Origin of the sequence: Pseudomonas sp. AAC (genome assembly GCF_000725445.1) — a bacterium.
Taxonomy (GTDB): Bacteria; Pseudomonadota; Gammaproteobacteria; order Pseudomonadales; family Pseudomonadaceae; genus Pseudomonas; species Pseudomonas citronellolis.
This window is the reverse complement of record NZ_KL647098.1, coordinates 224,535-406,021: the sequence shown is the minus strand read 5'-3', so window position 1 is coordinate 406,021 and position 181,487 is coordinate 224,535. Positions and strand designations below refer to the sequence as shown.

General features: G+C 68.5%; 162 protein-coding genes, 4 pseudogenes and 2 riboswitches. Of the genes and pseudogenes, 78 read left to right on the top strand and 88 right to left on the bottom strand.

Annotated elements, in window-relative coordinates; all coding sequences use genetic code 11:
* Window positions 1–339: 339 nt before the first annotated feature.
* A complete protein-coding gene (locus FG99_RS19425) occupies window positions 340–744 on the bottom strand; it encodes a hypothetical protein (RefSeq protein ID WP_051879074.1) in 405 nt (134 codons plus the stop codon).
* Window positions 745–868: 124 nt separating this feature from the next.
* Window positions 869–3,238: an outer membrane protein assembly factor BamA gene (gene bamA, locus FG99_RS19420; RefSeq protein WP_043271901.1), complete on the bottom strand. Its 2,370-nt coding sequence runs from the start codon at window positions 3,236–3,238 to the stop codon at window positions 869–871.
* A gap of 225 nt (window positions 3,239–3,463) precedes the next feature.
* Between bamA and FG99_RS19415 the strand changes: the two genes are divergently transcribed.
* Together FG99_RS19415 and FG99_RS19410 are read left to right on the top strand one after the other, a co-directional pair.
* The gene (locus tag FG99_RS19415; RefSeq protein ID WP_043271900.1) at window positions 3,464–4,153 is read left to right on the top strand and encodes a response regulator transcription factor; all 690 of its coding nucleotides are present in this window, start codon (window positions 3,464–3,466) and stop codon (window positions 4,151–4,153) included.
* Window positions 4,150–5,409, top strand: coding sequence for a HAMP domain-containing sensor histidine kinase (locus FG99_RS19410; RefSeq protein ID WP_043271899.1), 1,260 nt, complete (start codon window positions 4,150–4,152; stop codon window positions 5,407–5,409). The genes FG99_RS19415 and FG99_RS19410 overlap by 4 nt, the downstream gene beginning before the upstream one ends.
* Before the next feature lie 3 nt (window positions 5,410–5,412).
* Here the strand turns inward: FG99_RS19410 and FG99_RS19405 are convergent, their stop codons facing one another.
* The 3 genes from FG99_RS19405 to FG99_RS19395 are packed head-to-tail and all read right to left on the bottom strand — an operon-like array spanning window position 5,413 to window position 11,096.
* Complete coding sequence (locus tag FG99_RS19405) at window positions 5,413–6,792, bottom strand: efflux transporter outer membrane subunit (RefSeq protein ID WP_043271898.1); 1,380 nt, start codon at window positions 6,790–6,792, stop codon at window positions 5,413–5,415.
* On the bottom strand, window positions 6,792–9,911 hold the full coding sequence (locus FG99_RS19400; protein WP_043271897.1) for an efflux RND transporter permease subunit: 3,120 nt from the start codon (window positions 9,909–9,911) through the stop codon (window positions 6,792–6,794). The genes FG99_RS19405 and FG99_RS19400 overlap by 1 nt, the downstream gene beginning before the upstream one ends.
* 9 nt (window positions 9,912–9,920) lie before the next feature.
* Window positions 9,921–11,096 (bottom strand): efflux RND transporter periplasmic adaptor subunit, encoded by a 1,176-nt coding sequence (locus tag FG99_RS19395; RefSeq protein ID WP_043271896.1) that lies wholly within the window; start codon window positions 11,094–11,096, stop codon window positions 9,921–9,923.
* Between the two features lie 152 nt (window positions 11,097–11,248).
* Between FG99_RS19395 and FG99_RS19390 the strand changes: the two genes are divergently transcribed.
* Together FG99_RS19390 and FG99_RS19385 are read left to right on the top strand one after the other, a co-directional pair.
* Window positions 11,249–12,643 carry an ATP-binding protein gene (locus tag FG99_RS19390; RefSeq protein ID WP_043271895.1) on the top strand — a complete coding sequence of 465 codons (1,395 nt, stop codon included), beginning with the start codon at window positions 11,249–11,251 and terminating at the stop codon, window positions 12,641–12,643.
* A complete protein-coding gene (locus tag FG99_RS19385) occupies window positions 12,640–13,308 on the top strand; it encodes a response regulator (RefSeq protein ID WP_043271894.1) in 669 nt (222 codons plus the stop codon). Before FG99_RS19390 ends, FG99_RS19385 begins: the two co-directional genes overlap by 4 nt.
* 656 nt (window positions 13,309–13,964) lie before the next feature.
* Here FG99_RS19385 and FG99_RS19380 read toward each other — a convergent pair.
* Window positions 13,965–15,221, bottom strand: a complete 1,257-nt coding sequence (locus tag FG99_RS19380) for an OprD family porin (protein WP_043271893.1) — start codon at window positions 15,219–15,221, stop codon at window positions 13,965–13,967.
* A 382-nt stretch (window positions 15,222–15,603) separates the two neighbouring features.
* Here FG99_RS19380 and FG99_RS19375 point away from each other — a divergent pair, with 382 nt between their 5' ends.
* The 6 genes from FG99_RS19375 to FG99_RS19350 all read left to right on the top strand — a co-directional run bounded on the left by FG99_RS19375 (window position 15,604) and on the right by FG99_RS19350 (window position 20,882).
* The gene (locus FG99_RS19375; protein ID WP_043271892.1) at window positions 15,604–16,380 is read left to right on the top strand and encodes an IclR family transcriptional regulator; all 777 of its coding nucleotides are present in this window, start codon (window positions 15,604–15,606) and stop codon (window positions 16,378–16,380) included.
* 199 nt (window positions 16,381–16,579) lie between these two features.
* Window positions 16,580–17,632, top strand: coding sequence for a Gfo/Idh/MocA family protein (locus FG99_RS19370; protein ID WP_043271891.1), 1,053 nt, complete (start codon window positions 16,580–16,582; stop codon window positions 17,630–17,632).
* Window positions 17,633–17,960: 328 nt separating this feature from the next.
* Window positions 17,961–18,776: a sugar phosphate isomerase/epimerase family protein gene (locus tag FG99_RS19365; protein ID WP_043271890.1), complete on the top strand. Its 816-nt coding sequence runs from the start codon at window positions 17,961–17,963 to the stop codon at window positions 18,774–18,776.
* Window positions 18,777–18,858: 82 nt separating this feature from the next.
* The gene (locus FG99_RS19360) at window positions 18,859–19,737 is read left to right on the top strand and encodes a DMT family transporter (RefSeq protein ID WP_009622878.1); all 879 of its coding nucleotides are present in this window, start codon (window positions 18,859–18,861) and stop codon (window positions 19,735–19,737) included.
* A 465-nt stretch (window positions 19,738–20,202) separates the two neighbouring features.
* Entirely contained in the window at window positions 20,203–20,553 is a 351-nt protein-coding gene (locus FG99_RS19355) for a type II toxin-antitoxin system RelE/ParE family toxin (RefSeq protein ID WP_043271889.1), read from the top strand.
* Window positions 20,554–20,558: 5 nt separating this feature from the next.
* Entirely contained in the window at window positions 20,559–20,882 is a 324-nt protein-coding gene (locus tag FG99_RS19350; RefSeq protein ID WP_043271888.1) for a helix-turn-helix domain-containing transcriptional regulator, read from the top strand.
* 59 nt (window positions 20,883–20,941) lie between these two features.
* On the opposite strand, the gene FG99_RS19345 is transcribed toward FG99_RS19350, so the two are convergent.
* Entirely contained in the window at window positions 20,942–22,318 is a 1,377-nt protein-coding gene (locus tag FG99_RS19345) for an MFS transporter (protein WP_043271887.1), read from the bottom strand.
* Between the two features lie 528 nt (window positions 22,319–22,846).
* Between FG99_RS19345 and quiC the strand changes: the two genes are divergently transcribed.
* The gene (gene quiC, locus FG99_RS19340) at window positions 22,847–24,757 is read left to right on the top strand and encodes a 3-dehydroshikimate dehydratase QuiC (protein ID WP_043271886.1); all 1,911 of its coding nucleotides are present in this window, start codon (window positions 22,847–22,849) and stop codon (window positions 24,755–24,757) included.
* A 93-nt stretch (window positions 24,758–24,850) separates the two neighbouring features.
* Complete coding sequence (locus FG99_RS19335; RefSeq protein WP_043271885.1) at window positions 24,851–25,516, top strand: TetR/AcrR family transcriptional regulator; 666 nt, start codon at window positions 24,851–24,853, stop codon at window positions 25,514–25,516.
* Here the strand turns inward: FG99_RS19335 and FG99_RS19330 are convergent.
* The 4 genes from FG99_RS19330 to FG99_RS19315 all read right to left on the bottom strand — a co-directional run bounded on the left by FG99_RS19330 (window position 25,458) and on the right by FG99_RS19315 (window position 30,115).
* Window positions 25,458–27,185, bottom strand: coding sequence for an FAD-dependent oxidoreductase (locus FG99_RS19330; RefSeq protein ID WP_141766043.1), 1,728 nt, complete (start codon window positions 27,183–27,185; stop codon window positions 25,458–25,460). The two genes, FG99_RS19335 and FG99_RS19330, sit on opposite strands and share 59 nt — an antisense overlap.
* A 64-nt stretch (window positions 27,186–27,249) precedes the next feature.
* On the bottom strand, window positions 27,250–27,570 hold the full coding sequence (locus FG99_RS19325) for an NIPSNAP family protein (protein ID WP_009622855.1): 321 nt from the start codon (window positions 27,568–27,570) through the stop codon (window positions 27,250–27,252).
* 2 nt (window positions 27,571–27,572) lie between these two features.
* Window positions 27,573–29,303 carry an FAD-dependent oxidoreductase gene (locus tag FG99_RS19320; RefSeq protein ID WP_043271884.1) on the bottom strand — a complete coding sequence of 577 codons (1,731 nt, stop codon included), beginning with the start codon at window positions 29,301–29,303 and terminating at the stop codon, window positions 27,573–27,575.
* A complete protein-coding gene (locus FG99_RS19315) occupies window positions 29,300–30,115 on the bottom strand; it encodes a shikimate dehydrogenase family protein (RefSeq protein WP_043271883.1) in 816 nt (271 codons plus the stop codon). Before FG99_RS19315 ends, FG99_RS19320 begins: the two co-directional genes overlap by 4 nt.
* Window positions 30,116–30,266: 151 nt before the next feature.
* Here FG99_RS19315 and FG99_RS19310 point away from each other — a divergent pair, with 151 nt between their 5' ends.
* Window positions 30,267–31,037 carry an IclR family transcriptional regulator domain-containing protein gene (locus FG99_RS19310; RefSeq protein ID WP_043271882.1) on the top strand — a complete coding sequence of 257 codons (771 nt, stop codon included), beginning with the start codon at window positions 30,267–30,269 and terminating at the stop codon, window positions 31,035–31,037.
* A gap of 83 nt (window positions 31,038–31,120) precedes the next feature.
* Window positions 31,121–31,864: a sulfite exporter TauE/SafE family protein gene (locus FG99_RS19305; protein ID WP_043271881.1), complete on the top strand. Its 744-nt coding sequence runs from the start codon at window positions 31,121–31,123 to the stop codon at window positions 31,862–31,864.
* A 459-nt stretch (window positions 31,865–32,323) separates the two neighbouring features.
* On the opposite strand, the gene FG99_RS19300 is transcribed toward FG99_RS19305, so the two are convergent.
* The 4 genes from FG99_RS19300 to FG99_RS19285 all read right to left on the bottom strand — a co-directional run bounded on the left by FG99_RS19300 (window position 32,324) and on the right by FG99_RS19285 (window position 36,389).
* Window positions 32,324–33,175 carry a shikimate dehydrogenase gene (locus tag FG99_RS19300; RefSeq protein ID WP_043271880.1) on the bottom strand — a complete coding sequence of 284 codons (852 nt, stop codon included), beginning with the start codon at window positions 33,173–33,175 and terminating at the stop codon, window positions 32,324–32,326.
* Window positions 33,176–33,179: 4 nt separating this feature from the next.
* Window positions 33,180–33,620, bottom strand: coding sequence for a type II 3-dehydroquinate dehydratase (gene aroQ, locus FG99_RS19295; protein ID WP_043271879.1), 441 nt, complete (start codon window positions 33,618–33,620; stop codon window positions 33,180–33,182).
* A 193-nt stretch (window positions 33,621–33,813) separates the two neighbouring features.
* Window positions 33,814–34,653 (bottom strand): aldo/keto reductase, encoded by an 840-nt coding sequence (locus tag FG99_RS19290; RefSeq protein WP_009622844.1) that lies wholly within the window; start codon window positions 34,651–34,653, stop codon window positions 33,814–33,816.
* Window positions 34,620–36,389 (bottom strand): FAD-dependent oxidoreductase, encoded by a 1,770-nt coding sequence (locus tag FG99_RS19285; RefSeq protein ID WP_043271878.1) that lies wholly within the window; start codon window positions 36,387–36,389, stop codon window positions 34,620–34,622. Before FG99_RS19285 ends, FG99_RS19290 begins: the two co-directional genes overlap by 34 nt.
* 941 nt (window positions 36,390–37,330) lie before the next feature.
* Between FG99_RS19285 and FG99_RS19280 the strand changes: the two genes are divergently transcribed.
* Window positions 37,331–37,600 (top strand): LasR-specific antiactivator QslA, encoded by a 270-nt coding sequence (locus FG99_RS19280; protein WP_043271877.1) that lies wholly within the window; start codon window positions 37,331–37,333, stop codon window positions 37,598–37,600.
* A 113-nt stretch (window positions 37,601–37,713) separates the two neighbouring features.
* Here the strand turns inward: FG99_RS19280 and lpdA are convergent, their stop codons facing one another.
* The 4 genes from lpdA to FG99_RS19260 are packed head-to-tail and all read right to left on the bottom strand — an operon-like array spanning window position 37,714 to window position 42,679.
* Window positions 37,714–39,120 (bottom strand): dihydrolipoyl dehydrogenase, encoded by a 1,407-nt coding sequence (lpdA, locus tag FG99_RS19275; RefSeq protein ID WP_043271876.1) that lies wholly within the window; start codon window positions 39,118–39,120, stop codon window positions 37,714–37,716.
* Window positions 39,121–39,125: 5 nt separating this feature from the next.
* On the bottom strand, window positions 39,126–40,397 hold the full coding sequence (locus tag FG99_RS19270; RefSeq protein ID WP_043271875.1) for a dihydrolipoamide acetyltransferase family protein: 1,272 nt from the start codon (window positions 40,395–40,397) through the stop codon (window positions 39,126–39,128).
* A complete protein-coding gene (locus FG99_RS19265; protein ID WP_009622837.1) occupies window positions 40,398–41,450 on the bottom strand; it encodes an alpha-ketoacid dehydrogenase subunit beta in 1,053 nt (350 codons plus the stop codon). It lies immediately after the preceding gene.
* The gene (locus FG99_RS19260) at window positions 41,447–42,679 is read right to left on the bottom strand and encodes a 3-methyl-2-oxobutanoate dehydrogenase (2-methylpropanoyl-transferring) subunit alpha (RefSeq protein WP_043271874.1); all 1,233 of its coding nucleotides are present in this window, start codon (window positions 42,677–42,679) and stop codon (window positions 41,447–41,449) included. The genes FG99_RS19265 and FG99_RS19260 overlap by 4 nt, the downstream gene beginning before the upstream one ends.
* A gap of 272 nt (window positions 42,680–42,951) precedes the next feature.
* Between FG99_RS19260 and FG99_RS19255 the strand changes: the two genes are divergently transcribed.
* Complete coding sequence (locus FG99_RS19255) at window positions 42,952–43,413, top strand: Lrp/AsnC family transcriptional regulator (protein WP_009622833.1); 462 nt, start codon at window positions 42,952–42,954, stop codon at window positions 43,411–43,413.
* A gap of 195 nt (window positions 43,414–43,608) precedes the next feature.
* Here FG99_RS19255 and FG99_RS19250 read toward each other — a convergent pair whose 3' ends face one another.
* From FG99_RS19250 to ccoN (FG99_RS19175), 16 genes are all read right to left on the bottom strand, one after another.
* A complete protein-coding gene (locus FG99_RS19250) occupies window positions 43,609–44,157 on the bottom strand; it encodes an adenine phosphoribosyltransferase (RefSeq protein ID WP_043271873.1) in 549 nt (182 codons plus the stop codon).
* Between the two features lie 99 nt (window positions 44,158–44,256).
* Window positions 44,257–44,991: a transcriptional regulator Anr gene (anr, locus tag FG99_RS19245; RefSeq protein ID WP_009622830.1), complete on the bottom strand. Its 735-nt coding sequence runs from the start codon at window positions 44,989–44,991 to the stop codon at window positions 44,257–44,259.
* Between the two features lie 158 nt (window positions 44,992–45,149).
* The gene (gene hemN, locus FG99_RS19240; RefSeq protein ID WP_009622829.1) at window positions 45,150–46,532 is read right to left on the bottom strand and encodes an oxygen-independent coproporphyrinogen III oxidase; all 1,383 of its coding nucleotides are present in this window, start codon (window positions 46,530–46,532) and stop codon (window positions 45,150–45,152) included.
* Between the two features lie 405 nt (window positions 46,533–46,937).
* Window positions 46,938–47,630, bottom strand: a complete 693-nt coding sequence (locus tag FG99_RS19235) for a sulfite exporter TauE/SafE family protein (protein ID WP_009622828.1) — start codon at window positions 47,628–47,630, stop codon at window positions 46,938–46,940.
* Window positions 47,623–47,850: a cbb3-type cytochrome oxidase assembly protein CcoS gene (gene ccoS, locus FG99_RS19230; protein ID WP_043271872.1), complete on the bottom strand. Its 228-nt coding sequence runs from the start codon at window positions 47,848–47,850 to the stop codon at window positions 47,623–47,625. Before ccoS ends, FG99_RS19235 begins: the two co-directional genes overlap by 8 nt.
* Before the next feature lie 30 nt (window positions 47,851–47,880).
* On the bottom strand, window positions 47,881–50,337 hold the full coding sequence (locus FG99_RS19225) for a heavy metal translocating P-type ATPase (RefSeq protein ID WP_043271871.1): 2,457 nt from the start codon (window positions 50,335–50,337) through the stop codon (window positions 47,881–47,883).
* Window positions 50,334–50,870, bottom strand: coding sequence for a FixH family protein (locus tag FG99_RS19220; protein ID WP_043271870.1), 537 nt, complete (start codon window positions 50,868–50,870; stop codon window positions 50,334–50,336). Before FG99_RS19220 ends, FG99_RS19225 begins: the two co-directional genes overlap by 4 nt.
* 143 nt (window positions 50,871–51,013) lie before the next feature.
* Window positions 51,014–52,429: a cytochrome c oxidase accessory protein CcoG gene (ccoG, locus tag FG99_RS19215; RefSeq protein ID WP_009622824.1), complete on the bottom strand. Its 1,416-nt coding sequence runs from the start codon at window positions 52,427–52,429 to the stop codon at window positions 51,014–51,016.
* Window positions 52,430–52,645: 216 nt separating this feature from the next.
* Entirely contained in the window at window positions 52,646–53,617 is a 972-nt protein-coding gene (gene ccoP / locus FG99_RS19210; RefSeq protein WP_009622823.1) for a cytochrome-c oxidase, cbb3-type subunit III, read from the bottom strand.
* A complete protein-coding gene (locus FG99_RS19205) occupies window positions 53,614–53,805 on the bottom strand; it encodes a CcoQ/FixQ family Cbb3-type cytochrome c oxidase assembly chaperone (protein WP_009622822.1) in 192 nt (63 codons plus the stop codon). The genes ccoP (FG99_RS19210) and FG99_RS19205 overlap by 4 nt, the downstream gene beginning before the upstream one ends.
* A gap of 6 nt (window positions 53,806–53,811) precedes the next feature.
* On the bottom strand, window positions 53,812–54,420 hold the full coding sequence (ccoO, locus tag FG99_RS19200) for a cytochrome-c oxidase, cbb3-type subunit II (RefSeq protein WP_009622821.1): 609 nt from the start codon (window positions 54,418–54,420) through the stop codon (window positions 53,812–53,814).
* The gene (ccoN, locus tag FG99_RS19195) at window positions 54,420–55,862 is read right to left on the bottom strand and encodes a cytochrome-c oxidase, cbb3-type subunit I (RefSeq protein ID WP_009622820.1); all 1,443 of its coding nucleotides are present in this window, start codon (window positions 55,860–55,862) and stop codon (window positions 54,420–54,422) included. The genes ccoO (FG99_RS19200) and ccoN (FG99_RS19195) overlap by 1 nt, the downstream gene beginning before the upstream one ends.
* A 332-nt stretch (window positions 55,863–56,194) precedes the next feature.
* On the bottom strand, window positions 56,195–57,124 hold the full coding sequence (ccoP, locus tag FG99_RS19190; RefSeq protein WP_009622818.1) for a cytochrome-c oxidase, cbb3-type subunit III: 930 nt from the start codon (window positions 57,122–57,124) through the stop codon (window positions 56,195–56,197).
* A complete protein-coding gene (locus tag FG99_RS19185) occupies window positions 57,121–57,312 on the bottom strand; it encodes a CcoQ/FixQ family Cbb3-type cytochrome c oxidase assembly chaperone (protein ID WP_024128706.1) in 192 nt (63 codons plus the stop codon). Before FG99_RS19185 ends, ccoP (FG99_RS19190) begins: the two co-directional genes overlap by 4 nt.
* 5 nt (window positions 57,313–57,317) lie before the next feature.
* Window positions 57,318–57,926, bottom strand: coding sequence for a cytochrome-c oxidase, cbb3-type subunit II (ccoO, locus tag FG99_RS19180; RefSeq protein WP_009622815.1), 609 nt, complete (start codon window positions 57,924–57,926; stop codon window positions 57,318–57,320).
* On the bottom strand, window positions 57,926–59,368 hold the full coding sequence (gene ccoN / locus FG99_RS19175) for a cytochrome-c oxidase, cbb3-type subunit I (RefSeq protein WP_043271869.1): 1,443 nt from the start codon (window positions 59,366–59,368) through the stop codon (window positions 57,926–57,928). The genes ccoO (FG99_RS19180) and ccoN (FG99_RS19175) overlap by 1 nt, the downstream gene beginning before the upstream one ends.
* Before the next feature lie 115 nt (window positions 59,369–59,483).
* Here ccoN (FG99_RS19175) and FG99_RS19170 point away from each other — a divergent pair, with 115 nt between their 5' ends.
* Entirely contained in the window at window positions 59,484–60,188 is a 705-nt protein-coding gene (locus tag FG99_RS19170; RefSeq protein ID WP_332262290.1) for an alpha/beta family hydrolase, read from the top strand.
* Between the two features lie 436 nt (window positions 60,189–60,624).
* Here FG99_RS19170 and FG99_RS19165 read toward each other — a convergent pair whose 3' ends face one another.
* Window positions 60,625–62,190, bottom strand: coding sequence for a methyl-accepting chemotaxis protein (locus FG99_RS19165; protein ID WP_043271867.1), 1,566 nt, complete (start codon window positions 62,188–62,190; stop codon window positions 60,625–60,627).
* A 364-nt stretch (window positions 62,191–62,554) separates the two neighbouring features.
* Window positions 62,555–65,287 carry an aconitate hydratase AcnA gene (gene acnA / locus FG99_RS19160; protein ID WP_043271866.1) on the bottom strand — a complete coding sequence of 911 codons (2,733 nt, stop codon included), beginning with the start codon at window positions 65,285–65,287 and terminating at the stop codon, window positions 62,555–62,557.
* A gap of 337 nt (window positions 65,288–65,624) precedes the next feature.
* On the opposite strand from acnA, the gene rlmM reads away from it, so the two are divergent.
* The gene (gene rlmM / locus FG99_RS19155; RefSeq protein ID WP_043271865.1) at window positions 65,625–66,677 is read left to right on the top strand and encodes a 23S rRNA (cytidine(2498)-2'-O)-methyltransferase RlmM; all 1,053 of its coding nucleotides are present in this window, start codon (window positions 65,625–65,627) and stop codon (window positions 66,675–66,677) included.
* An 86-nt stretch (window positions 66,678–66,763) separates the two neighbouring features.
* Window positions 66,764–67,642 (top strand): MaoC family dehydratase, encoded by an 879-nt coding sequence (locus FG99_RS19150; protein ID WP_043271864.1) that lies wholly within the window; start codon window positions 66,764–66,766, stop codon window positions 67,640–67,642.
* A 1-nt stretch (window position 67,643) separates the two neighbouring features.
* Here FG99_RS19150 and FG99_RS19145 read toward each other — a convergent pair whose 3' ends face one another.
* Entirely contained in the window at window positions 67,644–69,203 is a 1,560-nt protein-coding gene (locus FG99_RS19145; protein WP_043271863.1) for an alpha/beta fold hydrolase, read from the bottom strand.
* A 157-nt stretch (window positions 69,204–69,360) separates the two neighbouring features.
* Between FG99_RS19145 and tusA the strand changes: the two genes are divergently transcribed.
* Together tusA and FG99_RS19135 are read left to right on the top strand one after the other, a co-directional pair.
* Window positions 69,361–69,600, top strand: a complete 240-nt coding sequence (tusA, locus tag FG99_RS19140) for a sulfurtransferase TusA (RefSeq protein ID WP_009622807.1) — start codon at window positions 69,361–69,363, stop codon at window positions 69,598–69,600.
* A gap of 150 nt (window positions 69,601–69,750) precedes the next feature.
* On the top strand, window positions 69,751–70,614 hold the full coding sequence (locus tag FG99_RS19135) for a LysR family transcriptional regulator (protein ID WP_197887008.1): 864 nt from the start codon (window positions 69,751–69,753) through the stop codon (window positions 70,612–70,614).
* 362 nt (window positions 70,615–70,976) lie between these two features.
* Here the strand turns inward: FG99_RS19135 and FG99_RS19130 are convergent, their stop codons facing one another.
* The 3 genes from FG99_RS19130 to FG99_RS19120 all read right to left on the bottom strand — a co-directional run bounded on the left by FG99_RS19130 (window position 70,977) and on the right by FG99_RS19120 (window position 75,679).
* On the bottom strand, window positions 70,977–71,546 hold the full coding sequence (locus FG99_RS19130; RefSeq protein WP_043271862.1) for a DUF4865 family protein: 570 nt from the start codon (window positions 71,544–71,546) through the stop codon (window positions 70,977–70,979).
* Window positions 71,547–71,636: 90 nt separating this feature from the next.
* Window positions 71,637–74,033, bottom strand: a complete 2,397-nt coding sequence (locus FG99_RS19125; RefSeq protein WP_043271861.1) for an ATP-dependent DNA helicase — start codon at window positions 74,031–74,033, stop codon at window positions 71,637–71,639.
* Window positions 74,030–75,679, bottom strand: coding sequence for a VRR-NUC domain-containing protein (locus tag FG99_RS19120; RefSeq protein ID WP_043271860.1), 1,650 nt, complete (start codon window positions 75,677–75,679; stop codon window positions 74,030–74,032). The genes FG99_RS19125 and FG99_RS19120 overlap by 4 nt, the downstream gene beginning before the upstream one ends.
* 493 nt (window positions 75,680–76,172) lie before the next feature.
* Here FG99_RS19120 and FG99_RS19115 point away from each other — a divergent pair, with 493 nt between their 5' ends.
* A complete protein-coding gene (locus FG99_RS19115) occupies window positions 76,173–76,517 on the top strand; it encodes a PilZ domain-containing protein (protein WP_043271859.1) in 345 nt (114 codons plus the stop codon).
* Here FG99_RS19115 and FG99_RS19110 read toward each other — a convergent pair whose 3' ends face one another.
* From FG99_RS19110 to FG99_RS19080, 7 genes are read right to left on the bottom strand one after another with little or no spacing between them, the layout of a single operon-like run.
* Window positions 76,518–78,614 (bottom strand): flagellar biosynthesis protein FlhA, encoded by a 2,097-nt coding sequence (locus FG99_RS19110; RefSeq protein ID WP_043271858.1) that lies wholly within the window; start codon window positions 78,612–78,614, stop codon window positions 76,518–76,520.
* On the bottom strand, window positions 78,611–79,753 hold the full coding sequence (gene flhB, locus FG99_RS19105; RefSeq protein WP_043271857.1) for a flagellar type III secretion system protein FlhB: 1,143 nt from the start codon (window positions 79,751–79,753) through the stop codon (window positions 78,611–78,613). Before flhB ends, FG99_RS19110 begins: the two co-directional genes overlap by 4 nt.
* Window positions 79,746–80,546: a flagellar biosynthetic protein FliR gene (fliR, locus tag FG99_RS19100; RefSeq protein ID WP_043271856.1), complete on the bottom strand. Its 801-nt coding sequence runs from the start codon at window positions 80,544–80,546 to the stop codon at window positions 79,746–79,748. The genes flhB and fliR overlap by 8 nt, the downstream gene beginning before the upstream one ends.
* 2 nt (window positions 80,547–80,548) lie before the next feature.
* A complete protein-coding gene (locus FG99_RS19095; RefSeq protein ID WP_009622793.1) occupies window positions 80,549–80,821 on the bottom strand; it encodes a flagellar biosynthetic protein FliQ in 273 nt (90 codons plus the stop codon).
* Between the two features lie 7 nt (window positions 80,822–80,828).
* Window positions 80,829–81,584, bottom strand: a complete 756-nt coding sequence (fliP, locus tag FG99_RS19090; RefSeq protein WP_043271855.1) for a flagellar type III secretion system pore protein FliP — start codon at window positions 81,582–81,584, stop codon at window positions 80,829–80,831.
* Window positions 81,581–81,940, bottom strand: a complete 360-nt coding sequence (locus FG99_RS19085; RefSeq protein WP_043271854.1) for a flagellar motor switch protein FliN — start codon at window positions 81,938–81,940, stop codon at window positions 81,581–81,583. The genes fliP and FG99_RS19085 overlap by 4 nt, the downstream gene beginning before the upstream one ends.
* The gene (locus FG99_RS19080; RefSeq protein ID WP_009622787.1) at window positions 81,937–82,776 is read right to left on the bottom strand and encodes a FliM/FliN family flagellar motor switch protein; all 840 of its coding nucleotides are present in this window, start codon (window positions 82,774–82,776) and stop codon (window positions 81,937–81,939) included. The genes FG99_RS19085 and FG99_RS19080 overlap by 4 nt, the downstream gene beginning before the upstream one ends.
* Before the next feature lie 503 nt (window positions 82,777–83,279).
* Here FG99_RS19080 and FG99_RS19075 point away from each other — a divergent pair.
* The 9 genes from FG99_RS19075 to flgN all read left to right on the top strand — a co-directional run bounded on the left by FG99_RS19075 (window position 83,280) and on the right by flgN (window position 90,981).
* On the top strand, window positions 83,280–84,671 hold the full coding sequence (locus FG99_RS19075) for a sigma-54 dependent transcriptional regulator (protein WP_043271853.1): 1,392 nt from the start codon (window positions 83,280–83,282) through the stop codon (window positions 84,669–84,671).
* A 13-nt stretch (window positions 84,672–84,684) separates the two neighbouring features.
* Window positions 84,685–85,011 (top strand): flagellar hook-basal body complex protein FliE, encoded by a 327-nt coding sequence (locus FG99_RS19070; RefSeq protein ID WP_043271852.1) that lies wholly within the window; start codon window positions 84,685–84,687, stop codon window positions 85,009–85,011.
* A 20-nt stretch (window positions 85,012–85,031) separates the two neighbouring features.
* Window positions 85,032–86,714, top strand: coding sequence for a flagellar basal-body MS-ring/collar protein FliF (gene fliF, locus FG99_RS19065; protein ID WP_043271851.1), 1,683 nt, complete (start codon window positions 85,032–85,034; stop codon window positions 86,712–86,714).
* Window positions 86,686–87,729, top strand: coding sequence for a FliG C-terminal domain-containing protein (locus FG99_RS19060; protein ID WP_009622780.1), 1,044 nt, complete (start codon window positions 86,686–86,688; stop codon window positions 87,727–87,729). Before fliF ends, FG99_RS19060 begins: the two co-directional genes overlap by 29 nt.
* 7 nt (window positions 87,730–87,736) lie before the next feature.
* The gene (gene fliH, locus FG99_RS19055; RefSeq protein WP_043271850.1) at window positions 87,737–88,432 is read left to right on the top strand and encodes a flagellar assembly protein FliH; all 696 of its coding nucleotides are present in this window, start codon (window positions 87,737–87,739) and stop codon (window positions 88,430–88,432) included.
* Window positions 88,433–88,434: 2 nt separating this feature from the next.
* A complete protein-coding gene (gene fliI / locus FG99_RS19050) occupies window positions 88,435–89,769 on the top strand; it encodes a flagellar protein export ATPase FliI (RefSeq protein ID WP_043271849.1) in 1,335 nt (444 codons plus the stop codon).
* Window positions 89,766–90,191, top strand: coding sequence for a flagellar FliJ family protein (locus FG99_RS19045; protein WP_009622775.1), 426 nt, complete (start codon window positions 89,766–89,768; stop codon window positions 90,189–90,191). Before fliI ends, FG99_RS19045 begins: the two co-directional genes overlap by 4 nt.
* A 71-nt stretch (window positions 90,192–90,262) precedes the next feature.
* Complete coding sequence (gene flgM, locus FG99_RS19040) at window positions 90,263–90,544, top strand: flagellar biosynthesis anti-sigma factor FlgM (RefSeq protein ID WP_043271848.1); 282 nt, start codon at window positions 90,263–90,265, stop codon at window positions 90,542–90,544.
* A complete protein-coding gene (flgN, locus tag FG99_RS19035; RefSeq protein WP_009622773.1) occupies window positions 90,541–90,981 on the top strand; it encodes a flagellar protein FlgN in 441 nt (146 codons plus the stop codon). Before flgM ends, flgN begins: the two co-directional genes overlap by 4 nt.
* Window positions 90,982–91,715: 734 nt before the next feature.
* Here flgN and FG99_RS19030 read toward each other — a convergent pair.
* The 8 genes and pseudogenes from FG99_RS19030 to tssI all read right to left on the bottom strand — a co-directional run.
* On the bottom strand, window positions 91,716–92,453 hold the full coding sequence (locus FG99_RS19030) for a hypothetical protein (protein WP_043271847.1): 738 nt from the start codon (window positions 92,451–92,453) through the stop codon (window positions 91,716–91,718).
* Window positions 92,454–92,479: 26 nt separating this feature from the next.
* Window positions 92,480–92,839 (bottom strand): hypothetical protein, encoded by a 360-nt coding sequence (locus FG99_RS19025; RefSeq protein WP_043271846.1) that lies wholly within the window; start codon window positions 92,837–92,839, stop codon window positions 92,480–92,482.
* Between the two features lie 26 nt (window positions 92,840–92,865).
* Complete coding sequence (locus FG99_RS19020; protein ID WP_043271845.1) at window positions 92,866–93,492, bottom strand: DUF2931 family protein; 627 nt, start codon at window positions 93,490–93,492, stop codon at window positions 92,866–92,868.
* Window positions 93,493–93,504: 12 nt separating this feature from the next.
* Window positions 93,505–94,140: a DUF2931 family protein gene (locus FG99_RS31470; protein WP_081884672.1), complete on the bottom strand. Its 636-nt coding sequence runs from the start codon at window positions 94,138–94,140 to the stop codon at window positions 93,505–93,507.
* Between the two features lie 12 nt (window positions 94,141–94,152).
* Window positions 94,153–94,782: a DUF2931 family protein gene (locus tag FG99_RS19015; protein WP_043271844.1), complete on the bottom strand. Its 630-nt coding sequence runs from the start codon at window positions 94,780–94,782 to the stop codon at window positions 94,153–94,155.
* Between the two features lie 12 nt (window positions 94,783–94,794).
* On the bottom strand, window positions 94,795–95,424 hold the full coding sequence (locus FG99_RS31465) for a DUF2931 family protein (RefSeq protein ID WP_081884671.1): 630 nt from the start codon (window positions 95,422–95,424) through the stop codon (window positions 94,795–94,797).
* Window positions 95,421–96,695, bottom strand: a complete 1,275-nt coding sequence (locus FG99_RS32915) for a T6SS phospholipase effector Tle1-like catalytic domain-containing protein (protein WP_256204881.1) — start codon at window positions 96,693–96,695, stop codon at window positions 95,421–95,423. Before FG99_RS32915 ends, FG99_RS31465 begins: the two co-directional genes overlap by 4 nt.
* A 317-nt stretch (window positions 96,696–97,012) precedes the next feature.
* Window positions 97,013–98,924: pseudogene (gene tssI, locus FG99_RS32910) on the bottom strand (type VI secretion system tip protein TssI/VgrG); the annotation flags it as partial.
* Between the two features lie 350 nt (window positions 98,925–99,274).
* On the opposite strand from tssI, the gene fliD reads away from it, so the two are divergent.
* From fliD to FG99_RS18970, 8 genes are read left to right on the top strand one after another with little or no spacing between them, the layout of a single operon-like run.
* Window positions 99,275–100,582, top strand: coding sequence for a flagellar filament capping protein FliD (gene fliD / locus FG99_RS19005; RefSeq protein WP_043271842.1), 1,308 nt, complete (start codon window positions 99,275–99,277; stop codon window positions 100,580–100,582).
* The gene (gene fliS, locus FG99_RS19000; RefSeq protein ID WP_009622771.1) at window positions 100,579–100,974 is read left to right on the top strand and encodes a flagellar export chaperone FliS; all 396 of its coding nucleotides are present in this window, start codon (window positions 100,579–100,581) and stop codon (window positions 100,972–100,974) included. The genes fliD and fliS overlap by 4 nt, the downstream gene beginning before the upstream one ends.
* Entirely contained in the window at window positions 100,958–101,281 is a 324-nt protein-coding gene (locus FG99_RS18995; RefSeq protein WP_043271841.1) for a hypothetical protein, read from the top strand. The genes fliS and FG99_RS18995 overlap by 17 nt, the downstream gene beginning before the upstream one ends.
* Entirely contained in the window at window positions 101,278–102,390 is a 1,113-nt protein-coding gene (locus FG99_RS18990; protein WP_051879056.1) for a flagellar hook-length control protein FliK, read from the top strand. Before FG99_RS18995 ends, FG99_RS18990 begins: the two co-directional genes overlap by 4 nt.
* Window positions 102,391–102,430: 40 nt before the next feature.
* Window positions 102,431–102,916: a flagellar basal body-associated FliL family protein gene (locus tag FG99_RS18985; RefSeq protein ID WP_009622764.1), complete on the top strand. Its 486-nt coding sequence runs from the start codon at window positions 102,431–102,433 to the stop codon at window positions 102,914–102,916.
* Between the two features lie 10 nt (window positions 102,917–102,926).
* Window positions 102,927–103,658 carry a FliA/WhiG family RNA polymerase sigma factor gene (locus tag FG99_RS18980; RefSeq protein ID WP_043271840.1) on the top strand — a complete coding sequence of 244 codons (732 nt, stop codon included), beginning with the start codon at window positions 102,927–102,929 and terminating at the stop codon, window positions 103,656–103,658.
* A gap of 3 nt (window positions 103,659–103,661) precedes the next feature.
* Complete coding sequence (gene motA / locus FG99_RS18975; RefSeq protein ID WP_043271839.1) at window positions 103,662–104,534, top strand: flagellar motor stator protein MotA; 873 nt, start codon at window positions 103,662–103,664, stop codon at window positions 104,532–104,534.
* Window positions 104,531–105,475, top strand: a complete 945-nt coding sequence (locus FG99_RS18970) for an OmpA family protein (protein ID WP_043271838.1) — start codon at window positions 104,531–104,533, stop codon at window positions 105,473–105,475. The genes motA and FG99_RS18970 overlap by 4 nt, the downstream gene beginning before the upstream one ends.
* 149 nt (window positions 105,476–105,624) lie before the next feature.
* Here the strand turns inward: FG99_RS18970 and FG99_RS18965 are convergent, their stop codons facing one another.
* The 4 genes from FG99_RS18965 to flgA all read right to left on the bottom strand — a co-directional run bounded on the left by FG99_RS18965 (window position 105,625) and on the right by flgA (window position 109,366).
* A complete protein-coding gene (locus FG99_RS18965) occupies window positions 105,625–106,086 on the bottom strand; it encodes a hypothetical protein (RefSeq protein ID WP_051879055.1) in 462 nt (153 codons plus the stop codon).
* Window positions 106,083–106,928 (bottom strand): winged helix-turn-helix domain-containing protein, encoded by an 846-nt coding sequence (locus FG99_RS18960; protein ID WP_043271837.1) that lies wholly within the window; start codon window positions 106,926–106,928, stop codon window positions 106,083–106,085. Before FG99_RS18960 ends, FG99_RS18965 begins: the two co-directional genes overlap by 4 nt.
* A gap of 218 nt (window positions 106,929–107,146) precedes the next feature.
* Window positions 107,147–108,043, bottom strand: a complete 897-nt coding sequence (gene lafA / locus FG99_RS18955; RefSeq protein WP_043271836.1) for a lateral flagellin LafA — start codon at window positions 108,041–108,043, stop codon at window positions 107,147–107,149.
* Between the two features lie 654 nt (window positions 108,044–108,697).
* Window positions 108,698–109,366, bottom strand: a complete 669-nt coding sequence (gene flgA, locus FG99_RS18950; RefSeq protein WP_051879106.1) for a flagellar basal body P-ring formation chaperone FlgA — start codon at window positions 109,364–109,366, stop codon at window positions 108,698–108,700.
* Between the two features lie 219 nt (window positions 109,367–109,585).
* Between flgA and flgB the strand changes: the two genes are divergently transcribed.
* The 14 genes from flgB (at window position 109,586) to FG99_RS18880 (ending at window position 121,746) form a co-directional block, all read left to right on the top strand.
* On the top strand, window positions 109,586–109,954 hold the full coding sequence (flgB, locus tag FG99_RS18945) for a flagellar basal body rod protein FlgB (protein WP_009622749.1): 369 nt from the start codon (window positions 109,586–109,588) through the stop codon (window positions 109,952–109,954).
* A 2-nt stretch (window positions 109,955–109,956) separates the two neighbouring features.
* A complete protein-coding gene (gene flgC, locus FG99_RS18940; RefSeq protein ID WP_043271835.1) occupies window positions 109,957–110,388 on the top strand; it encodes a flagellar basal body rod protein FlgC in 432 nt (143 codons plus the stop codon).
* Window positions 110,385–111,050 (top strand): flagellar hook capping FlgD N-terminal domain-containing protein, encoded by a 666-nt coding sequence (locus tag FG99_RS18935; RefSeq protein ID WP_043271834.1) that lies wholly within the window; start codon window positions 110,385–110,387, stop codon window positions 111,048–111,050. Before flgC ends, FG99_RS18935 begins: the two co-directional genes overlap by 4 nt.
* A gap of 20 nt (window positions 111,051–111,070) precedes the next feature.
* Complete coding sequence (gene flgE, locus FG99_RS18930; RefSeq protein WP_043271833.1) at window positions 111,071–112,258, top strand: flagellar hook protein FlgE; 1,188 nt, start codon at window positions 111,071–111,073, stop codon at window positions 112,256–112,258.
* A 9-nt stretch (window positions 112,259–112,267) separates the two neighbouring features.
* Window positions 112,268–112,993 carry a flagellar basal body rod protein FlgF gene (locus FG99_RS18925; protein ID WP_043271832.1) on the top strand — a complete coding sequence of 242 codons (726 nt, stop codon included), beginning with the start codon at window positions 112,268–112,270 and terminating at the stop codon, window positions 112,991–112,993.
* Window positions 112,994–113,046: 53 nt separating this feature from the next.
* The gene (flgG, locus tag FG99_RS18920; RefSeq protein ID WP_009622739.1) at window positions 113,047–113,832 is read left to right on the top strand and encodes a flagellar basal-body rod protein FlgG; all 786 of its coding nucleotides are present in this window, start codon (window positions 113,047–113,049) and stop codon (window positions 113,830–113,832) included.
* A 5-nt stretch (window positions 113,833–113,837) separates the two neighbouring features.
* Window positions 113,838–114,500, top strand: coding sequence for a flagellar basal body L-ring protein FlgH (gene flgH, locus FG99_RS18915; protein WP_024128717.1), 663 nt, complete (start codon window positions 113,838–113,840; stop codon window positions 114,498–114,500).
* A gap of 13 nt (window positions 114,501–114,513) precedes the next feature.
* Window positions 114,514–115,617 (top strand): flagellar basal body P-ring protein FlgI, encoded by a 1,104-nt coding sequence (locus FG99_RS18910; RefSeq protein ID WP_043271831.1) that lies wholly within the window; start codon window positions 114,514–114,516, stop codon window positions 115,615–115,617.
* A 9-nt stretch (window positions 115,618–115,626) separates the two neighbouring features.
* Window positions 115,627–116,592 carry a lytic transglycosylase domain-containing protein gene (locus tag FG99_RS18905; protein WP_043271830.1) on the top strand — a complete coding sequence of 322 codons (966 nt, stop codon included), beginning with the start codon at window positions 115,627–115,629 and terminating at the stop codon, window positions 116,590–116,592.
* Window positions 116,589–117,956 carry a flagellar hook-associated protein FlgK gene (gene flgK, locus FG99_RS18900; RefSeq protein WP_043271829.1) on the top strand — a complete coding sequence of 456 codons (1,368 nt, stop codon included), beginning with the start codon at window positions 116,589–116,591 and terminating at the stop codon, window positions 117,954–117,956. The genes FG99_RS18905 and flgK overlap by 4 nt, the downstream gene beginning before the upstream one ends.
* Before the next feature lie 32 nt (window positions 117,957–117,988).
* Window positions 117,989–118,903, top strand: coding sequence for a flagellar hook-associated protein FlgL (flgL, locus tag FG99_RS18895; RefSeq protein WP_043271828.1), 915 nt, complete (start codon window positions 117,989–117,991; stop codon window positions 118,901–118,903).
* 13 nt (window positions 118,904–118,916) lie between these two features.
* Complete coding sequence (locus FG99_RS18890; RefSeq protein WP_043271827.1) at window positions 118,917–119,951, top strand: hypothetical protein; 1,035 nt, start codon at window positions 118,917–118,919, stop codon at window positions 119,949–119,951.
* 115 nt (window positions 119,952–120,066) lie between these two features.
* On the top strand, window positions 120,067–120,396 hold the full coding sequence (locus tag FG99_RS18885) for a hypothetical protein (RefSeq protein ID WP_009622724.1): 330 nt from the start codon (window positions 120,067–120,069) through the stop codon (window positions 120,394–120,396).
* Between the two features lie 639 nt (window positions 120,397–121,035).
* On the top strand, window positions 121,036–121,746 hold the full coding sequence (locus FG99_RS18880; RefSeq protein ID WP_043271826.1) for a 2OG-Fe(II) oxygenase: 711 nt from the start codon (window positions 121,036–121,038) through the stop codon (window positions 121,744–121,746).
* Between the two features lie 573 nt (window positions 121,747–122,319).
* Here the strand turns inward: FG99_RS18880 and FG99_RS18875 are convergent.
* Window positions 122,320–122,589 (bottom strand): annotated as a pseudogene (locus FG99_RS18875) (acetoin dehydrogenase dihydrolipoyllysine-residue acetyltransferase subunit); the annotation flags it as partial.
* A 7-nt stretch (window positions 122,590–122,596) separates the two neighbouring features.
* On the opposite strand from FG99_RS18875, the pseudogene FG99_RS31460 reads away from it, so the two are divergent.
* Window positions 122,597–122,725: pseudogene (locus tag FG99_RS31460) on the top strand (helix-turn-helix domain-containing protein); the annotation flags it as partial.
* Between the two features lie 81 nt (window positions 122,726–122,806).
* Here FG99_RS31460 and FG99_RS18870 read toward each other — a convergent pair.
* The 10 genes from FG99_RS18870 to FG99_RS18825 all read right to left on the bottom strand — a co-directional run bounded on the left by FG99_RS18870 (window position 122,807) and on the right by FG99_RS18825 (window position 137,631).
* Window positions 122,807–123,556 carry a class I SAM-dependent methyltransferase gene (locus FG99_RS18870; RefSeq protein ID WP_043271824.1) on the bottom strand — a complete coding sequence of 250 codons (750 nt, stop codon included), beginning with the start codon at window positions 123,554–123,556 and terminating at the stop codon, window positions 122,807–122,809.
* A 316-nt stretch (window positions 123,557–123,872) separates the two neighbouring features.
* The gene (locus FG99_RS18865) at window positions 123,873–125,264 is read right to left on the bottom strand and encodes an efflux transporter outer membrane subunit (protein WP_051879053.1); all 1,392 of its coding nucleotides are present in this window, start codon (window positions 125,262–125,264) and stop codon (window positions 123,873–123,875) included.
* Complete coding sequence (locus FG99_RS18860) at window positions 125,261–128,446, bottom strand: efflux RND transporter permease subunit (protein ID WP_043271823.1); 3,186 nt, start codon at window positions 128,444–128,446, stop codon at window positions 125,261–125,263. Before FG99_RS18860 ends, FG99_RS18865 begins: the two co-directional genes overlap by 4 nt.
* 117 nt (window positions 128,447–128,563) lie before the next feature.
* Complete coding sequence (mexE, locus tag FG99_RS18855) at window positions 128,564–129,796, bottom strand: multidrug efflux RND transporter periplasmic adaptor subunit MexE (protein WP_043271822.1); 1,233 nt, start codon at window positions 129,794–129,796, stop codon at window positions 128,564–128,566.
* A 478-nt stretch (window positions 129,797–130,274) separates the two neighbouring features.
* The gene (locus FG99_RS18850; protein ID WP_043271821.1) at window positions 130,275–131,177 is read right to left on the bottom strand and encodes a hydroxymethylglutaryl-CoA lyase; all 903 of its coding nucleotides are present in this window, start codon (window positions 131,175–131,177) and stop codon (window positions 130,275–130,277) included.
* 229 nt (window positions 131,178–131,406) lie between these two features.
* Complete coding sequence (locus tag FG99_RS18845; protein ID WP_043271820.1) at window positions 131,407–133,356, bottom strand: acetyl/propionyl/methylcrotonyl-CoA carboxylase subunit alpha; 1,950 nt, start codon at window positions 133,354–133,356, stop codon at window positions 131,407–131,409.
* Window positions 133,357–133,445: 89 nt separating this feature from the next.
* The gene (locus FG99_RS18840; protein WP_043271819.1) at window positions 133,446–134,243 is read right to left on the bottom strand and encodes a gamma-carboxygeranoyl-CoA hydratase; all 798 of its coding nucleotides are present in this window, start codon (window positions 134,241–134,243) and stop codon (window positions 133,446–133,448) included.
* An 88-nt stretch (window positions 134,244–134,331) separates the two neighbouring features.
* Window positions 134,332–135,939, bottom strand: coding sequence for a carboxyl transferase domain-containing protein (locus FG99_RS18835; protein WP_043271818.1), 1,608 nt, complete (start codon window positions 135,937–135,939; stop codon window positions 134,332–134,334).
* A 92-nt stretch (window positions 135,940–136,031) separates the two neighbouring features.
* Window positions 136,032–137,195, bottom strand: coding sequence for an isovaleryl-CoA dehydrogenase (locus FG99_RS18830; protein ID WP_043271817.1), 1,164 nt, complete (start codon window positions 137,193–137,195; stop codon window positions 136,032–136,034).
* A gap of 43 nt (window positions 137,196–137,238) precedes the next feature.
* Window positions 137,239–137,631, bottom strand: coding sequence for a MerR family transcriptional regulator (locus tag FG99_RS18825; protein WP_043271816.1), 393 nt, complete (start codon window positions 137,629–137,631; stop codon window positions 137,239–137,241).
* Between the two features lie 210 nt (window positions 137,632–137,841).
* On the opposite strand from FG99_RS18825, the gene FG99_RS18820 reads away from it, so the two are divergent.
* From FG99_RS18820 to FG99_RS18805, 4 genes are all read left to right on the top strand, one after another.
* Window positions 137,842–139,749 (top strand): sigma-54-dependent Fis family transcriptional regulator, encoded by a 1,908-nt coding sequence (locus FG99_RS18820; RefSeq protein WP_043271815.1) that lies wholly within the window; start codon window positions 137,842–137,844, stop codon window positions 139,747–139,749.
* Window positions 139,749–141,482, top strand: a complete 1,734-nt coding sequence (locus FG99_RS18815; RefSeq protein WP_043271814.1) for an ABC transporter ATP-binding protein — start codon at window positions 139,749–139,751, stop codon at window positions 141,480–141,482. The genes FG99_RS18820 and FG99_RS18815 overlap by 1 nt, the downstream gene beginning before the upstream one ends.
* Window positions 141,475–142,143, top strand: a complete 669-nt coding sequence (locus FG99_RS18810; protein WP_043271813.1) for a subtilisin-like serine protease QhpE — start codon at window positions 141,475–141,477, stop codon at window positions 142,141–142,143. The genes FG99_RS18815 and FG99_RS18810 overlap by 8 nt, the downstream gene beginning before the upstream one ends.
* A gap of 219 nt (window positions 142,144–142,362) precedes the next feature.
* Entirely contained in the window at window positions 142,363–143,670 is a 1,308-nt protein-coding gene (locus tag FG99_RS18805) for a flavin-dependent monooxygenase QhpG (RefSeq protein ID WP_043271812.1), read from the top strand.
* On the opposite strand, the gene FG99_RS33305 is transcribed toward FG99_RS18805, so the two are convergent.
* The 9 genes and pseudogenes from FG99_RS33305 to FG99_RS18765 all read right to left on the bottom strand — a co-directional run bounded on the left by FG99_RS33305 (window position 143,671) and on the right by FG99_RS18765 (window position 153,826).
* Entirely contained in the window at window positions 143,671–144,399 is a 729-nt protein-coding gene (locus FG99_RS33305; protein ID WP_371263879.1) for a methyl-accepting chemotaxis protein, read from the bottom strand.
* 129 nt (window positions 144,400–144,528) lie between these two features.
* Window positions 144,529–144,915, bottom strand: a pseudogene (locus FG99_RS33300) (HAMP domain-containing protein); the annotation flags it as partial.
* A 981-nt stretch (window positions 144,916–145,896) separates the two neighbouring features.
* A complete protein-coding gene (locus tag FG99_RS18795; RefSeq protein WP_043272221.1) occupies window positions 145,897–147,222 on the bottom strand; it encodes an alginate export family protein in 1,326 nt (441 codons plus the stop codon).
* Between the two features lie 579 nt (window positions 147,223–147,801).
* Complete coding sequence (locus FG99_RS18790) at window positions 147,802–148,617, bottom strand: ABC transporter permease (protein WP_043271810.1); 816 nt, start codon at window positions 148,615–148,617, stop codon at window positions 147,802–147,804.
* A gap of 10 nt (window positions 148,618–148,627) precedes the next feature.
* Window positions 148,628–149,461: an ABC transporter permease gene (locus FG99_RS18785; protein WP_043271809.1), complete on the bottom strand. Its 834-nt coding sequence runs from the start codon at window positions 149,459–149,461 to the stop codon at window positions 148,628–148,630.
* A gap of 9 nt (window positions 149,462–149,470) precedes the next feature.
* Complete coding sequence (locus FG99_RS18780; RefSeq protein ID WP_009622670.1) at window positions 149,471–150,586, bottom strand: ABC transporter substrate-binding protein; 1,116 nt, start codon at window positions 150,584–150,586, stop codon at window positions 149,471–149,473.
* Between the two features lie 59 nt (window positions 150,587–150,645).
* Complete coding sequence (locus FG99_RS18775) at window positions 150,646–151,731, bottom strand: ABC transporter ATP-binding protein (protein WP_043271808.1); 1,086 nt, start codon at window positions 151,729–151,731, stop codon at window positions 150,646–150,648.
* A 117-nt stretch (window positions 151,732–151,848) separates the two neighbouring features.
* Window positions 151,849–152,778, bottom strand: coding sequence for a LysR substrate-binding domain-containing protein (locus tag FG99_RS18770; RefSeq protein ID WP_043271807.1), 930 nt, complete (start codon window positions 152,776–152,778; stop codon window positions 151,849–151,851).
* A 4-nt stretch (window positions 152,779–152,782) separates the two neighbouring features.
* Window positions 152,783–153,826 (bottom strand): helix-turn-helix transcriptional regulator, encoded by a 1,044-nt coding sequence (locus tag FG99_RS18765; protein ID WP_043271806.1) that lies wholly within the window; start codon window positions 153,824–153,826, stop codon window positions 152,783–152,785.
* 103 nt (window positions 153,827–153,929) lie between these two features.
* On the opposite strand from FG99_RS18765, the gene FG99_RS18760 reads away from it, so the two are divergent.
* Together FG99_RS18760 and FG99_RS18755 are read left to right on the top strand one after the other, a co-directional pair.
* On the top strand, window positions 153,930–155,675 hold the full coding sequence (locus FG99_RS18760) for an amidohydrolase (protein WP_043271805.1): 1,746 nt from the start codon (window positions 153,930–153,932) through the stop codon (window positions 155,673–155,675).
* Window positions 155,672–156,577, top strand: coding sequence for a CobW family GTP-binding protein (locus FG99_RS18755; RefSeq protein ID WP_043271804.1), 906 nt, complete (start codon window positions 155,672–155,674; stop codon window positions 156,575–156,577). Before FG99_RS18760 ends, FG99_RS18755 begins: the two co-directional genes overlap by 4 nt.
* A gap of 677 nt (window positions 156,578–157,254) precedes the next feature.
* Here the strand turns inward: FG99_RS18755 and FG99_RS18750 are convergent.
* From FG99_RS18750 to FG99_RS18740, 3 genes are all read right to left on the bottom strand, one after another.
* Complete coding sequence (locus FG99_RS18750) at window positions 157,255–158,568, bottom strand: NAD(P)/FAD-dependent oxidoreductase (RefSeq protein ID WP_043271803.1); 1,314 nt, start codon at window positions 158,566–158,568, stop codon at window positions 157,255–157,257.
* A 169-nt stretch (window positions 158,569–158,737) separates the two neighbouring features.
* On the bottom strand, window positions 158,738–160,102 hold the full coding sequence (locus FG99_RS18745) for a glutamine synthetase family protein (protein ID WP_043271802.1): 1,365 nt from the start codon (window positions 160,100–160,102) through the stop codon (window positions 158,738–158,740).
* A gap of 149 nt (window positions 160,103–160,251) precedes the next feature.
* A complete protein-coding gene (locus tag FG99_RS18740) occupies window positions 160,252–160,437 on the bottom strand; it encodes a hypothetical protein (RefSeq protein ID WP_043271801.1) in 186 nt (61 codons plus the stop codon).
* 176 nt (window positions 160,438–160,613) lie between these two features.
* Between FG99_RS18740 and FG99_RS18735 the strand changes: the two genes are divergently transcribed.
* On the top strand, window positions 160,614–160,883 hold the full coding sequence (locus tag FG99_RS18735) for a MoaD/ThiS family protein (RefSeq protein ID WP_043271800.1): 270 nt from the start codon (window positions 160,614–160,616) through the stop codon (window positions 160,881–160,883).
* Between the two features lie 17 nt (window positions 160,884–160,900).
* Window positions 160,901–162,004, top strand: coding sequence for a WD40/YVTN/BNR-like repeat-containing protein (locus FG99_RS18730; RefSeq protein WP_043271799.1), 1,104 nt, complete (start codon window positions 160,901–160,903; stop codon window positions 162,002–162,004).
* Here the strand turns inward: FG99_RS18730 and FG99_RS18725 are convergent.
* The gene (locus FG99_RS18725; protein ID WP_043271798.1) at window positions 162,001–162,264 is read right to left on the bottom strand and encodes a hypothetical protein; all 264 of its coding nucleotides are present in this window, start codon (window positions 162,262–162,264) and stop codon (window positions 162,001–162,003) included. The two genes, FG99_RS18730 and FG99_RS18725, sit on opposite strands and share 4 nt — an antisense overlap.
* A 536-nt stretch (window positions 162,265–162,800) precedes the next feature.
* On the opposite strand from FG99_RS18725, the gene FG99_RS33100 reads away from it, so the two are divergent.
* Window positions 162,801–163,553 (top strand): CatB-related O-acetyltransferase, encoded by a 753-nt coding sequence (locus FG99_RS33100; RefSeq protein WP_051879051.1) that lies wholly within the window; start codon window positions 162,801–162,803, stop codon window positions 163,551–163,553.
* A gap of 90 nt (window positions 163,554–163,643) precedes the next feature.
* Here the strand turns inward: FG99_RS33100 and FG99_RS18715 are convergent, their stop codons facing one another.
* Entirely contained in the window at window positions 163,644–163,862 is a 219-nt protein-coding gene (locus FG99_RS18715; protein WP_043271797.1) for a hypothetical protein, read from the bottom strand.
* A gap of 362 nt (window positions 163,863–164,224) precedes the next feature.
* Between FG99_RS18715 and FG99_RS18710 the strand changes: the two genes are divergently transcribed.
* The 5 genes from FG99_RS18710 to FG99_RS18690 all read left to right on the top strand — a co-directional run bounded on the left by FG99_RS18710 (window position 164,225) and on the right by FG99_RS18690 (window position 167,671).
* Window positions 164,225–164,641, top strand: a complete 417-nt coding sequence (locus FG99_RS18710) for a hypothetical protein (protein WP_232244957.1) — start codon at window positions 164,225–164,227, stop codon at window positions 164,639–164,641.
* 32 nt (window positions 164,642–164,673) lie between these two features.
* Window positions 164,674–164,735, top strand: a riboswitch (Fluoride riboswitch).
* Between the two features lie 136 nt (window positions 164,736–164,871).
* Window positions 164,872–166,116: a cation:proton antiporter gene (locus FG99_RS18705; protein ID WP_043271796.1), complete on the top strand. Its 1,245-nt coding sequence runs from the start codon at window positions 164,872–164,874 to the stop codon at window positions 166,114–166,116.
* On the top strand, window positions 166,113–166,532 hold the full coding sequence (locus FG99_RS18700; RefSeq protein ID WP_009622637.1) for a universal stress protein: 420 nt from the start codon (window positions 166,113–166,115) through the stop codon (window positions 166,530–166,532). Before FG99_RS18705 ends, FG99_RS18700 begins: the two co-directional genes overlap by 4 nt.
* Window positions 166,533–166,553: 21 nt before the next feature.
* Window positions 166,554–167,024, top strand: coding sequence for an HAD family hydrolase (locus tag FG99_RS18695; RefSeq protein WP_043271795.1), 471 nt, complete (start codon window positions 166,554–166,556; stop codon window positions 167,022–167,024).
* A gap of 20 nt (window positions 167,025–167,044) precedes the next feature.
* Window positions 167,045–167,671, top strand: a complete 627-nt coding sequence (locus FG99_RS18690) for a histidine phosphatase family protein (RefSeq protein ID WP_043271794.1) — start codon at window positions 167,045–167,047, stop codon at window positions 167,669–167,671.
* A gap of 731 nt (window positions 167,672–168,402) precedes the next feature.
* Here the strand turns inward: FG99_RS18690 and FG99_RS18685 are convergent.
* Both FG99_RS18685 and crcB read right to left on the bottom strand, forming a co-directional pair.
* On the bottom strand, window positions 168,403–168,747 hold the full coding sequence (locus FG99_RS18685) for a DUF190 domain-containing protein (protein WP_009622630.1): 345 nt from the start codon (window positions 168,745–168,747) through the stop codon (window positions 168,403–168,405).
* Window positions 168,748–168,760: 13 nt separating this feature from the next.
* Complete coding sequence (gene crcB / locus FG99_RS18680) at window positions 168,761–169,144, bottom strand: fluoride efflux transporter CrcB (RefSeq protein WP_009622628.1); 384 nt, start codon at window positions 169,142–169,144, stop codon at window positions 168,761–168,763.
* Window positions 169,145–169,268: 124 nt separating this feature from the next.
* Window positions 169,269–169,330: riboswitch (Fluoride riboswitch) on the bottom strand.
* 124 nt (window positions 169,331–169,454) lie between these two features.
* Here crcB and FG99_RS18675 point away from each other — a divergent pair.
* From FG99_RS18675 to FG99_RS18635, 9 genes are all read left to right on the top strand, one after another.
* Window positions 169,455–170,468 (top strand): LacI family DNA-binding transcriptional regulator, encoded by a 1,014-nt coding sequence (locus FG99_RS18675; protein ID WP_043272218.1) that lies wholly within the window; start codon window positions 169,455–169,457, stop codon window positions 170,466–170,468.
* A gap of 82 nt (window positions 170,469–170,550) precedes the next feature.
* Window positions 170,551–171,327 (top strand): AP endonuclease, encoded by a 777-nt coding sequence (locus tag FG99_RS18670; protein ID WP_043271793.1) that lies wholly within the window; start codon window positions 170,551–170,553, stop codon window positions 171,325–171,327.
* Window positions 171,320–172,273: a sugar kinase gene (locus tag FG99_RS18665; protein ID WP_043271792.1), complete on the top strand. Its 954-nt coding sequence runs from the start codon at window positions 171,320–171,322 to the stop codon at window positions 172,271–172,273. The genes FG99_RS18670 and FG99_RS18665 overlap by 8 nt, the downstream gene beginning before the upstream one ends.
* Window positions 172,274–172,343: 70 nt before the next feature.
* Window positions 172,344–173,618: an MFS transporter gene (locus FG99_RS18660; protein WP_043271791.1), complete on the top strand. Its 1,275-nt coding sequence runs from the start codon at window positions 172,344–172,346 to the stop codon at window positions 173,616–173,618.
* Between the two features lie 12 nt (window positions 173,619–173,630).
* A complete protein-coding gene (locus FG99_RS18655; protein WP_043271790.1) occupies window positions 173,631–174,617 on the top strand; it encodes a 2-hydroxyacid dehydrogenase in 987 nt (328 codons plus the stop codon).
* Between the two features lie 63 nt (window positions 174,618–174,680).
* Window positions 174,681–175,847: a lactonase family protein gene (locus tag FG99_RS18650; RefSeq protein ID WP_051879049.1), complete on the top strand. Its 1,167-nt coding sequence runs from the start codon at window positions 174,681–174,683 to the stop codon at window positions 175,845–175,847.
* Between the two features lie 308 nt (window positions 175,848–176,155).
* On the top strand, window positions 176,156–176,914 hold the full coding sequence (locus FG99_RS18645; RefSeq protein WP_043271789.1) for a gluconate 2-dehydrogenase subunit 3 family protein: 759 nt from the start codon (window positions 176,156–176,158) through the stop codon (window positions 176,912–176,914).
* Window positions 176,915–176,918: 4 nt separating this feature from the next.
* The gene (locus tag FG99_RS18640) at window positions 176,919–178,706 is read left to right on the top strand and encodes a GMC family oxidoreductase (RefSeq protein ID WP_043271788.1); all 1,788 of its coding nucleotides are present in this window, start codon (window positions 176,919–176,921) and stop codon (window positions 178,704–178,706) included.
* An 11-nt stretch (window positions 178,707–178,717) separates the two neighbouring features.
* On the top strand, window positions 178,718–180,031 hold the full coding sequence (locus FG99_RS18635; protein WP_043271787.1) for a cytochrome c: 1,314 nt from the start codon (window positions 178,718–178,720) through the stop codon (window positions 180,029–180,031).
* Between the two features lie 216 nt (window positions 180,032–180,247).
* On the opposite strand, the gene FG99_RS18630 is transcribed toward FG99_RS18635, so the two are convergent.
* Complete coding sequence (locus FG99_RS18630; protein ID WP_043271786.1) at window positions 180,248–180,427, bottom strand: hypothetical protein; 180 nt, start codon at window positions 180,425–180,427, stop codon at window positions 180,248–180,250.
* A gap of 345 nt (window positions 180,428–180,772) precedes the next feature.
* Between FG99_RS18630 and FG99_RS18625 the strand changes: the two genes are divergently transcribed.
* The gene (locus FG99_RS18625; protein ID WP_009622597.1) at window positions 180,773–181,438 is read left to right on the top strand and encodes a TIGR04211 family SH3 domain-containing protein; all 666 of its coding nucleotides are present in this window, start codon (window positions 180,773–180,775) and stop codon (window positions 181,436–181,438) included.
* Window positions 181,439–181,487: the final 49 nt, after the last annotated feature.

Below are 181,487 nucleotides of genomic sequence, written 5' to 3'. Positions count from 1 at the left end.
CCCCCCCTCCCCCCCCCCGCCCCGGCCCCCCCCCCCCCGGGGGGGGGGGGGGGGGGGGGGGGGGGGCGGGGTCAACCCGAAACACCGCTGTCGCCGGTAAGCACCGTTCGCGAGCAAGCTCGCGCCTACGAGAAGCCGTGCCTGCCCGCTCCTACAGGTTGACGCCGAATTTCCCCCTCGCGCCGGACGGCCCCCTCTCCCTCCGGGAGAGGGCTGGGGTGAGGGGGCGGGGTCAACCCGAAACACCGCTGTCGCCGGTAAGCACCGTTCGCGAGCAAGCTCGCGCCTACGAGAAGCCGTGCCCGCCCGTGCGGTTGTGGTGATGGGTTTCGCTGTCGCTCAGCCCCGGGGCAACAGCACCCGGGCCGAGGGGTAGAGGCTGGCGGCTACCTTCTGCAGCTCTACCGGGCAGACCAGTTCGCTGATCCACGCCAGGCGGCGCACCGGACCGGGTTTGTCCAGGCGTTGCAGTTCGGCGGATTCGAGCATGGCCTTCATGCGCCAGGCGAGGGCGAACAGCTCCTCGATGAAGGGCGGCGCCACCGTGCCCTGGTGTTCCACCGACAGGCCGCTGGGCGCGTGGCGGATGGCCAGGTGGTAGTGGCTGGCGCCTTTGCCCCCGCCGCTACCGGCGAGGGTGGCGGTGAAGTGCGCGCCGAGGATGCGCGCCAGTTGCCGCTGCACGTCGTGCAGCAGTTGCTGCGGCACTTCTTCCAGCAGCGCGGTGGGGTCGGTCTGGCCCATGGTCGTCCCGGGTTCTGAGTGGCAGGGCGGCGGCCGGGGCGGCCGCCGGAACAGGTGCCGCCAGCATAGGGAAGGCGACTGTGAACTTGGGTTAAGCCGGGGTAAAGGCGGGTAATTGCGTGCCTCAGAAGGTCTGCCCGAGGGAGAACTGGAACACCTCGGTCTCGGCGCCGTCGGGCTTCTTCAGCGGCGTCGCCAGGCTGAAGCTCAGCGGGCCCAGCGGGCTGTACCAGGTCAGGCCGACGCCCACAGACATGGCCATCTGGTCGAGGCTGACGTTGCCGCAGCCCTGGGTGGTGGACAGGTAGCACTTGTCGGCGAAGACGCTGCCGGCATCCCAGAACAGCGTGCTGCGCAGCTGGCTCTGGTCCTTGACGAAGGGCAGCGGGAACAGGTACTCGACGCCGCCGGCGATGAGGATGTTGCCGCCGAACACCTCGGCGTCGCGGTCGGAGTAGTAGGCCTGGCCGGCGCTGGAGTAGTTGCCGGTGGCCGGGGTGCTGCGCGGGCCCAGGGTGCCGTCCTTGAAGCCGCGCACCGAGCCCAGGCCGCCGGCGGTGTAGTTCTCGTAGAAGGGCAGGCCGTCGGTGGAGCCGTAGCCGTTGCCGTAGCCCAGGCTGGTGTGCAGGCGCAAGGCGGTGCGGTCGGTGACCGGGACGAAGCGCTGGGCGCTGTAGTCGAGCTTGTAGAACGACAGGTCGCTGCCGGGCACCGTGGCCATCAGCGTCAGGCTCTGGGAATACCCGCGGGTGGCCAGCACGCCCTTGTTCAGGGTGGATTCGGACCAGCCGATGGAGGCCTTGAGGTTGTTGAAGCTCTTGCCCTCGCGCGCGATGAAGTCGTAGATCTCGTCGGCGCTGTAGGTGCCGGGGCTGATGGCGTCGTGCTGCAGGGTCAGGCCGTAGGTCAGGCGCGAGGTCTCGCTGATCGGGTAGCCGACGCTGACGCCGGCGCCGAAGCTGTCGAGGGAGTAGTACGACACCTCGTCATCGTCGTCGTAGTACTTGCTGTAGTCGGTGCTGCTGTAGAACAGGTTGTAGCCCAGGCTCACGCCGTCGGTGGTGAAGTAGGGGTTGGTGAAGCCGAAGTTGTACTTGGTCTGGTACTCCGAGCGGGTCAGGCCGATGCTGGTGTAGTTGCCGGTGCCGAGGAAGTTGCTCTGGCTGATGGAGCCGCCGAGGATCAGCCCGGCGCTCTGGGAGAAGCCGACGCTGGCGCTGAGCGAGCCGGAGGCCTGTTCCTCGACGCTGTAGTTGACGTCCACCTGGTCGTCGGTGCCGGGCACCGCCGGGGTCTCGACGTTGACCGTCTTGAAGTAGCCCAGGCGCTCCAGGCGCTGCTTGGACTGGTCGATCAGGTAGGTGCTGGCCCAGCCGCCTTCCATCTGGCGCATCTCGCGGCGCAGCACCTGGTCTTCGGTCTTGGTGTTGCCGCGGAAGTTGATGCGGTTGACGTAGGCGCGCTTGCCCGGGTCGACCCCGTAGGTGATGGACACGGTCTTGTCGTCGTCGTGGGCCTCGGGCACGCCGTTGACGTTGGCGAAGGTGTAACCCTCGTTGCCCAGGCGGCGGGTGATCAGGTCGGAGGTGGAGGTCATCACCTTGCGCGAGAACACCTGGCCCGGCTCGACCAGCATCAGCTTCCTGATTTCCTCTTCCGGCACCTTGAGGTCGCCGGTCAGCTTCACTTCGCGGACCTTGTACTTCTCACCCTCGTTGATGTTGACGGTGATGTAGACGTGTTTCTTGTCCGGCGTGATGGACACCTGGGTGGAGGCGATATCCATGTGGATATAACCGCGGTCCAGGTAGTAGGAGCGCAGGCGTTCCAGGTCGCCGGAGAGCTTCTCGCGGGAATACTTGTCGTCGTTCTTGAAGAAGGACAGCCAGTTGCTTTCCTTCAGCTCGAAGAGGCCGGTCAGGTCCTCGTCGGAGAACACGGTGTTGCCGACCACGTTGACGTGGGCGATGGCCGCCACGGTGCCTTCGTTGACGGTGATCTTCAGCGCCACGCGGTTGCGCGGCTGCGGAGTGACCTGGGTTTCGATGGTGGCCGAGTAGCGGCCCTGGGCCACGTACTGGCGCTGCAGTTCGTTGCGCACGCCTTCGAGGGTGGCGCGCTGGAAGATTTCGCCTTCGGCCAGGCCCGACTGCTTGAGGCCCTTCATCAGGTCCTCGGTGCTGATGGCCTTGTTGCCTTCGATCTCGATGCCGGAGATGGACGGGCGCTCGACCACGTCGATGACCAGCACGCTGCCGTCGCGGCCGAGGTGGATGTCCTGGAAGAAACCGGTACGGAACAGCGAGCGCGAGGCTTCCACCAGGGCGTGGTCGTCGGCCTGGTCGCCGACGTTCAGCGGCAGGGCGGCGAACACGCTGCCGGCGGAGACGCGCTGCAGGCCGTTGACGCGGATGTCGGCGATCTTGAAGCCTGCGGCGTGGGCCAGGGCGGCGTTGAACAGCAGGATCGGGAACAGCAGGCGGGTAGGGCGCATCGTGACTTCCAGACAGGCGGTGGCAGGGGGCGCGGACGGTTCGCACGGCGATCGTCCGGGCGCTGCCGCCCGGCCCGGGCTGGCGGCCGATGAGGATAAGAGCGGGCTGTGTTCGGCGCGGTTAACCCAGGGTAAAGATGTGTAAAGTTTGCCCATGCGGCGGTGACAGGGCGGCCCCGCGGAAGGGATCATTGCGCCCTCCAGGCCTTGAACCGCGTGCCCTGCATGATTCCCGTACTGCTGGTCGACGATGACCGCGAACTCACCGAGATGCTCAGCCAGTACCTGGCCCGCGAGGGTTTCCAGGCCACCGCCGTGGGCACCGGCGAGGAAGGCGAGGCCGAGGCCCTGGGTGGTGCCTACGCCCTGGTGGTGCTGGACGTGATGCTGCCGGGCCTGTCCGGCATCGAAGTGCTGCGGCGCATCCGCGCGCGTAGCCAGGTGCCGGTCCTGCTGCTGACCGCGCGGGGCGACAACATCGACCGCATCGCCGGCCTGGAGCTGGGCGCCGACGACTACGTGCCCAAGCCCAGCTCGCCCGGCGAGCTGGTCGCGCGGCTGCGCGCCATCCTGCGCCGGGTGCAGCCCCAGGTGCCGCTCGGCAACGCGCCGGAGGCCATCGGCAGCGGCGCCCTGGCGCTCTGGCCCGGCAAGCGCCAGGCGTTGTGGCACGGCCAGCCGCTGGAGCTGACCGGCACCGAGTTCAGCCTGCTGGAGGTGCTGGTGCGCCGGGCCGGGCAACTGGTCAGCAAGCAGGACCTGTCGCTGGACGCCCTGGGCCGCCCGCTGACCCGCTACGACCGGCGCATCGACGTGCACGTCAGCAGCATCCGCCAGAAGCTCGGCCCGCGCGCCGACGGCAGCAGCTGGATCCAGAGCGTGCGTGGCATGGGCTACCTGCTGATCGTCGAATGAAGCGCGGGCGGCTGTTCTGGAAGCTGTTCCTGGCCTTCTGGCTGGCCAACAGCCTGACCTTCCTGGTGGGCGCCGGCGCCTTCATGTTCGACGAGCTGCGCGGCGACACCCCGGCGCTGCGCTCGCTGCTGGCCACCGAGGTGCGCCTGCTGCAACGCTTCGGCGAGGCGGCGGGGCGCCAGCTGCTGGAGGTGTCGCCGCAGCAGCCGGACGTCCAGGTCGGCCTCTACGACGCCCAGGGCGCGCTATTGGCCGGGCGCGCCGTGGCCCAGGTGCGCTTCGAGCAGGCGGTCACCAGCCAGGACGGCCATCGCCTGCTGCTGCGCGCCTCGGCCGCCACCACCCCCGACCAGGCGCCGCCGCCGCGCAGCCTGGGCCCGTTGTTCACCGGCATGCTGATGAGCGCGCTCTTCGCCCTGCTGCTCAGCCAGTACCTGGCGCGGCCGCTGGTCTGGTTGCGCCAGGCCATGGGCCAGGTCGCCCAGGGCCGCTTCGAGGTGCGCGTCAAGCCGCGCCTGGGGCGGCGCCGCGACGAGATCGTCGACCTGGCCGAGGACTGCGACCGCATGGCCGGGCAGCTCAAGGCGCTGGTGGAGGCGCAGCAGCACCTGCTGCACGACATCTCCCACGAGCTGCGTTCGCCGCTGACGCGGATGAGCGCCGCCATCGGCCTGCTGCGGCAGGCGCCGGGGCAGCCCGGCATGCTGGAGCGCATCGAGCGCGAGTCGCGGCGCATGGACGAGCTGATCGAGCAACTGCTCACCCTGGCGCGGGCCCAGTCGCGCCAGGACAGCGGCGAATACCGCCTGCTGGACGTCGTCGAGCTGCTGGCGCAGATAGTCGAGGACGCCCGCTTCGAAGCGGCGGGCAAGGGCTGCCAGGTGCGCCTTGTAGCCAAGCAGCCGTTCCTCGGCCGCGCCCACGAGGAACTGCTCTACCGGGCCTTCGAGAACGTCATCCGCAACGCCGTGCGCTACACCGCGGCGGGCACCGAGGTGCGCGTGGGCGCGAGCCTGGTGGAGGGTGGCGAACGCCTGGTGGTGTGCATCAGCGACCACGGCCCGGGCGTCGACGAGAGCCGCCTGGGGCGCATCTTCGAACCCTTCGAGCGCGGCCCCGACGCCGGCCCCGACGGCTTCGGCCTGGGCCTGGCTATCGCCAGCCGCGCGGTGCAGCTGCATCACGGGCGGATCGCCGCCGAGCCCGCCGAGGGCGGCGGGCTGCTGGTGCGTATCGAGTTGCCGCGGCTGTTCTAAGCGTTAGCCTTGCCAACCGCCGCCTAGTACTTTGTAGAGGGTGACGCGGTTGACCTGCTCGGCCAGCTCCAGGCTGATCAGCGTCTGCTGCGCGGAGTACAGCGAGCGCTGCGCGTCCAGCACTTCCAGGAAGCTGTCCGAACCCTGCTTGTACAGCGCCAGCGACAGGTCGTAGCTCTTGTCGGTGGCCGCCGTCAGTTCGCGCTGGGCGTCCAGGCGCTCGTTGATGTGGCTGCGCACGGAAAGGGCGTCGGCCACTTCGCTGAAGGCGGTCTGCAGGGCCTTCTCGTAGTTGGCCACGTCGATGTCGCGGGTGATCTTCGCGGCGTCCAGGCCGGCCTGGTTGCTGCCGGCGTCGAAGATCGGCAGGCTGATCGAGGGGGCGAAGCTCCAGGCGCGGCTGCCGGACTTGAACAGCCCGGACAGCTCGCCGCTGGCGCTGCCGCCGCTGGCGGTCAGGCTCACGCTGGGGAAGAAGGCCGCGCGCGCCGCGCCTATGTCGGCGTTGGCCGCCTTGAGCGTGTGCTCGGCGGCGAGCACGTCGGGGCGGCGTTGCAGCAGGCTCGACGGCAGGCCCGCCGGCACCGTCACCAGCAGCGCGGCGTCCAGGCCGGTGTCGCCCGGCAGCAGGCTGGCGTCCAGGCGTTCGCCCACCAGCAGTTCCAGGGCGTTGCGGTCCTGCTCGACCTGGCTGGCGTAGCTGGCCGCCTCGGCGCGCGCCGATTCCACCGTGCTGCGCGCCTGCGCCAGGCTCAGCCCGGACTCGCCGCCCAGGCCGTGGCTGCGCTGCACCAGCTCGTAGGTCTTCTGCTGGCTGGCGTGGGTATCGCGGGCCAGCTTGAGCAACTGCTGGTCGGCGGCCAGGGTCATCCAGGCGCTGGCCACCTCGGCCACCAGGCTGATCTGCGTGCTGCGGCGGGTCTGCTCCAGGGCCAGGTAGTCCTCCAGGGCGGCGTCCTTGAGGTTGCGCAGGCGGCCGAACAGGTCCAGCTCGTAGCTGCTCACGCCCAGGCCGACGCTGTACTGGCTGCTGACCGCCGTGGTGCCGTCGGAGAGGGCGCGCTGGCGGGTGTCCTCGGCGCTGGCCGAGACCGCCGGGAACAGCTCGGCGCGCTGGATGCGGTACTGCGCGCGCTGGTACTCGACGTTCAGCGCCGCCACCCGCAGGTCGCGGTTGTTGGCCAGGGCGCGGGCCACGGTGTCGCGCAGGCGGGCGTCGACGAAGAACTCGCGCCAGTCGACGTCGGCCTGGCTGGCGCCGGCCGGCGCGGCGCCGGGCCATTGCGCCGCCACCGGCGCGGCGGGGCGCTGGTAGTCCGGCGCCAGGTTGACGCAGCCGCCCAGCAGCAAAGCCAGCAGCAAGGGAAGAGGGGAGGTGCGCATCAGGCGTCTCCTTCGACGGTGGCCGGGGCACGGCGCGCAACCAGGCGCTGCACCAGCACGTAGAACAGGGGAATGAAGAACAGGCCCAGCAGGGTCGCCGCGAGCATGCCGCCGAGCACGCCGGTGCCGATCGCCTGGCGCCCGCCGGCGCCGGCGCCCTGGCTCAGCGCCAGGGGCAGCACGCCGAGCATGAAGGCCAGCGAGGTCATCAGCACCGGGCGCAGGCGGATGCGCACCGCTTCCAGTGTCGCGGCGAGCAGGTCCTGGCCGCGGTCGTAGCCTTCCTTGGCGAACTCGACGATGAGGATGGCGTTCTTCGCCGCCAGGCCCACGGTGGTCAGCAGGCCGACCTGGAAGTAGACGTCGTTGGACAGCCCGCGCAGGCCGGTCAGGGCCAGGGCGCCGAGGATGCCCAGGGGCACCACCAGCATCACCGCGAAGGGCACCGACCAGCTCTCGTAGAGCGCCGCCAGGCAAAGGAACACGAAGAGGATGGAAATGGCGTAGAGCAGCGGCGCCTGGTTGCCGGCCAGGCGTTCCTGGTAGGACTGCCCGGTCCAGGCGTAGCCGATGCCCTCGGGCAGCTGCGCCATGATCGCCTGCACCGCGGCCATGGCGTCGCCGGAGCTGACGCCGGCGGCCGGCTCGCCGACGATCTCGTAGGCGCCGAAGCCGTTGTAGCGCTCCAGCAGCGGCGAGGCGGTGCTCCAGCCGGTGCTGACGAAGGTGGCCAGCGGCACCATGGCATCCTGGTCGTTGCGCACGTACCAGTCGCCGATGTCCTCGGCCTGCATGCGCTTGTCGGCGTCGCCCTGCAGGTAGACCTTCTTCACCCGCCCGGCGTCGAGGAAGTCGTTCACGTAGCTGCCGCCCAGGGCCACGCTCAGGGTGTCGTTGATGTCGCTGGCGGCCACACCCAGCGCGCCGGCCTTGCGGTCGTCGATGTGCAGGTCCAGCTGCGGGGTGTCTTCCAGGCCCTGGGCGCGCACGTTGGCCAGGCGCGGGTCCTGGCGGGCCAGTTCGATGAAGCGGTTGCGCGCCGCCAGCAGCTCGGCGTGGCCGAGGCCGGCGAGGTCCTGCAGCTCGACGTCGAAGCCGGAGCTTTCGCCCAGGCCCTGGATGGCCGGCGGGGCGATGACGAAGACGTCGGCATCGATGATCCCGGCCAGCGCCCGGTTGGCCCGCCGCGCCACCGCCGCGGCGCTGTGCGCCTCGCCCTGGCGCTGGCTCCAGTCCTTGAGCTTGATGAAGCCGCGGCCGCTGTTCTGCGCGTTGCCGCCGTTGCCCAGGCCGCGCACGGTGAGCACCGTGTCCACCTCCGGCTGCTGCAGCAGGTAGTCCGTCACCTGGCGGGTGACCGCCTGCAGGCGCTCGTCGGTGCCGCCCACCGGCAGGGTCATCTGCATCATCAGCATGCCCTGGTCCTCCTCGGGGAGGAACGCGGTGGGCAGCTTGTGGAACATCAGCCCGACGCCGGCCAGCACCAGCGCGTAGACCGCCAGCGCGCGCACGGGCCGCGCCAGTAGGTTGCCGACGCCGCGCTGGTAGCGCCGCGAGCCGGCCTCGAAGTTGCGGTTGAACCAGCCGAAGAAGCCGTGCCGCGGCTGGCCGTGGCCGGGCTTGAGCAGGGTGGCGCACAGCGCCGGGGTGAGGGTCATGGCCACCAGCACCGACAGCGTCATGGCGGCGACCATGGTCACCGAGAACTGCCGGTAGATCACCCCGGTGGAGCCGCCGAAGAAGGCCATGGGCACGAACACCGCCGAGAGCACCACGGCGATGCCCACCAGCGCGCCGCTGATCTCGCCCATCGACTCGCGCGTGGCCTCCCGTGGCGACAGGCCGCGCTCGGCGATGATCCGCTCGACGTTCTCCACCACCACGATGGCGTCGTCCACCAGCAGGCCGATGGCCAGGACCATGGCGAACATGGTCAGGGTGTTGATCGAGTAGCCCATCAGCGCCAGCACGCCGAAGGTGCCCAGCAGCACCACCGGCACGGCGATCGCCGGGATCAGCGTGGCGCGCAGGTTCTGCAGGAATAGGTACATGATCAGCACCACCAGGGCGATGGCCTCGAACAGCGTCTTGACCACCTCCTCGATGGAAATCTTCACGAAGGGCGCGGTGTTGTAGGCTACCTCGGCGCGCAGCTGCAGCCGGCTGGGGAAGAACTGCTGCAGCTCGGCCACCTTGGCCTGCACCGCCTCGGCCACGTCCAGGGCGTTGGCGCCGGTGGCCAGGCTGATGGCCAGGCCGCCGGAGGGGCGCCCGCCGTGCTCGGCGACCACGTCGTAGCTCTCGCTGCCCAGCTCCACCCGCGCCACGTCGCCGAGGGTGACCACGGCGCCGTTGCTGGCGTACTTGAGCACCACCTCGCGGAACTGCGCCGCGGTCTTGAGCTTGCTGCGCGCATTGATGCTGGCGTTGAGCTGCTGCCCCGGGCGCGCCGGCAGGGCGCCGAGCTGGCCGGCGGAGGTGTCGACGTTCTGCGCCTGCAGGGCGCTGCTGATGTCCGAGGGCATCAGCGAGTACTGCTTGAGCTTGTCCGGGTCCAGCCAGATGCGCATGGCGTAGCTGGAGCCCAGGGTGGTCACCTCGCCGACACCGCTGACGCGGCTGACCTGGTCGTACAGGGTGCTGGCGATGAAGTCGCTGATGTCGGTGGCGCCGACCTCGGGGTTGTCCGAGACCAGCGAGAGGATGATCAGGAAGTCGCTGGAGGAATTGCGGATCTCGATGCCCTGCTGCTGCACCTCGTCGGGCAGCCGCGCCTTGGCCTGCTCCAGCTTGGTCTGCACCTGCATCTGCGCGGTGTTGATGTCGGTGCCGGCGTCGAAGGTCAGGGTGATGCTGGCGCTGCCCGCCGAGCTGCTGCTGGAGGACATGTAGGTGAGGCCGTCCAGGCCGGTCATCTGCTGCTCGATGACCTGGGTCACCGAGTCTTCCATGGTCTTGGCCGAGGCGCCGGTGTAGGTGGCGCTGAGGCGGATCTGCGGCGGCGCGATGCTGGGGTACTGGGCCAGCGGCAGCTGGAAGATGGCCAGGGTGCCGCCGAGCATCACCAGGATGGCGAGCACCCAGGCGAAGATGGGCCGGTCGATGAAGAAGCGTGCCATGGCGGGTCCTCAGTCGCGCGCGTCGTTCTGCGCGGTCAGCTGCGCGTCCAGGGTCTTGACCTGCTGGCCGACGCGGACCTTCTGCGCGCCCTGGACGATCAGTTGGTCGCCGTCCGCCAGGCCCTTGTCGACCCACCAGCGGTTGCCCACCGCGCGGGCCAGGCTCAGCTGGCGCTGCTCGACCTTGCCGTCGACCACCACAAGGGCGGTGGCCTGGCCGCGCTCGTTGCGGGCCACGCCCTGCTGCGGCACCAGGATGGCGTCCGGCTGCACGCCCTCGGCCAGCGTCGCCTTCAGGTACATACCCGGCAGCAGCAGGCCCTCGGGGTTGGGCACCAGGGCGCGCAGGGTCACGCTGCCGGTGCTCTCGTCGACGCTCACGCCGTTGAAGGTCAGGGTGCCCTCGTGGGCGTAGGCGCTGCCGTCCTCCAGCTGCAGGCTGATGCGCGTGGCGTCCTGCGCCTCGGCGGGGGCGAGCTTGCCCTCGGCCAGCTCGCGCTTGAGGCGCAGCAGGGTGGTGCTGGGCTGGGTGAAGTCGACGTAGATCGGGTCCAACTGCTGCACGGTGGTCAGGGCGGTGGTCTGCTCGGCGGTGACCAGCGCGCCGGCGGTGACCGAGGAGGTGGCCGTGCGCCCGGAGATCGGCGCGTCGATCCGCGTGTAGCCCAGGTTGATGCGCGCCGTCTTCAGCGCCGCCTGGGCCGACTGCAGGCTGGCGCGGGCCTCCAGCAGCGCGGCCTGGGCGCTCTCGTTGTCCTCCGCGCTGATGGCGTCGATCTTCACCAGCTGGGCGTCGCGCCGGGCCTTGAGTTCGGCCGCCTTCAGGGTGGCGCGGGCGGAAGTGACGCTGGCCTCGGCCTGGGCCAGGGCGGCCTCGTAGGGCTGCGCGTCGATCTGGTACAGCGCCTGGCCGGCCTTCACCATCTGGCCTTCCTCGAACAGCCGCCGCTGGATGATGCCGCCGACCTGCGGGCGGATCTCCGCCACCAGGTGCGCGCTGGCGCGGCCGGGGAGGGTGAGGCTGAGCGCCTGGGGCGCGCTGCGCACCTGGTAGATGCCGACCTCCTGCAGGTCGGCTTGCGGCGCGGCCGCCTCGTCGTCGAGGCAGCCGCCCAGGGCGAGCAGGCCGGCGCCCAGCAACAGGGCGCGGGCCAGCGAGGAAAGCGGGGGGGCGAGGGGGGGCATCCGGGACTCCGATCCTGGGTTGGATTCAGCGTCAAGGGTGCTCGGCGAATGTGCAGGCAATGTGCAGAAATCTGGGAGATTGCCCGCCGCGCCTTGAAGGGCCGCGGGGGCCGCGCTTCAATGGCGGCATCCCGACAGAGCCCGGCGGTGCCATGAAAATCAGCCTCTCCAGCAAATTCTTCCTGGCCATGCTGGCGGTCTGCGCCTTCGCCGTGCTGGGCATGGTCTTCGCCGCCTACCTGAGCCTCAGGTACGGCTTCCTCGGCTACCTCAACCAGCAGGCCGAGGAGCGCATGGAACTCATCGTCCCGCGCGCCGAGCGGGCCTTCGCCACCCACGGCAGCTGGGACTTCATCCGCCGCGACCACGAACAGTGGTTCGACATGCTGCGCCCCGACGCGGCGACCCAGGACCGCGACTTCGACCCCAGCCTGCTGACCGTCTCCGACCTCACCGGCGCCTTCGTCCGCTTCGCTCTGCTGGACGAGGCGCAGCGCCTGATCATCGGCTACCAGGCGCCGCCGCGGGAGATGGTCCTGCGGCCGATCCGCCACCAGGGCCAGGTGGTCGGCTGGATGGCCCTGGCGCCGCTGCAGTCGGTGACCAGCGTCGGCGACCGGCGCTTCCAGCTCAACCAGCTGCGCTCCAGCCTGCTCATCGGCCTGGCCTGCCTGCTGGCCACGGCGGTGATCGCCTGGTGGCTCACCCGCAGCCTGCTGCGGCCGATCCGCCAGGTGGCCGGGGCCACCCATCGCCTGGCCGCCGGCGACTACGCCATCCAACTGCCGGTGCGCTCGGCCGACGAGGCCGGCCAGCTGGCCGCCGACTTCAACCGCATGGCCGCCACCCTGGCCAGCAACGAACGCCTGCGCCGCGACTTCATGGCCGATATCTCCCACGAGCTACGCACCCCGCTGGCGGTGATGCGCGCCGAGCTGGAGGCCATGGAGGACGGCATCCGCCCCCTGGACGGCGCCGCCCTGCGCTCGCTGCAGGCCGAGGTGGGGGCCCTGGCCAAGCTGGTGGACGACCTCTTCGACCTGTCCCTGGCCGAGGTCGGCGGGCCCACCTACCGCCGCGAGCGCATCGACCTGCGGGTGCTGCTGCCGGTGGTGGCCGACGCCTTCCGCGCCGGCTTCGCCGAACGCGGCCTGGCCCTGGACGTAGAGCTACCCGACGAGCCGCTGTGGGTGCTGGGCGACGAGTCGCGCCTGGGCCAACTGCTGCACAACCTGCTGGAGAACAGCCGGCGCTACACCGACCCCGGCGGCCGCACCGTGCTGCGCGCGCTGCGCGAGGGCGAACGGGTGCTGGTACAGTGCGAGGATTCCGCGCCGGGCGTCGACCCGGCGGCGCTGGAGCGCCTGTTCGAGCGCTTCTACCGCGCCGAGCGCTCGCGCAACCGCGCCAGCGGCGGCACCGGCCTGGGCCTGGCGATCTGCCGCGGCATCGCCGAGGTGCACGGCGGCCGCCTGAGCGCCCGGGCATCGAGCATGGGAGGGTTGCTGATGACGCTGGAACTGCCGCAGGCCGGAGACGCGCCATGAGCCAGGGCGACATCCTGCTGGTGGAAGACGAACCCAAGCTGGCCGCGCTGGTGGGCGACTACCTGCGCGTCGCCGGCTACCAGGTGGAACACCTCGCCGACGGCAACGCGGTGATCCCGGCGCTGCGCGGCAAGACCTACGACCTGCTGCTGCTCGACCTGATGCTGCCCGGCCGCGACGGCCTGGACATCTGCCGCGAGCTGCGCGGCTTCAGCCGCATGCCGCTGATCATGATGACCGCGCGGGTCGAGGAGATCGACCGCCTGCTGGGCCTGGAACTGGGCGCCGACGACTACATCTGCAAACCCTTCTCCCCCCGCGAACTGGTGGCGCGGGTCAAGGCCGTGCTGCGCCGCAGCGGCGCCCAGGCGCCGAGCCTGGGCCTGGAACTGGACCCGCAGGCCTTCCAGGCGCGCTACCTGGGCGTGGCGCTGGACCTCACCCCGGTGGAGTTCCGCATGCTCGCCGCCCTGGCCGCACGCCCCGGCCAGGTGCTGTCCCGCGACCAGTTGATGAACCACATCTACCAGGACCACCGCGTGGTCGCCGACCGCACTGTCGACAGCCACGTGAAGAACCTGCGACGCAAACTGGCGGCGGTGGCCCCGGGGCACGATCCCATCCGCTCGGTATACGGCGTGGGCTACAGCCTTGAGGCCGGGTAGGGCGAGGCCCGGCCCGCTACGGTCGAACTCAACCGTAGGGCGGATAACCGTTCGCGGTTATCCGCCGTTTGACCTTGATCCCCGGCGCGCCGCGGATTCGACCATGGAGCGCCTGTTCGAGACCCCGGTCACGCAAGGCTCCAGGACGCCCCCGTAGGAGCGGATTCCATCCGCGATTCCTACGCTGCATCAGCCATGGCGCGCCAATAAATGTAGGAGCGCGCCCTGCGCGCGAATCGCGGGCAGGGCCCGCTCCTACGAAGAGCCCCACGGCGTGGCAGGCAAGGCAGCCCCGTAGGATGGGTTGAGCGAAGCGATACCCATCGCCGCCACCGCATGGGTTTCGCCAAGGCTCAACCCATCCGTTGAGGCGCACCCTGACGGAGTCGGCAAGACAGTTGCTCCTACTTGAACGTGGGTTCGAAAGTGGGTCCAGCGTAGGAGCGGATTCCGTCCGCGATAACCGCGGTTTCCGGCGCACAACCATGCCCCTGTAGGAGCGCGCCCTGCGCGCGAATCGCGGGCAGGGCCCGCTCCTACAGGTGGGCGCATTGTAGGAGCGAGCTTGCTCGCGAACAGACTCCGCTGCGGGGCTCATTCGCGAGCAGGAACCAGGCGTCCCCCCTCGATCCTACGAAAAGCGCCCGGTTCGGGCGTTACAACAGATCCAGCGGATAACTCACGATCAACCGGTTCTCGTCGAAGCTGTTGGTCCTTCCCCAGTCGCGGCGCATGGTCGAGTTGCGCCACTTCAGGTTCAGCGTCTTCAGCGGCCCGGACTGCACGGTGTAGGCCAGCTCGCTCTCGCGGCCCCATTCGATGCCGTCATCGGTGCTGGCGTTGTACACGTTGCTGCCGTGGATGTAGCGGTTCATCAGGGTCAGGCCGGGGAGGCCGAGGCCGGCGAAGTCGTAGTCGTAGCGCAGCTGCCAGGAGCGCTCCTTGGCGTTCTCGTAGCTGGAGTTGTAGCTGTCGTTGGCCAGGGTGCCGCCGCTGGCGCCGTTGACGCGGAACCACTCGTCGTCGCCCATGATCTTCTGCAGGCCCAGGTAGAAGGTGCCGGCGCCGTACTTGGCGGAGAACAGCCCGGAGGCGGTGCGGTTGTCCAGGTCGCCGGCGCGGGCGCTGCCGTCTTCCTTGCCCCAGAAGTAGCCGAGGTTGGCACCCAGCACCCAGTCGCCCACCGGCTGGAAGTGCTGCACTTGCAGGTATTGCTGCTGGTAGATGTCCTTCAGCTCGGCGTTCCACAGGCCGACCAGGGTGCGCTCGCCGTTGAAGCGGTATTCGCCGCCGACGAAGTCGAAGCGGTCGGAGGTGTAGGCCGTGCGGTTGAACAGGCTCATGTCCTCCATGCTGGCGTCGTTGCGCGGGCTGTTCTGGCGGAACTGGCCGCCGTAGAGAGTCAGCCCGGCGAGTTCCTTCGAGGTCACCTGCGCGCCCTGGAAGGTCTGCGTCAGCGAACGGCCGTCGTCGGAACGCAGGATCGGCAGTGCCGGCGCCCATTCGCCGACCTTCAGCTCGGTCTTGGAAATGCGCGCCTTGCCGGCCACCGCCAGGCGGCCGAAGTCGTCGGCCGGGCGGCCATCGTCGTGCACCGGCAGCAACTGGGTGCCGGCGGTGCCCTTGCCGCCATCGAGCTTGACGCTGTACAGGCCGAGCATGTCCAGGCCCAGGCCGACGGTGCCCTGGGTGAAGCCGGACTTGAAGTCGAGGATGAAGTTCTGCGTCCACTCCTCGGCCTTGCCCTGGGCGGTGTCGCCCAGGTAGTTGCGGTTCATGTAGAAGTTGCGCAGCGTCAGGCTCGACTTGGCGTCTTCGAGGAAGCCGTCGGCGAAGGCGGGCAGGGTGGTACCGGCCAGGGCCAGGGCGGCGGGCAGGTAACGGGGAAAACGACGGATGCAGGGGTAGCCCATGACGATCTCTCTGGAGTCATTGTTGTGGGAGAGGCTTGTGCGGCGCGGCGGGGCGCCGGGAAGCGCGGCGCTAGGCGGCCGGGTGGCCCGGCGTTCGCGGATCGAAAGAGGGGCGTGTGCTGTGTGGCATGGCTCTGGACCTTCTTGTAATTGTTCGAGGGTGTTCGCGTCCGAGGGCAGCAGGCGCTGCCGGGTGTTTCGGTACGGCTCGATAGTGGAAGGGCGGCGGACGGCGGACAATCGGCGAAAACGCTTCTTGTGCGAATAGCGAACATTAATTAACCGGTTCGAACATTTAGCGAAGGCATCCGATCCAGCCCGGCGGTTCCCCGGCCCGGTCGATCTCATTAGAATCCGCCGATCCTCGTAGTGGACGACGCCCATGGCCGGTAGCCAGATCGAACGTGCCTTCAGCCTTCTCGAAAGCCTCACCAGCGAGCCGCGCGGCTTGCCGATGCAGACCCTCGCCGAGCGCCTGGAGATACCCAAGAGCGCCACCCACCGCATGCTCGCCGAGCTGATCCGCCTGGGCTACGTGCGGCAGAACCCGGAGAACGCCCGCTACCAGCTGTCCACCAAGCTGGTGGCGCTGGGCTTCCGCTACCTGTCCTGCAGCGGTGCCGACATCGTCCAGCCGATCCTCGACCGCCTGGCCCAGGACAGCGGCGAACTGGTGCGCCTGGGGGTGATCGACGGCAGCCGCCAGACCTGGATCGCCAAGTCCCAGGGCGCCCGCTCGGGGCTGCGCTATGACCCGGACATGGGCCGCGACGCGCCGCTGTTCTACACCGCCTCCGGGCACGCCTGGCTGGCCAGCCTGGACGACGCCCAGGCCCTGGAACTGGTGCGCCGGCAGGGCGTGGGCGACCCCGCCAACTTCGGCCCGCGCGCGCCGCGCAGCGAGGACGAACTGCTCGGCTACCTGCGCCGTGCCCGCGAGCGTGGCTACGCCTGGGTCGAAGAAACCTCGGCGCTCGGCACCTCGGCCCTGGCCGCCGTGGTGCACAGCCCGGTGGACCGCCGGGCGATCGGCGTGCTGAGCATTGCCGGGCCCAGCGTGCGCCTGCCGGAAGCGCGCCTGCATGAACTGGCGCCTCTGCTGCTGGCCGCCAGCGCCGAGCTGTCCGCCGCCAGCCAGGCTTCCGACCTCTTCGCCTGATTCCCCCTTGCTTGCTGGCCTTCCTCCCGCGGAGGAGGGCCGCTTGCGCCTGCCCGGATGTAACGGCGGTCGATAATCGCCCGCTGCTTGTCGCATTGCGCTTGAGTAAAAATGGAACCGAGTTCTAAATTTGCTCATGCCATTCCATGGAGCCCCGTGCAGCGAGGCTCCAGCACAACAAGCAGAAGAGGAATCCCGCGTGACCGCTCCCTTGCGCATTGCCCTGATCGGCGCCGGCATCATGGGCCGCCAGCATCACCAGCACCTGCTCCAGGTGCCCGCCCTGCAACTCTGCGCGGTGGCCGACCCGGGCCCTGGCGCGGCCGGGTTCGCCGCCGAGTGCGGGGTGCCGTACTACGCCGACCACCGGCGCATGCTGGAAGCGGCGCAACCGCAGGCGGCGATCATCGCCAACCCCAACAACCTGCACGTGACCACCGCCCTGGACTGCCTGGCCGCCGGCGTGCCGGTGCTGCTGGAGAAGCCGGTGGGCGTGCACCTGGACGAAGTGCGCGAGCTGGTGGAGGCGAGCCGGGGCAGCGGCGTGCCGGTGCTGGTCGGCCATCACCGCCGGCACAACCCGCTGATCGGCAAGGCGCGGGAAATCCTGGCCGCGGGCGACCTGGGCCGGCTGGTCAACGTCACCGCGCTGTGGCAGCTGCAGAAGCCCGACAGCTACTTCGAAGTGCCCTGGCGCCGCGAGCCGGGCGCCGGCTTCCTGCTCACCAACCTGATCCACGACCTCGACCTGCTGCGCTACCTGTGCGGCGAGGTGGCGCAGGTGCAGGCCTTCACCGGCAACGCGGTGCGCGGCCTGGTCAACGAGGACAGCGCGGCCATCCTCCTGCAGTTCGAGAACGGCGCCCTTGGCAGCCTGACCGGCTCCGACGGCGTGGCCGCGCCCTGGAGCTGGGAGCTGGATTCCGGCGAGAGCCCGGTCTACCCGCGTCAGGTCGACCAGCCCTGCTACCTGCTGGCCGGCACCGAGGGTGCGCTGAGCATCCCGCAGTTGCAGCGCTGGCACTACGCGCAGCCGGGCGCCGGCTGGCACCAGCCGTTGCTGCGCAGCAGCGAGCCCTTCACCCCGGGCGAGGCGCTGCGCCGGCAACTGGAGCATTTTGTGCGTGTGGTGCATGGCGAGGAGCAGCCGCTGACCGACGCCGTGGACGGCGGCCGCACCCTGGCGCTGATCGAGGCCATCCGCGAGGCCGCCGCCAGCGGCCGGGCGTGTGCGCCGGCGCGGGTTGAGTGAATGAACCCGTACGGGAGAGGGGCCACCGTAGGATGGGTGGAGCGAAGCGATACCCATCACCACGACCGCATGGGTATCGCAAGCTCAACCCATCCTACAAGTTGACGCCGAGCTTCCCGTCCATGCCGGACAGCCCCCTCTCCCGCTTGCGGGAGAGGGTTGGGGAGAGGGCGCTCTTGAACCTGACACCTGGGCTGCCGGTGAATACCGTTCGCGAGCAAGCTCGCTCCTACGAAAAGGAAAAGCGCCTTGGCGCGGCCTGCAAGCCACGCGATTCGCGCCCAGGGGGCGCTCCTACAATTCACCTGTGAACCGGATACCGATACCCATGACCGACCGAATCTTCTCCCTCGCCGCTCTGACTGTCCTCGAACTGTCGCCGCCGGACATGGTCGAGGTCGCCGCCCGCGCCGGCTACAGCCACGTCGGCCTGCGCCTGGTGCCGGCCACCGCCGAGGAGCACCACTTCCCGCTGGTGGCCGATGCCGAGCTGCGCCGGCAGACCCAGGCGCGCCTGCGCGACACCGGCATCCGCGTGCTGGACCTGGAAATCCTGCGCCTGAAGCCGGAGACCCGCGTGGCCGACTTCGAGCCCATCCTCGCCGTCGGCGCCGAGTTCGGCGGCACGGAGCTGCTGGTGGCCGGCAACGACGCGGATGAGGCGCGCATGACCGAACGCTTCGCCGAGTTGTGCGAATTGGCCGAGGGCTACGGCATTCATCCGCACCTGGAGTTCATGCCCTGGACCGACGCCCCCGACCTGGCCACGGCCTGGCGCGTGGTGCGCAACGCCGGGCGCGACAACGGCTGCGTGCTGGTCGACGCCTTCCACTTCGACCGTTCCGGCTCATCCTTGCAGGATCTGGCGCAGCTGCCGGCCTCGCGCATGCGCTATGCCCAGTTGTGCGACGTGGCCGGCCCACGCCCGGACGACATGCAGGAAATCCTCCGCCAGGCGCGCAACGAGCGGCGCTTCCCCGGCGATGGCGACTGCGACCTGGCGGGTCTGTTGCGGACCTTGCCGGCGAGCGTGCCGCTGAGCCTGGAAATCCCCACCCGGCAGTTGCTGGAGCAGGGCGTCAGCGCCCTGGAGCGGGCCAGCCTGGCGCTGGACAAGGCACGCACGGTGCTCGCCCGGCTCTGATGCCGGCAACTGCGCCATTCCCATCCACCCGTTCGCCCGGCACACTGCCGGGCGCCTTGCTTTGTAAACCACGGGAAACCCGATGACCGCCGCCTCCGCGTTGTCCGGCAGCAGCCAGCCCCTGAAGGGCATCCTTCTGGTGGTGCTGGCCACCTCGCTGTTCTCCACCCACGACGCCCTGTCCAAGTACCTCTCCGGCTTCTACCCGATCCTGCTGGTGGTCTGGGCCCGCTACGTGGTGCACACGCTGCTGATGGCCGGCATCTTCCTGCCGCAGTCGGGCCTGCGCGTGCTGCGCACCCGCCGGCCGGGGCTGCAGACCCTGCGCGCGCTGTGCCTGCTGGGCACCAGCCTGCTGTTCACCACCGGCCTGCAGTACATCCCCCTGGCGGAGGCCACGGCGGTCAATTTCCTCGCACCGCTGATGGTCACCGCGCTGTCGGTGCCGCTGCTGCACGAGAAGGTCAGCGCCGGGCAATGGGCCGCGGTGAGCCTGGGCTTCGCCGGGGTGCTGGCGATCGTCCATCCCGGCGGCGAACTGTTCACCCCGGCGGTGTTGCTGCCGCTGGGTTCGGCGCTGTGCTTCTGCTTCTACCAGCTGCTGACGCGCAAGCTGGCGGCGGTGGACAGCCCGACCACCAGCAACTTCTTCGCCGGCCTGCTGAACACCGCGCTGACCACTGCGATGGTGCCCTTCGTCTGGCACACCCCGAGCCTCGGTCACGCGCTGCTGATGCTCGCCCTGGGCACCTGCGGCATGTCTGCCCACCTGTTCCTCACCCAGGCCTTCCGCCATGCCGCCCCGGCGCTGCTGGCGCCCTTCGGCTATTGCCAGATCGTCTTCGCCGGGCTGATCGGCTGGCTGGTCTTCAGCCACGTGCCGAGCGCCAGTGCTTTGGTGGGCATTGCTGTGATCTGCCTGAGCGGGCTGGCGGCGGCCTGGATGCAGCGGCGGGGGTGAGGGGTGGTGTAGGAGCGAGCTTGCTCGCGAATGGAGTTTCACGGTGGCGTCGGTGCCGGGTTCAAGAGCCCCTCACCCCAACCCTCTCCCGGAGGGAGAGGGGGCTGTCCTGAGCCGCCGGGAAGTCTGGAGTCATCCTGATACTCCTGGAGCGTAGGGTGCATAACCGTTCGCGGTTATCCGCCGTTGGCCGTGCCACCGATGCGTCCGGCGGGCCGGTGAATCCGATCGCGGACTCTGTCCGCGATTTTCCGCTGCGGGGCGTCGGACCTGGGCTCTCGCGATGTAGGCAACTTCCGTTTCTTCTCCAGGGTGATAGCCAGGTGTGCAGCAGCGCACCCCGGGCAGGCGCCCGGTAACCGTACTTTCTTCCCCTCGCACAGACGCCGGTGAGGGGGATTCCATTCCCGAAGCAGCACTCGCCTCGTCTGAGGCCTATTGGTAAATGGTAACGAGGAGGTTACTATGGCGGCCATAGAGGTGGTCGAGTATGTCCGGGAAGACGCGTCCTGCCCCTATCAGGAGTGGTTCGACTCCCTGCATTTCCAGGCGGCGGCCAAGGTTGCCACCGCCAAGGTGCGCATGGCGGTGGGCAACACCTCCAATGTCAAATGGTTCGATGGCATCGGCGAATACCGCATCGACTGGGGCCCGGGCTACCGGATCTACCTGGCGAGGGACGGCGAGGCGCTCATCGTGCTGTTCGGTGGTGGCAGCAAGGCCGGCCAGGCGGCGGATATCCGCAAGGCGAAGGTGCTGCACGCCGAGTACAAGCAACGCAAGAAGGCCCGGTTCGGGCCGCAGATGAGAGGGTGATTCCAATGGTACTGACCAGGGATTTCAAACAGACCGTCGTCGCGCGGGTGCAGCGCGAACCGGCATTCGCCACCGCGCTGCTCGACGAGGCCGCCTCGCTGTTCCTCAACGGCGAGCCGGACGCCGCGCGCCTGATCCTCCGCGATCTGGTCAACGCCACCCTGGGCTTCGAGCGCCTGGCGCTGGAGACGGAACGGCCGAGCAAAAGCCTGCACCGCATGCTGTCGGCCTCGGGTAATCCGGGCATGGACAACCTGGCGGCGATCTTCGATGCCCTGCGCCGTACCCTGGGGGTGGAAATCCAGGTGCGGGCAGTGCATGTCGCCTGACGCCGCCCCACGAAAAAGGCCCCTCACGGGGCCTTTTTTCATGCTCGGGCATTACCTGTTCAGTGGCTCGCCACCCGCAGGCTGTTCTGCCGCGCGCTGTCGTAGGCGGCTTTTTCCAGCGGCTTGGCGTCAGGCTTTCCCAGGTCTTCCATCGGCAGGCGGTGGGTTTCCGGGGCCAGGTAGGCGGCGAAGGCGCACAGGCAGGTGATGAGGAAGGCCAGGCTGCCGATCACCATCGGGACGTTGTCCGAGCCGGGCGGGGCGACGGCGGCGAACAGCGCCGGCAGCATGGCGGTGAGCATGGTGCCGATGTTCTGCGCGATGGCCATGGCCGAGACGCGGTAGCGGGTCTGGAACAGCTCCGGGTAGAAGGACGGGAACACCGCGTTGTAGCCCTGGTACACCAGGCCCCACATCAGCAGCGACATGAGGAAGGCCAGCGGCACGTTCTGGATGCTGATGGCGTACAGGTAGCCGAAGGCGAGCAGGCCCGAGCCCAGGGCGCCAAAGATCAGCGTCGGACGGCGGCCGATGCGGTCGGAGAGGTTGCCGACGAAGGGAATGGCCAGCACCGCGACTATGTTGCCCACCACCGGGATCCACAGGTACACGCTCTTGTCGAAGCCGATGCCGTAGGCCGGCTGCACCGCGTAGGCCGCGCCGAAGATGGTGGCCACCACCGGGATCACGTTCATCAGCGACATGACCATCACCAGCAGCATCTGCTTCCAGCTGTTGCGGAAGGCTTCGGCGATCGGCGACTTGGCCACCTGCTGCTTGGCTTCCTCATTGACGAAGGCCGGGGTCTCGTGGACTTCGCGGCGGATGATCAGGCCGGCGATCAGCACCACGGCGCTGAGCAGGAAGGGAATCCGCCAGCCCCAGGCGTTGAAGGCGTCGTTGGGCATGAAGTAGGCCAGCGGCAGGAACACCGCGGCGGCCATCACCTGGCCGGCCTGCACGCCCTGCAGGGTATAGCTGGCGAAGTAGCCGCGGCGGCCGAAGGGCGCGTGTTCGAGGATCATCGAGCTGGCTCCGGAGATTTCCCCGGCCACGGCGAAGCCCTGCACCAGGCGCAGCACCACCAGCAGCGCCGGGGCGAGGAAGCCGACGTCGTGGTAGGTCGGCAGCAGGCCCACGGCCATGGTCGACAGGCCCATCATGAACATGCACAGCAGCAGTACGTTCTTGCGCCCGCGGGTATCGCCCCAGTGGCCGAGGAAGAAGGCGCCGATCGGGCGGGCCAGGTAGCCCACGCCGTAGGTCGCCAGCGACGCGACTATGGCCATCTTCGGGTCGGAAGAGGGGAAGAACAGCTGCGGGAAGATCAGCGCAGCGGCCTGGGCGTAGATGAAGAAGTCGTAGTACTCGAGGGCCGAGCCGATCCAGCCACTGGCGGTGGCTTTCTTGGCTTGGGAGCTGGAGGAAGTCGCCATCGTTGTCTCCGGTTCTTGTTGTTGTCGGTGCCTGCCCGGGCGCCGCGCCCTTCAGGGGCGTGTGCGCTGATCGAACAGGGGCACTGAGGTCGTCGCTAAGGCCCCTGGCCGGGGCCCGTATCGGAAATGCGCCGGCGGCGCGGCTCAGGGCTGAGGGCGAGCCGGCGTTCGCGCAGGGCTGGAGACGGCGGCGGTGGGGAGGCGTGCAGTCAACATGGGCAGGGACTCTTGTTGAAATTGTTATAGGGCAAGGCGTCTCGCGGGCCAGGGGAGGCATGGCCCTGGTGTGTCGCGGTGAATCCATGGTCGGCCACTGGACGAAAAACCGTCAATTCGCCGATCGGCCTTTTGTTCGCTGATCGAACACAAAACTAACTGGTTCGTACAATTTGCCTTGCCGCTGGAAAATACCCTGCGAATAATCCAATGACCAGCCGTGCGTCCTACGGCTGGCGATATTTCCGAAGGTCGCCGACAGCCGGCGGCCAGGCCATGGCTCGCAGAAGCCAGCAGCACAGGAGCCCCAGCATGCAGCGCTCGATCGCCACCGTCTCCCTGAGCGGTACCCTGCCCGAGAAACTCGAAGCCATCGCCGCCGCCGGCTTCGACGGCGTGGAGATCTTCGAAAACGACCTCCTGTACTACGACGGCAGCCCGCGCGACGTGCGCCAGATGTGCGCCGACCTGAATCTGGCGATCACCCTGTTCCAGCCCTTCCGCGATTTCGAGGGCTGCCGCCGCGAGCGCCTGGCGCGCAACCTGGAGCGCGCCGAGCGCAAGTTCGACCTGATGCAGGAGCTGGGCACCGACCTGGTGCTGGTGTGCAGCAACACCGTCGCCGACTCCCTGGGCGAGCGCGACATTCTCGTCGACGACCTCCGCGAGCTGGCCGAGCGCGCCGGCAAGCGCGGCCTGCGCATCGGCTACGAGGCCCTGGCCTGGGGCCGCCACGTCAACACCTGGCAGCAGGTCTGGGACCTGGTGAAAGCCGCCGACCACCCGGCCCTGGGCGTGTTGCTGGACAGCTTCCACACCCTGTCGATCAAGGGCGACCCCAGCGGCATCGCCGACATCCCCGGCGAGAAGATCTTCTTCGTGCAGATGGCCGACGCGCCCGTGCTGGCCATGGACGTGCTGGAATGGAGCCGGCACTTCCGCTGCTTCCCCGGCCAGGGCGAGTTCGACCTGGCGGGCTTCCTCGCGCCCATCCTGCGCAGCGGCTACCAGGGCCCGCTGTCGCTGGAAATCTTCAACGATGGTTTCCGCGCCTCGCCGACCCGCGCCAACGCCGCCGACGGCCTGCGCTCGCTGCTCTACCTGGAGGAGAAGACGCGCCGCCTGCTGGAGCAGGACGCCGCTCCCGCCGGCGACCCTGGCATCCTCTTCGCGCCGCCGCCGGCCAGCCGCTACGACGGCGTGGAGTTCCTCGAATTCGCCGTGGACGAGAACCTGGGCGCGCGCCTGGGCAACTGGCTGGAGAAGCTCGGCTTCGCCCGCGCCGGCGAACACCGCTCCAAGGCGGTGAGCCTGCTGCGCCAGGGCGACATCAACATCGTGCTCAACGCCGAGCCATACTCCTTCGCCCACAACTTCTTCGAAGCCCACGGCCCCTCGCTGTGCGCCACCGCCCTGCGGGTGCGCGACGGCGCCCAGGCCCTGGAGCGCGCCCAGGCCTTCCGTGGCCAGCCGTTCCGCGGCCTGGTCGGCCCCAACGAACGCGAGGTGCCCGCGGTGCGCGCCCCCGACGGCAGCCTAATCTACCTGGTGGAGCAGGGCGCGCCGGGGCAGACCATCTACGACAGCGACTTCCGCCTCGACGCCCAGGCCCAGGCCAGCGGCAACCTGCAGCGCATCGACCACATGGCCATGGCCCTGCCGGCCGACAGCCTGGACAGCTGGGTGCTGTTCTACAAGGCGCTGTTCGACTTCGAGGCCGACGACGAGGTGGTCCTGCCCGACCCCTACGGCCTGGTGAAAAGCCGCGCCATCCGCAGCCGCTGCGGCAGCCTGCGCCTGCCGCTGAACATCTCGGAGAACCGCAACACCGCCATTTCCCACGCGTTGTCCAGCTACCGCGGCTCGGGCGTGCACCACATCGCCTTCGCCTGCGAAGACATCTTCGCCGAGGTCACCCGCGCCAAGCAGGCCGGGGTGCCGCTGCTGGACATCCCGCTGAACTACTACGACGACCTGGCGGCGCGCTTCGACTTCGACGACGAGTTCCTCAGCGAACTGGCCTACTTCAACGTGCTCTACGACCGCGACGCCCAGGGCGGCGAGCTGTTCCACGTCTACACCGAGCCGTTCGAGGGGCGCTTCTTCTTCGAAATCCTCCAGCGCAGGAACGGCTATGCCGGCTACGGCGCGGCCAACGTCGCCGTGCGCCTGGCGGCCATGGCCCAGGCGCGCAGCGGCGCCGCGCGCAAGCCCAAGCTGTAGTGCCCGGGGGCGGCGCGGCAAGCCCCGCGCCGCTTCCCTTGGCGGGGTGGCGAGGCCCATAATCGGCGCTCTCCGTGAGGCTGCGAGCCAACCATGCCGAATGTCGTCGAACCCCTGGACCCCGCCGAAGTGCGTGGCAAGGGCCGCAAGAACAACCCCGAGAAAACCCGCGAGGGCATCCTCCAGGCGGCCATCGCCGAGTTCGTCCAGCAGGGCCTGTCCGGTGCCCGGGTGGACGCCATCGCCGAGCGCACGCACACCTCCAAGCGCATGATCTACTACTACTTCGGCAGCAAGGAGCAGCTCTACGTCGAAGTGCTGGAGAAGCTCTACGGCGACATCCGCCACACCGAGGACAAGCTGCACCTGGCGGAACTGGAGCCGCTGGAGGCGATCCGCCGCACCGTCGAGTTCGCCTTCGACCACCACGACCGCAACGTCGACTTCGTGCGCATCGTTTCCATCGAGAACATCCACCACGGCGAGTACGTGAAGAAGTCCACGGCGATCCGCTCGATGAGCAACAACATGCTGCTGTCGCTGGCCGAGATTCTTCGCCGCGGCGCCGAGCAGGGCCTGTTCCGCGAGGGCATCGACCCGCTGGACCTGCACCTGTTCATCAGCTCGTTCTGCTTCTACCGCGTGTCCAACCGCAACACCTTCGGCGAAATCTTCCAGATCGACCTGGCCGACGAGCAGGTCAAGCAACGCCACAAGCAGATGATCTGCGAGGCGGTGCTGCGCTACATCCAGCGCTGAGCCCGGCCAGCTCCAGGCCGGCGAGGTAGCCGAAGGTCATGCCCGGCCCCAGGGTGATGCCGCCGCTGGGGTAGTGGCCGGCCATCACGCTGGCCATGTCGTTGCCCACCGCGTACAGCCCCTCGATGGCCGCGCCGCTGGCGTCCAGCACCCGCGCGCGGGCGTCGGTGCGCAGGCCGGCGAAGGTGCCGAGGCTGCCAGGCAGCAGCTTCACCGCATAGAACGGACCTTTTTCCAGGGGCCGCAGCGACGCGTTGGGATGCTGCCGCGCTTCGCCCTGGGCCTTGTTGTAGGCCGAGCGGCCGCGCTGGAAATCCGCGTCCTCGCCCAGCGCCGCGTGTTCGTTGAAGCGCTCCACCGTCGCCTGCAGTTGCTCGGCGTCGATGCCGCAGCGCGCCGCCAGTTGCGCCAGGCTGCGGGCTTTGACCAGATAGCCGCGGCGTTCGTAGGGCAGGTCCGGGAAGGGCAAGGGCTTCACCCAGCCGATGCCGTAGCGCCGCCGCGCCCGGGCGTCGGCGATCAGCCAGGCTTCGTGGGGCTCGCCCGGCGGCGTGGCGACGAACAGGGCGCTCATGAGGTCGTGGTAGCAGTCGGCTTCGTTGGCGAAGCGGCGGCCGTCGCGGCGCACGCAGAGGAAGCCGGGCTTGGCCCGTTCGATCAGGTGCGGGAAGTGGCCGACGCTGCCGTCGCGGCGCGGCACCAGGGACACCGGCACCCAGGCGCCGGCGTGGGCCAGGTCGGCGCGGACCTGCGCGCCTACGGCTTCGCCCAGGCGCAGGCCATCGCCGCTGTTCTGCGGCGGCGCGGCGGAGCGGTGCTGCCAGCCGTCCGGGGCGTGGGGCATGTGTCGGGCGATACGCTCGCGGTCATGGGGGAAGCCGCCGCAGGCCAGGACCACGCCGCGACGGGCGTGGAACTCCAGGGTGTCGCTGCGCGCACCGGTCACCTTGCCGCCTTCGCGGAGCAGTTCGTGGATCGGCGTTTGCGTCAGCAACTGCACCTTCAGGTCCAGGGCGCTGCGCAGCAGGCGCGCCACCAGGGCGTTGCCGTTGACCAACTGCGTGCCGCGCCCATGCCGCAGACGCCCGTACCAGTGCCGGGCGATGCGCTTGAGCGCGTAGAGCGCGGCTTTCGGCGAGCGCGTGGCGTCGAGGAAGTTGGCCAGGTCGGCGCCGCCGGCGATGCCCATGCCGGCCAGGCTGACGAGGTCCAGCGGCTCGCGCAGGTGGCGCAGCCAGGGGCCGAGTTCGCGGCCGTCGTAGGGCTGGGCGCACAGTGAGCGGCCGCCGGCGGCGGAGCCCTCGCCATCGCGCATGTCCGGCATGTGAGTGCCGCTGAAGAACTGCACGGCGCTGTGGCGCTGGAAGAACTCGACCATCTCCGGGCCGTGGCGGAGGAAGGCGGCCTGGCGCTCGTCCAGTTGCTCGGCATGGACCTGCGCCTTGAGGTAGCGCTCCGGCGCATCGTCCGGTTCGATGTGGCCCTCGGCGAGGGCCAGCGGGTTGCGCGGGATCCACAGCCAGCCGCCGGACCAGGCGCTGGTGCCGCCGAGCTGCGCGGCCTTTTCCGCCACGACCACGCGCAGGCCGTGGTGCGCGGCGGTCACGGCGGCGGCCAGGCCGGCGGCGCCGGAGCCGATCACCAGGACGTCGCAGTCGAGGGTTTGCAAGGTGGGCATGGGTTTTCTCTTGTCGTTATCGGGGCGCGCGGAAGGGCTCCGCGCGCCGGGGCCATCACTGCAGCGGGGAGAAGCCGGTGGGCTTCATCAGCCGCGATTCCAGCTTGAGCACCGCGCCCAGTTCCCGGTTCAGCTTGCCGAACTCGGCCCAGCGCGGGTCGGCGGCCATGCTGGCGCGGCGCTGCATGCGCTCGTCCAGGCTCTCGTAGGCCCACAGGTGCACCACCTGGCTGCATTCGCCGAACTCGGTGGTGAAGAAGCCCACCAGCCTGCCCAGGTGCTCGGTCTGCACCTCGTAGGCGTGGCTGCGGTACAGGGCCAGCCAGTCGGCGAGTTTCAGCGGGTCGATGCTGTAGGTGCGCAGTTCGTAGTACATCGTCAGTGCTCCAGGGTTGTTTGTTGCGAGGCCGGCGCGGCGAGGCGCGCGGCTATGTGGTTGGCCGCCAGCCAGGCGAAGGTCAGGCCGGGGCCGAGGGTGATGCCGGGGCCGGGATAGGTGCCGTCCATCAGCGAGTTCATGTCGTTGCCGGCGGCGTAGAGGCCGGGGATCGGCTGGCCGTCGCGGCCGAGCACGCGGGCCTGGCCGTCGGTGACCAGGCCGCGGGCCGAGCCGAGGTCGCCGGTGTGCAGGCGGACGGCGTAGTAGGGCGCCTTCTCCAGCGGCGCCAGGCAGGGGTTGGGGCGGTGGTCCGGGTCGCCCATGTAGCGGTTGTAGCTGTTGCCGCCCTTGGCGAAGTCCGCGTCGACGCCGTTGCGCGCGTTGGCGTTGAAGCGCTCCAGCGTCTGACGCAGGCCCTCGGCGTCGATGCCGAGGGCGCGGGCCAGGGCGTCCGGCGAGTCGGCCTGGTACAGGTAGCCGGCCTGCACCAGCGCGCTGTTGTCGACCGGCTTCGGTCGCGCCAGGCCCAGGCCGTAGCGGTTCATGGCGCTGGCGTCGCAGATCAGCCAGCACTCGGTGTTGCCGCTGGCGAACATGCTCTGCACGAAGTGATGGTAGGAGTTGGACTCGTTGACGAAGCGCCGGCCGGCGCGGTTCACCGCGATCACCCCGGGCTTGGCGCGGTCGGTGACCAGGTGCGGGAAGCGCTCGTGGCGGCCGTCGGCATGGCGCAGTTCGGAGACCGGCGCCCAGAAGAAGTTCGCCGCCAGGCCCTCGCCGGCTGCCGCGCCTATGGCCTCGCCCAGGCGCAGGGCGGCGCCGTCGTTGCAGTCCGGCGACATGCTCAGGTGCTCGCCGTCGCTCGCCGGACGGAAGCGCTCGGCCAGCTTGCCGGCGGCAAAACCGCCCATGGCGCAGACCACGCCGCCATGCACGCGGATGCGCTCGATGCGGCCTTCGTGCAGCACCTGGGCGCCGACCACTACGCCATTCTCGACCAGCAACTGCTGCGCCTCGCTGTTCAGCCACAGCTCCACGCCCTTGGCGAAGGCCGTGGTGGCCAGGCGCGCGATCAGGGCGTTGCCGGTGGTCAGGCGCGTGCCGCGGTGGTGGCTGAGGCGGTCGAGGCCATAGCGGGCCAGCAGCTTCAGGCAGTGCCACAACGACTTCGGCGAACGGCGGAAGCTGAGGAAATGCTGGATGTCCACGCGGTTCACCATCATGCCGCCGAACAGCAGCATGCCCGGCGGCGGCATGCGCAGGTCGCGGAAGCGCTCGCCGAGGTGGCGGCCGTCGTACTCGACCATCTCCAGGGCGCGGCCGAATTCGGTGCCGCCTTCCTCGTCGGGGTAGTAGTCCGGCGAGTGTGGGCGCAGGGCGTAGCGCAGCTCGGTGTTGGCCTCCAGCCAGCGCAGGGCCCGGTGGCCGTTGCGGATGAAGCTGTCGACCAGCTCGGGCTTGTAGCCCGGGCCGATGGTGCGCCGCAGGTAGGTGCGCATGGCTTCTTCGGAGTCCTTCGCGCCGGCGGCGCGGGCCTGGTCGGTGCCGTAGACCCATACCGCGCCGCCGGAGATGGCCGAGGTGCCGCCGAAGCTCGCCGCCTTCTCCAGCATCAGCACGCGCAGGCCCTGGCAGGCGGCAGTGGCCGCGGCGGCGAAACCGGCGGCGCCGCTGCCCAGCACCAGCAGGTCGCACTCGCGGCTCCAGGCCGGGGCGTTGAGGCTGGTCATGGCTGGATCTCCAGCGGCGTGACGCCCATGAAGGCGCCCAGGTTGCCCAGCTGCGCGAAGGCCATTTCGGCGCCGGTCTGGATGCGGCAGCCCGCCTCGCGGGCGCGCTCCAGCAGCGGGGTGATCTCCGGCTTGGTGATCACGTCGGCCACCAGGGTGTGCGCCTGCAGGCCGTCGAGCAGCATGCCCGGCAGCGGCAACTCGCCGGTGCCGCCCATGCCCACCGGCGAGGCGTTGACCAGCAGGTCGAGGCCGGCCAGGTCGTCGCAGCCCACGCCGATGCGCACCTGGGGGAAGAGGGCGCCCAGGCGCTCGACCAGGGCGGCGGCGCGCACCTGGTCGAGGTCGCGCAGGCGCAGCTCGCCGATGCCGGCTTCGCACAGCGCATAGGCGATGGCGCTGCCGACGCCGCCGGAGCCGACCACCAGCGCGCGCTTGCCGGCCGGCTGCAGGCCATGGCGCCGGGCGGCGTTGAGGAAGCCGGCGCCGTCGACGTTGTCGCCCAGCAGGCGGCCGTCGGCCTCGCGGCGGATCACGTTGACCGAGCCCAGCGCCTCGGCGCGGGCGCTCAGGCCGTCCAGGCGCGGCGCCAGGGCCTGCTTGTAGGGCACGGTGACCACGCAGCCGCGCAGGTTGTGCCAGCCGCGCAGGGTGGCGACGAAGGCATCGAGCGCGTCGGCGCCCAGGTCGATGGCGATCATCGCCAGGTCGTGGCCGTTGTGGGCGAACCAGGTGTTGAAGTTCTCCGGCGACTTCACCTGCGCGATGGGTGTGCCGACGATGGCGACCAGTTCGGTGGAACCGCGAATCATGCTGACCTCCAGGGGTTCTTGGCGTTGTTCTGTTGGCCAGGGTGCGGCGGCGGGCTTTTGCGCTCAATGCGATTGACGGCGCTTTAGTGCGGTATTCGCAGTGACAATGCGATAATCGCAATATTCGGCCAAATTACCCGGAGCCCGTGCCTTGGAAACCCCCAGCATCCACCCCCGCGACCTGATCGCCGGCCTGCAGAAAGGCCTGGCGCTGATGCAACTGTTCAGCGCCGAGCGCCCGCGCCTGAGCGTGCCCGAGGCGGCGCGGCTGTCCGGCCTCACCCCCAGCGCCGCGCGGCGCTTCCTGCTGACCCTGGTGCACGAAGGCTTCGCCGAGACCGACAGCCGCCACTACTGGCTGACGCCCAAGGCATTGCGCATCGGCCAGGCCTACGTGGATTCGGCGCAGCTGCCGCGCATGCTGCGGCCCATCGTCGAGCAGGTGGCGCGGCAGACCCAGGAGCACGTCTCGGTGGGCACCCGCGACGGCGACGAGATCGTCCACGTGGTGCGCAGCCGCTACAGCCACATCGCCTCGCTGTCGATCCGCCCCGGCTCGCGGGTGCCCATGTACTGCACCGCCAGCGGCCGCCTGTGGCTGGCGGTGCTGGGCGAGGCGGAGCTGGCGGCCTATTTCGAACGCAATCCGCCGCGGGCGCTGACGCCCTACACGCTGACGGACATGGACGCCTTGCACGCCGAGATCGCCAAGGTCGCCCGGCAGGGCTACTGCGTGGTGGACCAGGAATACGAGATCGGCATGCGCGTGATCGGCGTGCCGCTGCTGGACCGCAGCGGGCGCATGCGCGCGAGCCTGGCCATCACCACCCACGCCTCGCGCCTGGGCCTGGACGAAATGCGCCTGCGCTACCTGCCGGCGCTGTACGAGGCACAGGCGCTGCTGCGCCCGGTGGTGGACTGAGCGGGCGCTGATCGCCCGCGGGGCCTGGCGCAGACGCGTCGACGCGGCATAATCGGCGGCTCCGTGTGCCGACGAGTTGCGTGATGACCCTCGAATTCCTCCTGGTGGCGATCCCCGCCGTGCTGCTCACCGGCGTCTCCAAGGGCGGCTTCGGCGGCGCCCTGGGCGGCATCGCCGTGCCGCTGATGGCCCTGGCCATGCCGCCGACCCTGGCCGCGGCGCTGATGCTGCCGATCCTCTGCATGGCCGATTTCACCGGCCTGCGGCGCTTCTACGGCAAGTGGGACCTGCGCAACCTGAAGATCATGCTGCCCGGCGCGCTGCTGGGCGTGGCGGCGGGCGCGCTGAGCTTCGGCCTGCTCAGCGAACGCTTCATCGCCCTGCTGATCGGCGGCATCGCCATCGCCTTCGTGCTGCTCAACACCCTGGTGGCCCGCGCCGCCGCCCAGCCGAAACCGGCGGCCGTGGGCAAGGGCGTGGTGCTCTCGGGCATCGCCGGCTTCACCAGCTTCGTCGCCCACGCCGGCGGTCCGCCGGTGATGATGTACCTGCTGCCGCAGCAACTGGAGAAGGTGCGCTACATCGCCACGGTGAACTGCTTCTTCCTGCTGACCAACGCCATCAAGCTGGTGCCCTACGCGCTGCTCGGCCAGTTCACCTGGAGCAACCTGGGGACCAGCCTGCTGCTGGCGCCCATCGTGGTGCTGGGTGTGTGGCTGGGCATCTGGTTGCAGGACAAGGTCAACCATGTGTGGTTCTACCGCATTGCGCGGCTGGGGTTGCTGGCGACCGGGGTGCAGTTGGTTTGGGAGAACTGGCGGGGATAGGGGGCAGGGCTTTTCGTAGGAGCGAGGGGGACGCCTAGTTCTTGCTCGCGAACAATGGCGTCAGGTTTGACTCCGGAGCTGGGGTGGAGTCCGCAACCCTCTCCCCAGCCCTCTCCCTGAAGGGAGAGGGAGCTTGTCCGTGCCGAGAATGGATGTGGTGTCAGCCGGTCACTCGGTACAAGCCGGCTAACACAGAAACACCCGCGCACTCCGAACGGTCCCCTCTCCCTTCAGGGAGAGGGTTAGGGAGAGGGCGCTCTTCAACGCAAATACCATGGACCCAAGGAGCGTAGGGCGAATAACGCTCCGCGTTATCCGCCGCCTGACCGTGGCCGAGCGCCCGCTGGTTGTAGAACAGGGCTCCGCTTTGGTGGCCGATGAGGCGTCCAGCAGAACCTCGCAGCCGGGCAGGGGACCGGTGTATCGGCGTATAACCGCGAACGGTTATACGCCCTACGCTCAATCCAGGCTGCGGAAGTGGGCTTGCATCCGCTGCGCATCGGCCGCTCGGCCGCTGAACAGCTCGAAGGCCTTCACCGCCTGGAACACCGCCATGGTGCCGCCGTCCAGCGTGCGGCAGCCGAGGCTGCGGGCGTGGCGCAGCAGTTCGGTTTCCAGCGGGAAGTAGATGATCTCCGCCACCCACAGCTCGGCGCGCAGCAGTTCCACCGGCAGCGGCGTGCCGGGCAGCTTGGTCATGCCCACCGGGGTGGTGTTGACCAGGCCGTCGGCCACCGCCATGGCGGCCGGCAGGTCGGTGCAGAGCAGCGCCCGGCCATGGCCGAAATGCTGGTTGAGGTTGTTCACCAGGGCCTCGGCGCGGGCCGCGTCCACTTCGTAGACGCTCAGTTGCTCCACGCCTTCGCTGAGCAGCGCGTGGGCCACCGCAGCGCCCGCACCGCCGGCGCCCAACTGCACCACGCGGTTGCGCTTCACGTCGGCCAGGCCGCGGCGGAAGCCTTCGGCGAAGCCCAGGCAATCGGTGTTGTGGCCGACGCGCTTGCCGTCCTTCAGCACCACGGTATTCACCGCGCCTATGCCGCGCGCTTCCTCGGAGAGTTCGTCCAGCAGCGGGATGATCGCCTGCTTGCACGGGAAGGTGATGTTCAGCCCGGTGAAGCCCAGGCGCTGGGCGCCGTCGAGCAGTTCGGGCAGGGCGTCGAGGTTCAGCTTCAGCTGGTCCAGGTCGATCAGTCGGTACAGGTAGCGCAGGCCCTGGGCGTCGCCTTCGTGCTCGTGCAGGGCGGGGGTGCGCGAGGCCTGGATGCCGGCGCCGATCAGGCCGGCGAGGATGGACGTCTTCTGGCTCATGGCATCAGCCCCGCAGCAGGTGGGCGAAGTGGTCGAGGGCCAGGCGGTAGCCGTTGCTGCCGAAGCCGGCCAGCACGCCCACGGCGATGCCCGAGACGAAGGAGTGGTGACGGAACTCCTCGCGCTTGTGCACGTTGGACAGGTGCACCTCGATCACCGGCAGCTCCACCGCCGCCAGGGCGTCGCGGATGGCCACCGAGGTGTGCGTCCAGGCCGCCGGGTTGATCACGATGCCGGCGCAACGGCCGCGCGCTTCGTGGATCCAGTCGATCAACTGGCCCTCGTGGTTGGTCTGCTTGAACTCCACCTGCAGGCCCAGCTCGTCGGCGCGCGCCTGGCAGAGGGCTTCGACGTCGACCAGCGTCTCGTGGCCGTAGGTGGCCGGTTCGCGGGTGCCGAGCAGGTTCAGGTTGGGGCCGTTGAGGATCAGGATCGGGAGGGGCATGCGGGTGTCTCTTGTAGGTCTTGTCGCCGCTGGAGTGCGGTCATCAGAAAATGTACTAAATGGTTACTTTCGTCAATTGGCTCACCGGGCTCTGGGCAAAAGCGCTGCAAGCCAGGCGCTGCAAGGCCCGGCGCGGTTTCTGGCCGGGCCGGGCGGAAGGAGGGGGGCGAGGAAGTGTGCGATCAGCGGACGGTCAGTCCCACTTCGGGGCGAATTCCGGGCTGACCAGGCGGACGTTCTTCGGCAGGGCGGCGATCTGCGCGCGGTCCTCGTCGTCCAGGCGCAGGTCGAGGGCGGCGAGGTTGGAGCGCTGGTTGGCCAGGCTGGCGGCCTTGGGGATGGCGGCCACGCCGTCCTGCTCCAGCAGCCAGGCCAGGGCCACCTGGCTGGGCAGCACGCCGTGGCGTTGGGCGATGGCCTGGATCGCCGGTTCCTCCAGCATGCGCCCGCGGCCCAGCGGGGTGTAGGCGGTGAGGGCCATGTCGTGGGCGCGGGCGTAGTCCAGCAGCGGTTGCTGGTTCAGCATCAGGTGGTATTCGACCTGGATGGCCGCCAGCGGCGCGCCCAGGGTTTCCACGGTCTCGCGCAGCAGCGCCAGGGGGAAGTTGGCCACGCCGATGGCGCGCGCCTTGCCGCTGTCGCGGGCGGCCACCAGGGCCTCGACGCTGCGCTTGAGGTCATCGCCGACGAGGCTGCCGTTCTTGCCCGGCCAGTGGATCATGAACAGGTCCAGGTAGTCGCTGCGCAGCGCGCGCAGGCTGTCGTCCAGGGACTGGGCGAGGTCGGCCGGGGCCAGGCGGTCCCACCAGACCTTGCTGGTGACGTGGACGTCTTCGCGGGCCACCGGGCTGTCGGCCAGCGCCTGGCCCACGGCGTCCTCGTTGTGGTAGCCGGCGGCGGTGTCGATGTGCCGGTAGCCCAGTTCCAGGGCCTGGCGCACGGCGGCGCTACACTCGGCGCCGGTCAGCGGCCAGGTGCCCAGGCCGAGCTTGGGCATGTTCAGGCCGTGGCGGTTGCGGATGCGTGCTTGCATGGGGTGGCTCCTGCTTGGGGTTCGTAGTCGTGGGCGCCGGCGGCGTGGCGGCCGGCGACGTAGCCGAAGGTCAGCGCCGGGCCGAGGTTGATGCCGCCGGAGGGGTAGTGGCCGCCGAACACGCTGGCCATGTCGGTGCCGGCGGCGTACAGGCCGGGGATCGGCTGGCCGTCGGCGCCGAGCACGCGGGCCTGGCCGTCGGTCTTCAGCCCGGCAAAGGTGCCGAAGCAGCCCGGCTGCACTTTGACCGCATAGAACGGGCCGTGCTCGATGGGCGCGACGCAGGGGTTGGGGCCGGGGTTGGCCGCATCGCCCTGCTTGCGGTTGAAGGCGGTGCTGCCGCGGCCGAAGGCCGGGTCCTCGCCGTTGCGGGCGTGGCGGTTGAAGTCGGCGACGGTCTGCGCCAGGCCCTGCGGGTCGATGCCGCAGAGCTGCGCCAGTTGCTCGATGCTGGCGCCGCGCTTGAGGTAGCCGCTGCGCAGGTGCGCGCCGATGGGCAGCGGCGCCGGGCGCACGTAGCCCAGGCCGTAGCGGCGCAGGAAGCGCTGGTCGCAGACCAGCCAGGAGCAGGGCTCCTGGTCCTCGGGCAGGGCGGCGAGCATCGCGCTGACGTAGTCGTAGTAGCCGTGGGCCTCGTTGACGAAGCGCCTGCCGTTGGCCAGCACGCCGATGATGCCGGGCTTGCCGCGCTCGATGATGTGCGGGAAGTGGCCGACGCTGCCGTCGCGGTGCGTGACCTTCGACACCGGGGCCCAGGCCACCGGCGAGCGCAGGTTCGTCTCGACGCTGCCGCCGGCGGCTTCGCCCAGGCGCAGGCCGTCGCCGGAGCAGGAGGCCGGCGGCAGGGCGAGGTTGTCGTGGCCGCTGGCGTCGCGGGGGAACAGCTGGCGGCGGCGCTCGGGGTCGTTGGGGAAGCCGCCGGCGGCGAGGACCACGGCCTTGGCGCGGATTTCCAGTTCGCCGCGCGGCGTCTTCACCACCGCACCGCGCACGGCGCCATCTTCCAAGAGTAGGCGCTGCGCCGGGCAGGATTCCATCAGGCGTACGCCCAGGTCTTGCGCCGACTTGGCCAGCCGCGCCACCAGCGCCACGCCGTTGACCAGGTGCATGGCGCGGCCGTAGCGGGCCAGGTGGTAGAAGTGGGTGAGTACGCGTTTGGCCACGTGGACGAACGCGCGCGGCGAGCGGGTCATGTTGAGGAAGGCGGCCAGGTCGGCGCCGGCCATGATCGGCATGCCGAGGAAGGAGGTCTCGCGCATGGTCTTGCGCAAGCGCGGCAGCAGGTCGCCGACCTCGCGGGCATCGTAGGGCGCGGCTATCACCTGGTGGCCGCCGCTGGCGGCGCCGGGGGTGTCGCCATGCATGTCGGGGATGCCGTTGCCGTCGGCGAACTGCAGGCGGGTGTGCTGCTCGAAGAAGGCCACCATGTGCGGCGCGGCTTCGAGAAAGGCATCCACCCGCGCGGCGTCGTAGTAGTCGCCCAGCTCGTTGCGCAGGTAGGTGCGCGGCTGCTCGATGTCCTCCTCGATGCCGGCACGCCGCGCCAGCGGGTTGCGCGGCACCCAGGCCCAGCCGCCGGACCAGGCGGTGGCGCCGCCGAACACCGCTTCCTTCTCCACCAGGATGACCTTCTGGCCATGCCAGGCGGCGGTGACGGCAGCGGCCAGGCCGGCGGCGCCGGAGCCGATCACCAGCAGGTCGCAGTCGGTGGGCGGCAGGTTCGGGGCAGGGGACATGGACAGGGGACTCCGCGGGAATTGTTTTTGGAACTTGGTTCCATAATCTGGTTTTGGGCGGAGTGAAGGCAAGCTGCCGGGCGCAACTACTGGTCGATAATCGGCCGGGGAGCGGACGTAGGATGGGTTGAGCGAAGCGATACCCATCATTCATCGGGGTGCTGGGCTGATCATTTCCATGCAAGGCTTGGTGGTGGGCTGGGCCTCGCCCCTCTCCCTAACCCTCTCCCTGAAGGGAGAGGGGACCGTTGGGCAGATGCGGATGTACAGGCGTTAGCCGGCAACGCCAAAAGTCTCAGGCTAATGCCATGCCTTCTCTCGGCACGGACAAGCCCCCTCTCCCTTCAGGGAGAGGGCTGGGGAGAGGGTTACGGACGCCAACCCAACTCCAGAGTCAAACCTGACGCCATTGTTCGCGAGCAAGCTCGCTCCTACAGATATTTCCGGCCTTCCCTGAAAATTGGGAAAGCTCACGCGAGAGCCTGCGATACTTCGCCTTGTTGCGCCTGAGTGGGGCTCGCTAGGGTTCGTTCGTCACGGCGATTGTCGTGATCGGGCGTGGAAACCCGGGTTGTCTTCGTAAGGGCGGTAGCACCATAGCTGTCCGGCAGGCGCTTCCTGTGCCGGTCGAACGCTGTTCTATGGTGGGCCGTGCGAGGCGGGCTTCGGCCCGGCCGGGTCCTACGAAGCCGGTATTTCCACCCTCGCACGGTCTGCCTCCTCATCCGTGGAAAGATAGAGGCAGGCTCCCATCACTTCGTAGGAGCTAACCAGAATGCATTCACCGGCTTTTATCCCCGCGCGCCTCCCAACCTCTCTCATTTTCAGGCGTCCCCGGCAAAAACCATTGTCCGCCTGAACGTTACCCGGCGTCAGGCCGGTCAGCGCCCGGCGCCGTCCATTCAGCCCTCGCTGTAGGGCAATGAGAGAGGGACCTTGCGATGCATGAAAAGCTCTTCACCACCCACATCCCCGCCGCCGACGGCCAGCCGGCGCTGGAACTGTTCTGGCTGCAGGATTGCCAGGCCGCCATCGATGCCGGGCAGCGACGTGCCGAGCGCTGGCTGATGGAAAAGGAGCCGGCCAGCCTCTGGGCGGTCCTGCTGGTCGGCCGCGAGGGGCAGGTTCCGGAGGGGCAACGCACGGCGTACGAAGTGGCTTTCCTGGCGCGCTTGCAGCAGCGGTTGCTGGCGCAGGAGGCGGGCAGCTAGCGGCGTGGGCGTCGATGGGTTTCGCAGGCTCAACCCATCCTACGGGTGCCAGGTGTGCGCGACGTAGGATGGGTTGAGCGCAGCGATACCCATCGGCGGGTATCGCAGGGGGCTCAGATATGCAGCGCGTGCCCCAGGGCGCGCAGGGCGGTTTCCTGTACCGCTTCGCCGAGGGTCGGGTGGGCGTGGATGGTGCCGGCGATGTCTTCCAGGCGTGCGCCCATTTCGATGGACTGGACGAAGGCCGTGGAGAGTTCCGATACCGCCTTGCCCACCGCCTGCCAGCCGAGGATGAGGTGGTTGTCGGCGCGGGCCACCACGCGGACGAAGCCGTCGTGGGCCTCCAGGGTCATGGCGCGGCCGTTGGCGGCGAAGGGGAAGTTCGCTGTCAGCACTTCATGCCCGCTGGCGCGGGCCTGGTCCGGGGTGAGGCCGACCACCACCACTTCCGGGTCGGTGAAGCACACCGCCGGGATGGCCGCGGGGGTGAAGGCGCGGCGTTTGCCGGCGATGAGTTCGGCGACCATCTCGCCCTGGGCCATGGCGCGGTGCGCCAGCATGGGTTCGCCGGCGATGTCGCCGATGGCCCAGACGTTGCGCATCGAGGTGCGGCACTGCTCGTCGATCTTCACCGCGCGGCCATCCATGTCCAGGTGCAGGCTTTCCAGGTTCCAGCCTTCGGTGTTGGGCCGGCGGCCGACGGCGACCAGCACCTGGTCGGTCTCGATCACCCGCTGCTGGCCCTGGCCGTCGCGCAGGCGCAGGCCCTTGCCGTCGGGCTCCAGGCCCACCACGCTGTGGCCCAGGTAGAGTTCCACGCCGAGCTTGCGCAGGGCCGCCGCCACCGGTTTGGTCAGTTCTTCGTCGTAGCTCGGCAGGATGCGCGGCTGCGCTTCCACCACCGTCACTTCCACGCCCAGCTTGCGGTAGGCGGTGCCCAGTTCCAGGCCGATGTAGCCGCCGCCGATCACCGCCAGGCGCTTGGGCAGGGCCTTGGGCGCCAGGGCCTCGGTGGAGGAGATGACCTTGCCGCCGAGCGGCAGGAAGGGCAGCTCCACCGAGCGCGAACCGGCCGCCAGCAGCAGGTGCTCGGTGTGGATGCGCTGGGTGCCGCCGTCGGCCAGGGCGACTTCGACGGTCTTGCCGTCGACGACCTGCGCCCAGCCGTGCACCACGCCCACGCCGTGCTTTTTCAGCAGCGCGGCGACGCCGGTGGTCAGGCGGTCGACGATGCCGTCCTTCCATTCCACGGTGCGCTGGATGTCGATGTTCGGCGCCTGCACGCTGATGCCCAGCGCCGATTTGCCTGCGAACTCGCGGGCCTTGAGGTATTCCTCGGCGGCGTGGATCAGCGCCTTGGAGGGGATGCAGCCGATGTTCAGGCAGGTGCCGCCCAGGGCCGCGCCTTCCACCAGCAGGGTGCGGATGCCCAGCTGCCCGGCGCGGATGGCGGCGACGTAGCCGCCGGGGCCGCCGCCGATGATCAGCAGGGTGGTTTCCAGTGTCTGGTTCTGCTTCACGGCGGTCACTCCAGGAACAGGGTGGCGGGATGTTCGAGCAGGGCGCGCACAGCCTGGATGAAGGCCGCCGCGTCCATGCCGTCGACCACCCGGTGATCGAAGGACGAGGACAGGTTCATCATCTTGCGCACCACGATCTGGCCGTTGACCACCATGGGCCGCTCGACCATGCGGTTGACGCCGACGATGGCCACTTCCGGATGGTTGATCACCGGCGTGCTGACGATGCCGCCCAGCGCGCCCAGGCTGCTGAGGGTGATGGTCGAGCCGGAGAGTTCCTCGCGGCTGGCCTTGCCGTGGCGCGCGGCCTCGGCCAGGCGCGCCACTTCCGCGGCGTTGCCCCACAGGTCGCGGGATTCGGCGTTGCGCAGCACCGGCACCATCAGGCCGCTGTCGCTCTGGGTGGCCACGCCCAGGTGCACCGCGCCGTAGCGGGTGATGACTTCGGCCTCGTCGTCATAGCGGGCGTTGAGCTGCGGGAACTCGCGCAGGGCCACCACCATCGCGCGGGCGATGAAGGGCAGCAGGGTGAGCTTGCCGCGGCTGGCGCCGTACCTGGCGTTGAGGTGCTGGCGCAGGGCTTCGAGGTCGGTGACGTCGATTTCCTCGACATAGCTGAAGTGCGGGATGCGCCGCTTGGCCTCGGCCATCTTCTGGGCGATCTTGCGGCGCAGGCCGATGACCTGGATCTGCTGCTCGTCGTGGCGCGCGGCGTAGCCGGAGGCGACCACCGCGCCGCCATGGGCCAGGTACTGGTCGAGGTCGTCGTGGAGGATGCGCCCGGCGGGGCCGGAGCCTTGCACGAACTGCAGTTCCACGCCCAGGTCGCGGGCGCGCTGGCGCACCGCCGGGGAGGCCAGCGGCTTCTCGCCGGGGGCGCGGCGCGGGGCCGGCGCGGCGGCTGCCGGGCGCGGCGAGGGGGCTGGTTTGGCTTCGGCGCGCGGGGCTTCCCTGAGCGGCTGGGCTTTCGCTTCGGGTTCTGCGGCGGGCGCGCTTTCATGGGGCTTGGCCGCGGCTTCGCGGTGGTTGCCGGCGCCTTCCACTTCCAGGCGCACCAGTTCGCCGCCCACGGCCATGACCTGGCCGGGCTCGCCGCCCAGGGCGAGGATGCGGCCGGAAACCGGCGAGGGGATTTCCACGGTGGCCTTGTCGGTCATTACCTCGGCCAGCACCTGGTCCTCATGGACCTCGTCGCCGACCTTGATGTGCCATTCCACCAGTTCCACTTCGGCGATGCCTTCCCCGATGTCCGGCATCTTGATCACGTGAATGCCCATTCAGACCTCCATGGCACGCTTGAAGGCGGCGCCGACGCGGGCCGGGCCGGGGAAGTAGTCCCATTCCTGGGCGTGCGGGTAGGGGGTGTCCCAGCCGGTCACGCGGGCGATGGGGGCTTCCAGGTGGTGGAAGCAGTTTTCCTGCACCAGCGACATCAGTTCGGCGCCGTAGCCGCAGGTGCGGGTGGCCTCGTGGACGATGACGCAGCGGCCGGTCTTCTTCACCGATTCGACTATGGTGTCCAGGTCCAGCGGCCAGAGGCTGCGCAGGTCGATGATCTCGGCGTCGATGCCGGTCTCCTCGGCGGCGGTCTGCGCCACGTAGACGGTGGTGCCGTAGGTGAGCACGGTCAGCTCGCTGCCCGGGCGGGCGATGGCCGCCTTGTCCAGCGGCACCCGGTAGTAGCCTTCGGGCACCTGGCTCTGCGGGTGCTTGGACCAGGGCGTCACCGGGCGATCGTGGTGGCCGTCGAAGGGGCCGTTGTACAGGCGCTTGGGTTCGAGGAAGATCACCGGGTCGTCGTTCTCGATGCAGGCGATCAGCAGGCCCTTGGCGTCGTAGGGGTTGGACGGCATCACCGTGCGCAGGCCGCAGACCTGGGTGAACATCGCTTCCGGGCTCTGGCTGTGCGTCTGCCCGCCGTAGATGCCGCCGCCGCAGGGCATGCGCACCACCATGGGCACGACGAAGTCGCCCACCGAGCGGTAGCGGATGCGCGCCGCCTCGGATACCAGCTGGTCGGTGGCCGGGTAGACGTAGTCGGCGAACTGGATTTCCACCACCGGGCGCAGGCCGTAGGCGCACATGCCCACCGCGGCGCCGACGATGCCGCTTTCGGAGATGGGCGCGTCGAACACCCGCGAGGTGCCGTACTTCTTCTGCAGGCCTTCGGTGCAGCGGAACACGCCGCCGAAGTAGCCCACGTCCTGGCCGAACACCACCACGTCGTCGTCGCGTTCGAGCATCACGTCCATCGCCGAGCGCAGCGCCTGGATCATGCTCATGCTGGTGAGCGCCTGGGCGTTCTCGTGTTGCGGATTCATGGCGTTCATACCCCGAGCTCCTGGCGCTGCCGGCGCAGGTGTTCCGGCAGGTCCTTGTAGACGTCGTCGAACAGGCTGGCGGCGCTGAAGACGTGACCGTCCACCAGCGAGCCGTGGCGTTCGGCCTCTTTCTGCGCGGCCATCACTTCGGCTTCCAGTTCCTTGTGCAGCGCCTCGTGCTGTTCCTCGCTCCAGATGCCCTGGGCCAGCAGGTGCTGCTTCAGGCGGGCGATGGGGTCGCCCAGGGGGAAGTTGGTCCAGTCGTCGGCCGGGCGGTACTTGGACGGATCGTCCGAGGTGGAGTGCGGGCCGGCGCGGTAGGTGACCCACTCGATCAGGCTCGGCCCATGGCCGCGGCGGGCGCGTTCGGCGGCCCACTGCGAGGCGGCGTACACCGCGAGGAAGTCGTTGCCGTCCACCCGCAGCGAGGCGATGCCGCAGCCCACGCCGCGGTTGGCGAAGGTGGTGCCTTCACCGCCGGCGATGGCCTGGAAGGTGGAGATCGCCCACTGGTTGTTGACCACGTTGAGGATCACCGGGGCGCGGTAGACGTGGGCGAAGGTCAGCGCGGTGTGGAAGTCCGACTCGGCGGTGGCGCCGTCGCCGATCCAGGCCGAGGCGATCCTGGTATCGCCCTTGATCGCCGAGGCCATGCCCCAGCCCACCGCCTGGATGAACTGGGTGGCGAGGTTGCCGGAGATGGAGAAGAAGCCCTTCTCGCGGCTGGAATACATGATCGGCAGCTGGCGGCCCTTGAGCGGGTCCTGCTCGTTGGAGAGCAACTGGCAGATCATGTCCTTGAGCGGGTAGTCGCGGGTGATCAGGATGCCCTGCTGGCGGTAGGTGGGGAAGCACATGTCGCCGCCCTGCAGGGCCATGGTGTGGGCGGTGGCGATGGCTTCCTCGCCCAGGCACTGCATGTAGAAGGACATTTTCTTCTGGCGCTGCGCGGTGAGCATGCGGGCGTCGAAGATGCGCGTCTTGAGCATCAGGCGCAGGCCGCGCAGCAGCTGTTCGTGGCTGAGCTGCGGGTCCCAGGGGCCGAGGGCGTTGCCCTGGTCGTCGAGCACGCGCACAAGGCTGTAGGCGAGGTCTGCGGTCTGCGCCGGCTCGACGTCGACGTCGGGCTTGCGCACTTCCCCGGCGGGGGACAGGTGCAGGTAGGAGAAGTCGGTCTTGCAGCCCGGGCGCCCGGTGGGTTCGGGGACGTGCAGGCGAAGGGGAGCGTAGTCGGTCATGGTGGGTCTCCAGTTGTGATCGGGGGTGGGGATCAGCAGACGGAAGACGCCGGACCGGGCGGGTGCGACTGGCCTGGTTGGGCGACGGTGCGGGTGCCGCGCGCGGTAGCGCGGCGGGTGCTGACATCACTCATGGTGAGGTCCTCGTTCGTTGTTCTTGTGATTTCAGTATAGGTGTGACCGGCTGGTTTTTTGCTCCAATTTGACTAGATTTGGACAGAAGATTTAGTGTCTTTGAACTACAAAAACCCTCTTCCGTAGAAGTGAGCGCCATGGCCGACATCGACCGCACCGACCTCAAGATCCTCCGCGCCCTGGCCGACGACGGCCGCCTGAGCTGGCGCGACCTGGCGCAGAAGATCGGCCTGTCGCTGACGCCGACGTTGCGCCGGGTGCGGCGCCTGGAGGAAGAGCGGTACATCCAGGGCTACTTCGCCCAGCTTGACGAGGAGCGCCTGTCCGGGGCCATGAGCGTGTTCGTTTCGGTCACCCTGGAAAAACAGACCGGCGACTACCTGGCGCGGTTCGAGGAAAGCATCGTCCAGGCGCCGCAGGTGATGAGTTGCTTCCAGATGACCGGCGACGCGGACTACATGCTGCGCGTGGTGGTCAAGGACCTGGCGGCCTATCAGGCCTTCCTCACCACCACCCTGACGCAGATTCCCGGGGTGGCCGGGATCAAGTCGGCGTTCGCCTTGAAGTCGGTGCTCAAGCGCTCGGCGCCGCCGCTTTGAGGGGGCAGGCAACTGGCTTGCCGGCTGCGCCGAGGCGTTTTCGTAGGATGGGTTGAGCTTGCGAAACCCATGCGGTGGCGGTGATGGGTATCGCTTCGCTCAACCCATCCTACGGGAAAGCGCCGTGCTTCCCGGCAACCTGTAGGAGCGGGCCCTGCCCGCGATTCGCGCGCAGGGCGCGCTCCTACATGCTCCTCACTGCTCGTCGAGGGCGAAGGCGGTGAGGCTATAGGTGGGGATGCCGGCGTCGGCCAGCTTGGCCGAGCCGCCGAGTTCCGGCAGGTCGATGATGGCGGCGGCTTCCAGGACCCTGGCGCCCATGCGCCGTACCAGTTGCGCGGCGGCCAGCAGGGTGCCGCCGGTGGCGATCAGGTCGTCGAAGATCAGCACGGTGTCGCCTTCGCACAGGCTGTCGGCGTGCACTTCCAGCAGGGCTTCGCCGTACTCGGTCTGGTAGGCCTGGGCCAGCACGTCGGCGGGCAGCTTGCCCTGCTTGCGGAACAGCACCAGCGGCTTGTTCAGTTCGTAGGCGATGATCGAGCCGATCAGGAAGCCGCGCGCGTCCATGGCGCCGATGTGGCTGAAATCCGCTTCGACGTAGCGCTGGATGAAGCTGTCGGCGACGAAGCGCAGCGCGCGCGGCGACTGGAACAGCGGGGTGATGTCACGGAACACCACGCCCGCCTTGGGGAAGTCGGGGACCGCGCGGATCATGGATTTCAGGTCGAGCTGGTTGAGGATCATGCTGGCAGGGTACCTGGTGACGGCTTTTCGAAGCCCCCAAGTATAACGGGCCCGCCACAAGGCGAGCCCGTTTTGCGCGATGACCGGAAGGTCGCGCCTTCAGCTTTCCATCTGGCCGCCGGCCAGGGCGCACAGCTCGATGGAGTCGAGGATGCGCACTTCCTTGCCTTCGGCGGCGATCAGGCCGTTCTGCTGGAAGCGGGTGAACACCCGCGACACGGTTTCCACCGCCAGGCCCAGGTAGTTGCCGATCTCGTTGCGCGACATCGCCAGGCGGAACTGCTGGGCGGAGAAGCCGCGGGCGCGGAAGCGCGCCGAGAGGTTGACCAGGAAGGTGGCGATGCGCTCGTCGGCGGTCTTCTTCGACAGCAGCATCATCATCTGCTGGTCGTCGCGGATTTCGCGGCTCATCACCCGCATCAGCTGGCGGCGCAGCTGCGGCAGCTGCTCGGACAACTCGTCCAGGCGCTCGAAGGGAATCTCGCAGACCGAGGTGGTCTCCAGGGCCTGGGCCGACACCGGGTAGGCCTCGGTGTCCATGCCGGACAGGCCGACCAGTTCGCTGGGCAGGTGGAAGCCGGTGATCTGCTCTTCACCGCCGTCAGTGATGCTGAAGGTTTTCAGCGCGCCGGAACGCACCGCGAACACGGAACCGAAGGCGTCGCCCTGGCGGAACAGGAACTCGCCCTTCTTCAGTGGCCGGCCGCGCTTGACGATTTCGTCGAGGGCGTCCATGTCGTCGTTGTTCAGCGACAGGGGCAGGCACAGCGGCGCCAGGCTGCAATCCTTGCAATGCGCTTGCGGCAAGGCGCGCACCTTGATGGTTTCGGCCATGGTTGATCCTTGGGTGGAAGGGCACAAGAAACGCAAGGGTAACGCACCCAAGGGTTCGGCTGCCAGCTTGCCGGGTGGATTTCGGAACATTCCGGCGTTTATTCCGAAACCTTATGTAAAAAAGGTCAGATTCGTACTTATTCTCTAAGCAAATTCCTTCAGATCACCCGCGAGAACCGTTGCAGGTTCTGGTGCGGCAGGTAGTGGTCGAAGAGCATGCACAGGCTGCGCACCAGCAGCCGGCCGGCGGCGGTGACGTCGATGCCGCGCGGGCTCAGCTCGATCAGGCCGTCCTTGGCGAAGCGCTCCAGCTCGTCCCAGATGTCGGCGAAGTAGCCGTGGAACTCGATGTTGAAGCGTTCCTCGATGCTTTCGAAGTCCAGCTGGAAGTGGCAGATCAGTTGCTGGATCACCGCGCGGCGCACGCGATCGTCGGCGTTGCAGTAGAGGCCGCGGCGGGTGGCCAGCTGGCCGTTGTCCAGGCTGTTCTGGTAGTCGTTGATGTCGGTGCTGTTCTGGCAGTAGAGGTCGCCGATCTGGCTGATCGCCGAAACGCCCAGGCCCACCAGGTCGCAATGGCCGTGGGTGGTGTAGCCCTGGAAGTTGCGTTGCAGGGTGCCGTCCTCCTGGGCGCTGGCCAGTTCGTCGTCGGGCAGGGCGAAGTGGTCCATGCCGATGTAGCGGTAGCCGGCGGCGCTGAGTTGCTCGATGGTGCGCTGGAGCATTTCCAGCTTCTGCGCGGGGGAGGGCAGGTCCTGGGCGTTGATGCGCCGCTGCGGCATGAAGCGTTCGGGCAGGTGCGCGTAGTTGAACACCGAGAGGCGGTTGGGCTGCAGGCCGATGACCTGCTCGACGGTGCGGGCGAAGCTGTCGGGGTTCTGCTTGGGCAGGCCGTAGATCAGGTCGATGTTGATCGAGCGGTATTGCAGGGTGCGCGCTGCGTCCATGATGGCGCGGGTCTCGTCGAAGCTCTGCATGCGGTTCACCGCCTGCTGCACTTCCAGGTCGAAGTCCTGCACGCCGACGCTGACGCGGTTGAAGCCCAGTTCGCGGAGCAGGCCCATGGTCGACCAGTCGGCCTCGCGCGGGTCGATCTCGATGCCGTAGTCGCCGGAGTCGTCTTCCACCAGGTTCAGGTGCTCGCGCAGCTGGCCCATGAGTTCGCGCAGTTGGCCGGGGCTGAGGAAGGTGGGGGTGCCGCCGCCGAAGTGCAGCTGTTCCACGCACTGGTCCTTGCCCAGGTGGCGGCTGACGATCTCGATTTCGTGGATCAGCCGGGCGAGGTAGGGCGCGCTGCGCCCGCGGTCCTTGGTGATGACCTTGTTGCAGGCGCAGTAGTAGCAGATGTTGGCGCAGAACGGGATGTGCACGTAGAGCGACAGCGGCCGGTCGGCCTTCTGGCTGTTGCGCAGGGCATGCAGCATGTCGAAGGGGCCCACGCCTTCGTGGAACTGCACGGCGGTGGGATAGGAGGTATAGCGCGGGCCGGACAGATCGTAGCGACGGATCAGATCTGTGTCCCAGCGGATATCGTCGAGCATGCCGCAGTCCCCGAATCAGGCGAGCTTTTCGGCGCAGTCTAGGGAGACTGTGGGAAAAGCCTCTTGACCTGCATCAAGCGGTCGCAGGGGGTACCTCGTTGGAGGGGGGCTGGTGGGCGGTGATGTCGGGGTTGGTTCTGGAGTTGGGGTGGAGTCCGTGACCCTCTCCCCAGCCCTCTCCCTGAAGGGAGAGGGGGCCGTTCGTGCCGAGAAGGGGAATGGTTTCAACCTGCTACTTCGGCACTAGCCGGATGACTCCTTGCTACCCGCCTGCTCCGAACAGTCCCCTCTCCCTTCAGGGAGAGGGTTAGGGAGAGGGCGCTCTTCGGGCCAGGCACCAGGGTGAATCCTGTTCGCGAGCAAGAGCTAGGCGCCCCCCCTCGCTCCTACGAAAAGCGCGGGGCTTCAATGCATCGCATGCCCCATCAGCCACGCCTGGTGCGGGCCGGGCAGGGTCCACAGGCCGAAGAGGATCACCAGCAGGCCGCCGGCCATGCGCACGCTGCGCTTGCGCAGCAGCGCCGTGATGCGTTCGGCGGCAAGCCCCGTGGCCAGCAGCACCGGCCAGGTGCCCAGGCCGAAGGCCAGCATCAGCAGCGCGCTTTCCAACGCCGAGCCCTGGCTGCTGGTCCACAGCAGGGTGCTGTAGACCAGGCCGCAGGGCAGCCAGCCCCAGAGCGCGCCGAGCAGCAGCGCGCGCGGCACGCTGGCTACCGGCAGCAGGCGGCTGGCGAAGGGCTGGATGTATTTCCACAGGCCGCGGCCGAGGGCTTCGATGCGCGTCAGGCCGCTCCACCAGCCAGCCAGATACAAGCCCATGGCGATAAGCAGCAGGCCGGCGACCACGCGCAGCGCCGAGGCGAAGGGGGTGCTGGCGATGGCCCAGCCGGCCAGGCCCAGCAGCAGGCCGGCGGCGGCGTAGCTGAGGATGCGCCCGAGGTTGTAGGCCAGCAGCAGCTGCAGGCGGCGCCCGCGCTGTTCCGCTGGAATGGCCAGGGTCAGCGCGCCCATCAGGCCGCCGCACATGCCCAGGCAGTGGCCGCCGCCGAGCAGGCCGAGGATCAGCGCGGACGCCAGCATGGGCGCCAGCTCAAGCATCGCGCGAGTCCTTGTCCCGGGCTTCGGCCTGGGCGTCCCTGGCGCCTTCGGCCTCGTCGATGCCGGCCTGGTGCTTGGGGTCCTCGTCGTCGAACAGGATGCTGTGGGCCGGGCCGTCCATGTCGTCGTACTGGCCGCTGTTCACCGCCCAGAAAAAGATCCAGACGGCGATGGCGACGATGATCAGCGCCACCGGGATCATTACGTAGAGAGCGGGCATATCGACTCCGTTGAAAAGGCCTGCGCGCCTTCAGTGGGCGGCGAGCGGGATGGCCAGCGGCGCGGCTTCGGGGGCCGCCGGCAGGGCGCGCACGCGGGTCAGGCGCAGGGCGTTGAGCACCACGGTCAGCGAGCTGACCGACATGCCGATGGCCGCCCAGGCGGGGGTGATCCAGCCGAGGGCGGCGAAGGGCAGCATCAGGCCATTGTACAACCCCGCCCAGACCAGGTTCTCGACGATCACCCGGCGGGTGCGGCGGGCCAGGACGAAGGCCTGCACCAGGCTGTCCAGGCGGTTGGACAACAGCACCGCGTCGGCGCTGGTCTTGGCCAGGTCGGTGGCGCTGCCCATGGCCACGCTGATGTCGGCGGCGGCCAGCACCGGCACGTCGTTGACGCCGTCGCCGAGCATCAGCACGTGGCGGCCTTCGCCGTGCAGCTGCTTGAGGATCGCCAGCTTGTCGTCCGGGCGCAGGCCGCCGTGGACTTCGTCGATGCCCAGTTCGGCGGCCACGCTCTGCACCATCGGCGAGCTGTCGCCGGACAGCAGCAGGGTGCGCCAGCCGCGTTCGCGGCAGGCCTGCAGCAGGGCCGGGGCGTCGTCGCGCAGGCGGTCGTCGAGCACCAGCCAGGCCAGCGGGCCGCGCGCATCGCCCAGCAGCAGCCACTGGCCATGCTCATTGGGCATGGCCGGCGCGGGCTGGCCGCTCAGGGCGCAGACGAAGGCGGCCTGGCCGATGCGCAGGCGCTGGCCGTCGACCACGCCTTCCAGGCCCAGGCCGGGGTGGCTTTCCACCGCCTCGGCGGGTTGCGGAGCGCGGCCGAAGGCGCGGGCGATGGGGTGTTCGGAACGGTTCTCCAGCGCCGCGGCCAGGGCCAGGCAGCGTTCGCCGTCGAGTTCGCCCAGCGGCTGCACGGCGCGCAGGGTCAGGCGGCCTTCGGTAAGGGTACCGGTCTTGTCGAAGATCACCGTGTCGATGCGTTTCAGGCCTTCCAGCACGTGGCCGCGGGTGAGCAGCAGGCCGAGCTTGTGCAGGCTGCCGGTGGCCGCGGTGAGGGCGGTGGGCGTGGCCAGGGAGAGGGCGCAGGGGCAGGTGGCGACCAGCATCGACAGGACCACCCAGAAGGCCCGCGAGGCGTCGTGCTGCCACCAGAACAGGCCGACCACCGCGGCCAGCGCCAGCAGTACCAGCAGGAACCATTGCGCGGCGCTGTCGGCGAGCTGCGCCAGGCGCGGCTTGTCGGCCTGGGCGCGCTCCAGCAGGCGGACGATGGCCGACAGCCGGCTGTCGTCGCCCAGGGCCTGCACCTGCAGGGTCAGCGGACCTTCGACGTTGAGGGTGCCGCCGGTGACGCTGTCGCCGGCCTGGCGCGGCTGCGGCAGGTATTCGCCGGTGAGCAGGGATTCGTCGACGCTGGACTGCCCGGAAAGGATCAGGCCGTCGGCCGGCAGCACCGCGCCCGGCGGCACCAGCACGCGGTCGCCGACGCGCAGTTCGCTGAGCAGGATGCGCTGGCTGTTGCCGGCTTCGTCCAGGCGCAGGCAGGAGGCCGGCAGCAGGTTGACCAGTTGCGCGGTGGCCGCCGCCGTGCGCTCGCGGGCGCGGCGTTCGAGATAGCGGCCGGCGAGCAGGAACAGGGCGAACATGCCCACCGCGTCGAAGTAGAGGTCGCCCTTGCCGGTGATGGCGGTCCAGATGCCGGCCAGGTAGGCGCCGCCGATGGCCAGGGACACCGAGACGTCCATGGTCAGGTGGCGCGTGCGCAGGTCGCGCAGGGCGCCGCGGAAGAACGGCTGGCAGGAGTAGAAGACGATGGGCGTGGTGAGGAACATCGCCACCCAGCGCAGGATTTCGTGCATCTCGGCGCTGAGGTCGATGTTGAATTCCGGCCAGGTGGCCATGGTCGCCATCATCGCCTGGAACCACAGCATGCCGGCCACGCCGAGCTGGCGCAGGGAGCGGCGGTTCTCTTCGGCGAGCTGCTCGGCGGCCTTGTCCGGCTGGTAGGGGTGGGCGGCGTAGCCGATCCTGCGCAGCTCGGCGAGCAGGCCGCTGAGCGGCAGCTGGCCGTCGGCCCAGCGCACGTGCAGGCGGTGGTTGGACAGGTTGAGCCCGGCCTCGGCCACCGCCGGCATCTGCCGCAGGTGTTTCTCGATCAGCCAGCCGCAGGCGGCGCAACTGATGCCTTCGAGGATCAGGGTGGTCTCGGCCAGTTCGCCCTGGTGCTGGACGAAGGGCTGCTGCACGTCGGGGCGGTCGAGCAGGGCCAGTTCGTCACCCAGTTGCGCGGGCAGCGCCTCGGGGTTGGCGGCCGATTCGGTGCGGTGCCGGTAATAGCCTTCCAGGCCGCCGGCGACTATGGCCTCGGCCACGGCCTGGCAGCCGGGGCAGCAGAATTCGCGGGTCTCGCCGAGGACCCGGGCGGTGAAGCGGCTGCCGGGCGGAACCGGCAGCGCGCAGTGGTAGCAGGGCCGGGGGGCGCTCATGGGCGCTGGACTTCATCCCCCTTGAGGGGTTCGTCGCCGAGAAGGATCTCGCCGTCGGCGATGAGCTTCTCTTCTTCGAACAGGCGCCAGGCGTGGCCGTCCTGCTCGCCGAGCAGTTCGACGAAGCGGCGGCCTTCGACGGCGCTGTCCAGGCGGCCGGTGTAGCGGCCCGGTTCGTTGGCCGGCAGCAGGGCGACGTGGCGGTCCTGGGATTCCAGGGTGGGGGAGATCAGGTTGAGGGTCAGCTGCGCCGGCTGGCTGTCGCCCTTCAGGCGTACCTCGACCTCGCCGGTGAGCTTGTCCAGGCGCACCTGGGCCTGCATGTGCAGTTGCTGGGCCAGGTGTTCGCGGTCCAGCGAGCGGTTGATGCCCTTGCCGGCCTCGTAGTAGTTGTCATTGACCAGGGTGTCCTGGTTCTCCACGGCGATGCGCACCATCGTCAGGCTGAGGAACACCGAGGTGGCGAGCATGCCGATGATGATCCAGGGCCAGAGGTGCTTGTACCAGGGTTGTTGGGCGGGCGCCGACTGCATGGGTTTTCTCTCTCGTGGTCCGCGGGGCGGAAGCGGCCTGCCCGAGGGGTGGGCGGCGCGCCTGGGTGGGGCGGATTCTACGTGCTCCGCGTGCCGCTGGCATCCCGCCGCGGGGGCGGGATGCGTTGCGGTTCAGCCGGGGTTCAGCGTACCACCGGGCCGATGAAGCGGCTGTCGGCTTCCTTGCTGATGGACGGCTCGTCCACCGACTGGATGGTGAAGGTGATCTTGTTGGTGCTGGACGGCAGCTTGTCCGGGTCCACCGCCAGTTCCACCGGCATGGCGAGGATGTCGCCGGCGGCCACCTGCACTTCCTTGCGGCCTTCCAGGGTCAGGCCTTCCAGGCCCTTGGCGCCGAGCACGTAGGTGTGGTCGCGCTGGTCCTTGTTCATGATCTTCAGGCTGTAGACGTTCTCGATGCGGCCTTCGGCGTTCTCGCGGTAGAGCACGCGGTCCTTGCTGACGTCGAAGCCCACCAGCGGGCGGATCACGATGGCGGTGGCCAGCAGGCTCATCATCACGCACAGGGCGATGGCGTAGCCGATCAGGCGCGGGCGCACCAAGTGCGTCTTCTGCCCGGACAGGTTGTGCTCGGTGGTGTAGCTGATCAGCCCGCGCGGGTAGCCCATCTTGTCCATGATGCTGTCGCAGGCGTCGATGCACGCGGCGCAGCCGATGCATTCGATCTGCAGGCCGTCGCGGATGTCGATGCCGGTGGGGCAGACCTGTACGCACATGGTGCAGTCGATGCAGTCGCCCAGGCCCTGGGCCTTGTAGTCCAGGGTCTTCTTGCGCGGGCCGCGCTTCTCGCCGCGGCGCGGGTCGTAGGAGACGATCAGGGTGTCCTTGTCGAACATCACGCTCTGGAAGCGCGCGTAGGGGCACATGTAGATGCACACCTGCTCGCGCAGCCAGCCGGCGTTGCCGTAGGTGGCCAGGGTGAAGAAGCCGACCCAGAAGTAGGCCCAGCCGTCGGCTTCGCCGGTGACCAGGTCCATCAGCAGTTCGCGGATGGGGGCGAAGTAGCCGACGAAGGTCAGGCCGGTGACCAGGCCGATCAGCAGCCACAGCGTGTGCTTGGCGGCCTTGCGCAACAGCTTGTTGCCGCTCATCGGCGCCTTGTCCAGCTTCATGCGCTGGTTGCGGTCGCCTTCGGTGACCTTCTCGCACCACATGTAGATCCAGGTCCACACGCTCTGCGGGCAGGTGTAGCCGCACCAGACGCGGCCGGCGAACACCGTGATGAAGAACAGCCCGAAGGCGCTGATGATCAGCAACCCGGAGAGGAGGATGAAGTCCTGCGGCCAGAAGGTGGCGCCGAAGATGTAGAACTTGCGCTCGGGCAGGTCCCACCACACCGCCTGCCGACCGTTCCAGGTCAGCCACACGGTGCCGAAGTAGAGAAGGAACAGGAAAGCGCCGCCGACACGGCGCAGGTTGCGGAAGAACCCGGTGAAGGCCCGGGTGTAGATCTTCTCGCGGGAGGCATATAAGTCGACGTTCTCCCCACCCTTCTTCGCGGGCGGTGTGACGTCTTGCACGGGAATCTGTTTGCTCATCAGTGCGTACCACGGCAGTGGGAGGGCGCCCTGTCGATACGTGCCGAAAGGGTCAGGATATGGCTGCACGCCTAAACATGATACGACTTGGCCCGGTGTGCAACGGTGCGACCGTTGGTCGCGTCAGAATATTCGGAAGATTTTTCGTTCCCCGAAATAGAGCGGCGCCGGTAGGAACCGGCGCCGCTGGGTGTTGCGAGGGGAGGGCGGAAGCGCTTATTCGCTCTTCTGCGCATCACCCTGGGACAGGCTGTACACGTAGGCGGCCAGCAGGTGCACCTGGTCGGCGCCCAGGCGTTCCAGCTGGGCCGGCATCTGGCCCTGGCGGCCGTAGCGGATGGTCTGCTGCAGCTGGGAGAAGCTCGAGCCGTAGATGAAGGCGGCCGGGTGCGTCAGGTTGGGCGCGCCCATGGCGGCGGTGCCCTTGCCCTCGGGGCCGTGGCAGGCGACGCAGGTGGTGGCGAAGATCTTGCCGCCGTTGGCCACCTGCTCGTCGGTCACGCCTTCGGGCAGCTTGCGGCCGTCCAGCTTGCTGGTGACGAAGGCGGCCACGTCGTGCACGCCCTGGTCGCCCAGGACTTCGCCCCAGGCCGGCATGGCGGCGTGGCGGCCACCCTTGATGGTGGTCTCGATGTCCGCGGTGGCACCGCCCCAGCGCCAGTCCTGGTCGGTCAGGTTGGGGAAGCCGTAGGCGCCCTTGGCGTCGGAGCCGTGGCAGACCGAGCAGTTGGAGGCGAACAGGCGGCCGCCCATCTTCAGCGCCAGCGGGTCCTTGGCCACATCTTCGATGGGCATGGCGGCGAATTTGGCGAAGATCGGGCCGTACTTCTCGTCGGCCTTGGCCATTTCCTTCTCCCACTGGTGCACGCCGGTCCAGCCCGGCTGGCCATTGGCGAAGGGCTTGCCGTCGCTGACTTCCTGGTAGCCCGGCAGCAGGCCCTTCCAGTTGCCCAGGCCCGGGTACAGGACCAGGTAGCCCAGGGCGAAGACGAAGGTGGCGACGAACAGCATGAACCACCACTTCGGCAGCGGGTTGTCGTACTCCTCGATGCCGTCGAAGGCGTGGCCGACGGTCTCGTCGGTGGCTTCGCTGCGCTGGCCGCGGCGGGTGGCGAACAGCAGCCAGGCCAGGGCGAAGATGGTGCCCAGGGTAAGTACGGTGACGTACAGACTCCAGAAGGTTGTCATTCTTTGTTGCTCCTAGAAGCTTGTTCTTTCTCGACGTGCTTCATGGCTGCCGGGTCGTCCGCGAAGGGCAGCAGGGCGTCGTCGTCGAAGCGCTGCTTGCGCTTGCCGCTGTAGGCCCAGAGCAGTACGCCGATGAAGGCGACCATCACTACGACGGTGCCGAGGCCGCGAATCGTCCCGATATCCATCTGCTGTCACCGTTTGCTCTTGATGATGGTGCCCAGGCTCTGCAGGTAGGCCACCAGGGCGTCCATCTCGGTCTTGCCTTTCACGGCATCGCGAGCACCGGCGATGTCTTCGTCGGTGTAGGGCACGCCGAGGGTGCGCATGGCCTTGAGCTTGCCTTCGATGTCCTTGCCGTCGAGCTTGTTCTCGACCAGCCAGGGGTAGGCCGGCATCTTCGACTCGGGCACCACGTTGCGCGGGTTGTATAGGTGCGCGCGGTGCCAGTCGTCGGAGTAGCGGCCGCCGACGCGGGCCAGGTCCGGACCGGTACGCTTGGAGCCCCACAGGAAGGGGTGGTCCCAGACGCTTTCGCCGGCGACGGAGTAGTGGCCGTAGCGCTCGGTCTCGGCGCGGAACGGACGGATCATCTGCGAGTGGCAGCCGACGCAGCCTTCGCGGATGTAGATGTCACGGCCTTCGAGCTCCAGCGCGGTGCGCGGCTTCATGCCTTCCACCGGCTTGTTGGTCACGTCCTGGAAGAACAGCGGGACGATCTGCGTCAGGCCGCCGATGCTCACGGCGATGACCATGAAGAAGGCCAGCAGGCCGATGTTCTTCTCGACTGCTTCGTGCTTCATCAATGAGCTCCTACAGCGGGAATGCGGGCAGCGGCATCGACTTCAGCAGCGTTGTAGCCACGCACGGTACGGAAGGTGTTGTAGGCCATCAGCAGCATGCCGAAGGCGAAGAAGAAGCCGCCCAGCGCGCGGACCATGAAGCCCGGGTGGCTGGCCTGAAGCGCTTCGACGAAGGAGTAGGTGAGGGTGCCGTCGGTGTTCACCGCGCGCCACATCAGGCCCTGGGTGATGCCGTTGACCCACATCGAGGCGATGTAGAGCACGGTGCCGATGGTGGCGAGCCAGAAGTGCGCGTTGATCAGGCCGGTGCTGTGCATCTGCTCGCGGCCGAAGACTTTCGGGATCATGTGGTACAGCGAGCCGATGGAGATCATCGCCACCCAGCCCAGCGCCCCGGCGTGCACGTGGCCGATGGTCCAGTCGGTGTAGTGGGACAGCGAGTTCACCGTCTTGATGGCCATCATCGGGCCTTCGAAGGTGGACATGCCGTAGAAGGCCAGGGACACCACCAGGAAGCGCAGGATGGGGTCGGTGCGCAGCTTATGCCAGGCGCCGGAGAGGGTCATCATGCCGTTGATCATGCCGCCCCAGCTCGGGGCCAGGAGGATCAGCGACATCACCATGCCCAGGGACTGCGCCCAGTCGGGCAGGGCGGTGTAGTGCAGGTGGTGCGGGCCGGCCCAGATGTACAGGGTGATCAGCGCCCAGAAGTGGACGATGGACAGGCGGTAGGAGTAGACCGGGCGCTCGGCCTGCTTGGGCACGAAGTAGTACATCATGCCGAGGAAGCCGGTGGTCAGGAAGAAGCCCACGGCGTTGTGGCCGTACCACCACTGGACCATGGCGTCGGTGGCGCCGGAGTAGATGGAGTAGGACTTGAACCAGCCGACCGGGATTTCCAGGTTGTTGACGATGTGCAGCATCGCGGTCACCAGGATGAAGCCGCCGTAGAACCAGTTGCCCACATAGATGTGCTTGGTCTGGCGCTTGACGATGGTGCCGAAGAACACCACGGCATAGGTGACCCAGACGATGGCGATCAGGATGTCGACCGGCCATTCCAGCTCGGCGTACTCCTTGGAGGAGGTGTAGCCCAGCGGCAGGGTGATGGCGGCCAGTACGATCACCGCCTGCCAGCCCCAGAAGGTGAAGGCGGCCAGGCTATCGGAGATCAGACGGGTCTGACAGGTGCGTTGCACCACGTAGTAGGACGTTGCGAACAGAGCACAGCCGCCGAAGGCGAAGATCACCAGGTTGGTGTGCAACGGGCGAAGTCGCCCGAAACTGGTCCACGGCAAGCCGAGGTTCAGCTCGGGCCATACCAACTGTGAGGCGATGAAAACACCCATCCCCATTCCTAGTATTCCCCAGACCACCGTCATGATGGCGAACTGGCGGATTACCTTATAGTTATAAGCAGTCGGACTGATTGCTGTGCTCATTCTAAGGTTCCACGGTTTTTTTGCTATTTAGGGACAAAAAACGGCGGCAAGTATGTAGAAAGCCACTAGGCAATGCAACGCGCCGGAATAAGCCCCGGAGCCGCTGCGCATGCTGCTTTGAAGGCATTTCTGCCAATGTTTTTCTGGCTTTCTATCGGCGTGGAAACCCTGATAAGCGTAGGGATTCCCCCAATTACTGCCGACTCACGGATGGAATGAGCTTAGTCTTGATCTAGAGCAGTGTGAAGGAATGGCGCGCGCAAGGTGCGACACTTGGTCGCGTAACTGCGCGGAAGTTGCTCGCGCCCGGGCGGGCGCGAGCGGAGGGTAGATCAGTTGGCGTTTTCCGGACGGGAAATGTTGTAGATGTACGCGGCTAGGACGTGGACCTTGTCCTTGCCCAGGTAGGCTTCCTGCGCCGGCATCTGGCCCTGGCGGCCATGGCGGATGGTCTGCTGCAGCTGGGCGAAGCCCGAACCGTAGATGAACGCACCCGGATGGGTCAGGTCCGGCGCGCCCAGGGCGGCGGTGCCCTTGCCTTCCGGGCCGTGGCAGGCGACGCAGGTGGTGGCGAAGAGTTTCTCGCCATTGGCCACCTGGGCGTCGGTCACGCCTTCGGGCAGCTTGCGGCCGTCCAGCTTGGTGGTGACGAACGCGGCCACGTCATGCACGCCCTGGTCGCCCAGCACCTCGCCCCAGGCCGGCATCACCGCGTGGCGCCCGCCGAGGATGGTGGTCTGGATGGTTTGCGCGTCGCCGCCCCAGCGCCAGTCCTGGTCGGTCAGGTTGGGGAAGCCCATGGCGCCCTTGGCGTCGGAGCCGTGGCAGATCGAGCAGTAGGTGGCGAACAGGCGTTCGCCGGTCTTCATGGCCTGTGGGTCCTTGGCCACGTCTTCGACGGACATGGCCGAGTACTTGGCGAAGATCGGCGCGTATTTCTCGTCGGCCAGGGCCTGCTCGCGTTCCAGCTGCTTGACCTGGGTCCAGCCGTCGGTGTAGCCCGGCAGTACGCCTTTCCAGTTGCCCAGGCCCGGGTACAGGGCCAGGTAGCCGACGGCGAAGACGATGGTGCCCACGAACAGCAGGAACCACCAGCGCGGCAGCGGGTTGTCGTATTCCTCGATACCGTCGAAGGAGTGCCCCATGGTCTGGTCGGTGGCGCCCTTGGTCTCGCCGCTGCGGGTGGCGAAGACCAGCCATAGCAGGGCGATCAGCGATCCGACGGTCAGTACGGTGATGTACAGACTCCAGAAGGTAGTCATGCTTTGTTGCTCCCAGAAGCTTGTTCATGCTCGGCGTGGCGCAGAGCCTGCGGATCGTCGGCGAAGGGCAGCAGGGCGTCGGCGTCGAAGCGCTGCTTGCGCTTGCCGCTGTAGGCCCAGAGGGTGACGCCGATGAAGGCGAGCATCACCACGACGGTGCCGAGGCCGCGGATGGTTCCGATGTCCATGGCCATCACCGCTTGTTCTTGATCGCTGTGCCCAGGCCTTGCAGGTAGGCCACCACGGCGTCCATCTCGGTCTTGCCCTGGACGCTCTCGCGGGCGCCGGCGATGTCCTCGTCGGTGTAGGGCACGCCGAGGGTGCGCATGGCCTTGAGCTTGCCTTCGATGTCCTTGCCGTCGAGCTTGTTCTCGACCAGCCAGGGGTAGGCCGGCATCTTCGACTCCGGCACCACGTTGCGCGGGTTGTACAGGTGCGCGCGGTGCCAGTCGTCGGAGTAGCGGCCGCCGACGCGGGCCAGGTCCGGACCGGTACGCTTGGAGCCCCACAGGAAGGGGTGGTCCCAGACGCTCTCGCCGGCCACGGAGTAGTGGCCGTAGCGCTCGGTCTCGGCGCGGAACGGACGGATCATCTGCGAGTGGCAGCCGACGCAGCCCTCGCGGATGTAGATATCGCGGCCTTCCAGTTGCAGGGCGGTGTAGGGCTTCATGCCTTCCACCGGGGTGTTGGTCACGTCCTGGAAGAACAGCGGGACGATCTGCGTCAGGCCGCCGATGCTCACGGCCACGGCCATGCACAGGGCCAGCAGGCCGACGTTCTTCTCGAGTACTTCGTGTTTCATCAGTGGGCTCCTACGACGGCGGGAATCCGGGCGGCCGCTTCAGCTTCCTCGGCTTTGGAGGAGGCGATGGTGCGCCAGGTGTTGTAGGCCATGATCAGCATGCCGCTGAGGAACACGGCGCCGCCGATCATGCGCACGACGAAGCCGGGGTGGCCGGCGGCGAGCGCTTCGACGAAGGAGTAGGTGAGGGTGCCGTCGGCGTTGACCGCACGCCACATCAGGCCCTGGGTGATGCCGTTGACCCACATCGAGGCGATGTAGAGCACGGTGCCGATGGTGGCCAGCCAGAAGTGCGCGTTGATCAGGCCCACGCTGTGCATCTGCTCGCGGCCGAACACTTTCGGGATCATGTGGTACAGCGAGCCGATGGAGACCATGGCGACCCAGCCCAGGGCGCCGGCATGCACGTGGCCGATGGTCCAGTCGGTGTAGTGGGAGAGGGCGTTGACGGTCTTGATGGCCATCATCGGGCCTTCGAAGGTGGACATGCCGTAGAAGGCCAGGGAGACCACCAGGAAGCGCAGGATGGGGTCGCTGCGCAGCTTATGCCAGGCCCCGGAGAGGGTCATCATGCCGTTGATCATGCCGCCCCAGGAGGGTGCCAGGAGGATCAGCGACATCACCATGCCCAGGGACTGCGCCCAGTCGGGCAGGGCGGTGTAGTGCAGGTGGTGCGGGCCGGCCCAGATGTACACCGCGATCAGTGCCCAGAAGTGCACGATCGACAGGCGATAGGAGTACACCGGACGCTCGGCCTGCTTGGGTACGAAGTAGTACATCATCCCCAGGAAGCCGGCGGTGAGGAAGAAGCCCACGGCGTTGTGGCCGTACCACCACTGCACCATGGCGTCGGTGGCGCCGGAGTAGATGGAGTACGACTTCATGAAGCCGACCGGCAGCTCCAGGTTGTTGACCACGTGCAGCAGCGCCACGGTCAGGATGAAGCCGCCGAAGAACCAGTTGCCCACGTAGATGTGCTTGGTCTTGCGCTTCACCAGGGTGCCGAAGAACACGATGGCGTAGGACACCCAGACGATGGTGATGAGGATGTCGATCGGCCATTCCAGCTCGGCGTACTCCTTGGAGGAGGTGTAGCCCAGCGGCAGGCTGATGGCGGCCAGCAGGATCACCAACTGCCAGCCCCAGAAGGTGAAGGAGGCCAGGGTGTCGGAGAACAGGCGTACCTGGCAGGTACGCTGCACCGCGTAGTAGCTGGTGGCGAACAGGGCGCAGCCACCGAAGGCGAAGATCACGGCATTGGTGTGCAGTGGGCGCAGGCGCCCGAAGCTCGTCCACGGCAAGCCGAGGTTGAGTTCCGGCCACACCAGCTGGGCGGCGATGACGACGCCGACCAGCATGCCGACGATTCCCCAGATCACCGTCATCACGGCGAACTGGCGGACCACCTTGTAGTTATAAGCGGTCTGATTGGTTGTGCTCATGGTATATGGGCTTCCATCCACGGTTATGGGCTAGCCCATCCCGGCGGGTTCCTTACGGCGAACGCCGCCCCTCCCCCAGGGACAGGTACTAATTACGCAACTAGCGGAGCGAAGAATGGATAAACCCCGGAAACCGAATATTGATTTTGATCAATCGCCCTCGGCGGCCGGCCCGGCGGGGGAGTGTGGCGCTTTGTCGCTGCTGTGGAACCGGCCGGTCGGCGCATTGTCGGCGACCCTCGTCCTGGCCCACGGCGCCGGCGCGCCCATGGACAGCCCGTTCATGGACGAAATGGCCCGGCGCCTGGCCGCCCGCGGCGTGGCGGTGGCACGCTTCGAGTTCCCCTACATGGCCGCCCGCCGCGAGGACGGCCGCCGGCGCCCGCCGAACCCGCAGAAGCAGCTGCTGGAGTGCTGGCGCCAGGTGTTCGAGCAGGTGCGCGGGCAAGTGCGGGGCCCGCTGGCCATCGGCGGCAAGTCCATGGGCGGGCGTATGGCCAGCCTGCTGGCCGACGAACTGGGCGCCGACGCCCTGGTGTGCCTGGGCTACCCCTTCTACGCCGCGGGCAAGCCGGAGAAGCCACGGGTGGCGCACCTGGCCGAACTGCGCACGCCGACGCTGATCGTCCAGGGCGAACGCGATGCCCTGGGCGACCGGGCGCATGTGGCGGAATACGTGCTGTCGCCGGCGATCCGTGTCGAGTGGCTGGCGGCGGCGGACCATGACCTGAAGCCGTTGAAGGCGTCAGGGCTGACTCATGAGCAGCATCTGGAGAGCGCGGCGGGGATGGTGGCGGGGTTTCTGGAGGGGCTTTCGTAGGGGCGAGCTTGCTTGCGAACAAGGGCGTCGCCAGGTTCGGCTTCGGAGTGGCGTGGGAGTCCGCAACCCTCTCCCCAGCCCTCGGCTGCGCGCCCCGCCCTGAAGGGAGAGGGGGCCGTCCGTGCCGATGGTGGGATATGGATTCAGCCGGAGCCCCCGGCTGACTCCAACCTCGTCAAACGCGCCGACCAGTCCCCTCTCCCTTCAGGGAGAGGGTTAGGGAGAGGGAGCGGAGTCAATCCAGACACCGAAACCGCCGGGAGCGTAGGGCGAATAACCGTTCGCGGTTATCCGCCGCCTGACCTTGGCATCCAAACACTGCGGACTTGAACCCGAAGCACCTGCTTGAGGGCGCTCCGCTCCCAGCCACGAAGCCGGATAGATGAGGGGTGTATCGGCGTACAACCGCGAACGGTTGTACGCCCTACGCCAACACTCAACGATTGAACCGCTCCACCAACGAATACTGGCTCTGCGCCGTCCCCGTCAGCTCCTCGCTCAGCTGCGCGGTGCGCTGGGCCTCGTCGGAGGTCTGGTCGGCCAGTTGGGCGATGGTGGCGATGTTGCGGTTGATCTCCTCGGCCACCGCGCTCTGCTCCTCGGCCGCCGCGGCGATCTGGTTGGCCATGTCGGCGATGTTGGCCACCGAGTCGCTGATGCCCGACAGCGCCTGGTCGGCCAGCAGCACCCGTTCCACGCCTTCGTCGGCCTGGCGGCGGCCGACTTCCATGGCGCTCACCGCGCCCTCGGCGGTTTGCTGCAGCTTGGCGATCAGGCCGTGGATCTGCTCGGTGGACTCGGCGGTGCGCTGGGCCAGCGAGCGCACCTCGTCGGCCACCACGGCGAAGCCGCGGCCCATCTCGCCGGCGCGGGCCGCTTCGATGGCGGCGTTGAGCGCCAGCAGGTTGGTCTGGTCGGCGATGCCCTTGATCACGTCGACCACGCCGCCGATCTCGTTGCTGTCCTGGGCCAGTTGGCTCACCGCCAGGCCCGTCTCGCCCACCGAGGCGGACAGGCGCTGGATGGCCTCGCGGGTCTCGCTGGCGACGCTGCGGCCGCGGCGCGTCAGCTCGTTGGCCTGGCGCGTGGCGTCGGCGGTGCGCTGCACGTTGTTCGCCACTTCCTGGGTGGTGGCGGCCATCTGGTTGACCGCGGTGGCCACCTGCTCGGTCTCCACGCGCTGGCGTTCCAGGCCGGAGGAGCTGTGGTGGGCCAGGGTATCGGCCTGGCGGGCCTGCTCGGTGAGCTGCTCGGCGGTGTCCTGCAGGCGCGTCAGGCAGGTCTTCAGGCGCGCTTCCTGGCTGAGGATGGCCATTTCCAGGCGCGCCTGGGCGCCGCGGCTGTCGGTGTACATCTGCGCGATCAGCGGGTCCGAGGTGGTCTGCTCGGCCAGGCGCAGCAGGCGCTTGAGGCCGCGCTGTTGCCAGCCCAGGCCGGCCAGGCCGAGAGGGACGGCGAGCAGGGCGGCGAGGGCGAAGCCCCAGTGCGAGTCGAGCCAGACGCCGATGAGGAAGGCCACCTGGCTGATCAGGATGAACGGCAGCCAGTCCAACAGCACCGGCAGCCACAGGTCGCGGCGCGGGATCGCCGGCTTGCCGGTGTTGATCCGCTGGTACAGGGCCTGGGCGCGCTCCACCTGCTCGGCGGTGGGGCGCACGCGCACCGACTCGTAGCCGACGATCTCGTCGCGCTCGAAGATGGGCGTGACGTAGGCGCTGACCCAGTAGTGGTCGCCGTTCTTGCAGCGGTTCTTGACGATGCCCATCCACGGCTTGCCGTTCTTCAGCGTGGCCCACATGTGGGCGAACACCGCCGGCGGCACGTCGGGATGGCGCACCAGGTTGTGCGGCGAGCCCACCAGCTCGTCCCGCGCGAAGCCGCTGATGTCGATGAAGGCATCGTTGGCATAGGTGATCACGCCACGGCTGTTGGTGGTGGAGATCAGGCGTTGTTCCGCCGGGTAGGTGCGTTCACGCTGGGTGACGGGCTGGTTGTTGCGCATTCAGGGCAAGGTCCACGAAGAAGGCATGTGACGGTTTTGTTATCGGCCGGAATCAACGGAAGTTGAAGCCTTGTTCGATATTTGGCGTGGGAATATTGGCAGTGGACGATATCAAAATGCTACTTGTCACATAGTCGTAAGAGATTTTCCTATGAGCTAATAGGTTTTTATACAGGACCTGGGCCGGGTGAAAGGTGGGGCATGGCTTCTCGTAGGAGCGGGCCCTGCCCGCGAATCGCGCGCAGGGCGCGCTCCTACAAACACCGCGCTCCGTAGGATGGGTTGAGCGAAGCGATACCCATCACTGCAACCGCATGGGTTTCGCAAGCTCAACCCATCCTACGAAAGCGTCCTCGCGCAGCCCTCAGATCAAGCTGCGCAGCACGTAGTGCAGGATCCCCCCGGCCTTGAAGTACTCCACCTCGTTGAGGGTATCGATGCGGCACAGCACCTCGAAGCTGTCCTGCTTGCCGTCCTCGCGGGTGACTTCCACCTTCAGCGTCATGTGCGGTTTCAGCTCGCCGTTCAGGCCGCGGATGTTCAGCACTTCCTTGCCGGTGAGGTTCAGCGCCTTGCGGTCCTGGCCGCCGGTGAACTGCAGCGGCAGCACGCCCATGCCCACCAGGTTGGAGCGGTGGATGCGCTCGAAGCTCTCGGCGATCACCGCCTTCACCCCCAGCAGGTTGGTGCCCTTGGCCGCCCAGTCGCGGGACGAGCCGGTGCCGTATTCCTTGCCGGCGATGATCAGCAGCGGCGTGCCCTCGGCCTGGTAGCGCATGGCCGCGTCGTAGATCGCCAGCTTCTCGCCGCTGGGCACGTGCAGGGTGTTGCCGCCTTCCTCGCCGCCGAGCATCTCGTTCTTGATGCGGATGTTGGCGAAGGTGCCGCGCATCATCACCTCGTGGTTACCGCGCCGCGAGCCGTAGGAGTTGAAGTCGGCGTAGGCCACGCCGTGCTCGCTGAGGTAGCGCCCGGCGGGGCTGTCCTTCTTGATGTTGCCGGCGGGGGAGATGTGGTCGGTGGTCACCGAGTCGCCCAGCACCGCCAGCACCCGGGCCTTCTCGATGTCGGCCACCTTCGGCGGGGCGTCGGCGATGTGCTCGAAGAACGGCGGGTGCTGGATGTAGGTGGAGTCGGCTTGCCAGGTGTAGGTCTGCGCCTGCGGTACCTGGATGGCGCGCCACTTCTCGTCGCCCTGGAACACCTCGGCGTATTCCTTGTGGAACATCGCCGTGTCCACCTTCTGGATCGCCTCGGCGATTTCCCGCTGGCTCGGCCAGATGTCCTTCAGGTACACCGGCTGGCCGTCCTTGCCGGTGCCCAGGGCGTCCTTCGTCAGGTCCAGGCGCACGCTGCCGGCCAGGGCATAGGCCACCACCAGGGGCGGCGAGGCCAGCCAGTTGGTCTTCACCAGCGGGTGCACGCGGCCTTCGAAGTTGCGGTTGCCGGAGAGCACCGAGGCCACCGTCAGGTCGGCCTGCTGGATGGCCTTCTCGATGGGCTCCAGCAGCGGCCCGGAGTTGCCGATGCAGGTGGTGCAGCCGTAGCCCACCAGGTCGAAGCCCAGCTCGTCCAGGTACTGGGTCAGGCCGGCGGCCTTGAAGTAGTCGGTGACCACCTTGGAACCGGGCGCCAGCGAACTCTTCACCCAGGGCTTGCGCTGCAGGCCCTTTTCCAGCGCCTTCTTGGCCAGCAGCCCGGCGGCCATCATCACGCTGGGGTTGGAGGTGTTGGTGCAGGAAGTGATGGCGGCGATGACCACCGCGCCGTCCTGCAGGTGGTAGCTCTTGCCTTCGTGCTGGTACTCGACGCCCTGGCTCTCGGCGCTGCCCACCGCAGCGCCGCCACCGCCTTCATTGAGCAGGCGCGAGACCTCCGGGCTGCGCGCGGCCTTGGGCTGCAGCGCGAGGAAGTCGGCGAAGGCCTTGCCCACCTGGCCCAGCGGCACACGGTCCTGCGGGCGCTTGGGCCCGGCCAGGCTGGCCTCGACCTCGCCCATGTCCAGTTGCAGGGCATCGGTGAACACAGGTTCGTGGCCCTTTTCGCGCCACAGGCCCTGGGCCTTGCAGTAGGCCTCCACCAGCTTGACCGTCTCTTCCGGGCGACCGGACAGGCGCAGGTACCCCAGGGTGATCTCGTCCACCGGGAAGAAGCCGCAGGTGGCGCCGTATTCCGGGGCCATGTTGGCGATGGTGGCGCGGTCGGCCAGGGGCAGGTCGGCCAGGCCGTCGCCGTAGAACTCGACGAATTTCCCCACCACGCCCTTCTGCCGCAGCATCTGGGTGACGGTGAGCACCAGGTCGGTGGCGGTGATGCCTTCCCTGAGCTTGCCGGTGAGCTTGAAGCCGACCACCTCGGGGATCAGCATCGACACCGGCTGGCCGAGCATCGCCGCCTCGGCCTCGATGCCGCCGACGCCCCAGCCGAGCACGCCCAGGCCGTTGATCATGGTGGTGTGCGAGTCGGTGCCGACCAGGGTGTCGGGGAAGGCGTAGGTGCGCCCGTCCTCGTCCCTGGTCCACACGGTGCGGCCCAGGTATTCCAGGTTGACCTGGTGGCAGATGCCTGTGCCCGGCGGCACCACGCGGAAGTTGTCGAAGGCGTTCTGGCCCCAGCGCAGGAAGGCGTAGCGTTCGCCGTTGCGCTGCATCTCGATCTCGACGTTCTCGGCGAAGGCGGCGTGGCTGGCGTAGCGGTCGACCATCACCGAGTGGTCGATGACCAGGTCCACCGGCGACAGTGGGTTGATCTTCTGCGGATCGCCCCCGGCCTTGGCCATGGCGTCGCGCATGGCGGCCAGGTCGACCACCGCCGGCACCCCGGTGAAGTCCTGCATCAGCACCCGCGCCGGGCGGTACTGGATCTCGCGGTCGGAACGGCGCTCCTTCAGCCAGCCAGCCAGGGCCCGCAAGTCGTCGGCGTTGACCGTATGGTTGTCCTCCCAGCGCAGGAGGTTTTCCAAGAGCACCTTGAGCGACTTCGGCAGCTTGTCCAGGTCGCCGAGCTGCTTGGCGGCTTCCGGAAGGCTGTAATAATGGTAGGTCTTGCCGCCCACCTCGAGGGTGCGAAGGCTGTTCAGGCTGTCCACTGCGGGCATGACGTTCTCCTCAGGCTAGATTCTGCCGGTGATCGACGGCACCGCTGCGATACTGGCGGAAAGTCCAGGCGGACTTCCTGGCTTGGCGCAAAAGGAATGCAGATTGGCAGTCATCTTCTGCATATCGGGCGGCATCCTGGCGACTTCCGGCATGCGCTCTCCGGGGCACGGCAAGCCCTGGATCGCGACTTCGGAACTCTCAAACTAGACCGCTGCGCGCGGTCCTGCCATGGGTTCTGGACCTTTTGCCGCAGCCGGGGGTTCCCCTGGCGTGCGGCGAATCCGGGTGAAAGCCGGCCGCGCAGCGACTATAGTGCGCGGCCAAGGAGACACCCCGATGAACACCCTGCTACTGCATTGCCGCCCGGGCTTCGAGAACGAGGTCTGCGCGGAGATTTCCGACCTGGCCGCGGGTCTCGACGTGGCCGGCTACGCCCGCGCCAAGCCGGCCACCGCCTATGCCGAGTTCGTCTGCCAGGAGGCCGACGGCGCCGACCGACTGATGCGCCAGCTGCGCTTCGCCGAGCTGATCTTCCCGCGCCAGTGGGCCCGCGGCACCGGCTTCGTGCAGTTGCCCGAGCAGGACCGCATCGGCGCGCTGCTGGAGGAGCTGGGCCCGTACCCGCTGTGCGGCAGCCTGTGGCTGGAAGTCTTCGACAGCAACGAAGGCAAGGAACTGTCGACCTTCTGCCGCAAGTTCGAAAAGCCCCTGCGCGCCGCCCTGGTCAAGGCCGGCAAGCTGCGCGAGGACCCGAGCCTGCCGCGCCTGCTGCTGACCTTCCGCTCCGGCCGCGAGGTCTTCGTCGGCCTCGCCGAGCCGCGCAACAGCGCCATGTGGCCGATGGGCATCCCGCGCCTGCGGTTCCCCCGCGAGGCGCCCAGCCGCTCCACCCTCAAGCTGGAGGAGGCCTGGCATCATTTCATCCCCCGCGGCGAGTGGGACAAGCGCCTGGCGCCAGGCATGCTCGCCGTCGACCTGGGCGCGGCGCCCGGCGGCTGGACCTGGCAACTGGTCAACCGCGAGATGCGGGTGATCGCCGTGGACAACGGGCCCATGGCCGAGAACCTGATCTACTCCGGCCTGGTGGACCACCAGCGCGCCGACGGCTATGTGTTCCGCCCGCGGCAGACGGTGGACTGGATGGTCTGCGACATCGTCGAGAAGCCGGCGCGCACCGGCTGGCTGATCGACACCTGGATCGGCGAGGGCCTGTGCCGCGAGGCGGTGGTCAACCTCAAGCTGCCGATGAAGCAGCGCTACGCCGAGGTGCGCAAGATCCTCGAACGCCTGCGCGAGAGTTTCCGCGAGCGCGGCCTGCGCGTGGCCATCGGCTGCAAGCAGCTGTACCACGACCGCGAGGAAGTCACGGTGCACCTGCGACGCCTGTAGGCGCCGGCGACCCGCGACCTTCGGCGACTTGCCGTTGCGCCGCGCAGCGACCATGCTGTGCGGCGCACCCCCTCCCGGAGCCGCTCGTGAAGCGAAAGTTGCCCTCGCTGCTGGGCAGTTACAGCCGCATGTTGTTGCCGCGCCGTGGCCTGGGCCGCGGCGAGCGCCTGCCGAACCTGGCCATGGACAGCCGCAGCCTGCGCTTCGACGCCCGCCACCTGCGCGCCTACCGCCAGCACTTCGGCCTGGACCCGGCGCTGGGCGTGCCGCTGCTCTACCCGCAGGTGATCAGCCTGCCGCTGCACCTGCGCCTGCTCAGCCGCTCGCGCATGCCGCTGTCGATCCTCGGGCTGATCCACCTGCGCAGCCACATCCAGCGCTACCGCATGCTCGACGAGAACGCCCAGCTGCAGCTGGACTGCCGCATCCTCACCAGCCGGCGCAGCCCGCTGGGGCTGGAGGTGGACGTGGCGACCGAGGTCTGGCACCACGACATGCTCTACTGGCAGTCGATCACCACCTACCTGCGCCGCGGCGACTTCCTCGACGACCATGCCGAGCCCGACGCGCTGCCCGAGCGCGCCCAGTGGCACACCCTCGACGTGCCCGCGCACCCCGGCGTGCAGTGGCGCGTGCCGAAGATCGCCGGCTGGCGCTACGCCGGCCTGAGCGGCGACTTCAACCCGCTACACCTGTCGCGCCTGATGGCCTCGCGCTACGGCTTCGGCAAACCCTTCGCCCACGGCATGTGGAGCCTGGCGCGCAGCCTCACCGGCCGGCGCCTGGCCGAGCAGGTGCGCCTGGACGTGCACTTCAAGGCGCCGCTGCCGCTGGGCAGCCAGGTGCGCCAGAGCCACCGCCGCCTGGGCCACAAGGAACAGTGGGCGCTGCTGCCGGTGGACGGCGGCGACGAGCCGATGCTGCTGGCCCAGTTGGACGAGGCGCCCGCCGGGCCGCTGCGCTGATTCAGCGGTCGGCCGCCAGGCGTGGCTGCAGCGGCAGCAGGGCGGGCAGTTGCACTTCGCCCTGCAGGTCCACCGCGGCGAACTTCCAGGAACCGTTGAACAGGTACTGGCCGCTGAAACCGCTGACCAGCAGGCCGATCTCGTCCCCCGCCGCCAGGCTGGCGCTGACCGCGTTGAGCCGCGTGGCGCCCTGGTTGAGCAGTGGCTTGACCTGTTCGTCCAGCACCCGCGTGCGGCCGTCGGCGCCACGGATCGCCAGCGAGGCGAACAGCAGCGCCTGGTCGCCCGGGCCGAGCGGCCGGGCCAGGCGAATCTCCGCGCTGCCGAGCAGGGCGCTGGGTTCGGCGACCTGCTGCAGCGGGATGAAGGTGCGGGGCTGCAAGAGGCCGCTGCTGACCGGGCGCACCGGCGTTTGCGGCAAGGCCACGACGGGGCCGGGTGCGGGCAGCTCGTCCAGCGCCAGGCCCTGGTCCAGGTCCAGGCTGACGCACAGCGACGGCACGCTGTCGGCGGCGCCGGGGCGTTGGCGCAGCTTCTCCTCGTACCAGGCGAGGATGCCCTGGTAGAGGTCGATGGCGCGCCCGCCGCAGTGGATCACCGGCTCGTTGTTGAACGGCGGCAGGCCGCTCCAGGCCTGCAGCGGCGGCGGCAGGATGTGCCCGCCCTGCATGCCCAGCAGGCGCACGTCGGCGCTGCCCTGGCGCAGGCACTGGCGGATCTGCAGGCCCTGGTCGAGGGGGAACAGGGTATCGCGCAGGCCCTGGACCAGCAGGGCGTCGGCGTGGGGCCGACGGCCCTCGGCGCAGTAGCGCGCCAGGCTGTGGGCGGCCAGTTCGGCGCGCACCGGTTCGGCCATGCGCCCGCTGGCGCTGTGCAGGTAGTCGGCCTGGGCGAACTTGCCCAGGTCGTAGCCGGTGGCGATGCCCAGGCCCAGCAGCACGCCGCCCCAGCCCATCTTCAACTGGCCGCCCGGGGCCAGGGCGTCGCTCAGGTCGTACCAGGTGGCGATGGGCACGATGGCGTCGATGCGCCGGTCCTCGCTGGCCGCCAGCAGTTGCACGGCGCCGCCGTAGCTCTCGCCGAGCATGCCCACGCGCGGGTCGCCCGGGCCGTCCATGCGCAGGCGCGGCAGGTGCGCGGCGGCCCAGTCGATCACCGCGCTGGCGTCGCTCACCTCGAAGCGCGGGTCCATCATCTCGATGCGCCCGTCGCTGCCGCCCCAGCCGCGCTGGTCGTAGCTGAGCACCCAGTAGCCGGCCTTCCAGGCCTTGAGCGCGGCGCGGCCGGACATCATGTTCTTGCCGTAGAAACCCTCCGGCCCGGTCACCCGCCAGCCGCCCCAGCCGTGGGTGTGGACGATCAGCGGCGCCGTCTCGCCGGCCTTCAGCGCCGGCTGGAACACGGTGGCGGACAGCCGCGTGCCGTCGCGGGCGCTGATCACCGCGTCGTACCAGGTGGCGGGCAGGTCCTGCCCGGTGCTGGCGGAATAGTCGGGGAGGTTGTCGCGGGCGGCGCAGCCGGCGAGCAGCAAGGCGAGGCAGAGCAGGGCGGGCAGGCGCATGGGCGGGGACATCCGCTGTCGGGGAAGGCGCCGAGCTTAGCCCAGCGGGCCAGGCCACGGGCCCGACGAAAGATTGGCCCGCCGCCGTTCGCCCGCCAGGCGTGACCCTGCCCGCGCTTTGGGCGACAATGCGCCATTCGTTTTGCGGAGCCTTTCCATGTCCCAACCTGTCGACGCCATTCTCGACGCCACCGGCCTGAACTGCCCCGAACCGGTCATGATGCTGCACAACAAGGTGCGCGACCTGCCGGCCGGCGGCCTGCTCAAGGTCATCGCCACCGACCCCTCCACCCGCCGCGACATCCCCAAGTTCTGCATCTTCCTCGGCCACGAACTGGTGGAACAGCAGGAAGAGGCGGGCACCTACCTGTACTGGATCCGCAAGAAGCTCGATTGAGCTGCCATCGCCGACGATGTTTCCTGGGCGTAGGGCGCATAACGCCGTAGGCGTTATGCGCCCTACGCCGGCCACCACGAAACACCTCGCGCGCTTGACCTTTCCATGGCGAAAACGAATGCTGCCCGTTCTCCATCATTGGAAATGGACATGCCCGCCATGAAAGCCCTGGACATCGAGGCCGTGCAGGCCTTCGTGCTGGTCGCCGAGCTGAAGAGCTTCACCCGCGCCGCCGAGGCCCTGGCCAGCACCCAGTCGGCGGTGAGCCTGAAGATCAAGCGCCTGGAAGACCACCTCGGCCGCCGCCTGCTGGAGCGCACGCCGCGCCTGGTGCGCCTGTCCGCCGACGGCGGGGTGTTCCTGGAGGCGGCCCGCGGCCTGGTGGCGGCGCATCGCCAGGCGCTGGGCGCCTTCTCCGGCGGCCAGCCCAGGCGGCTGGTGGTGGGCATCAGCCACCACATCGTCGGTGCCGAACTGCCGGGCCTGCTGCGCCAGCTCACCCGCGCCGAGCCGGGGCTGCTGCTGGAGCTGCGGGTGGACAGCTCGCGGGAAACCCTGGAGCGCTTCGACCGTGGCGAACTGGACGTGGCCCTGGTGCTGCAACAGGGCCCGCCGCGCCAGGATGCGGAGGTGGTGCTGCAGGAACCCTTCGCCTGGATGGGCGCTGCCGACTTCCAGCCATTGCCCGGCCAACCGCTGCCCCTGGCCACCCAGGCCGAGCCTTGCAGCGTGCGGCGCATGGCGGTGGACGCCCTGGACCAGGGCGGGGTGGACTGGCGCGAGGTGTTCGTCGGTGGTGGGTTGATGACCATTGGCGCGGCGGTCAGCGCCGGGATAGCCGTGGCGGCCCTGGGCCGCCGGGTGGCGCCGGCGGGTTGCGAGGACGTGGGGGCGCGGCTGGGGCTGCCGGCGTTGCCGGGGCGGGATGTGCTGCTGTTCTCCCACCCGCGGGATGCGCAGGCGCGGGGGATGTTGCGGACGTTGGTGGCGGCGGTGCGGAGTACGGTGGGGTAGGGAGCCGATCATGGACGGACTCCTGCACCTTCCAGCAAATATGACACCCCGTAGGATGGGTTGAGCGAAGCGATACCCATCACCACGACCGCATGGGTTTCGCCAAGGCTCAACCCATCCTACGAAAAGCACCTCGGCGCAAGACAGGTGCTCCTACACCTCCAGGGAAGCACGGGTGTAGGAGCGGACTCCGTCCGCGATGGGCTCATCGATCGCACCGGATTGTCAGGGTTGTAGAGTTCTCCCTCACCCCACCAGCACCCGCGCCACCCGCGCCACGCCCCAGGCCATGCCCAGCACCATGAAGGCGCCGAAGGCCAGCCCTGCCAGCTGTGCCGCCAGTTCCCGTTTCTGCCTGTCGTTCATGGCAGTCGCTCCAGCCCTGGCCGTGCCAGGTACAGGACTTCGTAGCCGACGCTGTCCGCACGCAGCTCCAGCGCCCCGGCGCTCATGCTGAAGCGCAGCAGCCTCCAGCGTTGCAGGTCGGCCACTACCCAGGCCGCCAGCACATCCTCCCGGTCCAGCAATGCCTCGCCGGCGGCCAGGGCGCCGTCGCGCAGGGCGGCGGCGCCTCTACCTGGCAAGGGTAGTTCCTCGCGGTACAGCGCGCGGGCCGGGCGATCGAAGGCCGGGCCGCGGCGGGCATCGAGGGGCAGCCAGGTTTCCACCTCCGGGCGGCCGAAGCTGTCGATCACCCCCTGGAAGGCTTCGCCGGCCAGGAAGGCCGCGGCGGCGGCCGGTTCGTGCCAGAGGTAGACCGAGGCGTAGAGGTTGCCTTCGGCGCCGTGGCGGCCCTTTTCCTGGAGGACGAAGGCCTTGCACGCCAGGCCCGGCCAGGCGTCCCACTGCGGGCCCTTGGCGGCGGCGCGTTGGCGGATGGCGTCGAGATCGTACTCCGCCGGCAGGCGGTGGCTGTATTGCATGGCGAACATGACGGGCTCCTTTATCAGCGTGGGCTGGAAGGAGTCTGCGCGGCCGCTTTCATGTGAAACAGATATGGGGGATTGTTTCAGTGATTCGATCTAGAAATCATTGAAGCCCAACTCGCCCTGGGCCTGCTCCGGCTTCGGCCGTGCCGGGCGCTGGCGGGCCGGCGGCACGGGCGCCTTGCGTGGCGCGCTGTTTTCCGCCTCCGGTTCCGGCGGTGGCAGGGCCAGGCGGCAGCTGCGCACTGTCCACCAGCGCGGCAGCAATTGGCGCACTTCGCTGCGGCCGAAGCGGTCGTCGATCAGCCAGACCACGCCTTCGTCCTGCTGGGTGCGGATCACCCGGCCGGCCGCCTGCACCACCTTCTGCAGGCCGGGGTAGAGGTAGGTGTAGTCGTAGCCGTCGCCGAACTGGTTATGCATGCGCTGGCGGATTTCCTCGTTCACCGTGTTCACCTGGGGCAGCCCCAGGGTGGCGACGAAGGCGCCGATCAGGCGGTCGCCGGGCAGGTCGATGCCTTCGCCGAAGGCGCCGCCGAGCACCGCGAAGCCGATGCCGCGGCCGCCGTTGCGGAACTGTTCGAGAAAGCCCTCGCGCTCGCTCTCGTCCATGTTGCGCGCCTGCACCCAGACCGGCACGCCCGGCTCGTCGCGGACGAAGCGTTCGCGCACCTGCTCCAGGTAGGCGTAGCTGCTGAAGAAGGCCAGGTAGTTGCCCGGCCGTTCGCGGTACTGGCGCGCCATCAGCTCGCAGATCGGCCGCACCGACTGGGCGCGGTGCTGATAGCGGGTGGATAGGTTGCGCACCACCTGCACTTCCAGCTGCTCGGCGCGGAACGGCGATTCCACGTCGATCCAGGCGGTGTCCTCGGGCAGGCCCAGCAGGTCGCGGTAGTAGTGCGCCGGCGTCAGGGTGGCGGAGAACAGCGTGCAGCTGTGCGCTTCCTCGAAGCGCGGGGCGAGGAAGGGCGCGGGGATGACGTTGCGCAGGCACAGGGTGGAGTAGACCCGGCCGCTTTCGGTCTGGCGGCGGGTGATGTCGAACAGCGAGTGCTCGCCGAAGGCCTCGGCCAGGCGGCAGAAGGCCATGGCGTCGAGGTAGAAGCTCAGCAGCTCAAGGCTATTGCCGTCGGGCTGCTCGCTGAGGTGGTCGGTGATGGCGGTCACCGCCTTCTGCAGCGCGAGAATGAACAGCTCCGGGGCCAGCGGGTAGACCTGGTATTCCAGCTCCTGGTCGCGGTGCAGCTGGTTCCAGTGGCGGCCGACGCGTTCCAGCGCGCCCTTGAGCTTGGCCGGGGCGATGCGGCGCAGGTCCTGGAAGTCGGCCTGGTCCAGCTCGCCGGTGTACATCTTGCGCCCGCGCTCCACCAGGTTGTGGGCCTCGTCCACCAGCAGCGCCACCTTCCATTCGTTGAGCGCGGTGAGGGCGTAGAGCAGGGCGCTCATGTCGAAGTAGTAGTTGTAGTCGCACACCACCACGTCGGCCCAGCGGCTCAGTTCCTGGCTCAGGTAGTAGGGGCAGATGCCGTGCTCGCGGGCCACCTCGCGGACCCGCGCCTGATCCAGCCAGGCGCCGTCGAGGGCGGCCAGGCGCGCGGCCGGCAGGCGGTCGTAGAAGCCCTTGGCCAGCGGGCAGGAGTCGCCGTGGCAGGCCTTGTCCGGGTGTTCGCAGGCCTTGTCGCGGGCCACGTGCTCCAGCACCCGCAGCGGCAGTTCGGGCTCGTCCTGGCGCAGGCTGGCCAGGGCTTCCAGGGCCAGGCGCCGGCCGGGGGTCTTGGCGCTGAGGAAGAACAACCGGTCCAGGCCCTGGCCGGGCATGGCCTTGAGCTGCGGGAACAGGGTGCCGAGGGTCTTGCCGATGCCGGTGGTGGCCTGGGCCATCAGGTGGCGGCCGTCGCGAGCGGCGCGGTACACCGCCTCGGCGAGCTGGCGCTGGCCGTGGCGGAACTGCGGCCAGGGGAAGCGCAGGCTTTCCAGGGCGCCATCGCGGGCCGCGCGGTGGGCCATCTCGCGTTCGGCCCAGACCACGAAGCGCTGGCAGTGCTCCTCGAAGAAGGCGTGCAGCTCGTCGGCGCTGAAGCTTTCCTGGAACACCGTTTCCTTCTGCGTCATGACGTTGAAGTAGACGACTGCCAGGTCGATTGCCTCCAGGTCCTGCAGGGCGCAGAGCAGCCAGCCGTAGACCTTGGCCTGGGCCCAGTGCAACTGGCGGTGGTTGTCGGGGATGCGCGAGATGTCGCCGCGGTGCGTCTTGATCTCTTCCAGGCAGTTGCGCGCCGGGTCGTAGCCGTCGGCGCGGCCGCGCACCAGCAGGTTGCGGTAGGCGCCGGCCAGCGGCAGCTCGGCGAGGTAGCCGGGGCCGCGGCGGCCGACCACGGTGGCGTGGCCGGCCATGCCTTCCTGGGCGCTGGGCGAGGGGGTGAAGCGCAGGTCGAGGTCGCCGACCTTGGCGGTGAATTCGCAGAGGGCGCGCACCGCGACCTGGTAGTTCATGCGGCCGGCTCCCCGGCCCAGGTCACGTAGCAGACCTCCACCGGCATGCCGTGCTCGGCGCAGAAGGCCAGCCAGCGCTTCTGGTTGTCCTGCAGGCGGTCGCCGGGGCCCTTCACCTCGATCATCCGGTAGCCGCGCTCGGCGGGGTAGAACTGGATCAGGTCGGGCATGCCGGCGCGGTTGGCCTGCAGGTCCTGCAGCAGGCGGCCGAACCAGGCCTTCAGGTGCGCCGCCGGCAGGCAGGCCAGGGCCTGTTCCAGCAGGCTTTCGTCCAGCAGCTCCCAGAATACGAAGGGCGATTGCAGGCCCTGCTTCTGGCGGTGGATGCGGCGCATTTCGTCGGCGTAGGCGTTGCTGTCCAGCAGCGCCAGGCGTGCTTCGAACAGCTCGGCGCGGCGGGCGCGGAACTGGCTGTCGTAGAGGTCCGCGGGGCCGGCGTGGAAGGGGTGGAAGAAGGCGCCGGGCAGCGGGGTGAAGACGGCTTCCCAGCAGAGCAGACCGAACAGGCCGAGGACCAGGGTGTTCTCCACGTAGTGCACCGGCGCTTCGGGGCGGGCCAGGTGCAGCTGCACGCACTGCTCGACACTCAGGCCGGGCTGCGGCTCCAGCTCCAGGTCGATGCGTGGCGGCGGCGCGGCCTTGGCCTTCGCCGGCTGGGCGTGGCCGAGCTGGCGGCGCAGGCGCACCAGGGCGCGCTCGATCAGCTGCGCCTCGGCGGCGTCCTGGGGTCGGGCCGCGGCTTGCAGGGCCAGGTCGTAGGCTTCGGCATGGCGCTCCAGGCGCTCCAGCACGCGTACCTGGCGCTGGCGGGCGCTGGCGTGCTCGCTGGCGGCATAGACTTGCAGGGCGCCTTCCCAGTCGGCCTCGCGCTCCAGTTGCTGGCCGATGTGGAACAGCACGCGCCCGCGGCGGCGCTGCAGTTGCGCGGTGCCGCAGTCGACGCTGGCGATCAGCGGCAGCAGTTCCTGGGCCGCGGCGCCCAGGTCGAAGGCTTCGCGGCATCGTTGCAGGAACAGGTGCGCGTCTATCTCCTCGCGGCTGGCGAAGCCGCGGGATTCGCGGGTCAGCGGGACGGTTTCGTAGCGCAGGATGCCCAGGTCGGTGAGGACGAATTCGGTCCAGTCCTGGTACAGGTTGCCGAAGAACATCAGGCGCAGGCGCTCCACCTGGGGCGCGATGGCCAGGCTGTAGACCGCCTCGTCCAGCTGCGGGCACCAGGCAGCGAAGGTGCGCGGTGCGGGTTCGGCCTCGGCCAGTTCGGCCAGCAGCTCCGGCTTGCGCAACTGGCGGCTGGACAGCTGGGCGCCGAAGCAGTCGAGGATTTCGTCCTTGCGCAGCAGGCCGAAGAGTTCCTCCAGGCCCAGCGCGGCGCCGCCATCCAGCCAGCCGGCCTCCAGCAGCGGCGCGGCGGCCCGGCGCGGGCAGCCGATCTCGGCGTAGTCCAGCTTGCTGGCGCGAAAGTGCGGGCCCTTGCGCATGATCAGCCGCACCAGCAGGGCGCGGGCCTCCAGCGGCATGGCCTGAAAGTCGCGGAGGAAGGCGCGCTCGGCGGTGTCGAAGAGGTCGTCGTAGCGTTCTTCCAGCCAGCCGAGGGCGCGGTGGAAGTTGGCCAGGTAGTAGAAGCGCGGATCGGTCTGGAAGGGCATGGGCGAGGGCAGGGGCTGTATCTTTATACAGATATCAGGTGGGATGGGGATTGGCAATCGGTGGGGGATGGGTGGGGGGATTTGTTGGTGGCGGGTTGGGCTTTCGGGCTTTTCGTAGGAGCGAGCTTGCTCGCGAATGGCGTCTCCCTGTCGCTACATCGCCTGGGGTTGACTCCGCTCCCTCTCCCTAACCCTCTCCCTGAAGGGAGAGGGGACCGTTGGGCAGGGCTGGGTGTTCTGGAGTCAGCCGGCAACACCGAAGGTTTCCGGCTGAAACCATTCCTTCTCTCGGCACGGACTAGCCCCCTCTCCCTTCAGGGCGGGGCGCGCAGCCGAGGGCTGGGGAGAGGGTTACGGACTTCGGCCCTGCTCCGGAGCCAGGCTTGGCACCGCTGTTCGCGAGCAAGCTCGCTCCCGGTTTCAACGTAGGCCTTAAGGTTTCCCGCCCCCCGGTCGCCCTGCATTTCAAATCCCCCGCACGACGAGGTCGGGTATGCGCCAGCACAACCGTATCGTATTCCGCTCCATGTTCCGCATCCGCGTGCTCGACGCCGGCGGCGAGCTGCTCGGCTATGTCGCCGACCTGTCCGAAAGCGGCCTGAAGATCCGCTGCGACGTGCTGCTGGCGCCGGACAGCCAGTTGGAGCTGCGCCTGCGCATGCGCGACCGCGAGGAGCGCATGCGCGAGGCGCAGGTGAAGGTGCGTTGCGTGTGGTCGGGGGAGAACGCCCAGACCGGCCGGTACGAGGCTGGCCTTGCGCTGGAGCAGCCTTCGGTTTCCTTCAACGAGCTGATGACCGAGCTGCGCGCCGGGCGCCGCAGCGCCACGCCCAACTGATCAGCCGAGGGTGCCGAGGACGTTCACCGCGACCCGCTCGGGTATCTCGTTCTGCGACAGCACGTGCAGCCCCGGGCTGAAGACCCTTGCATAACGCGCCAGCAGCGGGCGCAGCTGCGGCATCACGGTGAGGATCGGCGGGTGGCCTTCCTTGCGCAGCTTCTCCTTCACCACCGGCATGGTGTTCTGCAACTGGTTGAGCAGGTTGGGCTCCACCGGGATGTTGTCCAGGCTCACCGGGCCGGCCTGCTGGGCGATGGCCAGGGCGCTGAGCAGGGTGTTCTCCAGGTTGTTGTCGAGGATGAACACCGACAGCTCGCTGCGCTCACCGGCGATGCCCGAGACGATGCTGCGGCGCAGCGCGTAGCGCACGTCGGAGGCCAGCAGCACTGGGTCCTTGGTGGTCTCGGCGGCCTCCACCAGGGTGGTGGCGATGCTCACCAGGTCGCGCAGCGGCACCTGTTCCTGCAGCAGTTGGCGGTACACCCGGTGCTGCAGGCTGAAGCTCAGCTGCGCGCGCAGGTGCTCGGCGAGCTTCGGCGCCTGGGCCGCCAGGCGCTGCATCAGGTGCTCGATGTCGTCGTGCTTGAAGATGTCCGGCAGGTGTTCGCGGATCACCTTGTTCAGGTGGGTGGCGATGACGCTGGCGCAGTCGATCACCTGGTAGCCGAGGTTGAGCGCGCGAGGCTTGTCCTCCGGGCGGATCCACACCACCGGCATCAGGTAGGCCGGGTCGTGGCCGAGAATGCCGTCGACCTCGCCGTAGGTTTCCGCCGAGGGAATGGCCATCAGGCGGTCGGCGTGCAGCTCGGCGCCGTCGATGCGCTCGCCGCTGATGTGGATGGCGTACTGCGAGGCCTTCAGCCGCAGGCTGTCGCGGATGTGGATTTCCGGCAGCAGGAAGCCCAGGCTCTCCGACAGCGTCTGGCGCACCCCGCGCACGCGCTGCACCAGGGGGGCGCCGCCGGCTTCGTTGACCAGCCCGACCAGCTTGTAGCCCAGGGAGATGGACAGCCGCTCCACCAGCGGGATGTCTTCCCAGCCCAGCTGCTGGGCGCGTTCCTGGTCCATGGCCTTGCCGATGGCCTCGACCTGCTCCAGGCTCTGCGCCTCGCCCGGCGGCTCGGCCAGGGACACGCGCCAGGCGACGAAGGCGATCAGCGCGGCGAAGCTGAGGAACGCCAGGTGCGGCATGCCGGGGACTATCGCCAGCACCGTAACGATGCCCGCCACCGTGTACAGCAGCGAGGGCGAGGCGAGCATCTGCCGGCGCACCAGCGCGGTGATCTCCGCCGACTCGTTGACCCGCGTGATGATGATCGCTGCCGCGGTGGACAGCAGCAGCGCCGGGATCTGCGCCGCCAGGCCGTCGCCGATGGTCAGCAGGGCGTACTGGCGGAAGGCGTCGGCGCCGGCCATGGCGTAGACGAATACGCCGATGGCCACGCCGCCGAACAGGTTGATCAGCAGGATCAGGATGCCGGCGATGGCGTCGCCGCGGACGAACTTGCTGGCGCCGTCCATGGCCCCGTAGAAGTCGGCCTCCTTGGACACCTCGGCGCGGCGCTTCTTGGCCTCGGCCTGGTCGATCAGGCCGGCGTTGAGGTCGGCGTCGATGGACATCTGCTTGCCCGGCAGGGCGTCCAGGGTGAAGCGCGCGGTGACTTCGGAGATGCGCTCGCCGCCCTTGGTGATGACCATGAAGTTGATGATGGTGAGGATCACGAAGACGATCAGGCCGACGATGAAGTTGCCGCCGATGACCACGTGGCCGAAGGCCTCGATCACCTTGCCGGCGGCCGCCGAGCCGGTGTGCCCGTCGAGCAGCACCACCCGCGAGGAGGCCACGTTCAGCGACAGCCGCAGCAGGGTGGTGACCAGCACCACCGTGGGCAGCAGCGAGAAGTCCAGCGGGCTGCGCGAGGACACGCTGACCATCAGCACCAGCAGGGCGATGCCGATGTTGAAGGTGAAGAGCACGTCCAGCAGCAGCGGCGGCAGCGGCAGGATGATCATCGCGAGGATGGAGAGGATGACCAGCGGGATGCCGATCCGCCCGCTGCGCAGTGTCGGCAGGAGCTGCTCGAGGAAGTTCATGGTTGGCCTCTGCTTGCCAGGCTGTCGGGGATGGGGAGGTTCTTGGCCAGTTCCGGCTTGCGCAGCCGGCGCCCCTGGCGGTAGGCGCGCAGCTGCAGGATGTAGGTGAGGACGTGGGCCACGGCGGTGTACAGCCCGGCCGGAATCTGCTGGTTGACCTGGGTGCTGAAGTAGATGGCGCGGGTCAGCGGCGGCACCTCCAGCACTTCAAGATTGTGCTTGGCGGCCATCTGGCGGATGTACAGGGCCATGTCGTCCATGCCGCGGGCCAGCACGTAGGGCGCCTGGGCCTTCTGCGGGTCGTACTTGAGCGCCACGGCGAAGTGCGTCGGGTTGGTCAGCACCACGTCGGCCCTGGGCAGCACGCGGTTGATCTGGCGCTGCAGCAGTTGGCGCTGTACCTGGCGGATGCGCGCCTTCACTTCCGGGCGGCCTTCCTGGGTCTTGTGCTCCTCGCGGCGCTCCTGCTTGGTCATGCGCATGCGCTTGCGGAACAGGAAGCGCTGCAGCGGGATGTCCAGCAGGGCGAAGAACACGAACACCGCCAGCAGGCCGATCAGGGTGTCGAACAGCAGGCCCAGGGCGCCGCCGATGGCGCTGCGGATGTCGCTGCGCTGCAGGGCGATGAGCTGCGGCAGGGCGTCCAGCAGCAGGTACCAGGCCACGCCCAGCAGCACCGCCATCTTCAGCAGCGACTTGAGCAGCTCGGTGAGGTTCTGCAGCGAGAACATCCGCGCAAGACCCGTGATGGGGTTGAGCTTGCTGGCCTTGAACGCCAGGTTGGCCGAGGCGAATATCCAGCCGCCGGGGACCATGCCGAAGGCCACCACCAGCAGCGGGGTGAGCAGCAGCGGCAGCAGCAGCTGGACCATCAGCCAGATGTGCTGGCCGAGGATCAGCGCCAGGTCGTCCAGGCCCACCTCGCTGCGGTGCAGGTCCAGGTAGGCGAAGCGGAAGCTGTCGGCCAGGCCGTCGAAGAAGCGCCCGACGCAGGCCTTGAGCACCAGCAGGGTGCAGAGCAGCGCCACGGTGCCGGCCAGGTCCTTGGAGCGCGGCACCTGGCCTTTCTGCCGGCTCTGGCGCAGCTTGTGCTCGCTGGCCTCTTCGGTCTTTTCCTGGGAGCCGCCCTGTTCAGCCATGGCCGGTGCCTCGCAGCAGCTGGCCGAGGTTGTCCAGCAGCGCGCGGGTCAGCTGCAGGTAGGTGTCGGGCAGGCCCGGCAGGGTCAGGCGGATGCACGCAAGGCCGGTGAGGATGGCCATGGGGAAGCCCAGGGAGAACAGGTTCATCGCCGCCGAGATGCGGTTGAGCAGGCCGAAGCAGAACTGCACGAGGAACATGCAGAAGGCCAGCGGCAGGCTGATCAGGGTGGCCGCGGAGAACACCCAGGCCAGGGCGTAGGCCAGGGTGGCGAAGCCGGCGTAGGCCAGGCCGCCGCCCACCGGCCAGTAGTGGAAGCTCTGGTAGAGCACGCTGACCACCAGCAGGTGGCCGTCGCTGGCGAGGAACAGCAGGGCCAGCAGCAGGAAGTACAGCTGGCCGACCACCGAGGACGAGGACACGCCGTTCACCGGGTCGTTGTAGCGCGCCATGGCCATGCCCATCTGGGTGGACACCACCTCGCCGACCAGGCTGAAGATCACGAACACCAGTTGCAGCGCAAGGCCCAGCACGGCGCCCACGGCGATCTGCTCCAGCGCCGCCAGCAGCCCTTCGGCCGACAGCGCCTCGATGGCCGGCGGGCGGGGCAGGGCGCCGGCCAGCGCGAGGGTCAGGCCGATGGCCAGGAGGATGCGCACCTGGCGCGGCAGCGAGCGGTGGTTGAGCAGCGGCGCCATGGCGAGCATGGCCATGATCCGGCAGAACGGCCACCAGTAGCGCTGCAGTTCCTGCAGGTACTGGCTGGCCTGCAGCAGCGACTCGTTGGCGTGCATGGCTAGCCGACCAGGTGCCCGGCCTGCTTGAAGGTTTCGATGAACAGGTCGCTGAGGGTGCGCAGGATCCAGTGCCCGGCGAACACCAGCATGCCCAGGGTGATCAGCAGCCGCGGGAGGAAGCTGAGCATCTGCTCGTTGATCTGCGTGGCGGCCTGGAAGATGCTCACCAGCAGGCCGCCGAGCAGGCTCGGCAGGACCAGCACGCAGACCACGATGGCGGTGATGTGCACGGCGTTGGCGATGATCTCGACGGCGTATTCCGGGGTGAGCATGGCGGCCTCAGAACGGCTGGATGCTGGAGGTGAGGGTGCCCATCAGCAGCGCCCAGCCGTCGACCAGGACGAACACCATGAGCTTGAACGGCAGCGAGATCATCATCGGCGAGAGCATCATCATGCCCATGGCCATGAGCACGCTGGCCACCACCAGGTCGATGACCAGGAAGGGCACGAAGATCATGAATCCGAGCTGGAAGGCGGTCTTCAGCTCGCTGAGCACGTAGGCCGGCAGCAGCAGGGAGAAGTCCAGGTCGGCCTTGTCCGCCGGCATCTTCTCGCCGGCCAGGGCCAGCAGGGTGTCCAGCGAGGTCTTGCCGGTCTGCGCGAGCATGAAGCGGCTGAGGCTGGCCTTGGCCTTGCCCAGGCCTTCCTCCAGGGTGATGGCATCGGCCTGGAAGGGCTCGTAGGCCTCGGTGTACACCTCCTTCCACACCGGGCGCATGACCAGCAGCGTCATGCACAGGGCGATGCCCACCAGCACGTTGTTCGGCGGGCTCTGCTGCAGGCCCATGGCCTGGCGCAGGATGGCCAGCACGATGATGAAGCGGGTGAAGCTGGTCATCATCAGCAGCATGGCCGGCAGCAGCCCGAGCAGCGTCATCACCACCAGGATCTGCAGCTTCACGCTCAGTTCCTGGCCGTGGCCGGTGTCGTTCAGGCTCAGCAGGGAAATCTCGCCGCCGGCGGCCAGCACCACGCCGGGCAGCATGCCGGCCAGCGCCAGGCCCAGGGCTAGCCAGTGCCGCGCGCGTCTCATCGGGCCAGGTCGTCCAGGCCGGCGCCGCACAGTTCCAGCACGCGCAGGCCGTAGTTGCCGTTCATCACCACCACCTCGGCCTTGGCGAACAGCGCGCCGTTGACCTTCAGGTCCAGCGGCTCGCCGGCCAGCTTGTCGAGGACGATGACGCTGGAGGCGTCGACTTCCATCAGCTCCTTCAGGGAAATCTCGGTGGAGGCCACCTCCAGGGTGAGGTTCACCGGGATCTTGCCGAAGAAGCTCAGGTCCTGGCGCGGCGCGGCCAGCGCCTCGGGGCCGGCCGCAGGCGCTTCGTCCAGGGCCAGGCCGGCGTCGTTGAGGAGGTTGTCCAGTTCGCTGTCGGTGACTTGGCTCATGGGCTTTTCACGCTCTCGAGGGAGGTCAGGAAGAGGCCGCCGTCTTCTTCGAAGAGGGTGCCGCGGAAGAGTTTCTGCTGGTTCACCTGCACCTCGCAGCGCTCCAGCAGGCGCACCGGCAGGATGTCCCCGGGGCGCAGCTGCAGGGCCTGGGCCAGCGGCATCTGCAGCGCGGCGATGACGCAGTCCAGGCGCACCGGCAGGTGCAATAGATGCTGCGCCGGGCTGCCGCCCAGCCGCGCCGGCGGCGGGCCGGCCAGGCGGGTGGTGAGCGCGTCGGCCAGCTCCGCGTCCAGGTAGATGAACAGCGAGGCCTGGCTGCCGGTGATGTGGCTGAGGAAGTGGAACTCGGCCACGTACTCCCAGCTCACCAGCTCGTAGTCGTTGTCGTGGGGTGTCAGCTCGCCGAAGGTGTCGCCCAGCAGCAGCGAGCGGGCGAACAGCTGGGTCACGTCCACCCCCAGGCGCTTGCGCATGCGCTGCTCGGAGGTGCTGATCGGCGGGGTGTCGTGGCTGGGCAGCGAGGTGCCGCCGTAGTAGCACTCCAGGGCTTCGGTCAGCAGCGGGCGGTCGATGGCGAAACCGACCTTGCCGGAAGGGCAGCGGAAGATGCATTCGGCCGGCCGCGGCGCACTTTCCTGGACCTCGACTTTCTGCAGTTCCAGGTTGATGCGATAACTACGCAGGAAATAATCGCTGATGATGCGCGGATGCTTGTGGGCGATCTCGCGAATATATTGCGGAACCTTGTGGTAATGCCGGCCCAACTTGTGCGGCTGCAGGCGCACGAGTCTTTCCGAGGGCACGCCGTGGTGGACTTTGGATTGGCCAGTCATGGGTTGGGTCGACTTCCGGAAGTGGGGCTGCGCAGGGGTTCGCCGGGGCGCGGCCTGAGGCGGCGCGGGGTGAACCCTGGGTGCTCGCCGCGGGCATCGGTTCGACGCGCGGCAGAGCCTGCGATTGGGGCGGAAGTCTAGGCAGGCGGGCCCTGGCGGTTAAATCAATAGATATCAAATGAGGTTTTTGATCGTCATTCGCGGGCGCCTGAGCGGATTTGACGACAACTGACTCGGCGGTCGCCGTGTGCGCTGGTTAACGTTGCGCCTGTGACGAGGTTCTGCTGGAAAAGTTTCCTCGCACAGTTGAAGGGCGACAGGAAAAAGTCATTCCTTAAGGTCCCCTTCGTAATAAAAGGGAAGGTGTTCGGTAATTCCTTCCTATAGAGGCCGGAAGTTCATTCGACCACTGCCTGCCGGCAAATGAAAGTTCATCGCCGCCATGGCTTCGATGGAATAACCGAGCGCCGTCCCGAGGGCGGTCCAGACGCAGGAAAGTTGCAGTGAAACAGTTCAGTCAATTGGCCAGTTGCAATGAAGAAGCCAGCCTGGCGGAGCAACAGGTGGTGATCGTCGGCGGCGCCGGCGAGATCGGCCTGGACCTGCTCAACGACGGCCTGGCGCGCCTGGGCCGGAACGTGCTGCGGGTGAAGAACGCGGCCGGGCTGGACGCCATCGACCTGGCGGCCTGCGGCCCGGTCTTCGTCTTCGCCGAGCGCCGCCCGCAGCGCAGCTTCCCGCAGATCGGCGAACTGCTGCAGCGCGTGCCGCAGCTGAGCCTGGTGCCGGTGGTGGAATACGCCGACCAGGAAATGGCCGCCCAGCTGCTGGAGATGGGCTGCATCGACTACCTGCTGGCGCCCTTCAGCGAGAGCCAGCTGGCCGCGCTGCTGCACCGCCAGGAACAGGCGGCGGTGGCCGGCGAAGGCTTCGTCTCGCAGTCGCGCGCCGGGCGCCGCCTGCTGGCGCTGGCCCAGCGCGTGGCGCAGACCCGCGCGCCGATCCTGATCAGCGGCGAGACCGGCACCGGCAAGGAGCTGATGGCGCGCTACATCCACCGCTTCTCCGCCGAGCCGCAGGCGCCCTTCGTGGCGGTGAACTGCGCCGCCATCCCCGAGCAGATGCTCGAATCCATTCTCTTCGGCCACGAGCGCGGCGCCTTCACCGGCGCGGTCAGCGCCCAGCCGGGCAAGTTCGAGCAGGCCAACGGCGGCACCCTGCTGCTGGACGAGATCGGCGAACTGCCCCTGGGCCTGCAGGCCAAGCTCCTGCGCGTGCTGCAGGAGCAGCGCGTGGAGCGCCTGGGCGGGCAGCGCGAAATCCGCCTGAACGTGCGCGTCATCGCCGCCACCAACCGCGACCTGCAGGAAGAAGTCAGCGCCGGACGCTTCCGCGCCGACCTGATGTTCCGCCTCGACGTGCTGCCGCTGCACATCAGCCCGCTGCGCGAGCGCAAGGACGACATCCTGCCCCTGGCGCAGCGCTTCATCCAGCAGTACGCGCCCCAGGAGCGCCACGCCGAGCTGCTCACCGAAGCGGCGCGGCAGGCCCTGCTGGCGCACGACTGGCCGGGCAACGTGCGCGAGCTGGAGAACGTCATCCAGCGCGCCCTGGTGCTGCGCGCCGGGCTGTTCATCCAGCCGCGCGACCTGGGGCTCGCGCCGCCGGCCGAGCAGCTGGCCAGCGTGGCCGCGGCGGCGCCGCTGCCGGGCGAGGGCGGCAAGGCGGCCCTGCGCGCCAGCGGCAAGTGGGCCGAGTACCAGCACGTGATCGACACCATCCGCCGCTTCGGCGGGCACAAGACCAAGGCCGCGGAAAGCCTCGGCATGACGCCGCGGGCCCTGCGCTACCGCCTCAACGCCATGCGCGAGCAGGGCGTGAACCTGTCCTTCTGAAACGAGAGTCGCCATGAACCCCATCGAGCAGGCCCGCAGCGAGATGCTCGGGCAGATGCAGCAATTGCGCGCGCTGTCGGCGGCGCCCATCCGCCCGGCCAGCGAGGCCCCCGGCGCCGAGCCGGGCTTCGGCAACGCCTTCGAGGACGCCCTGCGCGCCGTCGACGCCCAGCAGCACCAGGCCAGCGAAGCCATGGCCGCAGTGGACGCCGGGCGCAGCGACGACCTCGCCGGCGCCATGGTCCAGAGCCAGCAGGCCAGCGTGTCCTTCAGCGCCCTGCTGCAGGTGCGCAACAAGCTCACCACCGCCTTCGACCAAGTCATGAACATGCCGCTGTGACGGCGCACAAGGGCTGAACCGTGCTGCAGAAGATCAAAGACCGCCTGCCCCTGGACAAGCTGCGTCTGGACCCGCGCCTGAGCCTGCTGGGCCTGGCCGGCGGCGCCGCGCTGCTGGCCCTGGGCAGCACCTGGTACCTGTGGCGCGACCAGGGCGCCTTCCACCCGCTGTACGGCGCCGGCGAAGCCTACCCGGCGGCCGAGGTGATGCAGGTGCTGGACGCCGACAGCATCGCCTACCGCCTGCACCCGCAGAGTGGCCAGGTGCTGGTGCGCGACGACCAGCTGGCGCGGGCGCGCATGCTGCTGGCGGCCAAGGGCGTGAAGGTCGCGGTACCGGCCGGCTACGAACTGTTCGACAAGGACGAGCCGCTGGGCACCAGCCAGTTCGTCCAGGACGTGCGCCTGAAGCGCAGCCTGGAAGGCGAGCTGGCGCGCACCGTGATGGCCATGGAGGGGGTGCAGCAGGCCCGCGTGCATCTGGCCATCGACCAGCAGAGTTCCTTCGTGGTCAGCCAGCGCGAGCCGGCCAAGGCCTCGGTGATGCTGCAACTGGCCCCGGGCTTCCGGCCCAAGCCGGAGCAGGTGGCGGCGGTGGTCAACCTGGTGGCCAACAGCGTGCCGCAGCTGCAGCCGGAGAACGTCAGCGTAGTCGACCAGCACGGCGTGCTGCTCTCCCGCGGGCTCGCCGCCTGGGGCGGGGCGCAGCAGAACGGCCAACTGGTGGACGACTTCCAGCAAAAGGCGGTGGCCAACGTCGAGCAGGTGCTGGCGCCCATCGTCGGGCCGGGCAACTACCGCGTCAGCGTGGCCGCCGACATCGACTTCAGCCAGAAGGAAGAGACCCTGCAGAGCTACGGCGACACGCCGCGCCTGCGCCGCGAGACCCTGCGCGACGACAGCACCCTGGACGAACTGGCCCTGGGCGTGCCCGGCTCGCTGAGCAACCGCGCGCCGGTCAAGCCGCCGGAGCCGCAGCAGGGCCAGGGCAACGCCCAGGCCGGCGCCGCCCAGGCCAGCAACACCCAGGACAAGGCGGCCACCTCGCAGCGCAAGGAATCCAACCGCCAGCTCGACTACGACCAGAACATCACCCACGTCAAGCACGCGCCCTTCAACCTGCGCCAGCAGAGCGTGGCGGTGATGATCAACGCCGCCGCGGCCCCCGAGGGCGGCTGGAGCGAGGAAACCCGCAAGCAGCTGGAGCAGGCGGTGAAGAACGCGGTGGGCTTCAACGCCGCGCGCGGCGACAGCCTGTCGCTCTCGGTGCTGCCCTTCGTCGCCGCCGCGCCGCTGGACGAACCTGTGCGCTGGTGGGACGACGCCCAGCTGCAGGGCTGGGTGCGCCTGGGCGTGTTCGGCCTGGTCAGCCTGCTGTTGCTGCTGCTGGTGGTGCGCCCCGCGGTGCGCAGCCTGACCCAGCGCAAACCGGCGCCGGCTACGGGCGAGGAGGGCACCGGCACGCTGCTAGGCAACGAGCACGGCGAACGCCTGCTGGCGCGGGTGGGCGATGCGCCGCGCGGCCTGGGCGTGTTCAGCGAACTCAACCCGCTCTCGGAAATCCGCCTGCCGGCGCCGGGCTCGGGCCTGGAACACCAGATCGAGCACCTGCAGATGCTCGCCAAGAACGATCCCGAGCGGGTCTCCGAAGTGATCAAGCAATGGATAGGGCGCAATGAGCGAGACCTCAACCCCGTCGGCTGACGAAGCGCGCGTGCCGGTGCGCCGGCGCGCCATGAGCTCCATGGAGCAGGCGGCGATCCTCATGCTGAGCATGGGCGACGAGACCTCGGCCGGGGTGCTGCGGCACTTCTCCCGCGAGGAAATCATCAGCATCAGCCAGGCCATGGCGCGGCTGAACAACGTCAAGCTGCCCATGGTGTCGGACGTGATCGGCCGCTTCTTCGAGGACTACAAGGAGCAGAGCAGCATCAAGGGCGCCTCCCGCGGCTACCTCGCCGGCATGCTCGGCAAGGCCCTGGGCAGCGACATCACCCGCAGCCTGCTGGACAGCATCTACGGCGAGGAAATCCGCGCCCGCATGGCCCGCCTGGAATGGCTGGACCCCAAGCAGTTCGCCGCCCTCATCGCCAACGAGCACGCGCAGATGCAGGCGGTGTTCCTCGCCTTCCTGCCGCCGTCCATGGCCAGCCAGGTGCTCGAATGCCTGCCGGCCGAGCGCCAGGACGAGCTGCTGTACCGCATCGCCAACCTCAGCGAGGTCAGCGGCGAGGTCATCGCCGAGCTGGAACAGCTGATCGACCGCAGCCTGGCGGTGCTCTCCACCCAGGGCTCGCAGGTGCGCGGCATCAAGCAGGCGGCGGACATCATGAACCGCTTCAAGGGCGACCGGAACCAGATGTTCGAGCTGCTGCGCAGCCATGATTCCGGCCTGGTGGAGCGCATCGAGGAAGAGATGTACGACTTCTTCATCCTCTCCCGGCAGAGCCAGGACACCCTGCAGGCGCTGCTCGAAGCCATTCCCCTGGAAGAGTGGGTGGTGGCACTCAAGGGCGCGGAGCCGGCGCTGGTCAAGGCCATCCAGGGCGCCATGCCCAAGCGCCAGGCGCAGCAGATGGACGCCATCAAGCGCCGCCAGGGCCCGGTGCCGCTGAGCCGCGTCGAGCAAGTGCGCCGCGACATCATGGCGATGGTTCGCGAGCTGGCCGCCGAAGGCGAGATCCAGTTGCAGCTGTTCCGCGAACAGACGGTGGAGTGAGGCGCCCATGACGGTCAAGGTGATCCGCGGCGGCGCCCGCGACTGGCGGCCGTACCGCTTTCCGCCGCGCTGCAGCGGGGCGTTGCAGGAGCAATGGCAGGGCGGCGACCCGGCCGAGCTGCAGAAGGCGGTGGCCGACGGCTACCAGCAGGGCAGCGACAAGGGCTACCGCGAAGGCCTGGAGCAGGGCCGCGAGGCCGGCCATGAAGAGGGCTTGCGCCTGGGCCGCCAGGAAGGCCTGCGCCAGGGGCGCGAGGAAGGTCGCGAGGAGGGCCGCCGCGTCTTCGAGACCGCCGCCCAGCCGCTGGACAAGTTGTGCGAGGAATTCCGCCGCTTCGCCGAGGCCTTCGAGGCGCAGCGCCGCGAACAACTGCTGGAACTGGTGCAGAAAGTGGCGCGACAGGTCATCCGCTGCGAGCTGACGCTGCACCCCACGCAACTGCTGAGCCTGGCCGACGAGGCCCTGGCGGCTATGCCGGAACAGCCGGACAGCGTGCAGCTGCTGCTCAACCCCGAGGAGTGCGCGCGCATCCGCGAACTGGCGCCGGAACGCGCCGCCGCCTGGCGCCTGGTCCCCGACGAGCGCCTGGCCCTGGGCGAATGCCGCCTGCTCACCGCCGAGGAAGAAACCGACATCGGCTGCCAGCAGCGCCTGGACAGCTGCATGCAGGTGCTCGGCGAACACCTGCTGGGCGACGACTGACGATGGCCCTGGGCGAAAGCTTCAGCCTCGACGTCGACCAGGCCCTGCGCTCGCTGGACTCGGTGCAGTTGGCCAAGGTCAGCGGGCGCCTGGTGCGCGTCTCCGGGCTGCTGCTGGAAAGCCTCGGCTGCCGCCGCGCCACCGGCCAGCGCTGCCTGGTGGAACAGGCCGACGGCAGCCTGCTGGACGCCCAGGTGGTCGGCTTCAACCGCGACACCACCTACCTGATGCCGTTCAAGAAGCCGGTGGGCCTGGCCGCCGGCTCGCGGGTGTTCCCGGCCGAGGAACAGGCCGCGCTGCGCATCGACGAATCCTGGCTGGGGCGGGTGGTCAACGGCCTCGGCGAACCCTTGGACGAACGCGGCCGCCTGGGCGGGCGCGACGCGCTCTCGGCGCAGTTGCCCACGGTCAACCCGCTCAAGCGCCGCCCGGTGACCGAGGCGCTGGACGTCGGCGTGCGCGCCATCAACGCCCTGCTGACCCTTGGCAAGGGCCAGCGCGTCGGCCTGTTCGCCGGCAGCGGGGTGGGCAAGAGCGTGCTGCTGGGCATGATCACCCGGCAGACCAAGGCCGAAGTGGTGGTGGTCGGTTTGATCGGCGAGCGTGGCCGCGAAGTGCAGGAATTCATCCAGCACTCCCTCGGCGAGGAAGGCCGGCGCAAGGCCGTGGTGGTGGTGGCGCCGGCCAACGAGTCGCCGCTGATGCGCCTGAAGGCCACCGAGCTGTGCCACAGCATCGCCGCCTACTTCCGCGACCAGGGCCGCGACGTGCTGCTGCTGGTGGATTCGCTGACGCGCTACGCCATGGCCCAGCGCGAGATTGCCCTGGCCCTGGGCGAGCCGCCGGCCACCAAGGGCTACCCGCCGTCGGTGTTCGGCATGCTCCCGGAACTGGTGGAAAGCGCCGGCAACGGCGTGGCTGGCAGCGGCAGCCTGAGCGCGCTGTACACGGTGCTGGCCGAGGGCGACGACCAGCAGGACCCGATCGCCGACAGCGCCCGCGCCATCCTTGACGGCCACATCGTGCTGTCGCGCCGGCTGGCCGACGTCGGCCACTACCCGGCGATCGACATCGGTGCCTCGGTGAGCCGCTGCATGGCCCAGGTCGGCGAGCCGGCGCACCTGCGCGCGGCGCGGCAGTTCAAGGAGCTGCACGGCAGCTACGAGAAAATCCGCGAACTCATTCCCCTGGGCGGCTACACTGCCGGTCTGGACGCCCGCACCGACCGCGCCGTGCAACTGGCCCCGGCGCTGGAGCGCTTCCTGCGCCAGGAAGTCAACGAAGGCGCCGACCTGGCCGCCAGCCTCGAACACCTGCAACAGGCCCTGCGGCTATGAAGGAACAGATCGACACCCTGCGCCGCCTGGCCAGCGTGCGGAGCAACCGCGTGCGCGAGATGCTCGGCCGGGTGAACTACCAGCGCGGCCTGTGCCAGCGCTACCGCAACAACATCACCGGCCTGACGCGCCTGTGCGGCTTCGTGGTGCCCACCAGCACCGAGCTGCAGCGCGGCAACCAGCAGCAGTACAAGGCCACGCTGTTCAGGATGCTGGCCCTGCAGAAGCGCGAGCTGGAAGTGGCCGAGCAGACGCTGGAGCGCATCCAGGGCGAGCTGCTGCAGGCCATGCGCGGCGAGAAGGTGCTGGAGCAGGTCATCGAATCGCGCCTGGAGCAATGGCAGACGCAACTGGCGCGCCAGGAGCAGAAGATCCAGGACGGCCTGGCGGCGCAGAGCTGGTGGCGGAGCCAGGGCGCATGAGGCAGCATTTAAGTTCTTCGCCGAGCCGGTCGCCTGTCGGTCGGTAGAACCCCTTTTTTCTGGACGCGAACATGGAAATCACCCGGCAACTCAAGCCCGTCATCGGCGCCCCCGTGCAGAGCGCCGCGCCCCAGCGCAGCCAGCGCGAGGAAGCCGCGCGCCCCGCCGCCCAGGCGCCGGCCGGCAGCGGCGCGCTGCCGCTGGAGCAGGTCCAGGAAGCCCTGGGCGCGCTGCCGGAAGTGGACCTGGACAAGGTCGCCGCGATCCGCGACGCCCTGGCCCGCGGCGAAGTCTCCCTCGATCCCGAGGCGCTGTCGCGCAGCATGCTCGACTTCCACGGCGGCGGTGCATGAGCGAAAGACGCGCCCGCCTGCTGCAACTGATCGAGGCCGACATCCGCCTCGACCGCGCGGACTACCTGTACCTGCGCAGCGCACTGCTGGACCTGCACGACCAACTGCTGGCCCGCGACAGCGAGGCCATCGCCCGCAGCAATACCCGCATCGGCGAACTGGTGGAAGCCGTGCGCCAACGCGCCGAACGCCGCGCCAAGGTGCTTCAGGCCTTCGGCCTGGACATCGGCCGCGCCGGCATGCAGCGCCTGCTCGAACACTTCCCCGGCGCCGGCCGCCAGGCCTTGCAACGCGACTGGCAGGCGCTGGCCGAGCAGGTGGAGGAATGCCGCCTGCTCAACGAACGCAACGGCCGCCTGCTGGCAATGCACAACGAGATCATCGGCCAGCTGCTGGCGGGGCAGGGCGGGCATGGGGTGTACTCGCCGGAGTATTGAGGTTTTCCTTTCGCGGCGCCTTCGGGCGCCGTTTTTTTGCCTGGCGAAGGGCTTTTCGTAGGAGCGAGGGGGACGCCTAGTTCTTGCTCGCGATCAAAAGCACCCTCACCCCAGCCCTCTCCCAGAGGGAGAGGGGGCCGTCCTGAGCTGCCGGAGAGTCCGGAGTCATCCTGATGCTCCTTACCATCCCCGTCATTCCCGCGAACGCGGGACGCGGCTCCATCGCGAACAGCGCTTGCGCTGGCCCGAAGGGGAATAACCCAGTGACTGCAAGGTTCGCGAGCAAACTGCAGTCACAGGATCACGCCGAACCCGCAGCGCGCAGAGGACAGCCCCCTCTCCCTTCAGGGAGAGGGTTGGGGAGAGGGCGCTCTGAAGCCACCGGACAACACCCTTCGCGAGCAAGCTCGCACCTACGAAGACGTAGGGCGCATAACCGTTCGCGGTTATCCGCCGTCGTCCATGCCACCGGGGCATCCGGCGCGGCCGGTGAATCCAATCGCGGACGGAGTCCGCTCCTACACCCGTGCTTCCCAGGAGCCGTAGGAGCAACTGTCTTGCAGGCTGCACCGGGGGCTCGCTCCTACGAGAAGCCATGCTCGCCTGCAACGCGGACTCTCTATCATCCGTCGTTGAAAACGGTTTTTACCTGGCCACCAGGGAGGCACCGTGCCTGGTTTTCCCCTAAGCGCTTGCCTACGGCAAGGTGGCTGGCCAGCGCCCCGACGGCCGTATCACTGACGGTCGGACAGGTCGGACTCGGCCCAGTCGATCGCCGAAACCGGTACGGCCACGGCGCGCCCGGAGGCATAGAGCGCACAGAACATCGACGAGCACTCGATGATCCTGAAGTCTCCGCTTCGGCCTTTCGGGTCGCTCAGCTCGACCCTCGGGGCATTGACGAAGCCGGCCTTCAGGTCCTCCGCCGCGACCTTCTTGCCAATGGCGTAGAAAGGGGAGATGGAAAGCGACAGCAGCAGGGCGATCATGAACATCAGCGCGAATACGCTGTAGCTGACGGTGAATAGCCAGAACAGGTAGAGACCGGCCTCCTTGACGTACTCCGAGAGCAGCCGGTTCTGCCTTGACGCGCTGCGGCGGCTGTCCAGCCTCTTGCCCAGCCGGGTCAGCATCACGCTCATCGGCGCCATGATGAGCACGATCACAAGAGCCATGCCCAGGACCAGGCCGTAGTGTTGCTCCAGCAGCCCGAGGACCCCTTTCAGGCCGGCGAGCACTGCATGGAACCAGCCGATGACTGCGCTTATCAGCGTCGAGGCGGTGTCCTGGGGAAACATCGAGGGCTCGAGCTTGAAATAGCCCAGGTAGGCATCGTGATAGGCCTTGCCGTTGAGGTACAGGATCGGCAGGCTCACCGCGGTGACGAGGGGGCCCAGCAAGGACAGCATCCTGGCGGACGGCTTCGGTTTCTGTGCCTGTTCCCGGGCTTCGTTCTTTTCCATGGCGGTCAATTCGTGACTCCTTGTATCGTGGGGATTCAATGGGGGGAGCGGAGGTAGCAGCCGCCACCTTCCTCGGCAGCGATGCGCAGGCAGAGCCCGTCCACGCGCAGGGCGCGGTCGCGGAACAGTTCACCCAGGCCGATGACCGCCTTGGGCTTCAGCACCACCTGGCCGCCGACGCGCCGCCAGGTGCCCTTGGCGTATCCATCGGCGGCGCCATAGGCGACATTGCCTTCGAAACTGCCGTCTGCGCGCAGCCGCAGCAGCGAGCCCATTTCCATCACGCCTTGCAGCGTATACAGGCCGGCGAGCGCCTGTGTTTCCCGGTCGGGCTTGTCCGTAGTGCACGCGGATAGAAGAGGGAGCGCCAGGGCGAATAGCAGTGACTTTTTCATGATTCCTTTTCCGTGGAGTTGTGGCTTCACCATGAGTCGTAGGGAATGCCGTGCTGTTCGACATAGCGTCTTGCTTCATCGGTAAGAGGTCGGTGCTTACCGCCAGACGTACCGTTGTAGGGACCCACCTTGCTTACCTTGGCCTGGAAGCGGCCGATCTCCTTGAACGCCAGGCAGGGGCCGCCAAGCCATACTTTGGCGATGCCGCCAGGAGCCATGCCGATGGAAATTATCTTGGCGAAGTCGGGTTCCACTTTTCGGGTCGCTACGCAGTAGGCTTGCTGCGGCTTGACCATCTCATCGCGAACCCACTGCGGGATATTGATGCGTACGTTGTAGGTTTGAGGTTCCACCAGGGATTGCCAGCGCACGAAGATGATTTCCGGTAGGTCGACGTTGCTGATGGGTTTCATCGAGCCTCCGCCGTTGTGCCAGCCCTCCGGTTTTCGGGTGTAGCCGACCACCCCTGCGTGTACCCGTTCAAATGCCAGTCCTCGTTGATCCACCACATCCACGCTTTCTACCCAGACCTCCATATAGCGGGGTGCAGCTATGGCAATGTTCCAGGCGTCATAGGGCAGTTTGGGACGGCCTTGACCAGACGTGCATCCGCTAAGGAGCAGGACGAGAAAACAGAAGTAGAAGTTCTTCATGTAGGGCTCCCCTCACCATGATCCATAGGGGATGCCATGCTTCTCTATATAGGCGCGGGATTCAGGTTCTAATTCTGGCCATGCATAACGTCCGCCAGACTTGCCTTCATCAGGGCCGCGCTTGTCGATCTTGGCCTGGAAGCGCCCGATCTCCTTGAACGCCAGGCAGGGGCCACCGACCCATACTTTGGCGATGCCTCCTGGCGCCATGCCGATAGAGATCGTCTTGCGGTAGAGGTTGTCGATCCACTTGCCATCCCATTGGCAGAAGGCTCGTTGTGGTTCGACCATTTCATCGCGAACCCATTGCGGGATATTGATGCGCACGTTGTAGGTCTGTGGCTCTACCAGCGACTGCCAGCGAACGAAGATGATTTCCGGTAGGTCGACGTTACCGATAGGTTTCGTTTTCCCGCCGCCGTTGTGCCAGCCTTCTGGTTTGCTGGTATAGCTGACTACGCCTGCATGTACGCGTTCAAATGCCAGTCCTCGTTGATCCACCACATCCACACTTTCCACCCAGACTTCCATATAGCGGGGTGCAGCTATGGCAATGTTCCAGGCGTCATAGGGCAGCTTGGGGCGGCCTTGAGAAGATGTGCATCCGGTAAGGAGCAGGGCGAGAAAACAGAAGAAGAACTTCTTCATGCGGGATTCCCTTCACCATGATCCATAGGGAATGCCATGTTCTTGGATGTACTTGCGAGCGGCTTCGGTAGGTGGCCGGTAGTACTCTCCATCGGACAGTCCTTCATTAGGGCCACGCTTATCGATCTTGGCCTGGAAGCGCCCGATCTCCTTGAACGCCAGGCAGGGGCCACCGACCCATACTTTGGCGATGCCGCCAGGAGCCATGCCGATGGAAATTATCTTGGCGAAGTCGGGCTCCACTTTTCGGGTCGCTACGCAGTAGGCTTGCTGCGGTTTGACCATTTCATAGCGAACCCATTGCGGGATATTGATGCGTACGTTGTAGGTTTGGGGCTCTACTAGCGACTGCCAGCGAACGAAGATGATTTCCGGCAGGTCGACGTTGCCGATGGGTTTCATTTTTCCACCCCCGTTGTGCCAGCCTTCCGGTTTGCTGGTATAGCTGACTACGCCTGCATGTACGCGCTCAAATGTTAGTCCTCGCTGATCCACCACATCCACGCTTTCTACCCAGACCTCCATGAAGCGGGGTGCAGCTATGGCAATGTACCAAGCGTCGTAGGGCAGCTTGGGACGGCCTTGATCAGACGTGCATCCGCTAAGGAGCAGGACGAGAAAACAGAAGTAGAAGTTCTTCATGTAGGGCTCCCCTCACCATGATCCATAGGGGATGCCGTGCTGTTCGACATAGCGTCTTGCTTCATCGGTAAGAGGCCGGTGCTTACCGCCAGACGTACCGTTGTAGGGACCCACCTTGCTTACCTTGGCCTGGAAGCGTCCGATCTCCTTGAACGCCAGGCAGGGCCCGCCGAGCCAGACTTTGGCGATACCTCCTGGCGCCATGCCGACAGCGATTGTTTTGCGGTAAAGATTGTCGATCCACTTGCCGTCCCATTGGCAGAAGGCTCGTTGTGGTTCGACCATTTCATCGCGAACCCATTGCGGGATATTGATGCGTACGTTGTAGGTCTGGGGTTCCACCAAGGATTGCCAGCGTACGAAGATGATTTCCGGTAGGTCGACATTGCCGATAGGTTTCGTTTTCCCGCCGCCGTTGTGCCAGCCTTCCGGTTTGTTGGTATAGCTGACTACTCCTGCATGTACGCGTTCAAATGCCAATCCACGCTGATCCACCACATCCACGCTTTCGACCCAGACTTCCATATAGCGGGGTGCAGCTATGGCAATGTTCCAGGCGTCGTAGGGTAGCTTGGGGCGGCCATAACCATTCACGCAGCCGGTCAATGCCAGGATGAGCAGGCCTATCCAGAGAGGCTTCATTCCGGGTAGCCCTCCTGCGGTTTGTTATTGAATATCAGGCGTCTGTTGGGGGCAGGCTTGCTCAACAGTAGCCCGGAGCTGGGTGTCCAGTGGGCAGAGAGATGAATGTAGCGGTCCCAGAGCAGCCGGTTTTCTGCAGGGAGCAAGGAGCACCCGCTCTTCAGGGCGAAGACCAGAATTTTTTCTGCTACGGATTGGAGTTCGGGAGGTAACTTCGCAGCTTCATCATTTTCATCGATTACAGAGAAAGGAACGGCGTACTGAACTGCTAGCTCTCGCATGACACGCAAAGCCACTTTCGATAGATCGCCATACACCTTGCGCTGAATTGCCAGAGCGACCATTACTTTTTCGGTCTGGCTGTATCTGTCGCCTGGTGACTCCGGGAGTTTCCAGTAAATGGGGGCTACTTGTCCGCTGGTAGAAGTTCGCTCTGCCTCCCATTTGTAGGCTTCTTCCTCCAGGCGCTGCCAGGCCGAAGTCCGCTCCAGGGGGCGATTGGGTGTCAGTACCACGACCTGCGGCTTGCTCAGCAGCAGCTTTTCATCCATCTGCGGGAGGTAGCCGCCGCCGATATCGGAATGCGCGCCAGGCAGTTCGATTTCCTGGTGATGGGGCGCCACGCTGTTCAGGGCGAAGTTCCAGCGGCGTTCGTCGCGGGCGCTGAGTTGCAGCACCTTGCGGGCGCAGCCTGGTGGCAGGTAGAGGTTGACGCCCGGATTGAGATGGTTGGCGGGGCTGAAGTCGCCACGCCAGGGCGCGACTATGGCGGCGACGGTATCGAACAGACCGATGAAGTTGATCTGTACATCGGTTTCCCAGTTGAGGCTGTCGGGCAGACCGAGTTGCCCGGGTTTCAATGTTTCTGCCAGAACCCCGCCTTGGGGCTTGAGTATCTCATTGGCAAAGTGTCGTGCCGCCGCTGCACCTCGGCTGAAACCAAAGATATCGAACTCCAACTGGCTAATTTTGACGGTCGGATTCGTATCTCGGAAAGTTCGTAGCTGCTCTATTATTTTGGTCGGACTTTGCTCGACACGGCTTATCACTCCAGCCTCACCCTCGCCGCTGGCCTGACTGAACACCGAATCATCACCCTCGCTCGTGGTACCGATGCCTTCCAAGTAGACCGGTATGTAGCCAATGAATGCATTGGCTGCGAGTCGCTCGGCTGTGTTGTCTGCATACAGATCCGCTAGCAACGCCACATTGCTCGGCGCATTGCCATAGCTGTTATTGGGCGTGGTGCTGAATACGCCTGCCTCATTCATGTCCTTGAAGCCATATCGGGCGCAGTGCTGGGCGACGCTTTGCAGGGTTTCGTCGCTGTAGAGTTCGCGGTCGTCGCGGCGGCATTGGGCGGTCAGCGCGGCGTTCGCCTGGTTGTTGCCGGTGCCATCGAAGAACACGCCGATCCGCAGGGTGATGCCGGTTTCCTCCTTGGCTTCCTCCAGTTCCTCTTCCTCCTCCTCTTCCTGGAGTTCCGCCTCTTCCAATGCCTGGGCCAGGGCGGATGGCTGGGCGCGGGCCAGCAGCTGGCCTGCCAATGCGCTGGCCGCTGCGACAGGTAGCCAGGGGCCGCGAAGACGCAGGCCCGAACCGCTGCCCGGCGAGCCGCCAGCGTTGATCTTCGCCAGCGGACCGAACACGGTGACACCGCTGGCGTCGAGCTTGATGAAGCTGCCGCCGGCCTTGAGGGTCAGTTCCTGGCCGGCCTCGATCACCAGTTTCTGCCCGGCCTTGAGGTGGATTTCCCGGCCGGCGCGGGTCAGCTGGGCATTGCCCAGGCGGATGTGCTGGTTGTTGGCCACCGCCAGGTGGTCGTCGAGCCTGGCCTCCACCTTGCGGTCGAGGTGGATGGTCTGGTGCTCCTCGGCCTTGAACTCGCCGTAGGCGTTGGCTTCCACGGTGTCGTGGCGTTCGTGGCCGACGCGGATCTTCTGGTCGTGCTCGATGTTTTCGTCCCAGTCGCGCTGGGCATGGATGAAGAACTGTTCCTGGCCCTTGCGGTCCTCGATGCGCAGTTCGTTGTAGCCGCTGCCGCCCGGCGAGCTGTTGCTCTTGAACAGGGTGCGGGTCTTGTGGGCCGGCAATTCGTAGGGCGGCAGGTGCTCGGCGTGGTACAGGCAACCGCTGACCAGTGGCTGGTCCGGGTCGCCTTCGAGGAAGTCCACCAGCACTTCCATGCCGACGCGCGGGATGGCCACGGCGCCCAGGGCGTTGCCGGCCCAGCCGCCGGCCACGCGCAGCCAGCAACTGGTCTTGTCGTCGGCCTGGCCCTCGCGGTCCCAGTGGAACTGCACCTTGACCCGCCCGTACTTGTCGCAGTGGATTTCCTCGCCCGCCGGGCCGGTCACCACGGCGGTCTGGGTACCCAGCACCCGCGGCTTGGGGTGGGCCAGTGGCGGGCGGTAGTGCACGTCCCAGGGGGTGGCGAGGAAGCGGTTGCGGTAGCCCTGGTGGAAGTCGTCCTGGCTGTCGGCGGTGTCGCTGGTGATGGACTCTTCCAGCACCTGCGGCTGCCTGCCTTCGTGCCGCACTTCGGTGAGCAGCCAGAGGTCGTTCCATTCGCCGCGCGGGTGCTCGGACATTTCCAGGAAGTGGCCGCTGCACAGGTTCGGCTGGTCGCTGCGGCCCTCGGCCTGGCGGTAGTCGGCGCGGTGCCTTTCCAGGCTGCGCTGGCTCAGCAGCTTGCCGCGCTCGCGGTCGGTGAAGCGGCCGGGGTAGTCGTAGTCTTCCAGGTCCGGCTGGTCCTGTTTCTGCTGCGGCCGGTAGGCCGCTTCCATGCGCAGGCGCGGCTTCTGGAAGTCGTAGTCGCGGCGGGTCACGCGGCTGGTGCGGCCTTCCAGGCGCAGGACGAAGCCCTTGATCACCGGCTCGTCGGCCACCAGGCCGGTGTCGGCGATGTAGGGCGTGGGCTGGCCCAGGCGCGGGAAGGCGGTCTGGTCGTCGCCGAAAACCAGCAGGTGCCCGTCGGGGCTGTGCTCGAAGTGGTAGTGGAGGCCTTCCTCTTCGCACAGGCGCTGGACGAAGTGCAGGTCGCTCTCGTCGTACTGGGTGCAGTAGTCGCGCGGCGGGTAGACGGTGGGGCCGAGCTGGAAGCGGTAGGCGTCGGCGAGGATGCCGTGCTCCTCCAGCACCCGGGCGATGATCTGCGGCACCGTCAGCTGCTGGAAGATGCGCTGGTTGCTGCGCAGCGCGAGGCAGGCCAGCTGTGGCGCCAGGACCACGCGGTAGCGGGTCAGGCGCTGGCCGGCGTCGCCTTGCCCAGCCTGCTGGATCAGCCCGTGGACGCCCGGCCCGGCGGGGCTGAAGGCGAGGAACGCGGGCTTGTGCAGCAGGGCTTCCAGGTCCAGGTCGGGACGTTCGCTGACCAGTTCCAGCTCGAAGCGGTAGGGTTGGCTGATGGCTTCGCGACCATGGAAGCGCAGGACCTGGAAGTCGTGCTCCAGGCCGTCGAGGGTCAGGCTGAAGTGGGTCTGGTTGGCCGGGTTGAACATGCTCGGGCTCCCTGGTGCGGAGCCCGTCATTAAGGGGACGAAGGCGGGAGCTGGATGTCGGCCGTTTCCGAGAGTGTTGGCGGACGCAGGTGAAGGCATCTGCAGATGCCAAGCCGTTGCCGGTCAGCCCGGCCCGCGTATCGGTGGGCTTAACCCATGCCTGTATCCGGTCGCCTTGGAGGGAGAGCACCTCCCGCAGCGCCAGGCGGAAACGACATTTCCGGCCCGGCTTCCGGTTCCTCCGTGCGGAAGCGTCCTTTCACCTCGCCTTTGCCCGCAACGCCCGAAATACGGGCCTTCCAGGCGTTGGCACCGATATTGCTCCCAGGCTCGCAAAGGGGTACCCGACCATGGCAACCATAGATTCCGATTACGTCCAGCAGATGGCGACCCAGCTGGCCCAGTACGACATCCAGGCGTCGCAGACGCGGCTGAACCGCAACAAGACCAGCTACAACAGCGAGCTGTCCGCGGTCACCCAGTTGAAGTCGGCGCTGAGCACCTTTTCCTCGGCGGTCAGTGGGCTCAAGAGCAGTTCCAGCAGCACCAGCAACATGCTGGTCAACAGCGCCACCTTCAGCGCCGAGGGCTATGCCACCGCCAGCGTCGGCTCCACCGCGGTTTCCGGCAGCTACCAGTTCTTCGTCAAGCAGCTGGCGGCCAAGGACCAGGTGGCCCTGCAGGGCCTGAGCGACGGCGACCTGGGCAGCGGCGAGCTGACCATCGGCCAGGGCAGCGACAGCTTCAAGATCGACATGAGCGGCATCACCAGCCTCAGCGCCCTGGCCTCGGCCATCAACGGCGCCTCCGACAACACCGGCGTCAAGGCCACCCTGGTGCGCAGCGACGGCGCGGTGAACCTGGTGCTGACCAGCGACGAGAGCGGCGAGGACCAGGCCATCACTCTGTCCAGCAGCAATGCCGCGATGCAGGGCTCCATCGATGCCCGCAAGCAGCTTTCCAGCGCCCAGGACGCCATCGTCTACCTGGGCGGGCAGGGCGGCATCGAGCTACGCAACGCCAGCAACACCTTCGACAAGGCCATCGACGGCGTGAGCCTGACCTTCACCAAGGTCAGCGACCCGGCCGAGGCGCCGCTGAGCCTCGACATCGGCCGCGACAAGGACGCCACCAGCAAGAAGCTGCAGGGCTTCCTGGACGCCTACAACACCCTGATGAGCAGCATCGGCACGCTGACCGCCAGCGGCAGCGGCAGCACAACCCGCGGCGCGCTGGCCGGGGACTCGGCGGTGCAGGCGATCAAGTCGGCGGTCAACGGCCTGATCCGCACCAGCTTCGGCGGCGTCAACCTGATCGGCTACGGCGTCAGCGCCGACAGCAGCGGCAAGCTGACCCTCGACAGCAGCAAGCTGGAGAAGGCCCTGGCGCAGAACGCCGACGGCTTCGAGCAGTTGTTCAGCGACAAGGGCAACCTGATCGACAGCCTGAGCAGCGCGCTCAAGACCTACACCAGCTCCACCAGCGGCCTGCTGACCTCGCGGGTGAACAGCCTGAACGACAAGCTGGCCGACATCGACGACCAGTTCGACGACCTGCAGACGCGCTACAACAACTCGTACGCGCGCTACCTCAAGCAGTACACCAACCTCATGCAAGTCATGAATTCCATGGACCAGACCTCCAGCATGTTCACATGACCTATTCGATGAACGAAGGCTACGACAGCTACCGCACCACGGACCTGGAGGCGCGCGCCGCCGCGGCGTCGCCCTACGAGCTGGTGCTGGTGCTGTTCGACGGCCTGCTCGACGAACTGGCCCGCGCCCGCGGGCATATCGAGGCCAAGCGCTTCCAGCACAAGGGCCGCTCCCTGGACAAGTGCATGAACATCCTCAACGGCCTGTCCAGCGCCCTCGACTACGAGGCCGGCGGGCAGGTGGTGCAGGACCTGGCGCGGCTCTACGACTACTGCATCTACCGCCTCTCGGACGTCAGCGTGAACCTGTCGCTGGAGGGCCTGGACGAGGTGGCCGGCCTGCTCGGCACCCTGCGCGAAGGCTGGGCCGGTGTCCATGCCGCCCGTGGCTGACCCGCGCGTGCACGCGCTGCGCAGCCTCCACGCGCGCCTGGGCGAGGTGCTGGCGCGCGGCGAGTGGGCGAACCTGGGCGAGGTGGACGGCGCCATCCGCGTGCTGCTCGAGCGTCTGGCCGCCGGCCCCGCGCTGGATGCCGCCGGCATGGAGGCCAAGCGCCGTTTGCAGCAGCTGCACGAGCAGGCGCGGCGCGCCTGCGCGCAGGAGGTGGAGCGCCTGCGCCAGTTGCTGGCGAGCCACCTGGAGTATGCCGAAGGGCGCTCCGCCTACATGCAGATAGACCGCCTGCTGGCGGGGAGATGACCGTGTTGCAGCTGAACAGCCGCCTGGCCGCGGATGCCGCGCCGGGCAAGGACGCGCCCCTGCCGGCCGTGGCCGCCATGGGCGCCGGGCAGATGGCCGAAGGTGTTGCCGTCAGGGGCTCGGAGGCGGCGGGCGAGGTGCTGCCGGCCTTCGCCGCGCAATTGGCCAAGGGCGCGGAAGCGGCCGAGGCGCCGGCGGAAACGCCATCGACCCCCGCCGACCCGGCCGTATCGCAGGACGCACAACCGCAGCCCGACCCGAGCCTGGGTGCCTTGCCGGGCGCCGAGCAATGGCTGGCCAGCATGCTCGGCCAGCGCGAGGTGACGCTGCAGGCCCGCGATGCCGGACAGGCCGGCGATGCCGCGAGCGCGCCGCTATCCCGTGGCCTGCCCGCCAACCTGCCGCTGCCGCAATTGCCCCAGGGCGTGGTCGAGGCCGCGCCGACGCCGGCCCAGGGCCAGCCGCTGCCGAGCCTGGCCCTGCCGGCCAAGGCCGAGGAAGCGCCGCTGATGAAGACCGAAACGGCCAGCGACGAACTGCTGCGCAGCCAGCTCGACAAGCTCGCCGGCCAGGCGCAGCCGAGCGCTGCGTCGGTGCAGGCGAACGCCCCGGCCGTGGCGAACGATGCCCAGCCGCTGCCGGCCAGCCACGTGCCCGAGCGCCAGTTGAACCTGCAGGCGCCGGCCGAGCGCTGGGGCGAGCAGTTGCTCAACGCCCTGCGCGACAACGTCGAACTGCAATTGCGGCATAACCAGCAGAGCGCCGCCATCCGCCTGGACCCGCCGGAGCTGGGGCGCCTGGAAATCTACCTGAGCCGGGACAACGCCGGCCTGACGGTGCAGATCCACGCCGCCCAGGGCGACGTCGCGCGCCTGCTGCAGCAGGGCGCCGAACGCCTGCGCCAGGACATCGCCGGGGCCAGCCAGCAGCCGGTGGAGGTGCAGGTCTCCGACGGCCGCGCCGGCCAGCAGCAGGCGCAACAGCAACAGGCCCAGCAGGGACGCCCGGCGCCCTGGCTGGACGATGCGCCGAGCCGTGCGGCAGTTCTGGAACCCGAAGCGGAGCCGGACGACGCACGCCGCCCGGGCGACGTGCTGGTCACCGTCTAGCGCCGGGCAATCAATGCAAACCGAGGATCGGGAAACCGTCATGACGATGCGCCGCATCATGTTGTTGTTCACTGTTCTGAATCTGCTGATCGCCGCCGGCGGCGTGGCCGGCACCTGGTACCTGGCGCGCCCGCTGCTGGCCGCCCAGGCCAAGGCCGGTGAGGCGGCCGGCGCCGGGCAGGATGCAGCGCAGGAAGAGGAAGCGCCGGGCGAATACGAGTTCTTCCCGGTCAACAAGATCATCGTCAGCCTGCCGGGCAGCGATGGCCGCGAGCACTACTTCGTGCTCGACCTGGTGCTGCAGGCCGAGCTGGGCACCGAGCAGAAGAAGCTGCAGCAGATCGACCCCGTGGTGCGCAACTCGGCGGTGGCGCACCTCTCCGCGCTGACCTACGAGCAACTGCGCGGCAAGAGCATCCCGGCGCTGCAGGGCGAGCTGGAGCAGGTGCTGCTGGCCGACTTCGCCACGCGCAAGGTGGCCGCGCCCTTCCAGCACGTGCTGGTCAGCAAGCTGATCGTGCAATAGGGGCCCGCCCATGAACGCCCACTGCGCCCTCGACTACCGCAACCCCGCCGAGGCGGGCCACCCGGCCTTCGCCCCGGGCGCCGAGCAGCAATGGCTGATGCGCTACCTGCCGCTGGTGCGGCGGGTGGTCAGCCAGCTGTCGCTGCAGGCCAACCAGGTGCTGGACCGCGAGGACATGGAGCAGATCGGCCTGATGGGCCTGCTGGAAAGCCTGCGCCGCTACGGCACGCCCGACGAGCAGTTCGCCGGCTTCGCCGTGCTGCGCATCCGCGGCGCCATCCTCGACGAGCTGCGCCGCCAGGACTGGCGCCCGCGCCAGGTGCGGCTGCAGGCGCACAAGGTGCGCGACGGCATCCGCGAGCTGGCCCGGCGCCTGGGCCGCGTGCCCACGGACAAGGAAATCCTCGCCCACACCGGGCTCGACGAGCGCGCCTACCAGGACCACCTGCAGGCCGAGGCCTGCGAGGCCATCGAGAGCCTCGACGCGCTGCTCGGCGAAGGCCTGGAGAACCTGGTGGACGGCGAGTCGGCGCTGGAGGCGCGGGTGCTGCGCGAGCGCATGCTGGCCCAGGCCCTGGCGCAGCTCAACGAGCGCGAGCGCCTGGTGCTGACGCTGTACTACCAGCACGAGCTGAGCCTGAAGGAAATCGCCCTGGTGCTCGACGTGAGCGACGCCCGGGTCTGTCAACTGAGCAAGCAGGCGCTGAACAAGGCCTGCCGCTACCTGAGCGAGAGAAGCTGAATCATGCAGAAAGTCATAGGCGCGCTGATCATCGTCGCCTGCGTCCTGGGCGGCTACGCCATGGCCCACGGCGACATGCGCGTGCTCTGGCAGCCGGCCGAGGTGGTCATCATCCTCGGCGCCGGCCTGGGCAGCCTGGTGGTGGCCAACCCGCGCGAGGTGCTGCTGGAGATGCTCTCCCAGGTCAAGGGCGTGTTCGTCTACAAGCGTCGTGGCGAGGAGTTCCAGCGCCAGTTGCTGATGCTGCTCTACCAGCTGCTGGAGATGGTCGAGGTGGGCGGCCTGAAGGTGCTCGACGAGCACATCGAGGAGCCCGAGCAGAGCGAGCTGTTCGCCCGCTACCCGCTGATCCTCCAGGAAAGGAACCTGATGGCCTTCATCGCCGACAACTTCCGCCTGATGGCCATGGGCAAGATCAGCGCCCACGAGCTGGAAGGCTTCCTCGAACAGGAACTGGACGCCATGGAGCACGCCCTGCTGCAGCCGTCGAAGTCGCTGCACAAGGTCGGCGAGGCCATGCCCGGCTTCGGCATCCTGGCGGCGATCATGGGCATCATCATCACCATGGGCAGCATCGGCGGCACCATCGGCGAGGTGGGCGCCCACGTGGCCGCGGCGCTGGTGGGCACCTTCCTCGGCATCTTCTTCTGCTACTGCCTGCTCGACCCGCTGTCCAACGCCATGGCCCAGCGGGTGAAGACCGAACTCTCGGCCCTGGAATGCGTGCGCACCACCCTGGTCGCCCACGTCGCCGGCAAGCCCACGCTGTTGGCGGTGGACGCCGGGCGCAAGCTGATCGAGCAGGACGTCAAGCCGGCCTTCCGCCAGCTCGAGACCTGGGTCAACCAGTACGAGGATGAAAGGGAAGCGGCATGAGGAAGCGTGGCGAGCAGCCCCACGAAGTCATCATCAAGCGGCGCGGCAAGAAGGGTCACGCCGAGGAGCACAGCTCCGCCTGGAAGGTGGCCTTCGCCGACTTCACCCTGGCGATGATGGCGCTGTTCATGGTGCTGTGGATCGTGCAGCCGCGCAGCGTGGTGCAGAATCCGGCGGTGGGCGACCTGCAGAGCAACCCGCTGGTGGACGGCGGCGCCGGGGTGTTCGACGGCTCCAGCCGCACGCCGGTGGAGCTGGACGGTCTGCCCATGCCGGTGCAGCCGCAGAGCCCGCCGCGCACGTCCGAGGGCACCCGCGCCAGCGTCGACGGCAGCCAGCCGGGCGAGGGCAGCGAGCCGCGCCACTACGATTCCAGCGTCGACCTGCAGGAGCTGGCGGCGCTGATCCGCGCGGTGTCCGCGCAGACCGACGCGCTGGCCAACATCGAGGTCAAGGTGGTGCCCCAGGGCCTGCGCGTGCTGATCAAGGACGACCCCAAGCGCTTCATGTTCCCCCGCGGCAGCGCCATCCTCGATCCACATTTCCGCACGCTGCTGGCGGCCCTGGGCGGCGTGCTGGCGAAGGTCGACAACCGCCTGATCCTCAGCGGCCACACCGACGCCGTGCCCTACCGCGGGGCCAACGGCTACAACAACTGGAACCTCTCCGGCGACCGCGCCCTGCAGGCGCGCAACGTGCTGGTGGACGCCGGCCTGCCGGCGAACAACGTGCTCCAGGTGACCGCCCAGGCCGACGGCATGCCGCTGCTGCCGGAGGACCCGCAGAACGGCGCCAACCGTCGCATCGAACTGTTGTTGCTGACCGACAGCGCCGAGCAGCTGTACCGCCAGTTGTTCAGCGACGAACAGGCGCGTGTGCAGGTCGGTTCCGAGGGGGCGAAGTTCAGTGGTGGGCAGGGGGCCTCTGCGGCCAAGCCTTGATGGTTCTTTAGAGCCTGTTCACGATCTCGCGAGCTAGAGCAGAACAAGGCGAAAACAGGCGAGGGAGCGCAGTTTAGTCCGCTAAATGAGCATCACTCGCCTGTTTTTAACGCAGTTATGCCGACGCGCAGCAGATCGTGGATAGGTTCTCAAGGTTCGCCGGCGAAGCGCTCGGCACAGTAAAGCTGGCGGGTTTCCTCGGCTAACAGGCAGTCGCCGTGGGGCTGCAGGTTGAGCACGCTGTCGTTGTCGCTGCCGTAGAGCAGGTTGAACAGCAGCTCGTTGTCCAACTGCGCGGCCTGCTGCAGTTCTGCCAGCTCGCTCTTTTCCACGCGCAGGCGCAGGTGGTCGAGGAAGCCCGACTCGACGTGGCCGGAGGTCTTCTGCACGGTATCGCCTTGGCGCGTCACCGCATAGAAGCGGCCGTCACGCAGCAGCAGGCTGTGCTCCAGGCGCAGGACGCGGCCGTCGGCGAGGATCAGCTGGCCGCTGCTGCGGTAGCGGCCGTCGAACTCGCTGGCGGAGCGGTAGTTGAGCCAGGTGGCGGTCATTCCGCTGAACAGGCCCAGGCTCAGCATTGCGCTGCCGGCGAGCAGGTGCAGGCGCTTCATGGCAGGCAGCTCCGCAGTTGCTCGTCGCCCAGGCGGGCGAGCTGGTCCTGGTGGATCAGCAGCAGGCGGGTGGAGGCTTGGGCGCTGCTGCAGGCCACTTCGTAGAAGCCGGCATGGCGCGACAGGGTGAACTGCGCGGGCTGCTCGCTCAGCGCGGCCAGGCGCGCGCTCAGGGCGCCGGTGCGTTCGCGCAGCTGGGCCAGGCCCTGGGGGCGCGCATCGAAATAGGTGAAATGCTTGTTGCCGATGTCCAGGTCCGCGCGCAGGTCCTGGGTTCGCTGCAGGGCATAGTGCAGCGTGGCGGCCAGGGCCAGCCCAACCAGCAGCAGCGGCGCCGCCACGGCCAGCAGCTCGGGCCTGCGCCAGCGGCGGGCCGGACGCAGCGGCGGGGTGGCGGGCATGGCGGCCGGGGCCGGTTCCTGATCGGGGAGGGGCGCGTCCTCGGCTTCGACCGGTGCGCGCACGGCGAAGCGCGGGTTGAGCATGTAGCCGCGGCGCGGCAGGGTCTGGATGATCTCGCGGCGCTTCTCGTCGCCGAGTATCTGGCGCAGCGTGTAGATCTGCTGGTTGAGGCTGCCCTGGCCGACCACCCGGTCGCTCCAGGCGTGGGCCAGCAATTCGTCGCGCGCCACCACCTCGCCGGGTTCGCGCAGCAGGCGTTCGAGCAGGCGGCTGCCGGAGAAGCCCAGCTCGACCTTTTCCTCGAAGCCCTCGCGCTGCAGCACCAACTGGTACAGCTCGGGCTGGAAGTGGGCGAGGCAACCGTCGGCCAGGCCGGTACGGATGAGGCGGGCGGGAAGGGGGCGGGCGTCGGCGACGGGCGTGATCTGAATCATGTCCATGAAGCGTCTGGCAGCCTGTCCCTGTACGAATTCGTATCGGTTCTGATGAAGAGGGACGACATTCTGGCGTCAATAAAATGTAGAGACAAGTCCCATTTCTATACCTTTCTTGCTTGACAGATTACTAATTCCACTCGCGTCGCCGGATTCCCCGGCCCCAACGGCAAACGCCCCGAACGGGTCGGGGCGTTTGCTTTCGGTCAGTTGCGCGGGGCGGATCAGCCCAGCAGGGACATGACCATGCCCGGCATCTGGCCGGCCTGCTTGAGCATGGAGATGCCGGACTGCATCAGCATGCTGTTCTTGGTCATGGCGGCCGATTCGGAGGCGAAGTCGGCGTCCATGATGGTGCCCTTGGCCACGTCGGTGTTGTCCTTCATGTTGGCCAGGTTGTTGGCGGTGTGATTCAGGCGGTTGATGTTGGCGCCGAACTGGGCGCGCAGGGTGCCGATGCTGTCCAGGGCGGTGCTCAGCTTGTCGATCATGCCGTTGGCGTTGGCCGCGCTCAGTTCGCTGCCGCTGGCGGCGGTGGCTGCGCCGCTGGCGGCGTAGACCGAGGAGATGTCGCTGAGCTTGGTGGCGACGTCGGTCAGGTTGGTGGAAGCGTCGACCGCCAGGGTCTCGGCGCTGCTGGCGCCGATCTGGAAGCTGATGGAGGCGGAGAACTTGCCGTTGCTGCCGTCGACTTCGGTGCCGTCGCTGAACAGTTTGTCGCCGGCGTAGCTGGTGTTCTTCATGATGTTGGCCAGCTCTTTGCCCAGCTCGTCGTACTCGGACTGCATGGAGTCCTGGTCCTTGGAGCTGTTGGTGCCGTTGGAGGACTGGGTGGCCAGGTCCTTCATGCGCTGGACGATGTCGGTCATTTCGCTGAAGGCGCCTTCGGCGGTCTGCAGCAGGGACACGGAGTCGTTGACGTTGCGGGTGGCCACGGCCATGCCGCGGGACTGGGCGTCCAGGCGGGTGGCGATCTGCAGGCCGGCGGCGTCGTCGGCGGCGCTGTTCACGCGGTAACCGGTGCCCAGGCGCTGCTGGTTGGTGGCCAGCTTGGCGTTGGTCTTGTTCAGGTTGGTCTGGGTGGTCAGGGCGGAATAGTTGGTATGGATCGACAGAGCCATGGAGTGAATCCTCGGATTGGGCTTGTGTAAAGCCGGCTTTGATCGCCTGCTGAAGGGGTAGGGCGACCGGGATGGAAAAGGGCTTAAGGGCCGATTCGAGAAATTCTTGCGGGAGGCGGGAAGAGGGCATCGCGGGCAGGGCTCGCTCCTAAAGATTGCCGGGGGCACGGTATTCCTCCCCCGTAGGACCTTGTCCGCGATAACCGGAGGTTCCGGCGCGATTCGCGGATAAGATCTCCTACGCCGCCCCACCCGTGTCATTCCCCTGTAGGAGCGCGCCCTGCGCGCGAAATCGCGGGCAGGGCCCGCTCCTACAGGTTGCCGGGGGCACGGTATTCCTCCCCCGTAGGAGCGGACCTTGTCCGCGATAGCCGGAGGTATCGGCGCGGTTCGCGGATGAGATCCGCTCCTACGCTGCCCCGCCCGTGTCATTCCCCTGTAGGAGCGCGCCCTGCGCGCGAAATCGCGGGCAGGGCCCGCTCCTACAGTCTGCCGTGAAACCTGGCATTCTCCCCCCGTAGGAGCGGACCTTGTCCGCGATAGCCGGAGGTTCCGGCGCGGTTCGCGGATGAGATCCGCTACGCTGCCCCACCCGTGTCATTCCCCTGTAGGAGCGCGCCCTGCGCGCGAATCGCCGGCAGGGCCGGCGCTCGTTCATTCGAACGTGCTGCTCACCAATCCCGCCTCGACCACCCGCGCCTGGATCACCTTCTCGCTGCTCAGGTTGCGCACCTTGATCACTTCGCCCTGCTGCCCGTTGGCCAGGGCCTGGCCCGGGGTGCTGGCCTGGATGCCGTCGCGGCTGGCGTTGATGCGGACCTGCTGGCCGCGCTTGACCAGTTGCGCGCTGCTGAGCACCTGCGGGGTGAGCAGCTGGCCGGCGCGCAGGCGGCGGCGGGCGCCCTGGCCGATGACCTGTTCGGGGCGGGTGAAGAAGCCGTGGTGGGCGCGGGCTATGTTCTGCGCTTGCAGCTTCAGGTCGCCGGCGCCCAGGACCTGGCCGCGGTCGATGATGGCGGCGGTCACCAGCACCGGCAGGAAGACGTCGGCCTGGCTGCTGACCGTCACCGCCCAGCCGGCGCCGTCCGCGCAGCGGACTTCGTAGCGCTGGCGGGCCAGGGCCGAGGGTTCGTCGCTGCGCCTTTGCAGTTGCAGCGGCTGGCTGCAGGGCGCTGGCGGCAGGCTGCCGAGCAGTTCGTGGCTGAACTGGCTGCGCAGGCCCTGCCAGCCGTTGCGCCGGGCTTCTTCGCGCAGCTGGGCGTCCAGTTGCGCGCTCACCGCCTGTTCGACTTGCGCGCGGGCTTCGCCGGCGGCCTCGCACATGGGGCTGGCCAGGCCGGCGGCGAGGACCAGGAAAAGGGCGGAAAGGCTTTTTCCGCCCCGGCCCGCCAGGCGACGCGAAAGCGGAAGCCGGGGGGCGGCCGGGGGCTGGCGGTGTGGGCTGGAGGTCAGTGAAATCAAGGCTTCGCTCGCTGTTCTCAAGTTAGGCACGGTTCCTGCTGAAGGGGACGCCAGCAAGAGTCAGGCCGGAGACAGCCACCGATGAGCATACGGGTAGAAGAATCCCTCGCCGTGCACGTGCGTGCGCTGCAGGTGCGCACCCAGCGCAGCGAGATCCTCGCCGCCAACCTGGCGAACCAGGACACCCCGGGCTTCCTCGCCCGCGATATCGATTTCGCCGGCGAGATGCGCCGCCTCGACCCGCAGGCCGAGGACGCCGGCCTGGCCTTCGCCGACGACGACGCGCAGCTGAAGTACCGCATCCCCAACCAGCCGTCGGAAGACGGCAACACCGTCGAGCAGGGTGTGGAGCAGTCGGAGTTCGCCCGCAACGCCATGGGCTTCCAGACCAGCCTGACCTTCCTCGGCATGAAGTTCCGCGGCCTCAAGCAGGCCATCGAAGGACGTTGAGCATGGCACTGGACTCCATCTACCGCATCGCCGGTTCCGCGATGACCGCGCAGACCGTGCGCCTGAACACCGTGGCCAGCAACCTGGCCAACGCCGATTCCGCCGCCTCCAGCGCCGACGCCGCGTACAAGGCGCGCAAGCCGATGTTCGCCGCCGTGTACGGCAACGACGAACTGGTGCGCGACGCCGGCATGGGCGGCGCCCGTGTGCAGGTGCTGGACGTGGTGACTTCCGGCACCGCGCCGCAACGCCGCTACGAGCCGAACAACCCGCTGGCCAACCGCGATGGCTACGTCTACTACCCGGACGTCAACGAGATCGAGGAAATGACCGACATGATGTCGGCCACCCGCAGCTTCGAGACCAGCGTCGACGTCCTCAACCGCGTACGCAGCATGCAGCAGGGCCTGCTGAAGCTGGGAGAACAGTCATGACCAGCAGCGTCAACGGCACCAACTCCGCCAATGGCAGCAGCGCTGGCAGCGACAGCGTCGGCGTCAACCTGACCGACGTGTCGCAGCTGCAGAACAACTTCATCACCCTGATGGTCGCGCAGATCCAGTACCAGGACCCGACCGACCCGGTGGACAGCACCCAGTTTGTCAACCAGTACTCGCAGCTGTCCCAGGTGCAGAGCCTGGAGAACCTCAACACCATCCAGAAGAACAGCCTGGTGCTCGCCGACAACCTGCAGAACCTCACCGCCGCCGGCCTGGTAGGGCAGAAGGTGATGGTCTCGGTGGACAGCCTGCAGCTGGACGACGCCGTGGTCGATGGCCAGGTGCAGCTGGAGCACGCCTCCACCAGCACCACCCTGAAGCTGACCAGCGCCGCCACCGGCGAGGTGACCAAGCTCGCCCTCGGCCCGCAGGAGGCCGGCAGCGTGGCCTTCAGCGTCGACCCGCAGAAGCTCGGCCTGGCGCCGGGCAAGTACAGCGTCGAGGTCGAGACCAGCAGCGGCGAGAAGCCCAAGGTCGAGGTCGGCGGCAAGGTCAGCCACGTGCGCGTCAGCGACAGCGGCCCGGTACTGGAAGTCGAGGGCGCCGGTTCCGTGCCCTTCTACAACATCGTCGAATTCGGCAGCGCGGCTGCCTGATCCCGCCCAGGAGAACCCCGATGAGCTTCAATATTTCCCTGACCGGGCTGAACGCCGTCAGCGAGCAGCTGGACACCGTCAGCAACAACATCGCCAACGTCGGCACCGTTGGCTTCAAGTCCTCGCGCACCGAGTTCGGCAGCGTCTACGCCGACAGCCAGGCGATGGGCGTGGAAGTGCTGGGCAGCACCCAGAGCATCAGCCTCGGCGGCAGCCTCACCAACACCAGCCGCAACCTCGACCTGGCCATCTCCGGCACCGGCTTCTTCATGGTCAAGAGCGCCACCGGCGAGACCCAGTACACCCGCGCCGGGGTGTTCAACACCGACAACGCCAACTACATGGTCAACGCCTCCGGCCAGCGCCTGCAGGGTTACTCGGTGGACGCCGCCGGCAACCTGCAGGCCGGCGTGCTCGGCGACCTGCAGGTGAAGACCGCCAGCCTGCCGGCCAAGGCCACTGACAGCCTGGACTTCGTCGCCAACCTCGACGCCGACGGCGAAGTGCCGGCCCTGGCCTTCGACCCGGCCGACGCCTCCACCTACAACTCCACCTACACCACCAAGGTCTACGACTCCCAGGGCAAGGAACACACCCTGACGCAGTACTTCGTGAAGACCGCCGACAACGCCTGGACCAGCCACTACTACGCCGATGGCAACGCCGTGGGCACCCAGGCGCTGAGCTTCGACAGCGCCGGCATGCTGACCTCGCCCAGCGCGCCCTTCACCCTCAACGTCGGCGGCCTGGCCGGCGGCGTGAACGCCCTGGCGATCAACGTCGACTACACCGGCACCACCCAGTACGGCTCCGACTTCGCCGTCACCACCAACAAGGCCTCCGGCTATGCCTCCGGCGACAAGACCGGCCTGACCGTCGACGAGGACGGCATGGTCTACGTCAACTACAGCAACGGCCAGCGCCTGCTGCAGGGCCAGGTGGTGCTGGCCAGCTTCGTCAACCCCGAGGGCCTGCGCGCGGTCAGCGGCACCGCCTGGACCGAGACCTCGGCCTCCGGCGGCCCGCTGGTGGGCGCCCCCGGCGGCGGCCAGTTCGGCGACCTGGTGGCCGGCGCGCTGGAAGGCTCCAACGTCGACCTCACCGCGCAACTGGTGAGCCTGATGGAAGGCCAGCGCAACTACCAGGCCAACACCAAGGTGCTGACCACCGACAAGGAACTCACCCAAGCGCTGTTCGGCGCCGTCTGAGGCTGACCCATGGACCGCCTGGCCTATACCGCGATGAGCGCCGCCAGCCGCACCCTGCAGTCGCTGCAGGTGCGCGCCAACAACCTGGCCAATGCCAACACCCCGGGGTTCCGCGCCGACATGGAGCGCGTCAGCGCCGTGGACGTGAGCGGCTACGGCTACGACAGCCGGCACCTGGCGCGCCTGGAGAACAACGGCGTCGACATGGCCCCCGGCACCCTCACGGTGACCGGCCGCGACCTCGACTTCGCCATCCGCGGCCAGGGCCTGATCGCCCTGCGGGACGGCGAGGGCGAGGCCTACACCCGCCACGGCAGCATGGTCGTCGACAGCGAGGGGCGGCTGACCATCAACGGCCGCCAGGTGCTGGGGGAGGGCGGCCCGATCGTCCTGCCCGAGTACGACAGCGTGAACATTGGCGAGGACGGCACCGTCTCGGTGATGCCCCGAGGCGACTACCTGATGACCGAGGTGGACCGCATCAAGCTGGTCGACGCCCCGGCCGCCGAGCTGCAGAAGAACGCCGCCGGCCTGCTGGTGCGCAAGGACGGCCAGCCGGCCGAGGCCACCGAAAACGTGCGCCTGGTCAGCGGGTACCTGGAGGCGAGCAACGTGTCGTCGATCGACCAGCTCACCGCGACCATGAGCCTGAACCGCATGTTCGAGACCCAGGTGAAGATGATGAAGGCCGCCGAGGACATGGCGTCCGCCGGCGACCGCCTGCTGCGCGACTGACGCGCCCCGTACAACCCGGCCGCGCCGCGCGCGGCCCGCGAAGGAGATACCGCATGAGTTCGGCACTGTGGGTGAGCAAGACCGGCCTGGCCGCGCAGGACACCGCGCTGTCGGCGGTGGCCAACAACCTGGCCAACGTCAACACCACCGGCTTCAAGAGCGACCGGGTGGTCTTCGAGGACCTGTTCTATTCCATCGACCGCCAGCCCGGCGCCCAGGCCGACCAGGTCAACACCGTGCCCTCGGGCATCCAGCTGGGCAGCGGCGTGCGCGTGGCCGGCACGCAGAAAGTGTTCACCGAAGGCAGCATGCAGACCACCGGGCAGCCGATGGACCTGGCCGTGGTCGGCCGCGGCTTCTTCCAGGTGGAAGCGCCCAATGGCGACACCCTGTACACCGAGAACGGCCAGCTGCAGCTCAATTCCGACGGCGTGGTGGTCAACGCCCAGGGCCTGCCGCTGATCCCCAACATCGAGGTGCCGGCCGGCAGCAGCAGCTTCACCGTGGGCAGCGACGGCACCGTCACCGCGATCATGGCCGGCGAGACGCAGCCGACCCAGCTGGGCCAGATCACCCTGGTCAACTTCACCAACCCGGCAGGCCTGGAAGCCCTGGGCGGCAACCTCTACCGCGAGACCGTGGCCAGCGGCCAGCCGGTGGAAGGCGTGCCCGGCGAAGACGGCCTGGGCACCCTCAAGCAGGGCGTGCTGGAAGGCTCCAACGTGCAGGTGGTGGAGGCCATGGTCAACATGATCGCCATCCAGCGCGCCTACGAGGCCAACGCCAAGGTGCTGGACGCCGCCTCCGGCATGCAGCAGTTCCTCAACCAGACCGTATGACCGCCATGAGCCGCCTGCCGACGCTGCTCGCCCTGCTGCTGCTGGGCGGCTGCGCGAGCTTCAACGAGATGCTCCCGGACGAGGATTCCAGCGCCTACCAGCCGCCGACCCTCGACTACAGCCTGCCGCCCACCACCGGCGGCGGGCTGTACCGCCCCGGCTACTACGGCGGCCTGGTGCAGGACCAGCGCGCCCTGCGCGTGGGCGACGTGCTCACCGTGGTGCTGGAGGAGCAGACGCAGTCGAGCAAGAGCGCCGGCACCAGCTTCGACAAGAGTTCCAGCCTGGGCATCGGCATCCCCACCATCCTCGGCCACAGCTACGACCGCCTGGAAAGCTCGGCGGACAGCTCGCGGGACTTCAAGGGCGACGCCAAGAGCGAGCAGCAGAACTCCCTGCGCGGCGCCATCGCGGTGACCGTGCACCAGGTGCTGCCCAACGGCACCCTGGTGGTCCGCGGCGAGAAGAACCTGCGCCTGAACCAGGGCTCGGAGTTCATCCGCCTCACCGGCCTGGTGCGGGTGGAGGACATCAACCGCAACAACCAGGTGTCCTCGCAGAACGTCGCCAACGCCAACATCTCCTACGCCGGGCGCGGCGTGCTCAACGACAGCAACTCGGCCGGCTGGCTGACGCGCTTCTTCACCCATCCTCTGTTCCCGCTGTGAGGCGCTGCCGGCCATGCGAGCCATCCTGAAGTACCTGCTGCCGCTGACGCTGTTCTGCTGGCCCCTGGCGAGTCGCGCCGTGCCGCTGCTGGAACTGGTGGACGTGGAAGGCATCCGCGGCAACCAGCTGATCGGCTACGGCCTGGTGGTCGGCCTCGACGGCACCGGCGACAAGACCCAGGTGAAGTTCACCAGCCAGTCGGTGGTGAACATGATCAAGCAGTTCGGCGTCAACCTGCCGGCCAACATCGACCCCAAGCTGAAGAACGTCGCCGCGGTGAGCATCACCGCCGAAGTGCCGCCCTCGTACAGCCCCGGGCAGACGGTGGACGTCACCGTGTCCTCGCTGGGCGACGCCAAGAGCCTGCGCGGCGGCCAGCTGCTGCTCACGCCGCTGCGCGGCATCGACGGCGAAACCTATGCCCTGGCCCAGGGCGCGGTGGCCGTGGGCGGCCTCAACGCCAGCGGCCAGAGCGGCTCCAGCGTCACCATCAACACCGCCAACGGCGGGCGCATCCCCAACGGCGCGACCGTCGAGCGGATGATCCCCAGCGACTTCGCCAGCCGCCCGGACATCATGCTCAACCTGCGCCAGCCCAGCTTCCAGACCGCCGCGCACATCGTCACCGCGCTGGAAAACCTGCTCGGCGCCGGCAGCGCTCAGGCCCTGGACGGCACCAAGGTCAGCGTGCGCGCGCCGGTCTCGGCCAACCAGCGCACCAGCTTCATGGCCCTGCTCGAAGGCGTGGAGGTGCAGGAAGGCCGCGAACGGCCCAAGGTGGTGTTCAACAGCCGCACCGGCACCGTGGTCATCGGCCAGGGCGTGCGGGTGAAGGCCGCCGCGGTGTCCCACGGCAGCCTCACCGTGACCATCAGCGAGAACCCCCAGGTCAGCCAGCCGGCGCCGTTCTCCGGCGGCCGCACCACGGTCACGCCGCAGTCCGACGTCAACGTCGCCCAGGACAAGAAGCCGATGTTCCGCTGGCCCGAGGGCGCCAGCCTGCAGAGCATCATCGACACCGTGAACAGCCTCGGCGCCACCCCGGACGACGTCATGAGCATCCTCCAGGCGCTGGAGAAGGCCGGCGCGCTGAACGCCGAACTCATCATCATCTAGGGCGCGCGCATGAGCATCGTTTCACTCCCCACCGCGCTGAACGCCGCGCGCGGCCAGGACGGCAACCCCCAGGCGCGCCTGGAGGCGGCCGCCGAGCAGTTCGAGGCGCTGTTCCTGCAACAGATCCTCAAGCAGATGCGCAAGGCCGGCGACGTGCTCTCGGCCGGCGGCATCGGCCGCAGCCGCGACCTGGACACCCTGCGCGACTTCTACGACGGCGTGCTCGCCGACAACCTAGCCGAGCGCAAGCAGACCGGCATCGCCGCGCTGCTGGTGCGCCAGCTTTCCGGCCACGACTCCGACAGCCGCGGCGAGGCGCTGGCCGGCGGCGACCAGCTGGGCCTGCCGCGCAGCCTGCAGCAGGCCGTGGCGGCCGACTGGCAGCGCGGCGTGCAGGCCGCCGGGCGGCTCTGGCAACGCGGCAGCGCGGCCTTCGGCGAACTGGTGGACAGCCTGATCGACCACGAATCCGCCGGCGACGTCGCCGCCGTCTCGCCCAAGGGCGCCCGCGGCCTGATGCAGCTGATGCCCGACACCGCGCGGGAAATGGCCGCCAAGCTGGGCCTGGAGTTCGACCCGCAGCGCCTGACCCAGGACGGCGCCTACAACCGCCAGCTCGGCAGCGCCTACCTCGACGAGATGCTGCAGCGCTACGACGGCCACCGCGCCCTGGCCCTGGCCGCCTACAACGCCGGCCCCGGCCGGGTGGACGAGTGGCTGAAGAGCAACGGCGACCCGCGCCGCGGCGAGATCAGCGGCGAGGCCTGGATCGAACGCATCCCCTTCGAGGAAACCCGCCGCTACACCCGCGGCATCCTCGACGACCTCGATCGCCGCGGCCAGGCCGCAGCGCCGGCGCCGCTTAAGCCGGCGGCCGAACCGGTCGCCTATCAGCAGCAGGGCACGCAACACCAGGCATTGTCCGCCGCCTTCGCCCAACCGATCCGCCTTCAGCCCAAAGGGAAGCAGTCGTGAGCAATTTGACGCAGATCGCCTACAGCGGCGTGCGCGCCTCGGAGATCGGCCTGTCGATCACCGGGCAGAACACCTCCAACGTCAACACCCCGGGGTTCAGCCGCCTGTCGGTGCTCACCAGCTCCCTCGGCGGGCAGGGCTCGCTCAGCCCCGGCGGCGGGGTGAAGGTGACCGGCATCCGGCGCATGTCCGACGACTTCCTCAACCAGCAGCTGTGGCGCGCCACCACCGCGCAGAACTACTACAGCAACGCCCAGCAGTACCTGGGCGCGCTGGAGGACCTGATGTCCAGCGACGGCGCCAGCATCAGCGTCGGCCTCGACAACTTCTTCGCCGCCCTCAGCGAGGCCAGCGCCACCCCGGACTCCACCGCCCTGCGCCAGCAGATCATCGCCGAGGCCGGCAACCTGGCGCAGCGCTTCAACACCCTCTCCGGCAACCTCGACACCCAGCTCAAGTCCCTGCAGGAGCAGCGCGGCACCATGGTCGGCGAGATCAACGGCCTGACCGGCAACATCGCCCTGCTGAACAAGAAGATCGTCGCCGCGCAGTCCGCCGCCGCCGACCCCTCGGCCCTGCAGGACCAGCGCGACGCGCTGATCACCCAGCTCAGCCAGTACAGCAGCATCCGCACCACTGCCGCCGCCGACGGCTCGGTCTCGGTGTCCCTGGCCAACGGCCAGCCGCTGGTGGCCGGCGCCTCCGCCGCGCAGCTGAAGGTCAGCCTGACCAGCAGCGGCGAGCAGGACGTCAGCCTGGCCTTCGCCGGCACCCAGTTCGCCATCCACCAGCAGGACCTGGGCGGCGCCATGGGCGCGCTGTACGACACCGAATACCAGACCCTGCGGCCGAACCTCGACAGCCTGGCGCAGATGGCCACCCAGGTCGCCGACCTGGTCAACTCCACACTGGCCGGCGGCTACGACCTCAACGGCAACCCCGGCCAGGCGCTGCTGCAGGCCAACCCCGGCAGCACCGGCAAGCTGCTCAGCCTCATCGGCCTGCAGCCCACCGAGCTGGCGCTGTCCGACAGCGCCGGGGAGAAGGGCAACAACGGCAACCTGCTGCAGCTGATCGACCTGAAGAGCCAGGTCATCAGCGTCGACGGCAACCAGGTGACGCTCAACGACGCCTACGCCGGGCTGATCGGCCGGGTGGCCAGCGACAGCCGGCAGAACCAGGCCGACCTGGACACCGCCAAGACCGTGACGCAGCAGGCACAGAACCAGCGCGACAGCGTCAGCGCGGTGAACCTGGACGAGGAGGCGGTCAACCTGATGACCTATCAGCAGGCGTACCAGGCCAACATGAAGGTCATCAGCACCGCCAAGGACCTGTTCGACAGCATGCTCGCGGCCTTCTGAACGCCGTAGCCCGCCACCCGACGAGACGCCCCATGCGCATCACCAATTCGCAGAGCACCGCCATCCTCCTGGACTCGATGAGCCGCAACACCGAGAAGATGTCGCAGCTGATGCAGCAGATGTCCAGCAGCAACCGCATCCAGCACCCCTCGGACGACCCCATCGCCGCGGTGCGCATCCTGCGCATCCAGCGCTCGGAGGCCAGCCTGGCCCAGTACGGCAGCAACATCGCCGGGGTCTCGGGCAACCTGTCGATCCAGGAAACCAACCTGCAGTCCACCTCCGACACCCTGCTGGACATCCGCGACCTGCTGCTGTGGGCGGCCAACGGCTCCAACGCCAACGAGCAGCTCGGCGCCATGGCCGGCGAGCTGTCGAACCTGGAGAAGACCCTGGTCAGCTACCTCAACGTCAAGGACGAGGAGGGCCGCTACCTGTTCTCCGGCACCCTTACCGACCAGCCGGCGGTGACCTACGACGAGGCCAGCGGCACCTACAGCGCCACCGGCAACGACAAGACGCGCCAGGCGGTGGTGGCCAACGGCGTGATGGTCGACGAGAACGTCGCCATCCGCCCGCTGTTCGGCAACGGCATGGACCTGCTCAACGGCCTCCACGCTCTGGTGGCCAAGCTGCAGGACCCGGCCCTGGACAGCAGCGACCCGGCCATCCAGCAGAGCATCGAGGCCACCATCGACCTGCTGGACGACAGCCACGGCAAGCTGCTGTCGGCCATCACCGATCTGGGCGGGCGGCAGAACACCCTGACCCTGCTGGAAAACAGCAACCAGGACATCTCCCTGGTCAACCAGAAGGTCGAGGGCGACCTCTCGGCGCTGGACTACGCCAAGGCCAGCATCGACCTGGGCAACTACAAGCTGGCCCTGCAGGCGACGCAGAAGACCTACCTGACGGTCAACGGCCTGTCTCTGTTCAGCCTGCTCTGAGGACCCTGGCGCGATGAAGGTCGAGAACCCGTTCCCGGCGGTCGCCGCCATCGACGGCCAGCCGCGCCAGGCGCCGCCGGCAGTGGGCGAGCGCACCCTGCGCCAGCGCAAGCCGGCGCGCAGCGCGGCCAGCGCCGGCGAGCGCAGTGTGGGCAAGGCTGCCGGTTTCAGCATCCAGCTCAACCAGCAGCTCAGCGCCATGCAGAGCGCCGAAGGCTACCTGGGCGAGCTGGCCGACCGCCTCAACCAGCTCAAGCTCAGCCTGGGCCGCGAGCTGGGCAGCGGCCAGGGCGGCAACCGCAAGCAGCTGGAGCAGCCGCTGCAGCAGGCCGCCGAGCTGCTGGCGCAACGCCGCGAGCGCAGCGCCGGCGGGCTGGACGCCAACCTCGACCTGCACCTGCACGAAGCGGCGCGCACCCGCTTCGCCATCGACGGCCTGGCCACCCTCGACGAAGCCCGCGCAGGCGGCCGCGAGACCCTGCTGTTCCACACCGGCCGCGCCCAGGGTGAACCCGGCGTGGTGGTGCTGGACGACGCCATGAGCGACCAGCAGTTGCTGCGCAGCTTCAACGTCGGCCTGGCATCCAGCGGCATCCGCGCGGAACTCGACGCCGACGGCAGGCTGAGCTTCTCCATGGCCGAGGCCGACTGGCGCAAGCAGGGCGGCCAGCTCAACGTGCAAGGGGAGGGCAAACGCTTCGCCAAGGACCGCGCCAGCCCCGCCCGCACCCGCGAGCAGCGCCTGCTGGACCTGCCGCAGAGCCTGGCCGGCAGCGACCAGCGCGAACTGCGCCACATGCTCGACCAGGTGATAGATGCGCTGGACCGCATCGGCACCCTGCGCGACCAGCTGCGCCAGCGCCAGGGCGAGATCCGCGAGTTCTTGGCCCGCCAGGCCGACCGCGACGAGCAGCAATGGGCGCAGGACTACGCGGCGTCGGTGTTCAACCTGGTGCGCGACAGCGGCTCCAGTTACGCGGCGGTGACCCAGACCGTGGTGGCCCAGGCCAACCTGAGCCGTTTCGCGGTGGTCAGCCTGCTTTCTTGAGCCGACCTTGTTAAGCTGCGCCGAACCCTGGGGCCGATCGACGGTCCCAGTTCGCAGACGACGGACAGGAAGGCTCCGTTCGTACCCCTTGACAATGACGGTTAGGTCGACCCGCATGGTTTACGTACAACGCGATGGGCAAGGAAATCTGTTGAGAGTGGAAAGCCAGCCCTTCGAAGGCATGAACGACACGCTGGCCTACCAGAGCGACGAGCTTCGGCAATGGCTGGATGCGCGCACCGAGGTGCGCAGCCGGCTGGACCTGCTGCGCCAGTCCGACCTGGAAGTGATTCGTGTGCTGGAAGACGTGGTCAACGTGCTGGTCGAGCGCGGGGTGATCCGCTACACCGACCTGCCCGAAGCGGCCCGCCGCAAACTTGATGAACGCGCCGTGGCGCGCGCTGAGCTGGAAGGCCTGGCGGACCACCCCGGCGACGACGACTGAGTGGCCGCACCGAGGCGCTTTTCGCAGGATGGGTATTGCTTCGCTCAACACCATCCTGCGAGAGGCCGTGCCCGTCCGTAGGGTAGGACCTTGTCCGCGATGGCCGGACGTTCCGGCGCGGATCGCGGATGAGATCCGCTCCTACGCCGCCCCACCTGCGCCATGCCCTGCAGGAGCGATTGTCTTGCCCCGCGCGCCGAGGCGCTCTTCGTAGGATGGGTTGAGCCTGCGAAACCCATCGGGCCATGGTGATGGGTATCGCTTCGCTCAATGCCATCCTACGAAAAGCCATGCTTCCTGGAACCGTATGAGCGGACCTTGTCCGCGATGGCCGGACGTTCCGGCGCGGATCGCGGATGAGATCCGCTCCTACGCCGCCCCCACCTGCGCCATGCCCCTGCAGGAGCGACTGTCTTGCCCCGCGCGCCGAGGCGCTCTTCGTAGGATGGGTTGAGCCTGCGAAACCCATCGGGCCATGGTGATGGGTATCGCTTCGCTCAACCCATCCTACGAGGGCATTCCTCCTGCGACTGTAGGAGCGAGCTTGCTCGCGAACCCCCGGGTTTGAAAGTCGGCATCGGGGCGCAGGGCGGCTGGCCGCTCGCCTAGACTGGCGGCATCGCCCCGCGGAGCCCGCCCATGACCCCACTCGCCAAGCGCATCGCCGCCCTGGACTGGCCAGCGCTGGCCGCGCGCCTGGACGCCGGCGGCCACGCCCTGGTCCCCGGGCTGCTCGACCCGCGTCAATGCCAATGGCTGCGCGCCCTCTACGCCCGCGACGAACCCTTCCGCAGCCGGGTGGTCATGGCCCGCCACGGTTTCGGCCTGGGCGAGTACCGCTACTTCGCCTATCCCTTGCCGGCGCCGCTGCAGACGCTGCGCGAGGCCTTCTATCCGCCCCTGGCGAACATCGCCAACGCCTGGCAACGCCGCCTGGGCCTGGCGCCGGCATACCCGCCGCGGCACGCCGAATTCCTTGAACGCTGCCACGCCGCTGGCCAACTGCGCCCCACGCCATTGCTGCTGCGCTACGGCGAGGGCGACTACAACTGCCTGCACCAGGACCTGTACGGCGAACTGGCCTTCCCGCTGCAGGTCGCCATCCTGCTGTCGCAACCGGGCGAGGAGTTCGGCGGCGGCGAGTTCGTCCTCACCGAACAGCGCCCGCGCATGCAGTCGCGGGTGGAGGTGGTGCCGTTGTGCCAGGGGGATGCCGTGGTGTTCGCTGTCTCGCAGCGGCCGGTGCGGGGCGCGCGTGGGGACTATCGGGTGAGCATGCGCCATGGGGTCAGCCGGTTGTTGTGGGGGGAGCGGTTTACATTGGGTGTCATCTTTCACGATGCGCTTTGAGGGGGAGTCCGCAACCCTCACCCCAGCCCTCTCCCAGAGGGAGAGGGGGCCGTTGGGCAGGGTTTGATGTTATGGCGTTAGCCGGCAGCCTCGGCGGTTTCCGGCAAAAGCCATTAGCTTTCTCGGCATGGACAAGCCCCCTCTCCCTTCAGGGAGAGGGCTGGGGAGAGGGTTGCGGATTTGTAGCAAGCACCCAAGGCCCCGTCTGGGCACCCCCACACAAAAAAAACCCAGCCTGACCTGAAACTTCAATGAGGCACCCCCCTACCACCGGCACGGACTGAGCCTGCTGAAGAGCCCCTCTCCCTAACCCTCTCCCTGAAGGGAGAGGGGACTGTCCGTGCCGATGCTGGAGCCGTGCCTCATTGAGGTTTCAGACGCGGATAAAACGACCAGGGAGATGGAATATCGCTTCAAGCCATACGGCCCCCTCTCCCTCTGGGAGAGGGCTGGGGTGAGGGTTGCGGACCCGCAGCAAACACCCAAACCCCCACCCGAGCACCCCCCAAAAAAAGCCCCAGCATGGCGCCAGGGCCGGGCAGCCATCCGCGGCCCAATGTCAGAGGCTCCTGTTCAGTGACGCTCGAGGAAATCCAACAGCAATGTATTCACCGCTTCCGCCGCCTCCATCTGAAGCATGTGCGCCTGTTCCGGCAGCACGTGGACTTCGGCGCTCAGGCCCTGGGCGTGGCTGGCCGGGATGATGGCATCGGCCTCGCCCCGGATCACCAGCGCCGTGTCCACGCCTTCCAGGCGCTTGTACTTGAGCATGTCTTCCAGCATCTGCCGGTTCACCAGCGCGGCGTCGGAGAACAGCTGTACCAACTGCGGCTTGAGGGCATTGGCCAGCCCCGAGCGCCAGGCCCTGCTCGACGCCCTGGTGCGCCACCGCTGGCAGCCGGGCCCCGCGGCCCAGGCCCTGGGCATCTCGCGGGCGACGCTGTACCGCTGGGTGAAGCAGCACGGCATCGAGATGCCGCGGGCGAAACGCGAACCCGCCTGCTCTTCGCACGGCGGAAACCATGGCCCGGCTGGCTCGCTCCTACGGGAAGCCTGCGCCTTATACCCTGCCCAGCCTGATGGTCAGCGGCCAGCTCACCTGGCGCGTTTCCACCTCGCTCCAGGCCGCCTGCAACTCCCCGCGCAGCGCCTCGACCGGGTCCTGGCCGGTGGCCTGGCGGTAGCTGGCCACCGCCGACCAGCTGTACAGGTAGTCGACCAGGCGCTGGAAACTCCACTGCGCCTCCAGAGCGAAGGGTGGCGTCTCCACGCGCTCGAAGGGGAAGGGGAAGGGGATGGTTTCGTAGCCGGTCTCCACATGCTTGCGTTCCGGCGCCCAGTAGGGGCCGACCAGGTCGTGGTAGAGGTGGCGGATCAGCGCGTCCAGGCGCTCGTCGATGTTCAGCAGGTTGTAGGAGACCACCGCCAGCAGCGCGCCGGGGCGCGACACGCGGCGCACCTCGGCATAGAAGCGCTCGACGTCGAACCAGTGCAGGGCCTGGGCCACCAGGGTGAGGTCGACGCTGGCCGGCTGCAGCGAGGTGCTTTCCGCCGGTTCGCAGCGGTAGTCGATGTTGCCCTCGCGGGGGGCCTGTTCCAGTTGCTTGGCGTTGATGTCGGTGGCCACCACTTGCTGGAAGTGCCGGGCCAGGTCGAGGCTGGCCTGGCCCGAGCCGCAGCCGCAATCCCAGGCCAGGGCGGTGGAGGGCGCCACCTGCGCCAGCCAGGCGAAGAACGCCGGGTCGTAGGTCGGGCGACCGGCGCGGTAGGCGTCGGCCTGCTGGCTGAACAGCTGGCGGGTGTCGGTCATGGGGGAGCTCCGGGGGCGGCGGGCGGGGGACTATCTTGCCGGTGGGTGTGGGAGGGGCTCAAGGGGCGGAGTCAGCCCGATGTCCCGGCACAACCGGGAGCGCCGTTCGCGAGCAAGCTCGCTCCTACAGGTGCAGGTGACATGCTCTCGTAGGATGGGTTGAGCGAAGCGATACCCATCGCCATGGTCCGATGGGTTTCGCAAGCTCAACCCATCCTACGAAAAGCGCTTCGGCGCAGCGGGCATAAAAAAGCCCCGCGATCAGCAGCGTGAGTCGCGGGGCCAAGTGGCCGGAGAGTGGCCAGGGAGGAACCTGTCAGGCCCGGGGTTGCCAGCCGCCGCCCAGGGCCTTGTAGATGGCGACTATGCCGCGGTAGACGTCGACTTCGGCCAGGGCCTGGGCGTCTTCGGCGGCCAGTTGTTCGCGCTCGGCGTCCAGCAGGTTTAGGAAGTCCAGGGTGCCTTCGCGGTATTGCACGCCGGCCAGTTCGGCGGCCTTGCGGCTGGCCTCGGACTGGCGCACCAGCACCAGCATGCGCTGCTGGCGCTTGCCGTAGTCGCTGAAGGCGTTGGAGGACTCTTCCAGGGCCAGCAGCACCTGCTGCTCGTAGCTGGCGAGCGCGGCGTCGGCGTCGGCCTTGGAGGCGCGCAGGCGGGCGCGCACGCTGCCCAGGTCGAAGGCGGCCCAGCTGATGGTCGGCGCCACGCCCCAGGCGCGGGCGGCGCCTGAGCCTATCTGCGAGCCGCGCCCGGCGGTGTAGCCGAGGAAGCCGCCGAGGCTCACCCGCGGGAACAGGTCGGCGGTGGCCACGCCGACATCCGCCGTGGCCGCGGCCAGCCGGCGTTCGGCGGCGCTGACGTCGGCGCGGCGGCGCAGCAGGTCGCCCGGGTCGCCGATCGGCAGGGCCTTGGCGATGGCCGGCAGCTGCTTGGGCGAGAGGTCCACGCTGAGCTGGTCCGGGCGCTGGCCGAGGAGGGTGGCGATGCGGTTGCGCTGGCGCACCTCCTCGGCCTGCAGTTGCGGCAGGGTGGCTTCGGTGGCGGCCAGGCGGGCTTCGGCGCGCTGCACGTCGAGCTCGTTGCCCACGCCGTTGTCGCGCAGCTGCACGGTCAGGTCGCGGGATTCGCTCTGGTTCTTCAGGTTGTCGCGGGCGATGCCTTCGCGCAGCTGCGCACCTCTCAGCTGGCCATAGGCGTCGGCCAGCTCGGCGATCAGGCTGACCTGCAACTGCTGCAGGTCGGCCTGGGCGGCCTGGCTCTGGGCGTCGGCCGATTCCAGTTCGCGGCGCACGCGGCCGAACAGGTCGACCTCCCAGATCATGTCCAGGCCCAGGTCGTAGCGCTCCTGGTTGACGCGGTCCTCGGTCTGCCCCGGCACCTGGCCCTTGCCGACCTGCGAGGAGGCGCGGCTGGTCACGGTGGGGAAGCGGTCGTTGGAGACGTCGTCGCGGATCGCCCGCGAGGCCAGCACGCGGTCGTAGGCCACGCGCAGCTCACGGTTTTCCTTCAGCGCCTGGTCGACCAGCTGGGTCAGCACCGGGTCGTCGAACTGTTTCCACCAGGCGTCTTCGTAACGGCTGCGGTCGAGGGACGCCGTGCCGGTTTCCAGGGCGGCCGGCGCGGTGTCCGGGCGCTTGTAGTCGGGGCCGACCATGCAGGCGCTGAGGCTCAGGGCCAGCAGCGCGGGGGCGAAGAGTTGCAGTTTCATGCGTGGCTAGCCTCGTGGGTCAGGCGTGCGTGTTTCTTCGCTTCGCGGGCTTCCATGAAGCGACGGATCAGGACGTAGAACACCGGTGTCAGCAGCAGGCCGAAGAAGGTCACCCCGAGCATCCCGGAGAACACCGCGACGCCCATCGCGTGGCGCATCTCGGCGCCGGCGCCGGTGGACAGCACCAGCGGCACCACACCCATGATGAAGGCGATGGAGGTCATCAGGATCGGCCGCAGGCGCAGGCGGCAGGCTTCCAGTACGGCGGCGACGCGGTCCATGCCTTCTTCCTGTTTGTCCTTGGCGAACTCGACGATGAGGATGGCGTTCTTGCACGCCAGGCCCACCAGTACGATCAGGCCGATCTGGGTGAAGATGTTGTTGTCGCCGCCGGCGACGATCACGCCGCCAATGGCCGACAGCAGGGTCATCGGCACGATCAGGATCACCGCCAGCGGCAGGCCCCAGCTCTCGTACAGCGCGGCGAGCACCAGGAAGGCCAGGAGCACGCACAGCGGGAAGACGAAGGCCGCGGTGTTGCCGGCGAGGATCTGCTGGTAGGTCAGGTCGGTCCACTCGTAGGTCATGCCGTTGGGCAGTTCCTGCTTGAGCAGTTTCTCCATCGCCGCCTCGGCCTGGCCGGAGCTGTAGCCGGGCGCCGCGGCGCCGTTGATCTCGGCGGTGATGAAGCCGTTGTAGTGCATCACCCGGTCGGGGCCGGAGGTGTCGCTGATCTTGATGAAGGTGGCCAGGGGGACCATTTCACCGAGGTTGTTGCGCACCTTCAACTGGCCGATCTGTTCCGGGTCCAGGCGGAAGCGTTGGTCGGCCTGGACGTTGACCTGGTAGGTGCGGCCGAAGCGGTTGAAGTCGTTGGCGTACAGCGAACCCAGGTACACCTGCAGGGTGTCGAAGATGTCGCTGATGGCCACGCCGTGGGTCTTGGCCTTCTCGCGGTCGATGGCGGCGTCCACCTGCGGCACGTTCACCTGGTAGCTGGTGAACACCGACATGGGGTTCAGCTCGGGCAGCGCGCGGGCCTTGTTGAGGATGTTCTGGGTCTGGTTGTAGAGCTCCTCGTAGCCCAGGCTGCCACGGTCCTCGACCTGCACCCGGAAGCCGCCGATGGTCCCCAGCCCCTGTACCGGCGGCGGCGGGAAGATGGCGATGTAGGCGTCCTGGATGTCGGCGAACTGCTTGTTCAGCTCGGCGGCGATCTCGCCGGCGGACATGCCCGGGCCCTTGCGCTGGTCGAAGTCCTTCAGCGGGGTGAAGACGATGCCGCTGTTCGGGCTGTTGGTGAAGCCGTTGATCGACAGGCCCGGGAAGGACACGGTGTGCTCGATGCCCGGGTGCTTGCCGGCGATTTCCGACATGCGCTTGATCACCGCCTCGGTGCGGTCGAGGGTCGCTGCGTCGGGCAGCTGGGCGAAGGCCACCAGGTACTGCTTGTCCTGTTGCGGCACGAAGCCGGTCGGGGTGCTGGAGAAGCCCAGGTAGGTCAGGCCGATCAGCCCGGCGTAGATCACCAGGGCGATCGAGCTGCCGCGCAGCACGCGGGTCACGGTGCCGACGTAGCCATGGCTGGCGCGGTCGAAGAAGCGGTTGAAGGGGCGGAACAGCCAGCTGCCCAGCAGCTTGTCGAGCACCAGCGAGAAGCGGTCCTTCGACTCGTGGTGGCCCTTGAGCAGCACGGCGGCCAGGGCCGGCGACAGGGTCAGCGAGTTGAACGCGGAGATCACGGTGGAAATCGCGATGGTCAGCGCGAACTGCCGGTAGAACTGCCCGGTGAGGCCGGAGATGAACGCGGTCGGCACGAACACGGCGCACAGCACCAGGGCGGTGGCGATGATCGGTCCGGTCACTTCCTTCATGGCGCGCTTGGTCGCCTCGATCGGTGTCAGCCCGAGGCCGATGTTTCGTTCGACGTTCTCCACCACCACGATGGCGTCGTCCACCACGATGCCGATGGCCAGCACCAGGCCGAACAGCGACAGCGCGTTGAGCGAGAAGCCGAAGGCGTGCATCACCGCAAAGGTGCCGATCAGCGACACCGGCACGGCGGCCAGCGGGATGATCGAGGCGCGCCAGGTCTGCAGGAACAGCACCACCACCAGCACCACCAGGATCAGCGCTTCGAACAGGGTGTGCACCACCGCCTCGATGGAGCCACGGACGAAGATGGTCGGGTCATAGACGATGGAGTAGTCCACGCCCTGGGGGAACTCCTTCTTCAGCTCGGCCATCTTCGCGCGCACCTCGTTGGAGATGGCGATGGCGTTGGAGCCGGGGCGCTGGAAGATCGGGATGGCCACCGCCGGCTGGTTGTCCAGCAGCGAGCGCAGGGCGTACTGGCTGGAGCCCAGTTCGATGCGCGCGATGTCCTTCAGGCGGGTGATCTCGCCGTCCGGGCCGCTGCGGATGATGATGTTCTCGAACTCCTCCTCGCTGACCAGGCGGCCCTGGGTGTTGATCGACAGCTGGAAGCTGGTGGCGCTGGGCGCGGGCGGCGCGCCGAGGGCGCCGGCGGCGACCTGGCGGTTCTGCTCGCGGATGGCGTTGACCACGTCGGTGGCGGTCAGGTTGCGCGAGGCCACCTTGTTCGGGTCGAGCCACACGCGCAGCGAGTAGTCGCCCATGCCGAACAGCTGCACGTCGCCCACGCCGTCCAGGCGCGCCAGCTCGTCCTTGATGTTGAGGATGGCGTAGTTGGACAGGTAGAGCATGTCGTAGCGGTTATCCGGCGAGGTCAGGTGCACGACCATGGTCAGGTCGGGCGAGGCCTTGTCGACGGTGATGCCGATGTGGGTGACCTCCTCGGGCAGCTTCGGCTCGGTGCGCGTCACGCGGTTCTGCACCTGCACCTGGGCGTTGTCCAGGTCGGTGCCCAGGGCGAAGGTGATGGTCAGCGTCATCTTGCCGTCGGCGGTGGACTGCGAGGACATGTAGAGCATGTTCTCGACGCCGGTGATGGCCTGCTCCAGGGGCGCGGCGACGGTCTCGCCGATCACCTTGGGGTTGGCGCCGGGGAAGGTGGCGCGCACCACCACGGTGGGCGGCACCACTTCGGGGTATTCGCTGATCGGCAACTGGAACAGCGAGATGGCCCCGCCGATCAGGATGATCAGCGAGAGCACGGCGGCGAAGATCGGCCGCTGCACGAAGAATTGCGAGAAGTTCATGGTTCGTTCCTGGCGCGCGGGGCGCTAAACCCTGGGCAAAAGGTCACCCGCGGCCCTGGGTGGGGCCAGGGCCGGGTACTGCGTTGTCGATGTGCCCCGCTCAGGGGCGGGTCGTCGTCAGATGCGGCTGGGCTTGCCCGGCGACTGCTCGGCGACCTTCGGCGGCTCGCTGTCTTCCACCGCCTGGCGCGAGCGGGCGAGGGCGGCGAGGGTGTCCGGGCTGGCCATGGGCACGCCCTGGGCATCCACCTCGGCGCCGGGGCGCACGCGCTGCAGGCCGTTGACCACGATGCGGTCGCCCTTGGCCAGGCCGCTGCGGACGATGCGCAGGCCTTCCAGCTTCGGCCCCAGCTCGATGGCGCGGTAGGCCACCTTCTTGTCGGCGCCGACCACCAGCACGAACTTCTTGCCAAGGTCGGTGCCGACCGCTTCGTCCTTGATCAGCGCGGCGTCGTAGGTGCCGGAGCCGACCAGCTTGATGCGCGCATAGAGGCCGGGGGTGTAGAGGCCGTCCTTGTTGTCGAACACCGCGCGGCCGCGGATGGTGCCGGTCTTGGGGTTGACCTGGTTGTCGAGGAAGTCCAGGCGGCCCAGGTGCGGGAAGCCGTCCTCGCCGGTCAGGCCGAGGTACACCGGGGTGCTGCCGCGGGCGTCCGGGCCGCCGGCGCGGGCCATGGCCACGTACTTCAGGTAGACGCGCTCGTCGGCGTCGAAGTAGGCGTAGACCTTGTCGGTGGAGACCAGGGTGGTGAGCAGGCTCTGCCCGGAGTTGACCAGGTTGCCGGCGGTGACTTCGGCGCGCGAGACGCGGCCGTCGATGGGCGCGGTGATCTGGGTGAACGACAGGTTCAGCCGGGCGTTGTCCAGTTCGGCCTGGGTCGCCGCGACCTGGGCGCGGGCCTCGGTGGCGGCGGCGCTGCGGGCGTCGGCCAGCTCGGCGGAGATGGCGTTGGTGGCGCGCAGGCGGTCGCCGCGGGCGGCTTCGTTGGCGGTGCGCGTCTGGTTGGCGCGGGCCTGCGCTAGCTGGGCTTCCAGGCGGTGGACCTCGGCCTGGAACGGGCGCGGGTCGATCTGGAACAGCAGGTCGCCCTTCTTCACCAGGGCGCCTTCGCGGAAGGTCACCTTGTCGATGTAGCCGGAGACGCGCGGGCGCAGCTCGACGGATTCGGGCGCCTCCAGGCGGCCGGTGAACTCGTCCCACTCGTTGACCGGCTGTTCGATGACCTCGGCGACGCTGACCTTGGGCGCGGGCATGTTCTGCGCGGCTTCCTGGGTCTTGCCGCAGGCGCTGAGCACCAGGACGGCGGCCAGTGCGAGGGGGATACGCAAGGAATTGGGTGAACGCTCCATGGGGAAGACTCCGGCATTTTTTTCTGTAATGGGCGGAGTCTGCGTTCCAGGCGTCTAAGTCGCTAATCGAACGGGAGCATTCTTATTATCACGGCCAGTGATAAACCCTGTTGCATTATCCGTATCAATCGATGGGGGATTTTCTGCTACTCGCTGTACGGTGGACCGTTTGCGTACATGGATTCAGGGAGCTTCCAGGTTCCGCTTCACGCCGAACGGTCCCCTCTCCCGCTTGCGGGGGAGGGTTAGGGAGGGGGGGCGGAGTGCAGGGTTGGCAGCGGAGTGTCGGCGAAGTCCGCAACCCTCACCCCAGCCCTCTCCCAGAGGGAGAGGGGGCCGCCCGGCGCGGGCGGTGAGTCCGGAGTCATCCTGATATGCCTGGGGCGTTATGCGCCCCAGGCTACAGGAGAGACGCCATCGTAGGATGGGTTGAGCGAAGCGATACCCATCGCCATGACCGAGCAATAGCGGCGCGGGATCAGGCCTTGGCCAGGCGGGCGCGGGCCACGCGGGAGCCGTTTTCCTTGCCGAGTACCGCACAGATGCGCTGGCCGGCGGCGATCAGGGCGTCGAGGTCGATGCCGGTGTGGATGCCCAGGCCGTTTAGCAGGTAGAGCACATCCTCGGTGGCGACGTTGCCGGTTGCGCCCTTGGCGTAGGGGCAGCCGCCGAGGCCGGCGACCGAGCTGTCGAACACGGCGATGCCTTCCAAGAGGCTTGCGTAGATGTTCGCCAGGGCCTGGCCGTAGGTGTCGTGGAAGTGCCCGGCCAGGCGTTCGCGCGGCACGCGGGCGCCGACCGTTTCGAACATGGCGCGGGTGGCGCCGGCGGTGCCGACGCCGATGGTGTCGCCCAGGGACACTTCGTAGCAGCCCATGGCGTCCAGCTCGGCGGCCACGGCGGCCACCTGCTGCACGTCCACTTCGCCCTGGTAGGGGCAGCCGAGCACGCAGGACACGTAGCCGCGCACGCGGATGCCGTGCTCGCGGGCGGCGTCCATCACCGGCACGAAGCGTTCCAGGCTCTCCTTGATGGAGCAGTTGATGTTCTTCTGCGAGAAGGCCTCGGAGGCGGCGGCGAATACTGCCACCTCCTTCACCCCGGCCTCCAGCGCGGCCTCGAAGCCCTTGAGGTTGGGCGCCAGGGCGGCGTAGGTGACGCCGGGTTTCTGCCGGATGCCGGCGAAGACTTCGGCCGAGCCGGCCATCTGCGGCACCCACTTGGGCGAAACGAAGCTGCCGACCTCGACGTAGGAAAGGCCGGCGGCGCTCAGGTCGTCCACCAGGCGCACCTTGTCGGCGACGCTGATGGGCTGTTTCTCGTTCTGCAGGCCGTCGCGCGGGCCGACTTCGACCAGGCGGACGTGTTGGGGCAGGGGCATGCTGGGTCCTCGTTGTGTTCTGTGGGGAACTGTCCTGCGCAGCGGCGGCGGGCGGAGCGTAGGGCGTATAACCGTTCGCGGTTATCCGCCGCTTCACCGATCTCATGCCCGGCTTCCCGGTCGAGCCTGGAGCGCTCCGAAACAGGTGCTCCGTGACCAAATCCGCATCGCGCCGGAAGCCAAGGCCAAACGGCGTATAACGCGGAGCGTTATACGCCCTACGCAAGGCTCAGGCTTCTTCCAACTCCACCAGCGCCGTACCCTCGGCCACCAGTTCGCCTTCGCTGCAATACAGCGATTTCACCACGCCGGCGTGCGGCGCGCGAATGCTGTGTTCCATCTTCATGGCTTCCAGCACCACCAGGGCGGCGCCGGCTTCCACGCTTTGCCCGGGCTGGACCAGGATGCGCACGATGCTGCCGTTCATCGGCGCGCCCAGGCCGCCGTGGTGGGCGTGGGCGGCCTCGGCTTCGGCGATGGCGTCGTAGCGGCGCACCGGCACCAGCTCGCCCTGCCATTCCAGGTACAGGCTGTCGCCCTGGCGCAGGGCCAGGTGGCGGCGGCGCAGGCCGTCGAGGTCCACTTCCAGCCATTCGCCCTTGAGCGTCGCGCCGCGCACGCCATCGGCATGGCGCAGGCGCACCACCTGGGCTTCGCCCTTGGCCAGCAGGTGCAGGTCGGTTTCCCCCGGCAAGCCGCTGCGCCAGCCATCGCGGGCGCTCCACGGGGAGTGGGCGTCGTCGTTGCGCACGCGCTCGGCTTCGCTTTGCGCCCAGGCCTCGCCGGCCAGTTGCCAGAATTGCGGCGGCAGTTCGCCGGGCGCCGGCAGCAGTTGTTCCTGGTGGCGGGCGATGAAGCCGGTGTCCAGCTCGGCGGCGGCGAAGGCCGGGTGGGCCAGCACGCGGCGCAGGAACGCCAGGTTGGTCTTGAAGCCGCCCACTGCGGTTTCGCCAAGCATCGCCAGCAGGCGCTGGCGGGCTTCCTCGCGGTTCTCGCCCCAGGCGATCAGCTTGGCCAGCATGGGGTCGTAGAACGGCGAGATGTCGTCGCCCTCGCGGATGCCGCTGTCCACCCGGCGGCCGGGGCCGGCCGGCGGTTCGCGGTACAGCGCCAGGTGGCCGCTGGCGGGCAGGAAGCCGCCTTCCGGGTCCTCGGCGTAGAGGCGCACTTCGATGGCGTGGCCGTTCAGCGGCACCTGTTCCTGAGTGATCGGCAGCGGCTCGCCACGGGCCACGCGGATCTGCCAGGCCACCAGGTCGAGGCCGGTGATGGCCTCGGTGACCGGGTGTTCCACCTGCAGGCGGGTGTTCATCTCCATGAAGAAGAACTGGCCGCTGCCTTCGTCGTAGAGGAACTCCACGGTGCCGGCGCCGACGTAGCCGATGGCCTGGGCGGCGCGCACGGCGGCCTCGCCCATGCCGCGGCGCAGTTCCACCGAGAGGCCGGGGGCGGGGGCTTCCTCGACCACCTTCTGGTGGCGGCGCTGGATCGAGCAGTCGCGCTCGTTGAGGTACAGGCAGTTGCCGTGCTTGTCGGCGAACACCTGGATTTCCACGTGGCGCGGCTTGGTCAGGTATTTCTCCACCAGCATGCGCGAGTCGCCGAAGCCGGACTGGGCCTCGCGCTGGGCGGATTCCAGGGCCTCGGCCAGTTCGCTTTCGCGCTCCACCACCTTCATGCCCTTGCCGCCACCGCCGGCGGCGGCCTTGAGCAGCACCGGGTAGCCGATGCGCGCGGCTTCGCGCTGGAAGGTCGGGTAGTCCTGGGCCTCGCCGTGGTAGCCGGGCACCAGGGGCACGCCGGCGTCTTCCATCAGCGCTTTGGCCGCGGACTTGCTGCCCATGGCGTCGATGGCGCTGGCCGGCGGGCCGAGGAACACCAGCCCGGCCTCTTCGCAGGCGCGGGCGAAGCCGGCGTTCTCCGAGAGGAAGCCGTAGCCGGGGTGGATGGCCTGGGCGCCGGCGGCCTTGGCCGCGGCCAGCACGGCGTCGGCGCGCAGGTAGGACTCGGCGGGCTTGGCGCCGCCCAGGTCGATGGCGATGTCCGCCTCCTCGACGTGGCGGGCGTGGCGGTCGGTGGCGCTGTGCACGGCGACGGTGGTCAGGCCCAGGGCCTTGGCGGTGCGCATCACCCGGCAGGCGATCTCGCCGCGGTTGGCCACCAGTAGCGTTGTAATCATTGTTTTGCTCCGTTGAAGAGCTGGAAGCCGGAAGCTATAAGCTGGAAGCTGAAGAGCACTCCCCGCTTCAAGCTTCCGGCTTCAAGCTTCTAGCTGCTCTTCTGCCATTTCGGTTTGCGTTTCTCGAGGAAGGCGTGCAGCCCTTCCTGGCCTTCGGGGCTGATGCGGATGCGGGCGATGGCGGCCTCGGTGTAGCGGCGTAGGTTGGGGCTCAATTCTCCGCTGCCGATCTCCTGGAACAGCGCCTTGCAGGCCACCAGCGCGGCCGGACTGTTGTTCAGCAGGTTGGCGACCCAGGCCTCGACCTTCTCCTCCAGCTCCTCGGTGGCGTAGCACTCGTCCAGCAGGCCCAGCTCGCGGGCGCGGGCGCCGTCGAAGCGCTCGGCGGTGAGGGCGTAGCGGGTGGCCGCGCGCTGGCCGATGGCCTTGGTCACGAAGGGCCCGATGGTCGCCGGGATCAGCCCGATGCGCACCTCGGACAGGCAGAACTGCGCCTGCTCGCTGCCCAGGGCCATGTCGCAGCAGGCCACCAGGCCCACGCCGCCGCCGAAGGCCGCGCCCTGGACTACGGCCAGGGTCGGTTTCTTCAGCAGGTGCAGGTTGTTCAGCAGCTCGGCCAGTTGCTGGGCGTCGGCGAGGTTGCCCTGGTAGTCGAGCTTCACCGCCTCCTGCATCCAGGCCAGGTCGGCGCCGCCGCAGAAGTGCCTGCCGCGGCCGCGCAGCACCAGCAGGCGCACTTCGGCGTCGTCGGCCACCTGGTCCAGCGCCCGGATCAGCTCGGCGATGGTGGCGGCGTTGAAGGCGTTGTTCTTGTCCGGGCGGTTCAGCCACAGGGTGGCGACGCCGCGGTCGTCTTTCTCTAGCTGGATGTTTTCGTAAGTAGGCATGGTCGTTTCCTGGCTGGAAGCCGAAAGCTGGAAGCTGGAAGCGAAAGCCGCGCGACTTCCAGCTTCCGGCTTCAAGCTTCCAGCTTTCTTACATCCTGAATACGCCGAAGCGGGTCGGCTCGATAGGCGCGTTGAGCGAGGCGGACAGGGCCAGGGCGAGCACTTCGCGGGTCTGAGCCGGGTCGATCACGCCGTCGTCCCACAGCCGCGCGCTGGAGTAGTAGGGGTGCCCCTGGCGCTCGTACTGGGCGAGGATCGGCGCCTTGATCTTCGCTTCTTCCTCGGCGCTCAGCGTATTGCCGGCGCGCTCGGCCTGCTCGCGCTTGACCTGGGCCAGCACGCCCGCGGCCTGCTCGCCGCCCATCACGCCGATCCGCGCGTTGGGCCACATCCACAGGAAGCGCGGGTCGTAGGCGCGGCCGCACATGCCGTAGTTGCCGGCGCCGAAGCTGCCGCCGATGATCACGGTGAACTTCGGCACCTGGGCGCAGGCCACCGCGGTGACCAGCTTGGCGCCGTGCTTGGCGATGCCGCCGGCCTCGTACTTCTGGCCGACCATGAAGCCGGTGATGTTCTGCAGGAACAGCAGCGGGATGCCGCGCTGGCAGGCCAGTTCGATGAAGTGCGCGCCTTTCTGCGCGGCCTCGGCGAAGAGGATGCCGTTGTTCGCCAGGATGGCGATGGGGTAGCCGTGCAGGTGGGCGAAGCCGCACACCAAGGTGGTGCCGAACAGCGCCTTGAACTCGTCGAACTCACTGCCGTCGACCAGGCGGGCGATGATCTCGCGCACGTCGAACGGCTGCTTGCTGTCCACCGGAATCACCCCGTACAGCTCCTCGGCCGGGTACAGCGGCGCGCGCGGGGGCAGGGTGTTGAGCTTGCCCTGCTTGGTCCAGTTGAGGTTGGCGATGCAGCGGCGGGCGATGGCCAGGGCGTGGGCGTCGTCCTCGGCGTAGTGGTCGGCCACGCCGCTGGTCTTGCAGTGCACGTCGGCGCCGCCCAGGTCCTCGGCGCTGACCACTTCGCCGGTGGCGGCCTTCACCAGCGGCGGGCCGGCGAGGAAGATGGTGGCCTGCTCGCGGACCATGATGGTCTCGTCGCTCATCGCCGGCACGTAGGCGCCGCCGGCGGTGCACGAACCCATCACCACGGCGATCTGCGGGATGCCCTGGGCGCTCATGTTGGCCTGATTGAAGAAGATCCGCCCGAAGTGCTCGCGGTCGGGGAACACCTCGTCCTGGCGTGGCAGGTTGGCGCCGCCGGAGTCCACCAGGTAGATGCACGGCAGGCGGTTCTGCTGGGCGATGGCCTGGGCGCGCAGGTGCTTCTTCACGGTCAGCGGGTAGTAGCTGCCGCCCTTCACCGTGGCGTCGTTGCCGACGATCATGCATTCCACGCCTTCCACGCGGCCGATGCCGGCGACCACGCCGGCGGCGGCCACGTCCTCGCCATAAACCTCATGGGCGGCCAGGGCGGAGACTTCGAGGAACGGCGAGCCGGCGTCGAGCAGACGGTTGATGCGCTCGCGCACCAGCAGCTTGCCGCGCGCGCTGTGCTTGGCCTGGGCAGCGGCGCCGCCGCCTTCATGCACGCGGCCGAGCAGGGCGCGCAGGTCTTGGACGCTCTCCAGCATGGTCGCGGCGTTGGCGGCGTATTCGGGGGAGCGCGGGTTGATCTGGGTATGCAGTAGGGCCATGAAAACCTCGAGAAGAGCGCTGTAGGCTGGAGGCTGGACGAGGACTGGAGCGGCTTTTTCGTCCAGCCTTCAGCCTCCAGCGGCTTTTATCGTTATTTGGTTTCGTTGAACAGTTCGCGCCCAATCAACATCCGACGGATCTCGCTGGTGCCGGCGCCGATCTCGTAGAGCTTGGCGTCGCGCAGCAGGCGGCCGGTGGGGAACTCGTTGATGTAGCCGTTGCCGCCGAGGATCTGGATGGCGTCCAGGGCCATTTGCGTCGCGCGCTCGGCGGTGTAGAGGATCACCCCGGCGGCGTCCTTGCGGGTGGTCTCGCCACGGTCGCAGGCCTGGGCGACTGCATAGAGGTAGGCGCGGCTGGCGTTGAGCTGGGTGTACATGTCGGCGACCTTGCCCTGGATCAGCTGGAACTCGCCGATGCTCTGGCCGAACTGCTTGCGGTCGTGGATGTAGGGGACGATCACGTCCATGCACGCCTGCATGATGCCGATCGGGCCGCCGGCAAGTACCACGCGCTCGTAGTCCAGGCCGCTCATCAGCACCTTCACGCCGCCGTTGACCGCGCCCAGCACGTTCTCTTCCGGCACTTCCACGTCATCGAAGAACAGCTCGCAGGTGTTCGAGCCGCGCATGCCCAGCTTGTCGAACTTGCTGCCGCGGCTGAAGCCCTTCCAGTCGCGCTCGACGATGAATGCGGTGATGCCGTGGGCGCCCTTTTCCGGCTCGGTCTTGGCGTAGATCACGTAGGTGTTGGCGTCCGGGCCGTTGGTGATCCAGGTCTTGCTGCCGTTGAGCACGAAGCGGTCGCCGCGCTTCTCGGCGCGCAGCTTCATGGACACCACGTCGGAGCCGGCATTGGGCTCGCTCATGGCCAGGGCGCCGACGTGCTCGCCGCTGATCAGCTTGGGCAGGTATTTCGCCTTCTGCTCGGCGCTGCCATTGCGCTTTATCTGGTTGACGCACAGGTTGGAGTGCGCGCCGTAGGACAGGCCGACCGAGGCCGAGCCGCGGCTGATTTCCTCGATGGCGATAACGTGGGCCAGGTAGCCCATGTTGGCGCCGCTGTATTCCTCGCTGACGGTGATGCCGAGCAGGCCCATGTCGCCGAACTTCTTCCACATGTCCATGGGGAACAGGTTGTCGGCGTCGATCTGCGCGGCGCGCGGGGCCAGCTCGCTGGCGACGAAGCCCTGCACCTGCTCGCGGAGCATGTCGATGGTTTCGCCGAGGCCGAAGTTGAGGGACGGGTAGCTCATGGTTGCACCTGCTTTCTTGTACTTGGATAAGGGTAGGGCGCGCTCAGGCGCGCTGTTTCTTCTCGGTCTCGGCCAGGGCCGCCAGGCAGCGTTCCTCGGCCGTGTCCAGTTCCAGCTTCATCTGCTCGATGTCGAGCAGCTGCTGCTCCAGCTGCGCGCGGCGCGCGGCGATCTTGCCCATGAAGGTATCGAGCTGCTTGCGGTTGCCGCTGCTGGGGTCGTAGAGGTCGATCAGCTCCTTGCACTCGGCCAGCGAGAAGCCGATGCGCTTGCCGCGCAGGATCAGCTTCAGCGCCACCAGGTCCTTGGGGCTGTAGATGCGTTCCTGGCCGCGGCGCTCGGGGCTGAGCATGCCTTGCTCCTCGTAGAAGCGGATGGCGCGGGTGGTCACGTCCAGTTCGCGGGCCAGGTCGGAAATGCTGTAGGTGGTCGGCATCGGGCTTGCTCGTTCGTTTACCTTTACGTTAACGTAAACCTGCGTCGAGGGGCTGTCAATCACTTCGCCGCCGACCGGCTGGCCCGCTAATTGCGTGCGTTGCCGGGCAACCGGGAGTCCTCTTTACTGAAGGGGAGGACGGGTGTAGACAGTCCCTGACCAGCCTGACGTCCCGCGCGGCAACGCACCGCGCGGGCAAGCGGAGCCGAGATCGACATGACAAGAACAATAGGCAGCGACCTGCTGCGCGAGGCCCACCGGGCCCGCGAACGCCTGCAGCGCGAGGGCGAGCTACCCGCCGGCGTGCTGCGCGAGGAAATCGACGCCTCCTGGCGGCGCAGCCTGGGCCACGGCCTGGACTGCGGCAGCGGCAACGACCAGGAGCTGGACAACCGCGCCGGCATCGAGCTGCTGCTGGAGAACAACCGCCTGCTGCTCGACGCCGCCACCCCCGAACTGGACTTCCTGCGCCAGCGCCAGGGTCACGACGCCCTGGTGATCCTGGCCAACGCCGACGCCACCATCGTCTCGGTGGCCGGCGCCCACGAGCGCCTGCGCCGCATCGGCCTGGAAGACATCGCCCCGGGCGCCTGCTGGAGCGAGGCCGCGCGCGGCACCAACGCCCTGGGCACCGCCCTGGTGGAAGGCCGCGCCACCCAGATCGACTGCGGCGAGCACTACCTGGAGCGGCTCAGCCGCTTCTCCTGCACCTCCGTGCCCATCAGTTGCCCCCAGGGCAATCTGCTCGGGGTGCTCGACCTGACCCGCGAAGGCCCCCTGGCCGGCCCGGTGGAAAGCCTCAGCCTGCTCAACCGCGCCGCGGTGCAGATCGAGGAACGGCTGTTCGCCGCCAGCTTCCCGGGGCAGGTGGTGCTGTCTTTCCACAGCCGCCGCCAGTACCTGGATTCGCCCTGGCAGGGCCTGCTGGCGCTGAGCCTGGAGGGCCGCATCCTGGCCCTCAGCACGCCGGCCTGCCAGTTGCTCGGCGCGCCGCGCGAGACGCTGATCGGGCGCCGCTGCGAAGACCTGCTGGGCGCCAGGGGCGAGCAACTGCTCGCGCGCCTGCAGTCCGGCGCCCTGGGCAGCCTGCAGACGGCCAAGGGCGAGTTCTTCTACAAGGTGCTGCAGGCGCCGCTGCGCGCCAGCGCGGTGTCGGTGCCGGCGCGCCAGCCGCAGCGCCCGGCCCCGGCCGCGCCGGACCTGGAAGCCCTGGCCGGCGGCAACCCGCGCTACGCCCGCGCTTTGCGCATGGCCCGCCAGGGCCTGCTGAACGAACTGCCGGTGCTGCTGCTGGGCGAGACCGGCAGCGGCAAGGAGGTGGTGGCGCGCGCTCTGCACCAGAGCAGTGCGCGCTCCGGCAAGCCGTTCATCGCGGTGAACTGCGCGGCCATCCCCGAAGGGCTGATCGAATCCGAACTGTTCGGCTACCGCGAGGGCGCCTTCACCGGCTCGCGCCGCGGCGGCATGGTCGGCCGCCTGCAACAGGCCCACGGCGGCACCCTGTTCCTCGACGAGATCGGCGACATGCCCCTGGCCCTGCAGGCCCGCCTGCTGCGCGTGCTGCAGGAGCGCAAGGTGGCGCCGCTGGGCGCGGGCGAGGAGCAGGACATAGACGTGGCGCTGATCTGCGCCACCCACCGCGACCTCAAGCGCCAGGTGGAAGAGAAGCACTTCCGCGAAGACCTCTACTACCGCGTCAACGGCATCAGCGTGCGCCTGCCGGCCCTGCGCGAGCGCGACGACCTCGGCCAGCTGGCCCAGGGCCTGCTGGCCAAGCTGGGCGCGCCCGAGGCGCGGCTGGACGACGAACTCTTCGCGCTGCTGGCCGACTACCACTGGCCGGGCAACATCCGCCAGCTGGAAATGGTGCTGCGCACCGCCCTGGCCATGCGCGAGCAGGGCGAAAACACCCTGGGCCTGGAACACCTGCCGGACAGCACCCTGGAAGAACTCGCTGCCGGCGAGCGGCAGCCCTGTGGGCGCATCCGCGAGACCGAGATGGAGCTGATCCGCCAGGCCCTGGACCGCCACCAGGGCAACGTCTCGGCGGCCGCCGACGCCCTGGGCATCAGCCGCGCCACCCTGTACCGCAAGCTCAAGCAACTGAAGGGCGGCTGATGTTCTTCACCCGCCTGATCGACAGCGACGACCCCAAGGCCCTCAAGGAGGCGCTGCACTGGCTGTACGGCTTCGTCCGCCCGCAGCGCCTGGCCATCCTCGGCCTGCTCGGCCTGGCCCTGTGCGCCTCGCTGCTGGCCCTGGCGCAACCCTGGCTGACCAAGCTGCTGATCGACGACGGCCTGCTGGCCCGCGACTTCCCCCTGCTGGCGCTGCTGGCCGGGGTGATGATCGTGGTCGGGCTGGTCGGCACCGTGCTGTCGGGGCTCAACCGCTACCTGCACACGCGGCTCTCCGGGCGCATCCTGTTCGCCCTGCGCGATGCGCTGTACCGCCACCTGCAAAGCCTCTCGCCGACCTTCTTCGCCCGCCGCCGCATCGGCGACCTGATGTCGCGGCTGGACGGCGACGTGGCTGAAATCCAGCGCTTCGCGGTGGACTCGCTGTTCTCCGCGGTGTCCGCCGTGATCGGCCTGGTCGGCTCGCTGGCGTTGCTGCTGACGCTCAGTTGGCAACTGTCGCTGCTGGTCGCCGTGCTGATCCCGCTGGACGTGCTCTGGCTGCGCTGGATGCGCAAGAAGGTCGAGTGCGAGGCGCGCCAACTGCGCGAGCGCTCGGCCGACCTGTCGTCGTTCTTCGTCGAGACCCTGCCGGCGATGAAGTTCATCCAGTCCGCCGGCCAGCAGGGCCGCGAGGCGCAGCGCCTGGAAGGGCTGGGCCAGGGCTACCTGGGCCAGCTGCTGCGCCTGCAACTGACCGAATTCTTCACCCAGGCGCTGCCGGGGACGCTGATGTCGCTGTCGCGCGCCTGCGCCTTTCTGGTCGGCGGCTACTGGGTAGTGCAGGGGACCTGGCAACTGGGCTCGCTGATCGCCTTCTCCACCTACCTGGGCATGGCCATCGGCCCGGTGCAGAGCCTGCTCGGCCTGTACGTGGCGCTGCAACGCATGACCGTCAGCCTGGGCCGGGTCATGGAGCTGCGCGGCGAAGCGCCGGGCGTGGCGTCGCCGGCGCAGCCCAGGCCGATGCCGAACGTCGGCGAACTGCGCCTGCAAGGCGTGAGCTTCAACCACGCCGGCCGCAGCCAACCCTTGCTGGAGCAGGTGGACGCCTGCATCCCGGCCGGGCGCAAAGTGGCCCTGAGCGGGCCCTCGGGCGTCGGCAAGTCGACCCTGACCGACCTGCTGCAACGCTTCTACGACCCCGACCAGGGGCGCATCCTGCTGGACGGCGTGGACCTGCGCGAGCTGGACCTGTTCGAGCTGCGCCGGCGCATCGCCGTGGTCAGCCAGGAGCTGGTGCTGTTCCGCGGCAGCCTGGCGGACAACCTGTCGTACAGCGCGCCCCACGTCAGCCGCGAGGAGATCGAAAGGGTAGCGACCCTGGCGCAGCTGGACGGCCTGATCGACAGCCTGCCCGAAGGCCTCGACAGCCCCCTGGGCGAGCGCGGCCAGCAATTGTCCGGCGGGCAGAAGCAGCGCATCGCCATCGCCCGCGCGCTGCTGCAGGACCCGCTGGTGCTGATCCTCGACGAAGCCACCTCGCAGGTGGACGAAAGCACCGAGCGCGAGGTGATAGCCGCCATCGACCGGCTGTTCGCCGGGCGCACGCGCATCCTCGTCAGCCACCGCCCCTCGACATTGGCCGAGGCCGACCTGCGCCTGGAGCTGCAGGACGGCCAACTGAGCGTGCGCGAGGTGCCGCTGGTGGCCGTGGGAGGGCAGGGTGGCTGAGGTGCGGGTGGGAGTGGTCGACAGCGGCCATGCCGTGGAGCAGGCGGGTTGCGTGGTGGCCGGGCAGCGTTTCTGTCTGGCCGATGAGGGAGTGGACCGATTGCCACTGGCGGCCGATGTTTTGGGCCATGGCTCGGCGGTGATCCAGGCGGTGCTTGCCCGGGCGCCGCAAGCGCGCTTCAGCGTGGCCCAGGTGTTCGATGGACGTGGCGTGACCAGCCCGCTGCAGATCGCGGCTGCGTTGCAGTGGCTAGGCGGGCAGGGTGCGCGCGTGGTCAACCTGAGTCTGGGTGTGCGCCAGGATCGGCCGATCCTCCGCGAGGCCGTCGCCGAACTGGTGGAGGCGGGCGTTCTGGTCTGCGCGTCGAGCCCGGCGCGGGGCGAGCCGGTGTTTCCGGCGGCCTATCCGGGGGTGGTGCGGGTGACCGGGGATGCGCGGTGTGGCGAGGGAGAGTGGTCTTGGCTGGGGAGTGCGCAGGCGGATTTCGGGGCGGCTGTGCGGGTTGTGGGGCAGGCGGGGGCTAGCCTTGGCTGTGCGGCTTTTTGTGGGCACGTGGCGGCTTTGCTGGGGGAGCGGCCGGCGTTGTCGAATGAAGAATTGTTGGCGCTGATGCGTGAGGGGGCTATGTACAAGGGCATCGAGCGGAAGGTGAGCTTATGAGTGGGGTTGGGTTCCTTTCCCTCTCCCTAACCCTCTCCCTGAAGGGAGAGGGGACTGTTCGGAGTGGCTGCGAGGTTCGACATTCCGCCGGCCACGTCGGAGCAGCAGGATGACTCGGAATTCAAGTTCGCACCGAACGGCTCCCTCTCCCTTCAGGGAGAGGGCTGGGGAGAGGGCGCGGCCCCACAGCCAACACCAACCCCCCCAGCGAACACCCCCATGCCCCCAATCCTGATCCTGGGCGCCGGCCCCGCCGGAGCGGCCACCGCCATCGGCCTGCGCCGCCTCGGCCACGCCGTCACCGTCATCAGCGAATGGCGCCGCTTCGCCGCCGTCGAAGGCGTCTCCCAACGCGTCCTCGACGGCCTGCGCCATGCCGGCCTCAACCACGCCCTGGCCTGCACCGCACCGCCTTCGCAACGGCGGGTGAACTGGAACGGCAGCGAAAGCGCGCAGAATGTCGAATTCATCCTCGACCGCCCGCTGTTCGACCAGGGCCTGCGCCAGGACCTGCACGACGCCGGTATCCAGGTGCTGGAAGACCGCGTGCTCGGCGTGGAATCCGACGCCACGGGCCACCACGTGCGCCTGGAAAGCGGCCAGCACCTGCACACCCCTTTCCTCGTCGAAGCCCGCGGTCGCCAGGCGCCGCTGAACCAGAAGGCCGGCAAGGCCCGTCGCGGCCCGGAAACCCTCAGCCTGCTCAGCCGCTGGCAGGGCGCGCCGGGGCCGGTGGCCAGCGCGGTGCAGAGCCTGGCCGACGGCTGGGCGTGGATGGCGCGGCTGGCCGACGGGCGCTGCTACTGGCAGCTGACCCTGGACGTGGCCAGCAGCGCGCTGCCGCCCAAGGAGCAGCTACTGGACTACTGCCGCGAACGCCGCCAGCGCTCCGCGCTCAGCCAGGCATTCTTCGGCGGGCACCCCGAGCAGGACCTGGAACTGCACGCCCGCAGCAGCACGCCGATCCTCTGCCTGGAGGCCTGCGGCGAGAACTGGATTCGCGTCGGCGATGCGGCCATGGCGGTGGACCCGCTGTCCGGCAACGGCATCTTCCAGTCGCTTTCCTCGGCGTTGCAGGCGCCTGCCGTCATCAACACGCTGTTGCGCGCCCCGCAGCGCGCCGAGTTGGCCAAGCGCTTCCACCAGCGCCGGGTGGAGCAGCTGTTCCTGCGCTTCGCCCGCGTTGGCCGCGACTTCTACGCCGAAGAAAAACAATGGGCCGACCAGCCCTTCTGGCAGGCCCGCCGCGCCTGGCCGGACGCGGTGCCCAGCCACGCCCCGGCGGACTTCGAGGCCCTGCGCATCGAGCGCGCCCCGGTGCTGCGCGATGGCCTGGTGGACGAGGCCGAGGTGGTGGTCAGCCCCGACCAGCCCCTGGGCATCTGGCACCTGCAGGGCCTGGAGCTGGCGCCCTGGCTGCGGCGCCTGCGCAGCGAACCGCAGGCGCAGGTGCTGGCCGCGCTGCCGGAGCAGCAGCGGCGCATCTTCCAGGGCTGGCTGCTGAGCCAGGGCTACCGCCCGCGCTGATCAGGCCTTGAACTGCTGCACCAGGCGGTGCTGCTGCTCGGCGCTGTGGTTCAGCTGCTGGCTCAGGTGCGCCGAGCGCTCGGCCTGGTCCGACAGGGCCTGGGTCACGTCGCGGATGGCGCCGATGTTGCGGCCGATCTCCTCGGCCACGCTGCTCTGCTCCTCGGCGGCGCTGGCGATCTGCAGGTTCATGTCGCTGATCAGGTTCACCGCGCCGGTGATGCGTTGCAGCGCGTCTATGGCCTGGCGCGCCTGCTGCACGTTGTCCTGGGCCTGGCGGTAGCTGGCGTGCATGGCGTCGGCCACCGACAGGCTGCGCGCCTGCAGGTTCTCGATCACCCCGCGAATCTCCTCCACCGAATCCTGGGTGCGCCTGGCCAGGCCGCGCACCTCGTCGGCCACCACGGCGAAGCCGCGCCCGGATTCGCCGGCCCGCGCCGCTTCGATGGCGGCGTTGAGCGCCAGCAGGTTGGTCTGCGCAGCGATGCTCTGGATCACTTCCAGGATCGCGCCGATCTGCTCGTTGCTGCTGGCCAGGTTCTGCAGCTCGCCCATGGCCTGGTTCATGTCGCCGGCCAAAGCGTCGATGCCGGCGCTGGTCGCCTCGATGGTGGCGTAGCCCTGCTGGCTGGCGCGCTCGGCCTCGCTGGCGGCCTGGGCGGCGCTGGCCGCGCTCTGCGCCGAGGCGTTGGCGGTGGCGGACATCTCCTGCAGCGCGGTGGCGACCATGTCGATCTCGCGGAACTGCTGCTGGATGCCGTCGCTGGTCTGGCGGGCGATGGCGGCGGTCTGGTCGGCGCCGGCGCGGGCCTCGCCGCTGGCGGTCTGCACCGCGGCGATGCTCGGCTGCAGCTTGTCGAGGAAACGGTTGAAGGCCAGGGCCAGGCGGCCCAGCTCGTCGTGGCGCGGGTAGTTCAGGCGGCGGGTGAGGTCGCCTTCGCCGTCGGCAATGTCCTCCAGCATGCGCGCAAGGCCGAGGATCGGCCGGCTGATGCCGCGGGCGGTGAGGGTGATGATGCCCAGGCCGAATAGCGCCACCAGCGCGCCCAGGCCGATTTCCAGCCAGGTGCTGCGCGCGCGCAGGCCCTCCAGGGTGTGCTTCAGCGACTGCGCCGGGGCCAGCAGCACCTGCCGGGGCACGCTGAGCAGGATGCCCCAGGGCTTGGCGCCGGCCAGCGGCGCCAGGCTGGCGAGCACGCTGACGTCCTCGCCCTGGTCGTAGGTCAGCGAGCGGCCCTGGGCCATGTCGCCCAGCACCTGGGGCAGCGCCGCGTCCTTGAATGGCTGGCCGAGGCCGGCGGCGTTGGCGCTGTCGCTGGCCAGCAGGCCGTTGGGGCTGAGGATGCGGATGCGCCCCTGGCCGTCGAACAGCTGGCGGCTGCCCTCGACGCTGCTCTGCTGTAGCGCCGCGAGGTCGATGTCGAAGCCGATGGCGGCGAGGAACTTGCCGTTCTCCAGCAGCGGCAGGGTGATGCTGGTGACCAGCCGGCGCTGCCCGGAGGCGTCGTCGAAGTAGGGGTCGAGCACGCAGGGCTGCAGGCTGGCCCGCGAGCAGGTGAAGAAGGCGTTGTACGGCTGGCCGCTGGGGCCGGGGGTGGTGTCGGCCAGCACCTGCTCGGCGCCGACCACGTTCTGCTGCTGGCCGCCGCTGCGCAGCAGGTACAGGGTGAAGCGGCCGTTCTCGTTGCTGCCCAGCTCGTCGCGGCCCTTGAAGCGGGCGTCGGCGCCGTCCAGGGCGTCGACGCCGAAGACCACGAACAGCCCCAGCAGCTCCGGGTGCGCGGCCAGGGTGCCGCCCATCTCGGCGACCACCTTGCGCCGCAGCGCCTCGGCGTCGAGGTTGCCCAGGCGCTGCTGCTCGCGCAGCGCCTGCAGGGTGCGCGACAGGCCCTCGCCGAGCAGCAGCTTGTCCTGCAGCTGGCGTTGCAGCTGCAGGGCCTGCACCTGCCCCTGGGTCTGCAGGCTGGCGTGGGCGGCCCCGGCGAACAGCTTGCCGCTGTCGTCGGCGATCACCTGGCTGTCCTGGCGCGCCTGGTACAGCGACAGGCCGATCAGGGTGGCGGCGATGCCCAGCAGGCACAGGCCGGCGAGCCAGGTGATGCGGCCCTGGAGGGTGGAGTGGATGCTGCGCATGGGAGGCCTCCCTGGAAACCGCGAAACCCGCCGGCGCGCCACCGCCGGGATGGGGGCCGGCGGTGGCGCGGAGGCGGGTTCGTGGCTTGTGGCTTAGAAGGTGCTGGTGAAGATCAGCTGGGTGTAGAGGTTGTCGTCGCTGCCGCCGATCTGGGTGCCGCCTTGCTCGGCGCTCTTCTTCGGCTTGTACACGCCGACCAGCGGGGTGATGGTCAGGTGCGGGCTGACGGTCCAGTCGGCGTACAGGTCGATCTCGTGGCCGCCGAGGTTGCCCAGGTCCTTGTCGATGGTGTCGAAGCGGAACCACTGCAGGCCGACGTCGAAGGTCTCCGTCGGCTGGATCTTGGCGCCGACGTTGTGGACGCGGGTGTTGCTGTTGAAGGGGCCGGAGTAGTTGCCCGCCACCTCGCCCTGGAACCAGGTGCCGAAGCCGCGGCTGAAACCGTAGAACAGCGGGTCGAAGCCTTCGGAGAAGCGGCTGAAGCGGTAGCTGACGTAGGGCTTCCAGGCGGCGTCGGCGAAGGTCCAGCCGGCCTCCAGGTACCAGGCATTCTCGTCGTCGGCGTGGCGCTTGTCCTGCCAGGCGTACTCGCCGGAGAGGAACAGGTTCTCCACGCCGGCGTTGCCCTGGCCGCGCAGGCTGTAGGTCTTCATGTCCTTGCGGTCGAGCTGGGCGGGGGAGGCGTACTGCTCGTCGATGTCGGTGACGTCGATGTAGGTCAGGCCCAGGGTGCCGGCGTCACTGACGTGCTCCAGGGTGCCGACGTACAGTTCGGGCTTGGCCTGGGCCGGGTTGTCGGACTTCAGGCGCATGATGTCGCCGCGCCAGCCCTGCTTGCCGCCGATGCGCAGCACCGCGGTTTCGTCGAAGCTGCGGCGGCCGGCCAGGTAGTAGGCGCCGCCGCGGTCGAACATGCCGTCGGCCAGGCCATTGCCGAAGTTGAGGGCGTCGCCGTTGATCAGGAAGCCGTCGCCGACCACGATGTTCTGGCGGCCGAAGGAGAAGTCGATGCCGTCCTCGCCCAGCACCGGGAACAGCGTGCCCGAGCGCCAGCCCAGGTAGGCGTCCTCGATCTTGGTGGTGCGCTCGGAGCCGTCGGTGAAGCCGGCGGCGTCGCCGTCGCCCCAGGTCGCCGAGCTGAGCAGGGCGAAGGCGCCATACACGCTGCCGGCGCCGCCCAGGCGCTGGTCGCCGCTGAGGCCATACTTGATGAAGCCTTCCTGCCAGTAGGACGAGCCCTTGTCCTTGGTGCCGCTCTGCGCATAGTTCTCCTGGCTGTGCAGCAGCGCGTAGACCGCGGTGAGGTCGGCGTTGAGGTGGGTATCGTCGGTGGAATACAGCGAATAGGCGCTGGCCTGGCCGCTGCCCGCGATCAGCAGGGCGAGCAGCGTCGGGCGCAGGACGGTGGATCGGGTCATGGCGTGCATCCGTATCGTTATTGTTGGCAGGGGACGAAACTGCCTGGGATGCTAAGGCCATGGGCGCAGCTGGCCTTGTGCCTGTCTGCCAAGTGCTTGGATGTGCTTGCCAGATGTCTGCGGGATCGCGGAGAGAGTCCGTTTCTACGGTGGGACAGGTGCCTCACGGAAACCTGTAGGAGCAGGCCCTGCCTGCGATTCGCGCGCAGGGCGCGCTCCTACATGGGAATGGCGTGAGTGGCGCAGCGTAGTAGCGGATCTCATCCGCGAACCGCGCCGGAATTCCCGGCTATCGCGGACAAGGTCCTACGTTCCAGGAAGCACGGCTTTTCGTAGGATGGTGTTGAGCGAAGCGATACCCATCAGCGCAACCGCATGGGTTTCGCAGGCTCAACCCATCCTACGAAGAGCACCTCGGCGCAAGACAGTTGCTCCTGCGTGGCAGGGAAACTCGGGCGTAGGGACTCCGTCCGCGATGGCTTCCCGGCGGCTCCGGGCCATGCGCTCGTGGGGAAGCCCAACCGGCGGCGCTGTCCGGGGCGCCGACAATCCCCCGGACAGCGCCGCCGGCTTGGCTGCTCAGTGCCCGGCCGGCTTGGCGGCGGCGCGCCCGGCGAGCATGCGGCCGAGCAGGGCGAGGAGGGTGATGGCGATCAGCAGCACCGAGATGGCCGCCACCGCCGGGTCGATGTTGTCGCGCAGGCCGGACCAGATCTGCCGCGGCAGGGTGTTGACCTCGGTGCTGGTGACGAACAGCGTCACCGCGATCTCTTCCCAGGAGAGTGCGAAGCACAGCAGCGCGGTGCTGGCCACGCCCAGCTTGAGGTTCGGCAGCACCACCAGGAAGGTGGTCTGCGCCAGGCTGGCGCCGAGGTTGCGCGCCGCCAGTTCGATGCGCCGGTCCAGTTGGCTCAGGGCCACCAGCATGGTCACCACGCCGTACGGCACCACCATCACGATGTGGGCGATGGTCAGGCCGAACAGGGTGTCGTAGCCCAGGCCGGGGGCGAACTTGCTGATCGTGGTTTCCATGAAGTACAGCACCATCGCCGAGATCATCGGCGGGATGGCCATGGGCAGCAGCACCAGGCCGATCAGCAGCGCCGCCCAGCGCGAGCGCAGGTACCAGATGCCCAGGGCGAAGCTCACCGCCAGGGCGGTGGCGACCACGCAGGCGGCGCTGGCCACCACCAGGCTCTGGCCCACCGCCGAGAGCCACTCGGGGCTGTCCAGCAGGGCCTTGTAGTGGCGCAGCGACCAGTTGCCGTCGGGCATGGAGAGGAAGCGCTTGCCGGTGAAGGACACCGGGATCACCGCCAGCAGCGGGAACAGCATGAAGATCATCGCCATGGCGGCGAGCAGGCGGCTCGGCGCGCGGCTTTCGTGTGCGTTCATTCGGCGACTCCTATCCCACCAGCTTGTCGACGCGGGTCATGCGCAGCAGCGCCCATATCAGCCCCGCCACCAGCGCCAGCAGCACCACCGAGAGCGCCGCGCCCAGGCCCCAGTTGCTGGTCTGGAACATCTGCAGGTAGACGTACTCAGCCACCATCACCGTCTGCCCGCCGCCGAGGATCGCCGGGGTGATGAAGAAGCCCAGGCAGAACACGAAGACGATGATGAAGGCGCCGAGGATGCCGGGGATGGTCTGCGGCACGAAGATGCTCCAGAAGGTGCGCAGCTGCCCGGCGCCCAGGCCGCGGGCGGCCAGCAGCACGCGCGGGTCGAGGCGGCGCATGGTCGACACCAGCGGGAACAGCGCGAAGGGCACCATGAAGTGGACCATGCCGATCACCACCCCCAGCTCGTTGCGCGTGAGCTGGAGCGGCTCGCTGGTGATGCCCAGCGCCTGCAGCCAGCCGTTGAGCAGGCCGTTGCTGCGCAGGGCGATCAGCCAGCCGAAGGCGCGCACCAGCACCGACAGCCAGAAGGGGATGAACACGCAGATTTCCACCATGCGCTGCCAGAACGGCGGGCTGTACACCCAGCAGTAGGCCATCAGGTAGGCGATCAGCAGCGATACCACGCTCACCGTGGTGCACAGGCGGAAGGTGCGCCAGAGCACGTCGTGGATCGCCGGGTCGCTGGCGATGCGCTGGTACTGCTCGATGCCCGGGGTGGGCAGGCTGAAGCTCCAGCCCACCACCCCGGCGAAGGGCAGCACGTAGAACAGCAGCAGCACCAGCGGCAGCGGCGCCAGCAGCAGGGCCAGCTTCAGCCGCGAGGGATTCTCCGCCATGGGCTCACCTCACTTGGAAACGTGGGTCAGGTACTGCTCCAGGGCCACCGCGTAGTGGTCGGTGTACCACTCGTGGCTGAGCATGATCTGCCTGGGCAGGTTGTCCGGGTCGGTGCAGTTCAGGTGCCTGCGGTCGGCCGGGATCAGCGAGGCGGCGGCCGGGTTGGCCGGGCCGTTGCCGAACAGCTTGAACAGCTCCACCTGGGATTGCGGGTCCTGGGCGTAGGCGATGAAGCGCATGGCCGCGTCCTTGCCCGCCGGGTTGCCCTTGAGCACGCCCCAGTTGCTGCAGCCCAGCAGGGCGTTGTCGAAGGTCCACTGGATGCGCCCCTCGCTGTCCTCGGTGATGACCTGGGCGCGGGTGTTCCAGATGGCGCCCATGCTCACCTCGCCCTCGATCAGCAACTGCTGGGTCTCGGCGCCCGAGCCCCAGAAGGCCAGGATGTGCGGCTTGAGTTCGTCGAGCTTCTTCAGCGCGCGCGGCACGTCCAGCGGGTAGAGCTGGTTCGCCGGCACGCCGTCGGCTAGCAGCGCGGCCTCCAGCATGCCGTTCATCCACTTGTACAGGGTGCGCTTGCCGGGGAAGGCCTCGACGTCCCAGAAGTCCTTCCAGGTCTTCGGCGCCTTGTCGCTGAAGCGCTCGCTGTCGTAGGCGATCACGTAGCTGAGCATGTAGTCGGCGATGCCGTATTCGTAGGCGAAGCCCGGCAGCACCTTGTCCCTGGAGACGATGCCGTAGTCGATCGGCTCCACCAGGTTCTCCTTGCCCAGGTTCTGCAGGATGGAGCTTTCCGCGTCGACCACGTCCCAGCTCACCCGGCCGCTGCTCATCTGGGTGCGGATGGCGCCCTCGGTGGGGCCGCTGCCGTCGATCTTCACCGGGATGCCGGTGCTCTTGGAAAAGCCCTCGGTCCAGGCCTTGCCGAACGCCTTGATGGCGTCGCCGCCCCAGTTCACCACCACCAGCGGCTTGTCGCCGGCGGCGAAGCTGACGCCGCTGCGCAGCGCCAGGGGCAGGGCGGCCAGCAGGCCCATGCCCTTGAGGAAGGTGCGGCGGTCGATCTGCCCGCGGCGGGCCTTTTCCATGAGGACTTCGATGCAGTCTTGCTGATGCGGGTTGAACATGAATGCAGCTCCCAGGCGGGGATGGCGAAAAGGGGTAGGGCGCGCGGGCGCCCCGGGAATCAGGCGAGCAGCAGGCTCTTCTCGATCGGCCAGCTCAGCCACACGCGGGCGCCCTGGTCCAGGCGCGCGGCCTGGTGCTCGGCGTGCACCGCCAGGCTCATGGGCAGCGCGCCCTCGGCGGCGGTGGCCAGGCCCAGCTCGGTGCTGGCGCCCTGGTAGGTCTTGGCGGTCAGCACCGCCTGCACCACGTTGTGGCCTTCCACCTGCGGCGGCGCGCTGTGCAACTGCATGTGCTCGGGGCGCACCGCCAGCAGCGGCGCGGCGGCCTCCAGGGCGGCGGAGGGTTCGGCGTGCAGCTCGGCATCGCCGAAGCGCCCGCAGGCGAGGGCGCCGGCGCGGCCCACCTGGCTCAGCGGGAACAGGTTCATCTTGCCGAGGAACTCGGCGACGAAGCGGTTGGCGGGCTGGTTGTAGATGGCCTGCGGGGTGTCGATCTGCGCCACCTGGCCGCGGTTGAAGATGGCGATGCGGGTGGACAGCGCCAGCGCCTCGTTCTGGTCGTGGGTGACGAACACGAAGGTGGTGCCGACCTGGCGGTGGATGCGCTGCAGTTCCTGCTGTAGTTGCTCGCGCAGGTTCTTGTCCAGCGCCGAGAGGGGTTCGTCGAGCAGCAGCAGGTCCGGCTCGAACACCAGCGCGCGGGCGATGGCCACGCGCTGCTGCTGGCCGCCGGAGAGCTCGCCGGGGCGCTTGCCGCGGTGCTCGCCCAGGCCCACCACCTCCAGCATGTGGCGCACCCGGCGGTTGCGTTCCTCGGCTTTCACGCCACGGATTTTCAGCGGGAAGGCGACGTTGTCGTCGATGCTCATGTGCGGGAACAGCGCGTAGCCCTGGAACACCATGCCGAAGTTGCGCTTCTCCGCCGGGCGCCGGGTGATGTCCTGGCCGAGGGCTTCGAGGCGCCCGCTGGACGGGTCCTGGAAGCCGGCGAGGATCATCAGGAAGGTGGTCTTGCCGGAGCCGGAGGGGCCGAGGAGGGTGAGGAACTCGCCCTGCTGGATATCGATGGACACATCGCTCAGGGCGCGGAAATCGCCATAGCGCTTGCCGATGTCGATGGCACGAAGTTGGGGCTGTCGCTCCACTGCATTCACCTCGTCTTATTCTTGTTCTGTGGCGCGGCGACCCAGCGGTCAGCCGTCCTTTTGCGCAGTATTGTCAAATCCTCCTGCGCTTCAATCGCGTTTTTTCGCCGTCATTGTTCAAATTCCTTCACCAATCACGCCGCCGCGCCTGCCCTTGCGGAACTGCTCGGACAGCCGCAGCTCGGCCTTCATCCAGGCCTTGAAGGCCTGCACGTCGGGGCGTTCGCTCTTGGCCGCGTCGGTGACGAAGTAGTAGCGGTTGGGCGGCTCGATGGAGACGTTGAACAGCCGCACCAACTGCCCCTTGGCCATGGCGTCGCCGCTGACCAGGGCGTCGCCCATGGCCACGCCTTGCCCGGCGATGGCCGCCGACTGCACCAGGTGCGCGTCGGAGAAGACGATGCCGTTGCGCACGTTGAGGTCGCGTACCCCGGCGGCGGCCGCCCACAGCAGCCAGTCGGAGTGGTCGACCATGTGCAGCAGCGGCAGGTTGGCCAGGTCCTCCGGCGAGTCCAGCCCGCCGGCGGCGTTGAGCAGCGAGGGGCTGCATACCGGGAAGGTGTCGAGGGTGGCGATCAGTTCCACGCGCAGGTCCGGCCAGTCGCCCACGCCGTAGGCGATGAACAGGTCGACGTCGCGGTTGCTGACGTCGTCGGGAATCCGTGGCGACACCAGGTTCAGCTCCACCTGCGGGTGGGCGCGCTGGAACTTGCCGATCTGGTGGCACAGCCAGTAGGTGGCGAAGCCCGGGGTGCAGCTCACGCACAGGCGCCCGGCGATCTCCTGGGCGTCGGTGAAGCGCCGCGCCTCGTTGAGGATGCCCAGGGCGCGCTGCGTCTCGCGGGCGAAGTACTCGCCGCGGTAGGTCAGCACGATGCCGCGCCCGGATTTCTCGATCAGCGCGGTGCCCAGGCATTCTTCCAGGCTGCGCAGCTGGTGGCTCACGGCGCTGCGGGTCAGGCTCAGCTCGCTGGCGGCGGCGGACAGGCTGCCCAGGCGGGCGACGGCGTCGAGCACGCGCAGGGCGGTCATCGAAGGGAAGCGCATGGGCTCACTCCTGGTGGGGGCGGGCGCGCCGCTGGCGGAAGCCTTCCGGGGTGGTCCCGGCGTGGCGCAGGAAGGCGCGGTGGAAGCTGGTGACGTGTTCGTAGCCGAGCAGGAAGGCGATCTCCTGCAGGCTCATGCGGCTGGCCAGCAGGTAGCGCTCGGCCAGGGCCATGCGCACCTCGTAGACCACGCCCTTGAAGGTCAGCCCGTGGGCGCGCAGGCGCCGCTGCAGGGTGTGTGGCGGCAGGCGGAAGTGCGCGGCGGCCTGCTCCAGGTCCGGCAGCGGCACCCGGGCGTTCTGCAGCAGGTAGAAGCGCAGGTCGTCGGGCAGCGCCTCGCCGCTCTCGAAGCTGGCCAGGGTGGCCGCGCCCTGGGCCTGGCACAGGCGCAGCACCGAGGGGTTGGAAGTGGAGAAGGGGCGCTCGTGGAATTCCCGCGGGATGCGCAGCTCGGCGCGGCTGGCGGCGAACTCGCTGCGGCCGGGGAACAGCTCGGCGTAGAGCGCGGCGTGGGGCGGCGCGGCGAACGGCAGGCGCACCTGCATGCCGGCGCACTCGGCCAGCTCCGGCAGGCGCTGGCACAGCCAGCGCCAGGTGCTGCTGAACCATTCCTCCAGCAGCGCCTGGGTTTCCATGGGGCTGTAGGGCGGCGCCTGCAGGGCCAGCACCAGGTGCTCGCCGTGTTCCTCGCGGGTGACGTGGATGGGGTGCGGCAGCAGGCTGGAGGGCTGGCCCAGGGAGATGTCCCAGGAGCGCCGCAGGTTGGCCGCGCTGATCAGCGCGTAGCCGATCACCCCCAGGTCGAACAGGTTGTAGCGCTGGCCCAGGCGCAGGAAGAAGTCGCTGGCGCCGAGCAGCCCGGCGGCCTGGCGCAGCAGGCGGTAGTAGCGGGCGAAGGTCATGTTGGCGGCGGCCTCGGCAGCGGGCACGCCAAGCCCGGCGAGCAGCGGCGCGAGCGGCGGCAGCCGGGGCCGGGCCTGCCATTCCTCGAGGAAGCGCTGGTACAGCTGGCGCGCGGCGTAGTCGATGTCGGACTGCTGGTCGGGCATGCTCGTGCTTGTTATCTGAGGCTAGCGAGTTGTCATCTTATGCTAGTCAAAGGCTTCTGGCAGCTCCCTATACTCGGCGCAAAACAACAAGGGGAGCACCGACATGACGGCGCCCGATACATTCCGTTCGTCCCATTCGCCTGCCAACCGCCACGCCGACCTGCTGCTGCGCAACGGCCGCTTCTACACCCTCGACCCGGCGCAGCCCTGGGCCGAGGCCGTGGCCATCCGCGACGGCCGCTTCCTCGCCGTCGGCCGCGCCGAGGACCTGGCGCACCTGGTCGGCCCGCAGACCCGCCAGCACGACCTCGGCGGCGCCTTCTGCATGCCCGGCCTGCACGACATGCACACCCACCCGGATCTGGCCCTGGCCCCGCGCTACGCCGACGACCTGGACGTGGGCATCGAGGACCCGAGCCCCGAGCAGCTGGCCGCGGCCATCCGCGCCTACGCCGACAGCCACCCCGGCGACGGCTGGGTCTACGGCCAGTACTGGGTGCGCTACACCTTCCGCGAGGCCGGGCTGAAACCGGGCCGCGAGTGGCTCGACAGCGTCATGCCGGACCGCCCGGTGGCGCTGCTCGACCGCATGTGGGGGACCATGATGGTCAACTCCCGCGCCCTCGAACTGGCCGGCATCGACGCCGCCACGCCCGACCCGCGCAACGGCTACCTGGAGCGCGACGAACTGACCGGCGAGCCCAACGGCCTGCTGATCGACGGCGCCTACGCGCTGATCCACGCCGCCATGCCGCCCACCCCCATCGAGGTGCTGCGCCGCGCCTACCGCGACGGCGTGCACTTCCAGAGCGCCCGCGGCGTCACCGCCAGCAAGTACGTGCACGTCTGCGAACGCCGCCTGCAGGCGCTCAAGGAACTGGACGACGCCGGCCAGCTGACCCTGCGCGTGGAAGCGGCCATCAGTTGGCAGGACGACATCTTCCCGGTGCGCCGGCGCTGGGAACTGCTCAGCGGCGAGCGCCACTACTACCGCAGCGCGCGGCTGTCGGCCAACGCCGTGAAGTTCCACTTCGACGGCACCGTGGAGCCGCGCTCGTCGTTCCTCATCAGCCCCTGGCCGGGCGAGGACAGCTGGCGCGGCAAGCTCAACCTGACCCCCGAGCACATCACCGACATGGTGGTGGACATGGACCGCCGCGGCATCCGCGTGATCGCCCACTGCACCGGCGACGGCGCCTCCGACGTGTTCCTCGACGCGGTGGCCGAGGCGCGCCGGCGCAACGGTTTCAGTGGCATCCGCCACCAGTGCGCGCATAGCACCATCCTGCACCCGGGCAACCTCAAGCGCTTCCGCGAGCTGGAAGTGATCGCCGAGTTCTCCCCGGCAGCCTGGTACCCGACGCCCTTCGCCAGCGGCGCGCGCTCCGGCTACGGCGCCGAGCGCCTGAAGCGCATCTACGACTACAAGGGCGTGCTCGCCGCCGGCGGCATCGCGGTGATGGGCACCGACTGGCCGGTGGCCTCCATCGACCCCTGGCTGGCCCTGGAAACCATGATCACCCGGCAGAACCCCTGGAACGACGACCCGGCCTGCTTCGGCGAGCCCATCGGCCTGGAGCAGGCGCTGCAGGTGGTGACGCTGAACGGCGCCCACGCCATGGGCCTGGAGCACCTGACCGGCAGCATCGAGGCCGGCAAGTCGGCGGACTTTATCGTGCTGGACCGCGACCTCTTCGCCCAGCCGCCGCGCGGCTACATCCACCGCACCCAGGTCGAGCAGACCTTCGTCGAGGGCCGCCCGGTCTACGACCGCCAGGGCGTGTTCAGCGGCCCGCTGCAGGCGGTGTGGCAGGGCGAAGTGCCGCAGATCATGAGGGACGACCGATGAGCATCCCGGTGACCGTGGTCGCCGGCTTCCTCGGCGCCGGCAAGACCACCCTGCTGCGCCGCCTGGTGCAGCAGTGCGCCGGGCAGCGCCTGGCGCTGATCGTCAACGACTTCGGCGAACTGAACGTGGACGCCGAGATGATCGCCGAGCAGAGCGACGCGGTGTACGCCCAGCAGAACGGCTGCCTGTGCTGCACCATGCAGGACGACCTGCTGGCCCAGCTCGGCCGCCTGGCCGCGATGCAGCCGCCGGTGGAGCGCATCGTCATCGAATGCAGCGGCGTGGCCGACCCGCAGCCGATCATCCAGGCCCTGGGCTACCCGCAGCTGCGCAGGCACATGCACCTGGACGCGCTCATCACCCTGGTGGACGCGGCCCGCAGCCAGCCGCTGGAAGGCGAATACGCGCAACTGGAACGCCGCCAGGCGGCCGCGGCCGACCTGCTGCTGCTGAACAAGGCCGACATAGCGACGCCGGAACAACTGCAGGCCCTGCGCCAGCGCTTCGGCGAGCCGCGGCGGATGCTGCAGACGGTGCAGGCGGAAATACCCGACGAGCTGCTCTACGGCGAACGCCCGGAGCGCGCGCAACGCCTGGCGCCGCTGGGTGTCGATCACAGCCGGCTGTTCGACAGCTGGACCTGGCGCCACGCCGGCCAGCTCGACCCCCGGCGCCTGCGCGCCTGGCTCGATCAGTTGCCGGAAGGCCTGTTCCGCCTCAAGGGCCGGGTGCAGGTCAGCGGCCGCGAGCAGCCGCTGTGGCTGCAATACGTCGGCGGCCGCAGCCAGTTCCTGGCGGCACAGGCGCAGGAGGGCGACAACTGCCTGGTCTTCATCGCCAGCGCCGCTGCCGGACTGCGCGAGCGTCTGGAGGCCAGCCTGGAACAGTGCCTGGCCGCCTGACGCGAGGCTCTTCGTAGGAGCGGGCCCTGCCCGCGATATCGCGCGCAGGGCGCGCTCCTACATGGAATGGCGTGGGTGGGGCAGCGTAGGAGCGGATCTCATCCGCGAACCGCGCCTGGACCTCCGGCCATCGCGGACAAGGTCCGCTCCTACGGGGGGAGGAATACCGTGCCTCCCGGCAACCTGTAGGAGCGGGCCCTGCCCGCGATATCGCGCGCAGGGCGCGCTCCTACATGGAATGGCGGGGGTGGGGCAGCGTAGGAGCGGATCTCATCCGCGAATCGCGCCGTTGGTTCCGGCTATCGCGGACAAGGTCCGCTCCTACGGGGGGAGGAGTACCGTGCCTCCCGGCAACCTGTAAGCGGGCTCTGTCCGCGAAATCGCGCGCAGGGCGCGCTCCTACAGGGGAATGGCGTGGGTGGGGCAGCGTAGGAGCGGATCCCATCCGCGAATCGCGCCGATATGCCCGGCCATCGCGGACAAGGTCTCCTACGGGGAGAGGAATACCGTACCTCCCGGCAACCTGTAGGAGCGGGCCCTGCCCGCGATATCGCGCGCAGGGCGCGCTCCTACATGGGAATGGCGTGGGTGGGGCAGCTAGGCGGATCTCATCCGCGAATCGCGCCGGAGGTTCCGGCTATCGCGGACAAGGTCCGCTCCTACAGGAGTCACGAAGCTCAGCGGAATTTCTCCAGCAGCTGGTAGTACCACATCCCCGCCGCCAGCATCGGGTTGCCGAACACGTCGCCCAGGGGCACCTTCACGTGCTTGCACTGGGCGAAGGTGTCGAATTGCTCCAGGTCGCCGCTCATGGCCGTGGCCATGATCTCGCCCATGATGTGGGTGGTGGCCACGCCGTGGCCGGAGTAGCCCTGGCAGTACCAGACGTTGTCCGAGAGCTTGCCCAGCTGTGGGATGCGGTTCATCACGATGCCCATGGCGCAGCTCCACTGGAATTCGATCTCCACGCCCTTGAGCGCCGGGAAGGTGCGTTCGATGCACGGGCGCAGTTCGCCGGCGATGTCCCGCGAGTCGCGCCCGGAGTAGTTGGCGCCGCCGCCGAACAGCAGGCGGCCATCGGCGGTCAGGCGGTAGTAGTCGAGCACGAAGCGGCAGTCGTAGACGGCCAGGTCCTGCGGGTTGATGCGCCTGGCCAGCTCGCCCAGCGGCTTGGTGGTGACGATGCCGCCCATGGCCGGGAAGATCATGCCCTTGAGCTGCTTGCGCTCCAGCTTGTGGTAGACGTCGCCGGCCAGCAGCACCTGGGCGGCGTTGATCCGCCCGCCGGTGGTGACCACGGCCGGGCGCGGGCCGTGGACGATGTCCAGCACCTCGGAGTGCTCGAAGATCAGCCCGCCCAGGCTCTCCAGGGCCTTGGCCTCGCCGATGCACAGGTTGAGCGGGTGCAGGTGCATGTTGCGCATATTCTTGATGGCGCCGCAGTACAGGTCGCTTTCCAGGTGCTGGCGCACGCCGGTGGCGTCGAGCAGGCTGACCTCGGCGCCCATGCCGCGGCGCACGGCCTCTTCGTAGGAGGCTTCCAGCTCGGCCATGTGCGACGGCTTCATGGCCGCGTGCAGGTGGCCGAACTTGAGGTCGCAGGCGATGCCGTATTTCGCCACGCGGTTCTTGATGATCTCGTGGCCGCGCCAGCGCAGTCGCCAGATGAAGTCATCGACGTCGTTGCCCAGCCACTGCTGCATCTGCTTGCGCATGGCCGAATCGCCGGACAGGCTGCCGGTGACCTGGCCGCCATTGCGCCCGCTGGCGCCCCAGCCGACCTTGTTGGTCTCGACGATGGCCACCTTGTAGCCGCGCTCGGCCAGCTCCACGGCGGTGGTCACGCCGGTGAAGCCGCCGCCGATGATGGCGATGTCGACATTCACCTCGCCTTGCAGGGTGGGGTAGTCGGTTTCCACGGCGAGGCTGGCGGAATAATAGGAAGGGGCGCGCTCGGGGGCGGCTTTGGCGGGTTTCAGTGCGGCGTTCATTTTTTGTGTTTTTCCTGTTGTCTGGTTTCCCTCTCCCTAGCCCTCTCCCTGAAGGGAGAGGGGACTGTTCGGAGCGAGGGTTTGAATTCGTTGTCAGCCGGTGGCGTCGTTGTTCAGCGCTACGCCGGACTGCCCCCTCTCCCGCTTGCGGGAGAGGGGCTCTTAAGCCTCAAGCCTGATGCAGATACCACCGCCAATCCTGCTCCCCCACCTCGCCCATGAACTGCCGGTACTCCGCCTGCTTCACCTTCAGGTACACGCCCAGGAACTCCCGCCCCAGCGCATCCCGCGCCCAGTTCGACCGCTCCAGCGCGCGCAGCGAGGTCAGCCAGTCGGTAGGCAGCAGCTCCTTGGCCTGGGCATAGCCGTTGCCCTCGACAGGCGCGCCCGGGTCGACCTCTTCGCGGATGCCACGGTGAATGCCGGCAAGAATCGCCGCCGCCGCCAGATAGGGATTGGCATCGGCCCCACAGATGCGGTGCTCGATGTGCCGGGTGTGCGCCGGCCCGCCCGGCACGCGCAGGCTGACGGTGCGGTTGTCGCAGCCCCAGGTCGGCGCCAGCGGCGCGTAGCTGTTGGCCTGGAAGCGCCGATAGGAGTTGGCGTTGGGGCAGAACAGCAGCAGCGAGTCGAGCAGGCTGGCGAGCATGCCGCCCACCGCCTGGCGCAGCAGGGGCGTGCCGGCCGGCTCTGCGCTGGCGAACAGGTTCGCCCCGGCGGTATCGGCCAGCGACACGTGCATGTGCATGCCGGTGCCGGCCAGGTCGTCGAACGGCTTGGCCATGAAGCAGGCCTGCATCCCGTGCTTGTGCGCCACGCCCTTGACCAGGCGCTTGTAGCGCACGGCCTGGTCCATGGCGGTGAGGGCGTCGCCGTGCTCCAGGGTGATCTCCACCTGGCCCGGCGCGTATTCGGAAATGGCGGTGCGCGCCGGGATGCCCTGGGCCTTGCAGGCGGCGTAGAGGTCGGCGAGAAAGGGCTCGATCTGCTCCAGTTCGCGCAGGCCGTAGACCTGGGTGGAGCGCGGCCGGCCGCCGTCGGCGTCCAGCGCCGGTTGCGGGCGGCCGTTGGCGTCGCGCTTGGCGTCCAGCAGGTAGAACTCCAGCTCGCAGGCCATCACCGGGTGGTAGCCGGCGGCCTTGAGTTCGTCGATCACCTTGACCAGCACGTGGCGCGGGTCGGCGATGTCCGCCGGCTTGCCTTCGGCCGGGTGCATGCTGACCTGCACGGCGGCCGTGGGAATCTGCCGCCAGGGCAGGCGCACCAGGCTGCCGGCCAGCGGGTAGGCGCGGCAGTCGATGTCGCCGACCTCCCACACCAGCCCGGAATCCTCCACGTCCTCGCCATGCAGCGTCAGGCCGAGAATGGTGCTCGGCAAGGGCCGGCCGGACTCGTAGACCGCCAGCAGTTCCTCGCGGTGCAGCAGCTTGCCGCGGGGCACGCCGTTGGCGTCGAGGATGAACAGCTCGACCATCTCGATGTCGGGATTGGCGGCCAGGAAGGCCTGGGCCTCTTGCACAGGGGCGAATTTCATCGTTGTTCTCGCATAGCGCCAATGGGCGCGCTGATGGCCTGCGCGGCCGGGCTGCGGCGGGGCAGGCGATGCAATGGCTACGCCAGCTCGCGCAGCGTCGGGCGCCTGCGTTCAGCGTAGTTCCAGCAAAGGGGTGGGCGGGGCGCCCGTCAGCGTGCGGCGCTATCCGGTGGACGCGCGTGGCGGCAGTGCCAGAGCGCCCAGAAGGCCAGCTCCAGCGGCAGCGAGAGGGGTTGCAGGCGCAGCCAGCGGCAGCGTTCGCGCGGCAGGCGCAGGGGCTCTGCCTGGGAGGCGGAGGCGCTGGCGGCGGCGAAGTGCTGTTGCAGAAGATGCATGGGGGGCTGCGTGGGGGACGATGCCCGGAGACTCGCACAGGCGATGGGTGCTTTAAATGTGAATCTAGTTGAACTCAGTTGAGCGAAATCGAAACTGATTGCCGCCCGGTCGATCCGCGCCACCGGCGCCGGCCCTGCCGCCTAAACTGAGCGAAACCCGTCACGCCGCGCAGCCCATGGCCCATATCGTCTTCGCCCCGTCCATCCAGCGCCACGTCGAAGTGCCCGAGCAGGACCTGCCCGGCGCCACCCTCGGCGGCCTGCTGGAGGGCGTGTTCGCCCGGCATCCGCGCCTGCGCGGCTACCTGCTGGACGACCAGGGCGGCCTGCGCCGGCACGTCACCGTGTTCATCGACGGCCTGCGCCTGCGCGACCGCCAGGGCCTGGGCGACGTGGTGGCGGACGACAGCGAGGTATACGTGGTGCAGGCGCTGTCCGGCGGCTGAAACCCGGAGGAGGACAGATGGAAGACCGACTGCTGGTGGCCACGCGCAAGGGCCTGTTCAGCTTCCTGCAGGATCGCGGCACCTGGCACGAGGCGGGCCAGGACTTCCTCGGCGAGCCGGTGAACATGCTGCTGGCCGACCCCCGCGACGATACCCTCTACGCCGCCCTGGACCTCGGCCACTTCGGCTGCAAGCTGTGGCGCAGGCCCTGCGGCGGCGACTGGCAGGAATGCGCCGTGCCGGTCTACCCGCCGCAGCCGGACCCGCTGCCGCCGCCGGCCGAAGGCGACGCCCCGCAGGCGCCCTGGAGCCTGCAGCTGATCTGGTGCCTGGAGACCGGCGGCACCGACCAGGCCGGCACCCTCTGGGCCGGGACCATCCCCGGCGGCCTGTTCCGCAGCGACGACCATGGCGACAGCTGGACGCTCAACCGCTCGCTGTGGGACCGCCCCGAGCGCGCCCGCTGGTTCGGCGGCGGCTACGACTGGCCGGGCATCCATTCCATCAGCGTCGACCCGCGCGACAGCCGCCACCTCACCGTCGGGGTGTCCTGCGGCGGCGTCTGGCAGAGCCACGACGAAGGCGCCAGCTGGCGCAACACCACCGCCGGCATGTACGCCGACTACATGCCGCCGGACCTGCGCGAGGAGGGCGCCATCCAGGACCCGCACCGCCTGGTGCACTGCCCGGCGTGGCCGGACCGGCTGTGGGTGCAGCACCACAACGGCATCTTCGTTTCCAGCGATGGCGGCGCCAACTGGCGCGACGTGCCGGCGCAACCGTCCAGCTTCGGCTTCGCCGTGGCCGTGCACCCCACGCGGCCGGACACCGCCTGGTTCGTCCCGGCGACGAAGGACATCTGCCGCATCCCGGTGGCCGGGCGATTCTTGGTCAACCGCACGGAGGATGGCGGCCAGAGCTTCCAGGCCCTGGACCACGGCCTGCCCCCGGGCCCGTGCTACGACCTGGTGTACCGCCACGGCCTGGCCGTGGACGACGACGGCGAGCGCCTGGCCATGGGCTCGACCACCGGCGGCCTGTGGTTGTCGGAGGACGGCGGCGAGCGCTGGGAATGCCTGTCCGCGCACCTGCCGCCGATCTACTGCGTGCGCTTCGGCTAGGGCTGCCCGTCGCGCTCGTCCTGCTTCTGGTAATGCGCCAGGATCATCCGCGCCGGGATCAGCGCCGCCAGGCCCAAGGCGCCGCACAGGGTGATGATGCTGGTGCCGGTGGGGTCTTCCAGGCTGTCGCCCAGGGCCGCCAGGCCGATGGTCAGCAGGATCATCACCAGGCCGAACCATTGCGCCATCTGCGCCCAGCGCAACAGCATGGCGCGGCGCGCCTCGTGCAGGTGGAAATCCGGGTGGCTGTGGTGCCGCATGCTCGTGTCCTCCTCGTGTTCTCGCACCAGCCTACGCCGCTGGCGGCGTCGGCGGCGGCGGCCGGCCGAGCGGTAGGCCGTCACATCGCCGCGGCGATGAACTCCCGCAGCCACTGGTGCGCCGGGTCGCGGTGCCGCTTTTCGTAGGAGCGAGCTTGCTCGCGAACGGCGTGAACCGGCCACTTCTCTGCATCGGCTTGACCACGGTCCCCTCTCCCCAGCCCTCGGCTGCGCGCCCCGCCCTGAAGGGAGAGGGGGCAGTCCGTGCCGAGATAAGGAATGGTTTCAGCCGGAAACTACCGTGCTTGCCGGCTGACTTGGGAAAACCGGACCGCTCCGAACGGTCCCCTCTCCCTTCAGGGAGAGGGAACGTCGTCCAGCCAAAACACTGCAGCCACAGGTGAGCACTGTTCGCGAGCAAGCTCGCCCCTACGAAAAAACACCTCACACCTACGCAATTCACTTCAACCGAACCTTGCAGCCGTCCCACCTGTCAGAGGTCCGTATCGGAAAACATACAAAGGATCACGGACCCCATGTTGAAGCGTTGGCGCAACAGTCACTGGAAGCACTGGCTGGAAGGCTACGACATCGAATTCCGCAGCGGCGTCAGTCGCCTGGGGCGCGGCAAGCGCCTGTTGGTCGAGGCGCCGGGCAGCATCGGCGAGGCGGAGTTCAAGATCTACCGGGACGAGATGCACATCGGCGCCTTTTCCACCATCCGCGCCACCAGCTTCCACCGCATTTCGCACATCGGCCGCTTCAGCTCCACCGGTCAGCTCTGCCGCATCGGCCTGGCCGCCCGGGCGCACCCGATGGACTGGCTGAGCACCAGCTCGGTGCAGTACGAGCCGGGCGTGTTCGACCGCTACGACACGCCGCGCCAGCGCTACGAGGACACCGACGCCGACACCTGGATCGGCAACGACGCCTTCATCGGCGAGGGCGCAGTGGTGATGAGCGGGGTGAAGATCCACGACGGCGCCGTGGTGGCCGCCATGTCGGTGGTGACGCGCGACGTGCCGCCCTACGCCATAGTCGCCGGCTCGCCGGCTAAGGTGGTGCGCTACCGCTTCCCGCCGGACATCTGCGAGCGCCTGCAGGCCAGCCGCTGGTGGGACCTGGCGCCGGCGCAAATCGCCGCGTTGCCGTTGCAGCGCATCGAGGAGGCGTTGGAGCGTGTGGAGGCCTTGCGGGCCAGCGGCGAGGCGCGGCCGCCGATCTATCCGAACATCGAAATCCGCCGCCAGGGCTGCCGCCTGCTGTCCGAGGGGCCGGCCAGCCCGTGAAGCGCGGGGCGGCACTGCTGCGCCGCCCCGCACGCAAGCGCCCAGGGGCGCTCAGCTCCGGCTCTGGGCCAGTCGGTAGAGTTGCCGCGCTTACGCCGCCATCGGCAGCAAGGCCGAGACCAGGCGGGCCTGGCCTTGTACCAGCGGCATTTCGTCGGGGCAGTCCGCCAGCAGGCAGAGCAGGTCTTCCAGGGCTATCAGGCGACGCTCGGCGGCTTCGTACAGATGCTCGGCGGGGGCGCTGGCGTCGACGAACAGCACGTCGTCGTGGGGTTGGGAGAGGGTGGTGACGGGTTGCAGGTCAGTCATGGTGCGCCTCCAGGGTGTGGAGGGCGAAGTACGGATAGTGCATGTTCCATTGCTCCTGAGCGGGATCAAGAGCCGCCTCCCGGAAAAGGGAGGCGGACCGTACGGGGGTAGGATACCGCAGCAAAGGAGACGGCAGGCCCGAAGGCCTCCCCGGACGGCCCGCCATGGAACGTGAGTGCATACAACGATGGACCGACTGCTCTCACGGCTACGACGCACCACCCTTTACTGCGGGATCCTACCCCCGACCACAACAAGGTTGCGGCAGGGCGGAATCTATCCAGCGCCCTCGTAGGACCTCAAGGCGATTTCAGCGTGGGAATTTTCACGAAGGGTAGCGGCGCGGCGCCGGCCGAATCGCTATGCTCGACGCTATGAACGGCCAGCTCCCCCTCCGCCAACCCTGCCCACCGGGCGCCTGCGATTGCGGGCGCGAGGCGCTGCTGGCCGAGCCCCATGGCGACATCCGCATCCTCCTGCTCACCCGCCAGGAAGAGCTGCGTCTGGTGCAGCGCCTGGAACAGCTCAAGGACCTGGCCGACCTGCAGCACATGCAGCAGCGCATGTACGAACAGCTCGGCCTGCGCCTGAGCATTGCTCCCGGCTTCAACGAGGTGCGCAGCATGCGCGGCCTGGACATCCGCATCGCCGCGCAGCCCGGCCTGTGCCGCAAGACCCGCCAGGCCATCCCCGCGGCCATCCGCCGGGGCCTGGAGCGCACCCCGGAAATCGCCTGGCGCCTGCTCGACTCCTTCGACCTGCTGGGCGGCAGCCACTAGGAGCGTGCATTTTCCCAAGGCTTTGCTAATGTCGTTAGGCAGGAGATGGCATTCCTCCTCTAACCGCCCCCCGGCTGATGATGCCTACGCATAACCCTTCATGGGCGGCGTAGGCATTGTTCTGCTGTCCATGGTTTGCCCGTGGACAGCGAACATGCCCAACCCATCCCGTTCCGCCGCTTTTCCTCTTGCGCACCGCGCCGTCCCCCGGCTTCAGCGGAGCCGCCGCCATGACTGAGATCTGGGCCCAGGCCGCCCTGTGGCTGGGGCTGGCGCTGCTGGCGACGCTGGTGTCGATCTTCCTGCGCATCGCCACGGCATTGTCGGAAATCGTCGTGGGGACCATCGCCCAGCTGATCATCGGCGCGCTGCTGGGCATGGCGGTGCTGCAGGGCGACGCCAGCTGGATCAAGTTCCTCTCCGGCGCCGGGGCCATCCTGCTGACCTTTCTGGCCGGCGCCGAGCTGGACCCGAAGGTGTTCCGCGCGCACTGGAAGCAGGCCACGGTCATCGGCCTGGTGGGCTTCGTGGTGCCCTTCCTCGGCTGCGCGGCGCTGGCGTACTGGGGCCTGGGCTGGAACTCGCAGGCCAGTTGGCTGGCCGGCATCGCCATGTCCACCACCTCGGTGGCGGTGGTCTATGCGGTGATGCTGGAGCTGGGGCTGAACACCAGCGAGTACGGCAAGATCGTGCTGGCCGCCTGCTTCTTCAACGACCTGGCCACGGTGATCGCCCTGGGGCTGATCTTCGCCCCCTTCACCCCGAAGACCGCCGGTTTCGCCGGGGCCCTGGTCCTGGCCGCGCTGTTGCTGCCGTGGCTCACCCCGCGTTTCTTCCGCCGCTTCGGCGGCCGCCCTTCGGAACTGGAGGCCAAGTTCCTCATGCTCTGCCTGTTCGGCCTGGGCGCGGCGGCGACCTGGGCCGGCAGCGAGGCGGTGCTGCCGGCCTACCTGATCGGCATGGTGCTGGCCAGCACCGTGGGCAAGGACCATGCGCTGATCCGCCGCCTGCGCACCCTGACCTTCGGCCTGCTGACGCCGTTCTACTTCATCCGCGCCGGCTCGCTGGTGTCGCTGCCGGCCCTGGCCGCCGCGCCCGCGGCCTTCGTGCTGCTGTTGCTGGTGAAGATGCTCAGCAAGCTGGTGGGCGTGTACCCCACCTGCCTGGTCTACGGCTCGCCGCGCCGGGAGGGGGCCTACACCACGCTGCTGATGTCCACCGGGCTGACCTTCGGCACCATCTCGGCGCTGTTCGGCCTGGCCCACGGGCTGATCGACCAGGGCCAGTATTCGGCGCTGGTGGCCGCGGTGATCGGCAGCGCCGTGGTGCCGACGCTGATCGCCAACGCCTTCTTCCTGCCCCGGCACCTGCTGCCCAAGGGCGAGCCGGAGGAGGAGGGCGCCGCCCCGCCGGCGGAGCCCGCGCGCCACGACGACTTGCGCCCGCAGACGCGGCGCAGAGGAGGTGAAGCATGATCAAGCGCATCCTGGTGGCCTACGACGCCTCCACCGCGGCGGAGCTGGCCCTGAACTTCGCCAACGAGCTGGCCGAGCGCTTCGGCGCCGGCCTGCACATCCTCTCGGTGGCGCAGCCGCCGGAGTTCGGCGACGAGGTGGAGACCGAGGCGGTGATCGAGCGCTCCCGCGCGCATTTCCACCACGCCTTCAAACTGCTGGGCTACAGCCGCCTGCCGGTCGAGGAACGGCCGACCACCCACGTCTCGGTGGGCCGCCCGGCCGAGCAGATCGTGCGCTACGCCGAGGAGCACCACATCGACCACATCGTCATCGGCCACCGCGGCCACTCGGGCTTCGAGCGCTGGCTGCTGGGCTCGGTGGCGCGCCAGGTGATCGACCATGCGCCCTGCGCGGTCACGGTCATCCGCGGCTGAGCGGCCAGGGGAGGAGGCGACATGCTGCAGATCGACATTCCCGGGCTGGGGAGCTTGCAGTTGAAACACATGATCTGTGACTACAACGGCACCCTGGCGGTGGATGGCCGGCTGATCGACGGGGTGGCCGAACGCCTGGCGGCGCTGGGCCGCAAGCTGGCGCTGCACGTGGTCACCGGCGACACCTTCGGCAGCGCCGAGGCGGAACTGGCGGCGCTGGACGTCAACCTGCTGGTGCTCTCGGAGAAGGACCAGGCCATTTCCAAGGAGGACTACCTGCGCACCCTGGGCCTGCACGGCGTGGTGGCCATCGGCAACGGCAGCAACGACCGCTACATGCTGCAGCAGTCGGCCCTGGGCATCGCGGTGATCGGCCCGGAGGGCGCCTCCTCGGTGGCCATCGGCTCGGCGGACCTGGTGGCGCTGGACATCCTCTCGGCCCTGGATATGCTGAGCCACCCGCAGCGCATCATCGCCAGCCTGCGCTGCTGAACCTTCGAAGGAGCAGGACGATGACCAGAATCATTCTGACCCGCCACGGCCACGTGGACTGGATCGCCCCGGAACGCTTCCGCGGTCGCGCCGAACTGCCGCTGTCGGCCCTGGGTCGGCGCCAGGCCGAGGCGGTGGCCCGGCGCATAGCCGAAAGCTGGCAGCCGGTGGCCATCTACACCAGCCCGCTGTCGCGCTGTATCGATACCGGCGCCGCCATAGCACGCGCCACCGGCGCCCCGGCCCAGGCGCTGGAAGGCCTGGCGGACACCGACTATGGCCAGTGGCAGGGCCTGACCCACGACGAAGTCCGCGCACGCTGGCCGGAAGAACACCGCACCTGGCTGGAGGCGCCGGACCTGGCGGCTATCCCGGATGGCGAGAGCCTGGCCGACGTGCTGGCTCGGGGTACCCGTGTGCTGCGCGAGGTGTTGCGGCGTCACGGTGGGCAGACATTGGTGTTGGTGGGGCATGACAGTATCAATCGGGTTCTGCTGCTGCAGGCGTTGGGGTTGCCGTTGGCGCGGTATTGGCGGTTGAAGCAGGAGCCTTGTTGCGTCAATGAGATTGGTGTCGAGGGGGATGTGTTTACGTTGTATCGGATCAACGAGACCTATCACCTGGCTGGGGTGACGGCCGAGGGTTGAGGCCGTTTTCAACGGCGGATAATCGCGGACGGAGTCCGCTCCTACGTTTCCAGGAAACATGGCTTTTCGTAGGAGCGAGCTTGCTCGCGAACGGTGCTCGCCGGTGGCGTAGGTGCCGGGTTTAAGAGCCCCTCCCCCCAACCCTCTCCCTGAAGGGAGAGGGGGCTAGACCGTGCCGAGATAAGGAATGGTTTCAGCCGGAAACCACCTTGCTTGCCGGCTGACTCGGGAAAGCCAGACCGCACCGAACGGTCCCCTCTCCCTTCAGGGAGAGGGTTAGGGAGAGGGAAAGGCGTCCAGCCAAAACACCGTAGCCGCAGGTGAGCACCGTTCGCGAGCAAGCTCGCTCCTACGAAGAGCACCTCGGCGGCTCCAGGGAACCTCGGGCGTGGGCGGACTCCGTCCGCGATTGGATTCGCCGGCCACGCCGGACGTCCCGGTGGCACAGCCAACGGCGCAGTATCAGGATGACGCCTAAGTCTCCGCTCGCTCCGAACGGCCCCCTCTCCCTCCGGGAGAGGGCTGGGGTGAGGGGGCGGAATCAACCCAATGCGCCATCGCCAACGGTAAACACGGCTCGCGCGCAAGAACAGGGCGCCGCTTCGCGCCTACGAAAGCAGTGAGCACCTCAATGCCTGGAAGTCGGTGCCTTGCCAGTGGGCGTGCACGCCACCGATTCGTAGGTTTCCTCGCGGGTAACGACCTGGATGTCCAGTGGATCTGCGTAAGCGTCAGCTGGCAGGAGCGTCGCGGTCGGCCTTGCGCTTGCCCACGGTGCCCATTTCCACGGGGGTCTTCACGTAGAACAGGGCGAGGTCCTCGGCCTCCAGGCGTTCGAACAGGCGCTCGCACTCGTCCTCGGTGACGGCCAGGCAGATTTCCACCGGCTGGTCGGCCAGTTCGAAGAAGTGGTAGGAGTGCACCCGCCCGGCGTGGCCGAAACCTTCCGCGCCGACGACCAGGGTGGCGCCCTTGAGCTTCATGCCCCGGGCCAGGTCGACCATCCAGTCGGTGATCAGCTTGCCGCCGTGGCGGCGGCTCTGTTGGGTGAAGAATGTCACCAGGTAGCCTTTCATGATTGCGCCTCCGTCAGCGTGCGCCCAGCAATGTGTAGGTTAGAACGCCCGCGGCGGTTGCCAGCAGCGAACCTACGACGTGCACCGCGATTTCCCCCAGCGCCCAGGCCACGCGGCCGGTCTGCAGCAGCGAGAAGGTTTCCGCGGAAAAGGTCGAGAAGGTGGTCAGGCCGCCGCAGAAGCCGGTGATCAGCAGCAGGCGCCATTCCGGGCTGAGGCTCGGGTTGGCGGCGAAGAAGGCCACGGCCAGGCCGACGACGTAGCCGCCGATCATATTGGCGGCCCAGGTGCCCGGCGGAATGGTGGGGAACAGGGCGTTGAGCTGCAGGCCGAGGAACCAGCGCAGCAGGCAGCCGATGGAGCCGCCGAGGACGATCACCAGGATGGATTTCAACATGCCGGCGAGCCCCCATGGAAAGAGGGTACGGGCGATGCGGGGGAGGGGAATGGGTGGGGTGTTGCGGTCACGGTCCGGTCCTTTTGCAAAAGGACAGGACGCACACCTACGCACCCTGTCCAGGGTTCACGTAGGCATCATCAGCACGGGGGCGGTTAAAGGAGGAATGCCATCTCCTGGGTTTCAACCCTAGCAGAATCCCATTGCGTCCGCCGGCGCTTGACGACAGACTTCATCCCTGATTTATTGAAACCGGTTTCATAACCCTTCCAGCAGAAGCGCATACAAAAGGATCGAAAGGGTGAACGACATGCTGCCGCCTGCCCGCGGGCGGGTCACCATCAGCGAGGTGGCCCGTGCTGCCGGCGTTTCCAAGGCCACGGTCTCGCGCTACATCGGCGGCGACCGGCAACTGCTCGCCGACGCCACCGCCCAGCGCATCGAGGCGGTGATCGAGCAGCTCGGCTACCGCCCCAACCGCATGGCCAGCGGCCTCAAGCGCGGCCGCACGCGGCTGGTCGGTATGCTCCTGGCAGACATCCGCAACCCTTACTCCGTCGCCGTGATGCACGGCGTGGAGACCGCCTGCCGCCAGCACGGCTACAGCCTGGTGGTGTGCAACACCGACCGCGACGACGAGCAGGAGCGCCTGCACCTGGAGGCGCTGCAGTCGTACAACGTCGAAGGCCTGATCGTGAACACCCTCGGCCACCACGCCGGCGAGCTGGCCAGCCTGGCCCGCGAGCTGCCCATGGTGCTGGTGGACCGCCAGCTGGAAGAGCTGCGCTCCGACCTGGTGGGGCTGGACAACGCCGATGCCGTGGAGCAGGCCCTGGACCACCTGCAGGCCCGCGGCTACCGCGACATCCTGGCGGTCAGCGAGCCGCTGGACGGCACCAGCTCGCGGCAGGAGCGGGTGGCCGCCTTCCAGGCCTCCATAGCCCGCCGGCCCGGCCTGCGCGGCCAGGTGCTGGAAACCGGCGGCGACCTGCGCGGGCAGCTGGCCGCCTTCCTCGCCGGCGCCGGGCACGGCCCGCAGGCGCTGTTCACCTGCAACGGCGTGGCCACCCTGTGCGCCACCCGCACCCTGCACGAGATGGGCGTGCGCCTGTTCGACGAGGTCGGCCTGCTGGCCCTCGACGAACTGGACTGGTACCCCCTGGTCGGCGGCGGCATCACCGCCCTGGCCCAACCCACCGAGCGCATCGGCCAGGCGGCCTTCCAGTGCCTGCTGGAACGCCTGCAGGGGGCCACGCTGCCGGCGCGGCGCCTGGACCTGCGCGCCGAACTCATCGTCAGAGGCTCCACCCCAGCACGCGGCTGAAACCGGGGCGGCCCGGCGCCGCTGTGGTTTTTGGCCAGAAATGAAACCGGTTTCATCCGGCTGAACGAGAAGGACAAGAACAATGCACGCGAACCCCGTATCCATCAGCCTGTCCAGTTTCGGCGCCGATGCCGTGCGCCAGCGGGGCCAGGCCGCCTACCTGGCGCTGCTGGCCGAGGCCGGCGCGAGCCGCGTCGAATGGCGCGAAGAACTCTTCGACGCGCTGCCCGACGCCGCCACCCTGGCCGCGGCCAGCGCCGCCCAGGGCCTGGAAAGCCTGTACTCGGCGCCGCTGGAGCTGTGGCGCGCGGACGCCAGCCTGGAGCCGGCGGTGGCCGATCGCCTGCGCCTGGCAGGGGAGGCTGGCGCCGTGGCGCTGAAGGTTTCCCTCGGCCACTACCGCGACGAGTGCGACCTGGAGTCCCTGCGCCCCTTGCTGGCGCAGGGGCCGGCGCTGCTGGTGGAGAACGACCAGACCGCCCGGGGCGGTCGCGTCGAGCCGCTGCTGCGCTGCTTCCGCCGCGCCGCCGAGCTGGGCCTGCCGCTGGCCATGACCTTCGACATCGGCAACTGGCACTGGCAGGGCGAGTCGCCGCAGCAGGCCGCGCGCCTGCTCGGGCCCTGGGTGCGCTACGTGCATTGCAAGGCGGTGCGCCGCCGCGAGGATGGGCGCCTGGTGGCCATACCACCGCAGCCCGCCGACCTCGACGAGTGGGAGGCGCTGCTGGCGCGCTTCGCCCCCGGCGTGCCGCGCGCCATCGAATACCCGCTGGCCGGCGACGATCTGGCCAGCCTGACCCGCGAGCAGGTCGCGCAACTGGCGCAGCTGGGCCGCGCCGCGGAGGTGCGCCATGGCTGAACACGACGTGCTCTGCTTCGGCGAGACCATGGCCATGTTCGTCGCCGAGCAGTGCGGCGACCTGGCCGAGGTGGAAGGCTTCGGCAAGCGCATCGCCGGCGCCGACAGCAACGTGGCCATCGGCCTGGCGCGCCTGGGCCTGCGGGTGAACTGGCTGAGCCGGGTGGGCGACGACAGCCTGGGCCGCTTCGTGCTGGCCAGCCTGCGCCGCGAGGGCCTGGACTGTGACGGCGTGGAAGTGGACGCGCAGCACCCCACCGGCTTCCAGCTCAAGGCCCGCTGCGACGACGGCAGCGACCCGCGGGTGGAATACTTCCGCCGCAACTCGGCGGCCAGCCGCATGTCGCCGGCGCTGCTGCGCCCGGGCCTGCTGCGCGCCCGCCACCTGCACGCCACGGGCATAGTACCGGCGCTCTCGGCGAGCTGCCGCGAGCTGTCCCATCAACTGCTGGACGCCATGCGCGCCGCCGGCCGCAGCGTGTCCTTCGACCCCAACCTGCGCCCCTCGCTGTGGCCGGACCGCGCCAGCATTGTGCGCGAGATCAACGCCCTGGCGTCCAAGGCCCACTGGGTGCTGCCGGGGCTGGAGGAGGGCCGCCTGCTGACCGGCCGCCAGTCGCCCGAAGCCATCGCCGGCTTCTACCTTGAACGGGGCGTGGAGTGCGTGGCCATCAAGCTCGGCGCCGAGGGTGCCTACTTCCGCGATGCCGACGGCCGCGAAGGCGTGGTGCCGGCGCAGCCGGTGGCGCGGGTGGTGGACACCGTGGGCGCCGGCGACGCCTTCGCCGTGGGCGTGATCAGCGCCCTGCTGGAAGGCAGCGACCTGCGCCACGCGGTGGCCCGCGGCAACTGGTGCGGCAGCCGCGCGGTGCAGTCGCGCGGCGACATGGAAGGCCTGCCCCTGCGCCACGAACTCGAAGCCCACGACGCCCGCCTGCGCGCCTGACCCGGCCCCGAAAACCGCCGGCCCGGCCGGCACCTGTTGCGACAAGAACAACAAGCTCAGGAGAAATGCCATGCAGATCGACCGACTCGCCCCACGCCGCTGGCACATCATGCCCATCGTCTTCGTCACCTACAGCCTGGCCTACCTGGACCGCGCCAACTACGGCTTCGCCGCCGCCTCCGGCATGGCCGAGGACCTGAACATCACCCCGGCGCTGTCCTCGCTGCTGGGCGCACTGTTCTTCCTGGGCTACTTCTTCTTCCAGGTGCCCGGCGCCATCTACGCCGAGAAGCGCAGCGTGAAGAAGCTGATCTTCGCCAGCCTGATCCTCTGGGGCGGCCTGGCCACGCTCACCGGCATGGTCCGCGACGTCTACCTGCTGGTGGGCATCCGCTTCCTGCTGGGCGTGGTGGAGGCGGCGGTGATGCCGGCCATGCTGATCTACCTCTGCCACTGGTTCACCCGCGCCGAGCGCTCGCGGGCCAACACCTTCCTGATCCTCGGCAACCCGGTGACCATCCTCTGGATGTCGGTGCTCTCCGGCTACCTGGTGAGCCAGTTCGACTGGCGCTGGATGTTCATCATCGAGGGCCTGCCGGCGGTGCTCTGGGCTTTCATCTGGTGGCGCCTGGTGGATGACCGCCCGGCCCAGGCCAAGTGGCTGGACGAGGCCGAGAAGGCAGCGCTGCAGCGGGCCCTGGCCGCCGAGCAGCAGGGCATCAAGCCGGTGAAGAACTACCGCGAGGCGTTCCGCTCGCCCAAGGTGATCATCCTCTGCCTGCAGTACTTCTGCTGGAGCATCGGTGTGTACGGCTTCGTGCTCTGGCTGCCGTCGATCCTCAAGCAGGCCTCGGGCCTGGACATCGTCAGCGCCGGCTGGCTGTCGGCGCTGCCGTACCTGGTGGCGGTGCTGGCCATGCTCGGGGTGTCCTGGGCCTCGGACCGCCTGCAGAAGCGCAAGCGCTTCGTCTGGCCGCCGCTGCTGGTCGCCGCCCTGGCCTTCTACGGCTCCTACGCGCTGGGCAGCCAGCACTTCTGGGCTTCCTACGCGCTGCTGGTGATCGCCGGCGCCTGCATGTACGCGCCCTACGGACCGTTCTTCGCCATCGTTCCGGAAGTGCTGCCGAGCAACGTCGCCGGCGGCGCCATGGCGCTGATCAACAGCATGGGCGCGCTGGGCTCGTTCTCCGGCTCCTGGCTGGTGGGCTACCTCAACGGCGCCACCGGCGGGCCCGGCGCCTCCTACCTGTTCATGTGCGGCGCGTTGCTGGCGGCCGTCGCCCTGACCGCCATCCTCAACCCCTCGCAGAAAGCCGAGCGCCTTCGTCCGGCGCTGGGCCACTAGGAAGATTCGACCATGAAGAAACGCATCGTCCTCTACAAGCGCCTGTCCGACGTGCTGATGCAGCGCCTGCAGGCCCACGCCGAGGTGACCCTGATCGAGGACCCGGCCGCCGACGGCCTGGCCCGCCTGCGCGCGGCGCTGCACGGCGCCCAGGGCCTGCTGGGCGCCAGCCTGCGCCTGGACGCCGCGCTGCTGGACCTGGCGCCGCAGTTGGAGGTGGTCTCCAGCGTCTCGGTGGGCGTGGACAACTACGACATCGCCGAGCTGGAGCGCCGCGGCGTGCTGCTCACCAACACCCCCGACGTGCTCACCGAGACCACCGCCGACACCGGCTTCGCCCTGCTGCTGGCCAGCGCCCGGCGGGTGGCCGAGCTGGACCGCTGGATCCGCGCCGGGCACTGGCAGGCCGGCATCGGCCCGGCGCAGTTCGGCTGCGACGTGCACGGCAAGAGCCTCGGCATCGTCGGCATGGGCCGCATCGGCGAGGCCCTGGCGCGCCGCGCCCAGGCCGGCTTCGGCATGCAGGTGCTGTACAGCGCGCGGCGGCCGCGGCCAGAGGTGGAAGCCCGCTACGGCGCGCGCCACCTGCCGCTGGATGCGCTGCTGGGCGATGCCGACTTCGTCTGCCTGTGCGTGCCGCTGAGTGCCGAAACGGAAGGGCTGATCGGCGAGCGCGAACTGGCGCTGATGAAGCCTTCGGCCATCCTGGTGAACATCTCCCGCGGCCGCGTAGTGGACGAAGAGGCACTGCTGCGGGCCTTGCGCGAGCGGCGCATCCGCGGCGCCGGCCTGGACGTGTTCGTGCGCGAGCCGCTGCCGGCGGATTCGCCGCTGCTGCAGCTGGACAACCTGGTGGCGACGCCGCACATCGGCTCGGCCACCGAGGAAACCCGCGAGGCCATGGCCCGCTGCGCGGTGGACAACCTGCTGGCGGCCCTGGCCGGCGAACGCCCGGCGAACCTGGTCAACCCCGGCGCCTGGGCGCGTCGATCCGGTTGAACCGCCGCCTTTTCACCCGGTCCGACCCGTGACCGACCCTCTGCCTGCAAGGACACGCCCATCATGATCAAACCCGCCGCCCTGACCCTGCTGCTGTGCGCCGGCACCGGCCTGTTCGCCGGGCCGGCCGGCGCCGCCCAGCAATACGACCTGCTGGTCGGCACCTACACCGGCGCCGGCAGCCAGGGCATCTACCGTTACCGTTTCGACAGCGCCAGCGGCCACATCCAGGCCGAGGCGTTGCAGGTGATGCCCAGCGAAAACCCCTCCTGGCTGACGCTCAATCCCGACCAGACGCGCCTCTACGCCGTCAACGAGAACGGCCCCGGCGCGAGCGACCCGCTAGGCAAGGTCAGCGCCTTCGCCATCGACCCGGCCAGCCACCAGCTGAGCCAGCTGAACCAGGTGCAAAGCCGCGGCGACGAGCCCACCCACTCCAGTCTGGCGGCCGGGGGAGGGCACCTGTTCGTGGCCAACTACGCGGTGCACCCGGACCCGGGCGGCAACCTGGCGGTGCTCGGCATCGACGAGCAGGGCCAACTGACCGGCGTGGTGCAGCAGGAGCGCCATGGCGCCTCCCGCGTCAACCCCGAGCGCCAGGCCAGCAGCCACGTGCACTCGGTGGTTTCCGGGGTGGACGGGCGCTACGTCTACGTGCAGGACCTGGGCGCGGACAAGGTCTTCATCTACCGCTACGACGCGGCCAACCGCGAGCACCCGCTGAGCCCGGCACAGCCGGCGACGGTGGACCTGCCGCCGGGCAGCGGCCCGCGCCACCTGCTGTTCAGCCGCGACGGCCGCTATGCCTACCTGACCCTGGAGATGGCCGGGCAGATCGCCGTGTTCGAGGTACGCGACGGCCAGCTGAAGCGCACGCAATTGGTGGACATGGCCGCCGGCCAGGACGCCGCGCACAAGGCTGCCGCTGCCGTGCACCTGTCGCCGGATGGACGCTTCCTCTACGCCAGCAACCGTGGCAAGGCCAGTGAGCTGCTGGTGTATGCGCTGGATCCGGCCAGTGGCCAGTTGAAGGAGTTGCAGCGGCGCTCGGTGGAGGGCGTCGAGCCGCGCGAGTTCAGCCTGGACCCCAGCGGCCGTTTCCTGCTGGTGGCGAACCAGAAGAGCAACCAGGTCGTGGTCATGCGCCGCGATCCGGCCAGCGGCAAGCTGGGGGAGACGGTGCAGAAGTTCGCCATCGATTCGCCTTCCGATCTGAAGTTCCTGCGCTGAGGTCTCTCCAGCCCTCTCCCGCAAGCAGGAGAGTCCCATGCCTCCGGACTCCGTCCGCGATTCGGATTTCCAGCCCCGTAGGATGGGTTGAGCGAAGCGATACCCATCACCCCGACAGCATGGGTTTCGCAAGCTCAACCCATCCTACGAAAAGCGCCCGTGCTTCCCTGTAACCGGCGCGCTTTCGATAGCCACCTATGCTTACCGACACGAACAACAGCCTCACGCGCCCGGCACCACCGGCCGCAAAAGGGGCGAGAAGACCTACACGACCTGATTGACCTGTTGGAAAAAGGAGAGACCCAGCCATGTCCAACGACGACCCGTCCGCCGCGCAACCGGCGCGGCGCGACTTCCTGCGCAAGTCCCTGGCGCTGATCCCGGTGGCCACCCTGGCCGGCACCGGCGTGGGCAGCGTGGTGCTCGGCGGCCCGAGCACGCCCGCGGCCGACCCGCAGCCCGCCGCCGAGCCGCGGCAGGGCGGCGCGCGCGCCTACCAGCCGACTTTCTTCACCGCCCAGGAATGGGCCTTCGTCCAGGCCGCCGTGGCCGTGCTCATCCCCACCGACGCGCTGGGCCCGGGGGCCGCGGACGCCGGCGTGCCGGAATTCATCGACCGCCAGCTGAACACCCGCTACGGCAGCGGCGGGCTCTGGTACATGCAGGGGCCCTTCCACCCGGATGCCGCGCCGGAGCTGGGCTACCAACTGAAGCTCAGCCCGCAGGAAATCTACCGCCTGGGCATCCAGGAGACCGATGCCTGGTGCAAGGCCAAGTGGAACAAACCCTTCGCCGAACTGGACGCGGCGCAGCAACAGCAGGCGCTGGAAGCCCTGGACGGCGGCAAGGCCGAATTCCAGGCGGTGCCGGCGGCGACCTTCTTCGCCATGCTCTGGCTGAACACCCGCGAGGGCTTCTTCAGCGACCCGCTGCACGGCGGCAACCAGGGCCTGGCCGGCTGGAAGCTGATCGGCTTCCCCGGCGCCCGCGCCGACTTCATGGACTGGGTGGAGCGCGACGAGCGCTATCCCTTCCCGCCGGTTTCCATCAGTGGCGAGCGAGGTTGAGGCAATGGCCCAGGTATTGAAGAAAGTCGATGCGGTCATCGTCGGGTTCGGCTGGACCGGCGCCATCATGGCCAAGGAACTGACCGAGGCGGGGCTGCAAGTGGTGGCCCTGGAGCGCGGCCCGGCCCGCGACACCTACCCCGACGGCGTCTACCCGCAGACCATGGACGAGCTGACCTACAACTCGCGCAAGAAACTGTTCATGGACATCTCCCGCGAGACCGTGACCCTGCGCCACGGCCTGAGCGACCTGGCCGTGCCCTACCGCCAGTTCGGCGCCTTCCTGCCCGGCACCGGCACCGGCGGGGCGGGGCTGCACTGGTCGGGCGTGCATTTCCGCGTCGACCCGGTGGAACTGCGCCTGCGCAGCCACTACGAGGAACGCTACGGCAAGGCCTTCATCCCCGAGGGCATGACCATCCAGGACTTCGGCGTCAGCTACGACGAGCTGGAGCCGTACTTCGACTTCGCCGAGAAGGTCTTCGGCACCTCCGGCACGGCCTGGTCGATCAAGGGCCAGGTGGTGGGCCGCGACAAGGGCGGCAACCCCTTCGCCGCCGACCGTTCCAGCGACTTCCCGCTGCCGGCGCAGAAGAACACCGTGTCCGCGCAGTTGTTCGAGAAGGCCGCCCGCGAGGTCGGCTACCACCCCTACAACCTGCCCTCGGCCAACACCTCCGGGCCCTACACCAATCCCTACGGCGCGCAGATGGGGCCGTGCAACTTCTGCGGCTTCTGCAGCGGCTACGCCTGCTACATGTACTCCAAGGCCTCGCCCAACGTGAACATCCTGCCGGCGCTGCGCCAGGTGCCTAACTTCGAGCTGCGCAACAACGCCCACGTGCTGCGGGTGAACCTCAACGCCGAGAAGGACCTGGCCACCGGCGTCACCTACGTCGACGCCCAGGGCCGCGAAGTGGAGCAGCCGGCGGACCTGGTGATCCTCGGCGCCTTCCAGTTCAACAACGTGCGCCTGATGCTGCTCTCGGGCATCGGCAAGCCCTACGACCCGCTGAGGAACGAGGGCGTGGTGGGGCGCAACTTCGCCTTCCAGAACATCTCCACGGTGAGCGCCTTCTTCGACAAGGCCAGCCACCACACCAACCCCTTCATCGGCGCCGGCGGCAACGGCGTGGCGGTGGACGACTTCAACGCCGACAACTTCGACCACGGCCCCCACGGCTTCGTCGGCGGCTCGCCGTTCTGGGTCAACCAGGCCGGCACCAAGCCCATCGCCGGGGCCAAGGTGCCGCCGGGCACGCCCAAGTGGGGCAGCGCCTGGAAGGCCGCGCTGGCCGACAGCTACCGGCACATGCTGGCGATGGACACCCACGGCGCGCACCAGTCCTACCGCGACAACTACCTGGACCTCGACCCGGTGTACAAGGACGCCTACGGCCAGCCGCTGCTGCGCATGACCTTCGACTGGAAGGACAACGACGTGAAGATGAACCGCTTCATGGTCGCGCAGATGCGCAAGATCGCCGATGCCATGGGCGCCAAGGTGGTCACCGCGCCGATGAAGGAGTTCGGCCAGCACTTCGACGCCACCGTCTACCAGACCACCCACCTCAACGGCGGGGCGATCATGGGCACCGACCCCAAGACCAGCGCCTTGAACCGCTACCTGCAGGTGTGGGACGTGCACAACGTGTTCGTCCCCGGCGCCTCGGCCTTCCCCCAGGGCCTGGGCTACAACCCCACCGGGCTGGTGGCGGCGCTGACCTACTGGTCGGCGCGGGCCATCCGCGAGGTGTACCTGAAGCACCCGGGCCCGCTGGTGCAGGCATAGGAGGCCGGAACATGAAGACATTCCTCAGCGCCGCCCTGGCCATGGCCGCCAGCACTGCGCTATACGCCGCCGATGCGACCGACCCGGCGCAGGTGAAGCAGGGCGAATACCTGGCCCGCGCCGGCGACTGCGTGGCCTGCCACACCGCCAAGGGCGGCGAGCCCTTCGCCGGTGGCCTGCCGATGGCCACGCCCATCGGCACCATCTACTCGACCAACATCACCCCGGACAAGACCGGCATCGGCAACTACAGCTACGAGGACTTCGAGCGCGCCGTTCGCCAGGGCATCGGCAAGGGCGGCAGCACCCTGTACCCGGCCATGCCGTACCCGTCCTATGCCCGCGTCAGCGACGAGGACATGCGCGCGCTCTACGCCTACTTCATGCATGGCGTGGCGCCGGTGGTGCAGGAGAACAAGGACAGCGACATCCCCTGGCCGCTGAGCATGCGCTGGCCGCTGGCGATCTGGCGCGGGCTGTTCGCCCCGGAGGTGAAGCCCTTCGCTGCTGCCGGGCAGGACCCGACCCTGGCCCGCGGCGCCTACCTGGTGGAAGGCCTGGGGCACTGCGGCGCCTGCCATACGCCGCGGGCGCTGACCATGCAGGAGAAGGCCCTGGACGCCGCCGACGGGCCCGAGTACCTGTCCGGCAGCGCGCCGCTGGAAGGCTGGATCGCCAAGAACCTGCGCGGCGACCACAAGGACGGCCTGGGCAGCTGGAGCGAGGCGGAGATCGTCGCCTTCCTCAAGACCGGGCGCAGCGAGCGCAGCGCGGTATTCGGCGGCATGAGCGACGTGGTCGAGCACAGCATGCAGTACATGACCGACGCCGACCTGACCGCCATCGCCCGCTACCTGAAGTCCCTGCCACCGGTGAACCCCGACGACAAGCCGTTCCGGGAAGACCGCCAGGTCGCCGGGGCGCTGTGGAAGGGCGACGACGGCAAGACCGGCGCCGCGCTCTACGTCGACAACTGCGCCGCCTGCCACCGCACCGACGGCAAGGGCTACACCCGGGTGTTCCCGGCGCTGGCCGGCAACCCGGTGCTGCAGAGCGCGGACGCCACCTCGCTGATCCACATCGTGCTCGACGGCAGCACCCTGCCGGCCACGGCGACGGCGCCGTCCACCTTCAGCATGCCCGGCTTCGCCTGGCGCCTGTCGGACCAGCAGGTGGCCGAGGTGGTCAACTTCATCCGCAGCAGCTGGGGCAACCAGGCCGAGCCGGTGGATGCCGGGCAGGTGAAGGCCTTGCGCAGCCAGCCCAGGCCGGAGCTGAAGGCGGCGACGTTGATCGGTGATACCACGGGGAAGGAGGCGCCGTAGGGGGCGCCGCCGGCGGGTCCAATCGCGGACAAGGTCCGTTCCTACGACCGTGCTTCCTGGAACCGTAGGAGACCTTGTCCGCGATAGCCGAAACCACCGGCGCGATTCGCGGATGAGCTCCTACGCCTCCGGCAAACACCACACCCCGTAGGATGGGTATCGCTTCGCTCAACCCATCCTACGAAAAGCACCCCGGCACCGCCGCCAATCCAAACCTCAATACCTGGGCAACGACTGAATCCGCGGATCGATCTGTTGCCTGGGAATCTGCTGGCGGCTGTCGCGTTCCTTGCAGTCCGTCTGCTGCCCGGAGGCGCAGTCCCGGCTGCTGCAGGCGGCCGCTCCCAGCGTCAGGACGATCAGCGTGGCGAGCGAGAACAGGATCTGCCGGCACATGGCGGGCCCTCCGCGAAGGTGGTGCTTAAAGCAAACACGCGAATGCCCGCGGGCGCCCGGGCGGGCGACGAGCGGAGGCGGGTGGTGCGACGAACTACAGGCGCGCCGTCAGTCATCAGTGCGCCACCGACCACCCATCCCCCCATCACGGCGCCCGGTGAACTCATTGCGCCGTTGCGCTGTCTGTCTGCTGTCGGCCCCCCGGGCGGCGGGCCCGGGCCCGCGCCAGCCGGGTGATTGCGCCGCGCCGATAGCAAGATCGTAGCCGCCCCGGAGCATCTGCCTGGCCGGCTTTTTACCGCGCCCGCTCGCCGGGGTTCGTTTATCGCCATGTGAAGATTGCCCATGTCCCTATCCCGTCATTTCCCCGCCTCCGTATCCCTTCCCACCCGCGTCCTGGGCGCCTGCCTGTTGGGTGGCCTGCTGGCGGCCGGCGCCGCGGCGCAGGCCGAGGAGGGCGCCGGCAATGCGCGCTGGGTGAGCGACAGCCTGACGACCTACGTGCGCAGCGGCCCCACCGACGGCTACCGCATCGTCGGCACCCTGACCTCGGGGCAGAAGGTCGAGCTGCTGAACACCCAGGGCGACTACAGCCAGGTGCGCGGCGAAAGCGGCAGCAGCGTGTGGATCCCCAGCCGTGACCTGCAGGACAAGCCCGGCCAGGCCGAGCGCCTGCCGCAGCTGGAGCAGAAGGTGAGCGAGCTGAGCGCTGAACTGGCGGGCATCAACGACAGCTGGAAGACCCGCGTGCAGGGCATGCAGGAAACCCTGGACTCGCGCAAGAAACTCATCGACGAACTGCAGGCGGCCCGCGCCGGCCTCGACGACGAACTCACCAAGGCCCGCTCCGAACTGCGCGCGGCGCAGGCGCAACTGGGCGACGAGAACAAGCAGGTGCTGATGCGCTACATGGCCTACGGCGGCAGCATCGCCGGCGCCGGCCTGCTGGTCGGGCTGATCCTGCCGACCCTGCTGCGGGTACGGCGCAAGCGCAACGATCAGTGGATCTGAGGCGCTGGTTGCGGTGGGATTAGGGGGGGGGCTTGGTTCAGCGAAGGCG

Coding starts and splice junctions, on each gene's coding strand:
- FG99_RS19425 (WP_051879074.1), bottom strand. CDS start 744: ATGGGCCAGACCGACCCCACCGCGCTGCTGGAAGAAGTGCCGCAGCAA.
- bamA (WP_043271901.1), bottom strand. CDS start 3,238: ATGCGCCCTACCCGCCTGCTGTTCCCGATCCTGCTGTTCAACGCCGCC.
- FG99_RS19415 (WP_043271900.1), top strand. CDS start 3,464: ATGATTCCCGTACTGCTGGTCGACGATGACCGCGAACTCACCGAGATG.
- FG99_RS19410 (WP_043271899.1), top strand. CDS start 4,150: ATGAAGCGCGGGCGGCTGTTCTGGAAGCTGTTCCTGGCCTTCTGGCTG.
- FG99_RS19405 (WP_043271898.1), bottom strand. CDS start 6,792: ATGCGCACCTCCCCTCTTCCCTTGCTGCTGGCTTTGCTGCTGGGCGGC.
- FG99_RS19400 (WP_043271897.1), bottom strand. CDS start 9,911: ATGGCACGCTTCTTCATCGACCGGCCCATCTTCGCCTGGGTGCTCGCC.
- FG99_RS19395 (WP_043271896.1), bottom strand. CDS start 11,096: ATGCCCCCCCTCGCCCCCCCGCTTTCCTCGCTGGCCCGCGCCCTGTTG.
- FG99_RS19390 (WP_043271895.1), top strand. CDS start 11,249: ATGAAAATCAGCCTCTCCAGCAAATTCTTCCTGGCCATGCTGGCGGTC.
- FG99_RS19385 (WP_043271894.1), top strand. CDS start 12,640: ATGAGCCAGGGCGACATCCTGCTGGTGGAAGACGAACCCAAGCTGGCC.
- FG99_RS19380 (WP_043271893.1), bottom strand. CDS start 15,221: ATGGGCTACCCCTGCATCCGTCGTTTTCCCCGTTACCTGCCCGCCGCC.
- FG99_RS19375 (WP_043271892.1), top strand. CDS start 15,604: ATGGCCGGTAGCCAGATCGAACGTGCCTTCAGCCTTCTCGAAAGCCTC.
- FG99_RS19365 (WP_043271890.1), top strand. CDS start 17,961: ATGACCGACCGAATCTTCTCCCTCGCCGCTCTGACTGTCCTCGAACTG.
- FG99_RS19360 (WP_009622878.1), top strand. CDS start 18,859: ATGACCGCCGCCTCCGCGTTGTCCGGCAGCAGCCAGCCCCTGAAGGGC.
- FG99_RS19355 (WP_043271889.1), top strand. CDS start 20,203: ATGGCGGCCATAGAGGTGGTCGAGTATGTCCGGGAAGACGCGTCCTGC.
- FG99_RS19350 (WP_043271888.1), top strand. CDS start 20,559: ATGGTACTGACCAGGGATTTCAAACAGACCGTCGTCGCGCGGGTGCAG.
- FG99_RS19345 (WP_043271887.1), bottom strand. CDS start 22,318: ATGGCGACTTCCTCCAGCTCCCAAGCCAAGAAAGCCACCGCCAGTGGC.
- quiC (WP_043271886.1), top strand. CDS start 22,847: ATGCAGCGCTCGATCGCCACCGTCTCCCTGAGCGGTACCCTGCCCGAG.
- FG99_RS19335 (WP_043271885.1), top strand. CDS start 24,851: ATGCCGAATGTCGTCGAACCCCTGGACCCCGCCGAAGTGCGTGGCAAG.
- FG99_RS19325 (WP_009622855.1), bottom strand. CDS start 27,570: ATGTACTACGAACTGCGCACCTACAGCATCGACCCGCTGAAACTCGCC.
- FG99_RS19320 (WP_043271884.1), bottom strand. CDS start 29,303: ATGACCAGCCTCAACGCCCCGGCCTGGAGCCGCGAGTGCGACCTGCTG.
- FG99_RS19315 (WP_043271883.1), bottom strand. CDS start 30,115: ATGATTCGCGGTTCCACCGAACTGGTCGCCATCGTCGGCACACCCATC.
- FG99_RS19305 (WP_043271881.1), top strand. CDS start 31,121: ATGACCCTCGAATTCCTCCTGGTGGCGATCCCCGCCGTGCTGCTCACC.
- FG99_RS19300 (WP_043271880.1), bottom strand. CDS start 33,175: ATGAGCCAGAAGACGTCCATCCTCGCCGGCCTGATCGGCGCCGGCATC.
- aroQ (WP_043271879.1), bottom strand. CDS start 33,620: ATGCCCCTCCCGATCCTGATCCTCAACGGCCCCAACCTGAACCTGCTC.
- FG99_RS19290 (WP_009622844.1), bottom strand. CDS start 34,653: ATGCAAGCACGCATCCGCAACCGCCACGGCCTGAACATGCCCAAGCTC.
- FG99_RS19285 (WP_043271878.1), bottom strand. CDS start 36,389: ATGTCCCCTGCCCCGAACCTGCCGCCCACCGACTGCGACCTGCTGGTG.
- FG99_RS19280 (WP_043271877.1), top strand. CDS start 37,331: ATGCATGAAAAGCTCTTCACCACCCACATCCCCGCCGCCGACGGCCAG.
- FG99_RS19270 (WP_043271875.1), bottom strand. CDS start 40,397: ATGGGCATTCACGTGATCAAGATGCCGGACATCGGGGAAGGCATCGCC.
- FG99_RS19265 (WP_009622837.1), bottom strand. CDS start 41,450: ATGAACGCCATGAATCCGCAACACGAGAACGCCCAGGCGCTCACCAGC.
- FG99_RS19260 (WP_043271874.1), bottom strand. CDS start 42,679: ATGACCGACTACGCTCCCCTTCGCCTGCACGTCCCCGAACCCACCGGG.
- FG99_RS19255 (WP_009622833.1), top strand. CDS start 42,952: ATGGCCGACATCGACCGCACCGACCTCAAGATCCTCCGCGCCCTGGCC.
- FG99_RS19250 (WP_043271873.1), bottom strand. CDS start 44,157: ATGATCCTCAACCAGCTCGACCTGAAATCCATGATCCGCGCGGTCCCC.
- anr (WP_009622830.1), bottom strand. CDS start 44,991: ATGGCCGAAACCATCAAGGTGCGCGCCTTGCCGCAAGCGCATTGCAAG.
- hemN (WP_009622829.1), bottom strand. CDS start 46,532: ATGCTCGACGATATCCGCTGGGACACAGATCTGATCCGTCGCTACGAT.
- FG99_RS19235 (WP_009622828.1), bottom strand. CDS start 47,630: ATGCTTGAGCTGGCGCCCATGCTGGCGTCCGCGCTGATCCTCGGCCTG.
- ccoS (WP_043271872.1), bottom strand. CDS start 47,850: ATGCCCGCTCTCTACGTAATGATCCCGGTGGCGCTGATCATCGTCGCC.
- FG99_RS19225 (WP_043271871.1), bottom strand. CDS start 50,337: ATGAGCGCCCCCCGGCCCTGCTACCACTGCGCGCTGCCGGTTCCGCCC.
- FG99_RS19220 (WP_043271870.1), bottom strand. CDS start 50,870: ATGCAGTCGGCGCCCGCCCAACAACCCTGGTACAAGCACCTCTGGCCC.
- ccoG (WP_009622824.1), bottom strand. CDS start 52,429: ATGAGCAAACAGATTCCCGTGCAAGACGTCACACCGCCCGCGAAGAAG.
- ccoP (WP_009622823.1), bottom strand. CDS start 53,617: ATGACAACCTTCTGGAGTCTGTACGTCACCGTACTTACCCTGGGCACC.
- FG99_RS19205 (WP_009622822.1), bottom strand. CDS start 53,805: ATGGATATCGGGACGATTCGCGGCCTCGGCACCGTCGTAGTGATGGTC.
- ccoO (WP_009622821.1), bottom strand. CDS start 54,420: ATGAAGCACGAAGCAGTCGAGAAGAACATCGGCCTGCTGGCCTTCTTC.
- ccoN (WP_009622820.1), bottom strand. CDS start 55,862: ATGAGCACAGCAATCAGTCCGACTGCTTATAACTATAAGGTAATCCGC.
- ccoP (WP_009622818.1), bottom strand. CDS start 57,124: ATGACTACCTTCTGGAGTCTGTACATCACCGTACTGACCGTCGGATCG.
- FG99_RS19185 (WP_024128706.1), bottom strand. CDS start 57,312: ATGGACATCGGAACCATCCGCGGCCTCGGCACCGTCGTGGTGATGCTC.
- ccoO (WP_009622815.1), bottom strand. CDS start 57,926: ATGAAACACGAAGTACTCGAGAAGAACGTCGGCCTGCTGGCCCTGTGC.
- ccoN (WP_043271869.1), bottom strand. CDS start 59,368: ATGAGCACAACCAATCAGACCGCTTATAACTACAAGGTGGTCCGCCAG.
- FG99_RS19170 (WP_332262290.1), top strand. CDS start 59,484: ATGGATAAACCCCGGAAACCGAATATTGATTTTGATCAATCGCCCTCG.
- FG99_RS19165 (WP_043271867.1), bottom strand. CDS start 62,190: ATGCGCAACAACCAGCCCGTCACCCAGCGTGAACGCACCTACCCGGCG.
- acnA (WP_043271866.1), bottom strand. CDS start 65,287: ATGCCCGCAGTGGACAGCCTGAACAGCCTTCGCACCCTCGAGGTGGGC.
- rlmM (WP_043271865.1), top strand. CDS start 65,625: ATGAACACCCTGCTACTGCATTGCCGCCCGGGCTTCGAGAACGAGGTC.
- FG99_RS19145 (WP_043271863.1), bottom strand. CDS start 69,203: ATGCGCCTGCCCGCCCTGCTCTGCCTCGCCTTGCTGCTCGCCGGCTGC.
- tusA (WP_009622807.1), top strand. CDS start 69,361: ATGTCCCAACCTGTCGACGCCATTCTCGACGCCACCGGCCTGAACTGC.
- FG99_RS19135 (WP_197887008.1), top strand. CDS start 69,751: ATGCCCGCCATGAAAGCCCTGGACATCGAGGCCGTGCAGGCCTTCGTG.
- FG99_RS19130 (WP_043271862.1), bottom strand. CDS start 71,546: ATGTTCGCCATGCAATACAGCCACCGCCTGCCGGCGGAGTACGATCTC.
- FG99_RS19125 (WP_043271861.1), bottom strand. CDS start 74,033: ATGAACTACCAGGTCGCGGTGCGCGCCCTCTGCGAATTCACCGCCAAG.
- FG99_RS19120 (WP_043271860.1), bottom strand. CDS start 75,679: ATGCCCTTCCAGACCGATCCGCGCTTCTACTACCTGGCCAACTTCCAC.
- FG99_RS19115 (WP_043271859.1), top strand. CDS start 76,173: ATGCGCCAGCACAACCGTATCGTATTCCGCTCCATGTTCCGCATCCGC.
- FG99_RS19110 (WP_043271858.1), bottom strand. CDS start 78,614: ATGAACTTCCTCGAGCAGCTCCTGCCGACACTGCGCAGCGGGCGGATC.
- flhB (WP_043271857.1), bottom strand. CDS start 79,753: ATGGCTGAACAGGGCGGCTCCCAGGAAAAGACCGAAGAGGCCAGCGAG.
- fliR (WP_043271856.1), bottom strand. CDS start 80,546: ATGCACGCCAACGAGTCGCTGCTGCAGGCCAGCCAGTACCTGCAGGAA.
- FG99_RS19095 (WP_009622793.1), bottom strand. CDS start 80,821: ATGCTCACCCCGGAATACGCCGTCGAGATCATCGCCAACGCCGTGCAC.
- fliP (WP_043271855.1), bottom strand. CDS start 81,584: ATGAGACGCGCGCGGCACTGGCTAGCCCTGGGCCTGGCGCTGGCCGGC.
- FG99_RS19085 (WP_043271854.1), bottom strand. CDS start 81,940: ATGAGCCAAGTCACCGACAGCGAACTGGACAACCTCCTCAACGACGCC.
- FG99_RS19080 (WP_009622787.1), bottom strand. CDS start 82,776: ATGACTGGCCAATCCAAAGTCCACCACGGCGTGCCCTCGGAAAGACTC.
- FG99_RS19070 (WP_043271852.1), top strand. CDS start 84,685: ATGAACCCCATCGAGCAGGCCCGCAGCGAGATGCTCGGGCAGATGCAG.
- FG99_RS19060 (WP_009622780.1), top strand. CDS start 86,686: ATGAGCGAGACCTCAACCCCGTCGGCTGACGAAGCGCGCGTGCCGGTG.
- fliH (WP_043271850.1), top strand. CDS start 87,737: ATGACGGTCAAGGTGATCCGCGGCGGCGCCCGCGACTGGCGGCCGTAC.
- fliI (WP_043271849.1), top strand. CDS start 88,435: ATGGCCCTGGGCGAAAGCTTCAGCCTCGACGTCGACCAGGCCCTGCGC.
- FG99_RS19045 (WP_009622775.1), top strand. CDS start 89,766: ATGAAGGAACAGATCGACACCCTGCGCCGCCTGGCCAGCGTGCGGAGC.
- flgM (WP_043271848.1), top strand. CDS start 90,263: ATGGAAATCACCCGGCAACTCAAGCCCGTCATCGGCGCCCCCGTGCAG.
- flgN (WP_009622773.1), top strand. CDS start 90,541: ATGAGCGAAAGACGCGCCCGCCTGCTGCAACTGATCGAGGCCGACATC.
- FG99_RS19025 (WP_043271846.1), bottom strand. CDS start 92,839: ATGAAAAAGTCACTGCTATTCGCCCTGGCGCTCCCTCTTCTATCCGCG.
- FG99_RS19020 (WP_043271845.1), bottom strand. CDS start 93,492: ATGAAGAACTTCTACTTCTGTTTTCTCGTCCTGCTCCTTAGCGGATGC.
- FG99_RS31470 (WP_081884672.1), bottom strand. CDS start 94,140: ATGAAGAAGTTCTTCTTCTGTTTTCTCGCCCTGCTCCTTACCGGATGC.
- FG99_RS19015 (WP_043271844.1), bottom strand. CDS start 94,782: ATGAAGAACTTCTACTTCTGTTTTCTCGTCCTGCTCCTTAGCGGATGC.
- FG99_RS31465 (WP_081884671.1), bottom strand. CDS start 95,424: ATGAAGCCTCTCTGGATAGGCCTGCTCATCCTGGCATTGACCGGCTGC.
- FG99_RS32915 (WP_256204881.1), bottom strand. CDS start 96,695: ATGAATGAGGCAGGCGTATTCAGCACCACGCCCAATAACAGCTATGGC.
- fliD (WP_043271842.1), top strand. CDS start 99,275: ATGGCAACCATAGATTCCGATTACGTCCAGCAGATGGCGACCCAGCTG.
- fliS (WP_009622771.1), top strand. CDS start 100,579: ATGACCTATTCGATGAACGAAGGCTACGACAGCTACCGCACCACGGAC.
- FG99_RS18995 (WP_043271841.1), top strand. CDS start 100,958: ATGCCGCCCGTGGCTGACCCGCGCGTGCACGCGCTGCGCAGCCTCCAC.
- FG99_RS18990 (WP_051879056.1), top strand. CDS start 101,278: ATGACCGTGTTGCAGCTGAACAGCCGCCTGGCCGCGGATGCCGCGCCG.
- FG99_RS18985 (WP_009622764.1), top strand. CDS start 102,431: ATGACGATGCGCCGCATCATGTTGTTGTTCACTGTTCTGAATCTGCTG.
- FG99_RS18980 (WP_043271840.1), top strand. CDS start 102,927: ATGAACGCCCACTGCGCCCTCGACTACCGCAACCCCGCCGAGGCGGGC.
- motA (WP_043271839.1), top strand. CDS start 103,662: ATGCAGAAAGTCATAGGCGCGCTGATCATCGTCGCCTGCGTCCTGGGC.
- FG99_RS18970 (WP_043271838.1), top strand. CDS start 104,531: ATGAGGAAGCGTGGCGAGCAGCCCCACGAAGTCATCATCAAGCGGCGC.
- FG99_RS18965 (WP_051879055.1), bottom strand. CDS start 106,086: ATGAAGCGCCTGCACCTGCTCGCCGGCAGCGCAATGCTGAGCCTGGGC.
- FG99_RS18960 (WP_043271837.1), bottom strand. CDS start 106,928: ATGGACATGATTCAGATCACGCCCGTCGCCGACGCCCGCCCCCTTCCC.
- lafA (WP_043271836.1), bottom strand. CDS start 108,043: ATGGCTCTGTCGATCCATACCAACTATTCCGCCCTGACCACCCAGACC.
- flgA (WP_051879106.1), bottom strand. CDS start 109,366: ATGTGCGAGGCCGCCGGCGAAGCCCGCGCGCAAGTCGAACAGGCGGTG.
- flgB (WP_009622749.1), top strand. CDS start 109,586: ATGAGCATACGGGTAGAAGAATCCCTCGCCGTGCACGTGCGTGCGCTG.
- flgC (WP_043271835.1), top strand. CDS start 109,957: ATGGCACTGGACTCCATCTACCGCATCGCCGGTTCCGCGATGACCGCG.
- FG99_RS18935 (WP_043271834.1), top strand. CDS start 110,385: ATGACCAGCAGCGTCAACGGCACCAACTCCGCCAATGGCAGCAGCGCT.
- flgE (WP_043271833.1), top strand. CDS start 111,071: ATGAGCTTCAATATTTCCCTGACCGGGCTGAACGCCGTCAGCGAGCAG.
- FG99_RS18925 (WP_043271832.1), top strand. CDS start 112,268: ATGGACCGCCTGGCCTATACCGCGATGAGCGCCGCCAGCCGCACCCTG.
- flgG (WP_009622739.1), top strand. CDS start 113,047: ATGAGTTCGGCACTGTGGGTGAGCAAGACCGGCCTGGCCGCGCAGGAC.
- flgH (WP_024128717.1), top strand. CDS start 113,838: ATGAGCCGCCTGCCGACGCTGCTCGCCCTGCTGCTGCTGGGCGGCTGC.
- FG99_RS18910 (WP_043271831.1), top strand. CDS start 114,514: ATGCGAGCCATCCTGAAGTACCTGCTGCCGCTGACGCTGTTCTGCTGG.
- FG99_RS18905 (WP_043271830.1), top strand. CDS start 115,627: ATGAGCATCGTTTCACTCCCCACCGCGCTGAACGCCGCGCGCGGCCAG.
- flgL (WP_043271828.1), top strand. CDS start 117,989: ATGCGCATCACCAATTCGCAGAGCACCGCCATCCTCCTGGACTCGATG.
- FG99_RS18890 (WP_043271827.1), top strand. CDS start 118,917: ATGAAGGTCGAGAACCCGTTCCCGGCGGTCGCCGCCATCGACGGCCAG.
- FG99_RS18885 (WP_009622724.1), top strand. CDS start 120,067: ATGGTTTACGTACAACGCGATGGGCAAGGAAATCTGTTGAGAGTGGAA.
- FG99_RS18880 (WP_043271826.1), top strand. CDS start 121,036: ATGACCCCACTCGCCAAGCGCATCGCCGCCCTGGACTGGCCAGCGCTG.
- FG99_RS18870 (WP_043271824.1), bottom strand. CDS start 123,556: ATGACCGACACCCGCCAGCTGTTCAGCCAGCAGGCCGACGCCTACCGC.
- FG99_RS18865 (WP_051879053.1), bottom strand. CDS start 125,264: ATGAAACTGCAACTCTTCGCCCCCGCGCTGCTGGCCCTGAGCCTCAGC.
- FG99_RS18860 (WP_043271823.1), bottom strand. CDS start 128,446: ATGAACTTCTCGCAATTCTTCGTGCAGCGGCCGATCTTCGCCGCCGTG.
- mexE (WP_043271822.1), bottom strand. CDS start 129,796: ATGGAGCGTTCACCCAATTCCTTGCGTATCCCCCTCGCACTGGCCGCC.
- FG99_RS18850 (WP_043271821.1), bottom strand. CDS start 131,177: ATGCCCCTGCCCCAACACGTCCGCCTGGTCGAAGTCGGCCCGCGCGAC.
- FG99_RS18845 (WP_043271820.1), bottom strand. CDS start 133,356: ATGATTACAACGCTACTGGTGGCCAACCGCGGCGAGATCGCCTGCCGG.
- FG99_RS18840 (WP_043271819.1), bottom strand. CDS start 134,243: ATGCCTACTTACGAAAACATCCAGCTAGAGAAAGACGACCGCGGCGTC.
- FG99_RS18835 (WP_043271818.1), bottom strand. CDS start 135,939: ATGGCCCTACTGCATACCCAGATCAACCCGCGCTCCCCCGAATACGCC.
- FG99_RS18830 (WP_043271817.1), bottom strand. CDS start 137,195: ATGAGCTACCCGTCCCTCAACTTCGGCCTCGGCGAAACCATCGACATG.
- FG99_RS18825 (WP_043271816.1), bottom strand. CDS start 137,631: ATGCCGACCACCTACAGCATTTCCGACCTGGCCCGCGAACTGGACGTG.
- FG99_RS18815 (WP_043271814.1), top strand. CDS start 139,749: ATGTTCTTCACCCGCCTGATCGACAGCGACGACCCCAAGGCCCTCAAG.
- FG99_RS18805 (WP_043271812.1), top strand. CDS start 142,363: ATGCCCCCAATCCTGATCCTGGGCGCCGGCCCCGCCGGAGCGGCCACC.
- FG99_RS33305 (WP_371263879.1), bottom strand. CDS start 144,399: ATGGTCGCCACCGCGCTGCAGGAGATGTCCGCCACCGCCAACGCCTCG.
- FG99_RS18795 (WP_043272221.1), bottom strand. CDS start 147,222: ATGACCCGATCCACCGTCCTGCGCCCGACGCTGCTCGCCCTGCTGATC.
- FG99_RS18790 (WP_043271810.1), bottom strand. CDS start 148,617: ATGAACGCACACGAAAGCCGCGCGCCGAGCCGCCTGCTCGCCGCCATG.
- FG99_RS18785 (WP_043271809.1), bottom strand. CDS start 149,461: ATGGCGGAGAATCCCTCGCGGCTGAAGCTGGCCCTGCTGCTGGCGCCG.
- FG99_RS18780 (WP_009622670.1), bottom strand. CDS start 150,586: ATGTTCAACCCGCATCAGCAAGACTGCATCGAAGTCCTCATGGAAAAG.
- FG99_RS18770 (WP_043271807.1), bottom strand. CDS start 152,778: ATGCGCTTCCCTTCGATGACCGCCCTGCGCGTGCTCGACGCCGTCGCC.
- FG99_RS18765 (WP_043271806.1), bottom strand. CDS start 153,826: ATGCCCGACCAGCAGTCCGACATCGACTACGCCGCGCGCCAGCTGTAC.
- FG99_RS18760 (WP_043271805.1), top strand. CDS start 153,930: ATGACGGCGCCCGATACATTCCGTTCGTCCCATTCGCCTGCCAACCGC.
- FG99_RS18755 (WP_043271804.1), top strand. CDS start 155,672: ATGAGCATCCCGGTGACCGTGGTCGCCGGCTTCCTCGGCGCCGGCAAG.
- FG99_RS18750 (WP_043271803.1), bottom strand. CDS start 158,568: ATGAACGCCGCACTGAAACCCGCCAAAGCCGCCCCCGAGCGCGCCCCT.
- FG99_RS18745 (WP_043271802.1), bottom strand. CDS start 160,102: ATGAAATTCGCCCCTGTGCAAGAGGCCCAGGCCTTCCTGGCCGCCAAT.
- FG99_RS18740 (WP_043271801.1), bottom strand. CDS start 160,437: ATGCATCTTCTGCAACAGCACTTCGCCGCCGCCAGCGCCTCCGCCTCC.
- FG99_RS18735 (WP_043271800.1), top strand. CDS start 160,614: ATGGCCCATATCGTCTTCGCCCCGTCCATCCAGCGCCACGTCGAAGTG.
- FG99_RS18730 (WP_043271799.1), top strand. CDS start 160,901: ATGGAAGACCGACTGCTGGTGGCCACGCGCAAGGGCCTGTTCAGCTTC.
- FG99_RS18725 (WP_043271798.1), bottom strand. CDS start 162,264: ATGCGGCACCACAGCCACCCGGATTTCCACCTGCACGAGGCGCGCCGC.
- FG99_RS33100 (WP_051879051.1), top strand. CDS start 162,801: ATGTTGAAGCGTTGGCGCAACAGTCACTGGAAGCACTGGCTGGAAGGC.
- FG99_RS18715 (WP_043271797.1), bottom strand. CDS start 163,862: ATGACTGACCTGCAACCCGTCACCACCCTCTCCCAACCCCACGACGAC.
- FG99_RS18710 (WP_232244957.1), top strand. CDS start 164,225: ATGCTCGACGCTATGAACGGCCAGCTCCCCCTCCGCCAACCCTGCCCA.
- FG99_RS18705 (WP_043271796.1), top strand. CDS start 164,872: ATGACTGAGATCTGGGCCCAGGCCGCCCTGTGGCTGGGGCTGGCGCTG.
- FG99_RS18700 (WP_009622637.1), top strand. CDS start 166,113: ATGATCAAGCGCATCCTGGTGGCCTACGACGCCTCCACCGCGGCGGAG.
- FG99_RS18695 (WP_043271795.1), top strand. CDS start 166,554: ATGCTGCAGATCGACATTCCCGGGCTGGGGAGCTTGCAGTTGAAACAC.
- FG99_RS18690 (WP_043271794.1), top strand. CDS start 167,045: ATGACCAGAATCATTCTGACCCGCCACGGCCACGTGGACTGGATCGCC.
- FG99_RS18685 (WP_009622630.1), bottom strand. CDS start 168,747: ATGAAAGGCTACCTGGTGACATTCTTCACCCAACAGAGCCGCCGCCAC.
- crcB (WP_009622628.1), bottom strand. CDS start 169,144: ATGTTGAAATCCATCCTGGTGATCGTCCTCGGCGGCTCCATCGGCTGC.
- FG99_RS18675 (WP_043272218.1), top strand. CDS start 169,455: ATGCTGCCGCCTGCCCGCGGGCGGGTCACCATCAGCGAGGTGGCCCGT.
- FG99_RS18670 (WP_043271793.1), top strand. CDS start 170,551: ATGCACGCGAACCCCGTATCCATCAGCCTGTCCAGTTTCGGCGCCGAT.
- FG99_RS18665 (WP_043271792.1), top strand. CDS start 171,320: ATGGCTGAACACGACGTGCTCTGCTTCGGCGAGACCATGGCCATGTTC.
- FG99_RS18660 (WP_043271791.1), top strand. CDS start 172,344: ATGCAGATCGACCGACTCGCCCCACGCCGCTGGCACATCATGCCCATC.
- FG99_RS18655 (WP_043271790.1), top strand. CDS start 173,631: ATGAAGAAACGCATCGTCCTCTACAAGCGCCTGTCCGACGTGCTGATG.
- FG99_RS18650 (WP_051879049.1), top strand. CDS start 174,681: ATGATCAAACCCGCCGCCCTGACCCTGCTGCTGTGCGCCGGCACCGGC.
- FG99_RS18645 (WP_043271789.1), top strand. CDS start 176,156: ATGTCCAACGACGACCCGTCCGCCGCGCAACCGGCGCGGCGCGACTTC.
- FG99_RS18640 (WP_043271788.1), top strand. CDS start 176,919: ATGGCCCAGGTATTGAAGAAAGTCGATGCGGTCATCGTCGGGTTCGGC.
- FG99_RS18635 (WP_043271787.1), top strand. CDS start 178,718: ATGAAGACATTCCTCAGCGCCGCCCTGGCCATGGCCGCCAGCACTGCG.
- FG99_RS18630 (WP_043271786.1), bottom strand. CDS start 180,427: ATGTGCCGGCAGATCCTGTTCTCGCTCGCCACGCTGATCGTCCTGACG.
- FG99_RS18625 (WP_009622597.1), top strand. CDS start 180,773: ATGTCCCTATCCCGTCATTTCCCCGCCTCCGTATCCCTTCCCACCCGC.